The following is a 191947-nucleotide window of genomic DNA, read 5'->3' on the forward strand; positions in this document are numbered from 1 at the left end:
GGTCGTCCCGCAGCCATATCGCGTAGGACGAGCCGGTGGACGTCGCCGTGGCGAAGGTGCGCAGCCGGTCGTCGGCGCCCGGGTAGCCCGGGCTCTCGGCACCCAGCGGATGCGGCCGGAAGCCCTCGGCGGGCACCACCCCCGAGGCCGCCAGATACTCGGTGAGCCGATCCAACTCGGCGATCCGTTCAGCCATGCCCCGCACCCTAACCGCGGGGTCTGACAACGCCGGCCGGCCCGCCCCTCAGCCGAGGAGAGGCGGGCCGGCCGGCGCGCGTCACGTCACGTCACCAGGCGAACGCCTCCGGCGAGGCGCCCGGGCCGGGGAAGATCCGGTCCAGCTCGGCCAGCAGCTCCGCGTCCAGCTCCAACTCCACCGCGCGCAGCGCCGAGTCCAGCTGCTCCCGGGTGCGCGGGCCCACGATCGGCCCGGTCACGCCCGGCCGGGTCAGCAGCCAGGCCAGCGCCGCGTCGCCCGGCTCGACGCCGTGCTTGGCCAGCAGGTCCTCGTACGCCTGCACCTGCGCCCTGGACTCCGGGTTGGCCAGCACCTCGGCCGCCCGGCCGCCGGCGCTCCGGCCGCCGCCGCCCTCCCGCTCCTTGCGGATGGCGCCGCCCAACAGGCCGCCGTGCAACGGCGACCACGGGATCACGCCGAGCCCGTACCCCTCGGCGGCCGGGATGACCTCCATCTCGGCACGCCGCTCGGCCAGGTTGTACAGACACTGCTCACTCACCAGGCCCAGCGAGTTCCGCCGGGCGGCGGCCTCGTTGGCGCGGGCGATGTGCCAGCCGGCGAAGTTCGACGAGCCGGCGTACAGGATCTTGCCCTGCTGCACCAGTACGTCGATGGCCTGCCAGATCTCCTCCCACGGGGTGTCCCGGTCCACGTGGTGGAACTGGTACAGATCGATGTGGTCGGTCTGGAGCCGCTTCAGGCTGGCGTCCACGGCCCGTCGGATGTTCACGGCCGACAGCTTGTCGTGGTTCGGCCACACGTCGGGGGTGTCACCCCCCATGTGCCCGTAGACCTTGGTGGCCAGCACGACCTTGTCGCGCCGGTCCCCGCCCTTGGCGAACCAGTTGCCGATGATCTCCTCGGTACGGCCCTTGTTCTCGCCCCAGCCGTACACGTTGGCCGTGTCGAAGAAGTTGAGACCGGCGTCCAGCGCGGCGTCCATGATCCCGTGACTGTCGGCCTCGTCGGTCACCGGACCGAAGTTCATCGTGCCCAGCACGAGTCGGCTGACCTTGAGTCCCGTGCGTCCCAGCTGCGTGTACCTCATGGTCGGCAAGCAAACGCCCTGGAGTGGGCTCAAGGCAAGCGTCAGTTGGGGGCTCGTGTCGCCCGGACACGCCAAAGCCGGTCACCACGGACGTGGTGACCGGCCCCAGAGCGCATAGGAAGGTTCCGTTGGCAGCCGAACCGCTGGTTGCTTCCGTGAAGCGGCGGGTTACTTCTTCAGCTTGGTGGCCGAGAAGCCACCGGCGGCGATGGCCGCCAGGGCGCCGAGCAGCACCATGAAGAGGCCGATGCCGGGGGAGAGGTCCATCTCGGGGATGAGCATTTCGAGCATCTCTCGTGAGGCTCCCTCGTCCTCACCTGCGGCGTACATGATCCGCTCCAGATCGGCGAAGTTGAGGATGCCGATGATCAGGATGATCAGCCCGGGGGCCGCGGCGGCCGCGGAGAGCACGACCTTCTTGGTGACCATACCGGCGCCGAAGAGAGCGGCGACCGCGAGGCCCAGCAGCAGCGTCCAGAGGCCGTCACCTACGGTGCCGGCCTCGCTGCCGCTTGTCCCCTCGATCTCGCCCGAGACCCACGCGAGCATCGAGCCCAGCGCGGCCAGCGCGCCGCCGACGATGCCGGCGATGTGGATCTGCTGGGGAAGCGCGGAGACCGCGGGGGTCCCGCCGGGGGGCGGGGTGTAGGGGCCCGGCTGCTGCGGGGGCTGGCCGTAGGGGCCAGGCTGCTGCTGCGGGGGCTGCTGGCCGTAGGGGCCGGGCTGCTGTCCCTGCGGCGGCGGGGTGTAGGGGCCCGGCTGCTGCGGCGGCTGCTGACCGTACGGGCCCGGCTGCTGTTGTCCGTATCCACTCATGCCGGGAGACGCTAGGAACTGGGATATCCCTACGCAACTCGATTGACCGATAGGTGGTTTATGTGGCTTTTATCTTCGCGTAGTTGTATCGCATTCCCCGAGAGACGTCCCCATCCGGAACGAAGTCTCCACTTCGTCCGCAATGCGCCACCGTACTGGTTCGACGGACGATCGACGGAGATCGTTCCCGGAAATGGCGCACTCATGCCCCGCGAGTCTCCATACTCCCAGAGGGAGTTGGCCGGTCCGACACCCGAACCGGCCTTGTCCGTCAGCCCTTTCGCAGCTGGGTGACCGCCAGGATGCCGCCGACCACGATGGCCAGCGCACCCAGCAGCACCACGAAGACGCCGATCGTCGCGGAGAACTCGAAGGACGAGGCGACCTGGTTCCACTGCGCGTCGGTGAGGGACATCTCCTCCTCCAGGCGGGCGCGCGCCAGCCGGTCCGGGTTGGCGATGTTGAGCGCCGCTATGCCGGCGGCGATCAGCCCGGGCACCACGCCGACCGCGTTCAGCACCGGCTTCCTGGCGAACCTGGCGGCCAGGAAGAGGGCCACCGCGACCAGGCCGAGGATCAGTGTCCACAGGCCGTCGCCCGAGGTACCCCTGACGCCGTCCGCGTCGCCCGCCATCAACGAGTGGCCCTCGACCCGGGTCCAGGCCAGCAGTGAGCCCACGGTGGCGAGCGCGCCACCGACGATCCCCAGGATGTGGATTTGCTGAGGGAAAGCCGCCGGGGGCGGCGTGGGGGCGGGGTAAGGCGCTGGTATCGGCGGTCCGTATGCGTTCATGGGGCCTGACCGTAAAGGTACACCCGTTGCGACGGCAACTTGCCGGCCGGTGGCCGGATTCGGGCCGTGGGGCCGGCTGGGCGCGGGGTCGCCACGGGATGGCACTCTTGAGCCATGCCCTCCTGGATCACGCGCGTCCTCGTCCGCTCCTCCTCGGTGGTCGCGCTGGTGGGGGCGGCCGTGCTGGCGGGTGTCGGGCCGGCCGTGGCGGCCGACGAGGCCCCGGCCCCCGAGGAGTTCACCCTCCTCGACGAGCGGTTGACGGAGTCCAGCGGCCTGGCGGCCAGCACCCGCCACCCGGACGTCTACTGGACCCACAACGACAGCGACGACGCCGCGCGGATCTACGCCGTGGACGGCACCACGGGGGAGACGGTGGCGACGGTCGACCTGGCCGGCGTCACGGCCCGGGACATCGAGGCGATCTCGCTCGGCCCGGACGGGAACCTCTATGTCGGCGACATCGGCGACAACTTCGACGGCGGCTGGTCGGAGGTGTGGATCTACCGGATAGCGGAGCCGGCCGAGCTGACGGACCAGTCCGTCACGCCCACCACGTTCACCGTCCAGTACGCCGACGGCCCGCGCAACGCCGAGGCGTTGATGGTGCACCCGGAGACCGGCCGGGTTTATATCGCCAGTAAGAAGGGCGACGAGTCGGGTGCGCTCTACGCCGGGCCGGAGGCGTTGTCAGAGGCGGGGGTTAATGTCTTCGAACCGGTCGCGGACGTCCCACTGGAGGTGACGGACGGGGCGTTCTCGCCGGACGGCAGTCGGCTGCTGTTGCGCGGCTACTTCGCGGCGCGGATGTACGCCTGGGGTGCGGACGGGCTGCCGGAGCGGCTGGAGAGCCGGGTGCGGGTGCCGATCCAACGGCAGGGTGAGTCGGTCACCTTCGCGGTCGGCGGGCGGTACGTGATGTTCGGCTCCGAGGGTGCCGGCAGTGAGGTCACGCCGGTCGAGCTGTCGGGAGAGCTGCTGCCGGCGGACGTGGCGGCCGCGGACGAGGAGCGGGCAGCGCGCGAGGGCGGGTCGTCGGACGGCGGCTCGGGCGAGGCCGGGGCGGACGACGGGTCCGACGGCGGGCTCAGTTCGAACGCGGTCCTGGTGCTGCTGGTGGTCGGCGCGGTCGCGCTGTTGGCCTCCCGCCGGCTGCCCGGCGGGGGCGGCAAGGGCTGACCGACCGGCCCGGGGCGGGCCGGCCCCGGCGGCGCGGCGCCGCGCGCGGTCACCGGCCCCCTGCGGTCACCGGCCCTGGCGGGCCCGGGCGGCCAGGCCGCAGAGCGCGCCCCAGCCGGCGCTCACCACCAGGATCGGCGCCAGGCTGAGCGGCTGCTCCAGCGGCGCCTGCCAGTCGCCGGTGGCCAGCGAGTGGACCGCGCCGACCAGGATGACGCTGAGCCCGTGGCCGAGGCCCGTGACGGTCAGCGTGGTCATCGGGTCGGGCTCCGGCCGGCGGTTGGTCAGCAGCACCCAGACCACCGAGACCGCCCCGATCAGCAGCCAGGGGGTGAGCGGCCGGCCGAGCACGTCGCCCAGCCCGGCGACGGAGGCGAGCGGGCGGGCCAGGGCGAGCAGGACCAGCAGGACCACCAACGGCCAGTTGAGCGTGCGGAGTCGGCGTGCGAAGGGGGGACGAGAGGAAGTCACCGGAGCAGCCTGCCGGCTGGGCGCCGGCCGGGGCGTCGTCCCGGGGCGGACAGTTGGCCTACCCCGCTGGTTGGCCCCGACGGCGCCGCGTACCCCAGGAGTTGCGCCCCGACCCTGATCCCACCCGCGCCCGACCCCGACCCTGATCCCGGGCCCCTGGTCCGCCGGACCTCGGGCCGCCGGCCCCCGCCCTCGGCGCCCGAAGTCCGCCCTCGCCCTCGGCGCCCGCCCTCGACTCCCGACGCCCAGCCCCCGGCGCGCCGCGCCCGGCCCCGGGCCGCCGGGCCGGGTCAGGTCAGGCACTCCCCGTCCGGCTCGGCGGCCGGCGGCGGCTGCCAGCGCCCCTCCCGGCGGGCCGCCTGCCGTGCGGTGATGAACGCCTCCATCCCGTCGAGCACCCGGGCCAGCCCGAAGTCCGTGATCTCGTCCGGCGTCGCCGAGAAGACGTCCTCGTCCAGGCGCATCACGTGCGGGAAGTCGTCCTGCGTGAAGATCTTCTCGATGGACGGGCCCTGCAGCTCCCAGAACTCCTCGTCGGAGAGCCCGGACTCCTCGGCCGCCTGGCGCAGCAGCACGTAGTGCCGGGCGATGCCGGTGACGTAGGAGTCCAGCGCGACGATCATCGAGACCTTCTCCCGGCCGGTCAGGTCGAGGCCGTCCAGCACGGACAGCGAGTGGTCGAAGTCGAGCAGCGCCTTGGGGCCGAGCAGCGTCCTGGCCAGGTTGAGCTGGAGCAGCCAGGGGTGGTCCTGGAGGCGCTGGTAGGTGGCCCGGCCGACGCGCTCCAGGCGGGTGCGCCAGTCCTGGTCGGCCTCCCCGGGGACCGGCTCGGGCGGCGCCGCGACCTGGTCGATCATCAGGTGCAGCAGCTCGGTCTTGCCCGGCACGTAGCGGTACAGCGACATGGTGCCGACGCCCAGCTCGGCGGCGACCTTGCGCATGGAGAGGGCCTCCACCCCCTCCCGGTCGGCGAGCGCCACCGCGGCGGTGACGATGCCCTCCAGCGAGAGCCCCGGCTTCGGTCCCCTGGTGCGCGGACCGCGCCCCCGCCACAACAGCTCCAGGCTGCGGACGATGGCGGCGCGGGTCTGCTCACTCTCCGAGGTCATCACCGCATCCTAGAGCCGTCCACCCGAAAACCCGTAGCCAAACCGAGTACGCCGTACGCTACATTGGGTACAGCGTACCCAGTCGTGGTGCGTCCACGGGCGTCGGTGACGCCCGGGCGAGGGACAGGAGGGGACGGGGCATGGGATCATCCGAGTACTCGGTCGTGGCCGAGGGGCTGCGCAAGCGCTACGGGGACAAGGTCGCGCTGGACGGCCTCGACCTGGCCGTCCGGCGGGGCACCGTGCTGGGCCTGCTGGGGCCCAACGGCGCCGGCAAGACCACCTCGGTGCGCATCCTGTCCACGCTGCTGCGCGCGGACGGCGGCCGGGCCGAGGTCGCCGGGATCGACGTGCGGGCCGAGCCCGCCCGGGTCCGGCGCCGGATCGGGCTCACCGGGCAGAGCGCCGCCGTGGACGAGATCCTCAGCGCCCGGCAGAACCTGCGGATGTTCGGCCGGCTCTACCACCTGGACCGGGCCACCGCCTGGCGGCGGGCCGAGCAGCTGCTCGACCAGTTCAGCCTGGCCGAGGCCGCCGACAAGCAGGTCAAGAGCTTCAGCGGCGGCATGCGGCGGCGGCTCGACCTGGCCGCCAGCATGATCCTGGCGCCCCAGGTGCTCTTCCTGGACGAGCCGACCACCGGGCTCGACCCGCGCGGCCGCAGCGAGGTCTGGGACGCCGTCAGGTCGCTGGCCGCCGGCGGCACCACGGTCCTGCTGACCACCCACTACCTGGACGAGGCCGACAAGCTCTCGGACCGGATCGCGGTGGTCGACAAGGGCCGCAACATCACCGAGGACACCCCGGCCGGCCTCAAGCGGGCGCTCGGCGGCGACCGCCTCGAAGTCGTCGTCTCCGACCCGGCCGAGCTGCCGCAGGCGGTGAAGACCATGTCCCGGGTGACCAAGGGCGTGGGCCCGGAGCAGGACGAGGCGGCGCTGCGGGTGCACACCCCGGTCGCCGACGGGGTGGCCGCGTTGACGACGGTCGCCAGGGAGCTCCAGGAGCGCGGCATCACGGTGCTGGACATCGGCCTGCGCCGACCCACCCTGGACGAGGTCTTCCTGCGCCTCACCGGGGACGACCCCGAGGAAGCCGCCGCCAGCGGCGGGACCGACGAGGCCGCCGCCGGGCGGAGTACGGAGCGGATCGCGTGACCACCCTGTCCAAGGACGCCGCGGCGTCCCCCGAGCCCCCGATCGCGCTGGACGACGAGCAGGCGGACCGGCCGGTCTACTGGGCGGTCGTCGACTGCCTGACCGTGGTCCGCCGGGAGCTGACCCACATCGTCAAGCAACCCTCGATGATCGCCTGGCAGTTGGGCTTCCCGGTCGTCTCGGTGCTGCTCTTCGTCTATGTCTTCGGCAGCGCCATGGACGTCGGCGAGGGCGCCGACTACAAGTCCTTCGCGATGCCCGGGCTGTTCGCGATGACCATGGCCTTCGGCTTCATGAACACCGCGATGGCGGTGGTGATAGAGAAGGAGCGCGGCATCACCGACCGGTTCCGGTCGATGCCGATGGCGCCGTCCGCCGTGGTCACCGGGCGCGGCGTCTCCGACGTCCTCCAGGCCTCCCTGGACCTGGTGGTGATGGCGGTGATCGCGCTGGTCATCGGCTGGCGCTCCAACGGCGGGCTGATGGCGACACTGAGCGCGTTCGGGCTGCTGTTGCTGCTGCGCTTCGCGCTGATCTGGATCGGCGTCTTCCTCGGCCTGGTCACCCCCAACCAGGAGGTGGCGGGGAACCTCTTCGCGGTGGCCTTCCCGTTCGGGATGATCTCCAGCGTCTTCACCCCGCCGTCGATGATGCCGGACTGGCTCGGCACCATCGCCATGTGGAACCCGGTCTCCTCCACCGCCAACGCCATCCGCGACCTGTTCGGCAACCCGCTGCCCACCGGGGACAGCTGGATCGAGCAGAACGCGATGCTGATGGCCGTCGTCTGGCCGCTGCTGATCACCGCCGTCTTCGTCCCCCTCGCCGTCCGCCGCTACCAGGCGCTGGGCCGCTAGGCTGGTCATGGGGAAGGGCCGGTACGGCGAAGGGCCCCGGTCGGGCGTCCGGGGGGACGACCGACCGGGGCCCTCGCACGAGGTGTCGCCGGTCAGAGGCGCTCGACCACGTGGTCCACGCAGCGGGTCAGGGCCTCGACGTCGTCCGGCGTGACCGCCGGGTACATCGCGACCCGCAGCTGGTTGCGGCCCAGCTTGCGGTAGGGCTCGGTGTCCACCACGCCGTTGGCCCGGAGCACCGCGGCGAGCCTGGCGGCGTCCACGCTCTCGGCGAAGTCGATGGTGCCGACCACCTGGGAACGGGCCTCCGGGTCGGTGACGAACGGGGAGGCGAACTCGGCCTTCTCCGCCCAGGAGTAGAGCCGGTTCGAGGAGTCGGCGGTGCGGCCGACCGCCCAGTCCAGGCCGCCCTGGCCGTTGATCCACTCCAGCTGGTCGGCCAGCAGGAAGAGGGTCGCCACCGCCGGGGTGTTGTAGGTCTGGTCCTTGCGGGAGTTGTCGATCGCGGTGGGCAGCGAGAGGAACTCCGGGATGTGCCGGCCGGAGGCCGCGATCCGGGACACCCGCTCGATCGCGGCCGGCGAGAAGACCGCGATCCACAGGCCGCCGTCGGCCGCGAAGGACTTCTGCGGCGCGAAGTAGTAGACGTCGGTCTCGGCGATGTCCACCGGCAGCCCGCCGGCGCCCGAGGTGGCGTCCACCAGCACCAGCGCGCCCTCGTCCGCGCCGGCCACCCGGCGGACCGGGGCGGCGACGCCGGTCGAGGTCTCGTTCTGGGTGAGGGCGTAGGCGTCCACGCCGCGCTGGGCGCGGGGCAGCGCGTAGCCGCCGGGCTCCGTGCTGATCACGGTGGGCTCGTCCAGCCAGGGCGCCAGCTTGGCGGCCTTGGCGAACTTGGCGGAGAACTCGCCGAACGACACGTGCTGCGACTTGGCCTCGATCAGCCCGTGGGTGGCGATGTCCCAGAAGGCGGTGGAGCCGCCGTTGCCCAGCACCACCTCGTACCCGTCGGGCAGGGAGAACAGCGCGGACACCCCCTCGCGCACCCGGCGCACCAGGGACTTCACCGGCGCCTGGCGGTGGGAGGTGCCGAGCAGGGAGTCACCGGTCGCCGCGAGGGCGGTCAGCGCCTCGACGCGCACCTTGGAGGGGCCCGACCCGAACCGGCCGTCGGCGGGCTTGATCTCAGCGGGAATCTCGATTTCGGCCACGAGCCGGAGCGTAGTCCCTTCCCGGCCCCCTCGGCACCTCGTCCGGGGGGTGAGACACGCCGCTCCGGCCCGTGGACCGGGCGTCAGGCGGGCTCGCCGTGCAGCCAGACGGGCAGCTCGTAGAGGTCGTTCTGGGTGACGTTGGGCCGGCGGCGCAGCTCCTCGTCCGGCACGGCCAGCGCCAGGTCGGGGAAGCGTTCGAAGAGCCGGGGCAGCGCGACGGCGGCCTCCAGCCGGGAGAGCGGCGCGCCCGGGCAGACGTGTGGGCCGTGCCCGAACGAGATGTGCCGGATCGGCGTCGGCCGGGTGATGTCGAACCGCTCGGCGGTCGGCCCGTGTTGCGCGTCGTCCCAGCCGATGGCGACGTAGGAGGTGATCAGGCCCTCGCCCTTGGGGATGACCGTGTCGCCGACCTCGATGTCCTCGGTGGCGAAGCGGATCAGCACGTGGGAGGTCGGCGGGGAGTAGCGGAGGGTCTCCTCGATGACATGTTCCCAGGGCACCTCGCCGGAGAGGACCAGGTCCTTCTGGTCCGGGTGGGTCAGCAGCCCGCGCACCGCGTTGTCCAGCAGCGCGATGGTGGTCTCGTGGCCGGCGGCGATGATCAGCTGGAGGGTGTTGGTGATCTCGTCGTCGGTCAGCCGGCTGCCGCCGTCGTCGGCGAGGATCAGCGCGCTGGTAAGATCATCCCCGGGTTGGGCGCGCTTCTCCGCCACGGTCGCGGCGAAGAGGGCGTTCAGCTCCGACAACATCACCGGCACCCGGGCCGGCGGGGTCTGCGTGTTGAAGAACTCGTCGAACAGATCCCGCAGTCGGGGCTGCGCGGACGGGTCGATGCCCATCAGTTCGCAGACCACGGCCATCGGCAACGGGTAGGCGAAGAGCGCCTTGAGATCGACCGGCGCGTCGGTCGGCCGCTCGGCGAGATCCGCCAGCAGCCGTTCGGTTATTCGCTCCACGCCGGGCCGCAGCAGCTGGACCCGGCGAGGGCTGAGGGCCTGGGCGACCTTGGCCCGCAGGCGCCGGTGTTCGGCGCCGTCCACGGTGAGCATCGAGCGGGGCGGAGCGGCCAGCCCGATCAGCGGCCACTCCTGGGATATCTCGCCACGCTGCCAGGCCCCCCAGGCGGCCACGTCCTTGACCAGCCTGGGGTCGTTCAACAGCCGGCGCGCCTCCTCCTGCCGGGTGACGGCCAACACCGGGACCCCGCCCGGGAGTTCCACCCGGGCTATCGGCCCGGCCGCCAACAGCGCCCGGCCCTCCCCCGCCAGGTCGCGCACCAGTGGGTCGAGCACGATGGTGTCGCTGCTCGGTGCGTCGCCGCTGTGGTGGACGGGACAACTCATCTCTGGCCTCCAAGTGCCGGGGTCGGCGTAAAGCGCACCGGCAACGTCGTCATGCCGCGCAGCCAGGGCGAGGGCCGCCGGTTGAGCGCTGCCGGGGATACGGACAGGTCCATGTCGGGAAGCCGGTCGAGGATCACCTCGATGCCGGTCCTCGCGATGACTTCCGCAATCTCCACCGCGGGAAACGGGCAGCGGTGATCTCCGTGGCTGAATGAGAAGAACGCGCTGTTTCCACCCGTCAGCCCGCTGCCGGTGACACCGCCCCCGCCGGCCGCCTGGTGGACCCGCACCTGCGGGTCGTCGTTGGCGCCCTGGAAGCCGAGCAGCATCATGTCGCCGGCCCTGATGTGCCGCTCGCCCAGCTTGGTGTCCCTGGTGGCCCACCGGCCGGCGATGATCTGGCTCGGGGTGTCCTCCCAGAGCACCTCGTTCATCGCCTCGGCGACGCTGTGCCGGCCGCCGAAGAAGGAGGCGGCGAACCGGTCGTCGGTGAGCATCAGGCGGATGGTGTTGCCGATCCAGTCGGCGGTGGTCTGGTGGCCGGAGGCCACGATCACCATCATGTCCTGGACCAGCTCCTCGTCGGAGAAGCCGCGGTTGCCCTCCAGCATCCGGGTGGCCACGTCCGCGCCCGGCTGGGTGCGCCGCAGCGAGATCAGCCGGCGCATCGAACCGAGCAGGTGCTGCTGGCCGGCGATGGCGCGCTCGCCACCGTCGATCATGTCGTGCATCGCCTGGCTGAGGCCCTGGCTCTCCTCCTCGCGGAAGCCCAGCAGGGTGGCCAGCACCAGGATCGGCAGCGACTTGGCGAAGTCCTCGATCAGCTCCGCCTCGCCCTGCCCGCAGATCCGGTCCACCAGCTGGTCGGCGCGGGACTCCACGACGGCCCGCAGCCCGATCTGGTCGACCGCCTCCAGCGCCTCGTTGGTCACCGCCACCCGCCGGGTGTGCGCCTCGCCCACCGTGTACAGGATCGACGGCTGCCGGCGGCCGATCATCGGCCCCAGCGGCCAGTCGGCCGGGATCTTCGGCCACTGGCTCCACAGCTCCGAGTCCCGGCTGAACAGCTCCGAGTCGCTGAGCAGTTGGTGCAGCTCGCGGTAGCCGATGACCAGCCAGGCCGGGACGTCGCCCGGCAGCGCGACCGGCACCACCGGGCCGTGCTGCTGCCGCATCTCCCGGTACAGCCGGTGCGGGTCGGTGTGGAACCGCTCGCCGCTGAGCGGCACGGCGTCCGGGGCCAGCCCGGGGATGTCGGCGGACGGGGTCGGGGCGGGGGTGGTCACTGGGCGTTCTCCCGGGCGGTGGACAGGGTGTAGAGGTGCTCGACGAGCGTGATCAGCACGTTCTTGCTCGACGGGCGGGAGCGGGCGTCGCAGTCGATCAGCGGGACGTCCTCGGACAGGTCGAGCGCCTCGCGCACCTGCTCGGCGCTGTGCGGCTGCCCGCCGAAGTCGTTGCGCGCGACGATGAACGGGGTGCCGTGGTGTTCCAGCCGGTCGATGGCGTACCAGGAGTCGGCCAGCCGGCGGGTGTCCACCAGGACCACGGCGCCCAGGGTGCCGGCGAACAGCCGGTCCCACAGGAACCAGAAGCGCTCCTGCCCGGGCGCGCCGAAGAGGTAGAGCACGGTGCGCTGGTCCAGGGCTATCCGGCCGAAGTCGAAGGCGACCGTGGTGGACGTCTTGCCCTCGATCGCCGAGATGTCGTCCACCTGCTCGCCGGCCCTGGTCATCACCTCCTCGGTGTTCAGCGGACGGATGTCGCTCACCGAGCGCACCATGGTGGTCTTGCCCACGCCGAAGCCGCCGACGACCACGATCTTCAGACCGTTGTCGGCCGACCGGTCGAGTGGAGTGCGGCTGCCAGCGCGGTCAGAGGTTGCGGAGTCCAACGAGCACCTGCTCAAGGAGATTCGAGTGGGGAAGGTGGGTGGCCGAGCTGGCCGTCTTGGGATGGCGTGCGGTGATCAGGCCCGAGTCGAGCAGGTCGCTCAGCAGGATGCGGACCACGGTGATGGGCAGCCGCAGCTCGGCGGCGACCTCCACCACGGCCGTCGGGTACTGGCACATCTTCAGGATCCTGGTGTGCTCCGACTGCATCCCCGAGGTGGGCTCCGACTCGCTGACCACCAGGGTGACCAGGTCGAAGGCGTCGGATGACGCCCGACTGCGGCCCCTGGTCACGATGTAGAGGCGGTCGGGCTCCTCGTCCCGGCCGGGGCGGCTCACGCGGCACCCCCTCCGTCGCCCGGCTCCCGGGGCGCGGCGCTGAGGTACTCCCCGAGCTGCTCGACCAGTTCGTTCATGTTGTGGCCGATGATGCCGACGTCGGCCTGCTGGTCGGCGACGATGGCCAGGTGGGCGCCGTCGCCGGCCTCCACGATGAACAGTATTCCGCCGTAGAACTCGGTCATCGACTGCCGCACCCCGCCGCTGCCGTCGCCGAACTCGATGGAGGCGCCGTGCGACAGGCTCTGGATGCCGGCGGCGATCGCGGCCAGCTGGTCGGCCTGGTCCTCGGACAGCTCGGGGGTGCGACAGAGCTTGAGCCCGTCGCGGGAGAGCACCAGGGCGTGCCTGGCCCCCGGCGTCCGGTCCAGCAGACGCTCCAGCAGCCAGTTCAGCCGTTCGTCCGCCGTTCCAGAGGGTGCGAGGTGGTGCCGGGCCCCGGCGGATGATGTGGTCATGGGGTGTGTTCCTCCGGGTGGGACGTCACTTGGGGGGAGGGGGTGGACTGGGGGTCTTCGGCGGCTCGGTTCCGCCCCTGGAGCGCCTGCCGGAAGGCGCCGAACCGGGCGGCGGACTCGGCCGGCGAATGGGCGGTGCGCGGCGCGGCCGCGCGCTCCCGGCGGGCGCGCTCCTGCCGGTCGGCGTTGGCCAGGGTGCGGCCACGGCGCCGCTTGGGCAGCCCGCTCTCGCCGAACTGCGGCAGCTCGTCGGTGGTGGAGGCGGCGGCCGGGGCGTGCTCCTCGGTGGCTCGGGGGCGGTCGTCGGCGACCGGGGCGGGCGGCTCGACCGGCGCGGCCGGGGCCGGCACGGGGGCCGGCGCGGGCGTGCGCACGGGCGCCGCGGTGGGGGCGGGGGCCGGTGCGACGGCGGTCGGCGTGGGCTCGTTGGCGCGCGGCCGGGTGATCAGCTCCTGCGGGATCATCAGCAGCACGCCGGTGCCGCCCCGGGCGGACGGCCGGAACGAGACCTTCAGCCCGTGCTTCCTGGCCAGGGCGCCGACCACGGCCAGGCCGAGCCGGGTGCCGGAGAGCGCGCTGAGGTCCAACTTGTCGGCGGAGACCGTCCGTTCGGCGCGGCGCAGCGCCACGTCGCTCATCACCAGGCCGCTGTCCTCGACGGTGATCAGCAGGCCGGCCTGCACCTCCTCGACGTAGACGTGCACCTCGGAGGTGGGCGGCGAGAAGTTGGCCGCGTTGTCCAGGATCTCGGCCAGCGCGTGCATCACCCCCTCGGCGGCGTGCCCGGCGACGGCCGCGTTCACCGTGGAGTGTGAACGCACCCGCTGGTAGCCGCCGATCCGGCCCATGGCGCCGCGGATGATGCTCTCCATCACGATCGGCTTCGACCAACGCCGACCGGAACGGGCGCCGGTGAGCACCGCGATGCTGTCCGCGAGGCGGCCGGCCTGGGCGGTGCGGTGGTCCAGCAGCAGCAGGTCGCCGAGCACCTCCTCGTCGCCGTGCCGGTGCTCCATCTCGCGCAGCTCGGCCAGCATGCTGAGGGCCAGGGCCTGCATCCGGCCGGCGGCGCCGGCGCAGGCGGCGAGCGAGGCGGCCTTGCTGCTCTCGGCCCGGCCGATCTCGTCGGCCAGCGTGCGCAGGGCGCGCGCCTCGACCTCGTCGGCCGGCGCGGCCGCGGCCAGCGCGGTGGCCGCGCCGGAGCCGTCGCGCAGCCGGGCGACCAGCTCCGGCACCGCGACGTCGGCGAACCGTTCGGACCGCTGGCGCTGCTCGGCCAACCGCTCGGTCAGCAGCCGGGATCTGGCGTGCCCGTGCACCGCCCAGGGCACGGCGACGCAGAGCGCCACCGCGCCGAGGCCGGCGCCCCAGGCGAGGGGGGTGCGGACCGAATCGGGAGCGAGGTAGACCGAGAGCGTCCAGGTCACTCCGGTCACCACCAGCGTGATCAACAGGGCGAGCAGCGTCTGACGCTTCGCCGAACGCTGCGGCCTCCGGCGCTCCGGCCGGGTGTGCGCTGTCATGGAACGTGGACCTCGGGGGGGACGTCAGGGGGGCGGAAATTCGCCAACACTATATGGGGAGTTGGCGACTGACATAACGTCACTCAGCGGTGAATCGAAAGTGCCTTCTGTGTGTTCACCCACCCGTCGCGTGAGGAAATGGGTGCAGGGTGGGAGGTATGGAACGGTCGAGTCGAACAGGGCGTGAAGTGGCGAGCGGTGGCGCGGAGCGGGCGGTGGCGGAGCTGGCCGCCGCGCTCGCCTCCCGGGTGCGGGGGGAGGTGGAGTTCGGTCCGGCGAGCCGGGCGTTGGCCACCATGGACGCCTCCAACTACCGTCGGGTACCGCTGGGGGTGGTGGCGCCCAGGGACGCCGAGGACGTGGCGGCCGCGCTGGCGGTCTGCCGGGAGCGCGGCGTGCCGGTGGTGGCCCGCGGCGGCGGCACCAGCATCGCCGGGCAGGCCACCGGGCTGGGCGTGGTGCTGGACTTCACCCGCCACCTGAACCGGGTGCGGTCGATCGACCCGGACGCCAGGACGGCGGTGGTGGAGCCGGGGGTGGTCTGCGACGCGCTGCGGGCGGCCGCCGCCCCGCACGGGCTGACCTTCGGGCCCGACCCGTCGACGCACAGCCGCTGCACCCTGGGCGGGATGATCGGCAACAACTCCTGCGGCTCCCACTCGGTGGCCTGGGGCACCACGGCCGACAACGTGCGCGAGCTGACGGTGCTCAGCTACCGGGGCGAGCCGGCGGTGCTCGGCCGCGGCGGGGCCGGGGTGCCGGACCGGCTGCGGGCGGCGGTGACCGACCTGGTCGCCGACGAACTGGCGGCGCTGCGCACCGGGTTCCCCGAGCTGCCGCGGCGGATCTCCGGCTACGCGCTGGACGAGCTGCTGCCCGAGCGCGGCCGGGACTGGGCGCGCGCCTTCACCGGCTCGGAGGGCACCCTGGGGGTGCTCACCGAGGCGAAGGTCGCGCTGGTCGAGCCGCCGGCCGCGCGCGCCCTGGCGGTGCTCGGCTACCCGCACGAGAGCGCCGCGGCCGAGGCGGCGGCCGGGCTGCTGGCGCACGGGCCGCTCACCGTGGAGGGGATGGCCGCCGACCTGGTGGGCGGGGCCGCCGCCCGGGCGCTGCCGCCCGGCGGGGCCTGGCTGTTCGTGGAGGTCGGCGGCGCCGGGCCGGCGGCGGCGCGGGCCGCGGCGGACGCGCTGTGCCGGGCCGCGGCCGGCGACATCACGGGGTCGACGGTGCTGACCGACCCGGCGGCGCAGCGCGCCCTGTGGCGGATCAGGGAGGACGCGTCGGGCACCGCGACCCGGCTGCCGGACGGCGGTGAGGCGTGGCCGGGTTGGGAGGACTGCGCGGTGCCGCCGGCCCGACTCGGCGCCTACCTGCGGGAGTTCCGCGGCCTGCTGCGGGACCACGGGCTGCGCGGGCTGCCCTACGGGCACTTCGGGGACGGCTGCATCCACGTCCGGATCGACTTCGACCTGCTGACTCCCCAGGGGGTGGCGCGGTTCCGCGAGTTCAGCGTGGAGCTGGCCGACCTGGTGGTGGCGCACGGCGGTTCGCTCTCCGGGGAGCACGGGGACGGGCTGGCCCGCTCCGAGCTGCTGCCCCGGATGTACGGGGAGCGTCTGGTCGGGGTCTTCGACCGGTTCAAGTCGCTGTGGGACCCGGACCGCGGCCTCAACCCCGGGGTGCTGGCCCGCCCGGCGCGGCTCGACGCGGACCTGCGGTTCCTCGGGATGCCCACCGCGCCGCCGGTGGCGTTCGCCTACCCGGGCGACGGTGGGGACTTCTCGGCGGCCGTGCGGCGCTGCGTCGGGGTCGCCAAGTGCCGGGAGAGCGGGCCGAGTTCGGGGGCCGGCGTGATGTGCCCCTCGTTCCGGGCCACGGGCCGGGAGGAGCACTCGACGCGGGGCAGGGCCAGGCTGCTGCACGAGATGCTGCTGGGCGAGGTGGTGACCGACGGCTGGCGTTCGACCGAGGTGCGGGACGCGCTGGACCTCTGCCTGTCCTGCAAGGGCTGCCGCAGCGACTGCCCGGTGGGCGTCGACATGGCCACCTACAAGGCGGAGTTCCTGCACCAGCACTACCGGGGGCGGCCGCGGCCGGCCGGCCACTACGCGATGGGGCGGCTGCCGACCTGGCTGCGGCTGGTGGCTGCGCTGCGGCTGGCCGGACCGGCCAACCTGGCCGCCCGGCTGGGGCCGTTGGCCGCGGTGGCGAAGCGGCTGGGCGGGATCGCCCCGGAGCGGGGCATCCCGCCGTTGGCCGCCGAGCCGTTCACCCGCTGGTGGGCGCGGCAGCGCCGGTCGGCCGGCGGCGCGGTGCTGCTCTTTCCGGACAGCTTCACCAACTACCTGTCGCCCGAGGCGGGTCGGGCGGCGGTGCGGGTGCTGGACGACGCGGGGCTCGGCGTCACGGTGCCGGACGGCGCGGTGTGCTGCGGGCTGACCGAGATCTCCACCGGGCAGCTGGACCGGGCGCGGGCCACCGGGCGCCGCACCCTGGACCGGCTGGCCGGGGTGCTGGCCGACGGCCGGCCGGTGACGGTGCTGGAGCCGCCGTGTGCCGCCGCGCTCCGCACCGACCTGCCCGAGCTGCTGCCCGACGACCCGCGCGCCGCCCAACTCGCCACCCAGGTACGGACCTTCGCCGAGACGCTGGCGGAGTACGCGCCGCACTGGCGGCCGCCGATGATCGACCGGCCGGTGGCCGGGCAGACGCACTGCCACCAGCACGCGGTGCTGGGCGAGGCGCCCGACGTCGCGCTGCGGGCCGCCGCCGGCCTCACCGGGCCGCTCTCCGGCGGCTGTTGCGGCCTGGCGGGGAACTTCGGCTTCGAGCGGGGCCACTACGAGGTCTCGGTGGCCTGCGCCGAGGACCAGCTGCTGCCGGCGGTGCGCCAGGCGCCGCCGGACGCCGTGCTGTTGGCGGACGGCTACTCCTGCCGGCTCCAGCTCGACCAGCTGGCCGGCCGCCGGGCCAGGCACCTGGCCGAGGTGCTGGCCGAGGCGCTGGACGGCGCCGCCGACGGGCCGCCCGCCGGCTGACCGGGCGGGCCGGGGGCGCGCGTTGACCGGGGGCGGTGGCCGGCCGGCCACCGCCCCCGGCCGCGTTCCGCGAGCAACTCGGCGGCGGGGCCGCCTTGTTCAGCTAGCTGAACAGCGCCTCCCTGTTTGGCCTGCGCACACCCTTGACTGCCCCATAGGGCACTTCTACAGTTGCCGCGTCTGTTCACCAGAATGGCCCATATTCAAATATGTGAATGGTCGCCTATGCGCATACGCGAGATCAAGCTGACCCCCGTCGCCTTCCGCGACCCGCCCCTGCTGAACGCCAGCGGTGTCCACGAGCCCTGGGCGCTGCGCACCGTCGTCGAGGTGCTCACCGACGAGGGCCTCACCGGCCTGGGTGAGACCTACGGGGACCGTTCCCACCTGGAGCGCCTGCGGACCGCCGCGCCCGCGCTGGTCGGGCTCGACGTGCACGCCCACCACGCCCAGTACGCCCGCGTCGCCGGGGCCGTCGGCACCGACGTCTTCGTCGACCAGCACGGGCTGACCGGCGCCGGCAGCAACCAGAAGACCGTGGACGCGGTCTTCTCCCCGTTCGAGGTCGCCTGCCTGGACATCCGCGGCAAGGCCGCCGGGCTGCGGGTCGCCGACCTGCTCGGCGGGCCGGTCCGGGACGCCGTGCCGTACAGCGCCTACCTCTTCTACAAGTGGGCCGGCCACCCGGACGCCGAGGAGGACCGGTTCGGCGCCGCCCTCGACCCGGAGGGGATCGTCGCCCAGGCCCGACTGCTGGTCGGCGAGTACGGGTTCGGCTCGATCAAGCTCAAGGGCGGGGTGCTGCCGCCGGACCAGGAGATCGCCGCGGTGCACGCGCTGCGCGACGCCTTCCCCGACCTGCCGCTGCGGATCGACCCCAACGCCGCCTGGACGCCGGACACCTCGATCCGGGTCGGCCGGGAGCTGGCCGGCGTGCTGGAGTACCTGGAGGACCCCACCCCGGAGATCGACGGGATGGCCCGGGTCGCGCCCGAGGTCCCGATGAAACTGGCCACCAACATGTGCGTGGTCACCCACGAGCACCTGCCGCCCGCCATCGCCAAAGGCGCCGTCGGGGTGCTGCTCACCGACCACCACTACTGGGGCGGGCTGCTGCGCTCCACCCAGGTCGCCGCGCTTTGCGCCACCTTCGGCCTGGAGCTGTCCATGCACTCCAACACCCACCTGGGCATCAGCCTGGCCGCCATGACCCAACTGGCCGCCGCCGTGCCCAACCTCACCCACGCCTGCGACACCCACACCCCGTGGCAGCAGGGGCAGGACGTGGTGGTGCCCGGCGCGCTGCGCTTCGTGGACGGCGCCGTGCCACTGCCCGCGGCGCCTGGCCTCGGCGTCGAACTCGACCGCGCGGCGCTGGCCGAGCTGCACGAGAACTACCTGCGCTGCGGCATCGAACGCCGGGACGACACCGCCTACATGCGGCGCACCGACCCGGCGTTCCAGCCCAAGCGCGCCTACTGGTGAGCCGGGCCGACCGACCCACGCGCCACCCGCCCGTACCGCCCCCGTTCCCCATCCCCTCCTCCTAGGAGCCGCGATGTCCGCACTCGACTGGATCGTGGTCGCCGGCTACTTCCTGGTGATAGTCGCCATCGGCTGGTGGTCCAAGAAACGCGTCCACGACGTGGCCGACTTCTTCACCGCCCGCGGCCGAATACCGTGGTGGCTCTCCGGCATCTCGCACCACATGTCGGGTTACAGCGCGGTGATGTTCGTCGCCTTCGCCGCCGTCGCCTACAACGACGGGATCACCGTCTACTTCTGGTGGCCGCTGACCATCGGCCTCGGCGTGGGCGTCGGCGCCTTCCTCTTCGCCGCCCGCTGGAACCGGCTGCGCGCCAAGCACGACGTCAAGTCGCCGCTGGAGTACCTGGCCCGCCGCTACAACCTGCCCACCCAGCAGGTCCTCGCCTACAGCGGCGCGGCCCTCAAGGTGGTCGACATCGCCGCCAAGTGGGTCGCGATCTCCGTGCTGTTGAAGGGCTTCGCCGACATCCCGCTGGAAGTCGGCATCATCTTCACCGGCGTCGCCACCATGGCCTACATGACGGTCGGCGGCCTGTGGGCCGACGTCCTCACGGACATGGGGCAGTTCGTCATCCAGGCGGTCGCCGGCTTCGCGATGCTCTTCGCGGTGATGGCCAAGCTCGGCGCGGACTTCCCGTTCACCATGTGGGGCGACCTGCCGGACGGCCACGGCGACCCGATCAGCGGCTCCGTCACCACCTGGCTGGTGATCGCGTTCCTCTTCGTGAAGACCTTCGAGTACAACGGCGGCATGTGGAACCTGGCGCAGCGCTACATGGCCGCGCCGTCCGGCTCCGCCGCCAAGCGGTCCGCGCTGCTCTCCAGCATCCTGTGGCTGGTCTGGCCGCTGATCCTGTTCCTGCCGATGGTCGCGGCCCCGCTGATCGTGCCCGGGCTCACCGCCGGCGAGGAGTCCTATGTGGCGCTCTCCAAGGAGCTGTTGCCCGCCGGCCTGATCGGGCTGATGCTGGCCGGCTTCTTCTCCCACACGATGGCGATGGTGGCCTCCGACTCCAACGTGATCACCGCCGTCATCACCCGGGACATCGCGCCGGTGCTGGCGCCGAAGGTCCGCCGGCTCGGCGAGGCGGCCCAGCTGCTCTTCGCCCGGATCACCACGGTGCTCTTCGTCAGCCTCAGCATGCTGATCGCGATCACCACAAGGGGTGAGGGCTTCGTCCTGGACACGGTGGTGCAACTGGTCGCCGCCACCATGGGGCCGATCTCCATCCCGCTGATGCTGGGCCTGCTGCCCTGGTTCCGCCGGATCGGCCCCACCGCGGCGATCACCTCCTGGGCCGGCGGGCTCGCCGTCTGGTACGTCGTCCGCTACCAGATCGACGGCTCGACGGAGGCGGCGATCGTCGGGCTGCCGCTGCTCACCTCGCTCGTGCTCTACCTGGGCATCGGCCTGCTCAAGCCCGAACCCACGGCGGAGCGCGACGCGTTGGTGCTGTCCCTCAACACCGACCCGGACGAGGACGACGACACCGGCCGGGCCCCGCGGGAACGCGGCGAGGTGCCGACCGGCTGACCCGGCCGCGCCGGGGCGGGCGGCCCCCGCCCCGGCGCGTGCCCGCTACGCCGGGCCGGGCGTGACGGTGCCGCTGGCCACCAGCACCGTGTGGCCGCCGACCGAGACCTCGGCCAGCCGGCCGGCCCGCCAGCTGGCCGCCGCCTCGATCAAACTCGGCCGCCCCATGGCCACCCCCTGCGCCACGGTGAGCCGCACCTCGCCGTCGGCCGTGGCCGGCGCCCGCCCCTCCCGGGCGACCAGGCCGGCCACCAGGCCGGCGGCGGCCGACCCCGTCGCCGGGTCCTCCGGCACCCCCATCGACGGCACGAAACAGCGCGCGTGCACCCGGCCGCCGTCCGCCAACTCCCCGGCGAACACGTGCAGATCCTCGGCCCAGCCGCCGGCGATCGAGGCCGCCCAGGCCGCCTGGTCCAGCGCCGCCAGGTCCACCGCCGCCGCGTCGGCCAGCCGCGCGTAGCAGAACCGCAGGCCCACCCCGCCGTACCAGCAGTCCAGCACCGCCGCCGGGTCCAGCGACAGCGCCGCGGCCACCGCCGCCCGGGACGGCGGCTCGGCGGCCGTCAGGTACGGCGAGGTCAGGGTCAGCCGGGCGTGCGAGCCAGTCACCTCGACCGCGACCACCCCCACCCCCTCCTCGAAGAGCACCTGTCCGCCGGTCGCCGCCGGGTCGAGCAGCCCCTGCCCGACCAGCACCGCCGCCGCGCCGACCGTCGGATGCCCGGCGAACGGCAGTTCCCCGGTGGGGGTGAAGATGCGTAGTCTGGCGCTGTGTCCCGGGTCCTTGGGCGGTACCGCGAAGACCGTCTCCGAGAAGTTGAACTCGCGTGCCAGCGACTGGAGCTGACGGTCAGACAGGCCAGCGGCGTCCGGCAGGACCGCCAGTTGGTTGCCGCCGAACGGCTGCTCGGTGAAGACGTCGGCGATCAGGAAGGCACGGGCTTCGGGGAGGGCGTTCATGCCCCCACCCTAGGAGCCCGGAGAAACACCGCCGGGCGGCGATGAGTTCGCCGCCCGCGCCCGGTCCTCCCTGACAACACCACCGCACGATCCGCCCGGCCCGGCGCCCCGGCGCCGAGCCACCGAGCGGCGACGCCCCGACCCGGACACGACCGCGCGAACCAACCACAGCCAACCGAACGAGGGAGCAGTTCGATGCAGTACATGGTGCAGATCGCCAGCAAGGCCTCCACCTGGGAAGCCGACATGGCGGGCTACAGCGAGGCGGACACCGAGGCGCTCTTCGCCTTCATGGCCGAGCTGAACGAGGAGCTGCAGCGGAACGGCGAGCTGGTGGACGCGCGCGGTCTCGGCGGCCCCGGCGCCGCCACCACGGTCCAGGCCACCGACGGCGGCGAGCCGCGGGTCAGCGAGGGGCTGGACGCCGGGCGGGAGGAGATCCTCGCCGGGTACTGGGTGATCGAGGTGTCGAGCCACGAGCGGGCCGTGGAGATCGCCCACCGCCTCTCCACCTGTCCCGGCGTCGGCGGCAAGCCGAGCAACGAGCCGGTCGAGCTGCACGCCCTCCCGGTCGAGCCGGCCTGACCCACCAGGGCCCGGGGGCCGACCAGCCCCCGGGCCGTTTCCGGTCTCTGACTCGTTCCGTATCCGGCCATCCGGTGCCCGGTGCGAGGCCGGGCCGATCCGCCCGCGGGCGGTCCGGCCGGCGGGCCGGCCCGCTCAGCCCGCACCGGGCCGGCCGGCCCGGTGCGGCCCGCTCAGCCGGGGGAGCCCGGGTGGCCGGGGTAGTCCGGCAGCCCGGCCGCCGGGCGGGCCGGCGGGCCGACATAGCGCGCCGAGGGGCGCACCAGCCGGCCCGTGCGCTTCTGCTCCAGGATGTGCGCCGACCAGCCGGCGGTCCTGGCACAGGTGAACATCGCGGTGAACATCGAGGCCGGCACCTCGGCGAAGTCCAGCACGATCGCCGCCCAGAACTCCACGTTGGTGGCCAGCACCCGATCCGGCCGGCGGTCCGCCAGCTCGGCCAGCGCCGCCCGCTCCAGCGCCTCGGCCACCTCGAACCGTGGCGCGCCCAACTCCCGCGCGGTGCGCCGCAGCACCCGCGCCCGCGGGTCCTCCGCCCGGTAGACCCGGTGCCCGAAGCCCATCAGCCGCTCGCCGGCGTCCAGCTTCCGCCGCACGTAGCCGGCCGCGTCCCCAGTCCGCTCGATCTCCTCGATCATGCCGAGCACCCGCGACGGCGCGCCGCCGTGCAGTGGCCCCGACATGGCGCCCACCGCGCCGGAGAGCGCCGCCGCCACGTCGGCACCGGTCGAGGCGATGACCCGGGCGGTGAACGTCGACGAGTTCATACCGTGCTCGGCCGCCGACGTCCAGTACGCGTCCAGCGCCGCCACATGGCGCGGGTCCGGCTCGCCCCGCCAGCGCCGCAGGAAGCGCTCGGTGATCGTCGCCGCCCGGTCGATCTCCCGCTGCGGCACCATCGGCAGCCCGGGGCCGCGGGCCGACTGGGCCACGAAGCTCAGCGCCATCACCGCGGCCCTGGCCAGGTCGTCCCTGGCCTGCTCGGCGTCGATGTCCAGCAGTGGGCGCAGCCCCCAGACCGGCGCCAGCAGCGCCAGCGCCGACTGCACGTCCACCCGCACGTCGCCCGAGTGCACCGGGATCGGGAACGGCTCGGCCGGCGGCAGCCCCGGCTCGAAGGAGCCGTCCACCAGCAGCCCCCAGACCTGCCCGAACGGGACGTGGCCCACCAGCTGCTCGATGTCCACGCCCCGGTAGCGCAGCGCGCCACCGTCCCGGTCCGGCTCGGCGATCTCGGTCTCGAACGCGACGACCCCTTCGAGGCCCGGTACGAAGTCGGCGGTCATCTGCGGCTCCTCGGCATCCGGGGGTGGTCTTCCTGGCGGCCACCTTAACCAGGCGTGTCGGGCCGGCACGGGGTCGGCGAACGAATTCCCGGCGCGCCCGCCACTGTCAGTCCCATGTTGCAAGATATGGGCCGTGTCCCACGCCGAGAACGCCGACCGATCCCGCCGGCCCCAGGTCCCCGGCGCGCCCGCCGCGCCCCCGCCGCCGCCCCAGCCGGCCCGGCCCCCCGGGGCCGGGGCGGGCGCCGACCTGGGGGCGATGCGGGTCACGTACCGCGACGCCGGGCTGAGTGAGGCGGCGGTCGCCGCCGAGCCGCTCGCCCAGTTCCGGCGCTGGTTCGACGAGGCGGCGGCCGGCGGGCTCGCCGAGCCGAACGCCATGGTGCTGGCCACGGCCGACGCCGCCGGCCGCCCCAGCCAGCGCACGGTCCTGCTGAAGAGCCTCGACGAGCGCGGCTTCGTCTTCTTCAGCAACTACGCCTCCCGCAAGGGCCGGGAGATCGAGGTCAACCCGCAGGTCTCGCTGCTCTTCCCGTGGCATCCGATCGGCCGCCAGGTGATCGTGTCCGGCCGGGTGCGCCGCACCGGCCGGGACGAGACGGCGGCCTACTTCCGCACCCGCCCGCACGGCTCGCAGCTGGGCGCCTGGGCCAGCGAGCAGTCGGCGCCGGTCGCCTCGCGGGAGGCGCTGGACGGGATGTACGCGGAGCTGGCGGCGCGCTACCCGGAGGAGGAGGACGTGCCGGCCCCGCCGAACTGGGGCGGGTACCGCGTCGCCCCGGAGGCGGTGGAGTTCTGGCAGGGCCGGAGCAACCGGCTGCACGACCGGCTGGCCTACGTCCGGGCGGAGGACGGCGGCTGGTCGGTGCGGCGGCTCTCCCCCTGAACGGCCCGCGGCCCGCGCGCCGGCGGCCCGGGGGTGGGCGCCGGCGCGCGGGCCGGGCTGGCCGGCGCGGGCCCGAGGCCCTGCGCGCGGGCACAGAAAAACGATCCGCGAGCCTTTGGTCCCCGAGGCCACGAGGGCCTCGGGGAGCCGGCCGGACTTACCGGCGGCTCGCGGATCGGGTGACTGCTTGGGATTGGCCGGCGGCGCCGGCTTCGCCACGTGTCGTGTGAACCAGCGACCTAGGCCGCAGTCACCTCACGCGTCCGGTTGTCATACATCTGCCGAACCACCTCCCTTCTCGTGTGCCTCAGACGGTAGGCGAACCCGGCGCCCGCTGCCAAGGGAATTAAGTCCCGACCCGGCCCCGCCCCCGCCGGCCGCGCGGTCGGCCGGCGCCCGGTGCGGCAACGAGATTCGTTGAAACCCTATGTGACGGACGTCACCGTGGAGTTGAATGGATCGGCGCACGCGACCGGTGCCCACTCTCCTGTGCTGGGGGTAAGACAGGTGACCACACATTTCGAGGCAGCTCACTCCAAGGCGGTCCCATCCGGAACGACCCACGACGACCAGGGCGAGGACGCCGACCATTCCGCCACCACCGGGCGGCCGGACGCCTCGGGGGAGAGCGCGTCCGCCCGCCAGGTCTCCGACCAGCGGCTGCTCTCCGCCCTGCTGGGCGGCATGGAGGCGGCCCTGTTCGCGCTCGACGGCAGTGGCCGGATCACCCACTGGAACCAGCGGGCGACGGCGCTGCTGGGCTGGACCGCCGGGCAGGCCGTCGGCCGGCCGGGGCTCGGCGGCTGGCTGGTCCGCGAGGCGGACGCGGCCGAGGTGACCGCCCGGCTGCTGGCCGTGCTGCGGGACGCGCCCGCCGCGGCCGGCGGCCCCGCCCGGCGGGTCAGCGAGATCCCGCTGCTGCGCGCGGACGGCAGCCGGGTGCTGATGCGCGCCACCGTCACGGCGGTGCGCGACCGGGAGGGCCGGCCGGTCGGCGCCTACTGCGCCTTCGGCGAGGCGCTCGCCCAGCTCGACCTGGAACGCCACCTCGCGCTCAGCGACGCGCTGCTGGCCGAGGCCCCGTTCGGGGTGCTGCTGGTCGACGCCGACCTGCGCACCGTCGCCGCCAACGGCCAGGCGGCTGACGCCCTCTCGGTGGCCAGCCTCGACCTGCTGGGGGAGCCGCTGGCGGAGTTCTTCGTCGCCGGCCTGGACGAGCTGGAGAGCGCCCTGGAGCACACGCTGGCCGGCCAGCCGCCGCAGGAGATGGTGGAGCTGTGGCTGACCAGGGGCGACGACGGGTTCCCCGAGCCGGCCCCGTTCGACACCCGGCCCGTCGAGCCGCGCCGCTGCCTGCGCAGCGGCTTCCTCCGGCTGGGGTCCCCGGTGGTCGGCGACCCGGCCCCGCTCGGGGTGGCCTGGGTCTTCCAGGACATCACGCACGCCAAGCGCGCCGGGCAGGACGCCGCCCGTCAGCGGTTCCGGGACAGCCAGCTCAGCCGCGCCTCCCGGGCGGCGGCCGACTGCGCCGACCCGCTGGACGCGGCGCTGCTGCACCTGCACTACGCGCTGCCCGGGTTCGCCGAGCACGTGCTGCTGGACGTCACCGCCGAGGCCGGCGGCCTGGTCCGGCTCGCGGAGAGTCCCGGTGGGCTGCTCGCCCCCGCGGTGGCCAGCGGCGTCGCCGTCCGCTACCGGGCGGGCCACCCGGCGCTCCAGGCGGTCGACTGCGGGGTCCCGGTCCGGGCCACCGGCGGCGTCGCCCGGTCCGCCTGGGCCAGGGACCACCGTTGGCCGATCGCCGCCGAGCACGCGCTCTGCGTCCCGGTGCGCAGCCGCGGCCGGGCGCTGGGGGCGCTGACCTTCCTGCGTGGCGGCGGCCGGCGGGCCTTCGACCGGCTGGACGCCGGCTACGGCGAGGAGGTGGCGCTGCGGGTCGGCGCGGTCCTCGACCTGGCCCGGTTGCTGGCCGGGCGCTGACCGCCGGTCGTGGGCCGGGTTCTCGCCCGGACATCGCCCGGACATCGACCCGACACTCCCCACCCACCGCCGCGCCGGCCGGGTAGGTCAGGCGTAGGGCTCGCCGAGCGGGGAGCAGGGAGGGGCGCGCTATGGAGGCGCTGGTAGTGGTGGTGGTCGTGCTGGCCCTGGTGGGGTTGGTCAGCAGTGCTGGTGGCGGTGGCGCCCGGGACGGGCGGGCCCGTTGGGAGCGGCGGATCGACAACAGGTCCCGGCGCCACCTGGACAGGCGCCAACGGCGACAGAACGAGCGGATCCTCCGGGAGATCCGCCGCAACCGCTCGTACGGCGGTCGCGGCGGCGCGGGCGGCGACGGGGGCGGCGGTGGCGGGTGCGGAGGTGACGGCGGCGACTGAGTCGCCCGCCCCGTCGCCGCCTGCCCGGCCAGGGCCGGCCGAGGCTCAGCGCCGCCAGAGGATCTGCTCGCTGTGCTCCCGGTAGACCCGCTCGTTCCAGGCGCCCCCGCCGTCCACGTTGGCCGAGCGCAGCAGCGGCGGCTCGATGCCGCGCTCGGCCAGCCGGCCGGCCGCCTCGGCGAAGACCGCCTGGAGCAGCGCGCAGGTGACCACCGTGGAGGCGGGCGCGAACGGTGCCCCGATGCCGTCGCGGGTCAGGGTGGCGTCGCCGATCGGGATGGCGCTGTCCAGCACGACGTCGCAGTGGTCCTTGAGGAAGGTGCCCGACGGGTGCCGGGACGCGGTGCCGGTGGCGTACCCGACGGAGGTGACGCCGAGCACCGTCAGCCCGCGTTCCCGCGCGTGCTGGGCCAGCTCGATGGGCAGCGTGTTCCGGCCGGAGAGCGAGATCACGATGAGCAGGTCGCCGGGGGCGGCCGGGCTGCTGTCCAGGGTGGCCGGGGCCAGCCCGCTGACCCGCTCCAGCGCGCTGCCCAGGGTGGCGGGGGAGACGTCGACCCCGACGGTGCCGGGGATGGCCAGCAGGTTGACCAGCGCCATACCGCCTGCCCGGTAGACTAGATCCTGGGCGGGCAACGCGGAGTGCCCGGCGCCGCTGGCGAACACCTTGCCGCCGTTGCTCACCGTGTCGGCGATCAGTGTGGCGGCCTCGGTGATGTGCCCCGCCTCCTGGTCTCTGACCTGGCGCAGCAGCTCGATCGCGGCATCGAAGAACTGGTGGGCGAGGGTTTCTTCGCGCATCTGCGGGCGTCCCTTGCTGCTGGCCGGTGGCGGGGATCGGGGTCTTCAGGGCACACCGTAATGGTCCAGACCAGTTCGGTGTCAATATGCGCGCGCCCGGTTACCCGCGACGGGGTCCGTTGTCAGCGCAGTGCGTCAGAATTGCCATAGGGCCACCGCACGAGAGATCGAGGGGCACTTCATGTCCGGACTGATCGACACCACCGAGATGTACCTCCGCACCATCCTGGAGCTGGAGGAGGAGGGGGTGGTCCCGATGCGTGCCCGCATCGCCGAGCGGCTTGAGCAGAGCGGGCCCACGGTGAGCCAGACGGTGGCCAGGATGGAGCGGGACGGCCTGCTCACCGTCGCCGGCGACCGGCATCTGGAGCTGACCACGGAGGGCCGCCGGCTGGCCGAGCGGGTGATGCGCAAGCACCGCCTCGCCGAGTGCCTGCTGGTCGACGTGATCGGCCTGGAGTGGGAGCAGGTGCACGCCGAGGCGTGCCGCTGGGAACACGTGATGAGCGACGCCGTGGAGCGCCGCGTGCTGGAGCTGTTGAACCACCCGACGGAGTCCCCCTACGGCAACCCGATCCCGGGCCTGGAGGAGTTGGGGCAGCCGGGCGCCGTCGACCCGTTCCTCGCCGAGGGCGTGGTCGCGCTCTCCGAGCTGGACGTCGACGGCGGCAAGACCGTGATCGTCCGGCGGATCGGCGAGCCGGTGCAGACGGACGCCCAGGTCATGCACACGCTGCGGCGGGCCGGCGTGCAGCCGGGCGCCTCGGTGAGTGTGACGGCGGCCGGGGCCGGCGCGGTCCAGGTGGGCAGCGGCGGCGAGTCGGCCGAGCTGGACCAGCAGGTGGCGATGCACGTCTTCGTCGCCAAGGCCTGATCGGCGGCGGCGCGCGGCGGGTCACCAGCGGCGGCCCGGGCCGGCGGCACGGAGACGTGGCGGCCGGCCCGGGCCGCCGCTGTGCTGTGCCGGTGCGGTCCAGGTGGTGGACGGGCCGGGACGGCCTCCGTCAACTCCGGTGACGCGTTCCCTCGATGGGGTGAAGTGGGGGCCGCGAACCCCGCTGTTCGAATATGTGTTCGGTATTCTGGGGTGCGACGGTGTGGCTGGGTCGAGGAAGGGAGGGCCGGTCCGATGGGGCGCGTGATCGAGGTGGCCGGCTATGGCGAACTGCCGCTGGTGGCCAGGGAGTTCGGGCGGGGCTCGGCCAGCCGTCCGGGGGCCCTGCTGCTGCACGGGCTGATGGGGCATGGGGAGCACTGGGCGGAGACGGGGCGCTGGCTGGCGCCCCGCTTCCGGACGGTCGCGCTGGACCAGCGGGGGCACGGCCGCAGCGGGAAGCCGCCGGCCGGCCCGTTCGATCCGGCCGCCTTCGCCGCGGACGCCGAGGCCGTGGTCGAACGGCTCGGGCTGGGCCCGGTGTTGCTCGTCGGGCACGGCCTGGGGGCGCTCACCGCCTGGCGGTTGGCGGCCCGGCGGCCGGATCTGGTGCGGGCGCTGGTGATCTGCGAGATGCGCGCCTCCGCGATCGGCGCCGAGGCGCAGCGCCGCTGGCGGCGCTGGCTCGGCTCCTGGCCGCTGCCGTTCGCCTCGATCGACGAGGTGCGCGCCTGGTTCGGCGAGCACGACCCGACGCTGCGCCGGCCCGATCCGGCGCGGGGCCGGTTCTTCGCCGAGGTGATGGCCCGGCGGGCCGGCGGCTGGCGGCCGGTCTTCAGTCGGGAGCAGATCCTGGCGGTCCGGGAGGGCTTCGCCTTCGACGCGCACTGGGAGGAGTTGGCCGAGGTCTCGTGCCCGACGCTGGTGGTGCGCGGGGTGGACGGCGAGTTGGGGCGCGCGGAGGCGCAGGAGATGGTCCGGGTGCTGCCCAGGGGGAGTTACGCGGACATCCCGGGAGCCGGGCATTTGCCGCATATGGAGCGGGCGACCGCATGGCGGGCGACTCTCCGGCATTTCGTCGAGGGCGCGTTGATACCGTGAGCCGTGGTACCACCAGCTTGGTGCCTCTAGACCACTCAGAACACATCTCTCCTCGGGGGCACGATGAGTCTCATAACCCGCCGCACCCGCGTGGCCACCGCCGCCGTGGCCGCGGCCGCCATGGTCGCGCTGGCCGGCTGTTCCAGCGATGACAGCAACAACGACGACAACGCCTCGACGGAGACCGAGTCCCAGGACAAGGGCACCGACGAGGAGGAGCCCGCGGAGGAGACCGACGGCGGCGACGCCTTCGCCGGCGCCTCCGCGGACGACATCGCGGACCAGGCCTTCGACGCCCTGATGGGCGCGGACGCGCTGCGTATGGTGGGCGACATCGACCAGGCCGGCGAGCAGATGGGGATCGACCTCCACCTCAGCCGCGACGGTGACTGCGCCGGGTCCATCTCGATGAGCTCGCAGGGTTCCTTCGAGATCATCAAGCTGGGCAACGAGGCGTGGCTGCGCCCCGACACCACCTTCTGGTCCACCGCCGCCGGCGTGACCGACCAGTCGATCCTGAGCCAGCTCGACGGCTTCTTCCTCTACGGCCCGGCCGACGAGCCCCCGATGAACTCCTCGGCGGAGTCCTGCAACCTGGAGTCCTTCCTCTCCCAGATGGGCACCGGCGGCAACGCGGTCGGCCTGACCATGGGCGAGGCCACCGAGATCGACGGCACCCCGGCGGTCACCCTGCACGAGGGCGACGAGGCCACCATCGTGGTCGCCACCGAGGGCGACCCGTTCCCGCTGCGCATCGAGAACAACGACCCGGCCACCGGTGCCGGCACCATCGACTTCAGCTCGTTCAACGAGCCGGTCCCGGCCGAGCAGCCGGCGGCGACCGAGGTCATCACCATCGAGGACCTCCAGTCCGGCGCGTTCCTCGGCTGATCGCGGGGGCGGGCCGGCGGCCCGCCCCCGAGCGGCCCGCCTCGCACCCCGGGGCGTCGGGCTCGTTCGACACATACGACGGGCGCCAGCGTGATCCGCTGGCGCCCGTCGCCGTTTCCGCGCCCCCGCCGGGCCGCCCCGGCCGGGTTCAGCCCTTGCTCACCGCGGCCAGGATCTCCGGCAGCCGGTTCGCCACCCGCCGGGCGGCCACCCAGAGCCCCGCCCAGCACAGGGCGAAGCCCCAGACCACGCCCACCGGCACCAGCAGCCAGCCCGACGAGCCGTCCCGCAGCGCGAACGCCAGCAGCAGCACCGGCAGCGTGAGCACCCCGCCGACCAGCATCCCGGCCAGGATGCCGCCCCAGGCGAGCCCGCTCTGCCCCGGCGCGACGTTCTTCATCGCGCCCTCCTGCGGGATGGAGTACGGGAACCAGGCGGTGGCCAGCGCGCCGGCCGCCATCAGCGAGCCGAACAGCGCCGCGCACACCCCGAGTCCGGTCGGCAGCGCCGCCCAGTCGTCGAAGAGCGCCGCCGTGCCCACCACCACGACCAGCAACAGCGGCGTGCCCAGCAGGCAGATCACCAGGGTCCTGGCCCGCAGCTCGACGAAGGCGTCCCTGGGCGAGCTGATGGTCTGCGTCACCAGCCAGAAGCCGCTGTAGTCGCCGCCGAACTGGTTGTACATCAGCAGCCCCAGCAGGCCGGCCGCCCAACAGGACAGGTAGACGCTGCCCTCGCCCTGCACCCCGAAGATCACCGGCAGCAGCAGGCCCATGCCCAGCGAGGTGGCCCAGGACATCTTCGCCTTGGGGTCCCGCCAGGCGTAGCGCAGCACCCGCAGCATCACCGTGCCGGTGCGGCCGGTCGGCAGCCAGCCGGCCAGCCCCCGCTCCCGCCCGGCGCGCACGCCACCGGCCTCGCCGGGCGGCTGCAACGTGGACTGGTCAGGCGTGGTCAGCAGGGCCGTCAACACCCGCTGCCACCAGGCGAGGAGCAGTAGCCAGCCGGCGGCCGTACCGGCGAGCGCCAGCACCGCCAGCCCGATCGAGCCCTCGTCGGCCAGCCCCACCGCCTGGACCGCGGTGCCCGGCGGGAACCAGCGCAGCACGTCCGCCATCGTGCCCACCGGGGCCAGGCTGCCGTCCTCGTCGGCCAGTTGGCTCAGCCCCAGGTTCAGCCCCTGGAGGCCGAAGGCCACCACGAGACCGCTCAGCACCGCCAGGTCGCGCCCCCGGCGGCTGGTCAGCAGCCGGGCGTTGGCGGTGGCCACGGCGCGGCTGAGGGTGACGCAGAAGAGCAGTGTCAGCGGCACGGCCAGCACGGCGACCAGCGCGGCGGCCGTGCCGTTCACCGCCACCACCGCCGCGCCCACCAGCAACAGCAGGGTGAACAGCGGGCCGCCGCCGACCAGTCCGCTGGCCAGCTGGGCGACCAGCAGCGGGCGGGGCCGCAGCGGCAGCATCGCCAGCCGGCCCGGGTCCAGCGTCTCGTCCACGCCGATGAACAGCGGCAGGAACAGCCAGCCCACCGCGATCATCACGGTCAGCACCACACCGGCGTCCGGGCCGTAGGCGCTCTGCCGCAGCGCCACCATGGCCAGCAGGCCCAGGGCGCCGACCAGCACCGCGAGCACCAGCGAGCCGACGAAGGCGGCGGACTTCCCGGAGGACTGCCGCATGCCGTTGCGCAGCAGCGACAGCTTCAGCCGGACGAAGACCCCGGTGATGCTGCCGGCGCCCAGGGCGGGCGCGCTCACCGGGCGCCCCCCAGCCAGTCCAGCTGGGTGCCCTCCGGGTTGCCCTGGACTCCCACCAGGTCGAGGAAGGCGTGGTGCAGCGACTCGGCGTCGCCGCGGACCTCCGCGGTCGGTCCGTGCGCCCGGATCCGGCCGCCGGCCAGCACGGCCACCCAGTCGCAGAGCGACTCCACCAGCTCCATCACGTGGCTGGAGAAGACGACGGTGGCGCCCGACTGGGTGTAGCGCTCCAGCACCCCCCTGATGACCTGCGCGGACACCGGGTCGACGCCCTCGAACGGCTCGTCGAGGAAGAGCACCTCGGGGTTGTGGAGCAGGGCGGCGGCCAGCCCGATCTTCTTCCGCATCCCCGTCGAGTAGTCCACCACCAGCTTGTGCTGGGACCCGGACAGGTCGAGCACGTCCAGGAGCTGGTCGGTGCGGCGGGTCAGCTCCGCCGGGTCGAGGCCGCGCATCCGGCCCAGGTAGGTGAGGAGTTCGTGGCCGGAGAGCCGCTCGAAGAGGCGCAGTCCCTCGGGCAGCACCCCGATCCGGGACTTGATGTCCACCGGGTCCCGCCAGACGTCCCGGCCGACCACCTCTACCTGGCCGGCGTCGGGCCGGAGCAGGCCGGTGATCATCGACAGGGTGGTGGTCTTGCCGGCCCCGTTGGGGCCGACCAGGCCCACGAAGTGGCCGGCCGGCAGGTCGAGGTCGATGCCCGAGACCGCCGACTGCTCGCCGAAGCTCTTCCACAGTCCGCGCACCCGGACCGCGGGCGGGCGGTCCCCCTCGGGGGCGGCGGGCGCCGGGGACGGGACGGATGGCTGAGAAGCGGTCCCGACTCTCCCTGGTGTGGGCGGTATGTCCTTTTCCCCGTTATCGGTCATGCGGCACACCATATAAACACCCCCGCCCCGGCTGGTCCCGCCGCCCGGCGTCCGCCCGTTGCGCGGCGGGCGACAGGGGCGCCCGGGGGCGCCCGGCGGGTGTGTGCGTGGCGTCAGACCGGCGCGCAGGGCCGGTTGAGGGAGTGCGCGCATGGGCGGCGCGCCCTGGTGCGTCGGCCGCCGCGCGCCCCCGCGCTCCCGGCGCGCCGCCCCCCGCCGCGCAACGGGCGGCGGGCCGCCCTCCGTTGATCCCCCCAGGTGGCACCGGCCGGCCCGGGATCGGCCCGCCGCCCCGGGCGTGGCGCGTCCCGCCGCGCGCCCCCGCCGTCGCCCGGCCGGACGCCGCCCGTGCGCCGGGTCCCACGGCCGGGGCGCATGGGTGCATCGACCGGGGCATACGGGATGGAGCCGACATCGACCGGGCATGGTTCTGCCCGGGATCGACCCGCGAGCCGATCGGCCAAGGGAGTCAAGGATGTCCGCCAGACCACTGATCGCCCGACAGCCCAACGAGCGACTGCTCGCGCTGATCCGCGAGGCCAACTGCTCCAACGCCGGGTTGGCCCGTCGGGTCAACATGTGCGCCGCCGAGCGCTCCCTGGACTTCCGCTACGACAAGACCTCGGTGGCCCGCTGGATACGCGGCCAGCAGCCGCGTGGCCGGGCGCCCGAGCTGATCGCCGAGGCGCTCGGCCGCAAGCTGGGCCGCCCGGTCACCGTGGACGAGATCGGGATGGGCACCACCCGGCAGCTCACCTCGTCCGTCGGGCTGCACTTCGCCGCCGGCCTCCCCGAGTCCCTGGAGCAGGCCGCCGAGCTGTGGCGCTCCGACGTGCAGCGGACCGAGGGGGAGCGCGGCACCCACCCGTACGCGCCGGGCGGGGCGCAGGTGGCGCCGGCGGCGCTGGTCGAGCCCAGCCGGGACTGGCTGATCACCCCGCCCGACCCCGAGGTCGCCAGGACCGGCGGCCCCCGGGTGGGCGAGGCCGACGTGGCGGCGCTGACCGACACCACCGCCGCGCTGGTCGACCTCGACCGCCGCTGGGGCTCGGGCCAGGTGCGGCCGCTGGTGGTGCACTACCTCAACGGCGTGGTGGCCGGGCTGCTGGCCGGCTCCTACCGGGAGGCCACCGGCCGCCAGCTCTTCGCCGCCGCCGCCCGACTGACCGAGCTGGCCGGCTACATGGCGGTGGACAGCGGGCTGCCCGGGCTCGCCCAGCGCTACTACATCCAGGCCCTGCGGCTGGCCCAGGCGTCCGGCGACCGGGGCTTCGGCGGCTATGTGCTGGCGGCGGGAATGAGCCATCTGGCCGCCGAGTTGGGCAACCCGCGCGAGGTGATCCAGCTGGCCAGGGCGGCGCAGGAGGGCACCAGGGGGCAGGTGCCGGCGCGTGCCGGGGCGCTGTTCCTCGCCGCGGAGGCGCGCGGCCACGCCCAGCTGGGCGACCGGGAGAGCTGCCGCCGGGCCGCCGCCGAGGCGCTGGCCGCGCAGGAACGTGCCGGCGCGGCCGGCGGTGACGCCGACGAGCCGGTGTGGGTCCGGCACTTCGACACCGCCTACCTCGCGGACGAGCTGGCGCACTGCCACCGTGACCTGGGCCAGGGCCGGGCCGCGCAGCGGCGGGCCGCCGAGGCGGTGGCCGGGCACCCGGCCAAGCGCGCGCGGCGGCGCGCGATCGGCATGCTGATCATGGCCACCGGCCACCTTCAGGAGGGTGATCTCGAACACGCCTGCCACACCGCGGGCGAGGCCGGTGAGCTGCTCTCCGGGCTCCGCTCGGGCCGTGGCGCCGAGTACTTCGCGGACTTCAGGGGGCGATTGGAACCGCACCGCGACCACCGTCTGGTCCGGGAGTTCGACAGCCGTTGGGCGTTGGCGCCGACTCCGGTCTGATCGCTCGGACTTGACGACCGCCGGGTGGCACAGCAGTCTGCGGTGAGCCGGTACCGTGGCCCGGCGAGACGGCCTAGGTGCGTGCAGCGAACGAGGAGCCCCCCGGTGACGAGCCACAACGGACGGGATGACGAGCCGCGCGAGGGTGTGGTGCTTCCGGCGGGAACCGGCCCGGTGCCCGGCGAGCCGCGCCCCGACGTGACCCCGGCCCCGCCGCCGCCCGGCCAGCCGTGGAGCCAGCACTGGGGGCCGGGGCAGACGACGCCCGGCGGGCCCGGGCAGCCGCCGCCCACCCAGGTGGTGCCGCAGGTGCCGCCGGCGCCCCCCGGGGCGCCGCCGGCCCCGCCGGCCCAGCCGCCGGGGTGGCCCCCGGCCGGGCCCGACCAGCACGCGATGCCGACCCAGGTGACGCCCGTGGTCTCCGCCGGCCCGCCGGCGCCGCCCGCCGGCGGCCAGGGGCGGCCGCCGGCGACCGAGACCACCACGCAGCTCCGCGCGGTCGGCCCGGGCGGGCGCGGTGCGCCCGGCGCGCCGGCCGGCCCGCGCCCGCTGCCCGGCCAGGAGCCGCGGCACGCCCAGCCGAGCCAACCGGCCCAGCCAGCCCAGCCGGCGCTCCCGGAGGGCCGGCAGCGGCCGGCGCTGCCGGGCCCGCCGGGCCAGGGCGCCCAGCCGACGCCGCCCGGCGGCGCCGCCGACGAGGGTGCCACCGAGCTGATCCCGCTGGTCACCGACCGGTTCCCGGCGCAGGACGCGGCGACCGAGCTGCTCCGGGCCGTCCCGGCGGCCGGCGCCCCCGACGAGGGCGCCACCGAGCTGATCCCGCCGGTGACCGACGGGCCGCCCGGCGAGGCGGCCACCCAGCTGCTGCCGCCGGTGCCGCCGGCCGGCCCCAACCCCGACGAGACGACCAGGCTGCGGGCCGTGCCGCCGCGGCAGCCGGGCCGGCACCGGTCGGCCGCGCCGACCCCGCCGGCCGCCGGCGGCGCGGCCGGTGGCCCGGACGCCACCCAGGCGCTGCCCCGGCTGGACGGCGGCGGGGGGCCGGCCCAGGCCGGCGGCCCCGGCGGCCCCGACGTGTCGTTCAACCAGCTCTTCCGCTCCGCCGCCGACCGGGAGCCGGCGCGGCAGCCCGGCCCGTCCGCCGGCTGGCAGGGCGGCGGCCCCGGCGGTGGTGGCGGCGGCTGGCAGGACGGGCCAGGGCCGGAGCGAAGAAGGAGCCCGGCGCTGCTGGTCGGCGCGGTGATCGCCGGCTGCGCCGTGCTCGGCCTGCTGGCCGGCTACCTGCTGAGCGGCGACGGCGGCGGTTCGTCCGACGACCCGGTCCAGCCGGAGGCGCAGGGCGAGGAGACCGGGGGCGCGGGCGAGAGCGACGGCGCGGCCGGGGAGCCGGAGCAGGAGCCGGACGCCGGCGAGGACCCGGAGGCCGCGGCCAGGGCGCAGGCGGAGGCGCTGTCCACGCTGCTCGCCGACAGCAACGACAGCCGGGACGCGGTGATCAGGTCGGTCGGCAACATCCGGGAGTGCGAGCAGCTGGACCAGGCCGCCATCGACCTGCGGGCCGCGGCCGACCAGCGCACCGGCCTGGTGGACCGGCTCAACGAGCTGACCCTGGACCAGCTGCCCGACAGCGACCAGCTGATCCAGGCGCTGACCGAGGCGTGGCAGGCGTCGGCCGAGGCCGACGACCACTACGCGGCCTGGGCCGACGAGGCCCGCGGCAACCGGGGCGAGGTCTGCCGCGGTGGTCAGGCCCAGCACACCGGGAGCGCGAACGCGGGCGACGCCGCCAGCGGACGCGCGACCGCGGCCAAGGAGCGGGCCGCCGAGCTGTGGAACCCGCTGGCCGGCCGCTTCGGCCTCCCGGAGAGGGCCGCCACCCAGCTGTGAACGACGAACCCGTAGCATCGGTCGGCGTGCAAGGTACGGATAGGTCTTCCCGTCGGCCGGGCGGTTCCACCACCATGGCGGGTATGCCGCTCAACGACATGCCATGGTGGCGCTGGCGGGCCAACGTCCGCTCGGCGCTGCACATGCTCTCCGATCCCGTCTTCCACCAGAACTGCTGGCTCGCCGGGGTGCCCGGCTACGGCGACGTGACCGACGCGGTCTACCGGCTGGTCGAGGACACCTGGCTGGACAACTGGTCGGCCGAGAAGTACGTCGGCGCGGTCTTCCGGGACAGCGAGGAGGCGGTGCTGGTGGACGCCGCGGTGCTGCGGGTGCTGCGGATCATGCACCAGGTCGGGGCGGACGCCCCGGTCGCCGACTACCTGGGCCACCCGGCGTGGCCGGAGGCGGTGCAGGCGGCCCGCGCGGCGCACGTGCGGCTGGCCGGCGCCGACGGGGAGGACCCGGACGTGCCGCCACGCACCCTGGACGAGTTGACCGACGCCGCCCGCATCGTCTGACGGCGCCGGTCGGCGTGTGCCAGGCTTGTCCACCATGACCACCACTTCTCCCGACCGGGACCCGGCACGGGGCGACGCCGGCGGGCGCCAGCAGTTCGTGCTGACCCTGTCCTGCCCGGACAAGCCGGGGATCGTCCACGCGGTGTCCAGCTACCTCTTCATGACCGGCTGCAACATCGAGGACAGCCAGCAGTTCGGCGACCGCGACACCGGGCTGTTCTTCATGCGGGTGCACTTCTCCGGTCAGGCGCCGGTGACCCTGGAGAAGCTGCGGGCCAGTTTCACCGCCGTGGGCGACACCTTCCAGATGGACTGGCGGCTGCACCGCGCGGACGAGAAGACGCGGGTGCTGCTGATGGTCAGCAAGTTCGGCCACTGCCTGAACGACCTGCTGTTCCGCACCCGGATCGGCGCGCTGCCGATCGAGATCGCCGGGGTGGTCTCCAACCACCCGACCTTCGCCGAGCTGGTCGGCTCCTACGGGGTGCCGTTCCACCACATCCCGGTCACCGCGGACGGCAAGGCGGAGGCCGAGGCGGCGCTGCTGGACATCGTGGACCGGGAGCGGGTCGAGCTGGTCGTGCTCGCCCGCTACATGCAGGTGATCTCGGACGACCTGTGCAAGCGGCTGGCCGGCCAGCTGATCAACATCCACCACTCCTTCCTGCCGAGCTTCAAGGGCGCGAAGCCGTACCACCAGGCGCACGCCAGGGGCGTGAAGCTGATCGGTGCCACCGCGCACTACGTGACGGCCGAGCTGGACGAGGGCCCGATCATCGAGCAGGAGGTGGAGCGGGTCGGCCACGAGCTGACCCCGAGCCAGCTGGTCGCGGTCGGCCGGGACGTCGAGTGCCGGGCGCTGGCCCGCGCGGTGCAGTGGCACAGCGAGCACCGGGTGCTGCTCAACGGCCACCGCACCGTGGTCTTCGACTAGCGGGCGTCCGAGGCCGGGCGCCCGCCCCCGTGGGGGCGCCCGGCGGCCGGTCAGCCCTCCGGCATCGCCGACGAGTGGTGGTTGACGATCCGCCACGCGTCGGAGTGCCGGTCCCGCTCGTAGACGAAGGTGTAGCGGGCGGCCACCTCGGAGACCTCGCCGGTCTCCGGGTCGGTCAGGGTGAAGGTGTAGGCGCCGGAGTCGACGGCCGCGTCCCGGCCCAGCAGTTCGACGTAGGACGCGTCGATCTCCCCGACCGGCCGCTGCCGCAGGAAGTGCTCGAAGTAGTCGACGATGCCCGCTCGGTCGGAGCGTATGACGTTCGAGAGGGTGGGCTCCAGGACGGCGTCGGGGGCGTACAGGTCGGCGACGGTCTCCGGGTCACCGGTGGCGAGGGCGGCGTTCCAGTCGTCGAAGAGGTCCCTGATCTCCGCCTCCCCGGTCCGGTGGGACGCGGCGGCGGCCGGTGCCTCGGCCCCGCTGGCGGGGCCGCCGGAGGCCGCACCGGTCAGCAACGTGCCGGCGGCGATCACGGTGAGGGCGAGATAGGCCTTGTGGGCGCGCAGATCGATCTTCATGCGACCACTTTTGCTCGTGTCCGGTCAAGAACGGTGCAAGCCCGCGGCAACGGACGGCAAAGGCCAACCCGACGCCCGCGCCGACGAGTTGACCGTGCGTCGGTCGTCAGTCGTCGGTCGTGAGCCGCCAGTGGTCAGCCGCCCGTGCTCAGCCGTCGGCCGGTCATGGCCCGGCGGTCAGAGTCGGGAGAGCGCGGCGGCCGCGGCGAGTACGTCGTGGATGATCGCCGGGTCGCCCTCGGTGCCCGAGGCGGCCTCATCGGGCGCGATCCGGCCCGCGGCCAGCTGGCAGAAGACCACGTCGTCCAGCGCGACATGGGCCACCGCGGCCCGCGCCGCGGTCCGGCTGACGCCGGCCACCGGCGAGTCCAGCGGGATGAACCAGTCCCCGCCGCCGGCGCCCTCCACCTCCAGGTGCAGGGTGCGGCCCGGCGAGCCGGCGGTGGTCAGCCGGGGGCTGGACCGGGCCAGGCCGGCTCTTCGCCGGCCGGCGATGCTGCCCGGCAGCCGCCGCGCCGCCAGGTCGACCAGCAGTCGCAGATGGGGCCGCAACGGCGGGTCGTACGGATACTCCACCGCCTCCGCGATGTCCCCGGCGTGCACCCAGCAGGCGAACGCCCGGTCCAGGTACAGGTCGGAGAGCGAGAGGGCGTCCCCGACCGCGGGCAGCCCGCTCGGCTCGTGCCCGGAGCCGGCCACCCGGCGCTCGCCCATCCGGCCGCCGGTCCGGGCGGCGGCCCAGACCAGCGCCCTGGTCTGCGCGCGCCACGGCTCCCAGCCGGCCCTCGGATCGGCCGGCGGCGACCCGGCGTCCCGCGCCCACACGGCGTGGGCGCGGACCACCGGATCGTCCGCGTCGGCCAGCCCCGGCAGCTCGGCCAGCGGGTCGGGCAGGCCCATGGTCCGCGCCAACAGGCCGTCCGAGGCCAGCAGATGGGCCAGCACGCCGGGCACCGTGGTGGGGTGTTCCCGCTCGGTCTCCTCGTCGTACCAGCGCAGCCGCACCTCGGTGCGCCACTCCTCGTCGGCCATGTCGTGCAGCAGTGCGTCCAGCCGCGCCGCCTCCGCGTCCAGCGGCGCGGCCCAGGACGGCACCGGCAGCCGGGCCGGCCGCCTGGCCAGACAGCCGTCGAGCACCTCGGCCCGCAGCTCCGGGTCCAGGTCCAGGCTGCGCCGCGGCTCCAGCAGCATCGCCGCGTCCCGCAGCCGGAGCGCCTCGGCGGCGCAGCCGGCGCACGCGTCCAGGTGCTCCTCGACCAGCCGCGCCTCGCCGGTCGAGCAGGCGGCCAGCGCCCAGGCGCCGAGCAGCGCCGTCACCCGCTGGTGCGCGTCCGGCCCACCGGGCTGGCCGGACTCCCGGGAACCGTCCCCCACCTGGGCCTCCCCCCGACGCGGTACCGGCACCCGGGCCGCGTCCGCCAGATCGCACGCGCGGTCCCGCCCGCCCTCCCCTGGACCACCGGCCGAGGCCGGGCCCGCCGCGTCGGACGCGCCGGCGCGGCCCGGGCCTGGTCCGCCGGGGCGCGGGGTGTTCACCGGGACCCCAGCTCCCTGGGCGGCGCCGGCCGCCCGCCGGTCGGGTCCGCGCTCTCGGCGCCGTACTGGGCGGCCGACGAGAGCAGCTGGAGGCCGAGCCGCAGCCGGCGCCTGGCCTCGTCCTCGTTGATGCCGAGCCGCTCGGCCATCTGCCGGTAGTCCTGCCGCTGGAAGCGGGTCAGCTCCAGCGCCTCCCGCAGCGGCGCCGGCATCGCCGTCACGATGTAGTCCGCCCGGGCCGCGGTGGCCGCCGCGGCCACCTGCTCGCGCACCGCGGGGCCGGCGGCCCGCTCCCGGAGCCTGGCCACCGCCAGCTGGTGCGCCTGCCCGGCGATCCAGGCCCGCATCGTGCCCTGCCGGGGGTCGAACCGCTCCGGGGACTCCCAGATGGCGCCGAACACCTCGCGGGTGACCGCGCCGGTGGCGGCCTCGTCGTCCAGCACCCGCTGGGCGATGCCGTAGGCGAGGGAGGCGAACCGGTCGTACAGCTCGGCCAGTGCCGCGGCCTCCCCGCGCCGCAGCCGCTCCCGCATGTTCCGGTCCCAGTGTCGCGGCGTCTCGTGCGCCATCCGACCCCCATTCCCGTCCGCCCGCCGACAACCTCCGGCTGCTCGGTCACGTCAAATGTAGTGTGCGGTGCGCTTCCGGCGCGCCCCCACGCGTTGACCTTGGTACCCGTTGATCGGAGAGTCCAACGAATCCGCCGTGGGTGTCCGGCGTACGGTGGCCGGATGACGGGTGCGAGTCCACCCGGAGCCGGATTGTGACGCGTGCCGATCGGGAAAGTGGGCAGGTCGCGTAGAAGGAGATGGAATGCGGGGCGGTCGGCGATCAGGGAAGGACGCGGGATGACGGCGCTCAGGGTGCTGGCGGAGCAGCGGGGCGACTGGACCGTGCTGCGGGTCGTCGGCGAGCTGGACCTGGCGACCTCGCCGTCGGTGCGCCAGCGGGTGCACGACGCCGTGGCCGACGGGCGCCGGCGACTGGTGCTCGACCTCTCCGAGGTGCTGTTCTGCGACTCCAGCGGGGTGGGCGTGTTGGTCGGCGCGCGCCGCCTGATGCGCTCGTGCGCCGGCGAGTTGCGGCTGATCCTGCCGGCCAGGGGCGCGGAGGACGGCTCGCACGTGAACCGCGTGCTGGCCGCGTTGGGCGTGCGCCGGCTCTTCGACTGCCACCCCGACCTGGCGTCCGCCGTCGGCGGGACGGGCGCGCAGCTCTCCGCCTGACGCCCCGCCGGCCGGTCGGCCACTCCGAACTCACGCCTGTGAGCCTTGCCTTACTCCTGTTCGAGCGAACGTTTCACGTCTCGCACAACGGCCGGCTCGCTTACTCCTTTGCGCCGGATTATTCCGGAAGCGCTTGTTGTCCGACTCGCCCGTCAATCATGCTGTCCTGAGCTGGGGTTGTGCCTCGGTGTGAGGCGTTTTGTCCGGCGGTTCGGATGGTGTGAACGGTGCAGGAGCTGGAAAGACAGCTGGAGGTGGCCCCCGAGCCCGCGGAGGTGGCCCGGGCCCGCAGGTGGATGCGGGCGCAGGTGGGGCAGGGCCTGCCCTGCCCGGCCTGCCCCGACGCGGCGCCGGGCGACACCCTGGTGCTGCTGGTCTCCGAGTTGGTGACGAACGCCGTCGTGCACACCGGCCGCCCGGCGGTGTTGCGGGTGGCCGTGCGGCCCCCCGAGCCGGCGCGGGCCGAGCGCGGCTGCGCCGGGCGGCCGGTGCGGCTGGAGGTGGTGGACGGCAGCGGCCTGGCTCCGCTGCCCCGGCAGGCGGGGCGCTGCGACACGGACGGCCGGGGGCTTGAGTTGGTCGAGGTGCTGGCCGACCGGTGGGGCTGGCAGCCGGAGGGCGAGGGCAAGCGCGTCTGGTGCGAGGTGGACTGTTCCCCCCCAGGTCAGCCGCCGGACGCGGTACCCGCGGCGAACCGCAGGATTCCGGCCAGCTATTGACGTCGCGTATTGGCTCGATGACTCTGTGAAGGGTTCCCGTCCAACCGTGGAGGCCGGTTCGGACGGGACGGGGTGGTGCGTTGCGAGGGGACGTCGAGGCCGGCCGCTGGCGGCCGGTGCCCTCGGCGAGTGCGGATCACCCGGCGGGCCCCCTCCTCGTCGCCGGGGAGGGGACGCCCGGCTCGGCCGCCCGAAAGCGGCGGCGCCGTGCGGAGGTTGACGCCCGGCTCGGCCACTCGGAAACGCCGGCCTGGCGCGGCCCGCGGTCCCGGCGGGCTCCGGACTCCGCCGGGCGCGGCTGATCGCCCACGAGCACCCGCCGGCCGGCGTTCAGCGGCGGGCCGACCTGGCGCGGTCGGTGAGGTGGTGGGCGATGGCGGCGGCGATCCTCGGCGCCTCCCGGCCGAGTTCCCGCAACGCGCCGCTGATCGGGTTGGCGTAGCCGGTGAAGTGCAGCCCTGGCGCGGCCGGATGGGTCTCCCGGCCGTGCACCAGCGGCCGGCCGGTGCCGTCCAGCAGCCCCAGGTGCCCGACCAGCGGCTCCAGGCCGCGCCGGTAGCCGGTGGCGGCGATCACCACGTCCGGGGCCAGCTCGGAGTCGTCCGTCAGGCGCACCAGCGGCCCGTCGAAGGCGGCGACCGCGGCCACCGGCCGGACCCGGCCGCGTTTGACCGCCCGCACCAGGCCCCGGTCGAGCACCGGGATGGCGCCCTGCCGCACCCGGGTGTAGAGGCCGGCCTCGGGGCGCGGCAGCCCGTGCGCCGACAGGTCGGGCAGCAGCCGGGCCACCGGCCGTGCGGCCCGGTCCACCAGGCCGACCGGCAGCCGCCGGCAGAGGATCGCGCTGGCCTGCGACGGCCAGCCGAGGGTGGCGCGGCGCAGGATGTGCGGCGGGGTGCGGACCGAGAGCCAGACCTGCTCGGCGCCGGACTCGGCCAGTTCGGCGGCGATCTCGGCGCCGGTGTTGCCGGCGCCCACCACCAGCACCTTCCGGTCGCGGTAGGGCGTGGGCTCGCGGTAGCCGCGGGCGTGCAGCAGCTCGCCGGTGAAGTCGGCCGAGCCGGGCCAGTCCGGCATCCGGGGCGTGTGGTTGTAGCCGGTGGCCACCACCACGGCGGAGGCGCGCAGCTGGCGGCCGCCGGACGCGGCGAGTGTCCAGCCGCCCTCGTCCGCGGCGCGTTCGATCCGGAACACCTCGACGCCGGCGGCCAGATCAAGCCGATGATGCCGGGCGTACCCCTCCAGGTAGCTGACGAAGTCGGCCCTGGCCACCCAGCGGCCGGCCGACCTGGGTATCGGCAGCCCCGGCAGCCCGGACCAGCGGCGGGTGGTGTGCAGCCGCAGCCGTTCGTAGTGGCCGCGCCAACTGGCGCCCACGTCGGGAGACTTCTCCACCACCACGGCGCGCACGCCGCGTTGGGCGAGGGCGGCCGCGGTGGCGAGCCCTCCGGGGCCGGCCCCGATCACGTGTACGGGGGTATGGCGTCCGGGTGCGCGGGCGGGTTCGGCATGGGCAGGAGCATACGCAGCCGGCCCGTCGCCCAGCAGGGGGCTGGTGCGGCCGGCCGCCCGCCGGTGCGACGCGCCGGCGCGTGACCGGCGGTTCGGGACGCGCCGTCCCGGAGACAGGGGCCGGGCGGCGCCGCCCGTTCCCCTACTTCGCCGGCTTGCGGCCGGTGACGCCCAGGTGCACCAACAGGGAGAGCGCCGGCTTCAGTTCGGACTGCTTGGCGCCCAACGCCTGGAGGCTCTTGGGCTGTGCGGAGACGGCCGCCAGCATGGTCACCAGCGAACCGGCCAACGCGGCCGGGGCGGCCGGCGGGGTGGCCCGGCCGCGCCCCAGCTGGGACTCGATGGACTCGGTCAACGGCTTGACCACGGCGCCCTGCACCCGGGTTCTGATCCGGACGAATCGCCGGTCGCCCTCGGCGGCGGCGAGGTCGATGACCCGGAGAATAGCGTCGTGTTTGCGCCAGAAGGCGAGCAGGCCGTCAACGAGCTTGTCGGCGGTCTCCTTGCCCGCCCTGCCGGTCCAGGAGCGGCCGGCCACCAACTCCGAGAGGGCGGCGCTGTCCCGGACCGTGCCCTCCGCGATCTCCAGCACGGCGGCTTCGACATCTGGGAAGTACTGGTAGAAAGTGGCCGGTGAAGTGCCCGCTTTGCGTGCTACGTCGATCACCTTGACGTCTCGGTAGGGGGAGCTGCCGAGCATTTTCGCGAGGCAGTCGAGGAGCTTCTGCCGCGTCGCCTGACCGCGACGGCCAGCTACCCGGCCGTCCACGGTCGTTACCTTTCCTGTCATGCCAGTCAGCTTATCGACGCGCGATCTCGGCGCGATTTGATCGCATCCGAATGGGGAATGGGGCCGTTGGTTGGGGACGATGCAGTGGGGCGAACGCGGAAATCCGGGACATACCAGCAGATCCATGCCCCGCGTTCGGCTCTGTCAGTGCCGGGGGGAAGAATCGTCTCGGAAGCCCGCCCCTGCCCGGTGGCAATGAGATGCTGCGATGGGGGCGGGACACGCAAGCGCCCAGACGGGGAGGTGGCAAGCACATGGTGGGGCAGCTGACGCAGCACGATCCCCGGCGGATCGGGCCGTTCGAGGTGCTCGGACGGCTGGGCGCCGGCGGTATGGGTCTGGTCTACCTGGCCCGCTCGGCTTCCGGCCGGCGGGTGGCGATCAAGACCGTGCGCAGCGAGCTCGCCGAGGACCAGCTGTTCAGGGTGCGGTTCACCAGGGAGGTGGAGGCCGCCCGCGCGGTGAGCGGCTTCTACACGGCGGCCGTGGTGGACGCCGACCCGCGGGCGGCCGTGCCCTGGCTGGCCACCGCCTACGTGCCCGCGCCCTCCCTGGAGGAGATCGTCACCGAGTGCGGGCCGCTGCCGGCCCAGGCGGTGCGCTGGCTGGCCGCCGGCATCGCCGAGGCGCTCCAGTCGATCCACGGCGCCGGCCTGGTCCACCGCGATCTCAAGCCCTCCAACGTGCTGGTCGTCGAGGACGGCCCCCGGGTGATCGACTTCGGCATCGCGTCCGGCGTCTCCAACACCCGGCTCACCATGACCAACGTCGCGGTCGGCACGCCGGCGTACATGTCGCCCGAGCAGGCCAAGGACTCCCGCAGCGTCAACGGCGCCAGCGACGTCTTCTCGCTCGCCTCCACCCTGGTCTTCGCCGCCACCGGCCACCCGCCCTACCACGGCGGCAACCCGGTGGAGACGGTCTTCATGCTGCTGCGGGACCGGCCCGACCTGGCCGGACTCCCGGACGAGCTACGCCCGTTGATCGAGTCGCTGATGGAGCACAAGCCGGAGGACCGCCCGTCCCCGGCCGATCTCCAGGCGCAGCTCGCCCCCTACCTCTTCGCCGCCGGCGACGACGGCGGCTCCGCGTCCGCCTGGCTGCCGCCCGGCGCGGTCGCCATGATCGAGGCCCGCCGGGGCCGGCTCAACAGCGGCCCCAGCACCCCGAGGCCGCCCTGGACGGGCGGCCAGGAGCCGCCCGCCGCCCCGCCGCCGCCCTCCCAGGCCAGGCCGCCGTCGTCCGCCGCGCCGCACTCCTACGCGCCGCCGATGCCGTCCATGCCGCCGCCCCCGCCGCCGAGCACGCCCCCGCCGCCCACCCCGGACGGCCCGCCGACCGGCCCGCCCGTCCGGCAGCGCCCGCTGGCGCAGCCGCCGCCCCGGGCCGAGCAGCAGCAGGCGCCGCCCCCCGAGTGGGGCCGGCCGCCCACGGCGCACCAGCAGGCGGCGGTGCCCAGCCCGAACACGGCGCACCCCGGCCAGATGCACCAGCCGGGTGCCACGGCCGACCACCAGGTCGCCCGGGAGGCCGCCGCCGGGGCCGCCCCGCGCTGGCGCCCCTGGCGGTTCCGGATGAGCAACGACCTGTGGGGCTCGCCCACGGTCTTCGGGGACGCGCTCTACGTCACCTCGCTCGAGGTGCACGCGCTGGACGTGGCCAGCGGCCGCCGCCGGTTCAGGACCCGGGAGGTCGCCTGGTCGATGGCGGTCAGCGGCGGTCTGGTGCTCGCCTCGGACGGCCCCACCCTGTACGCCCTGGACGCCGCCGACGGCTCGGACCGCTGGCGGGTCACCACGGACGGCTGGATCTACGGGCTGCGCGCCGAGCGCGGCACGGTGCTCACCGCCTCCAGGGGCGGCCTGGTCACCGCCTGGGAGGCGGGCAGCGGCGAGCAGCTGTGGGAGCTGACCGGCGCGCAGAGCGACTTCGAGACGCAGGACGCGGTGCCGGTGCTGCGGGACGGCGTGGTCTACGCCTGGGGCGAGGGCCAGCTCTACGCCCTCCAGGCCCGCTCCGGCGCCGAGCTGTGGCGTTACCCGGTCGGGGACACCTCGGTCACCGGCGGGGTGCCCGTCCGGGTCACCCCGGCCGACGACGGCACGGTCTACGTCTGTGCCGGCTCCCGGGTGCTCGCGCTGGACGCCGCCTCCGGCGGGGAGCGCTGGCGGTTCGACGCGCCGGCCGCGATCCTCTGCCCGCCGACGTACCAGCCGGCCGGCGGCCGGGACGCCGGCATCTACTTCACCGACTACCTGGGCACGGTCTACGCCCTGGAGCTGGCCACCGGCGACGACCGCTGGCGGATCGCCACGGAGGCCCGCCAGTCCACGGAGCCGGTGCTGGTCTCGGACGGCATGGTCCACCTGGGCAGCGGCACCGCGATGTACACGCTGGACGCGGTCAGTGGCACCCCGCGCTGGCGGTTCGCCGCCGGCGAGGCGATCGTCGGCTCGCCCGTGGTGCGGGACGGCCGGCTGCACTTCGGCTCCGAGGACCACTGCCTCTACACGCTGGACGCGGTCAGCGGCCGGCTCAGCTGGAAGCTGGAGACCGGCGGCGCCATCACGGGCACCCCGGCCGCCGCCGACGGCATGGTCTTCGCCTGCAGCAAGGACCACTGCGTCTACGCGCTGGACGCGGCCCGCGGCACCCGCCAGTCCTGACCGGCCGCCGCGCGCGACGCACCGCCGTCCCCCTGGCGGGGGCGGCGGTGGCGCGCGTTCCGGTCAGCTGAGGGCTCGGCTAGGCGACGTCGCGCCGGCCGTGCTCCTCGTGCTCACCGTGTGCCGCGTGTTCCTCGTGGCGCTTGCGCCACGGGCCCTGCCGCACCTCGCCGCCCCGGTGTTCGTGCTCATCGTGGCGATGCCCACGCATGCCGCGCTCGGCGAGATGTCGGCCGGCCATCGTGGAGGCCGCGTACAGCATCAGCAGCCCGGAGCCGAGGCCTGCCAGCGCCGCCCACTTCATGCCGCCGGCGCCCACGGTCAGACTGTCGGCGACGTTGTACTGGCGCACCATCCACAGGATGGTGAAGCCGAGGATCGCCGCCCCGGACAGCGCGGTCAGCAGTCGCGACCGCAGCAGGATGCCGGCCACGGCGAGCGCCGCCGCCACCAGCATCGGAAGGAAGAGACCCGCGAACAGGGCCGCGTTCCCTCCCGTGACGCCCGCCCCGTTGAAGAGATCCCACCATCGGTAGTAGCGGCCGTCGCGTCCTCCGTACCAGTTGAAGAACACGCTGCCGATACCAACGATCGCGGCTATCAGAGCGAGGACCGCTCCGAGAGTGTTACGCACCATGACGAGCCTCCCTAGGCACGACTGTCTGATCTGGCTCGTACTTCGACGCTACGTCCAGCCGTCCCGGCCCGCACCCCGAACGGACGCACCCCGGATGCGGGCACTAACCTCACCGGCCATGAGCCCCGTCGCGCGTCCGCTGCCCCTGCTCACCGCCGTCGTCGCCCTGGTCACCCTGGAACTGCTGCGGCTGGGGGGCACCGTGCTGGGCGGGGCCGGCACCCTCGCGGTGGCCGCCGTGCCCGCGTTGGCCTGCCTGGCCGGGCCGTTGACCTGGTGGCTCGGCTCCCGGCAGGGCCTGACGGTGGCGGTCGGTGTGCTGGCCGGGGCCCGGCTGCTGGTGCAGTTCCCGGTGGGCCGCTCGGCGCCGCTGGTCGGCTTCGCGCTGGCGGTGGCGGTGCTCGCGCTGGTGCTGGTGGTGCGCCGCGACATGGGCGACACGGCGGCCGGCCCCGGCCGCGCCGCCCGGGCCATCGCCCTGGCGGTCGCCGCCGACCTGGCGCTGCGCCTCCCGCTCGACCTGCTGGACCTGATCTGGCGGGGCGGCGTGCTGGGCTGGCTGCTGGTGCTGGCGCTGGTCGCGCTGCTCGGCCGGCTGGCCACGGCGGCCCAGGCGGAACGACTGGCCCGGCCCGCCGGCGGCGCCCAACTGGCTGTGCTGGGCCCGGTCTTCGCCCTCTACACGATGGTGTTCGCCACCCCCGGCGCGGTCGCGGCCGCCGGCGACCTGCCGCTGACCGTCGCCGGGCTCTGGCTGGCGGCCGGCGCGGTCGCCGGGCTGGCGCTGCTCTCGCTGCCCGAGCCGGCCCGGCTGGCCGGCCTGACCCGCTGGGCGCTGCCGGGCGCGCTGCCGCTGGCCACCGTGCTGACCGCGCTGGGGCCGGCGCCGCTGGTGGCGCCCGCCGCGCTGCTCGGCCTGGCGGTGCTGCCCACGGTGCTGCGCCGGGCGCTGGCGGTGCCGATGGGCTTCGGCCACGGCCCGCAGTTCGACCTGGCGCTGGCCGGGCTCGGCACCGGCCTGGGCTGTGTGCTGCTCGCGCTGGCCCACGAGCACCGGGTGCTGCCCTGGCTGGCCGCGCTGCTGCTGGCGCTCGCGCTGGCCGGGCCGGCGGCCTGGGCCGCCACCCCGCCGCCGCTGGCCCGCGCCTTCACCCCGGTGGTGGTGGCGGTGCTGCTGCTGGCCTGGCCGCCGCTGGCCGGCGCGCTGCGCGCCGGGCCCGAACCGCTGCCCACGGACACCGCCGGCGGCATGTACCGGCTGCTGACCTGGAACGTCCACTCGGCCGTCAACCAGAACGGGCAGCTCGCACCGGACGCGCTACACGCGGTGATCCGGGACTCCGGCGCCCAGGTGGTGGTCCTCCAGGAGGTGCCGCGCGGTCAGCCGCTCGCCGGCGGCCTCGACCTGGTGACCTTCCTGGAGCGGCGGCTGGACGTGACCGCGGTGTGGGCGCCGGCCGCCGACGACAGGTTCGGCAACCTGATCCTCACCAGCCTCCCGGTGGTCGCCGCCGAGACCGGCGAACTGCCGCGCGCCGGCGGCGACATGGACCGCTCCTACGCGGCGGTCACGGTCCGCCTCACGGACGGGGAGACCGCCCGGATCGTCGGCACCCATCTGCACGGCGGGGCGGCGCCCGGGCCCCGGCTGGCCCAGCTCGAACCCGTGCTGGAGCAGGTCGTCGGTGACCCGACGGCGGTGCTGGCCGGCGACCTCAACGCCCGCCCCGACACGGCGGAGATCGAGACCATCCGGGCCACCGGGCTGCACAGCGCCCAGGACGAGGCCGGCGACCCGGGCCTGGACACCGCGGTGGCGCCGCCGCGCCGGGTGGACTGGATCTTCGGGGCGCCCGAGGTGGCGTTCGGCGACTTCGAGCTGATCGACACCAACGCCTCTGACCACCTGCCGCTGGCGGTCACCGTCTTCCTGGAGTGACCCCCGCGGGGCCGGCGGCGCGTGCCGCCCGGCTCGCGCCGGCGGGCGCGCCGGGGCTCGCCCGGGCCGGAACTGCCGGCCGGCGGGGCGGCCGGCCGAGCCCGGGGCGCGCGGCGCGCACGCCACGCGCCCACCGCCGGCCGGGCCGCGCCGGCCGGCGGCCCGGCCCGCCACGGGTTCAGCACCGCCGGCACCGGGCCCGCCGTCGTGCCGGTCAGGCCCCCGGCGGCTCGGCGTCGGCCGGCGGAAGCACCGCGTAGTGGAGATGGACCACCCCGCTGCCGAACCGGTGCTGGTCGAGCAGCCGCAGGCGCAACCCCGGCTGGCGGGGGAAGGCGGGCAGCCCGCCACCGACGGTGACCGGGTTGAGGAAGAGGTGGCACTCGTCCACCAGCCCGGCGGCCAGCGCCGGGGCGGCCAGGGTCGGCCCGGAGACCGAGAGGTCCGCCGTGGCCTCGGCCTTCAACTTCCGCACCGCGGCCGGGTCGAACTCCCGCTCAAGCCGGGTGCGGGCGGTGTGCACGGCCGGCAGGGTGCGGGAGTAGACGATCTTGTCGGCGGCGAGCCAGATCCGGGCGAACTCCTGGTTCGCCGGGGAGAGCCCGGGCTCGTCGGCCGCCGTCTCCCAGTACGTGGACTCGCCGTACATCCGGCGCCCCAACAGGTAGGTGCCGACCGGCCGTTCCACCGTGTTGACGAAGGCGAGCACCTCCTCGTCCGGGGCGCTCCAGCCGTAGGCGCCCTGCGGGTCGGTCAGGTAGCCGTCCAGGGAGGTGATGGCCGAGTAGACGAGCTTTCCTGGCATGCGGCGAGGTCCTTCCTACTGGTGGCCCGAGCCGGGGTCGGCTCGGGCCACCAGCACACCACGGCCCACTGACAGTCGCCGGGCGCCGCTGTCCGCCCGCGGCTACTTGGGGTTGGCACCGCCCGTGTCCAGCATGGCCAGCACCGGGTCCTGCGGGCTGGACGCGCCGGCGAAGGCCAGGACCAGGCGGTCCCCGATCCGGGCGCTCAGCACCTCGGGACCGGTGTTCTCCAGGAGGGCGCGCTGGTTCTCGTCAAGGGTGTTCCGGTGGCTCGGGGCGGCGGTCTCGTTCTCGGTGTACACGGTGGCCGGCAACTGCCCGCCGTCGGCGAGGATCTCCACCTCCGTCTCGGTGCCGCCCAGCAGCCGCACCCGCTCGGCGCCCGAGCGGAACACCCGCCACAGCTCGGTCCCGTCGGTGAGGTTCACCGCGACGACCCCGTCGCTGGTGGGGCCGGCCTCCGCGCCCGCCGGGGCCTGCGGCAGGTACAGGGTGTCGCCACGCAGCAGCACGCTGGTGGGCGGCGACACGGTGGCGAAGTCCTCGTTCACCCGGCGCTCGGCGAACGGCCCGACGGTGACCGGGAGCAGCGCGCCGGTGTCGGCGGACAGCGTGTGCAGCACCGCCTCGCCCGTCAGCGGCTGGCAGCCGATCACCAGGTGGTCGCCGTTGGTGGTGAGCAGCGCGCTGGTCGGGACGTCCGTCGAGTGCACGCAGCCGGCCAGCTCGGCCACCCGCTCGGGTGCGCCGGACTCGCCCTCCAGGGACAGCAGTTGGGGAACGTCGCCGCCGTCGCAGGCACCGACCGCGTAGACCCGGTCCCGCATCGCGAGCGCCTCGCCGACCAGCGCGCAGCCGTCGGCCTCCGGCGCTCCGTCGTACGCGGTGCGCCACCGGGGTTCGCCGGTGGCCAGGTCGGCGACCAGCAGGTCGGTGGGGCCGAAGTCGATGTCCTGGCCGGGGTCCCCCTCGCCGTAGGGGGCGGTGACGAAGCCGTCGCCGATGGACAGCGCCTGCCCGTTGAGCGGGGTCGGCGCGCCGGTCATGCCCTCGTCGCGCAGCGGGGTCGGCTCCGCCCAGCGGGCCTCGCCGGTGGCCAGGTCGATGGTCTGGAGCCGGTCGCACCGCTCCATGGTGCCCGCCGTGCCCCGGGCGCTCTCGTAGATCACCGCGCCGACGCCGTCCGAGGTGCCGGGGGCCATGGTGCAGAGCCGGCCGTCCTCCGGGGTCCGCCAGGTCCACAGGCGTTCGCCGGTCGCCGGGTCCACGGCGGTCAGGCCGCCGTGCGAGGTGCCGACGACCACGCTGGACTCGGTGGACCACAGGCCGACGAAGTCGCCGAAGTCGTCGTCGGTGTCCACCACGTCGGCGACGGTCAGGCCCCAGTCGAAGCCGAACCTGCCGGCGGCGGCCGTGTCACCGTCGCTGCCCGGCGCCCGCTGTTCCCCCTCCCCGGCCTGGTCGCCGGGGGCCGCGGTGGTCGAGGAGTCGTCCGTGTCGCGCAGGAGCAGGACGAGGGTGGCGACGAGTGCCAGGCTGAGCACGCCGGCCAGGCCGGCGAACCAGGTCCGCCGGGTCGGCCGCCGGCCGCCCGACCCGGCCGGTGGGGTCGGCGGGGTAGGCGGGGGCGGGGGAGTGGCCGGCGGCGCGGACACGGTGGGCAGCTTGGGCCCGGCCGGTGCGCCGGCCGGCGGCGGCGTGGCGGGCGCCGCGGCCGGTGGTGGCGGCGGGGTGGTGGGTGCCGCGGCCGGTGGCGGCGTTGCGGGCTGGGTCGGCGGGTGTGCGGCGACCCCGGCCGCCGGCTCCAGGCGCGCCAACAGGGCGGCCGCGGTGGGCCGTTCGGCGGGCTCCTTGGCCAGGCAGTCGGCGATCAGCGCCCGCAGCCCTGGGTCCTGGACGGCCGACAGGTCCGGCGTCTCCCGCACGATCCGCTGGTAGGCGGCGGCCCGTTCGAAGGCACTCATCCGGCCCCGGCCCGCGTCGAAGCCGAAGGGCGTCCGGCCGGTCGCCGCGAAGTGCAGCACCGCGCCCAGGGCGTACAGGTCGGCGGCCGGCCCCGCCGGCTCGCCGAGCACCGACTCCGGGCAGAGGTAGTCCGGGTCGCCCAGCGCCGCCTCGTCCGGGGCGCCGCCGGGCCCGCCCGGGTGCCGCGCGTGGGCGGTGCCGACCTCGGTCAGCCGGGGGCCGTCCGGCGTCAGCAGCACGTTCGACGGCCGTAGCGCGCCGTGCGGCACGCCGGCCGCGTGCGCCGAGGCCAGCGCGGCGGCCAGCCCGGCCGCCGCCCGCCAGCCGGCCTCCGGCGTCAACGGGCCCCGCTGGCCCACGAATCGCGCCAGGGAGTGGGCGTCGTGGAAGGCGCTGGCCAGCCACGGCGCCGGCCCGTCGAGGTCCGCGTCGTGGACGGGGACGACGAGCGGCCCCTCGATGTTCCCCGCGGCGCTCAGCGCGGCCCGCAGCCGGTCGACCAAGGCCGGGTCGGCGGCGAACCGGCTGGCTATCGCCCGGACCGCGACCGGCCGGGCGTCCGGCCCCTGCCCCAGATAGAGCTGGCCCAGACCGCCCCCCGTGCCGAGTCGGCCCAACAACCGGTAGGGGCCGATCCGTTCCGGGTCATCGGCGGCGAGGGGGCCCGCCTCCGCCCGTTCCGTCAACGCCATGTGCCCAGCCTCCGTCCACCCCGTCTCCCGGCCGGATCGGGGACCCCGATCCTGGGGAACCAGAGCGAACGGTTCGCGAACTTCTCTCCTCAGCGGTGTAACAGCCGCCGCCCGGAAGCCGTCAACTCGGCGACCAGCCGGGCGGGTTCACCGGCTGGTGGGCCGGCAGGTCAGCGGCTGGCGGCCGCGCCGCGACCGCCGCGGATCGCGCGGATCGACGCCTGGTTCAGCCGCCGCGCCGCGGTGAACAGGACGAACGGCGTCGACAGCGCGGCGCCGGCCAGGCCGGCCGCCACCGCGGCGTAGAGCGCCACATAGGCGGGGGACGCCCCGTCCAGGAACCGGTCCTCGTGCAGCCCCTCGTCCAGGCCGAGGAACCAGGCGAAGCACACCGCGACCGTGCCGGCCCAGGTCAGCCAGAACGCGGCGGTCAACCCGACCCAGACCCGCACGGTCGGCTCCGGGTAGCCGGCCAGCCGGGCCCGGGCGAACGACAGGATCAGCAGCGCCGCCCCCAGCACCCACGGCCAGACGAGGAACCAGTCGGTGCGCAGGGCCCACGCGGAGAGCCCGCCGAAGGCGATGTCGTCCGGGTTCTCCGGGTAGCGGTCGACGAGTTCGCGCATGGTGGGCGCCATGAACGTTAGCGGCAGCATCGGCACCAGGCCCCACAGGCTGAGCGCCAGCCGGCCGAGCCCCCGGTCACTCACCCAGGGAGCCAACGCCCCGACCGGGGCACGGCGGTTGGCCGGCTTCGCCCGCCGCTCGCGCGCCGCCCGGCGGCGCCAGCGCACCCAGGCCCGCCAGAGGACGAGCAGGGTGGCGGGGCGGTCCGCGGCCGGTCCGCCGGCCGCCGGCTGCACCTGGGTCGGGGGGTGCGGCGGCATCGGCGGGGCGACCACGGTGGGCGCCTCGGACGACGCGGCGGCGCCGTCCCCGTCCGCCGCCCCGGGCTCCGGGGGCTGTTCCGGGAGGCTCAGCAGGTGCTCGGCGCGGCGGGCGATCTCGGCGCTGACCCGCCCTGGCAGCCAGTCCCGCCCCGCCGTGTCGTGCTCGGCGGCGAACGCCCGCAGCCGCTCCAACGACCAGCGCTGGCCCGGCTGTTTGGCCAGGCAGCCGCGGGCCACGGTGGTCAGCGCCGGGGACAGCCCGGCCAGGTCGGGCTCCTCGTGCACCACCCGGTAGAGCAGCTCGGGCGCCTGGCCGGTGCCGAACGGCGGGCGCCCGGTCGCCGCGTGCACCAGCAGCGCGCCGAGCGAGAACACGTCGGCCGCCGACGTCACCGGCTTGCCCATGGCCTGCTCGGGACCCATGTAGCCGGCGGAGCCGACGGCGAGCCCGGTGCCGGTCTGGCCGGTCTCGTCGATGGCCCGGGCGATGCCGAAGTCGATCAGCAGCGGCCCGGCCTGGGAGAGCAGCACGTTGGTCGGCTTCAGGTCCCGGTGCACCACCTGGTGCCCGTGCACCTCGGCCAGCGCCCCGGCCAGGCCGACCAGCAGCCGCCACACCGTCTCCTCGGGCAGCGCGCCCCGTTCCGCCAACACCTCGCCCAGGGTGGGGCTCGGCACGTAGGCCGAGGCCAGCCACGGGCTCGCCGCCTCGGCGTCGGCCGCCACCACCCGGACCGTGCCGGGCCCGGTGACCAGCCAGGAGGCGCGGATCTCCCGGGCGAAGCGGTCCCGGAACCCGGGGGCGGCCACCAGCCAGGGGTGGATGCGCTTCAGCGCCACGTACCGGCCGGTGGCCGACCGCCCCAGATAGACCTGGCCCATGCCGCCCGCGCCCAGCCGGCCCACCAGCCGGTAGCCCCCGACCTCGCGTGGGTCGTCCGCGGCCAACGGCTCCATCACCCGTACTCCCCCCGTCCTCGTGACGCCGAGCGAACCCCGGGCCACCGGAAGCCACGATCATGGCGCCGCCCCCGCCCGGGGGCAAGCGGCCGCCCACCGCTCACCCGGCCCCGGCCGGGATTCGCCCGGCCCTGGCCCGGCGGCGGCCCTAACGGGGGGCGTCGACGGCGGTGCGGCGGGCCAGAACGGTCTGGTCGGTGCGGGTGACCAGCTCGCCGGTCTCCGGGTGGCGCTGCTCGCGCGGATGCCGTTCGGCGCGCAGCACCCGCCACTCGTCGGGCGCCAGCTCCAGGGCGGCGACGGTCTCCTCGGGGGTGGGGAAGGACAGGCCGGCGGCGAGTTCCCGCTGCCACGGGGGCATCCCGCCGTGGGCCTCGATCAGCAGCGTGCCACCGGGGGCGACGGCGGCCGCCGCGGCGCGCAGCACCCGCGGGCTGAGCGTGCCGTCCCTGAAGTGCAGGAACTGGGCGGTGACCAGGTCGTAGGCGCCGGTCGGGAAGGTCTCCGCCAGGTCGTGGCGCTGCCAGTCGATCCGGTCGGCGACGCCGGCCTCCGCCGCGTGCCCGGCGGCCCGTTCCAGGGCCACCGCCGAGACGTCGACGGCGGTGACCCGCCAGCCGAGGCGGGCCAGGTGGATGGCGTCGCCGCCCTCGCCGCAGCCCAGGTCGAGTGCGGCGCCGGGGGTGAGTTCGGCGGTCTCGCGGGCCAGCACCGTGTTGGGCTGGCCGCTCCACAGGTGTCGGACGCCGGCGTACCGGTCGTCCCAGTAGCGGGTGTCGGGGATCTCCTCGGCGTCCGGCCGGGGTTCCTGGTGCTGGTGCTGGTGCATGGCGGCTCCTGGACGGTGCGGTGCGGTGCGGTGCGGGTGGGGTGGGGGCGCGGGTCAGGCGGCGGGGGCGGCGGCCAGGGCGGCGGCCGTCTCTTCCTCGACCAGGTCCATGTTGATCATGGCGCCGGCCCTGACCCCGGCCGCCGCGGCGGCGACGACCTGGTCGGCGACGCTGGCCGCGTTGCCGGCGACCCAGACGCCCGGCACCTCGGTGCTGCGGCCGGTCGGGTCGGTGGCGAGCTGGCTGCCCATGACCTCGTCCTCCCAGCGCACCTCGGTGGCGGTCAGGCCCAGCCCGGCCAGCGCCTCGATCCGGGCCGTGGCGCGGGACGCGACCACCACGGCCCGGCAGTCGACGGTTCGGCCGTCGGCCAGCGCCAGCCCGTCGAGGGTGCCGGCCGGGTCGGTGGTGACGCCGGCGACCGGTCCTGCGACGACGGTGACGCCCCGGGCGGCCAGCTTGCGCCGGTCCTCCGCGGTGAGGTCGGGGCCGGCGTGCGTGACCAGGGTCAGGTCCGCGGTCCACTGACGCCACAGCAACGCCTGGTGGACGGCGAGCCGGCCGGTGCCGAGGATGGCGACGGGCTGGTCACGGACCTCCCAGCCGTGGCAGTAGGGGCAGTGCAGCACGGTGCTGCCCCAGTGCGCGGCGAGCCCCGGCACCGCGGGCAGCTCGTCGACCAGGCCGGTGGCGACCAGCAGCCGGCGGGCGCTGACGGCCCGGCCGTCGGCCAGCGTCAGCCGGAACCCGGCGGCCGGGCCGGCGGCGTCGGCCGCCGCCGGGTCGGGCTCGGCGGCGACCACCGCGGTGTCGCGGATCTCGGCGCCGTAGCGCAGCACCTCGGCCCGGCCGGCGGCCAGGATCTCCTGCGGCGGGACGCCGTCCCTGGTCAGGTAGTTGTGGGCGTGGGCGGCCGGGGCGTTGCGCGGCTGCCCGGCGTCGAGCACCAGGACCGAGCGGCGGGCCCTGGCCAGCGCCAGGGCGCCGCTCAGCCCGGCGGGGCCGCCGCCGATCACGGCCACGTCGTACCGGTCGGTCGGTCCGTGCGGGGCTGAGCGCCCCGGTGCCTGTTGGGTCATCTCGCTGTCTCCTTCACGGGAGGTACGGGAGGTACGGGAGGTACGGGAGGTACGGGAAGTACGGGAAAGGGGGGAACCGGGGAGAACGGGCGGAGGGAACGGGTGGCGGCGGGGCCCGGCGGTCCCACCACGGCCGACGATGCGGCATCGCGCGGCCGATCGGCAAAGCTTCTTGCCGAGCTGGCAAAAGCTGGCGGAGGCGGGCCATGATGGGGACATGAGTGAACGCGAGCGGAGTACCGGCCCGGCGGCCGGCGGCGGGCCCGAGCCGCGCGATCCGGCGGCCGAGCTGTCCCGGGTGCTCACCGGCGTCGGCCCCCGGCTGCGCGCGCTGCGGCAGGAGCGGGACGTGACGCTGGCCACCCTGAGCGAGCAGACCGGGATCTCGGTGAGCACCCTCTCCCGGCTGGAGTCCGGCCAGCGCCGCCCGACGCTGGAGCTGCTGCTGCCGTTGGCCCGCGCCTACCGGGTGCAGCTGGACGAGCTGGTGGACGCGCCCACCACCGGGGACCCGCGGGTCCACCCGCGCCCCTTCGTCCGGCACGGCCAGACCTTCGTGCCGCTCACCCGCTACCTGGGCGGCCTGCACGCCTACAAGCAGATCCTGCCGCCGGGCTTCGGCTGCGGCCCCGAGGGGCGGCGGCCCGAGCTGCGCACCCACGAGGGCTTCGACTGGTTCTACGTGCTCGCCGGCCGGGTGGAACTCGTGCTGGGCGAGCGGGTGTTGTCGCTGCGGGCGGGGGAGGCCGCGGAGTTCGACACCCGGGTGCCGCACGCGTTCAGCAACCCGGGGCCCCAACCGGCGGAGATACTCAGCATCTTCGGCAACCAGGGCGAGCGCATCCACGTCCGGGCCAAGGCGACCGAGCGGGACGAACGCGACTGACGGGCGTCAACCGCCGGCTCACCGAGGGCACTCGGAGGGCGGGACTCGGGGGCGGCCGGGGCGGCCGTGGGCCGGGCATCGGCCGCCAGCCCTCACTGGCGGCCGATGCGATGGTGTTCCTCGCGGTTCCCGTCCGGACGGCGCCCCCTCCGCGCCGCCCGGACCATCCGCTCGGAATACCTGTCCGGCGACTCCCCCGTCGTCGCCGCACAGGCCCACCGGGGAGGCCCGGCCGCGCACCCCTGTGCGGCCGGACTCGATGAGCATGTCAGGCTGCAATAAACAGGCGATAAACGCCTGCGGGCGACTCCCGTTGATGGGAGTCGCCCGCGACGCTCACGGCGTCCGGCCGGTGGCGCGCCGGAGTTAACGGACGGCGGAGAGGGTGCCGCCCCCCGGGTAGCTGCTGCTGTGGTGGTCCGCCTGGGCGGCGCCCGCGCCGGCCCCCACCAGTGCGGTGGCCAGCGCCAGTCCGATGGCGAACTTCCTGATGCGGGTCATGCCGGACTCCTCACTGAGAACGCGAACTGCGCGTCCTCCGCCTGTGGTTGCGAAGACTTTCCCGTGACGCGGTGGTGCGAGGTGCTGCGGAATCGCCGAACGCGAGAAGGCCGGCCCCCGGGACACCGGGGGCCGGCCTCTCGTACCTCCATTGTGGGCTCAGGAGGCGAAGCGGTCCACAGGGGCCACCGCCGGCTTGCCCTTGGGCTCGCCGGAGGCGTGGTGGTCGCCCTGGGTCTCGACTCCGGCCTCGGCCTCGGCCTTGACCTCGTCCCGCTCGGGGACGTGGCCGGGGACCTTCGGCTCGCTGGAGGCGTGGTGGTCGCCGAGTGGCTTCACCGTGCCGTCGATGGGTTCGCTGGAGGCGTGGTGGTCGCCGAGTGGCTTCACCGTGCCGTCGATGGGTTCGCTGGAGGCGTGGTGGTCGCCGAGTGGCCTCACCGTGCCGTCGATGGGTTCGCTGGAGGCGTGGTGGTCGCCGAGTGGCTTCACCGTGCCGTCGACCGGCTCGCTGGAGGCGTGGTGGTCACCCAGCGGCTTGACGGTCTGCTCGTCCGTCTCCGTCTTCGTCGTGGTGTCGGTCATGGTCAGCTCCTTGACGAAAAGACTGGCGGCGGCGACAAGGCGAGCCGGCAACCCCCGTTGCCCAGGTCGATCGCAGCTGCGAATCGCCCGCCCCCCGTGATCAGTGTTGGTGCGCCTGAGCCTGGCACGCAAACGTAAATGACCGATAAACGCGCTACCGGGTTCGTTCTGTGGATCGGGCTCGCGGCTCTAGACGCTTGTCGGAGTGAGAAGGTTCCGCGCCAGCTTCGTCTCCGGCGCGCCCACCCGCTCCAGAATCGCCAGCGCGTCCAGCCAACAGGCCCGCGCCCGGTCCGTCTGCCGCAGCTCGTCCAGCGCCTGGCCCAGCACCAACAGGATGGTGCCACGCCGCCACTCGCCGCCGATGCCGCCCAGCGCAAGGGCCTGCTCCGCGTGCCGGGCGGCCTCCGCCGGCCGGCCGGCGGAGAGGTGGACCTCCGCGATCCGGAAGTGCGTCACGCCCTCCCAGAGCCGCTGCCGGCTGTCGTGGAAGACGGCCAGCGCCTCGTCGAACTCCGCCATCGCCGCCTCGTGCCGCCGCGCCTTGGTGAGCGCGATGCCCAGCGTGTAACGGGCGTTGGCCAGCCGCAACGGCTGCCGGGCGCCGCTGCGGTAGGTGTCCACGCACCGGCCGGCCAGCTCGATCGCGCTGTCCACCCGCCCCGTTTCCAGGTGCACCCGGGCCAGGTTGCACAGCGCGCTCGCCTCGCCCGGCACGTTCCCGTCCGCGCGGAAGTGCTCGACGGCTCGGTTGAGGTAGCTCTCCGCGGCCTCCAGGTCCCCCCGGTAGATCCCGATGATGGCCCGGTCGTTGAGCGCGGTGGAGACCGCGTACGGGTCGCCGGCCGCCGTGCCGAGCAGCAGCGCCTGCTGGCTCTCGGCGTCCGCCTCGTCGAAGTGCCCGTCCACCGAGTGGCCGTGGGCCAGCAGGGCGTGCAGCCGTCCCTGCGCCAGGTCGTCGTCGGCCTCCCTGGCCGCCGTCAGCATCCGGCGCACCACCTGATCGAACTGGTGGGAGAACGCGCCGGACTCCGCCAGGTCCTGGGCGGTGAGCAGGGTGTCCACGGCCCGCCGCAGGCTGCCCGGGTCGTCCTGCTGCCGGACGCAGGCCAGCAGGGACTCCGCCTCGCTGAAGAACCAGTCGACCGCGGAGTCCAGGTCGGGGAACGTCAGCCCCGGGTGCTCGGTCCGCGCGAGGTGGTCGACCAGCCGGTCGCCGGGACGCTCCAGCGCGTAGACCCGGGCGCAGCTGGCCAGGAAGTAGTCCAACAGCCGGGAGAGCGCGGCCGCGCGCTCCGTCGGCGGCTGCTCGTCCCGCTCGGCGCAGGCCCGGGCGAAGAGCCGCACCAGGTCGTGGAAGCGGTACCGGCCGGGCGCCGCGGACTCCAGCAGCGAGGTGTCCACCAGGGACTCCAGCAGCTCCTCGGTGGTCTCCTGGTCCCGGTCCAGCAGTGCGGCGGCGGCGGTCAGCGAGATGTCCGGGCCCTCGGTCAGCCCCAACAGCCGGAAGGCCCTGGCCTGTTCGGCCTCCAACTGGCCGTACCCCAGCTCGAAGGTGGCCTTGACCGCCTGGTCGCCGACCTTCAGCTCGTCCAGCCGGCGGCGCTCGTCGCTGAGCTTCCTGGCCAGCGTGGAGACCGTCCAGGTGCGGCGGGCCGCCAGCCGGGCGGCGGCGATCCGGATGGCCAGCGGCAGGAAGCCGCAGGCCCCGACCACGGCCATGGCCGCCTGCCGTTCGCTGTTGACCCGCTCCTCGCCGACGATCCGGGTGAAGAGGGTCAACGCCTCGGCGGGGCTCATCACGTCCAGGTCGACCAGGTAGGCGCCGGCCAGGTCCACCATCCGCAGCCGGCTGGTGATCAGACTGGCGCAGCCCGGCGTGCCGGGCAGCAGGTCGCGTACCTGGGCGGCGTCCCTGGCGTTGTCCAGCAGCGTCAGCACCCGGCGGCCGGCCAGCAACGAGCGGTAGAGGGCGGCCCGTTCGTCCAACCCGTCCGGCACCCGGTCGTCCGGTATGCCCAGCGCGCGCAGGAACGCGGCCAGCACGGCGGCCGGGTCGGCCGGCGTCGCGCCGGCGCCCTGGAGGTCCACGTACAGCTGGCCGTCCGGGAAGTGGTCCCGCGCGGCGTGCGCCACCTGCACGGCCAGTGTCGTCTTGCCGACGCCGCCGATGCCGGCGACCGCCGAGACCGCCATCACCTGGCCGCCGGCGGTGGCCAGTTGGTCGCTCAGCTCGGTGACGAACCCGGCCCGGCCGGTGAAGTCCGGCACGGCAGCCGGCAGTTGCGCCGGCCGCACGCTGGGCTTGGCGGGCGAGTCCGGGGTGTTGGGCAGGGTGAGCGTGCTGTCCGCCCTGAGGATGCGCTGCTGCATCTCCGCCAGCTCGGCGCACGGCTCGACGCCCAGCTCGTCGGTCAACAACCGGCGCGCGTCGGCGTAGACGGCCAGCGCCTCGGCCTGCCGGCCGCTGCGGTAGAGCGCCAGCATCAGCAGCTCCCGCAGCCGCTCCCGCAGCGGGTGCGCGGCGCTCAGCGCGGTCAACTCGGCCACCGAGTCGGCGTGCAGCCCGGCCTGGAGGCCGATGTCGAGCCGCTGTTCGCGCAGGCCGAGCAGCTGTTCGGCGAGCCGGTTGCGCTGCATCTCGGCCTCCGGGCCGGGCAGGCCGGCCAGCGCCTCGCCGTCCCACAGCTCGACCGCGGCGCCGTACAGCTCGTAGGCCTGGGTCAACTCGCCCGCGCCCACGGCCTTCTCGGCGGCGGCGACCAGCCGCGACACCTCGTCCAGGTCCAGCGCGTCCGGCGGGCCGAGCCGCAGCGCGTAGCCGCCGGACTGGCTGACCAGCACCGAGGCGCGGGGCCCGAAGGCCTTGCGCAGCCGGGAGACGTAGGTGCGCAGCGCGGCGACGGCCTGCTGGGGCGGCTCGTCCCACAGCACGTCCACCAGCTCGGACATCGAGGCGGCCCGGCCGCGGCGCAGCAACAGGGCGGCGAGCAGGGCGCGTTGCTGGGGTGATCCGTCGGGTAGCCGGCGATCGCCGTGCCACGCGCGCACCGGCCCCAGCACCGCGAAACGCAAGGCGGGCGGGTGCCCTCCCGTGGTCCCCTCACCAACGGCCATGGTGTCCTCTGCTCTTCTCAACCTCTGTACGTGTATACGGGGCGAACGTTGGAGTCTATCCGCCAGAACGGAGCCCCTGGAAGACCGGGTTGGCCATCGCAGTGTGGCACGGAGTGGCCCGTCCCGGGAGACGGTGCCCCGCGCAGGCGCCACTCCAGGCCACGCCGTACCGCGTCCGGCGGCACCCGGTGGCGCCCTCTTATCCTCGGAGACATGACGAGAAGCGCGGACGTTCCCACGGCCAACGCGATGCGCCGGGCCCTGCGCCGGGCCAGGGACGGGGTGGCCCTGGACGTGGCGGAGGCCGCCGTCCTGCTCCAGGCGCGGGGCGCTGACCTGGACCGCCTGACGGAGGCCGCCGGCCGGGTGCGGGACGCCGGGCTGGCGGCGGCCGGCCGACCGGGGGTGATCACCTACTCGAAGAAGGTGTTCATCCCGCTCACCCGACTCTGTCGGGACCGCTGCCACTACTGCACGTTCGTGACCGTTCCGGGCAAGTTGCGGCGCGCCGGGCACGGCATGTTCCTTTCGCCTGACGAGGTGCTCGACATCGCCAGGCGGGGCGCCGCCCTCGGCTGCAAGGAGGCGCTGTTCACCCTCGGCGACCGGCCGGAGGACCGCTGGCCGGAGGCCGCCGAGTGGCTGGCCGCCGCCGGCTACGACGACACCCTCTCCTACCTGCGGGCGATGTCCGTCCGGGTGTTGGAGGAGACCGGCCTGCTGCCGCACCTCAACCCCGGGGTGCTGGACTGGACGGCGTTCCAGCGGCTGAAGCCGGTCGCCCCCTCGATGGGGATGATGCTGGAGACCACGGCGACCCGGCTGTGGTCCGAGCCCGGCGGCCCGCACCACGGCTCGCCCGACAAGGAGCCGGCCGTCCGGCTGCGCGCCCTGGAGGACGCCGGCCGCTCCAGCGTCCCGTTCACCAGCGGCCTGCTGCTGGGCATCGGCGAGGACTTCACCGAGCGCGCCGAGTCGCTGTTCGCGCTGCGCCGGGTCGCCCGCACCTACCGCGGGCTCCAGGAGGTCATCCTGCAGAACTTCCGCGCCAAGCCGGACACCGCGATGCGCGCCATGCCGGACACCGAACTCGCCGAGCTGGCCGCCACGGTGGCCGTGGCCCGGCTGCTGCTCGGCCCCGACGCCCGACTCCAAGCGCCGCCCAACCTGGTGGACGAGGAGTACGCGCTGCTGATCCGCGCCGGCATCGACGACTGGGGCGGCGTCTCCCCGCTCACCCCGGACCACGTCAACCCGGAGCGCCCCTGGCCGGCCATCGACGAGCTGGCCGCCCGCACCCGGGCCGCCGGCTTCGAGCTGCGCGAACGCCTCACCATCTACCCGGAGTTCATCAAGCGCGGCGAGCCCTGGCTGGACCCGCGGCTGCTGCCGCACGTCCGCGCGCTGGCCGACCAGGAGACCGGCCTGGCCAACGAGGACGCGCTGCCGGTCGGGCTGCCCTGGCAGGAGCCGGACGAGCCGCTGACCGCCACCGGCCGCACCGAGCTGCACCGCACCATCGACACCGAGGGCCGCACCGGCGACCGGCGGGCCGACTTCGAGGAGGTCTACGGCGACTGGTCGGAGCTGCGCGCGCTGGCCGAGCCCGGCCTCACCCCGGACGTCCGCCCGGCGCCCCGGCTGGACGGCGAGGCGCGGGCGGCGCTCGCGGTCGCCGCCGACGACCCGACCCGGCTCACCGACGAGCAGGCGCTCACCCTGCTGCACGCCGACGGGCCGGCCCTGGACGCGCTGGCCGACGTCGCCGACCAGCTGCGCCGCCAGGTGGTCGGCGAGGACGTCACCTACGTGGTGACCCGCAACATCAACTTCACCAACGTCTGCTACACCGGCTGCCGGTTCTGCGCCTTCGCCCAGCGCCGGACCGACGCGGACGCCTACACCCTCTCCCTGGAGCAGGTCGCCGACCGGGCCGAACAGGCCTGGGAGGTGGGCGCGGTGGAGATCTGCATGCAGGGCGGCATCCACCCGGACCTGCCGGGCACCGCCTACTTCGACCTGGTGCGCGCGGTCCGCGAGCGGGTGCCGGGGATGCACATCCACGCCTTCTCCCCGATGGAGGTGGTCAACGGCGCCACCCGCACCGGGATGTCGATCCGGGACTGGCTGACCACCGCCCGCGACGCGGGCCTCGACACCATCCCCGGCACCGCTGCGGAGATCCTCGACGACGAGGTGCGCTGGGTGCTCACCAAGGGCAAGCTGCCCACCGAGACCTGGATCGAGGTGGTGACCACGGCGCACGAGCTGGGCCTGCGCTCCTCCTCCACCATGATGTACGGCCATGTCGACCAGCCCCGGCACTGGTTGGGGCACCTGCGGACGCTGGCCGGCATCCAGCGGCGGAACGCGGAGCGGGGCGTCGCCGGCTTCACCGAGTTCGTGACGCTGCCCTTCGTGCACACCAACGCCCCGGTCTATCTCGCCGGAATCGCCCGCCCGGGGCCCACCGCGCGCGACAATCGTGCCGTGACAGCGATGGCGCGACTGCTGCTCCACCCGTACATCACCAACATCCAGACGAGCTGGGTGAAGCTGGGCACGGAGGGCGCGGCGGCGATGCTGCGCTCCGGTGCCAACGACCTTGGGGGCACGTTGATGGAGGAGACGATCTCCCGGATGGCCGGCTCGGCCTACGGGTCGCACCGCTCGGTCGCCGAGCTGACCGAGATCGCCGAGCTGGCCGGCCGCCCGGCCCGGCCGCGCACCACCACCTACGGCGCGGTGCCGGCCGAGCGGGTCGCGGCGGCGGAGGCGGCCGACGGCCGACTGCCCCGGCTGTTGCCGCTGGTCGGGGGCGCCGAGTGAACCCGCCGGGGGCCGGCGCCCTGTGGGGGCGGGCGGACCAGCAGGACTTCCGCAGCCGGGTGCGCGGCTGCCTGTTGGGCGGGGCGATAGGCGACGCGCTGGGCGCCGGGGTGGAGTTCGACTCGCTGGCGGCGATACGCGAGGCGCACGGGCCGGACGGGGTCACCGACTACGTCCCCGCCTACGGCCGCCGTGGCGCCATCACCGACGACACCCAGATGACGTTGTTCACCGTGGACGGCCTGATCCGGGCCCATGTCCGCCGGGACACCGGCGCCTGGCACCCGCCCACCGACGTGCACGCCGCGCACCGCCGCTGGTACCGCACCCAGCGCGAGTGGGGGCCGGACGAACGCCGGCCGGGCGACGGCTGGTTGGCGCGCGAGGAGTGGCTCTACGCGCAGCGGGCCCCGGGCAACGCCTGCCTGAGCGGCCTGGGCGACGACCGGATGGGCACCGTCGAACAGCCGAAGAACCCGGACTCCAAGGGCTGCGGCACGGTGATGCGCTCCGCGCCGTTCGGGCTGCTGGTCGGCTGGGAGCCGCAGCTGGTCTTCCAACTCGGCGTCGAGTGCGCGGCGCAGAGCCACGGCCACCCGACCGGGATGCTGGCGGCCGGCGCCTTCGCCGCCATCGTGCACGCCCTGGTCCGGGGCGACGACCTGGACACGGCGGTGCAGAAGACGCTGGCCCAGCTGGCCACCAGGCCCGGGCACGAGGAGACCACCGAGGCGCTGAAGCAGGCGCTGGGCGCGGTGCGGCAGGGGCTGCCGACGCCGGAGCGGGTGGCCGCGCTGGGCGAGGGCTGGACGGCGGAGGAGGCGCTGGCCATCGGGGTCTACTGCGCGCTGGTCGCCCAGGACATCCGGCACGGCCTGCTGCTCGCCGTCAACCACGGGGGCGACTCCGACTCCACGGGCTCGATCTGCGGCAACCTGCTGGGCGCGCTGCACGGCGAGACGGCGTTGCCGCCGGCCTGGGTGGCCGAGTTGGAGGGCCGGACCACCATCCTGGAGCTGGCGGACGACTTCGCGATGGAGATGACCCAGGGCGCGGCGCTGCACGGCCCGGGCGATTCGGCCCGGATCTGGCTGGAACGTTACCCCCGGGGGTGACGGCCGCGGGGGGCGGGCGGGGCCGCGCTCGGCGCGGTCCCGCATGGTTCTGATCGGTTTTGCGCGCTCGTTGTCGCTTCTGGGTGGTTCTCTTGACCGCGGTGGGCGGCTGGTTCATCGTGCAGAGGGCATCCGTCCGACCGAAGGTGGCAGCGCGTGACCGACGAGCAGGATCTGGCGACCGACGAGCGCGGTGCCGCGACCGGGGCGTGGGACCTCGCGGGCGGGGCGCCGGACTTCACCCGCTCCCCGTACACCGGCTGGACCAGGGCGCACTGGCTGGCCGCCGCCGACCGGCTGCTGGCCGCCGTCCGCCCGCACGCCGCGCCAGGGCACGCCCTGATCCAGCTGCCCGGCCCGGCCAGCGGCTCCGGCCGGCACAGCGACGGCCTGGAGGGCTACGCCCGCACCTTCCTGCTCGCCGCCTTCAGGACCGGCGGCGCCAACCTCGAAGACCCGTGCGCCCCCGAGCTGTTGGCGCCCTACGCCGAGGGCCTGGCCACCGGCACCGACCCCGGCCACCCGCACGCCTGGCCCCGGCCGGCCGACCTGCCGCAGGCCAGGGTCGAGGCCGCCTCCGTCGCCCTCGGCCTGCACGAGACCCGCCCGCTGCTCTGGGACCGGCTGCCCGCCGAGGTCCAGGAGCGCACCGTCGCCTGGCTCTCCGAACTCGCCGGCGTCTGGGTGCCGCACAACAACTGGCTCTGGTTCCGGGCCACGGTCGCCGCCTTCCTCCGCTCGGTCGGCGCCCCCTTCCAGGCCGACGACATCGCCCGGGCCGTCGAGGCCACCGAGGACTGGTACGCCGGCGCCGGCTGGTACACGGACGGCGCCTACCAGCGCGGCCAGTTCCGCAACTTCGACTACTACAACGCCTGGGCGATGCACCTCTACCCGCTCTGGTACACCAGGATCGCCGGCCGGGACGCCGAGCCCGGGCTCGCCGACCGCTACCGGGCCCGGCTGCGGACCTTCGTCGCCGACGCCGAGCACCTGGTCGCCGCCGACGGCGGGCCGCTCTTCCAGGGCCGCTCCCTCACCTACCGGTTCGCCGCCGCCGCGCCGTTCTGGGCCGGCGCGCTCTTCGACGCGACCCCGCTGCCGCCCGGCCGCACCCGCCGCATCGCCTCCGGGATGCTCCGGCACTTCCTGGACCGCGGCGCCGCCGCCGAGGACGGGCTGCTCTCCCTCGGCTGGCACCACCGCTTCGAGCCCATGCGGCAGCGCTACTCGGGGCCCGCCTCCCCGTACTGGGCCAGCAAGGGCATGGCGGGCCTGCTGCTGCCCGCCGACCACCCGGTGTGGACCGCCACCGAGGAGCGACTGGCCGTGGAGCGCGGCGACTTCGTCCGGCCGCTGCCCGGCCCCGGCTGGCTGGCCGCCGGCACCGCGGCCGACGGCGTGGTCCGGATCGCCAACCACGGCACCGACCACACCCCGCCCGACCTGCCGGGCCGCGACGACCCGCACTACGCCCGGGTCGCCTACAGCACGCACGCCGGCCCGGAGCTGGGCGAGGCCCGGCCGCCGGCCGCCGACCGGGAGGGCCACCAGCGGGACGGCGACGCCCGGCTCGGCGCGCCGGTGGACAACCAGGTCACGCTGCTCGCCCCCGACGGCACCCCCGGCCACCGCAGCCCGCTGCGACGCCTCGCGCTCACCGCAGACTTCGCCGCCTCCCGGCACCGGCCACACTGGCCGGCCGACGGTTCGGACGAGCGCGCCGACTGGCCGGCGGGCCCGTGGGTCACCACGGTGAGCACGCTGCGCGGCCCGTGGGAGGTGCGGTTCGCCCGGGTCGGCCAACCCCAGGGCGACGCGCGGGTGTTGGTCGGCGGCCACGCGCTGGCCGCGGCCCGGCCGCCGGTCGTCGGGGAGACGCCGGGCGTCGCGTCGGCCCGCCGGGCGGACGGGCTGACCAGCGCCGTGCTGCCGCTCTTCCCGGCCGAGGCGGAGCTGACCGTGCACCGTGCGACGGGCGGCAACGCCTTCGGGCCGCACAGCGCCACCCCCGCCTACCGGGCGGGCGGCCCGCTGCACGTGGTCGCCGTCTTCCTCGGCCACACCGGGCCGGCCGCCGGCCTGCCGCCGGCCCCGACCGTCAGCTTCCCGGACGCCGGCCCGGACGCCGGCCCGGACTCCGCCGGTTGGGCGACCGCCGTGGTGCGGTGGCCGGACGGGACGGAAACCAGCGTGCCGCTCGGCGAGTGAGCTGACAGACTCGGCCGCATGGCCCAGACCGACCCCGACACGACGGGCGAGACGCCGCTCACCGGCGGCAACGTGAGCGGCGGCGTGGTCCGGATCGGCGACACCGTGCGCCGCCCGGCCGGCCCCTGGACCCCGGCCGTGCACGCCCTGCTGCACCACCTGCACGCGGTCGGGTTCACCGGCGCGCCCCGCCCGTTGGGCATCGACGCCCAGGGGCGCGAGGTGCTCACCTTCGCGCCGGGCAGCACCGCCTGGCCCGACCGGTTCGGGCTCCTCGACCCGACCGGCCGGCTGGCCAGGGTCGGCCGGCTGATCCGCGAACTACACGACGCGGCGGCCGAGTTCACCCCACCGCCCGATGCCGCCTGGCGCCGGCTGATCCCGCCGGACGGCACCGAGCAGATCGTCCACCACGACCTGGCCCCCTGGAACCTGGTGCTGCCGGCCGACGCCGAACTGGACGTCGGCGACTGGCAGTTCATCGACTGGGACGGCGCCGGCCCCGGCACCCGGCTGGGCGACCTGGCCTACGCCGCCCACGGCTTCCTCCCGCTCTCCGCCAACCCGGCCTTCCGGCGCACCGACCGGGACGCCGCCGACCGGCTCCGCGTGCTGGCCGACGCCTACGGCCTGGACGAGACCCAACGCCGGGCCTGGGTCCCGCTGTTGACCGCCCGCACGCTGGCCATGCACGACTTCCTGCGGGACCAGACGGCCGCCGGCGTCGAGCCCTGGACCACCCTCTGGCGGGAGGGCCACGGCACGGTCTGGCGGCAGGACGCCGAGTACGTCGAAGCCCGCGCCGCCCACTGGCGGGCCGCGCTGCTTGACTGAGCCCGGCCCGGCGGGGCGCGACTGAGCCCGGCCCGGCGGCCACCGGCGCGCCGCCGGGGCAGCCGGTGGCCGGGCCGGCTCAGGCCAGCGCGGCCCGGAAGCGGTCGCCCAACTCCGCCAACCGGTGCGGCGGCTCGTTGGCGAAGACCAGCCGCAGATAGCGCTCGCCGCTGGGCCCCCAACCGGTCATCGGGGTCGCCGCCACCTTGCCCCTGGTCAGCAGCCGCTCCGACAAGTCCCCCGGGTCCAGGCCCAGTTGCCGGGCGTCCAGCAGCAACGACCAGCCGCCGCCCGGCCGCACCAGCGGATAGCCGGCCAGCTCGGCCAGCACGGTCTCCGCCCGCAGCCGCCACTGGGCCGTCACCACCGCCAGGTCCTCGTCCGCGCCCGGCGCGGTCAACGCCTCCGCCACCGCGCGTTCCGCCAGCCCCACCGGGGAGACCACGTTGCTCAGACCCACCAGCCGGATGTCGGCCAGGATCTCGGCGGGCCCCACCACCCAGCCCACCCGCCAGCCGATCATCCGCAGCTCCTTGGACGCCGACCCCACCGTGATGGTGCGCGGCGCCAACCCGTCGTGCGCGGCCGGGTGGTGTGGCGGCCGGTCGTCGAAGCGGATTCGCTCCATGGCCGCGTCGTAGACGAGCCAGGCGTCGTGCCGGTGGCAGGGCTCGGCCAGCGCCGCCCAGTGCCGCTCGTCCAACAGCAGCCCGCTCGGCATCGCCGGGCTCATCAGCAGCACCGCCGCCGTGCGCGGCCCGACCGCGGCGGCCAGCTCCGCCGGGTCCAGCCACCAGCCGTCAGCCGTCGGTCGGCAGGCCACGAAGCGCGGCACCCCGCCGGCCAGCCGGACCCGGTTGACCAGCCCGGCGTAGATCGGGTCGGGCAGCACCACCTCGTCGCCCGGCTCGACCGTGGCGAGCAGCGTGTTGAACACCCCGTTCAGCCCGCCGGCCACGGTGACGCACTCCGTCTCCGGGTCGTAGCCCCGCCCGGCGAGCCGGCCCACGTGCCAACTCGCGGCCCGGCGCAGCTGGACGCTGCCCTGGAACGGCAGGTAGCTGTTGGCGGCGTCCAGATCCACGGCCTGGTGGGTGGCGACCAGCGCGGCGTGCGGCGGGCGCAGGTCGGTGTCCAGGTTCTCCATCCGCAACAGGTCGGGATCGGCCAGCGCGTCGGCGCGGTCGCCGAGCACGTCCACCCCGATCCCCGGTATGTCCCGCAGTCTGCTGACGGTCATCAACGGCCCCTTCCAACCCTGGTGTTGGCCCACCCATGAGATCACCTGACCGACCGCGCCGCACCAGGGCCACCGCTGTTCGACCGATGCTGTCGACAACGACCACTCAGGCACGTGGAATTGACGGTCACTCGGGAGACGGAGACCGGCGGGCGGTGGGGCCGCTGGTACGGGAGGGAAACGCGGGGCATCCTGGGAGCGGCGAACAGCCTGACGTCGAGGGGGAGTGACGGTGCACGAGGGGGCGGGCCTGCGGGTCCCGGTCGGGCGGGACGCGCACCGCTGGGTGACCAGGGCGCGCTGCCGCCGGGTGCTGCTGGTGGTGCACAACGTCACCTCCGCCACCCGGCTGCTCGACGTGCTGCCGCTGATGGCCGACGATCTGCGGGTCCAGATGCTGGCGACCTGCACCGGCTCCTCGCCGTTCCTGGCCGGCATGCCGGAGCTGCTCTCCTCGCTCGGGCTGCCCGTGCTGCCCTGGGAACAGGCCAAGGCCACCCCCGTGGACCTGGCCATCTCCGCCAGCTACGGCGGCCAACTCGGCCTGATCCAGGGCGACCTGGCGGTCCTCTCGCACGGCGTGGGCTACAACAAGCGGCTCGCCACCCCGGAGTCTGCCGCGGGCGGCGGGGGCGGACGTTCCGACGGCGGCGCGCGCCCTGGCGGCGACGCGCGTTCCGACGGCGGCGCGCGTTCCGACGGCGACGCGCGTTCCGACGGCGACGCGCGTTCCGACGGCGACGCGCCCCTTGGCGGCGACGCGCGCCCGAACCGTGGTGCCCCGGTCTTCGGGCTCTCCCCGGACTGGCTGCTGCACCAGGGACGGCCGCTGGCCACCGCCACCGTGCTCTCCCACCCGGAACAGATGGACCGGCTGCGCGCCGCCTGCCCGGAGGCGGCGCCGACCGCCGTGCTGGCCGGCGACCCCTGCTGGGACCGCATCCTGGCGGCCCGCCCCTACCGGGCCCGCTTCCGGCGGGCCCTCGGGGTGGCGCCCGGGCAGCGGCTCGTCGTGCTCAGCTCCACCTGGTCCCCGCGGTCCCTCTTCGGCGACGCCGACGAGGACCACGACGAGCTGCTGCCCTGGCTGCTGCGCCGGCTGGTCGGCGAGCTGCCGGCCGACGAGTACCGGGCGGCCGCCGTCCTGCACCCCAACATCTGGTACGGACACGGCCCCGGCCAGCTCCGCGCCTGGCTGGACCGGGCCCGCCGGGCCGGTCTCACCCTGATCGACCCGCTGGAGGGCTGGCGGCAGGCGCTGATCGCCGCCGACTGCGTGGTCGGCGACCACAGCAGCGTGACCAGCTACGCCGCGGCCGCCGGCACCCCCGTGCTGCTCGGCACCTTCCCCGAGGGCGACCTCGACCCGAAGTCCCCGGTCGCCGCCCTCGGCCGGTCCGGGCCGCGGCTCCGCCCGACCGGCAGCCTGCGGGCCCAACTCGACCGGGTGGTCGAGCGGCACCGGCCCGAGCGCTACCGCGCCCTCGCCGACCACATCTCCTCCACCCCAGGCCAGGCGGCGCCGCTGCTGCGCGCCCTCTTCTACCGGCTGATCGGGCTGCCCGAGCCGAGCGACCGACCGGCCCGGCTGGACCCGCTGCCGACGCCCGCCTTCGAACCGGCCGAACGGACCGCGCCCGTCCGGGCGTTCACCCGGCTGGTCAGCGAGTCGCCGACGGAGGTGGCGGTCACCCGCTACCCGGACCAGGACACCGAGCCGGCGGCCGAGCCGACCGCCGACGGGGCGCACACGGTGGTGCACGAGGACACCCAGGACCCGAGCCGGCTGTCGGTGGCCGACATCATCCTGCGCTACGCGGCGGCCGACGACCCCCGGTACGGGCCCCCGGCCACCTGGACCGCCGAGACGCTGGCCCGGCACCGCTACTGCGCCCTGGCGGTCTACGTCAGCGGCCCGGACCGCTGCACGGTGCGGACCAGGAGCGGCGAACTGCTGCAACTCGCCGCGGTGCCCGACGGGGACGGCCGCGCCGACCTCTGCGACCCGGCGGCCTACGCGTCCGCGCTGCACGCCTGGCTGGACGCGGCCCCCCGGCGGACCGGCCCACCCAGCACTCTCCTCGTCACCACGGGCAGCACCCAGCACCGCGTCACCGTCACCCGCCTCCCCCAACCCGCCTGACATCCATAAGAGCATCCCGCCTGACCCGCCGGAGGGCTTGGGCGGACGGCTGCCGCGCCCCGGCGGCGGGCCCCGGGCCCCGTCCGGGCCCGCGGGAGCAACGGGCCGTTCCCCGGCACCGGATGCCCTCGGACCCGCGGCCGCGACGGCAGACCAGGCCGCCCCACGGCCGCCCGCCGGCTCGCCGGCCGCGCCGCGAGTGGCTGTCGCCGTCGGGCCGGAGCCGTGCCGCCGCCCCGCGCCCGGGGGAACGGCGGGGCCCGCCGTCCCCGCCTGGCCGCGCGGCGCCGCGGCCGTACTCCCACCGCACGCCGTCCGCCGGCCGGGCCGCCGCGCCGCGAGCGGCTCCCCGTCGTGGGTGGCGTGCGACCGGCCGGCCCGGCGTCAGTCGTGCGGCCGGGTGGGCAGTTGGGCGAGCCGGGCCTGAACCCGGGCCGCCGCCCGCTCGTCGTCGGCCGCGCGGTAGAGCTCCGCCGCGGCCACCAGGTCGGCCCGCTCCGCCGCCGGCTCGCCGGCGGCCCTGGCGACCCCGGCCCGCAGCTCCAGGGCGTCCGCCTGCTGCACCCCGGCGCCGGCCGCGGCCATGGCCGACACGGCCCGGTCCAGGCAGAGCCGGGCGTCCGGCAGTTGGCCGGCGGCCAGGTGGGTCTCACCCAGACTCATGTACACCCGGGCCACGTTGTAGCCGTCGTCGAGCCGACGCAACGCGACCAGCGCCGCGTTCAGCTGGTCGACCACCTCGGCGTGCGGGCGCACCGGCCGCAGCGCGCGCCCCAGGTGGTGGTCGAGCAGGGCCAGCGCGCGCGGCACGTCCCCGTGGCCGACCTCACCGGGGGAGATCGCCGCCACCAGCTCACGCGCCGCGACAAAGCGGTCGGCGGCCTCCTGCCACCGCCACTGGCTCAGCCGCAGCAGGCCCAGCATCTCCAACGCGGTGGCCTGGCCCCGCCGGTGGCCGGCCCGCCGGTCGGCCAGCTCGGCGTCGGCCAGCGCCACCTCCGCCTCCAGCGCCTGGCCCAACCGAAGGTGCGCGAAGGCCAGTTGCACCAGCATCCGGCCCTCGGCCATCGGGTCGCCCAGGTCCGCCGCGTGCCGCACGGCCGCCTCGACGGCCCTGCGGTGGGTGGCCACCATCCGCTCGTAGTAGCCGAGCCGCAGGTGGAGCGGCCAGCTGGCCTCGGCCAACTGCCAGACCAGGTCGTCGAGACCGAGCTGTTCGGCGGCGTCCACCGCGGCCCAGAGCGTCTCCCGCTCGGTGTCCAGCTCGGCGAGCGCCGTCGCGGCGTCCGCCCCAGGACCCTCCCCGCCGCCGCCCGCGGGCCGGCCGTCGGCCGGCCCGGCCGGCGGCCGGTTGATCACCTGGCCCAGCCACCAGCGGTCGGGCAGCACCCGCCGGGCCCGGTCGGTCGCGAAGCCGAGCACCCACAGCACCGCGCGGCGCACCGCGGCGGCTCGCTCCCTGGCGGACTCCGCCCGCTCGGCCTGCTCGACGGCGAACTGCCGCACCAGGTCGTGGAAGCGGTAGCGCTCCGGGCCGAACTCCTCCAGCAGATGCACCGCGGCCAGCTCCTCCAGCGCGGCGCGTGCCTCGGGCACCGGCAGGTCGGCCGCCCTGGCGGCCAGCGGCGGCGTCAGCGCCGGCCACGGCCAGAGCGCCGCCCGGCGCATCAACCGGGCCGCCGGCGCGGAGAGTTCGCGGTAGCTCAGCTCGGTGCTCTTCCACACCGGATCGGCCTCGCCCTGGCTGGCCATCGGGCCCTCCCGCTCCTTGTCGCCGTCACCGTCACCGTCGCCGTCCGAGCTCAGCCCGCTCGCCCGCCGCCCCGCCTCCTCGTCGAACCGTCGCTCCAGCGCCGCCCAGCTGAGGTGCTCCCGCTCCCGCAGCAGCGAGCCGGTGGCGCAGAGCGCCAGCGGCATCCCGCCGCAGTGTGCCGCCACGCCGTGGGCGCTCGCCTCGTCGGCTGCCGCCCGGCCGGAGACCCGGGTGAGCAACAGCCGGGCGTCGGCCGGCTCCAACGGGCCGAGCTGGATGATCTCGGCGCCCGGGTCGACGGCCAGGGCGCCCAGCCGGTACCGGCTGGTGACCAGCACCAACGCCTCGGGACCGGCCGGCAGCAGCGGCAGCACCTGCTGGGCCGAGTGCGCGTCGTCCAGCAGCACCAGCAGCCGCAGTCCGGCGACCAGGTCGCGGAAGCGCCCGGCCAGCGCGTCCAGATCGCCGCGCGGCTGCTCGGCCGGCGCCAGGGCGCTCAGGAACCGGGCGAGCACCTCGGCCGGCGGGGTCGCGGTGGCCGCTGAGGCCCCGCCCAGCCGGGCGTACAGCTGGCCGTCGGGGAACAGGTGCGCCAACTGGTGTGCGCAGTGCAGCCCGGTGGCGCTCTTGCCGACTCCGCCGGGACCCACCAGCGCCGCCACGGTGGGCGCGCCGCCGGGAGCGTCGGGCGCCGTGTCCAGCAGGCCGCGCAGCCGGGTCAGGACGCGCTCCCGGTCGGTGAAGTGCCGGGTGCCGGCGGGCAGCATCCGGGGCACGGCCAGCGCCGGCCGCCGGGCGGCCACCCTGGCCTCCTCGATCAGCGCGGCCAACTCGCGGGTGACCTCGGCGGAACCGCCGGCCAGCCGGTGCAGCTCGGCGGCGAGCCGCCGCCGCTCCTCGGTGGTGGTCGGCAACGTCGGCGGCGGCCCGTCCTCGTCCGCTCTGGCCCGTCCGGCCAGGGCCCACAGCCGCTCGACCGCGCGCCGACCGGCCTCACTGGCGGCGCCGCTGATCGTGCCCGAGGTCACCGTCTCCACCATCGCGATGACGGAACCGATCGTGAACGGGTCCATGGCCCACCCCCAACTCGCCGCTGTCGGCATGGTATCGGCAGCCTCTGACGGAGTGGGCGCGACGCGGGCCGGGAACGTGAGGGAACGTCACGGATGGTCACCGTCCGCAGGACGGTTGTCGGTGGCAGGCGTTACGATGGGCGCCAGTTGGTCACGCTCGGTGATGTTCGGGGTGGGGTGCGGATGCCCGCCGCCCGGCGCGTCGGGGGCGGGCGGGAGCGGACGCGGGTGGGGATGCCCGCCGGTCCGGGGGAGAAGGGGAGGTGCCGGATGGGTCAGTCGCCCTCGACGGTCGTGCAGTTGGCGCTGCTGGCGCTGGCCGTGCTGCCGGGCGCGGTGTACCAGTTCCTGCGGGAGCGCTTCCGCGGGCCGGTGCCGGGCGAGCGGGAGTTGGGCGAGCGGGTGCTGCGCGCGCTGGTCGCGTCCATCCTGCTGGACGCGGTGTACGCGCTGTTGGCCGGCCCGGCCCTGCTCCGGCTGCTGCGCGGGGCGGACGGCCGGGGCTGGGACGGCGTGCTGGAGCGGCCCAGGATGGCGGGGCTGTGGGCGCTGGTGCTGCTGATAGCCGTGCCGGCGCTGGCCGCCGGCCTGGTCTCCTGGCGGGAGCGCCGTCGTTGGGCCGCCCGCTTCCAGGGCACGCCCACCGCCTGGGACCACATGTTCCGGGCCCGGGGCTCCTGTTTCGTGCGCATCCGGCTCAAGGACGGTCGCTGGGTGGGCGGTTGGTACGGCGGGCGCTCCTACGCCTCTTCCTATCCGCACCCGCCGGAGATCTTCCTGGAGTCGGCCTGGCGGATGCGCGCGGACGGTGGCTTCGAGCGGCGCGTCGCGCACACCGCGGGCCTGCGGGTGCTGGGGGAGGACATGGACGTGCTGGAGTTCCTCTCCCCGCCGCCGCCCGCTGCCGCCGCCCCGGCGCCGCCGCCCGCTGCCGCCGCCCCGGCGCCGCCGCCCGCTCCCGGGGAACCGGCCCTCCCCGGGCCGGCGTCACCCACACCGGCGCCGCCCGTCGCCCCCTGAGCGGCGGCGCGCCGAGCCGGCGCGAGCCCCGAGCGGGCCCGAGCGGCACGAGAACGGTCGAGTGACCGCGCTGACCGCCCGGTCCCGGGCGCGGCCGGCCGTACCGCACACCGGCGAGCGACACGATCGAGAGGAGAGCCCATGGCGGCAGGACAGGTTCCGGACGAGGAGGGACTGACGCCCCGGGAGTTGGCCTCGCTGGTGGACCCGGCCGAGGTGCGGGGGTACACCCCCTACGACCGGGTGCCGGAGCCGACGGAGGCGCCCGACGACCCGGCCAGCCCCTCGCCGGTCCCGGTCACCGACGCCGGCGCGGGACGGTCCGACCCGTCCGACGGCTGACCCGGTGCGGCGGGCCGGTCAGTCCGCGACAAGGTCGGCGGGCAGCAACTGCTCGGTGAGCAGCCGCCGTACCCGCGCCGCGCGCCGGTCCCCCGCCAGCCACGTGTCCAACAGCCGCCAACCGTGGAAGTAGCCCAACACGTAGAACGCCATCCCGGTGGACCCGATCGAGGACAGCGCCAACCGGGCCTCGTCGTCGCTGAGCAGCGCCCACCGGGTCAGGTAGGCGATCAGCTCGGGCTCCGGTCGCCCCTCGGCGGCCAGCAGCGCGGCGTTCCCCCAGGCGCCGAAGAAGACGTTGCGCGCCCGGTGGATGGCCGCGAAGTCGCTGCCGTCGCCGGCGATCCCGGCCGGGCGCAACACGTGGTCGGTGAGCCAGCGTTGCGCCTCGTCCCCGGGGAAGACCAGTTCCTCGGCGTGCAGCCCCAGCCCCTCGCTGAGCACGAAGGACGGTCCCGGCATGAAGCGCACCCAGTGGTCCAACCGCTGCCGCCCGTGCAGCAGTTCCCGCTCCTTCAGGACGGACTCGGCGATGTGTCCCGGGTGCCCCTCGTGCGCGACCACGTAGCAGAGGTCCGCCAGTTGGAAGGGCAGGTCAGCGTTGACGTAGAGGGCCGAGTCCACGCCGCCGGCGTGGTGGCCGGCGGCCCGGTAGCCGACCCCGGAGACCAGCTCCACCGACACCCGCTCGTCCGCCGGCAGGTCCACCAGCGCGCCGGTCCGCCGCCTGGTCTCGGCGATGGCCGACGACAGCAGCTCGGCCCGCCGGCCGGTCTGGTCCGCCGGCAACAGGTGGGCGGCGTCCCAGGCCCGGAGCCGCTCGCCGAGCGAGCCGCGGCCGGCCGGCAGCGCGGTCGCCAACCGGTCATGTTGTTCGGCGAAAAGCTCCTCGGGCAGCCAGTCGACGGTCACCCCCAGACAGGTGCTGGCGTATTCGGGCAGCGGCGGTCGCGCGCCGGCCAGCCAGTCGGCCGCCGCCCGGAGCGCCGTCAGCTGGGCCCGCAGATAGCGCCGGCGCGCCGGGTCCGGCCACGGAACGCTCTCCACCAGGGCGTCCGCGTCGGCCACCAACCGTCCGGCCGGCGGCGGCTCCTCCGCGGCCACCCGCGCCGACCAGGCGGCCGGCCCCCGGTAGATCAACACCGTGCCGCCGTCGGCGGTGAGCCGCCGGTCGATCCGCAACGCCAACAGCGCGTAGTCCCGCACCCACTCCCGCTCCGCCTCGCCCGGCAACCGGGCCCACAGCCCGATCGCCGGGTCGCTCCGTGTGCCGTCGTCTCCGGTCCTCGACCGGTCCACCGTGCCAGCCATCGCCAGCCTCCCCTTCCGTTCGTCGCCGTCAGCCCGGCTCCGGGCCCCGCGTCCCCGCGTCACGGCCGCCCCTGGCGGTCGGCCCCGCGCACCCGCGGCCCCGCGCCCCCATCACCCCGCGCCCGGGGCGGCCGACGGGGCGGGCCCGTCCGGTGCGGACGAAGCTAGCCGTACGGTGGTTCGTACGGTGTACGAAAGGAGTGCCGCGCATGTCCCACCCCCGGCAGCCCGCCATCTGGTTCTCCGACGAGCCACCGCCCAAGCCCCGCCTCTCCCGCGAGCGGATCGTCGCCGCCGCCGTCGAACTGCTGGACGCCGAGGGTGTGTCGGGTTTCTCGATGCGCCGACTGGCCGGCCGGGTGGAGGCCGGCGTGATGTCGCTCTACGCCCATGTGAGCAGCCGGGAACACGTGTTGGACCTCGCCTACGACCAGGTGGTCGCCGAGCTGCCGGTCCCCGCCCCACCCACCGCCGAACGTGACCCGGCCGCCCGCAGCCCGGCCGCCGAACGGGCCCCGGACGCCCCGGGCCAGGCGGTCCGCGCCCCAGCCGCCGGGGTGCCAGGCGGGCGGAGTCCGGACTCCCCACCCGGGGCGGCCGGTTGGCGGGCGACGCTCACCCGACAGCTCACCGCCAGCCGCCAGCTGATGCGGCGCCACCCCTGGGCCGCCGCGCTCGCCGCCACCCGCCCCCTGCTCGGCCCCAACTCCCTCGCCAGGTCCGAGGAGTTCTACGCCCAACTGGCCAGGGCCGGGCTCCGTGGCCCGGCCTTGCTGGCCGCCGTCGGCGCCCTGACCTCCTACACCCAGGGCTTCGTCGCCAACGAGAACATCTGGCGCGACCTGATCCACGACCCGGCGGACGAGACGGAGTTGCGCCGGCGGGCCGCCGCGTTCGTGGCCAGCCGGGCCGACAGCCACCCGGCCCTCGCCGAGCACGCACAGCTGGACGTCGACGACTTCGACGCCCAGTACGCCCTGGGGCTGGAGATCATCCTCGACGGCGTCGAGGCCCAGGCCGCCGCTCGGCGCGGGCAGCGCGCCCCCTCCCCGGCACCGGCCCCCGCCCTGCCCTACGATGCGCCGACGAGCGGCGATAGCGTGCCGACCATGCCGAACGATCCCGCCCAGCCCACCACCCCGATACCGCCCGTCACCCCAGGGGCCAGCGCCGCCGCGCGCGGACTCCTCGACCTGCTGTACCGCGTCTCCGGCGAGACGACCCTCTCCGGCCAGCACAACCAGCCGATCCACGGCTCCGCCTGGACCGAGCGGATCACCGCCATCACCGACCGGGTGCCGGCCGTCTGGGGCCAGGAGATCGGCTTCTCCGCCCCCGGCACCCTGGACGGCGTCGACCGCCGCGCGGCCAACGTCGAGGAGGCCGTCGCCTGGCACCGGCGCGGCGCCGTCATCACCTACACCTGGCACGCGGTCTGTCCCGCCGACGACGAACCGGTGGAGTTCCAGGGCGGCATCATCCGGGACTTCCCGCCGACCGAGTTCGACTCGGTACTCGCACCCGGCTCCCCGCTGCACACCCGCTGGTGCGCCCAGGTGGACGCCGCCGCGGCCGTGCTGCGTCAGCTCGACGAGGCCGACGTGCCGGTCCTGTGGCGGCCGTACCACGAGATGAACGGCCCCTGGTTCTGGTGGGGCGCCCAGCCAGAGCGGCTGGTCGCGCTCTGGCGGCAGCTCTTCGACCGACTGGTCAACCACCACGAACTGCGCAACCTGGTCTGGGTCTGGAGCCCCAACGCCGCCTACGACAGCGCCACCCCGTTCGCCCCCTACTACCCGGGCCACGACGTGGTGGACGTGCTGGCGATGGACACCTACGGCGGCCACTACGAGCCCGAGCACCACGCCAGGCTGCGGGAGCTGGCCGACGGCCGGCCGCTGGGCCTCGGCGAGATCGGCGACCTGCCACCGGCCGAGGTGCTGACCGAGCAGCCCGACTGGACCTGGTTCATGGCCTGGCCCGACGTGGTCACCGACCGCAACTCGGACGAGGTCATCCGGGCGTTCTTCCAGCACCCCAGGATCAGCAACCTGCCCGATGTCGCCGCCTGGCGCGTCGACTGACACCTCCGCCTGGCGCGTCGACCGACGCGTCCCGTGGGCCCCGCCCGCCGGGGCCCACGCTGGCGTTGACGCCGACGTCAGGGGCTACCGTCGGAGACGTACCGGCTCGCACGGCCCACCCGGGCCGCGCTCGGCACGGAAGGGAGCCCCATGCGGATCGGTGAACTGGCGGCGCTGGCCGGCACCAGCCCCCGCGCGCTGCGCCACTACGAGTCGCTTGGGCTGCTCACCGCCCGGCGCGACCACCGCGGCTACCGCACCTACGACGAGGCGGACCTGCGGCTGCTGCGGCAGATCCGCACCCTGCAGGACTTCGGCTTCGGCCTGGAGGAGACCCGCCCCTTCGTCGAGTGCCTGCGCGCCGGCAACCCCAGCGGCGACGTCTGTCCCGCCTCGCTCGCCACCTACCGCGCCAAGCTCGCCGAACTGGACGCGGTCATCGGCGAGTTGAGCGCGGTCCGGGAGACGGTTCGGCGCCGACTCGGCCAGGCGGAGGCGGCGGTCGCCACCGAGCCAGGCTGTGCCTTCTCACCGCCCGCCGCCCGGGCCGGGCCGGCTGAGCCGCGCCGCGGCTGACGGCCGCCCCCACCCACCCGCGACCCGACACCGAGGGAGCTTCGCCATGCCCGAAACCACCACCGCCACCGCCTGCACCGCCACCACCAGCACCGCCCCCGCCCCGGCCGCCTCGCCCGTGGACGGCGCCGTCACCGAGGTCACGGACGCCACCTTCGCCACCGAGGTGCTCGCCGCCCCGCTGCCGGTGCTGGTGAAGTTCACCGCCGACTGGTGCCCGCCCTGCCGGATGATGACCCCGGTGCTCGCCGAGCTGGCCGCCGAACGCGCCGGCCGGCTGCGGATCGTCACCCTGGACATCGACCACAACCCGCGGACCACCGTCGGCTACGGGGTGCTCTCCGCGCCCACCCTGATGCTCTTCCGAGACGGCCAGCCGATCCGAGCCGTGGTCGGCGCCCGGCCCAAGGCCCGCCTCGCCGCGGAGTTGGACGCGGCGCTCTGACCGTCCCCGGCCGACACCGGGCCGGGGCCGCGCGCACCGCGTAGCGTTCTGCCCATGACCGAACTCACCGGCGCCCTGGTCGCCCTCCGCCCCACCACCCGGGAGGACATCCCCGAGCTGGCCGCCATCAGGTCCACCCCCGAGGTGCGGGCCTGGTGGCGCGGCGGGGACGACCTCGCCGCCGAGATCGCCGCCGACCTCGACGACCCGGCCCTGCACTCGTTCACCGTCCGGCACCAGGGGCTGACGGTCGGCCTGGCCCAGTGGTACGCCGAGGACGAACCCGACTACCGGCACGCCGGCATGGACCTCTTCCTCGCCCCCACCGCACACGGCCGCGGCCTGGGCACCGACACCGTCGCCACCCTGGCCCGCCACCTCGTCGACGACCACGGCCACCACCGCCTGGTCATCGACCCCGCCGCCGCCAACACCGCCGCGATCCGCTGCTACACCAAGGTCGGCTTCCGCCCGGTGGGCATCATGCGCGACTACGAACGCGGCGCCGACGGCACCTGGCACGACAGCCTGCTGATGGACCTCCTCGCCACCGAACTGCGCCGCTAGGACCCCGGGTACCGCCGGCGCCGGCGACATCCTGGGCGTCTCCCGGGCATCGGCTGGTATTCCCCGCCCGAGTCAACTCCCCGCTGCCACAATCGGACCGGGGGCCATGGGAACTGGCGAGCGAGCGGACAGCTGGGGGAAGCGGCATGGTGCGGCGCGGAACGGAGCTCGGCGGCCGGTACCACCTGGTCGCGCGGATCGGCGGCGGCGCGATGGGCGAGGTCTGGCGCGCCGACGACAACGTCCTCGGTCGGCACGTCGCGGTGAAGGTGCTGCGCCCCAAGCTCCTCGACGACCCCACCTTCGTCGCCCGGTTCCGCCGCGAGGCCCGGGTCCTGGCCACCCTCAACCACCCCAACATCGTGCAGGTCCACGACTACGGCGAGAACCAGCCGGCGGACGACGACGCCGAGGCCAGCGTCGCCTACATCGTCATGGAGCTGGTCGAGGGCCAGCCGCTGGAGCGACTCGCCACCGAGGGCGCGCGGATGGCGCCCGCCCGTGCCCTGGGGATCGCCGCCGAGGCCCTCGACGGGCTGCACGCCGCGCACCAACAGGACATCGTGCACCGGGACATCAAGCCCTCGAACCTGATGCTGTCCACCGAGGACCGGGTGAAGGTGACCGACTTCGGCATCGCCCGCGCGGTGGCCGGGGCCAAGCTCACCGACTCGCGCACGGTGCTGGGCACGGCGCTCTACATGGCGCCGGAACAGGCCGAGGGGAAGGGCGCCGTGCCGGCCTCCGACCTCTACTCGATCGGCGTCATCTGCTACCAACTGCTCACCGGCGGGCTGCCGTTCACCGGCGACTCGGCGGTGGAGATCCTGCTCAAGCACATCAGGCGACCGGTGCCCGCGCTGCCGGACGACCTGCCGGAGCCGGTGCGCGCCTTCGTGCTGCGGGCGTTGGCCAAGGAGCCGGACCAGCGGCACGCCAGCGCGGCGGCGATGGCCGCGGCCGCCCGCCGGGCAGCCACGGGCGAGCCGGCCGACGACCCGCCGCCCGCGGTGGTCATCGCCGGCCCGGACGCGTCCGAGGCCGCCACCGAGGTCGCCCAGACCGCCGATCCCGGCGACGCCGAAGCCCCCGCCGCGCCCGTCGCCGAGCCCGCCGCCGTCGAGCCCGGGACCGAGCCGCCGGGCCAGGACAAGCAGGACGAGGGGGCGGAGGAGAAGGCGAAGGACGAGGGGAAGCGGCGGCGCCGCGTCCCGCTCGTCGTCGCCATGCCGATGGTCGTCGTGGTGGGCGTCGGCTCCACCCTGTTCGCCGAGCGCCTGCCCTGGAACCCGGGCGGTGGCGGAGCCCCCGAGTCGGCCCCCTCGCTGCCCGTCCCGCGGGACGGCGAGACACCCGAGGACGAGCCCACCGACCCGGCCGAGGAGGAGCCCACCGCCGACGAGGACCCGGAGGACACCGAGGAGGACGAGTCGGCCACCGACCGGGGCACCGACGACGAGGAGACCGGCGACGACCCCCAGGAGAACGCCGACGTCGCCGGCGGCGGGGTGGCCAACCCGGGCGGCGGCACCAACTCCGGTGGCGACACGGGCGGTTCCGACGGCTCCTCGGGCGGCTCGTCCGGAGACTCGTCCGGTGGTTCGTCCTCCTCCGGCGGCACCCCGGCCGACCCGCCGGACGAACCGGACGAGCCGGACGACCCACCCGCCAACCCGGGCGGCCCACCCCGGGGCTGCGGTGGCGACAACTGGGGCCACCTCACCAGCGTCGGCGACGGCCTGCGCGTCGGCCTGGTCTCCGACCAACCCACCGACAACACCGCGGTGATCATGGGCGGCCACACGGCACTCGGCTGGGTCCGCTCCGACGCCTTCGGCAACGACCTCAGCCCCTGCAACGAGGACCACCCGATCCTCACCACGAGCTTCACCAACCCGGACCACCTGGTGATCCGCGGCAACCTCAGCGGATTCTGGCAACTACAGAGCGCCGGCTCCGGAGCCCACTACGTCCGCGACATCACCGGCCGCTGCCTCACCAACAACGGCGCCGGCGAACAACTCATCATGGACACCTGCATTAGCAACAACCGCTACCAACAATGGCACCTCCCGGGCTGACCAGCCCCGCCCACTGCATCGAACCGGCCTACCGTCCGCCGCTCGCGCGGCGCTGTTCGACGATGATGCGCAGCTCCTCAGGGGTCGACCACGGCGTCTTTCGGTGAATCACGCGGTGGCAGTTCGCGCATATAAGCGCGAGGTCCTGGAGCCTCGTCCGACGCTCGCCAGCCACGTGCAGAGGCACGACGTGGTGGCACTCTATGTAGCCGGCTCCGCGCTCCCCATACACCTCCTCAAAGTCGAACCCGCAGGCCTCACAGCACAACTGGCCGCCCGCCGCTCGTACCGAGTCGATCTTGCGTTGGCGAAGCTTGGGGTTCCGCTCCCGGACTCGATGCTGACGCAGGAGCAAGCGCCCTTCGGGCGCGCTGTAGTCGTCAAGCTCTTCGTCATCGGCGACAGGCAGCGCCTGGAGTGAACCTGACGAGAGGCCCTGCCGGATGAGATCCGCTGCCTGGGTCATCTCAGCTGGCCGGGCAAGGAACTCATGCAGCACCGCAACATCCAGCGCGCCGCCGTTCGTTGGCTTACCGGTGTACTCCGGATGCCGCGTGGCGATGTCGAAGGTCTTGCGAGCCACTCCATTGGCATTCCGGAACTTGTCGTTGCGACTCGCTTCCGCATGGATGGGGAGCAGCTGAAGGAGTGCCGAGAGGTCGCCAACCCGAGGATCGTGTGCTTCCAGTCCGCGCCAGCCGTTGGACATCACCAACTGGCAGGCCAGGATGATTTCATCGCGCGCCCACGCCGGATTCTTGACGACCTTGACCTTGAAGCCGGCCCCGATGAGCTGGCTGGCCGCGTGATCCCGGGCCTTCGCGTACTCATGGGGCGACAGGGCCGCGCCCGGGTCTGCACTCCACTGATGAGCGGCTCCAGCGATCGCAGCAGAGTCGTACTCGCGCCTTTCGTGTATCAGCACATGCGACTTTGCCAGGTCGTAGCCGTACTTTGCGTGGAAGGCTTCCCGGCCCAACTCGTCGTGCTCGTGCAGGGCCTTGAGCACCGCGTCCCGTGTGATGTCACCGATTGGCATGCCGGAAAGGTACAAGCTGCCACTGACAATCGAGTCGAGGGAACACGGGCCCACATGGTCGCGCTCGTCAGCCCCGCCCACTGCGTCAGGGCCAGACGTTGGCCCGGGCGCGGAACTCCTCGGGGGCGGTCTCCACGGGCAGCACGCACATCAGGTGGCCGCCCGGGGCGCGGAGCACCTGGCACTCCTGCCACCGCGACACCCGCTCCGCGCCGAGCGCGAGCAGCCGGGCGGTCTCCGCCTCGACGTCGTCGGTCTCGATGTCGAGGTGGATGCGTGGCGCGTCGTCGACCGCCTGTACGGCGGTGACCAGCCCGGGGAGCGCCCGGTGCAGCGTGGTGTACTGCGGCGCCGCCGGGTACGGCTCGGCGGTGGCCCCGAGCGCCGCCGCCCAGAACGCGGCGGCCCCCGCCGCCTCCGCCTCGGGAACGTCGATGATCACGGCATAGGTCCGGCTTCGGTGCATACCTCATCCCTTCCACCCGGCGCCCGGCCGCACCCACCTACCCTGGACATGGACGGCCACCGGCGTCGGCCTCAGGAGTCGGGCACCGGCTCGATGACATCGGCCCATCCGCGCTCGCCCCAAGGGCTCCCCACGACGCCGAGCCGCGCCGCGACGAAGTCGCCCAGGGACCGGACGTCCACGGTGCCGAGGTCGTCCCCGGGCCACCACACCGACTCGCACTCGACGCAGAGCAGGAACCCCACCCCGTCGGACCTGAAGCGGTAGGCCCGCGGCCACTCCTGCCAGCAGCACGGGCAGCAGGAGGAATCGGACACCCGCCGCACTCTACCGGCCACCGTCCACCCACCACTGCCCGCGGCAACGCCGAAGCCCCCGCCGACGTGACGTCGGCGGGGGCTTCCGCTGTCCGTTCTACCTGGTCTAGTGAACGGCCCTTGTCGCTGTGGACCTGAGGGGATTTGAACCCCTGACCCCCTCGTTGCGAACGAGATGCGCTACCAGGCTGCGCTACAGGCCCCTGTGGACACCAGGACTCTAGCACTCCGAGGGGGGTGGGCCGAAATCCGCACGGGCTCCCCAGGGGAACGGGACTACTCGCCCGCGGCTCGGCGGTGGTCGTCGTCGGCGTACTGGTCGAAGAGCGGGGTGCGCTGCGGCCCGGGGGGCTCGGCCCGGGGGGCCGGTGGTGCCTGGGGGGCGCTGGCGGTGGTGGAGCGGGCCGCGCTCCAGGTGTCGGGGGCGTCCAGGTCCACGCCCCGGGAGGTGCGCGGCGCGACCGGCGCCTTCACGTAGGTGGGGAGGGGGACCGGCGCCGGGTCCCAGCTCCTGGCGGCGTCCTCGGGGACGGGGCTCTGGTGGCGCTGCTGGTCGTCGACCCACTCCGCGTGGTCGGTCTGCTCGACGATCGCCCGGGCCGGCTTCTCCGGCACCGCCGCCGCGTTCGCCTGGGTGCGTTCGCGGAGCCGGCGGGCGGCCTCCTCGGCGCGACGGCGGTCCACCGCCACCGCCCAGCGGCGCCGTTCCTGCTTGCGCAGGTGGACCATGTACGCGACGAGCAGCAGGCCGGGGATCGCCGGCAGCCACAGGTAACCGGTGCTGGTGGAGACGGCGAAGATGCCGGAGAAGGTGAAGGCCAGGAAGAGCACCATGGTGGTGCGCCGCCGGCGCGCGAGGACTCTCGCGCGCTGCGGGGTGGGCGGCTGCGTCCCGGCGGCCGAGGCGGCCCCCTGGGCGGCGCCGGACGGTGCGCCGCCCGCGGCCGGGGTGGGCTGGGAGGCGGCGGCCGGCCGCGCCGTGGTGACGGGCTCGGCGAAGGCCCGGAGGTCGACGGACCCGTCCGGGGTGGCGGGCTCGTCGGGGTCACCCGGGCCGTGCTCCGCTGTGTCCCCCTGCTCGGCCGGTGCCGGCGCGCGCTTACCGCGCGTCAGCAGCCGGATGGCGGTGCTGAAGCGTTCCGTCGGACGCGAGTCGTTCAACTCGTCCTGCCGGCGGAGCCACATCGGCACGAGGTACGCGGCCCAGGCCCCGACGATCATTGCGAAGATGAGGCCACTGCTGCTCACGGTCACACCGTAGAGGGGTTGGCGGGGGTCCATCTGCCAAATTGGGCGGTGTGTCGCACGATCAGGCGGTCATCCGAGAGCTTTCGTCGGATTGTTATGAAGTCGTCCACGCGTTCGGCTATCCGCGTGGCCTTTTTCACTCCGAAATTCGAACACGTTTCTTATTTGTGTGATGAGTCTTCCGGCGACCCGGACGAACCGGACGAACCCGCGGTGTCCGGGGCCTCCGTGGCCGCCGAGGCGTCCGCCGGGCCCGGGGTCGCCGTGCCGGCGCCGGTCTGGCGCAGCCGGCGGGACAGCAGCCCCTGGGGCACGTCCTCCGCGCTCAGCGCGAAGATGAGATGGTCCCGCCAGGCGCCGTCGATATGCAGATAGCGGGGCCGCACGCCTTCTTCACGAAATCCGAGCTTCTCCACCACGCGCCGGCTCGGGCCGTTCTCCGGACGAATGCAGATCTCGATCCGGTGCAGCCCCAGCACGAAGAAGCAGTGGTCGACGGCGAGCGCCACCGCCGTCGGCATCACGCCCCGCCCCGCGACCGACCGGTCGACCCAGTAGCCGATGTGCGCGGCGCACATCGAGCCCCAGGTGATCCCCGCCACCGTGAGCTGCCCGGCGAGCCGTCCCTGGTAGGTCACCACGAACGGCAACATCCGCCCCGCCTGCGCCTCGCCGCGCAGATGACGCACCATCTGCCGGAAGGTCGGCCGCCGCGGCGCCAGGTGTCCGTGGGGCGGGGGCGGAATCGTCGCCTCCCAGGGGCGCAACCACTCGCGGTTGCGCTGGTTGACCTCCCGCCAGGCACGGTGGTCACGCTGCCTGATGGGTCGCAGACCGACCTCGCCGGCCACCAACTCGACGCTCCAGTGGGCGTTCACGACGGGTGGTCGCCGCCCCGTAGCTGGTCAACCGCGTGTCTCAGCAGCGGCGCGAGCACGGCCAGCCCGTCCCGCACGCCGCCGGTCGAGCCCGGCAGGTTGACGATCAGGGTGCGCCCGGCGACCCCGGCCAGCCCACGGGAGAGCACGGCCGTCGGCACCTTCTCCCGGCCGGCGGCCCGGATCGCCTCGGTGATGCCCGGCACCTCGTAGTCGAGCAGCCGGCGGGTCATCTCCGGGGTGGCGTCGGTCGGCGAGATCCCGGTGCCACCGGTGGTCAGCACCACGTCGTACCCCTCGGCCAGCGCGGCGCGCAGCGTCTCGGCCACCGGCTCCCCGTCCGGCACCACCACCGGCCCCTCGACCGTGAACCCGCACTCGGTCAACCCGGCCACCAGCAGCGGCCCGCCGGTGTCCGGGTAGACGCCGGCGGCGGCCCGGTTGGAGGCGGTGACGGCCAGCGCCCGGTACGGCTCGCTCACCGCTCCCGGCTCCAGTCCCCGGACGCGCCCCCGGTCTTCGCCTCGACCCGGACATCGGTGATGACCGCGGCCTTGTCCACCGCCTTCACCATGTCGACCAGGGTGAGCGCGGCCACCGAGACCGCGGTGAGCGCCTCCATCTCGACGCCGGTGCGGTCCGTGGTGCGCACCTCGGCGGCGATCTCCACCGCGTCGTCCGCGACCCGCAGGTCGACGGTGACGCCAGAGACCGCCAGCGGGTGGCAGAGCGGGATCAGCTCGGGGGTGCGCTTGGCGCCCATGATGCCGGCGATCCTGGCGGTCGCCAGGGCGTCGCCCTTGGGCATCCCGGCGCCCCGCAGCAACGTGACGACCTCGGGGGTCACCAGCACGCGGCCGGTGGCCCGCGCGGTGCGGGTGGTCGTGGCCTTCTGGGTCACGTCGACCATCCGAGCCGCCCCCGAGTCGTCGAGGTGGCTGAGACGTGGGCTGTTCATGACCGATTACGGTACTCCTCCGTCACCCCAGCAGCACCACCGCGAACTCCCCGCCGGGGGACGCCTCGGTGACGGCCTCCGGGATCTCGATCAGCGCGTCGGCCCGGGCCAGGGCGGCCACCAGGTGCGAGTCGGCGGCGCCCACCGGCCGCACCGTGCCGAGCGCGGCGCCGTCGGCCGGCGGCGTGTACCGCCCCCGCAGGAACTGCCGGCGCCCCTCGGGGGAGCGCAGCGGCGCGTCGCCGACCAGCCGGGCGACGGTCCGCGGCCGGTGCAGCTCGGTGGCCGGACGGCCGGCCAGCGCCCGCAGCGCGGGCCGCACGAACAGCTCGAACGACACATAGGCGGAGACCGGGTTCCCCGGGAGCGCGAAGAGCGGGGCGCGGGCCCGGCCGAGCAGCCCGAAGCCCTGCGGCTTGCCCGGCTGCATGGCCAGCCGGCGGAACGCGACCGAGCCCACCTCCGGGTCCAGGTCCGTCAACGCGGCCTTGACCACGTCGTAGGCGCCGACGCTCACGCCGCCGCTGGTCACCACCAGGTCGGCGCCGGCCAGCTGGTCCTCAAGGGTGGCGCGCAGGGTGCCCGGATCGTCGGCCACGGCGGCGACCCGGTGGGCGACCGCCCCCGCCTGGCGGGCGGCGGCGGCCAGCAGGAAGCCGTTCGAGTCATGGATCTGGCCGGGGCCCAACGGGACGCCGGGCGCCACCAGTTCGCTGCCGGTGGAGAGCACGGCGACGCGCGGCCGCGGGCGCACCGGCACCGTGGCCCGGCCGAGGGCGGCCAGCAGGCCGAGCTGGGGCGGGCCCAGCACGGCGCCGGCGGTGAGCGCGACCGCGCCCAGCGCGGCGTCGCTGCCCCGGGCGCGCACGAACTGGCCGGGCGCCGCCGGCCGGTGCACCCGGACCTCGGGCCCGGCCGGCCCGGTCATGTCGACCGCCGGGCCGCCGCCCGCGCCGCCGTCCGTCCACTCCACGGGCACCACGGCCTCGGCGCCCGGCGGCAGCGGCGCGCCGGTCATGACGCGCGCCGCCGTGCCGGGCCGGACGGTCGGCAGGCTGCCGCTGCCGGCCGCCACGTCGCCGAGCACGGTGAGCACGGCCGGGTAGGCGGCCGAGGCGCCGTGCACGTCGGCCGCCCGCACCGCGTAGCCGTCCATGGAACTGTTGTCGAACGGGGGCAGCGCGCCGGGCACGGTGACGTCCTCGGTGAGCACGCAGCCCTGGGCGTCCAGCAGCGGCAGCTCGATGGGCTCCAGCGGGCGCACGACGGCGAGCACGTCGGCCAGGTGCGCGTCGACGGACCACAGGCCGTCGGGGCCGGGCCCGTTCGGCGGGCTTGGCTCAGTCAAGGTGCGGCAACTCCTCGGTCACGTAGGACCGCAGCCAGGACCGGAACTCCGGGCCGAGGTCCGGGCGTTCACAGGCCAGCCGGACGATGGAGCGCAGGTAGTCGGCGCGGTCCCCGGTGTCGTAGCGGCGCCCCTTGAAGGCCACGCCGTGCACCGGGCCGCCCAGGCTCGGGTCGGCGGCCATGGCCTGGAGCGCGTCGGTGATCTGGATCTCGCCGCCGCGGCCGGGGGCGGTCTCGGCCAGCACCCGGAAGACCACCGGGTCCAGGACGTAGCGCCCGATCACCGCGTAGGAGCTGGGGGCGTCGGCCGCGGCGGGCTTCTCCACCAGGCCGGTGACCCGCAGCACGCCGTCCGCGGTCGGCCGCACGGCGGCGCAGCCGTAGAGGTGGATCTGCTCGGGGGCGACCTCCATCAGCGCGATCACGCTGCCGCCGTGCCGCTCGCGGACCGCGATCATCTCGGTCAGCAGGGGGTCGCGCGGGTCAATCAGGTCGTCGCCGAGGAGGACGGCGAACGGCTGGTCACCGACGTGCGGTTCGGCGCAGAGCACGGCGTGGCCGAGGCCCTTGGGGTCGCCCTGCCGGACGTAGTGCATGGTGGCCAGGGCGGTGGACTGCTGGACCCGGGAGAGCCGCTCGTGGTCGCCCTTGCGGCGGAGCGCGTCCTCCAGCTCGTAGTTGCGGTCGAAATGGTCTTCCAACGGTCGTTTGTTACGACCGGTGACCATCAGGACGTCGGTCAGGCCGGCCGCGGTCGCCTCCTCGACCACGTACTGAATCGCCGGCTGGTCGACCACCGGCAGCATTTCCTTCGGGGTGGCCTTGGTCGCGGGCAGAAACCGAGTGCCGAGACCAGCGGCGGGAATGACAGCCTTACTGATCCGAGGGCGCGCTGAGGTCATGCCGGTCACTTTATCCACCTGGCCTGGGAGTTCCCGACACCTATGCCTGAGGCGTCGTGTTGTGAACGGATTTGGCTCGCGGGTTGCCTGCTGGTTACGTGCGGGTTATTGAATGGTGTGACGGAAGGGGTAGTTGTGAATCGAAAGCTTCGATGTGGTGAACGGGCGGCACCGGGCGCGGGCTGCCCCCGGCCGGCGGCGACCGACGCGGCGACGCCGGCGACCTGGGTGGCGACGGGGGCGGCCGGATGGTGCTGACGGAGCCGGCCCGAAGGAAGCGCGAGCTGCGCCGCGACCTGCTCGCGGTCCGGGCCGCGCTGGCCGCCGACGAGGTCGCGCAGGCCGCCGAGACGCTCGCCGAACGGGCCCTGGAACTCCCGGAGCTGGCCGCGGCCGGCACCGTCGCGGCCTATGTCTCGGTGGGGCGTGAACCGGGCACCGGGCCGCTGTTGCGCACGCTGCGCGAGCGGGGCGTGCGGGTGCTGCTGCCGGTGCTGTTGGCCGACAACGACCTGGACTGGGCGGAGTTCGACGGCCACGGCCGGCTGGTCGAGTCCGAACACGCCGGCCGCGTCCGGCTGCTGGAGCCGGCCGGCCGCCGGCTCGGCCGGTCCGCCGTGACCTGGGCGGACACCGTGCTGCTCCCGGGCCTCGCGGTGGACGGGGCCGGGCTGCGGATGGGGCGCGGCGGCGGCTCCTACGACCGCGCGCTGGCCCGGGTCGCCGAGTCGGCGGCCGCCCCGGCGCTGGTGGCCCTGGTCTACGGCCACGAGGTGGTCGAGCGGCTGCCCAGCGAGCCGCACGACCGGCCGGTGCACGCCGCGCTCACCCCGGAGGGCGTGCACCGGTTCGGCCGGTGACCGGGCGGCACACGCCCGATCACCGGCCGAAGGTCTGGCCCGAGGCCTCGCTCAGCCCTCGTCCCCGCCGCCGGCCGGCGTCAGGTTGAGGGTGTTGGCCGACCGTTCGCTGACCGCCTCCTGGCTGCTGGGCCAGGGCAGGTACTCGCCCCTGGCCCAGAGCTCGGTCTGGTCGGTGTAGTTGGCGTGGTAGGCGTGGCCGGACGCGCCGGTGAGGTTGACCCAGAGCGACTCGTCGAAGTTGTCCAGGCTGACGATCATCCGCATCGAGGGCACCCACGTCACGTCGTACCCGCCGGCCGCGTTCCAGCCGGTGGCGTCCACCGCGTCCGCGCCACCCGAGAGGTTCCACGGGCCGCGGTTGAGCAGCCACTGGACGGGCCCGGGGCCCTCGGTGCCGAGGGTCTGGTTGGTGAGCATCAGCTGGTGCAGGCGGCCCCAGCTCCAGGTGTCGATGTCCTTGCCCAGCTCGGCGGTCAGCTCCCAACGGGCGTCCCGCATGGCCCGGGCCAGCAGCTCGTCGCGGCCCTCGGCGCCGGCCGCCTGGGGGATGGCCGGCGTGCTCCACCACTCGCTGTCCGGGTCCTCCAGCAGGTTGCGCACCACCTCGAACCAGCGGTCGCCGCCGTCCGGCTGCGCCGTCTCCGGGCTGCGCTCGCCGCACTCCTCGACCAGCCGCTCGCCGCCGTCGATGTCCTCCATCGGCTCGGACTCGTCGGCCGGGGAGACCCACAGGCACTGGTCCTCGACGCGCAGCTCCTTGGGCAGCTTGTTGCCGAAGGCCAGCTGCAGCAGGTTGCGCCAGACCGCGTTGTAGTAGGCGGCGCCGGGGGAGTCCGAGTCCTGGCTGAAGTCCCAGCCCTCCAGCAGCTCCTGGGCCTCCCGGACGTAGGGGTCGGGGACGTCGATGTCGAGCAGGTACGGCACGAGGATCTCGGCCATCTCGTTGTGGTTGTCCAGCTGGATGTCCTGCATGTCCCCCATCGAGATCTTGCCGCCGTCCTCGATGGTGGTCTGGATCAGGTCCTCGATCCGCTGGCTCCTGGTGCCGTAACTCCAGTCCTCGGTCAGGTGGTACGGGTAGTCGTCCGGCCCGATCACCGACTGGTTGGCGGTGACGATGTAGCCGCGCTCGGGGTTGAACTCGTAGGGCAGCTCCTCCTGCGGGATGGTGTCGATCCAGTCGTAGGAGGAGTCCCAGCCGGGCGACGGGTAGCGGCCGTCGCCGGCGCCGCGGATCGGGATCTGGCCGGGGGCCTGGTAGCCGATGTTGCCCTCGACGTCGGCGTAGATCAGGTTCTGCGAGGGCACGGCGAAGTCCTGGGCGGCGGCGCGGAACTCGTCCCAGTTGCTCGCCGCGTTCAGCCCGAAGACGGCGTCCATGGTGTTGGACGGTTCGAGCGCCGTCCAGTTGAGCGAGACCGCGTAGCCGGTGCCCCGGTCGGGCGCCCCCGCGTCCACCGGCGCGCTGCCGCCGACGGCCTCCAACTCCTCGTGCCGGTCGGAGACGATGGGGCCGTTGACGGTGGAACGAACGGTGATCTCCCGAGTTTCCCCGCCGGCCACCCGAATTTCCTCGGTCCGCGTGTCGTAAGGAATCTGCTCACCGTCGCGCAGGAAATTACCGTTGTCGAGCTTTTCCAGTCGGAGATCGGACACGTCGGCGCCCAGGTTGGTCAGCCCCCAGGCGATGTCCTGGTTGTGGCCGATGATCACCCCCGGCATGCCGGAGAAGGTGAAGCCGGAGACGTCGAACGGGCACTCCTCGCTCACCTCGGAACAGTGCAGCCCCATCTGGTACCAGACACCGGGCAGCGAGGGCGCCAGGTGCGGGTCGTTGGCCAGCAGCGGCATCCCGGTCGTGGTGTAGTCGCCGTGCACCACCCAGGAGTTGGAGCCGATGCCGGCGCCGTTGGTGCCCAGCAGCGCCGGGATCTCGTCCAGGGTGTCGGAGAGCGAGCCCAGCTGGGTGGTGAAGCCGTCCGCCGCCTGGTCAACGCCGGCGGGCGGGGCGCCGGTGCCGTCCCCCAGGCCGTCGCCGGTGCCCGTGCCGTCCCCCAGCCCGTCTCCGGTGCCGGTGCCGTCTCCCAGCCCGTCTCCGGTGCCCGTGCCGTCCCCCAGACCGTCGTCGGCGGGATCGATGTCCGCGCCGTTCTCGGTCACGATCGGGCGGTTCCGGTCATAGGGGTAGTCCGGGTAAAGCTCTTCGATCTCTTCTGGAGTGAACCGCTCGGTCAGGAAAGCCCGATCGATCTCGTCCTCCATGTTGCCGCGCAGGTCCCAGGCCATCGCCTTGAGCCAGGCCACCGAGTCCACCGGCTCCCAGGCGTCGGGCTGATAGTCGCTGACGAAGTCCAGCGCGGCGTACTCGACCGAGATCTCCTCGCCACTGTGCTCGTCCAGATAGGCGTTCACGCCGTCCGCGTAGGCGACCAGGTACTCCTTGGTCTCCTCCGAGAGTTCGTTGTCGTACTCCTCCTGCGCGATCCGGTGCCAGCCGAGCGTCCGGAGAAAGGCATCGGTCTCGACCTGGCTCTCACCGAACATTTCCGAAAGCCGGCCAGCGGTCATATGGCGCCGCACGTCCATTTCCCAGAACCGGTCCTGGGCGTGCACGTACCCCTGGGCACGGAACAGGTCCTCGGCGGTCTCACCGTAGAGCTGCGGGATGCCGTTGGCGTCCCGCTCCACCGCCACGGGGGCGGTCAGCCCGTCGATCGCGAGCTCTCCCGATACCTGGGGGTAGGAGGCGCGTACGGTGGAGACGCTCCAGTAGGCGCCGTAGCCGACACCGGCCACGAGCAGCACGACGAGCGCGATCACGATCAGACGACCGCGTCGCCTTGGCTTCTTGGCGGGCATCTCTGTCCTTCACAGGGCAGCTGAGCGGGTGGAAGCAACCATAGACATACGGCCACTGGGGTGAGCCTACGGGGAGCGTGACGGGCGGGTCACAGGCGACTGCGGTGGACTTCCGACCCCGGAATGTTGCACGATGGGGCGTCGTTAGCACTCCACAGTGCAGAGTGCCAGGAGGAAGACGTGCCGACCTATCAGTACCAGTGCACCGCGTGCGACGAGGGCCTCGAGGTGGTCCAGAAGTTCACCGACGACGCGCTGACCGAGTGCCCCAGCTGCCAGGGGCGGCTGAAGAAGGTCTACTCGGCGGTGGGCATCGTCTTCAAGGGCTCTGGCTTCTACCGCAATGACAGCCGCAACGCCTCGTCGAGCAGCAGTGCCGCCAGCGGTGGCAAGAGCGCGGGGAAGCCCGGCTCCGCCGGCTCGTCCGACGCCTCCTCGTCGAGCGACTTGGGTTCGTCCGGCTCCGCTGGCTCGTCGGGCTCGTCCGGCTCCGGTGGCTCCGGCTCCTCGACGCCGGCGGCCTCCTCGGGCGGCGCCGGCCTCACCAGCCCGTCCGGGAAGAGCGCGGGTAAGGCGGCCTCCGCCGCATGAGTCCGGCCGCGGTCGGCGCGGAGCACCGCGCCGAGATCGGCGTGATCGGTGGCTCCGGCTTCTACTCGTTCCTCGACGATGTGGTCGAGGTCACCGTCGAGACCCCGTACGGCGCGCCGAGCGACTCGCTCTTCCTCGGCGAGGTCGCCGGGCGACGGGTCGCCTTCCTGCCCCGGCACGGCCGTGGGCACGAGCTGCCGCCCGCCCGGATCAACTACCGGGCCAACCTCTGGGCGCTGCGCTCGGTGGGGGTCAGGCAGGTGCTCGGCCCGTGCGCGGTCGGCGGGCTGCGCCCCGAGTACGGCCCCGGCACCCTGCTGGTGCCCGACCAGCTGGTCGACCGCACCAGGAGCCGGATCGGCACCTTCTACGACGGCGAGACCCGGCCGGACGGGCAACGCTCCCGGGTGGTGCACGTCTCGCTGGCCGACCCGTACTGCCCGGCCGGCCGCCGGGTGGCGATCGACGCCGCGCGCGGCCGGGACTGGGACGCCGTCGACGGCGGCACCATGTGCGTCATCGAGGGGCCCCGTTTCTCCACCCGCGCCGAGTCCCGCTGGCACGCGGCGCTCGGCTGGTCGGTGGTCGGCATGACCGGACACCCCGAGGCCGCCCTCGCTCGCGAGCTGGAGCTCTGCTACACCTCGCTGGCGCTGGTCACCGACCTGGACGCGGGGGCCGAGGCCGGCGAGGGGGTCTCGCACGCCGAGGTGCTTGAGGTGTTCGGGCGCAACGTCGGCCGGCTGCGGGACGTGCTCTTCGACGTGGTGGGCGGGCTGCCGGAACGGCGCGACTGCCCCTGCGGCACGGCCCTCGACGGTCAGGATCCGGGGATCAGTCTGCCGTAGGCGAGGGGGTGTGGGGGGCGCCGGTGGTGCTGTCGCCCTCCTTCACCCGACGTCCGCCGCGCTGACGCCCGGTCCGCCTACGCGCGCCTGCCTGCGCGCCTGGTCTCCTCCACGCGTGGGGCGCTTCACGCGTGGGGCGTTTCACGCGTGGGGCGCTTGACGCGTGCCGCGGTATGTCCGCGCTGCTTCCCACGCCCGCCACGTGTGCGTCGGCGCTGTTTCTCACGGCGGCTTTTTTGTGCGCGTCGGCGCCGTTTCCGGCGCCGGCTCCGCGTCTCACGTCCCGTTGTTTCCACGCCGGCTTCAGTTGCTGGTGGCGCTGTCTTGATGTCCGTCGGGGTCCGCCTCGTCGCACGGGCTGTTCGCCCAACCGCCTTGCCGGTGACGGCCGTTCGGCGGTCGGGTCGGTGCGCGGGAGGCGGGTGACGCCACCCCGGCGGCCGCCCTGGTGTCCCTCGTTCGGGTGATCGGGTTTTCCACAGGCCCGGGGTTGTCCACAGGGCTCAGCGCGGTTCGCGTGGGGCGGGCAGGGTGGCGCCATGAGCCACTTCACATCCTCGGAAACACCTCGGATCTCCCCGGCCGGGCGGTCGCTCCGGCGGGCCGGCCGGCCCGCCGCGCCTGGCCGCTCGGCGGCCCGCGCGCCGGCGGCGCCCGGCCCTCGTGGGCCGGCGGGCGCGGCGGGTGGCGGGCCGCTGGGGGTGCCGTCCTTCGCGCCGATCCGGCCGCGTGCCGGCCGCCGGTCGCGCTGGCGGCCCGGGCGCCGGGGGCGGCTGCTGGCCGGCGCCGCTGCGGTGGGCGTCGCGGCCCTGTCGCTGCTCTGGGCGCCTGGCGCCGAGCCCCCCGAGCCCGAGGCGGAAGCCCTGGTCAGCGATGGCGCGGGCGGTGGCGCCTCGGCGCCGGACGGCACGGCCGGGCCGCCGGCTGAGGCGGCCGAGGAGCGGACGGTCGCGCTGCCGCTGCGCATCGCCGACCCGGCGTCGGTCCGGCTCCTGGAGCCGGGAGACCGGGTCGATGTCTACGCCGCGGGGGCGGTCGGCGAGCCGGCCCCCTCGGGCGCTGGAGCGGCGCGGCTGGTGGCCAGTGGGGTGCGGGTGGCCGAGGTGCCGGAGCCGGGACGTGCGGCGGGTTCCGCCGGTGGGGTCGAGGGGCTCGGTGGGCAGCTGGTGGTCTCCGTCGACGCCGCGACGGCGGCCGAGCTGACGGGCGCGGCGGCGGGTTTCCGGCTGGCGGTGGCCCGGTGGTGAGGGTTGTGTTCCGCCGGATTCTGGATTGGACAGCCTCCCGGTGCCTGGGGCACGGTGGCCGGCACGATTCGAGGAGACCGCACGGGCCGCTCAACGCACGACGGCCGCGCGGTGCGGGAGAGAGGCACGACGGTGAACCAGGAAGAACGGACCGGCAGTCGAGTGCTGACGGGGGCGCGGAATGTGCTGGATGGCTTCCGCGGCTTCCTGATGCGGGGGAACGTGGTGGAGCTGGCGGTCGCCGTCGTCATCGGCGCCGCGTTCACCAACATCGTGAACGCGGTGGTCGACGGGGTCATCAGCCCGCTCGTCGGCGCCTTCGGCACCCAGAACCTGGACGCCTACCAGCTCTGCCTGCGTGGGGCCTGCGCCCAGGGCGACGGCGTCACGATCAGCTGGGGTGCGGTGCTCAGCGCCTCGCTGACCTTCCTGATCACCGCCGCGGTGGTCTACTTCCTGATGATCCTGCCCATGACCCGCTATCTGGAGCGGCGCAAGGCGAAGGAGCCGGCGGAGGCGGCGGCTCTGACGGATGTGGAGCTGCTGGCGCAGATCCGCGACGAGTTGGTCGCCCTGCGGGCGGCGAGCACGGGCTCGCCGGGCCTGGTCGCGGCCCAGCGGTCGGCGCCGGGCGAGGGCGGCGGCCCTGCCCCGGCGGGTTCCGGGGACGGCTCGGACTTGGCCGACGAGGAGTAGCCCTCCGGCCCTCCCCACGCCGCGCGGCCCCTGCCCCGAGACCTCTGGTGGCGGGGGCTTCCCGCGGGCGGTGGAGCGGCTCAGATGTGGTGCGGGGGGCGCTCGTCGAGCAGCCGCACCAGATTTCCCTCGGTGGCGTCCTCCGCCGGGCTGTCGCCCCAGCCGCGGTCGCTGTCGTCCCCGGAGCGGCCGGACAGCGGGTCGTCGAAGACGAGCCGGTCGACGGCCCGGCCGGGTTCCGGACGGTGCTGGTCGGTCATGTGGCCAGGATAAGGCCGTGGTGGCGAGGATCCGGGCCCCAGCTCCTCGTGCCACCAGCGGTCACGGCCCGGGTGCCAGGGCACGGGGCGGGCCAGCTGGCGGACGACCAGGACGGTCCGGACCGCGGGGCAGGCGGTGAGGGTGCGGTCCATGGCCGCTTTGGTGGGGTGCACCTGCCCGTCGGCCTCGCAGGAGTCGGCGCAGATCACCACCCGGGCCCCGCTGTCGTTGAGGCGGGTGCGGACGAAGTCCCGTTGGTCGTCGATCGGCAGCGTGAGTCGCTGGGCGCCGACCGTCAGACAGGCGAGCGTGATCACCACCGACTCCAGACACATGGGCAGTTGCACGGCGACCGGATCCCGGGCCGTCACCCCGAGGCGGCGCAGCGCGGCGCTGGCCTGGTCGGCCAGGCGCAGCAGTTGGATGTTGGTGAGAACGTCCGCCGGTCCGAACCAGCGTCCGTTGCCCTGTTGGTCTCCGGACATGGGACCAGCCTGGCCGCTGGCGGTAGACATTCGATAAATGTCCCATCGACGCCTCCCTGCGCGCGGCGAGGCTCTCCGCCGTGGCGAAGCGCCGGCCGCCGCGCTGGCCGACGCTGGGTGACGAAGGCGGACCGAGCGTGCGGGGCGAGGGCGGATGGCCTGGCGGCTCCGAAGCGTCGGCGCGCGTTCGGAGCCACCGGCTCTTCCACGGTGCCGCTCGCCGCGCCGGATCGGCAACCGGAGCCGGGACACGGCCGGGCCCCCACGGCCGGTGGGCCGTGGGGGCCGCGCATCCGGGGGCGTCGGGGTCCGGTGACGGGGCCGGCCCCCGAGCCGGAGGTGGCGCTGGCGTCAGTGCGCCAGCACCGGGATCGGCGCTTCCGCCTCCCCGTCGGCGGAGGCGCCCGGGCTGACGCTCCTTCCGGCGTTGATCAGCACGAAGGCGAGCAGCGCGCCCAGGGCCACGATGCCGAAGCCCCACCAGATCGCGGTGCTGTAGCCGTGCACCTCGGACTCCATGGCGAGCCGCAGCTGGGCGGCCTCGTCCGAGGCGCCGCCGATCCGGGAGGCGAGGTAGCTGCTGCTGGCGCTGGCCGCGATGGTGTTCAGCAGCGCGGTGCCGATGGCGCCACCGATCTGCTGCGCGGTGTTCACCATGGCCGAGGCCACCCCGGCGTCGGTGGCGCGGACCCCGGAGGTCGCCAGGCTCATCCCGGCCATGAAGGAGGTGCCCATGCCGAGCCCCAGCAGCACCTGGGCCGGCAGGATCACCGTCGCGTAGGAGGAGTCGATCTCCAGCTGGGTCAGCCAGAGCATGCCCAGCGCGGCGACCAGCAGGCCCGGGCCCATCAGGAACCTGGGCGGCACCTTCGAGGTCAGCCGGGGGGCGATCTGGGTGGAGCCGATCACCATGCCGAACACCATCGGCAGGAAGGCGAGGCCGGTCTCCACCGGGGTGTAGCCCCTGATCACCTGGAGGTACAGCGTCAGGAACAGGAAGAGGCCGAACATCGCGATCACCGAGAACGCGAAGGCCAGATACGTGCCGCCCCGGTTGCGGTCGGTGACCACACGGAGCGGGAGCAGCGGAGAGGAGACCCGCGACTCGACTATCACGAAGGCGACCAGCAGCACGGCGGAGGCCACGAAGCTCGCGACGGTCCACGTCTCGGTCCAGTCCTCGTGCTCGGCGCGGCTGAAGCCGTAGACGAGCGCGACCAGGCCGAGCGTGGCCAGGAGCACGCCGGGGACGTCCAGCGTGGAGCGGTTCCTGGCCTCCGCGGGCTCGCGGATCACCAGGACCGCGCCGATGACGGCGACCACGGCGAAGGGCACGTTCACGTAGAACGTCCAGCGCCAGTCCAGGTACTCGGTGAGGACGCCACCGAGCAGCAGGCCGACGGCGGCGCCGGCGCCGGCGATCGCGCCGAAGACGCCGAACGCCTTGGCCCGTTCCTTGGCGTCGGTGAACATCACGGTCAGCAGCGACAGGGCGGCCGGGGCCAGCAGGGCGCCGAAGACGCCCTGGAGCGCCCGCGCGCCGAACATCATCAGCTCGTTCTGGGCCGCGCCGCCGAGGGCGGAGGCCAGCGCGAAGCCGATCAGGCCCAGCACGAAGGTGCGCTGCCGTCCCCAGAGGTCGGAGATCCGGCCGCCGAAGAGCAGCAGACCGCCGAAGGCCAGGGCGTAGGCGGTGATCACCCACTGGCGGTTGCCCGCCGAGATGCCCAGGTCCTCCTGGGCGGTGGGCAGGGCGATGTTCACGATCGTGCCGTCGAGCACGACCATCAACTGGGCCAGGGCGATGAAGAAGAGGGCTTGCCAGCGCCTCGGGTCGGCGCCGGTCGGCGTCTCCCGCACGGTGGCGTTCACGGATGACATGGGTGGGTTACCTCATAGCGAAGAGGGCGAAGCCGGAGGGACGGTGGGCGAACGCGGGATCGACTGGCGAGCCCGCGGCGTACTGCCCGGTGCCGTGGACGTCCGGTAGGAGAGACTTGGCGGTGCCGCCGAACTCAGCGCTGAGTGCGGGTCACCAGGGGTGGATCAGCGGGGCTCTTCCTTGAGATCCGCCAAGTGCGTTTTGGAGCCGGGCAGTTGGCTGCGCGGCGGGGTGCGGAGACCGTCCAGGAAGATCTGCAGGTGGCGGCGGGCCAGCACGGTGTCGTCGCCGCAGGTGGTGCCAGGGACGGAGGTGGTGAGTCGGCTGACGGCGACCAGCAGGTCGCCGGTGCCGACGTCCGGGCGGAGCTGTCCGGAGGCGTGGGCTCGCCCGAGCAGCTCCTCGGTGACCGCAAGCGCCCGGTCCCGGCTGGCGAGCAGCGCGGGATCGGCGTGGTCGATGCCGAAGCCGAGCAGTCGGCAGAGGCCCCCGACGCGTTCCTCGGCCGAGTCGAGAACGAGCCGGCTCAGCGCCTCGAACGGATCATGCTCGGCCTCCAGAGCCTGTTGGGCCCGCTCCGTGATCCGGTCGTTGACGTGGATCAGCACCTGGAGCAGCAGCGACCGCCGGTTGGGGAAGTGCCGGTAGAGAGTGGCATTCCCGACCCCGGCCCGTCGAGCGATTTCGTCCAGTGCGACCTCGGGCCCGTACTCGACGATCGCCTCCCGGGCCGCGAGGACGATGCGCTGCCGGTTGCGCGCCGCGTCGGCGCGCAACGGCGGGCACATGGCGCCCTTGACGGTGGTGGTCTCCACGAGGCTCCTCCAGCACGCGGCACCGGATGGTGCGGCTTTCAACAAACCGGGGAGACAATCCCCGGTTGCCCGGACGGAGATCTCAACGGAGAGGGAGTCCCCGGTTATTTCGGGTGGGGAGAGTGATCGCGGTCACATCGTTCGGTGGGATGGCGGCGCGGGGATGATCAGCGGCGAGTCCGTGGGCCGACGCCGGCCTGCCCCGCTGCGCCAACCGGGCCCGAGGAGTCGGCCGGGGCTGGCCCGGTACGCTGACCGCGCCGGTCTGATCGCCCCCTGAGCCGCCGGCCACTCGTCTGAGCGTTGCCGCCCGGAAGCCGTGAGGAGGCCGCCATGCCCCCGTGGCCCGTCGCGGCCCCCGGCCGTCCCGAGAGCACGGCCCGGGCCCGCAGGCGCGCCGCGCTGACGCTTCTGCTGCTGGCCGTGGTCTGCCTGCTGCTTGGGCCGCCGGCCGCCGCCGGCACATCCCCGGCCGGCGCGCTCGCGGTGGCGAACGCCGTCGACCGCGCCGAGGACACCCGGGACACCGCCCGGCCCGACGCGATCAAGCCGCCCCGCCCCCAGTCGGCGACCGTCGCCGACCCGCACGCCCAGCCGCTCGTCACGGCCGCCTCCGCGGCGCTGCCGGCGGAGTTCCTGGCGGCCGCGGAGCCCCGGCGGGCCGCGCCCGCCGTCGCCCACCCCCCGTACAGCGCGCCGCTCACCGGCCGCGCCCCGCCCGCAGGCGCCTGACCCCGACCCCTGTCCACACGCGGCGTCCGCCAGCGTGCGCCGCGGCATGCCTGCTGGAGCCCTCCTTGACCCGTGCCACCCGGGTGCGCTGCGCCCTCTCACTGACCGTGCTCGTCCTGTCCGCCTGTGTCGCCCTTCTCGTCCCCCCGCGTCTCGGTCTCGACCTGCGCGGCGGCACCCAGATCGTCCTGCGGACGCAGGACACCGACACCGTCGAGGCGGACGCGGCGGCCACCGACCGAACCCTCGCGGTACTCCGCCACCGCGTCGACGCGCTCGGCGTGACCGAACCCACCCTCACCCGGTCCGGCGAGAACCGGATCATCGTCGAACTGCCCGGCGTGCGGGACCCGGAGGAGGCCCGTGACGTGCTGGGCCGCACCGCCCAGATCACCTTCCACCCCGTCCTGGGCACGGCCGAGGCTTCGGAGGGGACTTCGGAGGGGACGCAGCGAGACCAGGCCGGGGCGGGGGAGCTGGTGCTCCCCGATGAGAGTGGCCAGCCCCTGCGACTCGGTCCGGCGGAGTCGACCGGCGCCGACGTGGCCGGCGCCGAGGCCCGGCTGGACACCCGACAGGGCCTGGGCTGGTCCGTCACCGTCGACTTCACCGGCGCCGGCGAGGCGGCCTGGGGCGACCTGACCGGCCGGGCCGCCTGCGCCGCCCCCGGCGACCCGGCCCGCCGGGTGGCGATCGTGCTGGACGACGAGGTGATCTCCGCCCCCCAGATGGACCCCTCCGTGTCCTGCGGCGTCGGAATCACCGGCGGCAGCACCCAGATCACCGGCGAGTTCACCGCCGCCGACGCCCGCGAACTGGAGCTGCTGATCAGCGGCGGCGCCCTGCCCGTGCCGGTGGAGCCCCTCGAACACCGCACGATCGGCCCGACCCTGGGTGCCCAGGCCATCGACGCCAGCGCCCGGGCCGCACTGATCGGCGCCGCACTCACCGCCGTGTTCATCGTCGTGGTGTACCGGCTGCTCGGTGTGCTCGCGACCCTCGCCCTGGCCTGCTACGCCCTGATCTCCTACGCGGCGCTGGTGGCCCTGGGCGCCACCCTGACCCTGCCCGGCCTCGCCGGGTTCGCGCTGGCCATCGGCATGGCGGTGGACGCCAACGTGCTGGTCTTCGAACGCGCCCGCGAGGAGTACGCCGCCCGGCACCGGACCACCGTGAGGGCCGCCCTGGCCACCGGCTTCCGCAGGGCCCTCGGCGCCATCGCCGACACCAACATCACCACGCTGATCGCCGCCGCCCTGCTGTTCTTCCTCGCCTCGGGGCCGGTGCGCGGCTTCGGCGTGACGCTGGGGCTGGGGGTGCTCGCCTCCATGTTCAGCGCCCTGGTCATCACCCGGACCCTCGTCGGCCTCACCATCGACCGCCGGGGCTCCCGGCTGCGGCCCGGCCGGTCCGGCGTCGCCACCCGCGGCCGGGTCCGCTCCTGGCTGGACCGCCGCGAACCACGGCTGATGCGGCACCGCCGCTGGTGGCTGCTGCTCTCCGGGGTGGCCGTGGTGCTGGCCGCCGTCGGCATCGGCGTCCGGGGGCTGGACCTGGGCGTCGAGTTCACCGGCGGGCGGATGATCGAGTACACCACGGAGCGGCCGGTCGACGCCGAGGAGGCCAGGGCGGCGCTGGACGGGGCGGGGCTGCCCCGGGCGGTCGTGCACGCCAGCGCGGACGGCGATCTCACGGTGCGCACCGGCCAGCTGTCCGACGCGGAGGCGGCCGGGGTCGGCGAGGTCGTCAGTGACCTGGGCGGCGAGACGGAGATCGTCCGGGACGAGATGGTCGGCCCCAGCCTGGGCGAGGAGATCCGCACCGCCGCGCTGGTCGCCCTCGGGGTGGCCCTGACGGCGCAACTCGGCTACCTGGCCGTGCGGTTCCGCTGGACCTACGCCACCGCCGCCGTCCTCACCCTGGCCCAGGACGCCCTTCTCCTCGTCGGTGCCTTCGCCTGGTTGGGCCGCCCGATCGACGGGATCTTCCTGGCCGCCCTGCTCACCGTCATCGGCTACTCGGTCAACGACTCGGTCGTCGTCTTCGACCGGCTGCGCGAGCTGCGGGCGTCCGGCCGGGGCGGGTCGTTCGCCGCGCACGCGAACGCCGCCGTCCTGCAGACCATCCCGCGCACGGTCAACACCGGGATGGGCGCGCTCTTCATCCTGACGGCGCTGGCCCTGCTGGGCGGCGGGTCGCTCACCGACTTCGCCCTCGCGCTGCTCATCGGCATCCTGGTCGGGACGGCCTCCACGGTCTTCACCGCGACCCCGCTGGCCGTCGCGCTCGACGCGGCCGCCGAGGCCCGGACCGCCCGGACCGCCCGGCCGAGCCGGTCGGCCGCCGCGGGCCGGCGGGCCGGCGGACGCCGTTCACGCGACGGCTGACGAGCGGCCGGCCGTGGCCCGGGGCGGGGCTCTCCGTCGGCGGGAGGGCACGATCCCGGGCCACCGGAGCGGCGGGAACGGGCGGCTTGGGCATCGCGGCCCCGGCCGCGTCGGCCGGTGGCCCGTCCGGCGCGGCGGCCACCGACGCCGGCGCGTTCGCCAGCCACCCGGCTGCGGGCCCGGCGCCACGGCCGGGCCGTCGGGCCGGTGGTCTGCTCAGGCCGCCGCGTCGAAGCCGGAGTCGTTCGCCATCCGCTTCAGCTCCAGCAGCGCGCGCTTCTCGATCTGCCGGATGCGCTCCCGGGTGAGGCCGTGCTGCTTGCCCACCTCCGTGAGGGTGCGCTCGCGGCCGTCCTCGATGCCGTAGCGGGCCTTGATGATGGCGGCGGTGCGCTGGTCGAGCCGGCCGATCAGGTCCTCAAGACCCTCACGCCGCATCATCACCAGCACCGACTGCTCGGGCGAGGCCGCCGAAGTGTCCTCCAGCAGATCGCCGAACTGGGTCTCGCCCTCGTCGTCCACCGACATGTTCAGACTGACCGGGTCGCGCGCCCAGTCCAGCACGTCCTGCACCCGCTCCGGCGTCGAGCCCAGCTCGCCGGCCACCTCGGCCGGCTCCGGCTCACGGCCGTGCTCCCGGTTGAACTCGCGCTGCACCCGACGGATGCGGCCCAGCTCCTCCACCAGGTGCACGGGCAGCCGGATGGTGCGCGACTGGTCCGCGATGGACCGGGTGATCGCCTGCCTGATCCACCAGGTGGCGTAGGTCGAGAACTTGAAGCCCTTGGTGTAGTCGAACTTCTCCACCGCCCTGACCAGGCCGGCGTTGCCCTCCTGGATCAGGTCGAGCAGGGGCAGCCCGGCGCGTGGATAGCGCCGCGCGACGGCCACCACCAGCCGCAGGTTGGATCGGATGAAGCTGTCCTTGGCGCGCTCACCCTCGGAGACCAGCGCCTCCAGCTCCGCCCGGGAGGCGGAGGCCGAGGCGGCTCCCCCGACGGGCTCCTCCAGCCCGTCGAGCAGGCGGCGGGCGTACAGCCCCGCCTCGATGGCGAGCGACAGCTCTACTTCCTTGGCCGCGTCGAGCAGCGGGGTGCGAGCTATCTCGTCGAGATACATACCGACCAGATCGCGCTCCGTGGCATCGCTGCTCGCGCTGGACCGGACACTGCCCGCCGCGACACTGTCATGGGTGTCCTGACGCCGGGCGACGGCACGGGTTGCCATACGTGCTCCCTTGCGATTGCTCAAGAGTGATCGAGGTGATCACACGAGGTCCTCCTCGGACCGGACCGGGATGCCCCCTTGCCTCCCAGGCCCGTAACGATCTAACGACGGGAATCCGGACAGAATTCCCAAGCAGCGCATCTTTTTCTCGGCGATGGAGTACCCTGCCCGGCCACACCCAGCTACCGCGCCGGCATACCACCGCGGTGCGAGTCACCCCCTCCCCACTCTGAAGACGAACGGAACCGGGTGATAGTTGCGTCAGTCGCGTTCGGGTACCCACGGCCCCCGGCGACATGCGCCACGGCGCCGACCGTGGGACACCCGTTCCCCCACCCCGCCCGGCCGGCCCGCCTCACCCGTTCGGACGCCCGACCGCCGGGTGACGTCCCCGGCGTCGCTGGGTAGGTTGCGAACCGGCCTTCACCTCCGCCCGGAGGCGGCGGCCGGCGGGCCGCCGAGCCCGTCGCCGCGGGGGTGGCACGACACATGGGGTGGGGATGGACGGCTACGACGACGGCCCGGCGCGGGCCCGCCGCCGACGACGGGGCGGCCCGACGACCCCGCCCTGGGTGCGGGCCTGGGTCGCCCGGCGCCGCAACACCGAACTGCTCCTGGTGCTCTTCGCGACCGCGATCGTCACCGCCGGGCACGCCGTCGTCGGGCTGACCCTCTACGGCCGGCTGCCGACCGGGCTACCCGCGCACGCCCTCGGCCTGGGCACGCTGGCGGTGGCCGCGCACCTGGTGGTGCGCGGCTTCGCCCGGCACGCCGACCCCCTGATCCTGCCCATCACGGTGCTGCTCACCGGCCTCGGCCTGGTGCTGGTCGACCGGCTGGACCAGGCCTACGCCGCGCACTTCCCCGCCACCGACGGCCAGTCCCTGCCGGTCGCCCCCGACCAGGTCAGGTGGACGGTGATCGGGGTGCTGCTGCTGATCGCCACGCTGCTGGTGCTCCGCCACCACCGCATCCTCCAGCGCTACACCTACCTCGGCATGGCCGTCGCGATGCTGCTGCTGATGGCCCCGGCGTTCTTCGGCGAGGACATCTACGGCGCCAAGCGGTGGATCGTGGTCGGCTCGCTCTCCGTGCAGCCGGGCGAGTTCGTCAAGGTCATGATCGTGGTCTTCTTCGCCAGCTACCTGATGGCCAACCGGGACGCGCTGGCCCTGGTGGGCCGCCGGGTGCTGGGGGTGGCGCTGCCCCGCGGGCGGAACGTCGGCCCCATCCTGCTGGTCTGGGCGGTCAGCCTGGTGGTGCTCTTCTACGAGCGGGACCTGGGCACCTCGTTGATCTTCTTCGGGGTCTTCGTCGCGATGCTCTACATAGCCACCGGCCGGATCGGCTGGCTGGTCTTCGGCGCGCTGCTGGCCGTGCTGGGCACGGTGACCGTGGCCGCCACCCAGGAGCACGTCCAGGGGCGGGTGCGGGCCTGGCTGGACCCGATGGCCGCGTTCCTGCCACCGGACCAGCAGCCGCCGGGGATGGTCTCCGACCAGGCGGCCCAGGCCCTGTTCAGCTTCGGCGCCGGGGAACTCACCGGCACCGGGCTCGGGCAGGGCCACTCCTATCTGGTGCGCTTCGCCGGCCGCAGCGACTTCATCCTGACCACGGTCGGCGAGGAGCTGGGGCTGCTCGGCGTCACCCTGGTGCTCCTGCTCTACGCCCTGCTGGTGGAGCGCGGGATCCGGGCCGGGCTGACCACGCCCGACCCGTTCGGGAAGCTGCTGGCCGCCGGGCTCTCCACGGTGCTCGCGCTCCAGGTCTTCGTGATCGTGGGCGGCGTCACCGGGCTGATCCCGCTCACCGGCAAGGCGCTGCCGTTCCTCGCCCAGGGCGGCTCGTCCACGGTGGCGAACTGGCTGCTGGTCGCGCTGCTGATCCGGGTGAGCGACCGGGCCGGCCGGGCGATGACGGAGCCGGCCGGGAACGCGACGATCATCACCCAGGCGGTCGCCGACGGACCGTCGCCGCGCGGCCACCGCCAGGACCGGCCCGACCCGCTCTGAGCCGCCGCCCGGCGGCCCCGGCGCCCGCCCGGCGGCCCCGCTGCCGGCGTGCCAAGGCCGGCCGGAATGGGCAGGAATCCACGATGAACCTTCTCGACGACGCCAGGGCGATGCACGACGAACTCGTGCGGCTCCGCCGGCGGTTGCACACCGTTCCCGAGGTCGGCCTGCACCTCCCGAGGACCCAGGAGGCGGTGCTCGGCGCCCTGGCCGGGCTGCCCATCGACATCACCACCGGCAGCGGCCTGACCTCGGTCGTCGGGGTGCTGCGCGGCGCCCGGCCGGGGCCGACCGTGCTGCTGCGCGGCGACATGGACGCGCTGCCGGTCGCCGAACGCACCGGGTTGCCGTTCGCCGCGGCCGCCGACCGGATGCACGCCTGCGGCCACGACCTGCACACCGCCATGCTGGCCGGCGCCGCCCAGCTGCTGGCCGCCCACCGGGACCGGCTGGCCGGCGACGTCCTGCTGATGTTCCAACCGGGCGAGGAGGGCTACGACGGCGCCGGCCACATGCTGACCGAGGGCGTGCTGGACGCCACGGGCCAGCGCCCGGTCGCCGCCTACGCCCTCCACGTCCTCTCCCACACCTGGCGGGCCGGCGTCTTCACCGCCAGGGGCGGCCCGGCGATGGCCGCCTCCAGCGTGCTCGACGTCACCGTGCGGGGTGCCGGGGGGCACGGATCGACGCCGTTCCTCGCCAAGGACCCGATCCCGGCGGCCTGCGAGATGGTCACCGCGCTCCAGACCTGGGTGAGTCGTTCCTTCGACGTCTTCGACCCGGTGGTGCTGACGGTCGGCAGCTTCCACAGCGGCACCGCGGCCAACATCATCCCGGACGACGCGCGCTTCGCCGCGACGGTGCGGAGCTTCTCCCGCGAGGCCAGGGCCCGGTTGCGGGAGGGCCTGGTGGCGGTCTGCGAGGGGGTGGCCGCCGCGCACGGACTGACGGTGGACGCGAAGTTCACCGAGACGTACCCGGTCACGGTCAACGACGTGGCCGAGGCCGGCTTCGCCGCCGACACCGTGCGTGAGGCGTTCGGCGAGGAGTGGTTCGCGCCCATGGAGAACCCGCTGACCGGGGCGGAGGACTTCTCCCGGGTCATCGAGGAGGTGCCCGGCGCGATGATCTTCCTGGGCGCCACTCCCGAGGGCCTCGCCCCGGAGACCGCGCCCACCAACCACTCGCCGCTGGCCGCGTTCGACGAGTCGGTGCTCGCCAGGGGCGCGGCGCTCTACGCGGAGCTGGCCGTGCGCCGACTGGCCGTATAGCGCCCGGCGGGTCCTTCCCGGCCGTCCTACCGTGATTCCACTGGACCCGACAAAAGGGTGCGGATCGGAGCAAGGAGGGCGGCCGGGATGGCCTCGGAAGCGGCTCAGCCCGCGCGTGCGCCGGCGCGCGACGACCTCCACCCGCCCGCCGACCACCCCCGGGCCGGCCAGGACGGCCAGGACGACTGGGACGGCCGGGGTGGCTGGGACGGCCGACCGCGTCCGCTGAGCGAGCACGCGGCCATCGAGCACATCGCCAGCGGCTGCCTCATCCCCGGCCGACCGGTCCGCACCGGCGTCGAACTGGAGTGGCTGGTCCGCCGGCCCGACGACCCGGGCGCCGCGGTGCCGGCGGCCGCCGGCTGGGCCGCGCTGGCCGGCCTGCGCGCCGCCGAACGGCTGCCCGGTGGCGGCCGGCTGACCCAGGAACCCGGCGGCCAGGTCGAGATCAGCAGCGCCCCCGCCACATCCCTGGCCGGCTGTGTCGCCGCCACCAGGGCCGATCTGGACCGCGTCCGCGCCGCGCTGGCCGACGCCGGCCTGGCGGCCGTCGGCCTCGGCCTCGACCCGTACCGGGCCACACCGCCGCTGCTGGACCACCCCCGCTACCGGGCGATGGACCACTACCTGCAACGGCAGGGGCCGGTCGGCCGGCTGGTGATGCGCGGCACCGCCGCCGTGCAGATCAGCCTCGACGCCGGCGACGAGACGGCCGGCCCCGGGGGCTTCCGTGCCCGCTGGGCGCTGGCCCACCGGCTCGGCCCGGTGCTCACCGCCGCCTTCGCCAACTCACCGCTCTGGCTGGGCCGGCCCACCGGCTGGCGCTCCACCCGACAGGCCCTGTGGGCCAGGGTCGACCCCGGCCGCACCCGGCCGCCGTCCCCCGAGGAGGCGGACCGGGCCGATCCCCGCGCGCTCTGGGCCCGCTATGCCCTGGACGCCTCGCTGATCTGCCTGCGGCGGACCGCCCCCGCCGCCTGGACCGTGCCGCCGAACCGTTCCTTCCGCTCCTGGTTGCGCGGTCCCACCGTCGCCCCCCACGCCCCGGGAATCGCCGATCTCGACTACCACCTGAGCACCCTCTTCCCGCCCGTCCGCCCCCGCGGCTGGCTGGAGTTGCGGATGATCGACGCCCAGCCGGGCGACGGCTGGGTGGTGCCGCTGGCGGTCGCCGCCGCCCTGTTGGACGACCCGCGGGCAGCCCAGGCGGCCTGGCGGGCCACCGAGCCGTTGACCGGCGGCCGCGAGCTGCCCGCCCTGCGCCGCTGGCTGGGCGCGGCCCGGCACGGCCCGGCCGACCCGGTGCTCGGCCCGGTCGTCCTGGACTGTTTCGCGATCGCCGAGGCGGCGCTGGCCCGGCTCCCGGACGCCGGTGAACTGCGGGCAGCCGTCGCCGAGTTCACCGACCGGTATCCGGCGCGCCGGCGCTGCCCGGCGGACGACCAGCTGGACGCCCTGCACGCACCCGCCGCACGCCCCACGCGTGCGCCGCGCGCCTCCGCGCCCCAGGCCCACGACCACCGGCGCGCCCGGCGCACGACGCACCACCCCGACCCTGCCACCGCGCCCGACCCTGCCACCGCGCCCGACTCGCCCACCGCACCCGCGTCCCCCGACCCGCGGGGGCGAAGGGCCCGCCCCGGCCGGCCCGCCGCCCAGGAGACACCCGAATGACCGAGACCCCCGTCGCACCCAACGCCACCCCGGCCGCAGCCACCACTCCCGCGTCCACCGCCGAAGCCGCCTCAACTTCCGCAGCCACCCCCGCCGTCGCGGCCGCCGGTCCGCCGATCGCCCGGGAGTCGCTGGCCGCCGCCCTGGCCACCGCCCGGCTCCGCACCCAGGCCCTCACCGACTGCCTGCCGGCGAGCGAACTCACCGCGCAGCACTCCCCGTTGATGTCCCCCCTCGTCTGGGACCTGGCGCACGTCGCCAACCAGGAGGAGATCTGGCTGCTCCGGCACGCCGGCGCACGCCCGCCGCTCCGCCCCGACCTCGACTCCTCCTACGACGCCTTCCGCCACCCGCGTGCCGAGCGTGCCGCGCTGCCGCTGCTCTCGCCCGCCGAGGCCCGCGACTACGCAGCCGAGGTCCGGGCGCTGGCCCTGGATGTGCTCGCCGAGGCCCCCGCCGCGCGGGCGTTCCTCTTCGCGATGATCGCCCAGCACGAGCAGCAGCACGCCGAGACCATGCTGGCCACCCACCAACTGCGGCGCGGCCGCCCCGCCCTGCACGCCCCGGCGCCGCCCCGACCGCCGGGCCCGCCGGCGCCGCCGGCACTGCCGGCCGAGGTGCTGGTCCCCGGCGGGCCGTTCACCATGGGCGTCGATCCGGCCGACGACCCCTGGGCGCTGGACAACGAACGCCCCGCCCACCAGGTCGACATCCCCGCGTTCTGGCTGGACACCACCCCGGTCAGCAACGCCGCCTACCAGGAGTTCATCGCCGCGGGCGGGTACCACGAGCCGCGCTGGTGGCACCCCGACGGCTGGTCGCACCGCCGGCAGGCCCGCCTCACCGCGCCCGCCTACTGGTACCGCGATGTCGACGGCCGCTGGCTGCGGCACCGCTTCGGCCGCGTCGAACCCGTCCCGCCCGACGAGCCGGTGCTCCACGTCAGCTGGTACGAGGCGGACGCCTACGCCCGCTGGGCCGGCCGGCGGCTGCCCACCGAGGCCGAGTGGGAGAAGGCCGCCCGGCACGACCCGGCCACCGGGCGCGCTCGGCGCCACCCGTGGGGCGACCAGCCGGCCACGCCCCGCCACGCCAACCTCGGCCAGCGCCACCTGCGGCCCGCCCCCGTCGGCGGCTACCCGGACGGCGCCGCGCCCTGCGGGGCCCGGCAACTCCTGGGCGACGTCTGGGAGTGGACGGCCAGCGAGTTCACCGGCTACCCCGGGTTCGCCGCCCACCCCTACCGCGAGTACAGCGAGGTGTTCCTGGACGCCGGCTACCGGGTGCTGCGCGGCGGCTCGTTCGGCACCGACCCGGTCGCCTGCCGGGGCACCTTCCGGAACTGGGACCTGCCGGTCCGCCGGCAGATCTTCGCCGGCTTCCGCACCTGCCGGGACGCCGACCCGGCGACGGGCGTCCGCTGATGTGCCGCCACCTCGCCTATCTGGGCCCCGCCAGGCCCCTCGCCGAGCTGCTCACCACCCCGCCACACAGCCTCTACGAACAGTCCTGGGCCCCCCGGCACCAGGTGGGCGGCACGATCAACGCCGACGGTTTCGGCATCGGCTGGTACCCGCCGGGCGACGACGCCGGGCCGGTCCGCTACCGGCGGTCGGTCCCGATCTGGGCCGACCCCAACCTGCCCGGCCTGACCGGCCTGCTGCACAGCGGCGCGGTGCTGGCCGCTGTCCGCTGCGCCACCCCCGGCACCAGCCACGACGAGGCCGCCAGTGCCCCCTTCGCGCTGGGGCGTTGGCTGTTCAGCCTGAACGGGCGGATCGACCGTTGGGAACACCTGCCGGCCGACCTGGACGAACCGCTCACCCCGGCCGAACTCCTCGGCCTGGCGGCGCGCAGCGACTCCGCCCTGGTCTGGCTGCTGCTGGCCCGCCGGCTGGTGGCCGGCGAGCCGGCGGGTGTCGCGGTCGCCGACGTGGTCTGCCGCGTCCTCGCCGTCCGCCCGTCCGCCCGCCTCAACCTGCTGCTCAGCGACGGGCGGACCGTCACCGCCACCCGGCACGGCGACAGCCTCTGGTACCGCGCCGTCGACGGGCAGTTGACCGTCGCCTCGGAACCGGTCCCGGACCAGCCGGGCTGGCACGAGGTCCCCGACCACGCCCTGGTCCGGGCCAGCCGCACCGCCGCGGCCGTCACCGACCTGCCCCCGGTGCCGGACCGGGCCACCGCCCCCGCCTCCACCGCGAGAGGAACGCCATGACCACCAGCCTGACCGTGCGCGACACCCTGCCCGACGACCACTTCGCCCGGCAGCTGCACGAGGACGTCCGAACCGGCCTGACCGCCGACCCCAAGACCCTGCCGCCCAAGTGGTTCTACGACGCGCGGGGCAGCGAGTTGTTCACCCGGATCACCCGGCTCCCCGAGTACTACCCGACCCGCGCCGAGCGACAGATCCTGCGCGCCCACGCCCCGGACATAGCCGCCCAGACCAGGGCCCGCACCCTGGTCGAACTGGGCTCGGGCTCCTCCGAGAAGACCCGGACCCTGCTGGACGCGCTGATCGCCGGCGGCACGCTGCGGCACTACGCGCCGGTGGACGTCTCCCGGGCGGCGGTCACCGACGCGGCCGAGTCCCTGATGGCCGACTACCCGAGCCTCGAAGTGACCGCCACAGTCGCCGACTTCGACACCGAGCTGCCCTTCCCCGACGCGCCGGGGCCCCGTCTGGTCGCCTTCCTCGGCTCCACCATCGGCAACTTCGACCCGGCCCAGCGGACCGCCTTCCTCGGCCGGCTCGCCGCCGCCCTCACCCCGGCCGACGCGGTGCTGATCGGCGCTGACCTGGTCAAGTCGCCCGCCACCCTGGTCCGCGCCTACGACGACGCCCAGGGAGTGACCGCCGAGTTCAACAAGAACCTGCTGCGGGTCCTCAACCGGGAGCTGGGCGCCGACTTCGACCCGGGCGCGTTCGACCACCAGGCCGTGTGGAACGAGAGCGCCGAACGCGTCGAGATGTACCTCAGGGCACGGTACGGGCACACCATCACGCTGCCGGCACTGGACCTCAAGGTGACCTTCGCGCTGGGTGAGACGCTGCGCACCGAGCTGTCCACCAAGTTCCGCCGCCCCCGCCTGGGCACCGAGCTGAGCCGCTCGGGCCTCAACCCGACCCACTGGTGGACCGACCCGCAGAACCGCTTCACCCTCGTCCTCGCCCGCCCCACGGAACCGAGTGCCCGGCCGAAGCGGCTAGACTGACGGGGCATGTCCCCGCCTCCGTAGCTCAGGGGATAGAGCACCGCTCTCCTAAAGCGGGTGTCGCAGGTTCGAATCCTGCCGGGGGCACCTGATGCGAACGCCCCGTGGCCGGTTCCGGCCCGGGTCGTTCGGTCGTTCGGTCAGGCCGGGAGCCAGCCGGGCCACGCGGGTGGGACATTGCTCGCCGGGCAGCGGCCGGAGTCGCCAGGGTAGCCGGCCAACGTGCCCTGGGTCGCGAAGAACCACCAGGCCAGGCCGAAGGTCACGGCCAGCACCAGCAGCGCCGGCAGGGCGCGGCGGAGTGCCGGCGGCGCCGGCCGGGCCAGGCGTCGGCCGATGGCCAACGCCGCCGGCCCGGCGAGCGCGCCGACGCCGACGGCCAGCGGGAGCAGCAGGTTGAGGGTGAGGCGGCCGCCGGCGTCGTAGCCCGCGTCGCAGTAGGCGCGGGCCCAGACGGTCAACGCCCAGGCCGCGCCGCCGACGGCGGCTCCGAACAGCGTGGCGGCCGCCCAGGGGAGACCGGACGCGTCGGATCTTGGCTTGGCTGGGTGCACGACAGGACACCACGGCAAACGACTCCCGTACGGTTCCGAAACGGACCGGTCGAATCTGGGCGACGGTGCCGGCAGGACCACGTCGGGCTCCGCGTCCGGCGGGCCGTCGTCACCGAACCGCATCGGGTGGCCGCGTGGGTCAGGTGAGGCTTGGTGCGTCGCAACCTGGCGGAACCTGTGTGGAATCAGGGCCTCGCGCCGCCGAAGCTGTGCGGATTCGTGCGGACATGGTCACTGTCAGTGGCGCGCGCTAGGGTCGGCGCGACGCGGTGATCCAGCGTGCGGCGGAGGGCGACTCCGGTGCGGTGGGCGCCGCGTGGGCGCGGACAGTCGGGCGCCTCGGGGGACCGGACGACGGGGGAGTGGGGATGATGGCCGATCGGGCGCGGCGGGTCACGCCGGCGGAGTTCGTGACGGACAACAGGGCGCGGCTGGTCACCGGTTGGTCGGCGCTGGCGGTCGGGGCGGTGGCGCTCGCCGTCGGGCTGCCGGTGCTGCTCCAGCAGGGTGAGCAGCGCCGCGCGGGGTTCGGGCCCACGCTGCTGCCCGGGCTGCTGCTGGGGCTCGGCCTGGCGGGGCTGCTGTTGGGCGGGGTCCGGCTCTGGCAGGCCCTCAGTCGGCACGGCGAGTCCTTCGCGCTGCGCGAGGACGGCCTGGTCCACCGGGTCGGCGGCGCGAGCCGGCGGGTGCCCTGGGCGGACATCCGCCTGGTGCGCGAGGCCCGGGGGCGCGGCCCGAAGTGGCTCGGCTACGGCACCCATCTGCGGGTCCGCACCGGTTCGGGGGCCGACCTGCTGGTCACCGGTTACACGGCGGACGCCCGGCGGTTGGCCGAGGCGATAGCCGCCGGTGTCCGCGGCGCCGGGGCGGGCGAGGTGACGACGGTCCGCGCCTGGTGGTGGCCGGTCGGTTCAGCGTCGCTGCTGGCCGGCGTGGTGCTCTCGGCCGCCCTGTGGGGGCACGCACAGCGGGTGCCGGAGCCGGGCTTCGACGTGGCGTCCCCGCGCGCCTGCGCGTACTTCTCCGCGCGGGAGCTGACCTCCCTCCGGCTCGACGAGGGCGTTCGGCTGTCCGACCCGATCGACGAACGCATCGTCAACGCCTGCCAGTTCGCCACCCAGATCGTCTCCTCCAGCGGCGGCGCCTACGCCGAGCTGGTCGTGGTGCACGTCTGGTCGGAGCCGGCCGTCGAGCTGGCCGAGGAGTGGGGCTTCACGGCCCGGCCGGACGGCGCGGAGGGGTACGAGCTGCAGCGGGTCGGCAGCGCTCGGGTCGAGTCCTGCTCGGTGCTCTACGACATATCGGATACGGCCTCGGTCTCGGTGCGTACGATGCTCGGCGGCGGCGGGTCGGGAGGTTGCGCGGAGCTTCTGCCGGAGGCCGTCCCCGAGTTGCTGGAGAAGCTGCCCTGACGCCGCACCAGGGGGGCGCGCCGCGCCGCGCCCTCACGCGTACCGGCCGCTCGCCCCGTGGGCTCTTGCAAGAACTTGCGGTGCGGTCGCCCCACCCCCTCCGAAGTGGGCTTGAGCAGCGCGCCTTGTGCGAACTGTTTACAGCGCCGAAGTGGGCTCATACGATGCCGCAAGTTTCTGCACAGTCTTGCAGGAACGGCCGCTGGCGCGTGTGGCCTTCCGAAGCAGTCGAAGGAGCCGTAGTGCGCAGGACACCCCCACACCCCACCCCGCCCCGGACGACGTCGCGGCGGGCCGTCTTGCTCGGCCTGCCCGTCGCCGGGCTGGTCGCCGCCCTGCTGCCCGGTACCGGGCAGGCAGCCCCGGGCGAGCCGCAGCCGCTGCCCGCCGAGCGGACGGCCGAGGTCGCGCCGGCCGCCGCCGGGCACGACGTGATCGCCAACCTCTGGTCGTGGAACTGGACTTCGGTCGCCGGTGAGTGCACAGACGTGCTCGGCCCGGCCGGCTACGCGGCCGTCTGGGTCGCGCCGCCGCACGAGTCGCTGGCCGAGCCCAGCGGCGCCTGGTGGGACCTCTACCAGCCCTTCAGCTACCAGCTGAGCGGTCGCCTCGGTTCGGAGAGCGACTTCGCGGCGATGGCCCAGGCCTGCAACGACGCCGGCGTCCGGGTGTACACGGACGCGGTGATCAACCACACGGCCGCGATCGGCGGCACCGGTTACGCCGGCACCCAGATCAGCGACAAGTACCAGCCGCCGATGTACGAGCGCGCCGACTACAACGTCGACATCTGCGACCGGGAGATCAGCAACTACGACGACAAGTGGGAGGTGCAGAACTGCGAGCTGCTCGGCCTGCCCGACCTGAGCACGGACGACCCGGAGGTCCGGGCCGAGATCGTCGGCTACCTCAACGCCCAGATCGCTGTGGGCGTCTCCGGTTTCCGGGTGGACGCGGCCAAGCACATGCCGGCCGCCGACCTGGAGGCGATCGTCGGCGCCCTGGACAGCACGGTCGACGGGTCGGCGCCGTTCGTCTTCCACGAGGTGTTCCCCGGCTCCACGCCCCAGCCCGACGAGTACTTCGGCAGCGGCCGGGTGCTGGACTTCGCGGTCGGTGACCAGCTGAAGGGCGCCTTCCAGAGCGACATCTCCCAGCTGACCGGGTTCGGCTCCGGGCTGCTGCCGGCGGGTGACTCGGTCGCCTTCGTGACCAACCACGACACCGAGCGGGATGGCCGGCACCTCACCTACCGGGACGGCGACACCGCCGTGCTGGCCAACGTCTTCCAGCTCGCCTGGTCCGAGGCGCCGCCCACGGTCTACTCCGGCTTCGAGTACGCGGGTCGGGACGACTCCCCGCCGGCCGGCGAGGGCGGCTTCGTCACGGACACCGACTGCGACAACGGCTGGTACTGCCTGAACCGCGATCCCCGGATCACCGGCATGGTCGGCTGGCGGAACGCGGTGGCCGGCGACGGCCAGGTCGGCGAGATCCAGTCGCCGCAGAGCAACGTCATCGGCTTCGACCGGGGCAACGGGTTCGTCGCCATCAACAACGCCGACCAGGCGGCGACCGTCCAGTTCGTCACCCAGCTGCCCGACGGCAGCTATGACGACGTGCTCGGCGGCGGCGGTCAGGCCACCGTCTCCGGCGGCCAGCTGACGGTGGAGCTGCCCGCGAAGTCGGCCGTAGCGGTGCAGACCGGCTGAGCCTCCGCGCGCTCCCTCCACGAGCGGTGGCCCCGGTCCGACCCGCACGGGTCGAGACCGGGGCCACCGCCTCGGCTCAGCGCTTGACGGCCATGCCGCCGATCATCAACAGCCCGCTGTGGTCCAGCGGTTCGACGACCGGCTCGTCCGGCCGCCACAGCGGTAGCGGGACGAGCCCGGGCTCGAGCAGTTCCATGCCGTCGAAGAAGCCGGCGATCGTCTCCTGGCTGCGCAACTGCCCCCGCCCCAGCGACTGGATCAGCACGTCGTTGAGCTCCCGCGCCTGCGGGAAGGAGTTGCAGAAGTGGGTGACGAAGAGGTGGCTGCCCGGCACCAGTCGGGCCTTGTACCGCTCGACCAGGCCGGCCGGGTCCTCCTCGTCCAGCAGGTGGTGGAGCACCGCGACCATCAGCAGCCCGATCGGCCGGGAGAAGTCCAGGAAGCCGTCCACCTCGGGGCTGTTGAGGATCTCGTCGACGTCCAGGATGTTGGCGGTCAGCACCCGGGTGCGGTTGTTCTTGGCGAGGAGCGCCCGACCGTGGGTGAGCACGATCGGATCATTGTCGACATAGACCACTCGGGCGTCGGGGATGATCGCCTGGGCCACCTGGTGCGTGTTCTGAGCGCTGGGCAACCCGGAGCCGAGGTCGAGGAACTGGTCGATGCCCTGCTCCGCGAGGTAGCGGACGCCCCGGATGAGCAGGTCGCGGTTGACCCGCGCGCTGTCGACCCCGGCCGCGGAGACCCGCCGCCCCTCCTCGATCACCCGGCGGTCCACCTCGTAGTGGTCCTTGCCGCCGATCGCCGCGTCGTAGACCCGCGCGATGCTCGGCTTGGTGGTGTCGACCTCGGGGGGCTCCTGGCCGGGCCGGGGAACGGCCCAGCTCCAGTCGGTGGACGAGGCGCCGGCCTCGGCCCCGCCGACCGCGGAACCGTCGTTGCTCTGTTCCGTCATCGTGGCCCGCCCATTCCCCGGAATCGATTAAGCGTTCTGGGCAGAGTCTCTCATGGCCCGGTTCCGGATAGTTCGGCCGACCCGTCGGCCCGGCCGCCGGGCGGTTCCCCAAAGGTGCCGCCGGGCAGGGCAGTTGGCGGACCGGGCGAGCCCGCTGGCCAAGCCTCTCGGGCCGCACCGGTCAGGCGTGGCCGGGCCGGGAGGCCGAGTGGGCCGTCTGCCGCAGGGTCCGTCCGGTGCGCGTGGAACGGGCACGGACCGGGTCCGGGGTGCCGCGCCCGTCCGCGTGGCGGTCGTTCCGCTTCACCAGCAGCCAGGCACGCCTCCGGAACCGGGTCAGGGCATAGCCGCCGTGCAGCTTCCGCCCGTCCAGCCGGAACGTGAGGTGCCCGTGCGCCAGCGCCTCGGTGACCGACCCGTCCCGCTCCGGCCGCCAGGCGCCCTCGTCCCAGATGATCACCGTGCCGGCGCCGTACTCGCCCGGTGCGATGACGCCCTCGAAGTCGCGGTACGCCAACGGGTGGTCCTCGGTGGGCACGGCGAGCCGTTTGTCCCGCGGATCGGTGGACGGCCCCCTGGGCACGGCCCAGGACTTCAGCACCCCGTCCGCCTCCAGCCGGAAATCGAAATGCAGGGAGCTGGCGTCGTGAATCTGCACCACGAACCGGGGCGCGGAATCCGGCGGACTCCCGGTGCCACCCGGCTCGGCCGTTCGGGAGAAATCCCGGCGACGGCGGTACTCGGCGAGCGACTCGTCACCCGCGTTTCGCCGGGTGCCGGAGCGCCCGTGCGCGGGCCGGCGCCCGGCGGATTTCGCTGGGTGCGAGTCGTTCACCTTTCCATGCTGCCAGAGTCGGGCGGTACGCGCATTTCGTGGGCCGTTCGGGAATTCCGCGGGTAAACACGAAGTCGCCCGAGATGCCGTTCCGGTGCGCCTTGGTAGCGTCGATGATGCCCGCCGTCGCGCGGTGCCCGACATCGGCTCCGAAGGGTTTCCGTCATGAGCTCCAGAATTCGCAAGGCCGTCATTCCGGCAGCCGGCCTCGGCACCCGGCTGCTGCCGCTGACCCGCGCCTTGCCCAAGGAGATGCTGCCGATCGGCGACAAGCCGGTGATCGAGCACACGGTAAGGGAGTTGGTCGCCTCGGACATCGAGGAGATCATCATCGTGACCAGCGGCAGCAAGGACCTGATCCAGGAACATTTCCGGCCGAATCCGGGCCTGGTGGCCCAGCTGCGTGAGGCCGGAAAACACGAACTCGCGGAGAGCGTGCGCGAGGTCTCGGAACTCGCGCACATCACCTACATGTATCAGAACGGCCCCTACGGCAACGGCACTCCGGTGCTGAACGCCTACCGCATGCTGGGGGACGAGCCGATCCTGGTGCTGTGGCCTGACGACGTGTTCGTCTCCGAGGTGCCGCGGGCGCAGCAGCTGATGGCCGCCTACGCGACCACCGACGCCCCGGTGCTGGCCCTGATGCCGATGGACCCGGCGGAGTCGAGCCGCTACGGCGTGCCCATTGTCAAGGAGGACCTCGGCAACGGCTGCCTGGCCATCGGCGGCCTGGTCGAGAAGCCGGAGCCGCGCAACGCGCCCTCGCCGTTCGCGGCCATCGGCGGCTATGTGGTGACCCCCGGCGTGATCGCCGAGCTGGAGGAACAGACCCGCCGCTGGTACGACCGGCCGGACGGCGAGATCTACCTCACCGACGCGTTCAACGCGCACGCCGCGGAGCACCAGGTCTACGGCCAGGTCATCGACGGGACCTGGTACGACACCGGCACCCCCGAGGCGTACCTCAAGGCCCAGTTCGCCGCGGCCCTGGCCGACCCCACCTACGGCCCGTCGCTCTGCCAGCTCGCCGACGACCTGCGGGCGGCGGCGGCCGAGAAGGTCGGCCCGGACGGCCGGCCGGAGGCCATCACGACCTTCCCCGGCTGGGCCGGCCGCTGGTCCGCCTGACCAACCGCCCCGCCCCGTCCCGCCTCACCGCGCCCGGCGGGGCGGGGCGAGCGCCGGGTGTGGGGGAACGCCGCACGGCGGTTGTCAGTCGGCCGCTCCTCCGGCCGCTGCTTCGGTGCCCGCTTGCGCCGGGCCAGGCCGGTAGGAGAGGTCCTTCGCGGTCAGCCGCTCGGGGCGCAGCCGCAGCCAGACGCTGCCGCTGCTGCTCGGATCCGAGTACAGGTAGCGGGTGAAGCGGGCGTCCCACCGGGCCTCGTCGGGGCCCAGGTAGCGACTCAGTTTCCGTCGCCCGCGCGGGATGTCGAACGGCAGCAGCTCGGCGCTGCCCCGGGCGATCACCTGGCGCACCAGCCCGGTGGACAGGTCGCAGGCATCGACGACCAGCGCCACCGCGGGGTCGGCGGTGACCTGCCGGGGCAGCCGGGACCAGGGGCCGGTGAGGGTCCAGAACGCGCCGTCCTCCCAGAGGTACCAGACGGGTCGGACAGTGGGCCCGGCGGTGGCGATCCGCGCGGTCAACGGCTGCGCCAGGAACGCGTCCAGTGGGAAGGGGCTGGCCCAGGTGCTGGTCCCGGTGGGCTGGGTGCTGGGTGCGGTTGGCTCGGGGGCGGCGTCGGCGGCCCGCCCGGCCGGATCCGTGGTGTGAGGCATGGCGTCAGCCTCCCGGAACACCCGGGCGGGGCACATCGGGCGGTTGACCTAGGTCGTGCGGTGAGGGCGGTGAGGGCAGTGGGGGAGGTGGGTGGCGGCCGCGCCCAGGCCGGTGTCCGGGAGCAGCACCGGTCCCGGCGTCGGCGGGGGCCAGGTCGGGCACGGCGCTCGGGCACGGAGCGTGACGGGGATTGTCAGTGGCTCGTGGTTGGCTACGGAGTGTCAATCGGTGGTCTACTGAGGGGAGTCGGTGATGGGGGGATGGTGGCGTGGACCGCGGCGCCTGGCGTGCGGCTGGGCCCGGGCCTGCCGGCGGTGGCTGTGGCGGTGGCCCGGGCGCGCCGGTTCAGGGGGTGGGGCGGGCCCCGGCGGCCCGCTGTCGGAAGACATGGCGGTAGGTGGCGGGGGAGACGGTGGTGACACGCCGGAAGTGATGCCGCAGGTTGGCCGCGGTGCCGAGGCCCGCCCGCCGCGCCACGGTCTCCACCGGCTCGTCCGTGGACTCCAGCAACTCCTGCGCCAGCCGCACCCGTTCCTGGGTGAGCCAGCGCAGCGGGGTCACCCCCAGCGCGTCCCGGAAGCGCCGCGCGAAGGTCCGTTCGCTCAGCCCCGCGACCCGGGCCAGCCCGGGGACGGTCAAGGGCTGGTCGAGCCGCTCCCTGGCCCAGTCGAGCACCGGCGCGAGGCCGCCCCCGCCCCGGGTGACCGGCCGGGCCGGCAGCCTGGCGAACTGGCTCTGGCCGCCCTCCCGGTGCGGCGGGACGACCATCCGCCGGGCGACCTCGTTGGCGACGGCGCTGCCCAGGTCGCGGCGGACGAGATGCAGACAGAGATCGATCACCGAGCCGGTGCCGGCCGAGGTGAGGATCTCCCCGGTGTCGATGTAGAGCGGCTCGGGGTCGAAGTCGACCGCCGGGTAGCGGTGGGCGAAGTCGGCGGCGTTCATCCAGTGGGTGGTGGCCCGACGCCCGTCCAGCAGGCCGGCCTCGGCCAGCACGTAGGCCCCGGCGCACAGGGAGACCACCCGCCGCCCCCTCCGGTGCGCCTCACGAACGGCGTCCACCAGCGCGCCCGGCGGCGCCAGTTGGCGGGACCGGGCGCAGGCGGCCACCAGGACCGTGTCCGCCTCCGGCAGCGCCTCGACGCCGTGCGGAGTGGGCACGGTCAGGCCGCTCGCGGTGCGCAGCTCGCCCGGCTCTCCGGCGCAGAGCCGCAGCTCGTACCAGGGGTCCGCGAGGTCGCTCCGGTCGAGCCCGAACACCTCGCACGGGACGGCCAGTTCGAAGTCCGGCGTGCGGTCGGTGACGGCCAGCGCCACCACATGGCGGCGCCCGGCGGAGGGCGCGGCGGGGTCGGCCCGCGGGGCGGTCTCGGGAGGCGCTGTGGTGCCGGTGGGCGAGGCGGTCATGGCAGGAATTTAGCGCTGATCGCCGTTTCTGCCACTGGTCGGGGACGCGGCCGCCGCCAAGGCTTGGGCCATGACCGGAGATCCGAGCGAGACCACGGCCCCTGGCGGTCGGTTGGGCGTCTTCCAGGGCATGGCCCTCTGCGTGGGCGCCGTCCTGGGCACGGGGGTGATCGCGCTGCCCGCCCTGGCCGCGGAGGCCGCGGGGCCCGCCTCCTTGCTGGCCTGGCTGGCGTTGGTACTGCTCTCCGCGCCGCTGGCCGGTGCCTTCGCGGCGCTCGGCGCCCGCTACCCGGACGGCGGCGGCGTCTCGACCTACGCCAGGCTGGCCTTCGGCGAGCGGGCGGCGGCCGTCGTCGGCTGGTGCTTCTTCCTCGCCGTCCCGCCCGGGGCCACGGCCGCCGCGCTGTTCTTCGGCGACTACGTCGCGGCCGCCTGGGCGGGCGCGGGTGGGTACGCGGCCTGGGCCGCCCTCGCCCTGATGGTGCTGGCGATCGCGGCCAACGTGGTAGGGCTGCGGCTCACCGGGCGGCTGCAGCTGGTGCTCGCCGTGCTGCTCGCTGTGCTGGTGCTCGCCTCGGTGCTGCTCTCACTGCCCGACGTCCGCTGGGCGAACCTGCACCCCTTCGCGCCGCACGGCTGGTCCGCGATCGGCTCGGCCGCCACCCTGTTGGTGTGGAGCTTCGCCGGCTGGGAGGCGATCTCGCAGCTTGCCGGCGAGTTCCGGCGCCCGGCCCGGGATCTGCCGCGGGCGACGGCCGGCGCGGTGCTGGTGGTCGGCCTGCTCTATCTCTCGGTGGCCTTCGCGGTGGTGGCGGTGCTCGGCGCCGGCGCGGCCGACTCGGCCGCGCCGCTGGGGGAGTTGCTGGCGCGAGGGCTCGGTGGCCCGGCTCAGCCGCTGGCCGCGTTCGCCGCCCTGTTGCTGACCTTCGGGGTGCTCAACACCTATCTGGCCAGTGCCGCCCAGCTCGGCGCGGCGTTGGCCAGGGACGGGGCGTTGCCGGCCGGGCTGAGCCGGGGCGGTGGCGCCGGGCAGGTGCCGCGCCGCAGCCTCGCCGTGCTGGCCGGCTTGGCGCTGCTCTCCCTGGCGGTGGCGCTGGGCGTCGGGTTCGGGCCCAGGCCACTGGTGCTGCTGACCACCGGGATGTTCGTGACGGTGTACGCGGTGGGGGTGGCCGCCGCCCTGCGGCTGTTGCCCAGGGGCGGCGCCGGGTGGTGGGCGGCGCTGGTCTCGTTGGTGGCGGTGCTGGCGCTGCTGTCGCTGACCGGGCGCTATCTGCTCTGGCCGCTGGCGGTGGCGGCGGCCGCGCTCGGCTACCTGCGGTGGGCCGGCCGGAGGCGCGGGCGGCGGTCGGTGCCGGTGGCCGGAGCCGTGGCGTGCGGGGGGCGCTCGGCGGGCGGGCGCGCCCCCGGCACCGATCGCGAGCTGGCCTGAACACCACCTCACCACCGGCCAGTTGCCCGCGCCGCGATACCTTTCCGGTGACGGGGAAGGATCTTCGGGGGCGACGGCTGGGAGGCGTGGGGTATGGCACGGCGAGCTTGGGTGACGACGTTGGTGGCGCTGGCCCTGGCTCCGCTGGCCCTGACGGCCGGCTGCGGCGCGGAGGACGAGGCCGAGCCGCGGAACGACGCGGAGGCTCCCCCGTCCGAGGCCCCCTTGGAGCTGCCCGGGCTGCCGGACGCCGCCTCCGCCCGGGAGCAGTTGGCCGCGCTCACCGAGGCGGAGCCGGAGTCCATGGACGGGTACTCCCGCGACCACTTCCCCCACTGGAAGTCCGAGGACGGCTGCACCGTCCGGCAGCAGGTACTGCAGAGGGACGGCGAGGACGTCCAGGTCGGGGACGACTGCCAGCCCTCGTCGGGCACCTGGCTCAGCCTCTACGACAACGTGACGGTCACCGAGGCCGGCGATGTGGACATCGACCACATGGTGCCCCTGGCCAACGCCTGGCGCTCGGGTGCCAACGAGTGGACCGACGACGAACGGGAGGTGTTCGCCAACGATCTCATCCGCCCCCAGCTGCTGGCGGTCACCGCCAGGAGCAACCGGGAGAAGGGCGACCAGGGTCCGGACACCTGGGTTCCCGAGGCCAGTGAGTTCCACTGCGTCTACGGACGGGCCTGGACGGAGGTCAAGCACCACTACGACCTCACCGTCACCGCCGCGGAGCGGGAGACGCTGACGGAGCTGCTCGACACCTGCGCGTGACGCCAGCCCGTCTGACCGGTCCCGGTCCCGCCGGCGAGGGCGGCAGCACCGGGGTGGCTGGCGTGGTCGGCGTTGTCCTCGTGGTCGGCGCGGTCGCTGTGGTCGGCGCGGGCCAAGATCGTCCTACGTGACCAGGGCGGACGTTTGTTACGGTGCCTCGGCCCGGGCGCTGTCCGGGCATGTTCCCCGGGCACAGAAAGTGGGAGTCCCGTGCTCACCGTGACAAGCGTCAACGTCAACGGCCTCCGGGCGGCGGCCAAGAAGGGGTACCTGGAGTGGCTGGCCGGCTGCGCCGCGGACGTGGTCTGCCTCCAGGAGGTCAGGGCTGAGGAGGCCCAGCTGACCGAGGAGGTGCGCCGCCCGGCCGGCTGGCACGCCTACTACGCGCCGGCCGCCGCCAAGGGGCGCGCCGGGGTCGCGGTGCTGACCCGGCGGGAGCCGGACGCGGTGCGGGTGGGCTTCGGCGCCGAGGAGTTCGCGGACTCCGGCCGCTACCTGGCCGTCGACCTGCCGGGGATCACGGTGGCCAGCCTCTACCTCCCCTCGGGTGAGGTGGACACCCCGCGCCAGGACGAGAAGGAGCGCTTCATGGCGGCCTTCCTGCCGCACCTCGTGGAGCTGCGCGCCACCGCCGTCGCCGGCGGGCGCGAGGCCCTGGTCTGCGGCGACTGGAACATCGCTCACCAGGAGGCCGACCTGAAGAACTGGCGCGCCAACCGCCGCAACTCGGGCTTCCTGCCCGAGGAACGTGCCTGGCTCTCCCGGGTGCTGGGCGAGGAGGGCGGCTACACCGACGTGGTCCGCGCGCTGTATCCGGACCAGGACGGCCCCTACAGCTGGTGGTCCTACCGGGGCCGGGCCTTCGACAACGACACCGGCTGGCGGATCGACTACCAGATGGCCACCCCGGGGCTGGCGGAGCGGTGTCTGAAGGCCGAGATCGAGCGGGCGGCGACGCACGCGGAGCGCTGGAGCGACCACGCCCCCGTGACGGCGGTCTATGACCGCTGAGCCGGGATGTCCCCGTCCCGTGTGAGGCGGGGCGGGGACGGCCACCGCGGGGTGGCGGCGGCGGTGACGGAGTGCGGCGGTAGGGCGAGCCGGGCCCGTGGTGGTGCCCTCCCTGGAAGGGGGTAAGGAGGCCGACCGGGCGGGCGTCCCTGGTGGTGCCGGCGAGCCCCGGGGGTGGGCTCGAATCCGGGCGACGGGTCAGCCGCTCTGCCCCAGCCCCTTCATCCTGCGGTCGAGATCCGACAGCCGGTTGACCTCCTCCAGACGCTCGCTCAGCGACGGCCGAGCGTCCTGGACTTCCGTGGCGGGGGCCGACTCCTGCGGTCCCGCCGCCGGTTCGACGCTACTGCTGCTCATTGGGGCTCCTGAGGGTGGGAGTTGAGCGAGGAGAGAAATCTCCTTGTACGACCACCATCCAAGCAGCCGGGAGCCGGATGCAATTGCGTCTCACACTTTCAACACAGTGGCATATGTCAGGCGGAGATACCCGGGGCCCTCCTACGGGTGCGCGGGACTCGCCCGGGGGTTCGGCTGGTTTCCCAGGTGAGCGGCCGGGGATGGATAGCTGCGGAGTCCGGGAGCGGCCCGGCGCCAGGAGACGGGGCGACATGGAGCACGCCGGCTGGGAGCACACCCTGGGGGCGCGCGTTCGCGAGCACCCCACGGACAACGCGCGCCGGCGCACCGCCGTGGTCTGGTCGCTGCTGGTCGGAGTGGTCGGAGTCGCCGCCGGCGTGCCCATTCTGCTGGCCACCTTCGACCACGACGACAGCACTACCGGATCGAACGTGCTGCCCGGGTCCGTGTTGGGCATCGGCCTGGTCGGGCTCGGTTTCGGGGTGGCCCGGCTGGTCGACCTCCTGCGTGGCGAGGGCGAGGTCTTCGTCAGGTACCAGGGCGGCCTCGTCCACCGGCGGGCCGGTCAGGAGCGGGTGATCCGCTGGGCGGACGTCGCTTCGGTACGGCAGCGGAAGACCCGGGCGCCTTTGGCATATGCCATGGGTAATGACATTGATCTTCGGGTGCGGCTGCGCGACGGCGGCCGACTGCGCATCACCGGCTACACCCAGGACGCCGCGGAGCTGGCCCGGCCGCTGCTCCAGGCCGCTCCGCCCGCCCCGGGCCGGGAGAACTAGCCGCCTCACGGCCCGGAGCGGCGACCGCGGCGGTCGCCCGACTCAGTCCGCGGACAGCTGGGGCAGCTCGTACGCGTCCGCGATCAGCTCGTAGCTGCGCACCCTGGCCTCGATGCTGTGGGCGTTGGCCGTGAGCATCAACTCCTGCGCGCCGGTGCGCTCGGCCAGCTCGTCGAGTCCCTTGCTGACCTGCTCCGGCGTGCCGTAGACGATGTTGCCCAGCCACTCGTCGACGAACTCCCGCTCCATCGGCGTGAACGGGTAGGCGGCGGCCTCCTCGGCCGTCGGCACCAGCCCCGGCCGGCCGGTGCGGAGCCGGATCATGGACAGCGCCCCGGTGAGGATCTGCGCCTGCGCCGCCGCGGCGTCCTCGGCGGCCAGCGCGGAGACCCCGATCAGCGCGTACGGCTCGTCCAGCACCGCCGAGGGGCGGAACGCCGACCGGTAGAGGTCGAGCGCCGGGAGGGTGTTGGCCGCCGAGAAGTGGTGCGCGAAGGCGAACGGCAGCCCCAGCTGGCCGGCCAGCCGGGCGCTGAACCCGGACGAGCCCAGCAGCCACACCGGCGGGCGGGCCGGTGACTGCACCCCGCCGGCGGCGCTCGCCTGCACCGGCCCCGGCACCGCGTGCACCCGACCGTACGGGTGGCCGTCGGGGTAGTCGTCGTCCAGGAAGCGGATCAACTCCGAAAGCTGGCTGGGGAACTCGTCGGGGCCGTCCTCGCGCCCCCGGCGCAGCGCGGCGGCGGTGGCGCCGTCGCTGCCCGGCGCACGCCCCAGCCCCAGGTCGATCCGCCCCGGGGCCAGCGCCTCCAGGGTGCCGAACTGCTCGGCGATCACCAGCGGCGGGTGGTTGGGCAGCATCACGCCGCCGGAGCCCAGCCGGATCCGCTCGGTGTGCGCGGTCAGCCGCGCCAGGATGACCGCCGGCGAGGAGCTGGCCACGCCCGGCATCGAGTGGTGCTCGGCGACCCAGAACCGGTGGAAGCCCCGCCGTTCGGCGAGGCGGGCCAGCCGGGTGGTGGCCTCCAGGGCCTCCCGCGCCGTGTGGCCCGCGCCCACGGTGGCCAGATCGAGCACGGAGAGCGGCACGGGCGCGCGGCCCCGGCGCACTCCCCGAATCTCGTCGCGCCCGCCGCGTGCCCTGCTCTCGGCGCCCTCGGTCACCCTGCTCGCCTCCCAGATCGACTGTCCGTGGTCGGGAGCCCGCGGGCTCCCGAAAGGCGGCAACCCGGCCGGGCGGCCGTTCATTCCAGGACGGGTCGGGCGATCGTGCCCGGGCGGCCCCCGGCGGCCGTGGGCGTGCCGGGCCGTCCCGGGCGGCAGCCGGGGCGGGAGTGGCGGGGGCGGGGCGGCTCAGGGCAGGTAACGCTCGATGGCGGCCGGGCCCTCCTCGGCCAGCAGTACTCTGGCCTCCTCGATCAGCTCGGGTGTGGGTTCCCGCCCGCTGAGTCGCACCAGGTCCTCCGGATCGATCGGTCCCTCGGCCCCGGTGTGCAGCAGCCGGTCCGGTGTCGGGAGCTCCGTGTGGCGCTGCTCGCCCGATTCGGGTGGTTCGTCTGGCGTGGGTGGTTCAGGTGACTGGGGCATGGCACCTCCCTGTTTGTCAGGGTAGGGGCAGCCCCGGTGCCTCGCCATCGCACCCACGGCGCGCGGCCGAGGGCGGACGCCCCGGAACGCCCCCGCGATTCCGGGACGCCCGCCAGCCTGGTGGGTGCGCCCAACCCAACCCGACCCGACCGGGCCGGGGCGTCGCCCGTGCCCCGCGCCGCCGGGCCTTCGCGCACCCCTGTCCCCGGGGTCGGGGTCGGGGGACGCCGGGGTTGATCAGTCCGGCCGGCTCTGGGACGGCCGCACGGTGTCCAGGAAGGTGGACCAGGACCCCGTGGGGAAGCCCAGGCGCGGCCCGGCGGGAGCCTTCGAGTCGCGCACCGCCAGCCGGTCCTGGGCGGGGAGGCGCACCTCCACACAGGCGCCCTGGCCGGCCGAGTGCGAGGAACGGGTCCAGACTCGCGTCTTGCCGTGCTCAATTGCCATGCCAACTCCGGGTCTTGACGTCTCAACAGGGAACGCCGCGACCGTACTGTCCGACCGGGGTGACCTCGGCCCCGTTTCATCAGGGTGAGTGATTAATTCCCAACTTCCCTTAAAGAGTTGCTAGTTGGGGTGTAAAGTCAGGCGGTTTCGATGGCCTGCCCGGCGGTGGTGGCCGGCGGCCCGGCGTCCGTCAGTCGGTCGGCTGTCGGTCGAACTCCTCGATGAGTTGGCGCACGAAGAGCCGGGTCTGGTCCGGGCTGTACGCCTGGGCCCGCAGGTGCTCGTACATGATGCTGTAGTGCTGCACGTCGTGCGGCTTCTCCAGGTACAGGTCGTTGGTGCCGCCCTCCAGGTAGATGACCGTGGTGTCGGCCGCCTCGGAGAACTCCATGATCGTGTACTGCCCGTTCACGCCGGGGTGCGCGCCGGCGGAGAACGGCATCACCTGGAGCGTGACATGCGGCAGCTGGGAACACTCCTCCAGGTGCCGGAGCTGCTCCGCCATGGTCGCCGCGCCGCCGATCGCCCGCCGCAGGGCCGACTCGTCCACCACCGCCCACAGCCGGAGCGGGGTGCGGTCCTCCCAGATCCGCTGCTGGCGGCGCAGCCGCACCTGCACCCGGCTGGCCACCTCCTCCTGGCTGACCTCCGGCAGCGCTCCCGATATCACGGCGGCGGCGTACGCCGGCGTCTGCAACAGGCCTGGCATCACCTGGGGTTCGTACACCCGCAGCGAGGAGGCCTCGGCCTCCAGCCCGATGTAGACGCTGTAGCTCGGTGACAACTCGGCGAACGCGTGCCACCAACCCTGCTGGCGGGACTCCTTCGCCATCTGCATCAGCGACTCGACCAGCTTGGCGTCCTCGACCTCGTAGACCCCGCAGAGGTCGCGCACGTCCCGTGGGCTGATGCTGCGGCGGCCGTTCTCCAGCCGGCTGATCTTGGACTGGGACACCAACAGCCGGTCAGCGACCTCCTCGGCGGTCATCTGCCGGTCCTCGCGGAGTCTGCGCAGCTCCTGCCCTAACCGGCGTCTCCGAACAGTCGGATTGACGTTCCCCGACACGCGTGCCCCTCCGTCGATGCCCGGGCGACCACGGTGATCGCCGCTGCCTTGCAGCCTGCCACCCGGCCCGGTACGTCCGCTGGCGTTTCGCGACAGATTCGCGACAGAGGGTGCGCGGTCACGAGCGCGGGGTGTGGTGTCGAGCGGCGAACCGCCCGTCACCACACCCCGCGCCCGCTATGCGGCTCCCGGTGAGGTCACTGTGAAAGCGCTAGTGCGACAGCGAAGGGCGTACCGCGGCTCGGGTCACTCCTCTCCGCCTGCCCTGGTCGGAAACCGGCTGAGACTGCCCGACCACGCTCATCGCCGCGCCCGCCGGCGCGCGCCCTGGGGGGCGTGCGCCGGCGCTCTGGGGCTGTGAGCGCCGTGCGGCGGCGGCCTGTCCCGCCACCCCGTTCTGCACGTCCATGACAGCGTGAGCGACGAGCCCACCCATCGGATCGTGCCGGATCAGATCCCGGAGCCTGGAGCGTGACGACCGCCCCTCGTTCCCGGGATACAGGTGCTTGCCGAGGCCGACCGAGTGCGCCAGCGCCGCGAGGGCGGCGGTCCTGGCGTCCGGGGGCGTCCCGGTGCGGATCGCGGTGTCCAGCCGAGCCCGGATCTGCCTGCTGACCGCCGTATCCGTCGCCTGATACCGGGTCGTCGGCAGCACTCCGCACATCTGGTTCTCCACCGCGTGCACCATGCCGCAGCGTTCCAGATGTGAGAGATAGGTCTGGCGGAGCCCGAGTCTGGGCCCGCCGATCCAGTGGACCGCACGCACCGGAGAGCCGCGTCTGCGCAGCAACTCCAGCGCGGAGTCCAGGGTCGGATCTCCGGTCGGCCGCGGCAGCACCACGGCTATTCGGTCCCCATCAGGGGCTATCCGGCCTGCCAGGGCCAGCTCGACGAGCTGCGCTCCGGCCAGGCCGAGGTCGAGCGACTGCGGCTGCGCCGTGGTACCCGTGGTCGGGTCCAAAGCGAGAAGCAGTAGCTCCTCTGGAATGGTCCTACGACTCCTGCCCATCCATGCCTCCCCGCGTGGATGAAAGACAGGGTGACGCCTCTCACATTGTTCTGTCGAGAGTGCGTGGTCGCTTTGGTGTGGAACCCGTAGATATGTCGTTAACGTCCTGGAGGGTAGGCGGCGCGAAGGAGTCGACGCGGGCATGGCGTACCGAGGTGCACAGGACCCGGCAAACTGGTAGGGACCAGCAGCCGGTTCATTCAAGGGTCGTTGCGAGGAGGCATGGGTGTCGGGCGAGTCCCCGGACAGGTCGGATCGGGAGCGGGAGCAAGAGTCATCGGAGAAGACGTCTGAGAACCCCGGAAGGGTTCCACAGGACGCGAAGGTTCCCGGGGACGACAGGGGAGAGGCCGCCGCCGAGGCGGCCCAGGACGACGCCCAGGGGGGCGGCGGGGGTTCGGAGGAGAGCGCGGAGAACAGGCCCGAGCGGGACGGCGGGAGCGGGCGCGGTGCCGCGGACGCCACGGGCGGCGAGAACGGTGCGGCCGGTGCGCGCCCGGACGGGAGCGCCGAGCCGGCCGCGGGGAGCCGAGGGATAGCGGAGCGGGCCGCGTCGCGGTCGGACGACGGGGGAGAGGCCGACGACGAGGCCGAGGACGAGCCGGCGACCGACGAGGCCACCACGATGTTGCGGCTGCCCGCCTCCGACGAGGCGGCGGGGGACCGGCTGACCACGGAGCTGCGGGTGCCGGCGCCCGACACGGACAAGATCGCGGCCGAGGACGCGGACGAGGACGAGGACGAGGACCCGGGCGTGCGGGCGGCGGCGGAGCCCGCGGGGACCGGAGCGGGCCGCGCTTCCGACGCCGCGGCGGACAGCGCGGCGGACGACGAGGCCGGCGAGGGGGACGACGCGGACGCGGACGAGGCCGCGGACGCGGGCGGTAAGGCCGGGGACGGTGACGCCGACGCGACGGCGATGTTGCGGCTGCCCGCCTCCGACGCGGCGGTGGGAGACCGGCTGACCACGGAGCTGCGGGTGCCGGCTGACGCCGGTGACCGGGGCACGACCGTGCTGCGCCTGCCCGCGGACGAGGACTCGGCTGAGAGGCCGGCTGAGAAGCCGGACGAGGAGCCGGCGGGGAAGGAGAACGCGGCCGGGGACGGTGACGCCGACGCGACGGCGATGCTGCCGCTGCCCGCGGACTCCGACTCCGAGGCGGACTCCGAGGCGGACTCCGACGACGAGGGGAGTGGCGACCGGACGCCCGCCACCACGGCGGTGTTGCCGGTGCCCGGCGACGACTCCTCGCTCGGGGAGACCGTGCCCAGGGGCCCGGTCGACCCGAGGAAGCCGGTCGACGAGAACGCCGCGAAGGGCACCGCGGCGGAGGACGACGAAGGCGACGACGGGGGCGAGCCGGCGCCGGAACCGGGCGCGTCGGCCTCCGGCAGTGCCAAGCCGGCCGTTCCCGAACCCACCGGAGCCGACGCCGAACCGGCCAAACCCGCAACGGAACCGGCCAAACCCACGACCAAGCCGGCTGCTTCGGACACCGTGCCCGACGAGCCGGCGGCGGCGCCGGAGGCCGCCCCGGCGAAGCCGGACCAGCCGCCGCTGGCCAAGCCGGCGGCGGGCGCGGACCGCCCGGCGCCGCCCAGGCCAGCCGAAGCCCCCGCGCCCGCGGCGGAACCGGCGCCGGCCGAGCCCGCCGCCGGCCCGGCCGTGCCGCCGATGCCGGAGCAGGCGCCGCCGCCGGCGGACGCCGACCGCGATCCGCTGGAGCTGCTCGCGGCGCTCACCAACAAGCCCGCGCCGCCGCCCACTCCCATGCGCACGCTGGTGCGCCGGGTGAAGATCTGGACACCGCTGGCTGTCCTGGTGATGATCATCTTCGTGGTCGCGCAGTCGCTGCGGCCGCTGCCCGAGCCGAGTCTTGAGCTGACCGCGTCCGAGACCTTCACCTTCGACGGTGAGTTGGGCGAGGTGCCGTGGCCGGCGCAGGGGCAGGCGCAGCTGAACGTGGCGGGGCTCGGTTCGTTCGGTTCCTCGGGTGAGCAGGAGCCGGTGCCGATCGCCTCGGTGGCCAAGGTGATGACGGCCTACGTGGTCCTCCGTGACCACCCGATGGAGCCCGGGACCGACGGCGCCATGATCCCGGTGGACCAACAGGCCGAGGAAGACGCCGGGTTGAGCGCGGACAACGAGTCCACCGTCGAGGTGGAGGCGGGCACCGAGCTGACCCAGCGGGAGGCGATCGAGGCGATCATGATCGCCTCGGCCAACAACGTGGCCAGGCTGCTGGCCCGTTGGGACGCGGGCTCGGAGGAGGCCTTCGTCGAGAAGATGAACGAGGCCGCCGCCGAGCTGGGCATGGCGGACACCGTGTACACCGACCCGAGCGGGCTGCGGCCGGAGACGGTGAGCACGGCCGCCGACCAGGTGAGGCTGGCCGAGGCGGTCATGCGGGACCCGTTCTTCCGCGAGGTGGTCCGGATGCCGAACTACGAGGACAGCAACGGTCGGACGCACTACAACTGGAATCATCTGGTGCCGATGAACGGCGTCGTCGGGATCAAGACCGGCACCACCACGGCCGCCGGCGGGAACCTGATGTTCGCGGCCGAGCAGGAGGTCGGCGGCACCCCCCGGCTGATCGTGGGCGCGGTGCTGGCCCAGCCGCCGCACCCGTCGGACAACTCGATCCTGACCGGCGCGCTGTCCGCCGGTGACGCGTTGATGCGCTTCGCGCAGGCCGAGTTGGTCAGCGAGCCGCTGCTGCCGGCCGGTGAGGTGGTCGGCGAGGTGGACGACGGGCTGGGCGGCGGCGTGCCGTTGGTGATCACCGAGGACCTGCCGGCGGTCGGCTGGCCGGGCCTTGAGGTGCGGCTTGAGCTGCACGAGCGGGCGGACGGCGTGCCGGGGTCCGGGGCGGCCGGCACGGAGGTGGGCACCCTGGCGGTCGGTGAGGGGGACGAACGGGTAGAGGTGCCGGTCGCGTTGGCCGAGGACCTCAGCGAGCCCGGCTTCGGCGCGCGGTTGACCAGGATCAGCTGATTCGAGGGGCGCCGGCCCCGAACGCCGGTCGCCCTTGCGCGCGTTCATGTTCGGTCAAGGCGGTTTCCGCGCCGGTCCTGTCGGTTCAGGGCCGGCGCGGAGCCGTTTCGGGAATGATCGGCACCGACTGCGTGTCCGGTTCTCGGCCATTCGAATGCCGCCTGGGACCGGACGGGATCGGAGGGGGACGGAGCGGAGCGGGCGGGGATCGGCCCGGCGCGGGCGCGCCGCCGGCGGGCCGCACCGGCGCCCCCCGGAGCAAGGCGCGCCCCGCCGGTGCCGGCCCGCTCCGACTCGCCGTTGTGCGTGGTGAGTTGGGCGCCCCCCGGCGTGCGCGGGGCCGGCCGCGCGGGGCTGCCGGGCCGGCGTGCCGCACGCTACAGTCGGAGCCCGCGTCGGGTGTGGGGAAGCGTGTGGAGCCTGTGAGGGGGCGCCGGTGGAATGTCCTTCGTGTGGCTCGGATGAGGGTCGCCGACTCAACAACGGCAACTGGGTGTGCGAAGACTGTGGCTCGGTCACCGCAGGATGAGGCCGCGTGGCGGGACCTGGACCCGGCCACGCGGGAGAGACTGGACTTCCTGGACCCGGAGGACTTCACCGTGGGGCCGACCGCCGAGGGTGCCGCCCAGTGGGAACGGTTCACAGCCATCCTCGACAAGGCGGAGAACTACCGCCCGCCCCACTGAGACGGCCCCGAACCGCCTGTGTGCCGTAACGCCCGAGTGCCGTAACGCCTGAGCGCCGGAGCGTGTGAGCGCCGCAGCGCCTGGGCGCCGCAGCGCCTGGGCGCGCGGCGCGCCACCGCGCCCGAACCCGCCCGAACCCGCCCGAACCCGCCGCCGTCCCGTCCTGCCCGCCCGTTCGGCTGGACGAACGAGGGCCGGTGGACCGTCCGCTGGGCGGACCCGCCCTGGCGGTTCGGCCACGCCTCGAACAGAATGTCCTTTCTGCCGATCATCATCGCGTATCGGCGGACGCCTAGGCGGTCCGTCGCCGGGACGCCCCTCGACGTCGCGTGGTCCGGGTTCGACGCGGAGCCCGGGCGCGCCCCAGAAAGGAACCCCCCGAGCATGCCCCACACCTCAGGGGCCACCTCCGGAACCTCGCCCGGAATGGCCTACGTGGAGATCGGCGTCAGCGACGCCGAACGTTCCCTCGACTTCTACCGGGGGGTGCTCGGCCTGCGCCCGGTCGACGCGGCCCCCGAACCGCCCGCCGCCGACACGCACTGGCTCTCCGCCGGCGCCGCCCTGGTGAAGCTGGTGGTCAGGGCGGACGAGCCGGCCGCCGGCGGCCCGCTGGGCGGCTGGCTCGGGGACGATCTCCAGCGCGGCCTGCGGCACTTCGGGCTGAAGGTCGGCGACGTGCACCGGCAGGCCGAGCGGCTGCGCTCGGCCGGTGTTCGCTTCACCCTGGAGCCGGTGGCCGCCGTCGGCGACGTCAACCTGGCCTTCTTCACCGACCCGGACGGGACGCTCCTGGAGATCATCGACGGCCATCTGACCTACCACGAGGTGGCCACCCCGGAGTTGGCCGCCCGGGAGCGGCGGTCCGCCGAGGCCCGGCCGGCGACGGCCGGCCCGGCCTTCGACCATGTGGCGATCACCGCGGCCGAGTTGGACACGACGTTGGCCTACTACCGTGACCAGTTGGGCTACCCGGTGATCGGGCGGCTGGTCCATGACCAGGATCCGAGGGGTTTCGTGATCGACTACCTCCAGGCGGGCGACGCGGTGTTGGAGGTGTTCTCCTTCACGGAGGCCACCCGGCCGGCGCCCGACCCGGCGCTGGACCGGCGTGGCCTGCGGGCCCTCGGCCTGGCCGCCGAGACCGGCCGTGACATCGACCCGGACGGGGTCCCGCTGCGTCAGGTGGCGGTCCGATGAGCGCCCCGGGGGACGTGTTCCCGCTGCGTCAGCTGGGCCGTACCAGCCTGCGGGTGCCGGAGATCTGCTTCGGCGGCAGCGGGTTGGCGAGCATGCCCGAGGTGTTCGGCTACGACGTGCCCGAGGAGCGGGCGGTGGCCACGGTGCGCGCCGTACTGGCCGGCCCGGTCGGTTTCCTGGACACCTCGGCCGGCTACGGGGACGGCCGCAGCGAGCGGATCATCGGCACCGCGCTGGCCGAGGTGGGCGGGCCGCCGCCGGGGTTCGTGCTGGCCACCAAGGTCGACCCGGACCCGGCGACCGGCGACTTCTCCGGTGCCGCGGTGCGCCGTTCACTGGAGAGCAGCCTGACGCGGCTCGGCGTCGACCGGGTGCCGCTGCTGTACCTGCACGACCCGGAGCGCATCTCCTTCGAGCAGGGGATGGCGTCCGACGGGCCGGTCGCGGAGCTGCTCCGCATCCAGGAGGAGGGCCTGGCCCGGCACATCGGGGTGGCCGGCGGGCCGGTCGACCTGCTGCGGCGCTACCTCGGCACCGGCGCGTTCGAGGTGGTGCTCACCCACAATCGCTGGACGCTGCTGGACCGTTCGGCCGAGCGGCTGATCGACGCGGCGTGGGCCGCCGGGGTCGCGGTGGTCAACGCGGCGCCGTTCGGTGGCGGGCTGCTGGCCAGGGGGCCGGGGCGGCAGGACCGGTACGCGTACTCCGTGGCCGACCGTGCCGTGCTGGACCGGGCGCGGGAGATCGCGGAGCTGTGCGCCGCGCACGAGGTGCCGCTGCCGGCCGCCGCCATCCAGTTCTCCACCCGTGACCCGAGGATCGCCGCCACCGTGATCGGCGTCACCCGCCCCGAGCGGGTGGCCGAGACCCTGGAGCTGAGCCGCTGGCCCATACCGGAGGAACTGTGGCCCACGCTCCACCAGTTGGCGGCCCCCGCCGACCACTGGCAAAACTGAACGAACTAGAACGACCAGGAACAGTCATCTCATGACCTCTGCCAAGCAGTCCGCCACCGCCCCCCGGGACCTCTCCCAGGTGCGCTTCCCCGAGGGCTTCGTCTGGGGCTCCGCGACCGCCAGCTACCAGGTGGAGGGGGCCGCGCACGAAGGCGGGCGCGGACCGTCCATCTGGGACACGTTCTCCCACACCCCGGGCCGGACCGTCGGCGGCGACACCGGCGACGTCGCCGACGACCACTACCACCGGTACCCCGAGGACATCTCGCTGATGGCCGACCTCGGGATCTCGCACTACCGCTTCTCCCTCGCCTGGCCCCGCATCCAGCCCGAGGGACGCGGCCAGCTCAACACCGAGGGCGTCGACTTCTACAGCCGGCTGGTCGACGGGCTGCTGGAGCGCGGCATCCAGCCCTGGGTCACCCTCTACCACTGGGACCTGCCGCAGCCGCTGGAGGACGCGGGCGGCTGGCCGGCCCGGGACACCGCCGAGCGCTTCGCCGAGTACGCGGTGGCGATCCACGAGCGGCTCGGCGACCGGATCAAGGACTGGACCACCCTCAACGAGCCCTGGTGCTCGGCGTTCCTCGGCTACGCCAACGGCCACCACGCGCCCGGCCGCACCGAGGGGCCGGCCGCCGTGCGGGCCGCCCACCACCTGCTGCTGGGGCACGGTCTCGCGGTCCGCGCGCTCCGGGAGCGGGGCGCGGAGCAGCTGGGGCTGACCGTCAACCTCTACCCGGTGGACTCGGTCACCGACAGCGACGCCGACCGGGACGCGGCCCGCCGCATCGACGGGCTGATGAACCGGATCTTCCTGGACCCGGTGCTGCGCGGTTCCTACCCGGAGGACGTGGTCGCCGACCTCGCCCCGGTGCTGGACTTCGGCCATGTCCGGGACGGCGACCTGGCGGTCGTCAACACCCCGCTGGACTTCCTCGGCGTCAACTACTACACCCGGCACGTGGTGCGCGCCGGCACCGCCAGCGGCGCCCCCTCCACCTGGGTGGGCTCCGAGGACGTGGAGTTCGTCAAGCGCGGGCTGCCGGTGACGGCGATGGGCTGGGAGATCGACCCGGACGGGCTCTACGAGACGCTCACCCGGGTGTGGCGGGAGTACGACGCGCCGCCGCTGTACGTCACGGAGAACGGCGCGGCCTTCGACGACGTGGTGGACGCGGACGGCCGGGTGCGGGACGAGGGGCGCCGCGCCTACCTGGAGGGCCACTTCGCCGCCGCCCACCGCGCCCTCAGCGAGGGGGTCGACCTGCGCGGCTACTTCGTGTGGAGCCTGCTGGACAACTTCGAGTGGGCCTACGGCTACAGCAAGCGGTTCGGCCTGGTGCACGTGGACTACGAGACCCAGGTCAGGACCCTGAAGGACTCCGGCCGCTGGTACGCGGAGATCACCCGCGCCAACGGGCTCTGACCGGACGGCGCCGCCGCCCCGCCGCCCGGGCCCCCGGCCCCGGCGGCGCGGGCCGGCGCCGGGGCCCTCAGCGCAGCCCGATCAGGCCCGCCTCGGTGGGCCGGAAGCCCAACGAGGCGTCGTAGAAGGCGCCGAGGCCGGGCTCGTAGTCGACGTGCAGCCACGCGCAGCCGGCGGCCCTGGCGCCCGCCACCGCGTGCCGCACCAGCTCCCGGCCGACGCCACGGCCGCGCTCCGCCCGCGCCACCACCGTGTCCAGCAGGAACGCGTGGCCGGCGCCGTCCCAGGCGACGTTGACCAGCCCGACCAGCGGGCCCGACGGGCGCCTGGCACAGACCCAGCCGAGGCTGTGCCGGTTGAACCGGCCCCACCAGTCACGCTGGGCCTCGACGGCGTGGCCGAAGCCCTCCGCGTGCAGTTCCTCGGCCTCCGCGTTGTGAAACCGGCCACGCCACTGGTAGCTGGGCGGACCGCTCGACGCGGCGGGCGACGGGATGTCCTTGGCTGGGGGCATGGCCGGATCGTAGGCAACCGAAACCGCACTGTCGTGCCATTTCGTACGATGACCAGCATGGAGTTGGTCGTGACCCGTTTTGATCATCCCGATGCCCGAAAGCTCAATGACGCGGTGCAGGCGGAGTACGCGGAGCGCTACGGGGACGTCGGCGATGTGACCCCGCTGGCGCCGGCGATGTTCGACCCGCCGCGTGGCCTCTACCTGCTGGTCTACGACCCGCTGGGGCGCCCCGTCGGCACCGGCGGCTGGCGCGGCCGGGACACCGGCGACGCCGAGGGCTACCGCGACGGGGACGCCGAGATCAAGCGCATGTACGTGGTCGCCGAGGCCAGGGGGCTCGGCCTGGCCCGCCGGGTGCTGGCCAGGCTGGAGGACGACGCCCGGCGGGCCGGCCGGCTCCGGATGGTGCTGGAGACCGGCACCGAACAGCCGGAGGCGATGAACCTCTACGCCAGCAGCGGCTACCGGATGCTGCCCCGTGAGGAGCACTTCGGCGTCTACCGTGACTCCCCGAAGAGCCGCTGCTTCAGCAAGTCGCTGCTGCCGGACGCCTGACCCGCCCGTCGGCTCAGCCGGCTGGCGCCGGCGCGGCCGCCGGCACCGCGGCGCCCGCCGGCCGGGCCGCCGACGCCGCGCCGGCCCGCCGCCCGCCCACCAGCACGGCGGCCGCCCCCAGGGCCAGCCAGCCGAACAGCACCAGCAGCGGGAAGCCGGCGGCGTGCCCGTCGAAGAAGGCGACCGAGCGGAGCAGGCTGGCGCCCGCCCCGGCCGGCAGCAGCTGACCCAGGTCGCCCACCGGCACCGGTAGCAGCTCGGGCGCCGAGGCCGCGCCCGACCAGGGGTTGCCCAACAGCATCAGCAGCAGCGCGCCCACCCCGATGCCGGCCCGGCCGAGCAGCGCGGCCAGCCCGGCGACGGTCGCCCCACCGGCCGCCACCAGCAGCCCGAGCACGCCCGCCACCTGCCACCAGTCGCCGGCCAGCGCGCCCAGCCAGTCGCGGGCGATCAGGGTGGCCACGCTCCCGGCCAGCACCGCCGCGCCGAGCAGCGCGGCCAGGGCCCGCCCGCCGCGCAGTCCGCTCACGGTGAGCAGCGCCCCGGTGGCGATCCCGGCCATCACCAGCGGCAACAGGCTGGCGCCGAACGCGGCTCCGCGCGGGTCGCCCGCCGGCGCCGGCACCACGTCGGTGACGGTCACCTGGACCCCGTCGGGGGCCTGCGCCTGGGCCGCGCCCACCAGCAGCTGGGACACGGCGGCGCCGCCCGCCGAGGCGGTCAGCACCTCGGGCTGGCCGGTGTCGGTCAGCACGAAGGCGCCGTAGACCTCGCGCTCCTCGATCGCCCGCCGGGCGGCGGCCTCGTCCTGGTACTCCCGCACCTCGAAGGCGTCACCCTGGCCGGCCAGCCGCTCGCCGGCCAGGGCGGTGGCCTCCGCCGACGAGCCGACCAGCCCCACCGGTAGCTGGTGCGGCTCGCTGCGGGCGCTGGGCCAGGCGAAGGCCCACAGCACGAAGCCGATCAGCAGGGGGACACCGATGATCACGAGGAGCAGGGGCCGGGCGCCGGACGGGCCGTCCGGCCGGGGGGTGGGGGAGAGCCGCGCTGGTGTGCTCACACCGAGCCTCCGTAAAGAGAATGATTGTTCGTTCTTTTCCGTAACGGTGCGCACGGCTCGGCGCGGTTGTCAAGAAGGAACGTTCGTTTTAGGCTGGGTCGCCATGGCGCGCGTATCCCAGGAACACCTCGCGGCCCGTCGGCGGCAGATCCTCGACGGGGCGGCGCGCTGTTTCGCGCGCGACGGCTTCCACGGCACCTCGATGCAGGACGTGCTGCGGGAGACCGGCCTCTCGGCGGGCGCGGTCTACCGGTACTTCCCCAGCAAGGACGCGATCATCGCGGCGCTGGCCGGCGATGTGCTGGCCACCGTGCGGGAGTGCTTCCGGCGCTCCGCCGAGTCCGACGACCCGCCACCGCCCGACGCGTTGCTGGCCGAGGCGCTGGGCCGGGTCGCGAAGCGGCTGGTGGTGCCGGCGCCGATGCTGCTCCAGGTCTGGTCCGAGACGCTGCGCAACCCGGAGCTGCGCGTCACCTTCCAGGAGAACTTCGCCGCCCTGCTCGGCCTCTGGTCCCGGATCGTGGCCACCTACCAGCGGCAGGGCCGGATGCGCCCGGACGTGGCGCCGGAGGCGGTCGCGCGGGCGCTGGCCGCCAGCGCGCAGGGCTTCCTGCTGCAGCGCGCGCTCTTCGGCCCGGTGGACGAGGCGGTGCTGGGCGAGGGGCTGCGCGGGTTGATGTCCATGACCGGCCCGGCCGACGCGGGGTCCTCGCCCCCTCGGGGCGCGCCCGCCGCCGGAACCCCGGAGCGCCCGTAGCCGCTCGCCCGGATCGGCCCGGGCCCGCCGGGTCGGCCGCGGTCCGGTCGTCAGGCCGGCGGGGGCGGTGGGGGGTCGAGTTCGGCGCGCAGGCGGCGGTCGAGGGCCAGCGAGACCTCCGCGTAGACCGCCTTCTTGGCCAGCGGGCGGAGCCGCTCCAGGGCCTCGGTGAGCCGCGCGATGTCCGTCTCGGAGGCGGGCGCGCCGCGCTCCGCGCGGCCCTCGCCCAGCACCTCGGGCAGCACTTGGCGGCGCAGCACCTCGGTGAAGACCTCGGCCAGCGCGTCGGCGTGCGCGCGCAGCTCGCGCCCCGCCGCCAGCAGGATGGCCAGCGGGATGCCCTCCCTGACCAGCGCCGAGGACGCCTCCAACAGGTCGCGGCTGACGTGCACGACGGCCTCGCCGTCCGGGCGCAGGTAGCCGATCTCCATCGCCAGGGCGACGTTCTCCGGGTCCGTCTCGCCGGCGTAGTGGTCTGCCAACTCGCGGGCGCTCAGCCGGACCTGCTCCTCCTCGGCCCAGGGCTGCGGCTCGTGCACGCCCAACAGCCGGGCGGTGCCGGAGTCCCGGCCGGAGGCGAGTGCGGTGAGGATCTCGGCGATGCCGCCCAGGGTGTGGCCGCGGGCCAGCAACGCGGCGATGGTGCGCAGCCGTTCCAGGTGCTGTTCGTTGAACCAGGCCACCCGGCCGGCGCGACGCGGCGGCGGGAGCAGTCGGCGCTCGCGGTAGAAGCGGAGCGTACGGGGGGTGATGCCGGCCGCCTGGGCCAACTCCTCGGCCCGGTACTCCCGGGTGTCCGGGCCCGGGGCGGTCCCCGCCGGCTGTTCCCCGGGCTCTCGCTGCCCCCGCGCTGCCCTCGTCGCCTCCACGGCAGGCAGTTTAGGCAGTGCGCACCCCCTACCGGCCGGTACGGTTCTGCTCTACCCTCCGATCGTGCCAGCGATTACTGGCACCTTTGGCTGCGGAGGACGGAGGCTCACGGATGGAGTCGGTGCGCGTCGCGGTGATCGGGTCCGGGTTCGGCGGGTTGGGTGCGGCGGTGCGGCTGCGGCAGGCGGGTGTCACCGACTTCGTGGTGCTGGAGAGAGCCGACGCGGTCGGCGGCACCTGGCGGGACAACACCTACCCGGGCTGCGCCTGCGACGTCCCCTCCCACCTCTACTCCTTCTCCTTCGCCCCCAACCCCCGCTGGCCCCGCAGCTTCTCCGGGCAGGCCGACATCCGCGCCTACCTGGAGCAGGTCGCCGACCGCTTCGCGCTCCGCCCGCACCTGCGGCTCAACAGCGAGGTCACCAGCGCCCGTTGGGACAACGACGAGCTGTGCTGGTGGATCGAGACCAACGCCGGCGGCTACCGGGCCGAGGTGCTGGTCTCGGCGACCGGCCCGCTCTCCGACCCCAGCCTCCCGGACCTGCCGGGACTCGACTCGTTCCCGGGCCGGGTCTTCCACTCGGCTCGCTGGGACCACGACTACCAGCTGCGCGGCAAACGCGTCGCCGTGGTGGGCACCGGCGCCTCCGCGATCCAGTTCGTGCCGGCGATCGAGCGCCAGGTCAACGAGCTGACCGTCTTCCAGCGCACCCCACCCTGGCTGCTGCCCCGGCTGGACCGCAGAACCAGCGCGGCCGAGCGCTGGCTGCACGAACGGCTGCCGGTCACCGGCCAGCTGCGCCGGCAACTGCTCTGGGGGATCAGGGAGTTGCAGGTCGACGCGTTCGCCAGGCACCCGGCCAGGATGCGGCTGGTCGAGCAGCTGGCCAGGCTCCACCTGCGGCGCTCGGTGCCCGACGCGGCGCTCCGCCGCCGGCTCACCCCGGACTACCGGATCGGCTGCAAGCGCATCCTGCTCTCCAACGACTGGTACCCCGCGCTGACCAAGCCGCACGTCCGACTGATCGACGCCGGCCTCAGCGAGGTGCGCGGCGACACCCTGATCGCCGGCGACGGCCGCCGGGTCGTCGCCGACGCGCTGGTCCTCGGTACCGGCTTCCAGGTGCGGGACCTGCCGATCGCCCACCGGATCAAGGGCGTCCACGGCGCCACCCTCGCCGAGGAGTGGCGCGCCGGGATGGCCGGGCTGCGCGGCACCACGGCCGCCGGCTTCCCCAACTTCCTCACCGTGATCGGCCCCAACACCGGCCTCGGCAACAGCTCGATGATCCTCATGATCGAGGCCCAACTCACCTACCTGACCGACTACCTGGCCCGGCTGGACGACCTGGCCCGGGACCGGCGGGGCCGCGCCGCGCTGGTCCCGCGGCGGGCCGCGGTCAGCGACTGGAACGACCGCCTGCAACGCCGCCTCGCCCGCTCGGTGTGGAACACCGGCGGCTGCGACAGCTGGTACCTGGACGCGGCCGGCCGCAACACCACCGTCTGGCCCGGCACCACCGGGGAGTTCCGCCGGGTCACCCAGAACGTCGAACTCGCCGAATACGAGGTGCTGCGCCATGGCTGACCCCGTCCGACGGCCGACCGTCACCTCCACCGGGGGCGCGCGGCCACACACCGAGATCCACGGCCCGGCCGACGGGCCCACCGTGCTGCTGGTACACGGCTGGACCTGCAACCGCACCTTCTGGTATCCCGTGCTGCGCCAACTCGTCGCCAGCGGCCACCGGGTCGTCGTCTATGACCAGCGCGGCCACGGCAACTCGCCCGCCACGCCCGGCAGCTGCTCGGTCGAGGCGCTCGCCGACGACCTGTGCGCCGTCCTCGCCGCCACCCTGGCGGACGACCAACGGGCCGTGCTCTGCGGCCACTCGATGGGCGCCATGACCGTGGTGGCCGCCGCGGAGCGCCCCGAGCTGCGCGAGCGGGCCGCGGCGGCGCTGCTGTGCAGCACCGGCACCGACCGGCTCGCCGGCGAGTCAACCGTGCTGCCCGGCCGTCCCGGCCGCTGGCGCACCCGCGGTCACCGGGCCTTCCTGCGCACCCGGCTGCCCTACGGCCCACCCACCCCGCTCTCCCGCCGGATCATCCACCACATCACGCTCGGACCCGCCGCCACCCCCGGCCAGCGGGAGGCCGTCGCCCGGATGGTGCTCGCCTGCCCCCGGCGGCCCCGCGCCGAGTGGGGCGCGGTGCTCGCCGGCCTCGACGTGGCCGAGCTGGTGCCGCTGCTCGACCTGCCGGTCGCCGTGCTCCAGGGCACCGCCGACCGGCTCACCCCGGCCGTGCACGCGCACCGGATCCACGGCCGGCTCAGCCGACCGGCCGGCCTCACCGAACTGCCCGGCATCGGCCACATGACCCCGATCGAGGCCACCGCGGCCGTGGCCGAGACGCTCACCAAGCTGACGAGGGAGCACCTGTGAACGCCTTCGGCCGCGGCCCCCGCTCGGTCGCCGGGCAGGTGGTGGTCGTCACCGGCGCGGCCCGCGGGATCGGCGCCGAACTGGCCGACCTGCTCGCCGGCCGCGGCGCCCGGCTCGCCCTGGTCGGCCTGGAACCGGCCGAACTCGCCCGGGTGGCGGGCGCGTTGCCGGGCGAGGCGGCGCACTGGACGGCCGACGTCACCGACCAGGCGACGATGCGCCGGGTCGCCGGCGAGATCGTCGACCACTTCGGTCGGGTGGACGTGGTGGTCGCCAACGCCGGGGTGGCGACCGGCGGCCCGTTCGCCACCAGCGACGACGCGGTCTGGCGCCGGGTCATCGAGGTCAACCTCGTCGGCTCGGCCGTCACCTGCCGCGCCTTCCTGCCCGCGCTGCGCGCGAGCGCCGGCTACTACCTCCAGATCGCCTCGTTCGCGGCCATCACCCCGGCCCCGCTGATGAGCGCCTACTGTGCCTCGAAGTCCGGCGTCGAGGCGTTCGCGCACAGCGTGCGCGCCGAGGTCGCCCAGGACGGCGTCCGGGTCGGCGTCGGCTACCTCAGCTGGACCGACACCGACATGGTGCGCGGCGCCGACGAGGACGCGCAGCTGCGCCGGATGCGCCGCGGCCTGCCGTGGCCGGCCAACCGCACCTACCCGCTGGCGCCCGCCGTCGCCCGGCTGGCCAGCGGCATCGAGCGCCGCGCCACCCACGTCTACGCCCAGCGCTGGCTGCGCGGCACGATGCCGCTGCGCGGCGCGTTGCCCGCGGTGGTCGGCGGCCGGCTCGCCCAGCGGCGGCTGCGCGCGCTGGGCCCGGCCGGCGGCCACCGGGGCCTGGTCGGCCCCGGCGGCCGGGCGGCGAGCTGACGCCCGGCACGCCCCTGGGGCCGGCCGCGCGGCCGGCCCCAGGGGCACCCCTCGGCGGCCTACCGGCCGCCGGGGTCAGTGATCCTGGCCGCGCTGCTTGGCGCGGTCCGCCGCCTTCTGGGCGGCATCCTTGCCCTTCTCCATCGCACCGCCCCCTTCCTTCTTCTCGTTCTGGCGGTCCTTGGACTCGTCCTTGTTCCCCATCGCGTCCTTGGCGCGCTCCTGGAACTCGTGCGCCTTGTCCTTGAACTGGTCCGAGATGCCCATGTGCTGCCACTCCTCGGTATGGAAGACGGATTGGCACGTATCAGGAGCGAACGGGTGAAACCGTCGCCCTCCTCCAGCGTCACACGGGCCCGTCGTCCTCGCACGCCCGCGGCGGGGCCGCCGTCCGCGGCGGCAACGGCGGGCGGCGCCGGTCCGGAATCCGCCGGTAGCCGGGCGGCCGGGCCGCCGGATGGCGTTCCAGCAGGTCGAGCGCCACCCGCACCGCCGTGTCCAGCACCACCGAGCGGCCCTCGGCCCAGTCGAGCGGGGTGCGCAGCGCCTCGATGTCCGGCGCCACCCCGTGGTTCTCCACGTCCCAGCCGTAGGCGTCGAACCAGGCGGCGTTCATCGGCACCGTGATCTCCGTGCCGTCGCCCAGCCGGTGCTCGCCGGTGATCCCGACCACGCCGCCCCACGTCCTGGAACCGACCACCGGGCCGATCCCCAACAGCCGGAACGCCGCCGTGATCATGTCCCCGTCCGAGGCGGTGGCCTCGTCCGCCACCGCCACCACCGGGCCACGCGGCGCGTTCGAGGTGTAGGAGACCGGCTGGGCGTTCCGCGTCAGGTCCCAGCCCAGGATGGTCCGGCTCAGCTTCTCCACCACCAGCTCGCTGATGTGCCCGCCCGCGTTGCCCCGGACGTCCACGATCAGCGCCTCCCGGTCGAACTCCCGGCGCAGGTCCCGGTTGAACTGCGCCCAGCCCGAGCCGCCCATGTCCGGGATGTGCACATAGCCGCAACGGCCGTCGCTCAACTCCCGCACCAGCTCCCGGCGGCGGGCCACCCAGTCCTGGTACCGCAGCTGCCGGTCGTCGATCAGCGGCACCACCGCCACCCGCCGCTGCCGACCCGACTCGTCCGCGAAGGTCAGCTCCACGCTGGTGCCGCCCGTCCCGGCCAGCAGCGGCCAGGGACCGAACGCCGGATCCACCGGCCGCCCCCCGACATGGGTGAGCACGGCGCCCTCCCGCACCCCCGTGCCGGCCAGCGGCGAACGCGCCCGGGAGTCCGAGGAGTCACCCGGCAGCACCCGGGACAGCCGCCACCCGGAACCGTCCTGCGCCCGGCAGAAGTCCGCGCCCAACAGCCCGTGCGGCCGCTGGTACTGCCACGGACCCTCATTGAACCTGCCGGCACTGACATAGGCGTGCGAGGTGCCCAGCTCGCCGACCGTCTCGGTCAGCAGATCGGCGAACTCCTCCGGGCTGGCCACCCGTTCCACCAGCGGCCGGTACTGGTCGAGCACCGCCGGCCAGTCGATCCCGCACATCCCCGGGTCCCAGAAGTAGTCCCTGACCAGCCGCCCCGCCTCGTCGAACGACTGCCGCCACTCGGCCGCCGGGTCCGCCACATGAACGATTCGCCGCAGGTCGATCCGGACCGCGGCGTCACCGTCCGTGGCGTCCGTCGCCGACACCACCGACAGCTCCTGGTCCTCGCTGACCACCAGCCGGCTGCCGTCCCCGCTGGGCGCGAACCAGTCGACACCGTCGGCCAGTTCGGTCCGCTTCGCCTTGGCCAGGTCGAAGTGCTCCAACGTCGGCTTGCCCGAGGTGTTGTCCGGGTTGAGGAAGGTCTCCCCGAGCGCCCCCGAGATCGGCCACCGCAGCCACACCAGCCCGCCGCCGCTCACCGGGTACAGCGAGGAGTACTTGGACGCCGCCACCGGGAACGGCGTCACCCGGCTCCCCAGCCCCTCCGCCTCCACGGTCACCCGGCCCTCGGCCCCCGAGTCCGCGCCCTCCCCGCCACCACCCGCCTCGTCCGGATCTAGCCCACCGGCCGCCGGCCGGCCCTCCGGCGTGATCGCGAACGGCGACCTGGTCGCGGACGACAACGGCACCAGATACGGCCGGCACCCCAACGGGAACGACAGCCCGCCGGTGTGCACGTCGTACACCGGGTCGAAGCCGCGCCAGGAGAGAAAGGCGAGGAACCGCCCGTCCGAGGTGAAGACCGGCTCCTCGTCCTCGAACCTGCCGTCGGTGACCTCCAGCACGGTCGGCGCGTCCGCCTCGCCCAGCTCGGCGATCCTGATCTGGCTCAACGACCGGCCGATGCCGGGGTGGGCCCAGGCCAGCCACCGCGAGTCGGGCGAGAACGCGAGGTCCCGCACCGGGCCGTTCACCGAACGGGCCACCTCGGTGACCCGCGGCAGCAGGGTCTCCTCGGCCGCGTCGGCCGGGTCCTCGGCGTCCCCGGCTTCGCCGGGGGCGGTCGACTCCAGCCCTTCGTGGTCCGACTCCGGCCCTTCGTGGTCCGGCGCGGGCCCGGTGGCCGGCGGGTCGCCGTCCCCGGCGGCCACGGCCGCCGCCTTGGCGGCGGCGGCCTCGTCCCGCCGCACCTCCGCGTGTACCCGCCCCCCTCCGGCCTGACCGGCCGCCGGCTGTCCGGCGTCGGCGGGCGATGCGGCCGCGTCAGCGGTTGCTGCTCCGGCCTCGCCGGCCTCGTCGGCCTTGGGCGCGCCAGCCGCGCCGCTGTCGGGCTCCCGGGTCTCGCTGGCGGGCGGCTGTCCGGCCGCACCGACCGTGCCGGGGGCTGACTGTCCGGCTACGTCGGCCTCGGCTTCGTCGGGCGATGTGGTCGCGCCCTCCGTGGCGGCAGCCGCACCGGCGGCCTCGCCGGCCGTGCCGGCGTCCGGGCCCGCGGCCTCGCCGGCTCCCGGGCTGCCGCCGGGACCGGCCGCGTCGCTCGTCTCCGGGCCAGCCGCCGGCTCTCCGGCTTCGGCGCCGCCCGCTTCCGTCGCCTCTACTCCCGGCTCGTTCTCTCCCGGTTCCTCCGGGAGGCGGACCAGGAGGAGGCGGCCGTCGTGGGTGGCCAGGGCGAGGGCCGTGCCGTCGGGGGCGGCGAGCATCTCGCGGACCCGGCCCAGCGGGCCGGTGGCGAGCCGCAGCGGCTCGCGGCCGCCACTCACCCTGGGCAGGTGCACGATCTCCAGGGTGTCCTCGCCGGCCGCGTCCGTGACGTAGGCGATCCGGCCGGAGTCGCCGAGCATCTCGGGCAGCCGGACCCGCACTCCGGGCGCCTCCGACAGGGCGCGGGCCGGGCCGTCCCGGTGGGTCAGCCAGTACAGGCCGCCGCGGACGCAGACCGCGCTGGCCCGCCCGGTGGTGTCGACGGTGAGGGCGTCCACGTTCGCCGCGGTCTGCACCTGGTAGGGGCGGCGCCCGGTGCGGGGGCCGCCGAGTCGCACCGGGAGGCGGCGGGGCACCGTGCCGGGGCCCAGGTCGTCGAGCAACCACAGCTCGCCGGCGCACTGGTAGACCACCCGCTGGCCGTCGGTGGCGGCGTTCCTGGCGTAGAACGCGTCGTGGTCGGTGTGCCGCCAGAGCTGGCTGCCGTCGGGGCGGCAGCTGTAGAGGTTGCCCACCCCCTCGTGGTCGGAGAGGAACGCGATCCGGTCGCCGACGAACATCGGGCTGTTCAGTTGCCCGCCAAGATCGGCCAGCAGTCGTTCGCCGTGCAGCCAGAGCCGGCCCGTGCCACCGCCTCGGTACCGCTTCCAGTCGGCCGGGTCGTGGGAGGCGGAGCCGGTCAGCAGCAGGGTGCGGCGGTCGGCGCCCCGGCCGCGCACCGCGATGTCGGAGACCGGGCCCCAGGGCAGCTGGTCGCCGGGGCCACCGGCCGGCGGCACGGCGTAGGCGCGGGCGAAGTGCGAGAAGGGCTGCTGGTGGGAGCCGACGGCCAGGATCCTGCTCGTCCCGTCCGCTTCCGGCGGCGTCCACCCGCGCACCCTGGTGTCGTAGGAGGCCCAGTGGGTCAGCTGCCGGACCGGGCCGCCGTCCACCGGGGCGAGGTGGATCTCGGGGTCCAGGGTGCGCCAGCTGGTGAAGGCGATGCGCTGTCCGTCCGGCGAGAACCTGGGGGGACCCAGCCGGGTACGATCGACAGTGAGTCGCCAGGCCCGGCCCTTCGCCGTGTGGCCTGGCCCTGCGGCGGGCAACGGTGCCAGCCACAGATCGTCTTCGGCGACAAAGCACAACAGGTCACCGTGGAGATGCGGAAATCTCAGATACCCGTCAGGCAGTGGAGCGGTGTGCTCCGGCCGCGGGTTCGGCGGTGCGTCAGATGAGTTCGATTCGTCGCTCACGCTTCCATGCTTCGCGTCACGGAAAGCAGCGGCAAGTCACAAAGCGACACGAAAAGTGATTCGCATCACAAGCCTGTCGGTCGGCTCATCTCCAAGGGGCCGTGTCGCGTCTCGTGACATGAGCTGACTCATCTGCTATTCGACCCACGACACCCGGACAGGAGAACCTGCCCCGTGGCTACGTTCTTGTACAAACTCGGCCGCCTGAGTTTCAGGCGACGCTGGTGGGTGGCGCTGCTGTGGCTGGCGCTGCTCGTTGGCATCACCGGGGCCGCTGCCACCGCGGGCGCGGCCCCCGAGGACGACTTCGCCCTGCCAGGCACGGAGGCCCAGGAGGCCTTCGACGTCATGGAGCGCGAGTTCCCCCAGGCGAACGCGGAGAACCTGGAATCCCAGGTCGTCGTCCAGGCGCCCGGCGAGGAGAGCCTGGAAGACCCGGCGTACCGGGCGGCCATCGACGAGATGGTGGCCGACCTGTCGCAGGGTGACCTGGTCGCCTCCGTCGTCGACCCGTTCGAGGGTGGTGCCGTCAACGAGAGCGGCAACACCGGCTACCTGACCGTCTCCTACGACGCCACCTGGGGCGACATCACGCCCGAGATGCGCGAGCAGCTGACGGACGCGATGGAGGTCGGGCGCGACGCCGGGCTGACCGTCGAGGCCAACGGCGAGGTCGCCATGGGCGAGATGGAGATGGCCGGTGGCGAGATCATCGGCATCGTCGTCGCCGCGATAGTCCTGGTCATCACCTTCGGCTCGCTGGTCGCCGCCGGCCTGCCGCTGCTGACCGCGCTGGTCGGCGTGGGTGTCGCCATGATGGGCATCGCGGCGCTGAGCAGCACGCTCGGCCTCTCCGAGACCACCGGCATCCTGGCCATGATGATCGGCCTGGCGGTCGGCATCGACTACGCGCTCTTCATCGCCTCCCGGTACCGCGCCGAGCTGGTCGAGGGGCACGACCGCGAGGAGGCGGCCGGGCGCGCCGTGGGCACCGCCGGTTCCGCCGTGGTCTTCGCCGGTCTGACGGTGATCATCGCGCTGGGCGGTCTGGCCGTGGTCAACGTCCCGGTGCTCACCAAGATGGGCTTCGCCGCCGCGGCGGCCGTCGCCGTCGCCGTCATCCTGGCCCTGACCCTGGTGCCGGCCGCGCTGGGCATCGTCGGCAAGCGGATCTTCGGCCGCAAGCTGCGCGCGCAGAACCCGGAGACCGGTGTCCCGACGTCGCTCAACAAGCCGGGCAAGGACAACGGCGGCACCCGCTGGGCGCGCGCCGTGCTGCGCCGCCCCGCCCTGGTGCTGGCCGCCTCGGTGGTCGGTCTCGGGGTGCTGGCGCTGCCGGTGGCGAGCATGGAGCAGGGCCTGCCGGACAACGGCACCCAGCCCGAGGACTCCACGCTGCGCAAGTCCTACGACATGCTGAGCGAGGGCTTCGGTCCGGGCTTCAACGGCCCGCTGATGATGGTGATCGACGCCACCGGCAGCGGCGGCAACGCCGAGCAGGTGGCCGAGCAGGTCGCCGAGCGCCTCAACGGCATGGAGGAGGTGCTCGCCACCGCGCCGCCGAACCTCAACCCCGAGGGCACGGTCGCCACGGTCCTGGCGTTCCCGACCACCGGTCCCTCCGACCACGACACCACCGTCCTGGTCGAGCACCTGCGGGACGACGTGGCGCCGCAGCTGGAGGCGGACAGCGGGGCCAACGTGCTGGTCTCCGGCACCACGGCGGCCAACATCGACTTCTCCAAGGTCATGTCGGACGCGCTGGTGCCCTACCTGATCCTGGTGGTCGGCCTGGCGTTCGTCCTGCTGGTGCTGGTCTTCCGGTCCCTCGTGGTGCCGCTGAAGGCGGCCCTCGGCTTCCTGCTCTCCGTGCTCGCCGCGCTGGGCGCCGTGGTCGCGGTCTTCCAGTGGGGCTGGGCGGCCGACCTGATCGGCGTCGAGGAGACCGGGCCGATCATGAGCATGATGCCGATCTTCATGGTCGGCGTGATCTTCGGTCTCGCGATGGACTACGAGGTCTTCCTCGTGACCCGGATGCGGGAGGCCTATGTGCACGGCGAGGACGCGCGGCAGTCCGTGATCACCGGCTTCAACCTGAACGCCCGGGTGGTCACCGCCGCGGCGGCCATCATGATCAGCGTCTTCGCCGGCTTCGCCGTGACGGGTGGCGAGGCGATGATCAAGATGATGGGCTTCGGCCTGGCCGCGGCCGTGTTGCTGGACGCCTTCGTGGTCCGGATGACGATCGTGCCGGCGCTGCTCGGCCTGATCGGGGACCGCGCCTGGTGGCTGCCGAAGTGGCTGGACCGCATCCTGCCCAACGTGGACGTGGAGGGTGAGTCGCTGGAGCGCTACCTGGAGTCCAGTGGCAAGGGCCGGCAGAGCCTCAGCAAGGAGCGGGAGCCCGCAGGGGTCAGCTGATCGGAGCGGCCGGGACGGCCGCTCCGAGCCCGGCTCACGAGCCGCGGCCGGGTGTCGCACGGGGCCCGGCGTGGGGAGATGGTTCCCCACGCCGGGCCCCGTGGTCGTGCCCGCCCGCCGCCCGCCCCGCTGATGCGCCGCCGGCCGTCGCCCGTCGCCCGTCGCCCGTCGCCCGCCGGCCGTCGGCGGGCCGGCGCGGATGGCTGGATCCGCCGGGGATCCTTTGCCGGCGGGGCGCGGTCCACTAGGATGCGACGCCTTGCCCCGAAGTGGCCATATCGACAAATCGGGAGACGGCGGTGCGACCGAACCCAACCCCAGGACGAGGTCCGTTCGCGGTGCTGGCCACGCTCGGGCTGGCGGCGCTCCCACTCGCCCTGCTGACCGCGCCCGGCGCGGTGGCCCAGCCCGGCCCGGCGGACTGCGTCCCCGAGGTGGCCGCGGACACCCCGGAGGGCGCCGAGCGGCTGCTGTCCGTGCTCCACGAGGCCAGGACCGAGGGGCGGGACGCCGCCGAGACCGACCGGCGGCTGGCCGCGGCCGGCTGCCTGACCCGGGTCGGCGGGCCGGCGCCGGACACCGCCCTGCCGCCGGCCGCGGGCCTGGCGCTCGCGCCACCCCAGGTCTACGCCATCGGTGAGGTCGCCGGCCGGGACCGCTGGGTCGCCTTCACCGAGTGGCGCTGGAACGAGATCCCCGCCCACCCGATGACCGGCAACCAGGCCGTGGCCACCTGGTTCGACACCAAGGTCAGCCCCGTGCTCCAGGTCGTCCACCACGCCGGCGCCACCGACGCCTTCCCCAACACCAGCCGGGAGGACGCCGCCGACGTGAACGGGCACGGCGTCGGCTTCCTCATCCGTCCGGAGCGGAACGCCACCGACACCAACATCGCCACCGGCAGCCTGGCCCTGGTCTTCGAGGCCGGCACCACCACCTGCACCGATCTCACCGCGCACAGCGCCTTCGCGCACACCTGGGGCAACACCGGCATCAACGACCTGACCGTGGGCCCCGGCGGCGTCAGCTACGACTGGACCGACCAGATCGACCGCGCCCTGAACGTCAGCGGCCCGACCACCGTCGCCGGCGTCTGCCCCTGATCCGGCGCATCGCCTCCCTGGACACCCGGGTGGGCAGCAGCGGCACCCCCAGCTGGGCGCAGACCTCCCGGGCCAGCCCGGGATGGGCGCTGCCGCTGAAGACCGCTATCTCTCGCATGACTTCCTCCCCGTTCACGCCCCGGGACGCGGAGCCCAGCGTACGGGCGGCCACTGACAACGGCGGCCCCGGACCACGAGCGGCCCCGGACCACGGCCGGCTCAGGGCGCGGCGCGCAGCACGTCGGCCACCACCGGGCCGGCGAACCGGCCGCCGTGGCCGGAGTCCGGCACCACGGCCGCCACCGCCAGGTCGCCGCGGTACCCGGTGAACCAGGCGTTCGGCTTCTCCTGCCCGTCCACCTCGGCCGAGCCCGTCTTGGCGCCGATGTCACCGGAGAGCCCGGCCATCGCCTCGGCCGCGGTGCCGGCCGTCGCCGTCCGGTTCATCAGCGACCGCAACTGGTCGGCCCCCGGCAGCCCGCCGTCCGTCGTCGCCAGCTGCCGCCCGTCGAAGTCGGCCGGCACCAGGTACGGCTGGCGGAACCCGCCGTTCTGCACGGTGGCCGAGACGGACGCCATGGTCAGCGGGTTCATCCGGACCGCGCCCTGCCCGATCAGCTGGGCCGCCATCTGCGCCTGCGCCTCCACCGGAATCCGGCCGTCCATCGAGGTGGCCCCGATCTGCCACTCCAGGCCCAGGCCGAAGAAGTCCCGGGCGTGCGCGCCCAGTTCGTCGTCGGCCAGCTCGGGCGCCTGGCTGATGAAGGCGGTGTTGCAGGAGGCGGCGAAGCTGTCGGCGAAGGTGCCGTTCTCGATCTCGAACTCGTCGAGGTTCTGGAACTCCCAGCCGCCGTGCTCGAAGTACTGCGGGCACGGGTGCGGCCCGGACGGATCGGCCAGCCCGCGCTCCAGCAGCAGCGAGGCCGTCACGATCTTGAACGTGGAGCCGGGCGCGTAGCTGCCCTCCAGGGCTATGTCGGTGCCGTCCGGCTCGGCGTTGGCCACCGCCTGGATCGCGCCGGTGCTCGGCTGGATCGCCACCACCGCGCCCTGCCCGGTGTCGGCGACCGCCTCGTCGGCGGCCCGCTGCAACTCCGGGACCAGGGTGGTCGGCACCTGCCCCGGCACCGGGTCGGACAGTTCGAGCAGCGTCTCCACCGGCTCGCCCTCGGCGTCCTGGATCACCACCGCGCCGCCCGGGTCACCGCCGGACGCCTCCAGGTGCCGCTCCCGCAGCTGATCCAGCAGCGGCGCGAGCCCGGGGAACTCCTCCTCGGTCAACACCGAACCGTCGGCCGCCAGCACCTCGATCGGCGGCAGCTCGGGACGCGCGTCCACCGCCAGGGTCTGCCCGTCGGCCAGCCGCGGATGCAGCACCGTGGGCGCCCAGTCGACCACGACCGCGCCACTGTCCGCGTCCCGGACCACGGCCAACTCGCTGGCGTAGGCCAGCTCGACCGGCTGCTCCTCGCCGTAGCCGACCTGGGCGGCGACCTCGAACGGCACCTCGGCGCCGTCCGCCGCGCCGGCCCGCAGGGTCAACCCGGCGACCGCCTCGTTCTCGGTCAGGGGGGCCAACGCCGCCCGCGCCGCCTCGGGATCGTCGGTCAGCTCGGCGGCCGCCTCGGTGTCACCGGCGGCCCAGGCGTCCAGGAACGCGCCGGAGGCCGTGCTGACCTCCTCGGCGCTGGGCGGCCCGTCCGGCGCCTCGTCCGGCGACTCCTCGCCCGCCTCGGTGACCTGGTCGGAACCGCCGTCCCCGTCACCGCTGTTGATCAGCCCGTAGGTGCCGAAGCCGACCAGCGCCGCCACCGCGACACTGACCCCGCCGATCGCCGCGAGCCGCTGTTTCTGGTCCATTCCGCACTGCCCCCCTCGCACGCCCCGCGCGCTAGGTAAACGCCGACACACCGTGCCACCAGCGCGGATTCGGCCGCGCCAGCCCGCTCCCCGCAGCCTACCGGCTACCCGCGGTGAGGCTGACCCCGGTGGCCCCTCACACCCGGCGGCTATGCCAGGCCGTGTCCTGCCCGTGTCCGTCCCGCCACCCCAGGACCGGGCCGACGCCCCGCTATATCCAGGTCGGCAACCACATCCGGGCCCGCCAGCCGTCGCGGGAGATCTCCTCGCCGGTGTAGATCGGGTAGAAGTAGATGGAATACCCGAGTTGGGGTGCTCTGTGGCGCTGACCTGCGCGAACGGGGGCAGGTGGGGGCCCGGTGTGGGCCGTGGGCCGTCTGGGGGCCGTGGGGGCGTTCTGGAGGCGGGCTTGCTCGGCTTGGATCACGGGTTGCGCGCCGGATAAGGTGCCTGACAGTGCATCAGGCTGGGGTCAGCGTGAACCGGGGCCCTGGACGTCCGGGCCCCGCGTCGGGTGGAGCCCCCGAACTCCCTGGGAGTTCAGATGATGCACAGGTGGCGGCGGTTGTGGTGGGCGTTGCGGGAGAGGACGCGTCGGCGCCGGCCCGAGCTGACTCGGGCGGCGTACTGGGCGTTCCTGATCCTGCTGGCGATCATGCGTAGCCGCTGCTGAAAGTGGGGCCGCACCCTCTCATAGCCGTTGAGAGGGTGCGGCCCCTTGCACGTCGGGCCGTGGTAGCCACGACGCGTGCCTTGCAGCTCCGTCGCAGGCGCCGTGTCCGGTCGGAATCTGCTTGCAGCCTGGTGTGATCTTCCCGAGGTCGTGTACGGCGACCATGCAGCTCTGTACGGTGTACGTACACCTTGGCACAAGCCAAATGTGTACACAAACGTTGACGGTTATGGCGTGCCGAACGCGCGGTTGACCGCGTTTCGCGTCCGGCCCTCACTGCTCGGCATCAGGTGTGTGTACACCCTCAATGTGAACCCGGGGTCCCGGTGCCCGAGATACTGACTCAGCGCCCGGATGTTCTCGCCGCCGTCCAGCAGAACGGACGCGTAGAAGTGCCTGAGCGCGTGCATACCGTGTTCGCGCGCCGCCGGATACCTCTGCCCCTTCTCCGGCGTCCCGATGAGTCCGGCGGCAGCCAGAGCCGGCTTCCACTTGTGGTCGTCGAAGTGGCTCACGCGCAGGAAGTCGCCCGTGGCCCCGGTGAAGATGAGCTTCTTGGTGACCGGGGCACCGTCGACGGAGCCCCACGGGAGGGTGACGGCCATGGGGGGAAACCGCCGCATGTGCTCACGTAGCGCGTCGGCCACCACTTCGGGCAGGGGCACGTCCCGGATCTTCCCGCGCTTCGGGAGGGCGAAGACGAACTTCCCGCGCACCCGTTTGAGCTGCTGTCGCACGGCGAGCCAGCCGCCCTCGAAGTCGAGGTTGTCCAGGGGCAACCCGAAGATCTCACCCTGTCGAAGTCCGCAGCCGGCGCCGACGTCCACCGTGGTCCGCAGATGCTCGGGCAGGCCCCGCCGCACGGCTCGCACCTGGTCCACAGTCCAGGGCCGCACCTGCTTCGGATCGGGCGCCGGCGCCTTCACTGAGCGGGCGTGGCAGGGGTTCTTGGGTAGCAACGCGTCGTCCACCGCCGCGTTGAACAACGAGGAGACCGACCCATAGATGATCAGCCGGTGCGATGCCGAGGGGACGGCGGTTGTCAACTGCCGGAGCCACGTGCGGATGTGCCCCGGCTGGAACGATCCCATCGGGCGCGTGCCGATGTACGGGTAGGCGTGCAACCGCAACCGCCGCTCGCTGGCCGCCCGACTGTTCTCCTCGGTCGTCAGCGTCCCGAGGTACTTCTCCGCGTACTGCTGGAACGTGATGCGGCTGGCCTTGGGGTCGATGTACTGGCCGGCCGCCATGTCGGCGGCGGTCCGGATGAGCCACTGCTCAGCGGCGCGCTTCTGTCGGTCGGGGAAGCTCTTGGACTTCTCGGTGCCGTCGGGGCCGATGTAGCGGGCGCGGTAGCGGAGTCCGGTGCCGTGGCGGTCGGTCTTGACGCGCTTGGTGGTGCCGTCGGGTTGCTTCTCGTCCTTGAACCAGCGGTCCTGGATGTGGCCGGGCATGGGTGTGGCGTCTCCTTGGCGTGGGTGGGTGGTGATGCGTGCCGGGGGGAGCTGCCTGGCTGGTGTCTCGGGACAGGCGGGACACCCCCTGTCCTGGGGTGTCCCGGCTGTTTGTGCTGGCCACGGGGGGTGTCGGGACAGCGGGACAGCCGGGACACCTCTTGCGTGGGTGGGACAGCCGGGACAGGGGGTGTCCTGGGGTGTCTACCTGTTTTGGCTGGTCAGGCGGGGTGCCGGGACAGTGGGACAGCCGGGACAGTTCTGGGAGTGGGGCTCGGTGACCGGTTGTGGGTCGGATTGCTCGGTGAGCCACTGGTGGACGTCGGCGGGGTGGTAGCGCAGGTGCTTGCCGATGCGCACGGCGCGGGGGCCGGTGTGGGTCTTGCGCCAGCGGTAGACCGTCTGGACGCTGGGCAGTTGCAGCAGGCGCACCAGGTCCTCGGGCGTGAGGTACTGCGCCGGCAAGGCGGTGGCCGTGGGCGTGTTCACGCCGCCTCCCGGACGCACTCTTGAGTGTTCACGGCGACCGGGGTGGTGTTCATGGTTGTTCTGGGGGCGCGCCAGGCGTCGGGGATGGTGGTGTAGCGGGGGGTGGTGGGCGGGAGGTACTTGGGGGCGTAGCTGATGGGGTAGCGGGTCCGCTCCTCGGGCGTCAGGTCGGTGGGGTTGCCGCCGGCCGCGATGTGGAGGAGGAGCCAGGCCAGCGGCCAGGGGAGGATGTCTGCCTTGGCCTGGTTGCAGGTGAAGCAGGCCAGTACGAGGTTGGCGAGCTGGCTGCTGGGCCACAGGGAGTGGGGGATGTAGTGGTCGAGGGTGGCGCCGGTCATTTTGGGGTCGGGAAAGGGGGTGTGGCAGTAGAAGCAGCGGGCGCCGTCGCGCCAGGCGATGTTGAGGCGGTGGCGTCGGGCGACGTCACTGGAGACTCGGCTCATCTGCGGGTCACCACCCTTCCCGGATCATGCGTTCGGGCATCAGGGCCTCAGGTGCGGTGGCGCCGAGGGTCAGTGGCCCGTTCTCGGGGCGGACGATCAGGGGCAGGCGCCAACGGGCGCTGTCGGCGCCGATGGTGAAGCAGCGGGCCCGCCGATCCGTCTGGGGCATCAACTGCCGGTAGAGCCACGTCGAATCGCCCGATCCACCCGCCGACCCCTGCCCTGATCCGGAACCCGATCCAAGGCCCGATCCGGCCGCCGGTCCGCTCTCGCTGGAATCGGCCGATCCGGGACCCGATCCGTCGAACCAGGGATCGGGGGCGAACTCGTCGGCGAAGGCGCGACCCAACCCGATCAGGAGTCGGGTGGGAAGGGTGTGGGCGGTGCGGGCGACGGTGGCCGCGCCGAGGATCGGTGCGGGCATGGTGGTGCCGGTGGTGGTGGCGCGTCGGGTGGGTTCGGCACCGGCCAGGTAGAGACAGGCGGCGACTTCCCCGGCCGTCATGGGGCGGGCGACCGCGCGGTGGTACCAGAAGGCCAGACACAGCCGATAGGCCGCCTGCCAACAGACTGCCACCTCGGGGAACTCCTCGACATCCAGGCCCATGAACCCCTCGGTGGCCTGGGCCAGTTCGCCCGGGTTGACCCGACCGTAGGTGTCGGCAAGCGCCGCCAGGAGAATGGCAAGCCGCGGCTGATACAGCTCCTCAACGCCGGCTTCGAAGAGGACGGCGGCCACCTGGCGGCCGGTCAACTCCCCACCCGGCACCGGCACGGTCGGCAAGGCCGCACTGGAGGCGACACGGGGACGCAGGACCGGGGCGGGGGCGGGGTGCCCGCCGCGCACGGCGGCGAGCAACCCGACGTTCAACTTCGGCGCGTTCACTGGGCCATCTCCAGAACCCGGGCGCGCTTGGGCGCGGCGGTGGCGAAGACGTGCTCCATGCCCGTGAGGTAGACCCCGACCAGCGTCGAAGCCCCGTCCAGGCGGCGCAGGTGCATCACCGGGGACGACAAGCGCGTGCACCCGTCCACCGGGGGCATGACCAACGCCGTCTCGTCGGCCCTGATCACCTCGTTCGTCAACCCGTCGTGCCCACACAGCCGTACCCCCCGCACCTGATGCAGCGGCGCGAGGGACTCCTCGGCCAGCGCGGCGCGGGCGGCGGCTACAGGCGAGCTGGCCGCGTCCGGCTCCGGCAACGCGATCCGCACTCGAACGCCGACCTGAGCGCGCTTGGTGACCAGCTCCACCAAGTCGGGAACGACCTCAAGGAGGGACAGGCCACAGGAGACAGCGATGTCCAACAGGTTGTCGGCCGACGCGATCAGGTCACCCCACAACCCTGCCGGCACCGCCCCGTGGTTGGGGTAGAGCGCCAGCACCTCGTCGCAGTTCCCGGTCGTCTGCCTGTAGTTCCGATCGGGCCACAGGTACTCCCGATCCGCACCCAGCGCGCGGGCGGCGGCATGGGTGTGACGCGGGTACGGCGTGGTCCCCCGGGACACCCACCGTTCCACCGTCTTGGCGTCCACACCGATCCGCTCGCCCAGATCGGCGTACGACATGTCAGCGGCCACCAGGGCCGTTCGCAACCGCTCATTCCCGCGCCGGGTCACAGGACTTCCCCCAGCTCGCTCGCCGGGATGCCCTGAGCGCTCAGGTAGTCCCGGAACGCGGTGCAGGTGACCCGGAGGGTTCCCCGGCCGGTTCCCACGCGGTAGGCCGGGAGCCGGCCACTCTGGATCTCGCGGTACACGGTCGAGACGTCCAAGCCGAGCACGTTCGCAATTTCCTTGACCCGGAGCGCCTTACGTACGGGCTTCCCCGCCCCACCGTCGGGGGTACGCTCGAACTGCATCAGAGACTCCCAAATCTCGTTGGATGCCAGGACCTCGGCGGGCGCAGTGCTGCAACACTGCGGGGCCCGCCGGGGTCCTTTTGCGCTGCCGGCTAGCAGCGATGCTGCGACTGTACTCGCAGATTTTCTGCGACTCAAGCGGAAGTTGCATATTTAGAATCTGTGCGACTGTGAGAGACTGTTGATGTCACTACGAGGAAGGTTGTGATCATGGGATTCGGCCTGGTCGTGCGATTCACAGCGCATGATGCGGAGGCTGCGGCGGCGTTCGACGCGCTGGCGGCCGAAACTCTGCCTGGCATCCAGGAGGAACCGGGGACGCTCATCTACATCAGTCACGAGGTGCCGGACGAGCCGGCGGTCCGTGTCTTCTATGAGCTGTACGTGGATCGCGAAGCGTTCGAGGAGCACGAGGCGCAGCCGCACGTCCGGCGGTTCCTCGCGGAGCGAGAGCAATATCTGGCGACCGTCGAGGTCACGTTCCTGCACGGCAGGACGGGGAAGGGCCTGCCTCAGGCCGGAAGGGAGACTGGGTGACAGCCGAGGAACGCCGCGCTTTCGGCGCGCGGGTAGCCAAGTTCCGCAGGGGGCGAGGCATGGCTCAGACGGATCTGGCGAGAGAGATCGGCCGAACTGCGAGTTGGGTCTCGCAGGTTGAGCGCGGTGTGCAACCCGTCGTCCGCTTGGACGTGCTCCAGTTGCTGGCTGAGGGCCTTGGAGTATCCGTCCAGCTGCTGCAACCGGATGCTCCTCTTCAGCAGGAGGAGGCGGTGGACCAGGCATCGGAGTCCAACGACTTGGACGCTGCGCGTCTACTGATCTCTGGACATCCTGCGCTTGGGGCTCTTCTCGGGGGGCACATTGGGCGCGCGCCCAAGGTGGCGGAGCTGACCCACGCGGTGGACGAGGTCTGGGCTCTGACTCACGCCTCACGCTTCGCAGAGTTGAGCGCCAGCTTGGAAGGGGTGCTAGGGGACCTGGAGGTGGCTGCGCGCACCACGAAGGGCTCTGATCAGAGGGCCGTTCAGAAACTCCTCAGTCAGACCTATCAGGCCCTCTCGGCGGCCTTTGTACGTCAGGACGAAGCTGACGCGGCCTGGGTGGCGGCGGACCGCGCCGTTCGGGCCGCTGAGATGTCTGGGGAGCCTTTGGCTGTGGGGGCCGGCATCTTCCGGTTGGCTCAGGCCTTCGTCCGGCTCAAGCGATACGACCAGGCAGAGCACGCAGCGGCTACCGCGGTGAGCGCCCTGGAGTCTCACACGGCCGGAGAGGCCGTGCCGGAAGCTCTCTCCGTGCTCGGCGCTCTTCACCTTGCGCTCGCATTGGTGTGCGCCCGAGCTGGGCGGCGCGTGGATGCACGGGCCCACCTCGATCGAGCGCGGGCCGTGGCCCAACGTCTCGGGGAGGACCGCAACGACTTCAACTTGGAGTTCGGGCCGACCAACGTCGAGGTCCAGGCTGTCTCGACGGCAGTCGAACTCGGTGACGCGGGTGAGGCGATCGACCTAGGACGTAGTGTCGACACCGCCCACCTATCCACGGAGCGCCGCTCCAGGCTCCTGATGGATCTGGGACGGGCCTACACCCAGCGACGCCAGATCGGTGAAGCCTTGGACTGTCTGCTCAAGGCCGAAGAGCTAGCGCCGGAAACCGTGAGGAGCCATGTTGCGGCCCGCGCCAGCATCCGCGAACTGGTCCTCATCGCCGGCCGCACGGCGCCGGCCGAGCTTCTCTCATTGGCGGAGAGAGCGGACGCTACCGCCTAACCATTCATGCCGAGACGCCCATCACTCACTGTGATGGGCGTCTCTTGCTGTCTAGTCCAGAATGAAGGGTCCTCTGGTACCCCTTCTCGCTTTGGAGAGCTTGTTGACCACTGTGTCGGCTAGACGTTAGGCCCCTGGTCGTGATCCAAGTCGGCTAACTAGAGAGCCTGCTAGACCTAGCGGGGTGGGTGCTAGGTCTAGCAGGGTCGCTACTCCGGCGATCAGATACGGAGAGTTACGGCGGCTCCTGCGTGCCAGAGGGCTGGAACATCGGGGGCGTCGGGGTTGTCTCGGCTGTCACGGTGTTTCGTCTGACCGGCCAAACAGGTAGGACGCCTCAGGACACCCTGTCCCGTGTAGCCCTCCCGTGCAGGAACTGTCCCGGCTGTCCCGCTGTCCTGGCGCGCCCGTGACCAGTACAAACAGTGGAGATGCCCCGGGACACCCCTGTCTCGGCTGTCTCGGCGCCACGCAGGGAAGCCCCTAATGTTTCAGCGGTCTTCCCTCTTCTTCGGTCCCCGTAAACAGGGGGCATTCTGCCGGGAGCCCGGGCCGTCCCTGGGCCGTGAAACGACGACCAGGAGCGGCCACCAACGACCACCAACGACGAGAGCCAGCAGGGGCAGCGACCCGCGTTTCCCCTGCTATATCCAGGTCGGCAGCCACATCCGGGCCCGCCAGCCGTCGCGGGAGATCTCCTCGCCGGTGTAGATCGGGTAGAAGTAGATGAAGTTCCAGATGATCAGCAGGACCAGCACACCCACCGTCACGATGCCGATCACCCGGCGGCGTTCCGCGCTGCCCGGCGGGCCCAGCAGGGCGCCGACCAGCAGGGCGACGGCCAGGCAGAGGAACGGTGTCAGTACCACCGCGTAGAAGTAGAAGATGGTGCGTTCCTGGTAGAGCAGCCAGGGCAGGTAGCCGGCCGCCACCGCGCAGAGCAGCGCGCCGGCCCGCCAGTCGCGGCGGAAGGCCCAGCGCCAGAGGGCGTAGACCAGCGCCAGGCAGGCGGTCCACCAGAGCAACGGGGTGCCGAGGGCCAGCACTTCCCGGACGCAGCCGCTGGCGTATCCGCAGGTCGGCGAGTTCGGGTCGGTCGCCGACTGGAGCTGGCCCGGGTCCGTGGAGACGTAGTAGTAGGTGACCGGCCGGGCCGCGACCAGCCAGCCGAACGGGTTGGACTCGTAGGGGTGGCTGGAGGTCAGCGCGACATGGAAGTCGTAGACCTCGAAGGTGTAGTGCCACAGGCTGCGCAGCGGCCCCGGCACCCAGGAGAACGAGCTGTCGGCGCCGGCCTCCCGGTGCCAGTTCCGGTAGTAGCCGCCGGAGGTGGCGAACCAGCCGATCCAGGAGGCCAGGTAGACGATGAGGGCCACCGGCACCAGCGAGGAGAACGCGGGGAGCGCGTCCCGGCGCAGCATCGTGCGGTACGGCGCGCGGGAGCCGGCCGAGCGCCGGGCGCCGGCGTCCCAGAGCACGGCCAACACCCCGAAGGCGGCCAGCACGTAGAGCCCGTTCCACTTGGTGGCGCAGGCCAGGCCCAGGCAGACGCCGGCCGCCAGCCGCCACGGGCGCGGTCCCAGGCCCAGCCGTTCGGCGACCGCGTGGTCGGAGCGCAGCAGCCCGTCCGGCCCGGTGGGCAGCGCGGCGGCCAGCCGGGCGCGGGCCGCGTCCCGGTCGATCAGCAGGCAGCCGAAGGCCGCCAACAGCCAGAACATCAGCACCAGGTCGAGCAGCGCGGTGCGGCTCATCACGAAGTGCAGGCCGTCCACCGCCAGCAGCAGCCCGGCGAGGCAGCCCAGCGCGGTGGAGCGGAACAGGCGCCGCCCGATCCGGCAGACCAGCAGCACGGAGAGGGTGCCGAGCAGCGCCACCATGAAGCGCCAGCCGAAGGGCGTCAGCCCGAAGCCCCACTCGCCGAGGGCGATGACCCACTTGCCGGCGGGCGGGTGCACCACGTAGGAGGCGGTGTCGCCCAACGGGATGGTGCCGTCGATGATCTGCTCGTTGGCCTTCTCCGGCCAGTCGGTCTCGTAGCCGTGCTGGAGCAGCGACCAGGCGTCCTTGGCGTAGTACGTCTCGTCGAATATGACGGCGTTCGGGGAGCCCAGGTTGACGAACCGCAGCACCCCGGCGAGCAGCGCGACCAGCAGCGGACCGCCCCAGGCGGTCGCCCGCGCCAGCCGGTTGGCGGCGGCGGGCGAGAAGCCGAGGTACCGCCACAGCCAGCTGCCCGGCTCGGGGAACCCGGGCACCAGCCGTTCCCGCAGGTCGCCCGAGCCGGGGGGCGTGTATCCGAAGCGGCGCAGTCGTGCCGGCCAGCCCTCGGGCTGCGGCGGGTCGTCCGGCGGCACGTCGGTCACGGTCTGGCTGCTCATCACGGGCCATCTTGGCATCCGGTGGCCGGACGCCCGGGGTGGATGGGCGAGGATGGGGTCCGTGACGCGGACGGCTGAGGGCATCCTGGTGCTGGCTGGCACCCCCATCGGCGAGGCGGCGGACGCCTCGCCCCGACTGGCGGCGGAGCTGGCCGGCGCCGATGTGGTGGCGGCGGAGGACACCCGTCGGCTGCGCCGGCTCGCGACCGCGCTCGACGTGACGGTCGCCGGCCGGATCGTCTCCTACCACGAGTTCAACGAGGCGGCCAGGACCCCGGAGTTGACCGACGAGCTGGTCGCCGGGGCCCGGGTGCTGCTGGTCACCGACGCGGGCATGCCGGCGGTCTCCGACCCCGGCTACCGGCTGGTGGTCGCCGCGGTGGCGCGCGGGGTCCGGGTGACGGCGGTGCCGGGGCCGTCCGCGGTGCTGACCGCGCTGGCGGTCTCCGGGCTGCCGGTGGACCGGTTCTGTTTCGAGGGCTTCCCGCCCCGCAAGCCGGGGGAGCGCGCGGCGCGGCTGCGGGAGCTGGCCGACGAGCGGCGCACGCTGGTCTTCTTCGAGTCGCCGCGCCGGCTCGCCGTCACGCTGGCGGCGATGGCCGAGGCGTTCGGCGCGGGGCGGTCGGCCGCGGTCTGCCGGGAGTTGACCAAGACCTACGAGGAGGTGCGGCGCGGCTCGTTGGACGAGCTGGCGCGCTGGGCGGAGCCGGGGGTGAAGGGCGAGATCACCGTGGTGGTGGCCGGCGCCGATCCGGCGGACCGGCCGCCGGCCGAGCCGGCCGAGCTGGTCGCCCTGGTGGCGGCCAGGGAGGCGGCCGGGCAGCGCCGCAAGGAAGCGATCGCCGAGGTCGCCAAGGAGGCCGGGGTGCCCAAGCGCACGGTCTTCGACGCGGTGGTGGCGGCCAAGCCCCGGAGTTAGGCTATTCGGGACAGAACGGACTCGAACGGGCCTGTCTGGGGCTGTTCGGGCCTGGACGAATCTCGAACGGGTCTGGGCGGAGCTGAACGGACCGGAACGGATCCGGACGTTGCGGGTCGGGAGCGTGGGACGCCGCCACGGGCGCCCCGGCCGGCCCCGGCCCGCGCCCCACCGGGCGCCGAGGGGGCTGCCATGGCTGCCAGTGACCACGCCAACACCCACGAGTCCTACGCCTTCGCCTGCCTGCGCTGCGGCTTCGGCTGGGAGCAGGAGTTCGAGATCGAGCACCGGTCCGGGCCGGACGGCCAGCCGGTGGCCCGCTATCTGGTCGACGGGCGCCAGGTGCCGTCCCCACTCACCCAGCCGAGCTGCCCGAACTGTGGGGGCCACCGGGTGCGGGTGCTGCCGGCCGGCGCGGTGACCCGGGCGCGCCGCGCCCGGGGCGGCGAGGACCCTCTCCCGGGCTGACCGGCCGCCCTGCCGCCACGGTCGCACCGCGCTCTGCGGCCGGCCCGGCGGCCAATCGGGGCCGCGCCGGTCCTCCCACCCGCCGTACCCGGGCCCGCCGGGGTCCGGGTGTCCGCCGGGTTCCGCTCCGCCACCGGCCCCCGCCGACCGACCGACCGGTCCGGTGGCCGTCACCGCAAGTCCCGCCCGCCGCCCCCACACGCCCGCACCCACCCACCGGCCCCGGCCTGCCGCAGCCCGCGGCCAGCGGGCGGCGGGCCGCGGGCCGTCGTCGGAGGGGTTCCGGCCGGCGCCGTAGGATCGGGCCATGCCCAAGTCCGCCAAGGCCAAGGCGCAGGAGCAGGTGCCCCCACCGCTCCCCGAGCCGCTGGCCGTGCCCGTCGCCGACTCCCACACCCACCTCGACATGCAGGAGGGCACGGTCGAGGACGCGCTGGCCAAGGCCGCCGCCGTCGGGGTGCCCCGGGTGGTGCAGATCGGCTGCGACGTGGCCCGCGCCCACTGGGCGGTCAAGGTCGCCGCCGAGCACCCCGAGGCGGTCTGGGCCGCCGTCGCGCTGCACCCCAACGAGGCGCCCCGGATCGAGCGCGAGGAGGGCCCGGCGGCGTTGGACGCCGCGCTGGCCGAGATCGCCGCGCTGGCCGCCCGGCCGGAGGTCAGGGCGATCGGCGAGACCGGCCTCGACTACTTCCGCACCGGGCAGGACGGGAAGGCGGCCCAGGAACGCTCGTTCCGCCGCCACCTGGCACTGGCCAAGGAGCTGGACAAAGCGCTGGTGATCCACGACCGGGACGCGCACGCCGACGTGCTGCGCATCCTGAAGGAGGACGGCGCCCCCCGGCGCACCGTCTTCCACTGCTACTCGGGCGACGCCGAGATGGCCCGGGTGTGCGCCGCCGAGGGCTACTTCATGTCGTTCGCCGGGAACGTCACCTTCGCCAGCGCGCAGCCGCTGCGGGACGCCCTCGCGGCGGCGCCGCCCGAGCTGCTGCTGGTGGAGACGGACGCCCCGTTCCTCACCCCGGCGCCGTTCCGCGGCCGGCCGAACGCGCCGTACCTGATCCCGGTCACGCTGCGCGCGATGGCCGGGGTGAAGGGCCTGACCGAGGCCGAGCTGGCCGGCCACGTGGCCGCCAACACCGAGCGGGTCTTCGGATGAGCCACGAGCGGGCGGGCGGACCGTCGGTGAGCGACGAACAGGGGAGCGGGCGGCCGGTGGGCGACGAGCGGAAGGCCGGCACGCCGGCGGCCGGGCGGCCGGGCGGCGGCGAGCCGGCGGCGCTGCTCGGGCCGGCCGAGGTGCGCGAGCTGGCCAGCGCGCTGGGCGTGCGCCCCAGCAAGCAGCGTGGCCAGAACTTCGTGATCGACGCCAACACGGTGCGCCGGATCGTGCGGGCCGCCGAGGTCGGCGCCGGGGACACCGTGCTGGAGGTCGGCCCGGGGCTGGGCTCGTTGACGCTCGCCCTGCTGTCCACGGTGGACCGGGTGGTCGCCGTGGAGATCGACGACACGCTGGCGGCCGCGCTGCCGGCCACCATCGAGGCCCGGCTGCCGGCGCGGGCCGACCGGTTCGCGCTGCTGCACGCCGACGCGCTCACCGTCGAGTCGCTGCCGGGACCGCCGCCGGACGCGCTGGTCGCCAACCTGCCGTACAACGTGGCCGTCCCGGTGCTGCTGCACCTGCTGGCGACCTTCCCCAGCCTGGCCCGTGGGCTGGTGATGGTGCAGTCCGAGGTCGCCGACCGGCTGGTCGCGCCGCCCGGTTCGAAGGTGTACGGGGTGCCCTCGGTGAAGACCGCCTGGTACGCCGAGGCCCGGCGGGCCGGGGCGATCGGCCGGACCGTCTTCTGGCCGGCCCCCCGGGTGGACTCGGGGCTGGTGGCACTGACCCGGCGTGAGCCGCCGGCCACCACGGCCAGCCGGACCGAGGTCTTCGCCGTGATCGACGCCGCTTTCGCCCAGCGGCGCAAGACGCTGCGGGCCGCGCTGGCCGGCTGGGCCGGCTCGCCGGCCGCCGCCGAGGCGGCCTGCCGGGCGGCCGGCGTCCCGCCCACCGCCCGGGGCGAGTCGCTGACCGTGGCGGACTACGCCCGGCTCGCCGAGCGGCGCCCGACCGCCGCCTGACGCCCGACCACCGATCCGAGGACCCGCCTCATGCCCGCGCCATCCGTCTCCGTCCGCGTGCCAGCCAAGGTCAACGTCCAACTGGCCGTGGGGCCGTCCCGACCGGACGGCTTCCACGATTTGGCCAACGTGTTCCTCGCCGTGTCCCTGTACGACCTGGTGACCGCGACCGAGGCCGCGGGGCTGTCGGTCGGCGTCGAGGGCCCGGGCAGCGAGCAGGTGCCGACGGACGACCGCAATCTCGCGGTGCGCGCCGCCCGGCTGCTGGCCGAGCACCACGGCCGGCCGGCCGACGTGCGGCTCGACATCGTCAAGGACATCCCGGTGGCGGGCGGGATGGCGGGCGGCAGCGCGGACGCCGCCGGCGCGCTGCTGGCCTGCGACACGCTCTGGGGCACCGCCACCCCCCGCGAGGAACTCCTGGCGATCTGCGCCGAGTTGGGGTCCGACGTGCCGTTCAGCCTGGTGGGCGGCGCGGCGCTGGGGCGGGGCCGGGGCGAGCGGCTGACGGAGCTGCCGGTGGGCGGGGAGTTCCACTGGGTCTTCGCGCTGGCCGACGGCGGGCTGTCCACCCCGGCGGTCTACCGCGAGTGCGACCGGCTGCGCGGGGCGGCCCCGGTGGCCGCCCCCGAGCCGGACCCGGCGCTGCTGGGCGCGCTGGCGGCGGGGGACGCCGCCGCGCTCGCGCCGACGCTCGCCAACGACCTCCAGCCGGCCGCGCTGTCGCTGCGCCCGGCGCTGGCCGAGACGCTGGCCGCCGGCGCGGCGGCCGGGGCGCTCGCCGGGCTGGTCTCCGGCTCCGGGCCGAGCTGCGCCTTCCTGGTCGACAGCGCGCCGGCGGCGGCGGCGCTGGTCGCCGCGCTGGCCGGGTCCGGGCACTGCCGCGCGGCCCGTGCGACCACCGGGCCCGCGGCGGGTGCGACTACCATCGACTCCCATGCCTGAACCGTCCAGGGCCGCCAGGTCGGCGCCGTCCAGTTCACCGTCCCGCAGTGCCAGGAACCTGGTCAACGTCGAGTCCGTCAGCAAGGTCTACGGGACCCGCGCGCTGCTCGACGGCGTCTCCCTCGGGGTCAACGAGGGGGACCGGATCGGGGTGGTCGGCCGCAACGGCGACGGCAAGACCACGCTGATCCGGATGCTGGCCCGGCTGGAGCCGCCGGACGACGGGCGGGTCACGCACGCGGGCGACCTGCGGCTCGGCCTCCTCACCCAGCACGACTCGCTGGACCCGGCGGCCACCATCCGGCAGGAGGTGGTCGGCGAGCTGGCCGACCACCAGTGGGCCGGCGACGCCCGGGTGCGCGACGTGCTGACCGGCCTCTTCGGCGGGCTCGACCTGCCGGGCTTCCCGCAGGGCCTGGACACGGTGATCGGGCCGCTCTCCGGTGGCGAGCGGCGCCGGGTGGCGCTGGCCCGGCTGCTCATCGCCGAGCAGGACTTGATCGTGCTGGACGAGCCGACCAACCACCTCGACGTGGAGGGCATCTCCTGGCTGGCCGCCCATCTGGCGGCCCGGCGTTCGGCGCTGGTGGTCGTCACCCACGACCGGTGGTTCCTCGACCAGGTCTGCACCCGGATGTGGGACGTGCAGCGCGGCACGGTCTACGGCTACGAGGGCGGCTACAGCGACTACGTCTTCGCCCGCGCCGAGCGGGAGCGGATCGCGGCCAGCGAGGAGTCCAGGCGGCAGAACCTGGTCCGCAAGGAGCTGGCCTGGCTGCGGCGCGGGGCGCCGGCCAGGACCAGCAAGCCCAGGTTCCGGATCGAGGCGGCCAACGAGCTGATCGCCGACGTGCCGCCGCCGCGGGACAGCGCGGAGCTGATGGGCTTCGCCAGCGCCCGGCTGGGCAGGACGGTCTTCGACCTGGAGGACGTGACGGTCCGGGTGGGGGCCGAGGGGGACGGTGGACGCACCCTGCTGGACCGGCTCACCTGGCAGTTGGGGCCGGGGGACCGGATCGGCCTGGTCGGCGTCAACGGCGCCGGCAAGACCTCGCTGCTGCGCGCGCTGGCCGAGACCGCCAGGGGCCAGGACTCCCCGCTGTTGACCGCGGGCCGGGTCACCGTGGGCAAGACGGTGCGGCTGGCCTACCTCTCCCAGGAGGTCGCCGAACTCGACCCGACATGGCGGGTGTTGCAGGCGGTGGAGAGCGTCCGTTCCCGGGTGGACCTGGGCAAGGGGCGGGAGATGACGGCCTCCCAGCTCTGCGAGCGCTTCGGCTTCGGCAAGGAGCGGCAGTGGACGCCGGTGGGGGACATCTCCGGCGGCGAGCGCCGCCGGCTCCAGCTGCTGCGGTTGCTGATGGACGAGCCCAACGTCCTCTTCCTGGACGAGCCGACCAACGACCTGGACATCGAGACGCTGACCCAGCTGGAGGACCTGCTGGACGGCTGGCCCGGCACGCTCGTGGTGATCAGCCACGACCGCTTCTTCCTGGAGCGCACCACGGACCGGGTGTGGGCGCTGCTCGGCGACCGCACGCTGCGGATGCTGCCGCGCGGCATCGACGAGTACCTCGAACGCCGGGCGCGGCAGCGGGAGTCCGCCGCCGAGGCGGCCAGGCCGGCGGCGCCGGCGGCGCAGCCGAGCAAGCCGGCCCAGCTCTCCCGCGCCGCGCAGAAGGAGATCCAGCGGATCGAGCGTCAACTGGACAAGCTGGCCCAGCGGGAGACCACCCTGCACGCTCAGCTGGCCGAGCACGCCACGGACTTCTCCCGGGTGGCCGAGCTGGACGGCCAGCTCAGGGAGCTTGCCCAGGAGCGGGACCAGCTGGAAACCCGTTGGCTGGAACTGGCCGAGGACGCCTGAGAGAGTTCGTTTCCTTTCTGCCCGGACTGTTCCGAGATAGCCCCTGGCGCGTTCTCGGACACCTTTTGATTGCGGGCCGGTCACGGCTGTCCTGGAACCGCAACCACTCTCGGCGCTGTCGGAGTCCGGTGATAGAAAGAGGAACCGTGTACGCGTCCGTGCTCATCACGGTCCTTCGCCTACAAGTCGGGCATCGCGCCCGAAGGCTCTCGTGACTGTCCGGCCCAGGGGGAACGATGTCTCAGCCGCCACCGAACCAGCCGCCCGGCTCGCCGGGTGAGCAGCCCGAGCAGCCGTCGGCCGCGCCCGGTGGCGGCTTCGGTCCGCCGCCGGCTCCCGGCACCCCGCCCATCGCGCCGCCGTTGCCGCCGCAGGGCCAGCCCGGCCAGCCGGGCTACGGCTACCCGCAGCCGCCGGCGGCCCCGGCCGGCGGGTACGGCTTCCCGCAGCCGCCCGGCGGTCCGCCGCCGGGCGCGCCCGCCGGTGGGTACGGCTTCCCCCAGTCGGCGCCGACCCTGGGCGGCGCCAGCAGCCAGCAGCCCACGCTGGGCGGCGGGTTCAGCGCGCCCACGCCGCCGGGCCCGTACGGCCCGGGTGCCACGCCGACGGCCGGCGGCCAGAGCCAGTTCGGCGCGCCCGGTCCCTACGGCCCGCCCGGTGGCGGCACGTACGGCGGCGCCGTGCCCCCGCCGCCGGCCGGCTCGGGCGGCCAGCGCCGGCCGCCGGTCTGGGCGCTGATCAGCCTGGTGGTGATCCTGCTGGCCGCCGGCGGCGGCGCCTACTGGTTCTTCACCGGCGACGAGAAGACCACCGAGGCGCAGAACCGCGAGGCGGACGCGGGGGAGGCCGACGGCGAGGGCGGCGACTCGGGCGGCGAGGCCGGGGAGGAGGGCGGCACGCTGCCGGCCCAGGCCATCGAGGCCGGCCTGGCCTGGGAGGTGCCCAAGCTGGAGGTGGGGGCCGACGAGATCCTGACCCGCTCCAAGGGCGCCTGGTTCGTGGAGGACGCCGTGGTCCGGGTCCTGGGGAACCAGCTGATCTCCTACGACCTGGCCACCGGCCGGGAGAACTGGACGCTGCCGTTCGAGCTGTCCGGCGGCGACTGCAACGCCTCGCCCAACGTCGACGACAACCGGATCGCCATCCTCCAGGGCCGGGACTGCGAGGTGGTCTCCGTGGTGGACATCGCCGCCGGCGAGGAGCTCACCAGCATCCCGCTGAACAACTCGATCACCCCGGACCAGTACGACTTCCCGGCGATCCTCGGCGACACGGTCGCGGTCAGCTGGGGCATCGGCGGCGGCGGTTACCAGATCTCCACCGGCGAGCAGGTCTGGGTCTCCTCGACCGAGACGCAGAACTGCGCCGAGAACGCCTACATGGTGGTGGAGGACCAGTTCATCTCCCTGATGGAGTGCGGCTGGCTCGGTGAGGAGGGCGGCAGCGTCCGGGCCACCGACGAGGCGGGCAACCCGCTCTGGGAGTTCGCCTACACCGAGTTCGACGGCCAGCCGATGGAGGTCCGTTCGGTCCTCTCCGTCGAGCCGCTGACCCTGGTGATCTCGGTGGGCGAGAGCTTCTCCGACAACACCGAGCAGATCGTGGTGGTCAACGAGGACCGCACCGAGATCGAGCACGTCCTGGAGTACGACACCAGCCGTCATCTCGCGCCCTGCGAGTTGAACGTGCTCTCCTCCTGCTCGCTGGGCGTGGTGCACGACGACTACCTCTACCTCGCCACCAACGAGTCCCTCGGGGACAACGCGCTGGTCGCGTTCAACCTCACCACCGGCCAGGCCGAGTACGAGGCGGACGCGATCAACGGCGGCGCGATCCGGCCGTTCGCCGTGCAGGACGGCAAGATCCTCGCCTACCAGCCCGCCGACTACGAGCTGGAGGGCATGGTGGTCGCCCTCGACCCGGCGACGGAGGAGCTGACGGCGGTGATGGCGCTGGACCGGGCCGCGCGGCAGAAGGAGTACGCGATGATGGGCAGCGGCATGTTCGCGCACGACAACCTCCCGATGTGGCACGAGAACACGCTGGTCCTGGTGGACCGGGTGTCCTACGAGGAGGAGGACGCGATTCCCTCGGTGCTCGCCTACCGGTGAGCGGGGGCTGAGGCGTCCGATGCGGGCCGGGCCGGCCGGCCCGGCCCGGCCCCGGGTGGTCGGGACGGTCTCCGAGGGGGAGGCGAGGATGACGCTCAGGGTTGTGGTCGTCGATGACCGTCGGCTGGTCGCCGAGGCGTTGGCCTCCGCGCTGCGGGTGCGCGGCCACCGGGTGCTGGGCGCCGGCGCCCCGTCGGCCCGGGCCGCCGAGCTGGTCCGGGGCAAGCAGCCCGAGGTCTGCCTGTTCGGTTGTGGTGCCCCCGAGGCCCCCGGCGCGCTGGCGCCGGTGGCCCGCGTGCTGGACGAGGCGCCGCGGTGCGCGGTGGTGGTGCTCGGCCCGGTGCCCAGGCCGCGCGGGGTGGCCGCGGCCTTCGCGGCCGGCGCCCGGGGCTACGTCCGGCACGACGAGCGGATCGAGGGGGTGGAGCGCGCCCTCGCCCGGGCCAGGGCCGGCGAGGTGGCGGTCGCGCCCCAGCTGCTGCGGGACGCCTTCGCCGAGCTGTTGAACCCGGGGGACGCGGCGCACGCGGAGGGCGCCCGGCTCGCCGGGCTGCTGACCGACCGGGAGGCGGCCGTGCTGGTCCGGATCGTGGAGGGCGAGGACACCCGCCGGATAGCCGCCGGCCTCGGGGTCGCCCCCAGCACCGCCCGCACCCATGTGCAGCGGCTCCTCACCAAGCTGGGCACCGCCTCCCGGCTGGAGGCCGCCGCGCTCGCCGTCCGCACCGGGCTGCTGGAGCACCTGCCGGCCCGCGCCGGCTGAGCCGGTTCCCCCCGGGCCGGGATCCGGGACCGACACCACATTGACGCGACCCTGTCTCCCGCTGCATTCTTGTGTTTGATTCTGTTGGAGAGTGTGCTGGACTGCGTGGGATGGCGAGGCGAAACCGGATGCTGCGATGGACCGGAGCGAACTCCGGGGCGAAGAAGACACCGACCCTCCTGGCCGACGGTCGTGAGCTGATCTACTACGACGCCACCGGCGACACCGACCGCTCTGCGGCCGACCGCCGGCCGCTGCCCGAGACCACCTCCCGTTCGGAGGTGCGCTACAACGCGCTGCTCGGCGAGCACGTCGGCTACGCCGCGCACCGCCAGTCCCGCACCTACCACCCGCCGGCCGACCAGTGCCCGCTCTGCCCCACCACCGGGGACCGGCTGAGCGAGATACCGGCCGACTCCTACCAGGTGGCGGTCTTCGAGAACCGTTTCCCCTCCTTCGGCGGCGACCAGGGCCGTTGCGAGGTGGTCTGCTTCACCTCCGACCACGGCGCCTCGTTCGCCGACCTGAGCGAGGAGCAGGCAGGCCTGGTGCTCAGCGCCTGGACCGACCGGACCGACGAGCTGTCCCGGCACCCGGGCGTGCGCCAGGTCTACGTCTTCGAGAACCGGGGCGCCGAGATCGGCGTCACGCTGGCCCACCCGCACGGTCAGATCTACGGCTACCCCTACGTCACCCCGTTCACCGAGCGGATGCTGACCGCCGTGGCCGACCACCGGGAGCGCACCGGGGAGAACCTCTTCGACGAGCTGGTGGCCGCCGAGCGCGCCGACGGCAGCCGGGTGGTGCTGGAGACCGAGCACTGGCTGGCCTTCGTGCCACGGGCCGCCCGCTGGCCCTACGAGGTGCACCTCTACCCGGCCCGCCGGGTGCCCGACCTGCGCTCCCTCAACGAGGCCGAGCGCGCCGAGTTCCCCCGGGTCTACCTGGAGCTGCTGCGCCGCTTCGACCGGCTCTTCGGCCCCGGGGCCGGCCCGACCCCGTACATCTCCGGCTGGCACCAGGCCCCGTTCGACGCGGCCGACCGGTCGGAGTTCGCGCTCCACCTGGAGTTGTTCACCATCCGGCGAAGCGCGGACAAGTTGAAGTTCCTGGCCGGCTCGGAGTCCGGCATGGGGGCCTTTGTCAGTGACGTTCTGCCGGAGGCGGCTGCCGACCGGCTGCGAGAGGTGGCGAGCGAGTGAGGTATCTGGTCACGGGCGGAGCCGGCTATGTCGGCGGCGTGGTCGCCGCCCATCTGCTGGCGGCCGGCCACCGGGTGACGGTGCTGGACGACCTGTCCACCGGCTTCCGCGCCGGCGTGCCGGCCGGCGCCGAGTTCGTCGAGGGCCGGGTGCAGGACGTCGGCGACTGGCTGGACGGCTCCTTCGACGGCGTGCTCCACTTCGCGGCCTGCTCGCAGGTCGGCGAGTCCGTGGTGGACCCGGAGAAGTACTGGCGCAACAACGTCGGCGGCACCATCGAGCTGCTGACCGCGATGCGCGCCGCCGGGGTGCGCACCCTGGTCTTCTCCTCCACCGCCGCCGTCTACGGCGAGCCCACCAGCACGCCCATCACCGAGGACGCGGCCACCGCGCCCACCAACCCGTACGGCGCCAGCAAGCTGGCCGTGGACCAGATGCTGACCGGTGAGTGCGCCGCGCACGGCCTGGCCGCCGTCTCGCTGCGCTACTTCAACGTGGCCGGCGCGCACGGCGAGCAGGGCGAGCGGCACGACCCGGAGAGCCACCTCATCCCGATCGTGCTCCAGGTCGCGCAGGGCCGCCGGGCGTCGATCTCCGTGTACGGCACGGACTACCCGACCGCCGACGGCACCTGCGTCCGCGACTACATCCACGTGGACGACTTGGCCGAGGCGCACCTGCTGGCCCTGACCGCGGCCACTCCGGGCGAGCACCTGGTGTGCAACCTCGGCAACGGCAACGGCTTCTCGGTGCGCGAGGTGATCGAGACCGCCCGCGAGGTCACCGGCCACCCGATCCCGGAGACCCCGGCCGAGCGCCGGGCCGGCGACCCGGCCGTGCTGGTCGCCTCGGCCGAGCGGGCCAGGGAACGCCTCGGCTGGCGCCCCAGCCGCGCCGACCTGGCCGGAATCATCGCGGACGCCTGGGCGTTCGCCCAGCGAGCGGACCGGGCGGAGACCACCCCCGGCGGTACCGAGGGAGAGGAGACGGCCCCGTGAACGGTCACCAGCAGGTGTTCGGGGTCGCCCCGGACGGCGCCTGGAGCGCCCCCGGCCGGGTCAACCTGATCGGCGAGCACACCGACTACAACGAGGGCTTCGTGCTCCCGCTGGCGCTGCCGCACTCGGCCGTCGCCACGGTCACCAGGCGCGCCGACCGGGTGCTGCGGCTGCGCTCCCGGGACGTGGGCGACGCGATCGTGGAGCTGAGCCTGGACCGGCTGGTGCCCGGCGAGGTCAGGGGCTGGGCCGGCTACCCGGCCGGCGTCGCCTGGGCGCTGGAGCGGGCCGGCCACCGGCTCGCCGGCGCCGACATCCACTTCGCCTCCGACGTGCCGACCGGCGCCGGCCTCTCCTCGTCGGCCGCGCTGGAGGTGGTCACCGCGCTGGCGCTCAGCGAGCTGAACGGGCTCGGGCTGACCGAGGCGGAGCTGGCCCGGATCGGGCAGCTCGCGGAGAACGACTTCGTCGGCATGCCCTGCGGCATCCTGGACCAGATGGCCTCGGCCTCCTGTGTGGACGGCCATGTGCTGCACCTGGACACCCGGGACCTCAGCGGCCGGCAGGTGCCGTTCGACATGGCGGCCGAGGGCCTGCGGCTGCTGGTCGTGGACACCCGGGTCAAGCACGCGCACGCGGACGGCGGCTACGGCCGGCGGCGCGCCGAGTGCGAGGCGGGCGCGGCCGCGCTGGGCGTGCCGTTCCTGCGGGACGTGCCGTTCGAGAAGCTGGACGCCGAGCTGGCCCGGATCGACGACGAGGTGGTCCGCCGCCGAGTGCGGCACGTGGTCACCGAGGACCGCCGGGTGGCGCGGGTGGTCGGGCTGCTGGACGCCGGCCGGCCGCGGGAGATCGGCCCGCTGCTGACCGAGGGCCACCTCTCGCTCCGGGACGACTTCGAGGTCTCCTGCCCGGAGCTCGACCTGGCGGTCGACACGGCCAACGCGGCCGGCGCGCTCGGCTCCCGGATGACCGGCGGCGGCTTCGGCGGCTCGGCGATCGCCCTGGTGCCGGAGGAGTCGGTGCCGGCCGTGCGGGACGCGGTGCTGGCGGCGTTCGCCGGCGCCGGCCTGGCGGCGCCCCGGATCTTCGAGGCGGTCCCCTCGGCGGGGGCCCGCCGGCTGGCGGTGTGACCGTAGCGATATCGACGGTTCGGCGAAACCCCTTCCACCGGGGGAAGGCCGCCGTAGGCTGAGTACAGCACCGGTGGGGGCCGGTGCTGATCAGGGGGCGAGACGGTGGGCGCGGCGCCCGGTTCCACGGTGCCTCCGGCGGCGGCCGGGGTCACCGCGACGGACGTGGTGCCGTGCCCGCCGAGCCGCCCCTTCGTCGCGACCCCAAGGGGTTTTCGGTGGACCGAATTCGGGTGCTGGTGGTGGACGAGCACCGGATCTTCGCGGAGTCGCTGGCGACCGCCCTGACGGCGGAGGCGGACGTGGAGGCGGTGGCGCTCGGCAGCGTGCCCGCCGCCCGGCAGCTGCTCGACCGGGTGCGGGAGGGCCGACACCCGCCCTACGACGTGCTGTTGCTCGACGCGGAGCTGGCCGGCGCGGTGGCCGCGGCCGAGGAGCGCGGGCCGCTGCTCGGCTGGGTGAGCGACACTTTCCCCGCCCTTCGTACTGTCATGCTCGCGGCATCTGACGACCCGGCCGGCGCGGCCCGGGCGCTGGCCGCCGACGCCCGCGGCTGGGTGGCCAAGGACAGCTCGCTGGCTCGGCTGCTCCAGGTCATCAGGGGCGTGCTGCGCGGGGAGACCCACCTGCCGCCCGCGCTGCTCACCGAGGTGCTCAGGGAGCTCCAGTCCGACCGCCGGCACCGGGGCGAGCGCGAGCGGCTGGTGACCGCCCTGACCGCCCGCGAGCTGGAGGTGCTGCGCTGCATGCTGGCCGGCCTCGGGCGCAAGGCGGTGGCCGAACGGCTCTACCTCTCGCCGCACACCGTCCGCACCCACATGCAGAACGTCCTGGGCAAGCTGGGCGTGCACTCCACCCTGGCTGCCGTCGCCCTGGCCCGCCGGGCCGGCATCCCGCCGGCCGACTGACCCGGCGGACCGCCTTGGCGGACCGCGCCGGGCGGCGGATGCTCCTATGGATGTCAGAGGTTGTCGAACGGCGCCGTGAGGGAGCGCAGCAGGCGCGCCAGCGCGTGCCGCTGCTCGACGGTGAGGTCGGCCAGGATGGCCCGCTCCTGGTCCAGCAGCGCGGCCAGCGCGCTGTCCGCCTTGTCCCGCCCCACGGCGGTCAGCCGGACCAGCACGCCGCGTCGGTCGGACGGGTCGGGCAGCCGCTCCACCAGGCCCTTCTTGGCCAGCCTGTCGATGCGGTTGGTCATGGTGCCCGAGGTGACCAGGGTCTGGGTCAACAGCTGTCCCGGGGAGAGCTGGTACGGGTCCCCGGCCCGGCGCAGGGCGGTGAGGACGTCGAACTCCCACGGCTCCAGCTGGTGTTCGGCGAACGCCTGGCGCCTGGCCCGGTCCAGGTGGCGGGCCAGCCGGCTCACCCGGCTGAGCACCTCGAGGGGCTCCACGTCGAGATCGGGGCGCTCCCGCCGCCAGGCGGCGACCAACCGGTCTACCTCGTCCTCCATGGGGCCACCTCCATGGGGTCAGTCTAGTTTGTTGTTTCGACATGAAGTCTCACGCTGTCGAGTTTCACGGCATCGAGCTTCCTAGCGTGAAGTTTCTTGACATCGAGATATTTCCCCGGCCAGGATCGTGCCATGAGCCAGACCAGCAGCCCCCCGCCCGAGCCCACCGCCAGCCCGCAGCCCCGCTGGGACCCGGCGCAGTACCAGCGGCACTCCCGGGCCCGCTCCCGCGCCCTGACCGAACTCGTCGCCCGCGTACCGGCGTTGCCCGCCGCGCCGCGGATCGCCGACCTGGGCTGCGGCCCCGGGGCGCCCAGCACGCTGCTCTTCGAGCGCTGGCCGGACGCCCGGGTCACCGGCTACGACAACTCCCCGGAGATGCTGGCCGAGGCGCGCCGGGTCACCGCCCCGGCGGGCGGCACCCTCGACTTCGTCGAGGCCGACCTCGCCGGCTGGCACCCCGGCCAGCCGCCGGATCTGATCGTCGCCAACGCGGCCCTCCAGTGGGTGCCCGAGCACTGGCGGCTGCTGCCCGGCTGGATCGACGCGCTCGCCCCCGGCGGGGTCATCGCCTTCCAGGTGCCGGGGAACTTCGCGGCGCCCAGCCACCGGCTGATGCGCGAGATCGCCGACCGGCCGCGCTGGCGCGCCCGGCTCGCCGGGGTGCTGCGCGCCACCGACCCGGTGCTGACCCCGGCCGGCTACCTGGCGGAGCTGGCCCCGCACTGCGCGGCCGTCGACGTCTGGGAGACCACCTACCTGCACCGGCTGACCGGCGAGGACCCGGTGCTGGACTGGGTGCGCGGCACCGGCCTGCGGCCGGTCCTCACCGCGCTGGCCGACGAGCCCGCCGAGCTGGCGGCCTTCCTCGCCGACTACCGGGCGGCGCTGCGGGTCGCCTACCCGGCGGGCGAGCACGGCACCGTCTTCCCGTTCCGCCGGATCTTCGCCGTCGGCACCCGGGCCCGCTGACCGCCGCCGCGCCGGCGGGGACGCGCTCCGAGGCGCGTCGCCCGGCGCCGCGTGGGGCGGGGGCGGGAGCCCGGGCGCACGCCCCCCGAAGTGCTCCGACAAGCCCCCAATGGGCCTCAGATTGCGCGATTCGGGTGAACGGCGGCAACTGAATCCATCGAGCGGCGTTGTTCAGGGCGCTCCGGAAACAGGGCATCCCAGAACTCGGAAGGACAAGCTAGTGATCAAGAAGTCGCTTGCCACGGTCGCCGTCGCGGCCTCCGCCGTGGGCATGGCCGGCATCGCCGCCACCCCCGCCATGGCCGCGGACGAGTCCGAGCTGACCACGGTCAACGGCAACGGCGCCTCGGACCGGATCGGCAACACCACCACCGGTGGTTACATGAGCCCGAACATGTCCCTGGTCAACGGCTCGCTGAACAACCTCTGCCTGCCGATCGCGGACATCCAGAAGGTGAACGCGGGCTCCCTGATCGGCCTGATCCCGATCACCGTTCAGGACCTGCTCACCAGCAACAACCAGCAGACCTGTGTGGAGAACTCCAGCCAGGTCGACGGCGACGACCCGCTGTCGCACGTGCTGTCGCACATCCCGGTGCTGTCGCAGAACGGCGTCGGCAACTGAGGCAGCGCCGCTCCTCGCGGCACTGGCCGGCCAGCCGGCCGGCCGACGCCGCACCCCCCAAGGCCCCCCGACCACGCCAGTCTCTTCCGGTCGGGGGGCCGAGGCCCGCCCCGGGCGCTCAGACCCGGCGGCGGCCGACCAGCTTCGGGTTGTGCTCCAACCCCTGGAGACCGTGCCAGGCCAGGTTGACCAGGTGCGCCGCCACCTCGGCCTTCTTCGGCTTGCGGACGTTCAGCCACCACTGCCCGGTCAGTGCCACCATCCCCACCAGGGCCTGCGCGTACATCGGTGCCAGCTTGGCGTCGAAGCCCCGGCTCTTGAACTCCAGCCCGAGGATGTCCTCGACCTGGGTGGCGATGTCCCCGATCAGCGAGGCGAAGGTGCCCGTGGTCTGCGCCACCGGCGAGTCCCGCACCAGGATGTGGAAGCCGTCCGTGTACTGCTCGATGTAGTCGAGCAGCGCGAACGCCGCCTGCTCCAGCAACTCCCTCGGGTGTCCCGCGGTCAGCGCCCCGGTGACCATGGACAGCAGCCGGCTCATCTCCCGGTCCACGACGACCGCGTAGAGCCCCTCCTTGCCCCCGAAGTGCTCGTAGACCACCGGCTTGGAGACCCCCGCCTTGGCGGCGATCTCCTCCACCGACGTGCCTTCGAAGCCGCGCTCGGCGAAGAGCGTGCGACCGATGTCCAGCAACTGCTCCCGGCGTTCGGTCCCGGTCATCCGTCTACGGGCTCGTCGGGTGGCACGAGCCGGCCGATTCTTGCCGTTGCCGCTGCTGTTGTCGTCTTCGGTCGCCACGCCCCCATCATGCCGTCTTGACGGTGTCCTCCGCCCGGCGGTCGGAAGGCCGGCCGCCGGCGCCGCCCCCGGTCCTGCGGCGGGCCGCCAGCCGCTCCGGCCTGGGCCACCGCACGTCGTGCACCCAACCGGCCTTCTCCAGCCAGCGGATCAGCCGGGCGCTGGAGTCCAGCTGCCAGCGGTCCACGCCGTGCCGGGCGCAGGTCGGATCGGCGTGGTGCAGGTTGTGCCAGGACTCGCCGCAGGAGAGCACCGCCAGCCACCAGACGTTCCCCGAGCGGTCCCGGGAGCGGAACGGGCGCCTGCCGGTGGCGTGGCAGATCGAGTTGATCGACCAGGTCACGTGGTGCAGCAGTGCCACCCGGACCAGGGAGCCCCAGAAGAACGCGGTCAGCGCGCCCTGCCAGGACCAGGTGACCAGGCCGCCGACCAGCGGCGGGGTGGCCAGCGAGACCGTGGTCCACAGCACGAACTGCCGGGAGATCCGGCGCAGACCCGGGTCGTCGACCAGGTCGGGCGCGTACTGCCGGGCCGGGGTCTGCTCGGTGTCGAACAGCCACCCGAGGTGCGCCCACCACAGGCCCTTCAGCAGCGCCGGCACCGAGTCGCCGTAGCGCCACGGGGAGTGCGGGTCACCCTCGGCGTCCGAGTGCCGGTGGTGCCTGCGGTGGTCGGCGACCCAGCGCACCAGCGGGCCCTCGACGGCCATCGAGCCGGCGATGGCCAGCGCGATCCGCACCGGCCGCTTCGCCTTGAACGCGCCGTGCGTGAAGTGCCGGTGGAACCCGACGGTGATGCCGTGGCAGCCGATGAAGTAGAAGGCGACCATCAGGCCCAGGTCGAGCCAGCTCACCCCCCAGCCCCAGGCCAGGGGGACGGCGGCGAGCAGTGCCAGGAAGGGCACCACGATGAAGAGCAGCAGCGCGAACTGCTCCACGCCCCCGCGCTGTTCGCCGCCGAGGGTGGCGGACGGCGGCTCGGGCGCGGGGGTGGACGGCGCGGGGCGGACGGGTTCGGTCACCGCGGCCGGCGTGGGCCGCGCGAGGTCGGGGGAGGTGGTCATGAGCGGCTACCTAGAGAGGGGAGTGGGGGGTTCGCAGGCGCGGCGGAGGGGCCGGCGCGTGTCCCGTGGGGGAAACCGCGTCGCGCAACCTACGGAGCCGTAACCTACGCCTACGTAACTATCGCAGTTCATCCGGTGCCACAAGCGTCGTGCTGGGGAAGTCGCCAAGAGGTGAAGGAGCCGCGGGGAGGGCTCACTACCATGGGATGGTCGGACAGCGCGGTCCGCTATGTGCCCTAGACCTGCCAGACCAGTCAGCTGCGAGGAGCCGCATCCGTGAGCAGTCCCGACAGCCCGAGCCGCCGGTCCCCGTCCGAGACCGCCGGCCACACCGAGATCCCGGACGCCAAGGGCGCGCCGGAGAGCAGTAGCGCGCTGCGCGCCGACATCCGCCGACTGGGCGACCTGTTGGGCGAGACGCTGGTGCGGCAGGACAGCCCCGACCTGCTCGAACTGGTCGAGCGCGTCCGGGCGCTGACCAGGAGCGACGGGGAGGCCGCCGCCGAGTTGCTGGCCTCGACCGACCTGGCGACGGCGGCCAAGCTGGTGCGCGCCTTCTCCATCTACTTCCACCTGGCCAACGTCACCGAGCAGGTGCACCGGGGGCGCGAGTTGCGGGAGCGGCGGGCCGCCGAGGGCGGCGTGCTCACCCGCACCGCCGACATGCTCAAGGACGCCGATCCGGACCACCTGCGGGCCACCGTGGCCGCGCTCGGGGTGCGCCCGGTCTTCACCGCGCACCCGACGGAGGCCGCCCGGCGTTCGGTGCTGACCAAGCTGCGCAAGATCGCCGAGCTGCTGGACCGGCACGAGGCGGAGGACGGCGGCGACCGGCGCCGCACCGACCTGCGGCTGGCCGAGAGCATCGACCTGATCTGGCAGACCGACGAGCTGCGGGTCACTCGCCCGGAGCCCACCGACGAGGCCAGGAACGCCGTCTACTACCTGGACGAGCTGCACGCCGGCGCGGTCGGCGACGTGCTGGAGGACCTGTCCGCCGAGCTGGACCGGGCGGGCGTCGAACTGCCCACCGAGGCACGCCCGTTGACCTTCGGCACCTGGATCGGCGGGGACCGGGACGGCAACCCGAACGTCACCCCCTCGGTCACCTGGGACGTGCTGCTGCTCCAGCACGAGCACGGCATCGAGAGCGCCCTCGGGCACATCGACGAGCTGCGCAGCGCGCTCTCCAACTCGATCCGCAACTCCGGCGCCAGCGAGGAGCTGCTGGCCTCGCTCCGCCGGGACCTGGAGCTGCTGCCCGAGATCACCCCGCGCTACAAGCGGCTCAACGCCGAGGAGCCGTACCGGCTGAAGGTCACCTGCATCCGGCAGAAGCTGCTCAACACCCGCGCCCGGCTGGCCGCCGACGCCCCGCACACCCCGGGCCGCGACTACCTGGGCACCGAGGGGCTGCTCACCGACCTGGCCCTGGTGCGGGACTCGCTCCGGGCGCACCGTGGTGAGCTGATCGCCGGCGGCCGGGTGGAGCGGCTGATGCGCACCATCGCCGCGTTCGGCCTCCAGCTGGCCACCATGGACGTCCGCGAGCACGCCGACGCGCACCACTACGCGCTCGGCCAGCTCTTCGACCGGCTGGGCGAGGAGTCCTGGCGGTACGCGGACATGCCGCGCGAGTACCGGGCCAAGCTGCTGGCCAGGGAGCTGCGTTCGCGCCGCCCGCTGGCCCCGACCCCGGCGCCGCTGGACGCCGCCGGCGCCAAGACGCTGGGCGTCTTCGCGACGGTGCGCCGGGCGCTGGACACCTTCGGGCCCGAGGTGATCGAGTCGTACATCATCTCCATGTGCCAGGGCGCGGACGACGTGTTCGCCGCCGCCGTGCTGGCCCGGGAGGCCGGGCTGATCGACCTGCACGCCGGCTGGGCCAGGATCGGCATCGTCCCGCTGCTGGAGACGACGGACGAGCTGCGGATCGCGGACGAGCTGCTGGACGCGATGCTGGCCGACCCCTCCTACCGGCGGCTGGTCTCGCTGCGGGACGACGTCCAGGAGGTCATGCTCGGCTACAGCGACTCCTCGAAGTTCGGCGGCATCACCACCTCGCAGTGGGAGATCCACCGCGCCCAGCGCCGGCTGCGCGACGTGGCGCACCGGCACGGCGTGCGGCTGCGGCTCTTCCACGGCCGGGGCGGCACGGTCGGCCGGGGCGGCGGGCCGACCCACGACGCGATCCTGGCGCAGCCCTGGGGCACGCTGGAGGGCGAGATCAAGGTCACCGAGCAGGGCGAGGTGATCTCGGACAAGTACCTGGTGCCGGCGCTCGCCCGGGAGAACCTGGAGCTGACGGTCTCCGCCACCCTCCAGGCGTCCGCGCTGCACACCGCGCCCCGGCAGTCCAGCCAGGCGCTGGCCCGGTGGGACGCGGCGATGGACACCGTCTCGGAGGCCGCGCACGCCGTCTACCGCGACCTGGTGGAGGACCCGGACCTGCCGGCGTACTTCTTCGCCGCCACCCCGGTCGACCAGCTGGCCGAGCTGCACCTGGGCTCGCGTCCCTCCCGGCGGCCGGACACCGGTGCGGGGCTGGACGGGCTGCGGGCCATCCCGTGGGTCTTCGGCTGGACGCAGTCCCGGCAGATCGTGCCCGGCTGGTTCGGCGTCGGCTCGGGTCTGAGGGCGGCCCGCGAGGCCGGCCTGGAGGAGGTGCTGACGGAGGCCTTCGAGCACTGGCACTTCTTCCGCAACTTCCTCTCCAACGTCGAGATGACGCTGGCCAAGACGGACCTGCGGATCGCCAGGCACTACGTGGACACCCTGGTGCCGGACGAGCTGCGGCACGTCTTCGACACCATCACCGCCGAGCACGAGCGGACCGTCGCCGAGGTGCTGCGGGTCACGGGGGAGGGTGAGCTGCTGGACGCCAACCCGGCGCTCCAGCGGACGCTGCGGATCAGGGACGCCTACCTGGACCCGATCTCCTACCTCCAGGTGACCCTGCTGGACCGGCAGCGCGCGGCGGCCAAGCGCGGCGAGGAGCCGGACCAACTGCTCTCCCGCGCCCTGCTGCTGACGGTGAACGGCGTGGCCGCGGGGCTGCGCAACACCGGCTGAGCCCGGGCCGTTCCCGGGGTTCCCGCCGGCCGGCGGGGCCCCGGGGGCGCCGGTCAGATCCAGAGCAGGAAGGTCACCAGCAGGTGGGCCAGCGCCAGGCCGGCCATGATCCAGGCGACGCGGTAGCGGCGCAGCCCGCCGGCCACGACCACGGCGCCGAGCAGCAGGGCGCCGGAGAACGGCGCCACCGCGTAGAGCGCGCCGGCGGTGTCGGAGCGGACCACCTCGGTGCCGTCGGGCAGGCGGACGGCGTCGAAGGTGTCGTCCGCGCCGCGGGCCAGCCGCTGCTCCAGCACCACCGTCTCGCCCGGAGGCGTGAACACCCCGGTGCAGCCGTCCCGTTCGCAGCGCAGCAGGGTGACGGAGCCCTGCTCGGCGCCGGAGCCGATCAGATGGCGCACGGTGTCCCAGGAGGCCCAGGCGCCGCCGGCGAGCAGGGCAGCCGTGAGCAGTGCGGCGAGGGCGATGCGCCCCAGCAGCAGCGCCCCGAAGGCGCTCTCACCGGCACGGCGGGCGGCACCGCGGCGGGTGGTCCGGGTCGCTGACATGGCGCAGATCCTTGGCCAAAGCAGCGCGTTCGGTCAAGTCCCGGCGGTCGGCGGGGCCGACGGGTCAGCCGTTGTACTGGCTCTGCGCGCGCTCCAACCCCTCGGTGACCAGCGCCGCGGCCGCGTCGGCCGCGCGGTCCACGTGGTAGTCGAGGTCCTTCCGCTCCACGGCGCTGAAGTCCCGCAGCACGAAGGCCGCGACCTCCATCCGGCCGGGCGGCCGGCCGACCCCGAAGCGGACCCGGAAGTAGTCCTTGCCCAGCGTCGAGGTGATCGACTTCAGCCCGTTGTGGCCGTTGTCACCGCCGCCGCGCTTCAGCCGCAGCACGCCGTAGCCGATGTCCAGCTCGTCGTGGACCACCACCAGCCGGTCCGGCGGCACCCGGTAGAACGAGCAGAGCGCGCCGACCGGGCCACCGGAGACGTTCATGAACGACATGGGCTTGGCCAGCACCACCCGGGGGCCGCCGCCGCCGGGCGGGCCGAGGCGGCCCTCCAGCACCATGGCCCGGGAGGCGCGGTGCGACCGGAAGCCGCCGCCCAGCCGCTCGGCCAGCAGGTCGGCGACCATGAAGCCGACGTTGTGCCGGTTGGCGGCGTAGCTCGGTCCTGGGTTGCCCAGGCCGACGATCAGCCAGGGCCCGTCGGGTGTCGTCGCTGGGGCGGCGTCGTTCATCAGTCCTCACGTCCTTCCGCCGTCGGGCGGGCCCGGGTGGGCCCGCCCTCGACCGGGGTCGCCGGGGTCAGCTGGCGGCCGCTTCGCCGGCGGGCTCGGCCGCCGGCTCCTCGCCCTGCGGCTGGAGCACCTGGACGACGACCTCGTCGGGGTCGACGGCCAGCGTGGTGCCGGCCGGCAGCCGGACGTCCTTGGCCAGCACCGCGTCGCCGATGGACAGGCCGGCGACGGAGACGGTGACCGACTCCGGGATGTTGGTGGCCTCGGCGGCCACCGGCAGGCTGTTGAGCACGTGCTCCAGCAGGCCGCCGCCCGGGGCCAGCTCGCCCTCGGTCACCACGGGGACATCGACGCTGACCTGCTCGCCGCGCTTGACCACCAGCAGGTCGATGTGGACCAGGAAGCCCCGGATCGCCTCGCGCTGGACGGCCTTGGGGATCACCAGCTCCTCGCGACCCTCGATGTCCAGGTTGATCAGGACGTTGGAGGTCTTGAGCGCCATCATCAGCTCGTGGCCGGGCAGCGTCACGTGCACCGGCTCACCGCCGTGCCCGTAGACGACCGCGGGGACCCGGCCCTCGCGACGGATCCGGCGGGCCGCGCCCTTGCCGAATTCGGACCGGGCCTCGGTCTTGAGCTTCACGTCTGCCATGGCTGCACTCCTCGTGTGGGGGCCGGAAACATCAGTCGGTCACCCGGCCCAGGGCGGGCCTGCACGAAGAGCGCGTCGATAACGGATAAGCCCCTGGGGCCTCCCTCGCCGAGCAACGGGGACGATTTTACCCCGCCGCCCGCACCGGTCCCGCCGCGGTCCCGTCCCCGGCCCCGCACCGGCCCGTGGCACGCCACCGGCCCGGCACCTCGGGGGTGCCGGGCCGGACGGGGCGCGGTCGGTCAGGCGTCGCCCTCGAAGAGGCTGGTGACCGAGCCGTCCTCGAAGACCTCGCGGACCGCCCTGGCGATGGTCGGGGCCATCGAGAGCACGGTGATCTTGTCCAGCGCCACCTCGCTCGGGGTGGGCAGCGAGTTGGTGAAGATGAACTCGCTCACCCGGGAGTTCTTCAGCCGGTCGGCGGCCGGACCGGAGAGCACGCCGTGGGTGGCGGCCACGATCACGTCCGACGCGCCGTTGGCGAAGAGGGCGTCCGCCGCGGCGCAGATGGTGCCACCGGTGTCGATCATGTCGTCGACCAGCACACAGACCCGCTCCCGCACGTCGCCGACGACCTCGTGGACGGTGACCTGGTTGGCCACGTCCGGGTCCCGGCGCTTGTGCACGATGGCCAGCGGCGCGCCCAGCCGGTCGGCCCAGCGGTCCGCGACCCGGACCCGGCCGGCGTCGGGGGAGACCACCGTGAGCTTCTCCCGGTCCACCCGGCCGCCGATGTAGTTGGTCAGCACCGGCAGCGCGAAGAGGTGGTCGACCGGGCCGTCGAAATACCCCTGGACCTGGTCGGCGTGCAGGTCCATGGCGATGATCCGGTGCGCGCCCGCGGTGCTCAGCAGGTCCGCCATCAGCCGGGCCGAGATGGGCTCCCGCCCGCGGTGCTTCTTGTCCTGCCGGGCATAACCGTAGAACGGAATGATCACCGAGATACTCCGCGCCGAGGCCCGCTTCAGCGCGTCGATCATGATCAACTGCTCCATGATCCATTTATTGATCGGCGCCGTGTGACTCTGCATCAGAAAACAGTCGGCACCCCGCACCGACTCCTGGAAACGTACATAGATCTCGCCGTTGGCAAAGTCCTGAGCCTTGGTCGGGACCAGTCCCACGCCCAATTCGGCGGCGACCTCCTTCGCCAGCTCTGGGTGGGCGCGGCCGGAGAAGAGCATCAGTTTCTTCTCACCGGTCGTCTTGATCCCGGTCACGTTAAGTCTCCTTGGCATGCGAGGACGGCGCTCGTTCACCCCAAAGGGGCCCTCCTACGGTACGCCGTCGAGGGCCCCTCGCGAACCCGTCAGTCCTGATCGTGATCGGGCTCCGCCGCAGCTAGAGCAGCCTGGGCGGCGCGGTCGGCGGCCGATCCAGGGCGCTTGCGGGCCACCCAGTCGGGCACGTTCCGCTGCTTGCCACGGGCTACCCCGAGTGATCCCGGCGGAACGTCCACGGTGATCACCGAGCCGGCCGCCGTGTAAGTCCCGTCTCCCACCGTGACCGGTGCCACAAAGGTATTGTCCGCCCCCGTTCGACAGTGCGAACCGATCGTGGTGCGGTGCTTTGCCTCACCGTCGTAGTTCACCACCACGCTGGACGCGCCAATGTTGGTGTGCTCGCCGATGGTGGCGTCGCCCACATAGGACAGATGCGGCACCTTCGTCCCGGTACCGAGGGTGGAGTTCTTCACCTCGACAAAGCCGCCGATCTTGGTGTCCGTGCCCAGCAGCGTCCCCGGCCGGAGATAGGCGTAAGGGCCGACGTTGGCGCCCGCGCCGATCACCGCGGTGTCCGCCACCGTGTGCACCACCGAGGCGCCCTCGCCCACCGTGCAGTCCCGCAGCCGGGTGCCCGGGCCCACCTCGGCGTCGGCCGCCACGTGGGTCGCGCCCAGCAGCTGGCAGCCGGGCTGGACCACCGAGTCCGGCTCGAAGGTGACCGTGGCGTCCACCCAGGTGCTCGCCGGGTCCACCACCGTCACGCCGGACAGCATCGCGGCCTCCAGCAGGCGGTCGTTGAGCAGCCGCCTGGCGTGCGCCAGCTGCACCCGGTTGTTGATGCCGACCAGCTCCCTGGGGTCGGCGGCCAGCTCGGCGCCCACCCGGTGGCCGGCCGCGCGCAGGATGCGCAGCACGTCGGGGAGGTACTCCTCACCCTGGCTGTTGTCCGTGCCGACCTTGTCCAACGCCTCCACCAGCAGCTCGCCGTCGAAGGCGAAGACCCCGGAGCTGACCTCGCGGATCGCCAGCGCGGCCGGCGAGGCGTCCTTGTGCTCCACGATCTCCGTCACCGAGCCGTCCGGCTCCCGCACCACCCGGCCGTAGCCGGTGGCGTCCGGCAGCTCCATGGTCAGCACCGTCACGGCGTTCTTCTCCGACGCGTGCCGCTCGGCCAGCGCGCGCAGCGTGGCGGCGGTCTGCAGCGGGGTGTCGCCGCAGGTCACCAGCACGGTGCCGACGGGCGTCCCGCCGTCCTCGGCGGCCAGCGCGGCCAGCGCGGTGCGCACCGCGTGTGCCGTGCCGCGCTGCTCGGTCTGCACCGCGGTGCGCACCCCGGTGTCCAGCTCGGCCAGGTGCGCGACCACCCGCTCCCGGCCGTGCCCGACCACCACCACCAGCCGCTCGGGCGCCAGCTCCCCGGCGGCCAGCACCACGTGGCCCACCATGGAGCGGCCACACAGCTCGTGCAGGACCTTGGGCGTCGCCGACTTCATGCGGGTCCCCTCACCCGCTGCGAGAACGATGATGGCTGCCGGACGGTTGGGGCTCACGGGAATCGCGTCCTTCGGTCGGTGTGGTCGGTGCCACCTGCCTCCACCCGGGCACGCCAGGGCGGGGACCAGGGAACTCCGCGTAACGGGGAATGGTCCGCAGGATACCCACGCGCCCCGCCGGCCCCGCCGTGTCAGCCCCGGTCAGCCGTGCTCGCGCTCCTCGGCGGCGGACTCCGCCGGCCCGGCGGCCCGCTGCTCCGGCGGCTGCCCGGCCGCCCCGGGGGCCTCCCGCGCGGCCCCGGCCGCCGGCTGGCCCGGGGTCCGCCCGGTCAACGCGGCCAGCGTGGTCCGCAGATGCGCCAGATAGGCGCGCACCTGCTCGGCCCGCTCGGCCTGCGCCCTGGCCAGCCGCTCCGCGTCCTGCTCGATCCGGCGCTGCCGCTTCGCCGCGTCCGCCAGCAGCTCGGCCCGCCGGGCCTCCGCCGCCTCGTTGCGGGCCCGCGCCGCCGCCTCCGCGTCCGCCAGCTCCCGGCGCGCCCGCTCCCAGGCGGCGTCGGCCCGCTCCGTCAGCTCCCGCACCCGCGCGGCCACCGCGGCCTCCCGCGCCGCCTGCCGCTCCTCGGCCAGCCGACCGCTGGCCCGCTGCCTGGTCCGCTGCTCGGCGACCAGCGCCTCCGCGTGCCTGACCACGTCGGCCAGCGTCGCCTCGGCCTGGCCGCGCAGCCGCGCGGCCCGTTGCCGCTCCTGCTCCAGCCGCGCCTCGGCGGCCTCGGCGATCTCCGCCAGCCGGCGCTCGGCGGCCAGCTCGGCGGCCACCCGCACCCGCGCGGCCTCGTTGGCCGCGCGCTCCCGGAGCGCCGCGCCGTGCTCGGCGGCCGACCGCAGCAGCACCTCGGCGTCCGCCTCGGCCAGCTCCCGGACGCCGGCCGCCTCGGCCTCGACCTCGGCCAACAGCAGCTCGGCCCGCTCGCCCAGCACGGCGAAGTCGGGGGCCGGCAGCGCCGCCGCCTCCGCCCGCAGCCGGGCGGCCCGCGCGGCCAGCTCCTCGGCGTACCGGCCCAACTCGGCCAGCCGGCGCAGCGCCTGCTCGCGTTCCCGGCCCAGCTCGGCCAGGACGTGGTCCACCTGCCGCGGCGCGTACCCCCGACCACGGACCGTGCGGAAAGCCGTCATAGCCAGATGATCCCCCAAACCCGGGGACGCCATCCGGAACCCGGGAGACGGGCTCGTGGCGCCGGCGCGTCCCGGGGGCGACACGCGCCGGCGCACACCACCGTTGAGCGGGGTGGCTACAGCAGGCCGTCCCACATCTGTTCGAGGAGCACGGACCACCAGCTCTCCGGGTCGGCGACCGTCATCGGGTCCAGCGAGGCCAGCTGCGCCTGGAAGTCACTGGTCCACCGGCCGGCCTGCTCCGAGGTGAGCCCGTAGCGCAGCCGCCACATCCGCCCCAGCAGCGCCATGGACCGGGCGAACTGCGGCAGCGAGGCGTTCACGAACTGCGGCGGCACCGGCTGCCCGCCGGGGCCGGCCTCCAGCGGCACCGCCACGATGTGCGCCGTGCCGTACTGCACGCAGAGCTGGCGCCCGAAGTCGCTGCCCACCACGAGGTACGAGCCGGCGTCGGCGGCCGGCTGCACGCCGCGCTCCATCGCCACCTCGGCCAGCGTCGGCACCGGCATCCCCGGCTGCGCCCTGGCCCAGAAGAACGGCGCGATCTCGGCCGGCAGACCGCTCCAGCTGAGGGTGCTGGCCACGATCTCCGGCACCCCCTGCCGGGAGGCGAACTGCGGCTCGTAGCGGAAGACCAGCTGCGGCCCGAACGCCTCGGCCAGCTCCTGGCCGATCACGTCCAGCCCGACCGCCGGCGCCGGCTGCTGCTGCGGCAGCGGCGCCCGTACCGGGGCGGTCCGCTGCGGGCCGTCGGCGAACTTCTTCAACTCGTCCTGGTGCTCCACCAGATGACGCACCCCGGCCTGCCGGGAGGCGAAGTCGGTGCCGTAGGGCGCGGTGTGCGTGATCCGCACCTGCGGCCAGGTCTCCCGGATCATCCGGGCGCAATAGCCGCCGGGCAGCTCACAGGACTGCAGCTCGGTGTGCAGCTCGATCACCTGCTGGGCCGGCACCTGCATGGCGAGCAGCTCGTGCAGGATCTGCCACTCGGGATGTGGCATGCCGGGCGCGGAGCGGCGGATCAGCTGCTGCTCCGAGCCGTCCGGCGCGCGGTAGCGGAGCACGGCCATGTAGCCGGAGCCGACCGCGGGCACCGGCTCCTGCGGGTAGCCGTAGGAGGCGGGTGGCGGGGTGCCAACGGGCGCGCCGGGCTGGCCGCCGGGCGCCGGCGCGTGCGGCGCGCCGGGGGGCGCGCCCAGCGGGCCGCCGGGCGCCCCCGGCGGAGGCCCGGGCGGGGCCGCGGCGCCGGGGGGCGGGGGCGGGCCCTGCGGGGCGCCGGGGGGTGGCGGGGTGCCCACGCCGGGGGGCGGGGGCGTGCCCGGGCCGCGCAGCGAGGCGACCACGTCCGGGTCGACCATCTGGGGCGGCACATAGGCGACTTCGCCGCCCGCGGTCGCCGAGACGGCCGGCTTGGGCGAGCCCGGCGCGCCGGGGGGCGGGGGCGGGC

At 74.2% G+C, this 191947-nt stretch carries 166 protein-coding genes, 2 tRNA genes and 1 pseudogene (1 of these 169 running past the window's edge); 84 read left to right on the top strand and 85 right to left on the bottom strand.

Annotated features, from left to right (window positions below):
• The 4 genes from RM844_RS18000 to RM844_RS18015 all read right to left on the bottom strand — a co-directional run.
• On the bottom strand, window positions 1-196 hold the start of the coding sequence (locus RM844_RS18000; protein ID WP_311668270.1) for a hypothetical protein. Its footprint begins 344 nt before the window's first position; the window shows 196 of its 540 coding nt (coding positions 1-196); it begins with the start codon at window positions 194-196; the stop codon falls past the left edge of the window.
• 91 nt (window positions 197-287) lie between these two features.
• Window positions 288-1286: an aldo/keto reductase gene (locus RM844_RS18005; RefSeq protein ID WP_311668271.1), complete on the bottom strand. Its 999-nt coding sequence runs from the start codon at window positions 1284-1286 to the stop codon at window positions 288-290.
• Window positions 1287-1454: 168 nt separating this feature from the next.
• Complete coding sequence (locus RM844_RS18010) at window positions 1455-2102, bottom strand: hypothetical protein (RefSeq protein WP_311668272.1); 648 nt, start codon at window positions 2100-2102, stop codon at window positions 1455-1457.
• 271 nt (window positions 2103-2373) lie between these two features.
• A complete protein-coding gene (locus RM844_RS18015) occupies window positions 2374-2781 on the bottom strand; it encodes a hypothetical protein (protein WP_311668273.1) in 408 nt (135 codons plus the stop codon).
• Window positions 2782-3009: 228 nt separating this feature from the next.
• Between RM844_RS18015 and RM844_RS18020 the strand changes: the two genes are divergently transcribed.
• Window positions 3010-4074, top strand: coding sequence for an SdiA-regulated/phytase-like domain-containing protein (locus tag RM844_RS18020; RefSeq protein ID WP_311668274.1), 1065 nt, complete (start codon window positions 3010-3012; stop codon window positions 4072-4074).
• A 66-nt stretch (window positions 4075-4140) separates the two neighbouring features.
• Here RM844_RS18020 and RM844_RS18025 read toward each other — a convergent pair whose 3' ends face one another.
• The gene (locus tag RM844_RS18025; RefSeq protein ID WP_311668275.1) at window positions 4141-4545 is read right to left on the bottom strand and encodes a hypothetical protein; all 405 of its coding nucleotides are present in this window, start codon (window positions 4543-4545) and stop codon (window positions 4141-4143) included.
• Between the two features lie 290 nt (window positions 4546-4835).
• Window positions 4836-5654 (bottom strand): TetR/AcrR family transcriptional regulator, encoded by an 819-nt coding sequence (locus tag RM844_RS18030; RefSeq protein WP_311668276.1) that lies wholly within the window; start codon window positions 5652-5654, stop codon window positions 4836-4838.
• Between the two features lie 140 nt (window positions 5655-5794).
• Here RM844_RS18030 and RM844_RS18035 point away from each other — a divergent pair, with 140 nt between their 5' ends.
• Entirely contained in the window at window positions 5795-6811 is a 1017-nt protein-coding gene (locus RM844_RS18035) for an ATP-binding cassette domain-containing protein (protein ID WP_311668277.1), read from the top strand.
• A gap of 41 nt (window positions 6812-6852) precedes the next feature.
• Window positions 6853-7668 (top strand): ABC transporter permease, encoded by an 816-nt coding sequence (locus RM844_RS18040; protein WP_311668431.1) that lies wholly within the window; start codon window positions 6853-6855, stop codon window positions 7666-7668.
• 92 nt (window positions 7669-7760) lie between these two features.
• Here the strand turns inward: RM844_RS18040 and serC are convergent, their stop codons facing one another.
• From serC to RM844_RS18075, 7 genes are all read right to left on the bottom strand, one after another.
• Window positions 7761-8879: a phosphoserine transaminase gene (gene serC, locus RM844_RS18045; RefSeq protein ID WP_311668278.1), complete on the bottom strand. Its 1119-nt coding sequence runs from the start codon at window positions 8877-8879 to the stop codon at window positions 7761-7763.
• Between the two features lie 83 nt (window positions 8880-8962).
• Window positions 8963-10225: a cytochrome P450 family protein gene (locus RM844_RS18050; RefSeq protein ID WP_311668279.1), complete on the bottom strand. Its 1263-nt coding sequence runs from the start codon at window positions 10223-10225 to the stop codon at window positions 8963-8965.
• Entirely contained in the window at window positions 10222-11511 is a 1290-nt protein-coding gene (locus tag RM844_RS18055; protein ID WP_394814538.1) for a cytochrome P450, read from the bottom strand. Before RM844_RS18055 ends, RM844_RS18050 begins: the two co-directional genes overlap by 4 nt.
• Window positions 11508-12119 carry a GTP-binding protein gene (locus RM844_RS18060; RefSeq protein ID WP_311668280.1) on the bottom strand — a complete coding sequence of 204 codons (612 nt, stop codon included), beginning with the start codon at window positions 12117-12119 and terminating at the stop codon, window positions 11508-11510. Before RM844_RS18060 ends, RM844_RS18055 begins: the two co-directional genes overlap by 4 nt.
• The gene (locus RM844_RS18065; RefSeq protein ID WP_311668281.1) at window positions 12100-12456 is read right to left on the bottom strand and encodes a DUF742 domain-containing protein; all 357 of its coding nucleotides are present in this window, start codon (window positions 12454-12456) and stop codon (window positions 12100-12102) included. Before RM844_RS18065 ends, RM844_RS18060 begins: the two co-directional genes overlap by 20 nt.
• Complete coding sequence (locus RM844_RS18070) at window positions 12453-12914, bottom strand: roadblock/LC7 domain-containing protein (RefSeq protein WP_311668282.1); 462 nt, start codon at window positions 12912-12914, stop codon at window positions 12453-12455. The genes RM844_RS18065 and RM844_RS18070 overlap by 4 nt, the downstream gene beginning before the upstream one ends.
• The gene (locus RM844_RS18075) at window positions 12911-14437 is read right to left on the bottom strand and encodes a sensor histidine kinase (protein ID WP_311668283.1); all 1527 of its coding nucleotides are present in this window, start codon (window positions 14435-14437) and stop codon (window positions 12911-12913) included. Before RM844_RS18075 ends, RM844_RS18070 begins: the two co-directional genes overlap by 4 nt.
• A 158-nt stretch (window positions 14438-14595) precedes the next feature.
• Between RM844_RS18075 and RM844_RS18080 the strand changes: the two genes are divergently transcribed.
• The 3 genes from RM844_RS18080 (at window position 14596) to RM844_RS18090 (ending at window position 20557) form a co-directional block, all read left to right on the top strand.
• The gene (locus tag RM844_RS18080; protein ID WP_394814539.1) at window positions 14596-17475 is read left to right on the top strand and encodes an FAD-binding and (Fe-S)-binding domain-containing protein; all 2880 of its coding nucleotides are present in this window, start codon (window positions 14596-14598) and stop codon (window positions 17473-17475) included.
• Between the two features lie 225 nt (window positions 17476-17700).
• Window positions 17701-18960, top strand: a complete 1260-nt coding sequence (locus tag RM844_RS18085) for a glucarate dehydratase family protein (protein WP_311668284.1) — start codon at window positions 17701-17703, stop codon at window positions 18958-18960.
• Window positions 18961-19033: 73 nt separating this feature from the next.
• Window positions 19034-20557, top strand: a complete 1524-nt coding sequence (locus RM844_RS18090; protein WP_311668285.1) for a sodium:solute symporter family protein — start codon at window positions 19034-19036, stop codon at window positions 20555-20557.
• 45 nt (window positions 20558-20602) lie between these two features.
• On the opposite strand, the gene RM844_RS18095 is transcribed toward RM844_RS18090, so the two are convergent.
• Complete coding sequence (locus RM844_RS18095) at window positions 20603-21517, bottom strand: PhzF family phenazine biosynthesis protein (protein WP_311668286.1); 915 nt, start codon at window positions 21515-21517, stop codon at window positions 20603-20605.
• 195 nt (window positions 21518-21712) lie between these two features.
• On the opposite strand from RM844_RS18095, the gene RM844_RS18100 reads away from it, so the two are divergent.
• A complete protein-coding gene (locus RM844_RS18100) occupies window positions 21713-22102 on the top strand; it encodes a YciI family protein (protein WP_311668287.1) in 390 nt (129 codons plus the stop codon).
• 173 nt (window positions 22103-22275) lie between these two features.
• On the opposite strand, the gene RM844_RS18105 is transcribed toward RM844_RS18100, so the two are convergent.
• Complete coding sequence (locus RM844_RS18105; RefSeq protein WP_311668288.1) at window positions 22276-23388, bottom strand: citrate synthase 2; 1113 nt, start codon at window positions 23386-23388, stop codon at window positions 22276-22278.
• Window positions 23389-23647: 259 nt separating this feature from the next.
• On the opposite strand from RM844_RS18105, the gene pdxH reads away from it, so the two are divergent.
• The 3 genes from pdxH to RM844_RS18120 all read left to right on the top strand — a co-directional run bounded on the left by pdxH (window position 23648) and on the right by RM844_RS18120 (window position 26649).
• Window positions 23648-24274, top strand: a complete 627-nt coding sequence (pdxH, locus tag RM844_RS18110) for a pyridoxamine 5'-phosphate oxidase (protein WP_311668434.1) — start codon at window positions 23648-23650, stop codon at window positions 24272-24274.
• A 507-nt stretch (window positions 24275-24781) separates the two neighbouring features.
• Window positions 24782-26254, top strand: coding sequence for a PAS domain-containing protein (locus tag RM844_RS18115; protein WP_311668289.1), 1473 nt, complete (start codon window positions 24782-24784; stop codon window positions 26252-26254).
• 131 nt (window positions 26255-26385) lie between these two features.
• A complete protein-coding gene (locus RM844_RS18120) occupies window positions 26386-26649 on the top strand; it encodes a hypothetical protein (protein WP_311668290.1) in 264 nt (87 codons plus the stop codon).
• 45 nt (window positions 26650-26694) lie between these two features.
• Here RM844_RS18120 and RM844_RS18125 read toward each other — a convergent pair whose 3' ends face one another.
• Entirely contained in the window at window positions 26695-27450 is a 756-nt protein-coding gene (locus RM844_RS18125) for an SIS domain-containing protein (RefSeq protein WP_311668291.1), read from the bottom strand.
• Window positions 27451-27631: 181 nt separating this feature from the next.
• Between RM844_RS18125 and RM844_RS18130 the strand changes: the two genes are divergently transcribed.
• The 3 genes from RM844_RS18130 to RM844_RS18140 all read left to right on the top strand — a co-directional run bounded on the left by RM844_RS18130 (window position 27632) and on the right by RM844_RS18140 (window position 30316).
• On the top strand, window positions 27632-28324 hold the full coding sequence (locus tag RM844_RS18130) for a metal-dependent transcriptional regulator (RefSeq protein WP_311668292.1): 693 nt from the start codon (window positions 27632-27634) through the stop codon (window positions 28322-28324).
• Between the two features lie 255 nt (window positions 28325-28579).
• Window positions 28580-29425 (top strand): alpha/beta fold hydrolase, encoded by an 846-nt coding sequence (locus RM844_RS18135; protein ID WP_311668293.1) that lies wholly within the window; start codon window positions 28580-28582, stop codon window positions 29423-29425.
• 63 nt (window positions 29426-29488) lie between these two features.
• Window positions 29489-30316 (top strand): hypothetical protein, encoded by an 828-nt coding sequence (locus tag RM844_RS18140; RefSeq protein ID WP_311668294.1) that lies wholly within the window; start codon window positions 29489-29491, stop codon window positions 30314-30316.
• A 148-nt stretch (window positions 30317-30464) separates the two neighbouring features.
• Here RM844_RS18140 and RM844_RS18145 read toward each other — a convergent pair whose 3' ends face one another.
• A complete protein-coding gene (locus tag RM844_RS18145; protein ID WP_311668295.1) occupies window positions 30465-32072 on the bottom strand; it encodes a transporter in 1608 nt (535 codons plus the stop codon).
• Window positions 32069-32941, bottom strand: a complete 873-nt coding sequence (locus tag RM844_RS18150; RefSeq protein WP_394814540.1) for an ABC transporter ATP-binding protein — start codon at window positions 32939-32941, stop codon at window positions 32069-32071. Before RM844_RS18150 ends, RM844_RS18145 begins: the two co-directional genes overlap by 4 nt.
• A 475-nt stretch (window positions 32942-33416) precedes the next feature.
• Between RM844_RS18150 and RM844_RS18155 the strand changes: the two genes are divergently transcribed.
• From RM844_RS18155 to purU, 4 genes are all read left to right on the top strand, one after another.
• Complete coding sequence (locus RM844_RS18155; protein WP_311668297.1) at window positions 33417-34835, top strand: transcriptional regulator; 1419 nt, start codon at window positions 33417-33419, stop codon at window positions 34833-34835.
• 105 nt (window positions 34836-34940) lie between these two features.
• The gene (locus tag RM844_RS18160; RefSeq protein WP_311668298.1) at window positions 34941-36722 is read left to right on the top strand and encodes a hypothetical protein; all 1782 of its coding nucleotides are present in this window, start codon (window positions 34941-34943) and stop codon (window positions 36720-36722) included.
• A 74-nt stretch (window positions 36723-36796) separates the two neighbouring features.
• The gene (locus RM844_RS18165; RefSeq protein ID WP_311668299.1) at window positions 36797-37243 is read left to right on the top strand and encodes an SCO4402 family protein; all 447 of its coding nucleotides are present in this window, start codon (window positions 36797-36799) and stop codon (window positions 37241-37243) included.
• A gap of 34 nt (window positions 37244-37277) precedes the next feature.
• On the top strand, window positions 37278-38177 hold the full coding sequence (gene purU / locus RM844_RS18170) for a formyltetrahydrofolate deformylase (RefSeq protein WP_311668300.1): 900 nt from the start codon (window positions 37278-37280) through the stop codon (window positions 38175-38177).
• A 50-nt stretch (window positions 38178-38227) separates the two neighbouring features.
• Here the strand turns inward: purU and RM844_RS18175 are convergent, their stop codons facing one another.
• The 3 genes from RM844_RS18175 to RM844_RS18185 form a co-directional block, all read right to left on the bottom strand.
• Window positions 38228-38755 carry an SgcJ/EcaC family oxidoreductase gene (locus tag RM844_RS18175; RefSeq protein ID WP_311668301.1) on the bottom strand — a complete coding sequence of 176 codons (528 nt, stop codon included), beginning with the start codon at window positions 38753-38755 and terminating at the stop codon, window positions 38228-38230.
• 177 nt (window positions 38756-38932) lie between these two features.
• Window positions 38933-40129: a zf-HC2 domain-containing protein gene (locus tag RM844_RS18180; RefSeq protein WP_311668302.1), complete on the bottom strand. Its 1197-nt coding sequence runs from the start codon at window positions 40127-40129 to the stop codon at window positions 38933-38935.
• A gap of 158 nt (window positions 40130-40287) precedes the next feature.
• Window positions 40288-40860 carry a sigma factor gene (locus RM844_RS18185; RefSeq protein WP_311668303.1) on the bottom strand — a complete coding sequence of 191 codons (573 nt, stop codon included), beginning with the start codon at window positions 40858-40860 and terminating at the stop codon, window positions 40288-40290.
• Between the two features lie 279 nt (window positions 40861-41139).
• Between RM844_RS18185 and RM844_RS18190 the strand changes: the two genes are divergently transcribed.
• Window positions 41140-41517 (top strand): STAS domain-containing protein, encoded by a 378-nt coding sequence (locus RM844_RS18190; RefSeq protein WP_311668304.1) that lies wholly within the window; start codon window positions 41140-41142, stop codon window positions 41515-41517.
• 227 nt (window positions 41518-41744) lie between these two features.
• On the top strand, window positions 41745-42236 hold the full coding sequence (locus tag RM844_RS18195; protein WP_311668305.1) for an ATP-binding protein: 492 nt from the start codon (window positions 41745-41747) through the stop codon (window positions 42234-42236).
• Window positions 42237-42566: 330 nt separating this feature from the next.
• On the opposite strand, the gene RM844_RS18200 is transcribed toward RM844_RS18195, so the two are convergent.
• Both RM844_RS18200 and RM844_RS18205 read right to left on the bottom strand, forming a co-directional pair.
• On the bottom strand, window positions 42567-43781 hold the full coding sequence (locus tag RM844_RS18200) for a flavin-containing monooxygenase (RefSeq protein ID WP_394814545.1): 1215 nt from the start codon (window positions 43779-43781) through the stop codon (window positions 42567-42569).
• Between the two features lie 109 nt (window positions 43782-43890).
• Entirely contained in the window at window positions 43891-44538 is a 648-nt protein-coding gene (locus RM844_RS18205; RefSeq protein ID WP_311668307.1) for a TetR family transcriptional regulator, read from the bottom strand.
• Between the two features lie 254 nt (window positions 44539-44792).
• On the opposite strand from RM844_RS18205, the gene RM844_RS18210 reads away from it, so the two are divergent.
• Window positions 44793-47204, top strand: a complete 2412-nt coding sequence (locus RM844_RS18210) for a serine/threonine-protein kinase (RefSeq protein WP_311668308.1) — start codon at window positions 44793-44795, stop codon at window positions 47202-47204.
• 79 nt (window positions 47205-47283) lie between these two features.
• Here the strand turns inward: RM844_RS18210 and RM844_RS18215 are convergent, their stop codons facing one another.
• The gene (locus tag RM844_RS18215; protein WP_311668309.1) at window positions 47284-47841 is read right to left on the bottom strand and encodes a hypothetical protein; all 558 of its coding nucleotides are present in this window, start codon (window positions 47839-47841) and stop codon (window positions 47284-47286) included.
• 118 nt (window positions 47842-47959) lie between these two features.
• Here RM844_RS18215 and RM844_RS18220 point away from each other — a divergent pair, with 118 nt between their 5' ends.
• Window positions 47960-49780, top strand: a complete 1821-nt coding sequence (locus tag RM844_RS18220) for an endonuclease/exonuclease/phosphatase family protein (protein ID WP_311668310.1) — start codon at window positions 47960-47962, stop codon at window positions 49778-49780.
• A 214-nt stretch (window positions 49781-49994) separates the two neighbouring features.
• On the opposite strand, the gene RM844_RS18225 is transcribed toward RM844_RS18220, so the two are convergent.
• The 5 genes from RM844_RS18225 to RM844_RS18245 all read right to left on the bottom strand — a co-directional run bounded on the left by RM844_RS18225 (window position 49995) and on the right by RM844_RS18245 (window position 57002).
• Window positions 49995-50585: a dihydrofolate reductase family protein gene (locus RM844_RS18225; protein ID WP_311668311.1), complete on the bottom strand. Its 591-nt coding sequence runs from the start codon at window positions 50583-50585 to the stop codon at window positions 49995-49997.
• Between the two features lie 102 nt (window positions 50586-50687).
• Window positions 50688-53243 (bottom strand): protein kinase domain-containing protein, encoded by a 2556-nt coding sequence (locus RM844_RS18230; protein ID WP_311668312.1) that lies wholly within the window; start codon window positions 53241-53243, stop codon window positions 50688-50690.
• A 170-nt stretch (window positions 53244-53413) separates the two neighbouring features.
• The gene (locus tag RM844_RS18235; protein ID WP_311668435.1) at window positions 53414-55090 is read right to left on the bottom strand and encodes a serine/threonine-protein kinase; all 1677 of its coding nucleotides are present in this window, start codon (window positions 55088-55090) and stop codon (window positions 53414-53416) included.
• 151 nt (window positions 55091-55241) lie between these two features.
• Window positions 55242-55922, bottom strand: coding sequence for an SAM-dependent methyltransferase (locus RM844_RS18240; protein WP_311668313.1), 681 nt, complete (start codon window positions 55920-55922; stop codon window positions 55242-55244).
• Between the two features lie 54 nt (window positions 55923-55976).
• Window positions 55977-57002, bottom strand: coding sequence for an NAD(P)/FAD-dependent oxidoreductase (locus RM844_RS18245; protein ID WP_311668314.1), 1026 nt, complete (start codon window positions 57000-57002; stop codon window positions 55977-55979).
• Window positions 57003-57219: 217 nt separating this feature from the next.
• On the opposite strand from RM844_RS18245, the gene RM844_RS18250 reads away from it, so the two are divergent.
• Complete coding sequence (locus RM844_RS18250; RefSeq protein ID WP_311668315.1) at window positions 57220-57888, top strand: helix-turn-helix domain-containing protein; 669 nt, start codon at window positions 57220-57222, stop codon at window positions 57886-57888.
• A 366-nt stretch (window positions 57889-58254) separates the two neighbouring features.
• Here the strand turns inward: RM844_RS18250 and RM844_RS18255 are convergent, their stop codons facing one another.
• From RM844_RS18255 to RM844_RS18265, 3 genes are all read right to left on the bottom strand, one after another.
• Window positions 58255-58389, bottom strand: a complete 135-nt coding sequence (locus RM844_RS18255) for a hypothetical protein (RefSeq protein WP_311668316.1) — start codon at window positions 58387-58389, stop codon at window positions 58255-58257.
• Between the two features lie 159 nt (window positions 58390-58548).
• The gene (locus RM844_RS18260) at window positions 58549-58974 is read right to left on the bottom strand and encodes a hypothetical protein (protein WP_311668317.1); all 426 of its coding nucleotides are present in this window, start codon (window positions 58972-58974) and stop codon (window positions 58549-58551) included.
• 189 nt (window positions 58975-59163) lie between these two features.
• A complete protein-coding gene (locus RM844_RS18265) occupies window positions 59164-62091 on the bottom strand; it encodes an AfsR/SARP family transcriptional regulator (RefSeq protein WP_311668318.1) in 2928 nt (975 codons plus the stop codon).
• A gap of 213 nt (window positions 62092-62304) precedes the next feature.
• Here RM844_RS18265 and RM844_RS18270 point away from each other — a divergent pair, with 213 nt between their 5' ends.
• The 4 genes from RM844_RS18270 (at window position 62305) to RM844_RS18285 (ending at window position 69080) form a co-directional block, all read left to right on the top strand.
• Window positions 62305-64920, top strand: coding sequence for a bifunctional FO biosynthesis protein CofGH (locus tag RM844_RS18270; protein ID WP_311668319.1), 2616 nt, complete (start codon window positions 62305-62307; stop codon window positions 64918-64920).
• The gene (locus RM844_RS18275) at window positions 64917-66035 is read left to right on the top strand and encodes an ADP-ribosylglycohydrolase family protein (protein ID WP_311668320.1); all 1119 of its coding nucleotides are present in this window, start codon (window positions 64917-64919) and stop codon (window positions 66033-66035) included. The genes RM844_RS18270 and RM844_RS18275 overlap by 4 nt, the downstream gene beginning before the upstream one ends.
• A gap of 156 nt (window positions 66036-66191) precedes the next feature.
• Window positions 66192-68246, top strand: coding sequence for a DUF2264 domain-containing protein (locus tag RM844_RS18280; protein ID WP_311668321.1), 2055 nt, complete (start codon window positions 66192-66194; stop codon window positions 68244-68246).
• A gap of 18 nt (window positions 68247-68264) precedes the next feature.
• Window positions 68265-69080 (top strand): aminoglycoside phosphotransferase family protein, encoded by an 816-nt coding sequence (locus RM844_RS18285; RefSeq protein ID WP_311668322.1) that lies wholly within the window; start codon window positions 68265-68267, stop codon window positions 69078-69080.
• 79 nt (window positions 69081-69159) lie between these two features.
• On the opposite strand, the gene RM844_RS18290 is transcribed toward RM844_RS18285, so the two are convergent.
• Entirely contained in the window at window positions 69160-70320 is a 1161-nt protein-coding gene (locus RM844_RS18290; protein WP_311668323.1) for a pyridoxal phosphate-dependent aminotransferase, read from the bottom strand.
• Window positions 70321-70552: 232 nt separating this feature from the next.
• Between RM844_RS18290 and RM844_RS18295 the strand changes: the two genes are divergently transcribed.
• Window positions 70553-72463 carry a hypothetical protein gene (locus RM844_RS18295; RefSeq protein ID WP_311668324.1) on the top strand — a complete coding sequence of 637 codons (1911 nt, stop codon included), beginning with the start codon at window positions 70553-70555 and terminating at the stop codon, window positions 72461-72463.
• Window positions 72464-72847: 384 nt separating this feature from the next.
• Here RM844_RS18295 and RM844_RS18300 read toward each other — a convergent pair whose 3' ends face one another.
• The gene (locus tag RM844_RS18300) at window positions 72848-75289 is read right to left on the bottom strand and encodes an NB-ARC domain-containing protein (protein WP_311668325.1); all 2442 of its coding nucleotides are present in this window, start codon (window positions 75287-75289) and stop codon (window positions 72848-72850) included.
• Window positions 75290-75559: 270 nt separating this feature from the next.
• Here RM844_RS18300 and RM844_RS18305 point away from each other — a divergent pair, with 270 nt between their 5' ends.
• Window positions 75560-76309, top strand: a complete 750-nt coding sequence (locus RM844_RS18305; RefSeq protein WP_311668326.1) for a DUF6338 family protein — start codon at window positions 75560-75562, stop codon at window positions 76307-76309.
• Window positions 76310-76450: 141 nt separating this feature from the next.
• On the top strand, window positions 76451-76651 hold the full coding sequence (locus RM844_RS18310) for a hypothetical protein (RefSeq protein WP_311668327.1): 201 nt from the start codon (window positions 76451-76453) through the stop codon (window positions 76649-76651).
• 18 nt (window positions 76652-76669) lie between these two features.
• Here RM844_RS18310 and RM844_RS18315 read toward each other — a convergent pair whose 3' ends face one another.
• Window positions 76670-77962, bottom strand: coding sequence for a hypothetical protein (locus tag RM844_RS18315; RefSeq protein WP_311668328.1), 1293 nt, complete (start codon window positions 77960-77962; stop codon window positions 76670-76672).
• Between the two features lie 209 nt (window positions 77963-78171).
• Here RM844_RS18315 and RM844_RS18320 point away from each other — a divergent pair, with 209 nt between their 5' ends.
• The 5 genes from RM844_RS18320 (at window position 78172) to RM844_RS18340 (ending at window position 83715) form a co-directional block, all read left to right on the top strand.
• Window positions 78172-80046, top strand: coding sequence for a glycosyl hydrolase (locus RM844_RS18320; RefSeq protein ID WP_311668329.1), 1875 nt, complete (start codon window positions 78172-78174; stop codon window positions 80044-80046).
• 150 nt (window positions 80047-80196) lie between these two features.
• Window positions 80197-80622, top strand: a complete 426-nt coding sequence (locus RM844_RS18325) for a MerR family transcriptional regulator (protein ID WP_311668330.1) — start codon at window positions 80197-80199, stop codon at window positions 80620-80622.
• Window positions 80623-80668: 46 nt separating this feature from the next.
• Entirely contained in the window at window positions 80669-81067 is a 399-nt protein-coding gene (locus RM844_RS18330) for a thioredoxin family protein (protein WP_311668331.1), read from the top strand.
• A 54-nt stretch (window positions 81068-81121) separates the two neighbouring features.
• Entirely contained in the window at window positions 81122-81634 is a 513-nt protein-coding gene (locus tag RM844_RS18335; protein ID WP_311668332.1) for a GNAT family N-acetyltransferase, read from the top strand.
• A gap of 146 nt (window positions 81635-81780) precedes the next feature.
• Window positions 81781-83715 carry a protein kinase domain-containing protein gene (locus RM844_RS18340; RefSeq protein WP_311668333.1) on the top strand — a complete coding sequence of 645 codons (1935 nt, stop codon included), beginning with the start codon at window positions 81781-81783 and terminating at the stop codon, window positions 83713-83715.
• A gap of 28 nt (window positions 83716-83743) precedes the next feature.
• Here the strand turns inward: RM844_RS18340 and RM844_RS18345 are convergent, their stop codons facing one another.
• From RM844_RS18345 to galU, 10 genes are all read right to left on the bottom strand, one after another.
• Window positions 83744-84754, bottom strand: coding sequence for an HNH endonuclease (locus RM844_RS18345; RefSeq protein WP_311668334.1), 1011 nt, complete (start codon window positions 84752-84754; stop codon window positions 83744-83746).
• An 85-nt stretch (window positions 84755-84839) separates the two neighbouring features.
• Window positions 84840-85220, bottom strand: a complete 381-nt coding sequence (locus RM844_RS18350) for a VOC family protein (protein ID WP_311668335.1) — start codon at window positions 85218-85220, stop codon at window positions 84840-84842.
• 71 nt (window positions 85221-85291) lie between these two features.
• Window positions 85292-85537 carry a hypothetical protein gene (locus RM844_RS18355; protein WP_311668336.1) on the bottom strand — a complete coding sequence of 82 codons (246 nt, stop codon included), beginning with the start codon at window positions 85535-85537 and terminating at the stop codon, window positions 85292-85294.
• A gap of 129 nt (window positions 85538-85666) precedes the next feature.
• A tRNA-Ala gene (locus RM844_RS18360) sits at window positions 85667-85740 on the bottom strand.
• A gap of 73 nt (window positions 85741-85813) precedes the next feature.
• Window positions 85814-86785 carry a divisome protein SepX/GlpR gene (gene sepX / locus RM844_RS18365; RefSeq protein ID WP_394814541.1) on the bottom strand — a complete coding sequence of 324 codons (972 nt, stop codon included), beginning with the start codon at window positions 86783-86785 and terminating at the stop codon, window positions 85814-85816.
• 161 nt (window positions 86786-86946) lie between these two features.
• Window positions 86947-87663, bottom strand: a complete 717-nt coding sequence (locus RM844_RS18370; protein WP_311668338.1) for a GNAT family N-acetyltransferase — start codon at window positions 87661-87663, stop codon at window positions 86947-86949.
• A complete protein-coding gene (locus tag RM844_RS18375) occupies window positions 87660-88145 on the bottom strand; it encodes a MogA/MoaB family molybdenum cofactor biosynthesis protein (protein ID WP_311668339.1) in 486 nt (161 codons plus the stop codon). The genes RM844_RS18370 and RM844_RS18375 overlap by 4 nt, the downstream gene beginning before the upstream one ends.
• Window positions 88142-88621 (bottom strand): cyclic pyranopterin monophosphate synthase MoaC, encoded by a 480-nt coding sequence (moaC, locus tag RM844_RS18380; RefSeq protein WP_311668340.1) that lies wholly within the window; start codon window positions 88619-88621, stop codon window positions 88142-88144. The genes RM844_RS18375 and moaC overlap by 4 nt, the downstream gene beginning before the upstream one ends.
• Window positions 88622-88643: 22 nt before the next feature.
• Entirely contained in the window at window positions 88644-89969 is a 1326-nt protein-coding gene (glp, locus tag RM844_RS18385; protein WP_311668341.1) for a molybdotransferase-like divisome protein Glp, read from the bottom strand.
• Window positions 89962-90873, bottom strand: a complete 912-nt coding sequence (gene galU / locus RM844_RS18390) for a UTP--glucose-1-phosphate uridylyltransferase GalU (RefSeq protein WP_311668342.1) — start codon at window positions 90871-90873, stop codon at window positions 89962-89964. Before galU ends, glp begins: the two co-directional genes overlap by 8 nt.
• Before the next feature lie 248 nt (window positions 90874-91121).
• Here galU and RM844_RS18395 point away from each other — a divergent pair, with 248 nt between their 5' ends.
• Window positions 91122-91733, top strand: coding sequence for a 5-formyltetrahydrofolate cyclo-ligase (locus tag RM844_RS18395; RefSeq protein ID WP_311668343.1), 612 nt, complete (start codon window positions 91122-91124; stop codon window positions 91731-91733).
• Between the two features lie 51 nt (window positions 91734-91784).
• Here RM844_RS18395 and RM844_RS18400 read toward each other — a convergent pair whose 3' ends face one another.
• On the bottom strand, window positions 91785-94595 hold the full coding sequence (locus RM844_RS18400; protein WP_311668344.1) for a penicillin acylase family protein: 2811 nt from the start codon (window positions 94593-94595) through the stop codon (window positions 91785-91787).
• A gap of 180 nt (window positions 94596-94775) precedes the next feature.
• On the opposite strand from RM844_RS18400, the gene RM844_RS18405 reads away from it, so the two are divergent.
• The 4 genes from RM844_RS18405 (at window position 94776) to mscL (ending at window position 97977) form a co-directional block, all read left to right on the top strand.
• Complete coding sequence (locus tag RM844_RS18405) at window positions 94776-95186, top strand: FmdB family zinc ribbon protein (protein WP_311668345.1); 411 nt, start codon at window positions 94776-94778, stop codon at window positions 95184-95186.
• A complete protein-coding gene (locus RM844_RS18410; protein WP_311668346.1) occupies window positions 95183-96034 on the top strand; it encodes an S-methyl-5'-thioadenosine phosphorylase in 852 nt (283 codons plus the stop codon). The genes RM844_RS18405 and RM844_RS18410 overlap by 4 nt, the downstream gene beginning before the upstream one ends.
• A gap of 539 nt (window positions 96035-96573) precedes the next feature.
• Window positions 96574-97281: a hypothetical protein gene (locus RM844_RS18415; RefSeq protein WP_311668347.1), complete on the top strand. Its 708-nt coding sequence runs from the start codon at window positions 96574-96576 to the stop codon at window positions 97279-97281.
• A gap of 132 nt (window positions 97282-97413) precedes the next feature.
• Entirely contained in the window at window positions 97414-97977 is a 564-nt protein-coding gene (mscL, locus tag RM844_RS18420) for a large conductance mechanosensitive channel protein MscL (protein WP_311668348.1), read from the top strand.
• An 80-nt stretch (window positions 97978-98057) separates the two neighbouring features.
• Here the strand turns inward: mscL and RM844_RS18425 are convergent, their stop codons facing one another.
• The 3 genes from RM844_RS18425 to RM844_RS18435 form a co-directional block, all read right to left on the bottom strand.
• On the bottom strand, window positions 98058-98723 hold the full coding sequence (locus RM844_RS18425; RefSeq protein ID WP_311668349.1) for an AMP-binding protein: 666 nt from the start codon (window positions 98721-98723) through the stop codon (window positions 98058-98060).
• Window positions 98724-99074: 351 nt separating this feature from the next.
• Window positions 99075-100604: an MFS transporter gene (locus tag RM844_RS18430; RefSeq protein ID WP_311668350.1), complete on the bottom strand. Its 1530-nt coding sequence runs from the start codon at window positions 100602-100604 to the stop codon at window positions 99075-99077.
• Between the two features lie 165 nt (window positions 100605-100769).
• The gene (locus tag RM844_RS18435; protein ID WP_311668351.1) at window positions 100770-101420 is read right to left on the bottom strand and encodes a TetR/AcrR family transcriptional regulator; all 651 of its coding nucleotides are present in this window, start codon (window positions 101418-101420) and stop codon (window positions 100770-100772) included.
• Between the two features lie 333 nt (window positions 101421-101753).
• On the opposite strand from RM844_RS18435, the gene RM844_RS18440 reads away from it, so the two are divergent.
• On the top strand, window positions 101754-102152 hold the full coding sequence (locus RM844_RS18440; protein ID WP_311668352.1) for a hypothetical protein: 399 nt from the start codon (window positions 101754-101756) through the stop codon (window positions 102150-102152).
• A 65-nt stretch (window positions 102153-102217) separates the two neighbouring features.
• Window positions 102218-104539 (top strand): protein translocase subunit SecD, encoded by a 2322-nt coding sequence (gene secD / locus RM844_RS18445; protein ID WP_311668353.1) that lies wholly within the window; start codon window positions 102218-102220, stop codon window positions 104537-104539.
• Between the two features lie 216 nt (window positions 104540-104755).
• Here the strand turns inward: secD and RM844_RS18450 are convergent, their stop codons facing one another.
• Complete coding sequence (locus RM844_RS18450; protein WP_311668354.1) at window positions 104756-105766, bottom strand: sigma-70 family RNA polymerase sigma factor; 1011 nt, start codon at window positions 105764-105766, stop codon at window positions 104756-104758.
• A 500-nt stretch (window positions 105767-106266) separates the two neighbouring features.
• On the opposite strand from RM844_RS18450, the gene RM844_RS18455 reads away from it, so the two are divergent.
• The 7 genes from RM844_RS18455 (at window position 106267) to RM844_RS18485 (ending at window position 114029) form a co-directional block, all read left to right on the top strand.
• Window positions 106267-107778 (top strand): FtsW/RodA/SpoVE family cell cycle protein, encoded by a 1512-nt coding sequence (locus RM844_RS18455; RefSeq protein WP_311668355.1) that lies wholly within the window; start codon window positions 106267-106269, stop codon window positions 107776-107778.
• An 83-nt stretch (window positions 107779-107861) separates the two neighbouring features.
• Window positions 107862-109049, top strand: coding sequence for a M20 metallopeptidase family protein (locus tag RM844_RS18460; protein WP_311668356.1), 1188 nt, complete (start codon window positions 107862-107864; stop codon window positions 109047-109049).
• 87 nt (window positions 109050-109136) lie between these two features.
• The gene (gene egtA / locus RM844_RS18465; protein ID WP_311668357.1) at window positions 109137-110723 is read left to right on the top strand and encodes an ergothioneine biosynthesis glutamate--cysteine ligase EgtA; all 1587 of its coding nucleotides are present in this window, start codon (window positions 109137-109139) and stop codon (window positions 110721-110723) included.
• Window positions 110720-112147, top strand: a complete 1428-nt coding sequence (egtB, locus tag RM844_RS18470) for an ergothioneine biosynthesis protein EgtB (RefSeq protein ID WP_311668358.1) — start codon at window positions 110720-110722, stop codon at window positions 112145-112147. Before egtA ends, egtB begins: the two co-directional genes overlap by 4 nt.
• Window positions 112147-112941 (top strand): ergothioneine biosynthesis protein EgtC, encoded by a 795-nt coding sequence (egtC, locus tag RM844_RS18475; protein ID WP_311668359.1) that lies wholly within the window; start codon window positions 112147-112149, stop codon window positions 112939-112941. The genes egtB and egtC overlap by 1 nt, the downstream gene beginning before the upstream one ends.
• A complete protein-coding gene (gene egtD / locus RM844_RS18480; protein ID WP_311668360.1) occupies window positions 112938-113942 on the top strand; it encodes an L-histidine N(alpha)-methyltransferase in 1005 nt (334 codons plus the stop codon). Before egtC ends, egtD begins: the two co-directional genes overlap by 4 nt.
• Before the next feature lie 14 nt (window positions 113943-113956).
• Window positions 113957-114029, top strand: a tRNA-Arg gene (locus tag RM844_RS18485).
• Window positions 114030-114082: 53 nt separating this feature from the next.
• Here the strand turns inward: RM844_RS18485 and RM844_RS18490 are convergent.
• A complete protein-coding gene (locus RM844_RS18490; protein WP_311668361.1) occupies window positions 114083-114496 on the bottom strand; it encodes a hypothetical protein in 414 nt (137 codons plus the stop codon).
• Between the two features lie 368 nt (window positions 114497-114864).
• Here RM844_RS18490 and RM844_RS18495 point away from each other — a divergent pair, with 368 nt between their 5' ends.
• Complete coding sequence (locus RM844_RS18495; RefSeq protein WP_311668362.1) at window positions 114865-115908, top strand: hypothetical protein; 1044 nt, start codon at window positions 114865-114867, stop codon at window positions 115906-115908.
• A gap of 242 nt (window positions 115909-116150) precedes the next feature.
• Complete coding sequence (locus tag RM844_RS18500) at window positions 116151-117620, top strand: alpha-amylase (RefSeq protein ID WP_311668363.1); 1470 nt, start codon at window positions 116151-116153, stop codon at window positions 117618-117620.
• Window positions 117621-117696: 76 nt separating this feature from the next.
• On the opposite strand, the gene RM844_RS18505 is transcribed toward RM844_RS18500, so the two are convergent.
• Together RM844_RS18505 and RM844_RS18510 are read right to left on the bottom strand one after the other, a co-directional pair.
• Window positions 117697-118575 (bottom strand): SAM-dependent methyltransferase, encoded by an 879-nt coding sequence (locus tag RM844_RS18505; protein ID WP_311668364.1) that lies wholly within the window; start codon window positions 118573-118575, stop codon window positions 117697-117699.
• A 181-nt stretch (window positions 118576-118756) separates the two neighbouring features.
• On the bottom strand, window positions 118757-119410 hold the full coding sequence (locus RM844_RS18510; protein WP_394814542.1) for a DNA polymerase ligase N-terminal domain-containing protein: 654 nt from the start codon (window positions 119408-119410) through the stop codon (window positions 118757-118759).
• Between the two features lie 165 nt (window positions 119411-119575).
• On the opposite strand from RM844_RS18510, the gene RM844_RS18515 reads away from it, so the two are divergent.
• Window positions 119576-120541: a UTP--glucose-1-phosphate uridylyltransferase gene (locus RM844_RS18515; protein WP_311668365.1), complete on the top strand. Its 966-nt coding sequence runs from the start codon at window positions 119576-119578 to the stop codon at window positions 120539-120541.
• Window positions 120542-120625: 84 nt separating this feature from the next.
• Here RM844_RS18515 and RM844_RS18520 read toward each other — a convergent pair whose 3' ends face one another.
• Window positions 120626-121192, bottom strand: coding sequence for a pyridoxamine 5'-phosphate oxidase family protein (locus tag RM844_RS18520; protein ID WP_449657328.1), 567 nt, complete (start codon window positions 121190-121192; stop codon window positions 120626-120628).
• Window positions 121193-121538: 346 nt separating this feature from the next.
• Window positions 121539-122600, bottom strand: coding sequence for a GlxA family transcriptional regulator (locus RM844_RS18525; protein ID WP_311668366.1), 1062 nt, complete (start codon window positions 122598-122600; stop codon window positions 121539-121541).
• A gap of 70 nt (window positions 122601-122670) precedes the next feature.
• Between RM844_RS18525 and RM844_RS18530 the strand changes: the two genes are divergently transcribed.
• From RM844_RS18530 to RM844_RS18540, 3 genes are all read left to right on the top strand, one after another.
• Entirely contained in the window at window positions 122671-124032 is a 1362-nt protein-coding gene (locus RM844_RS18530; RefSeq protein WP_311668367.1) for an APC family permease, read from the top strand.
• 93 nt (window positions 124033-124125) lie between these two features.
• On the top strand, window positions 124126-124809 hold the full coding sequence (locus RM844_RS18535) for an HNH endonuclease family protein (protein ID WP_311668368.1): 684 nt from the start codon (window positions 124126-124128) through the stop codon (window positions 124807-124809).
• 210 nt (window positions 124810-125019) lie between these two features.
• Window positions 125020-125820: an exodeoxyribonuclease III gene (locus RM844_RS18540; RefSeq protein WP_311668369.1), complete on the top strand. Its 801-nt coding sequence runs from the start codon at window positions 125020-125022 to the stop codon at window positions 125818-125820.
• Window positions 125821-126018: 198 nt separating this feature from the next.
• Here RM844_RS18540 and RM844_RS18545 read toward each other — a convergent pair whose 3' ends face one another.
• The gene (locus RM844_RS18545; protein ID WP_311668370.1) at window positions 126019-126177 is read right to left on the bottom strand and encodes a hypothetical protein; all 159 of its coding nucleotides are present in this window, start codon (window positions 126175-126177) and stop codon (window positions 126019-126021) included.
• A 200-nt stretch (window positions 126178-126377) separates the two neighbouring features.
• Between RM844_RS18545 and RM844_RS18550 the strand changes: the two genes are divergently transcribed.
• The gene (locus RM844_RS18550) at window positions 126378-126956 is read left to right on the top strand and encodes a hypothetical protein (protein WP_311668371.1); all 579 of its coding nucleotides are present in this window, start codon (window positions 126378-126380) and stop codon (window positions 126954-126956) included.
• A 42-nt stretch (window positions 126957-126998) separates the two neighbouring features.
• On the opposite strand, the gene RM844_RS18555 is transcribed toward RM844_RS18550, so the two are convergent.
• The 5 genes from RM844_RS18555 to RM844_RS18575 form a co-directional block, all read right to left on the bottom strand.
• Window positions 126999-128120 carry an LLM class flavin-dependent oxidoreductase gene (locus RM844_RS18555; RefSeq protein WP_311668372.1) on the bottom strand — a complete coding sequence of 374 codons (1122 nt, stop codon included), beginning with the start codon at window positions 128118-128120 and terminating at the stop codon, window positions 126999-127001.
• Window positions 128121-128309: 189 nt separating this feature from the next.
• Window positions 128310-128543, bottom strand: coding sequence for a hypothetical protein (locus tag RM844_RS18560; protein WP_311668373.1), 234 nt, complete (start codon window positions 128541-128543; stop codon window positions 128310-128312).
• A 237-nt stretch (window positions 128544-128780) separates the two neighbouring features.
• Complete coding sequence (locus RM844_RS18565; protein ID WP_311668374.1) at window positions 128781-128990, bottom strand: DUF397 domain-containing protein; 210 nt, start codon at window positions 128988-128990, stop codon at window positions 128781-128783.
• 190 nt (window positions 128991-129180) lie between these two features.
• Window positions 129181-130056 carry a helix-turn-helix domain-containing protein gene (locus RM844_RS18570; RefSeq protein ID WP_311668375.1) on the bottom strand — a complete coding sequence of 292 codons (876 nt, stop codon included), beginning with the start codon at window positions 130054-130056 and terminating at the stop codon, window positions 129181-129183.
• A 211-nt stretch (window positions 130057-130267) separates the two neighbouring features.
• Window positions 130268-131065 (bottom strand): GOLPH3/VPS74 family protein, encoded by a 798-nt coding sequence (locus tag RM844_RS18575; RefSeq protein WP_311668376.1) that lies wholly within the window; start codon window positions 131063-131065, stop codon window positions 130268-130270.
• A gap of 226 nt (window positions 131066-131291) precedes the next feature.
• Between RM844_RS18575 and RM844_RS18580 the strand changes: the two genes are divergently transcribed.
• The 5 genes from RM844_RS18580 to RM844_RS18600 all read left to right on the top strand — a co-directional run bounded on the left by RM844_RS18580 (window position 131292) and on the right by RM844_RS18600 (window position 138334).
• On the top strand, window positions 131292-134063 hold the full coding sequence (locus RM844_RS18580) for a D-alanyl-D-alanine carboxypeptidase (protein ID WP_311668377.1): 2772 nt from the start codon (window positions 131292-131294) through the stop codon (window positions 134061-134063).
• Window positions 134064-134569: 506 nt separating this feature from the next.
• On the top strand, window positions 134570-134749 hold the full coding sequence (locus tag RM844_RS18585) for a hypothetical protein (RefSeq protein ID WP_311668378.1): 180 nt from the start codon (window positions 134570-134572) through the stop codon (window positions 134747-134749).
• A 384-nt stretch (window positions 134750-135133) separates the two neighbouring features.
• The gene (locus tag RM844_RS18590) at window positions 135134-135949 is read left to right on the top strand and encodes a VOC family protein (protein WP_311668379.1); all 816 of its coding nucleotides are present in this window, start codon (window positions 135134-135136) and stop codon (window positions 135947-135949) included.
• Entirely contained in the window at window positions 135946-136905 is a 960-nt protein-coding gene (locus tag RM844_RS18595) for an aldo/keto reductase (protein ID WP_311668380.1), read from the top strand. Before RM844_RS18590 ends, RM844_RS18595 begins: the two co-directional genes overlap by 4 nt.
• A gap of 31 nt (window positions 136906-136936) precedes the next feature.
• The gene (locus RM844_RS18600; protein ID WP_311668381.1) at window positions 136937-138334 is read left to right on the top strand and encodes a GH1 family beta-glucosidase; all 1398 of its coding nucleotides are present in this window, start codon (window positions 136937-136939) and stop codon (window positions 138332-138334) included.
• Between the two features lie 67 nt (window positions 138335-138401).
• Here RM844_RS18600 and RM844_RS18605 read toward each other — a convergent pair whose 3' ends face one another.
• Window positions 138402-138848, bottom strand: a complete 447-nt coding sequence (locus tag RM844_RS18605; RefSeq protein WP_311668382.1) for a GNAT family N-acetyltransferase — start codon at window positions 138846-138848, stop codon at window positions 138402-138404.
• 57 nt (window positions 138849-138905) lie between these two features.
• On the opposite strand from RM844_RS18605, the gene RM844_RS18610 reads away from it, so the two are divergent.
• A complete protein-coding gene (locus tag RM844_RS18610) occupies window positions 138906-139406 on the top strand; it encodes a GNAT family N-acetyltransferase (protein WP_311668383.1) in 501 nt (166 codons plus the stop codon).
• A 13-nt stretch (window positions 139407-139419) separates the two neighbouring features.
• Here RM844_RS18610 and RM844_RS18615 read toward each other — a convergent pair whose 3' ends face one another.
• A complete protein-coding gene (locus tag RM844_RS18615; RefSeq protein ID WP_311668384.1) occupies window positions 139420-140466 on the bottom strand; it encodes an ABC transporter permease in 1047 nt (348 codons plus the stop codon).
• Between the two features lie 103 nt (window positions 140467-140569).
• Between RM844_RS18615 and RM844_RS18620 the strand changes: the two genes are divergently transcribed.
• Window positions 140570-141223 (top strand): TetR/AcrR family transcriptional regulator, encoded by a 654-nt coding sequence (locus RM844_RS18620; RefSeq protein ID WP_311668385.1) that lies wholly within the window; start codon window positions 140570-140572, stop codon window positions 141221-141223.
• Between the two features lie 50 nt (window positions 141224-141273).
• On the opposite strand, the gene RM844_RS18625 is transcribed toward RM844_RS18620, so the two are convergent.
• Window positions 141274-142092 carry a MerR family transcriptional regulator gene (locus RM844_RS18625; RefSeq protein WP_311668386.1) on the bottom strand — a complete coding sequence of 273 codons (819 nt, stop codon included), beginning with the start codon at window positions 142090-142092 and terminating at the stop codon, window positions 141274-141276.
• Between the two features lie 113 nt (window positions 142093-142205).
• Between RM844_RS18625 and RM844_RS18630 the strand changes: the two genes are divergently transcribed.
• The 3 genes from RM844_RS18630 to RM844_RS18640 are packed head-to-tail and all read left to right on the top strand — an operon-like array spanning window position 142206 to window position 145409.
• Complete coding sequence (locus RM844_RS18630) at window positions 142206-143681, top strand: flavin-containing monooxygenase (protein ID WP_311668387.1); 1476 nt, start codon at window positions 142206-142208, stop codon at window positions 143679-143681.
• Window positions 143674-144540 (top strand): alpha/beta fold hydrolase, encoded by an 867-nt coding sequence (locus RM844_RS18635; RefSeq protein WP_311668388.1) that lies wholly within the window; start codon window positions 143674-143676, stop codon window positions 144538-144540. The genes RM844_RS18630 and RM844_RS18635 overlap by 8 nt, the downstream gene beginning before the upstream one ends.
• Window positions 144537-145409, top strand: coding sequence for an SDR family oxidoreductase (locus RM844_RS18640; protein ID WP_311668389.1), 873 nt, complete (start codon window positions 144537-144539; stop codon window positions 145407-145409). The genes RM844_RS18635 and RM844_RS18640 overlap by 4 nt, the downstream gene beginning before the upstream one ends.
• Before the next feature lie 75 nt (window positions 145410-145484).
• Here the strand turns inward: RM844_RS18640 and RM844_RS18645 are convergent, their stop codons facing one another.
• On the bottom strand, window positions 145485-145676 hold the full coding sequence (locus tag RM844_RS18645; RefSeq protein WP_311668390.1) for a hypothetical protein: 192 nt from the start codon (window positions 145674-145676) through the stop codon (window positions 145485-145487).
• Window positions 145677-145755: 79 nt separating this feature from the next.
• Entirely contained in the window at window positions 145756-149661 is a 3906-nt protein-coding gene (locus RM844_RS18650) for a S41 family peptidase (protein WP_311668391.1), read from the bottom strand.
• Between the two features lie 282 nt (window positions 149662-149943).
• Between RM844_RS18650 and RM844_RS18655 the strand changes: the two genes are divergently transcribed.
• Window positions 149944-152190 (top strand): MMPL family transporter, encoded by a 2247-nt coding sequence (locus tag RM844_RS18655; RefSeq protein ID WP_311668392.1) that lies wholly within the window; start codon window positions 149944-149946, stop codon window positions 152188-152190.
• Window positions 152191-152489: 299 nt separating this feature from the next.
• Window positions 152490-153293, top strand: a complete 804-nt coding sequence (locus RM844_RS18660) for a hypothetical protein (protein WP_311668393.1) — start codon at window positions 152490-152492, stop codon at window positions 153291-153293.
• 10 nt (window positions 153294-153303) lie between these two features.
• Here the strand turns inward: RM844_RS18660 and RM844_RS18665 are convergent.
• The 8 genes and pseudogenes from RM844_RS18665 to RM844_RS18700 all read right to left on the bottom strand — a co-directional run.
• Window positions 153304-153411, bottom strand: a pseudogene (locus tag RM844_RS18665) (ribose-phosphate pyrophosphokinase); the annotation flags it as partial.
• Window positions 153412-153512: 101 nt separating this feature from the next.
• Window positions 153513-155153 (bottom strand): penicillin-binding transpeptidase domain-containing protein, encoded by a 1641-nt coding sequence (locus tag RM844_RS18670; RefSeq protein ID WP_311668394.1) that lies wholly within the window; start codon window positions 155151-155153, stop codon window positions 153513-153515.
• Between the two features lie 900 nt (window positions 155154-156053).
• Window positions 156054-157280 (bottom strand): tyrosine-type recombinase/integrase, encoded by a 1227-nt coding sequence (locus RM844_RS18675; protein ID WP_311668395.1) that lies wholly within the window; start codon window positions 157278-157280, stop codon window positions 156054-156056.
• Window positions 157281-157484: 204 nt separating this feature from the next.
• Window positions 157485-157769: a helix-turn-helix domain-containing protein gene (locus RM844_RS18680; RefSeq protein WP_311668396.1), complete on the bottom strand. Its 285-nt coding sequence runs from the start codon at window positions 157767-157769 to the stop codon at window positions 157485-157487.
• Complete coding sequence (locus tag RM844_RS18685) at window positions 157766-158212, bottom strand: HNH endonuclease (protein WP_311668397.1); 447 nt, start codon at window positions 158210-158212, stop codon at window positions 157766-157768. Before RM844_RS18685 ends, RM844_RS18680 begins: the two co-directional genes overlap by 4 nt.
• A 7-nt stretch (window positions 158213-158219) precedes the next feature.
• Entirely contained in the window at window positions 158220-159098 is an 879-nt protein-coding gene (locus RM844_RS18690; protein WP_311668398.1) for a hypothetical protein, read from the bottom strand.
• A complete protein-coding gene (locus RM844_RS18695) occupies window positions 159095-159781 on the bottom strand; it encodes a helix-turn-helix domain-containing protein (RefSeq protein ID WP_311668399.1) in 687 nt (228 codons plus the stop codon). The genes RM844_RS18690 and RM844_RS18695 overlap by 4 nt, the downstream gene beginning before the upstream one ends.
• Before the next feature lie 47 nt (window positions 159782-159828).
• A complete protein-coding gene (locus RM844_RS18700; protein ID WP_311668400.1) occupies window positions 159829-160074 on the bottom strand; it encodes a helix-turn-helix domain-containing protein in 246 nt (81 codons plus the stop codon).
• Window positions 160075-160284: 210 nt separating this feature from the next.
• Between RM844_RS18700 and RM844_RS18705 the strand changes: the two genes are divergently transcribed.
• Both RM844_RS18705 and RM844_RS18710 read left to right on the top strand, forming a co-directional pair.
• Window positions 160285-160611: a putative quinol monooxygenase gene (locus tag RM844_RS18705; RefSeq protein WP_311668401.1), complete on the top strand. Its 327-nt coding sequence runs from the start codon at window positions 160285-160287 to the stop codon at window positions 160609-160611.
• Window positions 160608-161840 carry a helix-turn-helix domain-containing protein gene (locus RM844_RS18710; RefSeq protein WP_311668402.1) on the top strand — a complete coding sequence of 411 codons (1233 nt, stop codon included), beginning with the start codon at window positions 160608-160610 and terminating at the stop codon, window positions 161838-161840. Before RM844_RS18705 ends, RM844_RS18710 begins: the two co-directional genes overlap by 4 nt.
• A 644-nt stretch (window positions 161841-162484) precedes the next feature.
• Here RM844_RS18710 and RM844_RS18715 read toward each other — a convergent pair.
• Window positions 162485-164218: a dolichyl-phosphate-mannose--protein mannosyltransferase gene (locus RM844_RS18715; RefSeq protein ID WP_311668403.1), complete on the bottom strand. Its 1734-nt coding sequence runs from the start codon at window positions 164216-164218 to the stop codon at window positions 162485-162487.
• Between the two features lie 61 nt (window positions 164219-164279).
• Here RM844_RS18715 and rsmI point away from each other — a divergent pair, with 61 nt between their 5' ends.
• From rsmI to RM844_RS18775, 12 genes are all read left to right on the top strand, one after another.
• A complete protein-coding gene (rsmI, locus tag RM844_RS18720) occupies window positions 164280-165137 on the top strand; it encodes a 16S rRNA (cytidine(1402)-2'-O)-methyltransferase (RefSeq protein ID WP_311668404.1) in 858 nt (285 codons plus the stop codon).
• 192 nt (window positions 165138-165329) lie between these two features.
• A complete protein-coding gene (locus RM844_RS18725) occupies window positions 165330-165605 on the top strand; it encodes a hypothetical protein (RefSeq protein WP_311668405.1) in 276 nt (91 codons plus the stop codon).
• Between the two features lie 307 nt (window positions 165606-165912).
• A complete protein-coding gene (locus RM844_RS18730; RefSeq protein WP_311668406.1) occupies window positions 165913-166764 on the top strand; it encodes a TatD family hydrolase in 852 nt (283 codons plus the stop codon).
• A gap of 122 nt (window positions 166765-166886) precedes the next feature.
• On the top strand, window positions 166887-167729 hold the full coding sequence (rsmA, locus tag RM844_RS18735; protein ID WP_311668437.1) for a 16S rRNA (adenine(1518)-N(6)/adenine(1519)-N(6))-dimethyltransferase RsmA: 843 nt from the start codon (window positions 166887-166889) through the stop codon (window positions 167727-167729).
• 30 nt (window positions 167730-167759) lie between these two features.
• Complete coding sequence (locus RM844_RS18740) at window positions 167760-168674, top strand: 4-(cytidine 5'-diphospho)-2-C-methyl-D-erythritol kinase (RefSeq protein ID WP_311668407.1); 915 nt, start codon at window positions 167760-167762, stop codon at window positions 168672-168674.
• The gene (locus tag RM844_RS18745) at window positions 168667-170541 is read left to right on the top strand and encodes an ABC-F family ATP-binding cassette domain-containing protein (RefSeq protein WP_311668408.1); all 1875 of its coding nucleotides are present in this window, start codon (window positions 168667-168669) and stop codon (window positions 170539-170541) included. Before RM844_RS18740 ends, RM844_RS18745 begins: the two co-directional genes overlap by 8 nt.
• A gap of 236 nt (window positions 170542-170777) precedes the next feature.
• Window positions 170778-172652, top strand: a complete 1875-nt coding sequence (locus tag RM844_RS18750) for an outer membrane protein assembly factor BamB family protein (RefSeq protein ID WP_311668409.1) — start codon at window positions 170778-170780, stop codon at window positions 172650-172652.
• A gap of 88 nt (window positions 172653-172740) precedes the next feature.
• Window positions 172741-173415 carry a helix-turn-helix transcriptional regulator gene (locus tag RM844_RS18755; protein WP_311668410.1) on the top strand — a complete coding sequence of 225 codons (675 nt, stop codon included), beginning with the start codon at window positions 172741-172743 and terminating at the stop codon, window positions 173413-173415.
• A gap of 128 nt (window positions 173416-173543) precedes the next feature.
• Entirely contained in the window at window positions 173544-174617 is a 1074-nt protein-coding gene (gene galT / locus RM844_RS18760) for a galactose-1-phosphate uridylyltransferase (protein ID WP_311668411.1), read from the top strand.
• Window positions 174614-175615, top strand: a complete 1002-nt coding sequence (gene galE / locus RM844_RS18765) for a UDP-glucose 4-epimerase GalE (RefSeq protein ID WP_311668412.1) — start codon at window positions 174614-174616, stop codon at window positions 175613-175615. Before galT ends, galE begins: the two co-directional genes overlap by 4 nt.
• Window positions 175612-176748, top strand: coding sequence for a galactokinase (gene galK, locus RM844_RS18770; protein ID WP_311668413.1), 1137 nt, complete (start codon window positions 175612-175614; stop codon window positions 176746-176748). The genes galE and galK overlap by 4 nt, the downstream gene beginning before the upstream one ends.
• Before the next feature lie 218 nt (window positions 176749-176966).
• Window positions 176967-177656, top strand: a complete 690-nt coding sequence (locus tag RM844_RS18775) for a response regulator transcription factor (RefSeq protein WP_311668414.1) — start codon at window positions 176967-176969, stop codon at window positions 177654-177656.
• A 53-nt stretch (window positions 177657-177709) separates the two neighbouring features.
• Here RM844_RS18775 and RM844_RS18780 read toward each other — a convergent pair whose 3' ends face one another.
• Window positions 177710-178201 carry a MarR family winged helix-turn-helix transcriptional regulator gene (locus RM844_RS18780; RefSeq protein ID WP_311668415.1) on the bottom strand — a complete coding sequence of 164 codons (492 nt, stop codon included), beginning with the start codon at window positions 178199-178201 and terminating at the stop codon, window positions 177710-177712.
• A 132-nt stretch (window positions 178202-178333) separates the two neighbouring features.
• Between RM844_RS18780 and RM844_RS18785 the strand changes: the two genes are divergently transcribed.
• Window positions 178334-179173, top strand: coding sequence for a trans-aconitate 2-methyltransferase (locus tag RM844_RS18785; RefSeq protein ID WP_311668416.1), 840 nt, complete (start codon window positions 178334-178336; stop codon window positions 179171-179173).
• Window positions 179174-179393: 220 nt separating this feature from the next.
• Entirely contained in the window at window positions 179394-179798 is a 405-nt protein-coding gene (locus tag RM844_RS18790) for a rodlin (RefSeq protein ID WP_311668417.1), read from the top strand.
• A gap of 118 nt (window positions 179799-179916) precedes the next feature.
• Here the strand turns inward: RM844_RS18790 and RM844_RS18795 are convergent, their stop codons facing one another.
• Both RM844_RS18795 and RM844_RS18800 read right to left on the bottom strand, forming a co-directional pair.
• Window positions 179917-180597, bottom strand: a complete 681-nt coding sequence (locus tag RM844_RS18795) for a TetR/AcrR family transcriptional regulator (protein ID WP_311668418.1) — start codon at window positions 180595-180597, stop codon at window positions 179917-179919.
• Window positions 180598-180604: 7 nt separating this feature from the next.
• Window positions 180605-181660, bottom strand: a complete 1056-nt coding sequence (locus RM844_RS18800; protein ID WP_311668419.1) for an acyl-CoA desaturase — start codon at window positions 181658-181660, stop codon at window positions 180605-180607.
• Between the two features lie 276 nt (window positions 181661-181936).
• On the opposite strand from RM844_RS18800, the gene ppc reads away from it, so the two are divergent.
• Window positions 181937-184732 carry a phosphoenolpyruvate carboxylase gene (gene ppc / locus RM844_RS18805; RefSeq protein WP_394814543.1) on the top strand — a complete coding sequence of 932 codons (2796 nt, stop codon included), beginning with the start codon at window positions 181937-181939 and terminating at the stop codon, window positions 184730-184732.
• A gap of 53 nt (window positions 184733-184785) precedes the next feature.
• Here ppc and RM844_RS18810 read toward each other — a convergent pair whose 3' ends face one another.
• The 7 genes from RM844_RS18810 to RM844_RS18840 all read right to left on the bottom strand — a co-directional run.
• Window positions 184786-185280 carry a hypothetical protein gene (locus tag RM844_RS18810; protein WP_311668420.1) on the bottom strand — a complete coding sequence of 165 codons (495 nt, stop codon included), beginning with the start codon at window positions 185278-185280 and terminating at the stop codon, window positions 184786-184788.
• A 64-nt stretch (window positions 185281-185344) separates the two neighbouring features.
• Window positions 185345-185956 carry an aminoacyl-tRNA hydrolase gene (gene pth, locus RM844_RS18815; protein WP_311668421.1) on the bottom strand — a complete coding sequence of 204 codons (612 nt, stop codon included), beginning with the start codon at window positions 185954-185956 and terminating at the stop codon, window positions 185345-185347.
• Between the two features lie 67 nt (window positions 185957-186023).
• Window positions 186024-186608: a 50S ribosomal protein L25/general stress protein Ctc gene (locus RM844_RS18820; protein ID WP_311668422.1), complete on the bottom strand. Its 585-nt coding sequence runs from the start codon at window positions 186606-186608 to the stop codon at window positions 186024-186026.
• Between the two features lie 242 nt (window positions 186609-186850).
• The gene (locus RM844_RS18825; RefSeq protein WP_311668423.1) at window positions 186851-187828 is read right to left on the bottom strand and encodes a ribose-phosphate diphosphokinase; all 978 of its coding nucleotides are present in this window, start codon (window positions 187826-187828) and stop codon (window positions 186851-186853) included.
• A gap of 89 nt (window positions 187829-187917) precedes the next feature.
• A complete protein-coding gene (glmU, locus tag RM844_RS18830) occupies window positions 187918-189384 on the bottom strand; it encodes a bifunctional UDP-N-acetylglucosamine diphosphorylase/glucosamine-1-phosphate N-acetyltransferase GlmU (protein WP_311668424.1) in 1467 nt (488 codons plus the stop codon).
• Window positions 189385-189528: 144 nt separating this feature from the next.
• On the bottom strand, window positions 189529-190500 hold the full coding sequence (locus tag RM844_RS18835) for a cellulose-binding protein (RefSeq protein WP_311668425.1): 972 nt from the start codon (window positions 190498-190500) through the stop codon (window positions 189529-189531).
• Between the two features lie 116 nt (window positions 190501-190616).
• Window positions 190617-191947 (bottom strand): SUKH-4 family immunity protein (locus tag RM844_RS18840; RefSeq protein WP_311668426.1); only part of this gene is annotated, 1331 nt, incomplete at its 5' end.

Source organism: Streptomyces chisholmiae (genome assembly GCF_031845445.1).
GTDB lineage: Bacteria > Actinomycetota > Actinomycetes > Streptomycetales > Streptomycetaceae > Streptomyces > Streptomyces chisholmiae.

Coding starts and splice junctions, on each gene's coding strand:
- RM844_RS18005 (WP_311668271.1), bottom strand. CDS start 1,286: ATGAGGTACACGCAGCTGGGACGCACGGGACTCAAGGTCAGCCGACTC.
- RM844_RS18010 (WP_311668272.1), bottom strand. CDS start 2,102: ATGAGTGGATACGGACAACAGCAGCCGGGCCCGTACGGTCAGCAGCCG.
- RM844_RS18020 (WP_311668274.1), top strand. CDS start 3,010: ATGCCCTCCTGGATCACGCGCGTCCTCGTCCGCTCCTCCTCGGTGGTC.
- RM844_RS18030 (WP_311668276.1), bottom strand. CDS start 5,654: ATGACCTCGGAGAGTGAGCAGACCCGCGCCGCCATCGTCCGCAGCCTG.
- RM844_RS18035 (WP_311668277.1), top strand. CDS start 5,795: ATGGGATCATCCGAGTACTCGGTCGTGGCCGAGGGGCTGCGCAAGCGC.
- RM844_RS18050 (WP_311668279.1), bottom strand. CDS start 10,225: ATGAGTTGTCCCGTCCACCACAGCGGCGACGCACCGAGCAGCGACACC.
- RM844_RS18070 (WP_311668282.1), bottom strand. CDS start 12,914: ATGACCACATCATCCGCCGGGGCCCGGCACCACCTCGCACCCTCTGGA.
- RM844_RS18075 (WP_311668283.1), bottom strand. CDS start 14,437: ATGACAGCGCACACCCGGCCGGAGCGCCGGAGGCCGCAGCGTTCGGCG.
- RM844_RS18080 (WP_394814539.1), top strand. CDS start 14,596: ATGGAACGGTCGAGTCGAACAGGGCGTGAAGTGGCGAGCGGTGGCGCG.
- RM844_RS18085 (WP_311668284.1), top strand. CDS start 17,701: ATGCGCATACGCGAGATCAAGCTGACCCCCGTCGCCTTCCGCGACCCG.
- RM844_RS18090 (WP_311668285.1), top strand. CDS start 19,034: ATGTCCGCACTCGACTGGATCGTGGTCGCCGGCTACTTCCTGGTGATA.
- RM844_RS18095 (WP_311668286.1), bottom strand. CDS start 21,517: ATGAACGCCCTCCCCGAAGCCCGTGCCTTCCTGATCGCCGACGTCTTC.
- RM844_RS18100 (WP_311668287.1), top strand. CDS start 21,713: ATGCAGTACATGGTGCAGATCGCCAGCAAGGCCTCCACCTGGGAAGCC.
- RM844_RS18105 (WP_311668288.1), bottom strand. CDS start 23,388: ATGACCGCCGACTTCGTACCGGGCCTCGAAGGGGTCGTCGCGTTCGAG.
- pdxH (WP_311668434.1), top strand. CDS start 23,648: ATGCGGGTCACGTACCGCGACGCCGGGCTGAGTGAGGCGGCGGTCGCC.
- RM844_RS18120 (WP_311668290.1), top strand. CDS start 26,386: ATGGAGGCGCTGGTAGTGGTGGTGGTCGTGCTGGCCCTGGTGGGGTTG.
- RM844_RS18125 (WP_311668291.1), bottom strand. CDS start 27,450: ATGCGCGAAGAAACCCTCGCCCACCAGTTCTTCGATGCCGCGATCGAG.
- RM844_RS18130 (WP_311668292.1), top strand. CDS start 27,632: ATGTCCGGACTGATCGACACCACCGAGATGTACCTCCGCACCATCCTG.
- RM844_RS18135 (WP_311668293.1), top strand. CDS start 28,580: ATGGGGCGCGTGATCGAGGTGGCCGGCTATGGCGAACTGCCGCTGGTG.
- RM844_RS18140 (WP_311668294.1), top strand. CDS start 29,489: ATGAGTCTCATAACCCGCCGCACCCGCGTGGCCACCGCCGCCGTGGCC.
- RM844_RS18150 (WP_394814540.1), bottom strand. CDS start 32,941: ATGACCGATAACGGGGAAAAGGACATACCGCCCACACCAGGGAGAGTC.
- RM844_RS18155 (WP_311668297.1), top strand. CDS start 33,417: ATGTCCGCCAGACCACTGATCGCCCGACAGCCCAACGAGCGACTGCTC.
- RM844_RS18165 (WP_311668299.1), top strand. CDS start 36,797: ATGGCGGGTATGCCGCTCAACGACATGCCATGGTGGCGCTGGCGGGCC.
- purU (WP_311668300.1), top strand. CDS start 37,278: ATGACCACCACTTCTCCCGACCGGGACCCGGCACGGGGCGACGCCGGC.
- RM844_RS18175 (WP_311668301.1), bottom strand. CDS start 38,755: ATGAAGATCGATCTGCGCGCCCACAAGGCCTATCTCGCCCTCACCGTG.
- RM844_RS18185 (WP_311668303.1), bottom strand. CDS start 40,860: ATGGCGCACGAGACGCCGCGACACTGGGACCGGAACATGCGGGAGCGG.
- RM844_RS18190 (WP_311668304.1), top strand. CDS start 41,140: ATGACGGCGCTCAGGGTGCTGGCGGAGCAGCGGGGCGACTGGACCGTG.
- RM844_RS18205 (WP_311668307.1), bottom strand. CDS start 44,538: ATGACAGGAAAGGTAACGACCGTGGACGGCCGGGTAGCTGGCCGTCGC.
- RM844_RS18210 (WP_311668308.1), top strand. CDS start 44,793: ATGGTGGGGCAGCTGACGCAGCACGATCCCCGGCGGATCGGGCCGTTC.
- RM844_RS18215 (WP_311668309.1), bottom strand. CDS start 47,841: ATGGTGCGTAACACTCTCGGAGCGGTCCTCGCTCTGATAGCCGCGATC.
- RM844_RS18220 (WP_311668310.1), top strand. CDS start 47,960: ATGAGCCCCGTCGCGCGTCCGCTGCCCCTGCTCACCGCCGTCGTCGCC.
- RM844_RS18225 (WP_311668311.1), bottom strand. CDS start 50,585: ATGCCAGGAAAGCTCGTCTACTCGGCCATCACCTCCCTGGACGGCTAC.
- RM844_RS18230 (WP_311668312.1), bottom strand. CDS start 53,243: ATGGCGTTGACGGAACGGGCGGAGGCGGGCCCCCTCGCCGCCGATGAC.
- RM844_RS18235 (WP_311668435.1), bottom strand. CDS start 55,090: ATGGAGCCGTTGGCCGCGGACGACCCACGCGAGGTCGGGGGCTACCGG.
- RM844_RS18240 (WP_311668313.1), bottom strand. CDS start 55,922: ATGCACCAGCACCAGCACCAGGAACCCCGGCCGGACGCCGAGGAGATC.
- RM844_RS18245 (WP_311668314.1), bottom strand. CDS start 57,002: ATGACCCAACAGGCACCGGGGCGCTCAGCCCCGCACGGACCGACCGAC.
- RM844_RS18250 (WP_311668315.1), top strand. CDS start 57,220: ATGAGTGAACGCGAGCGGAGTACCGGCCCGGCGGCCGGCGGCGGGCCC.
- RM844_RS18255 (WP_311668316.1), bottom strand. CDS start 58,389: ATGACCCGCATCAGGAAGTTCGCCATCGGACTGGCGCTGGCCACCGCA.
- RM844_RS18260 (WP_311668317.1), bottom strand. CDS start 58,974: ATGACCGACACCACGACGAAGACGGAGACGGACGAGCAGACCGTCAAG.
- RM844_RS18265 (WP_311668318.1), bottom strand. CDS start 62,091: ATGGCCGTTGGTGAGGGGACCACGGGAGGGCACCCGCCCGCCTTGCGT.
- RM844_RS18270 (WP_311668319.1), top strand. CDS start 62,305: ATGACGAGAAGCGCGGACGTTCCCACGGCCAACGCGATGCGCCGGGCC.
- RM844_RS18285 (WP_311668322.1), top strand. CDS start 68,265: ATGGCCCAGACCGACCCCGACACGACGGGCGAGACGCCGCTCACCGGC.
- RM844_RS18290 (WP_311668323.1), bottom strand. CDS start 70,320: ATGACCGTCAGCAGACTGCGGGACATACCGGGGATCGGGGTGGACGTG.
- RM844_RS18300 (WP_311668325.1), bottom strand. CDS start 75,289: ATGGACCCGTTCACGATCGGTTCCGTCATCGCGATGGTGGAGACGGTG.
- RM844_RS18305 (WP_311668326.1), top strand. CDS start 75,560: ATGGGTCAGTCGCCCTCGACGGTCGTGCAGTTGGCGCTGCTGGCGCTG.
- RM844_RS18310 (WP_311668327.1), top strand. CDS start 76,451: ATGGCGGCAGGACAGGTTCCGGACGAGGAGGGACTGACGCCCCGGGAG.
- RM844_RS18315 (WP_311668328.1), bottom strand. CDS start 77,962: ATGGCTGGCACGGTGGACCGGTCGAGGACCGGAGACGACGGCACACGG.
- RM844_RS18320 (WP_311668329.1), top strand. CDS start 78,172: ATGTCCCACCCCCGGCAGCCCGCCATCTGGTTCTCCGACGAGCCACCG.
- RM844_RS18325 (WP_311668330.1), top strand. CDS start 80,197: ATGCGGATCGGTGAACTGGCGGCGCTGGCCGGCACCAGCCCCCGCGCG.
- RM844_RS18330 (WP_311668331.1), top strand. CDS start 80,669: ATGCCCGAAACCACCACCGCCACCGCCTGCACCGCCACCACCAGCACC.
- RM844_RS18335 (WP_311668332.1), top strand. CDS start 81,122: ATGACCGAACTCACCGGCGCCCTGGTCGCCCTCCGCCCCACCACCCGG.
- RM844_RS18340 (WP_311668333.1), top strand. CDS start 81,781: ATGGTGCGGCGCGGAACGGAGCTCGGCGGCCGGTACCACCTGGTCGCG.
- RM844_RS18345 (WP_311668334.1), bottom strand. CDS start 84,754: ATGCCAATCGGTGACATCACACGGGACGCGGTGCTCAAGGCCCTGCAC.
- RM844_RS18350 (WP_311668335.1), bottom strand. CDS start 85,220: ATGCACCGAAGCCGGACCTATGCCGTGATCATCGACGTTCCCGAGGCG.
- moaC (WP_311668340.1), bottom strand. CDS start 88,621: ATGAACAGCCCACGTCTCAGCCACCTCGACGACTCGGGGGCGGCTCGG.
- galU (WP_311668342.1), bottom strand. CDS start 90,873: ATGACCTCAGCGCGCCCTCGGATCAGTAAGGCTGTCATTCCCGCCGCT.
- RM844_RS18395 (WP_311668343.1), top strand. CDS start 91,122: ATGGTGCTGACGGAGCCGGCCCGAAGGAAGCGCGAGCTGCGCCGCGAC.
- RM844_RS18400 (WP_311668344.1), bottom strand. CDS start 94,595: ATGCCCGCCAAGAAGCCAAGGCGACGCGGTCGTCTGATCGTGATCGCG.
- RM844_RS18410 (WP_311668346.1), top strand. CDS start 95,183: ATGAGTCCGGCCGCGGTCGGCGCGGAGCACCGCGCCGAGATCGGCGTG.
- RM844_RS18415 (WP_311668347.1), top strand. CDS start 96,574: ATGAGCCACTTCACATCCTCGGAAACACCTCGGATCTCCCCGGCCGGG.
- RM844_RS18425 (WP_311668349.1), bottom strand. CDS start 98,723: ATGTCCGGAGACCAACAGGGCAACGGACGCTGGTTCGGACCGGCGGAC.
- RM844_RS18430 (WP_311668350.1), bottom strand. CDS start 100,604: ATGTCATCCGTGAACGCCACCGTGCGGGAGACGCCGACCGGCGCCGAC.
- RM844_RS18440 (WP_311668352.1), top strand. CDS start 101,754: ATGCCCCCGTGGCCCGTCGCGGCCCCCGGCCGTCCCGAGAGCACGGCC.
- RM844_RS18450 (WP_311668354.1), bottom strand. CDS start 105,766: ATGGCAACCCGTGCCGTCGCCCGGCGTCAGGACACCCATGACAGTGTC.
- RM844_RS18455 (WP_311668355.1), top strand. CDS start 106,267: ATGGACGGCTACGACGACGGCCCGGCGCGGGCCCGCCGCCGACGACGG.
- RM844_RS18460 (WP_311668356.1), top strand. CDS start 107,862: ATGAACCTTCTCGACGACGCCAGGGCGATGCACGACGAACTCGTGCGG.
- egtA (WP_311668357.1), top strand. CDS start 109,137: ATGGCCTCGGAAGCGGCTCAGCCCGCGCGTGCGCCGGCGCGCGACGAC.
- egtB (WP_311668358.1), top strand. CDS start 110,720: ATGACCGAGACCCCCGTCGCACCCAACGCCACCCCGGCCGCAGCCACC.
- egtC (WP_311668359.1), top strand. CDS start 112,147: ATGTGCCGCCACCTCGCCTATCTGGGCCCCGCCAGGCCCCTCGCCGAG.
- egtD (WP_311668360.1), top strand. CDS start 112,938: ATGACCACCAGCCTGACCGTGCGCGACACCCTGCCCGACGACCACTTC.
- RM844_RS18495 (WP_311668362.1), top strand. CDS start 114,865: ATGATGGCCGATCGGGCGCGGCGGGTCACGCCGGCGGAGTTCGTGACG.
- RM844_RS18505 (WP_311668364.1), bottom strand. CDS start 118,575: ATGACGGAACAGAGCAACGACGGTTCCGCGGTCGGCGGGGCCGAGGCC.
- RM844_RS18515 (WP_311668365.1), top strand. CDS start 119,576: ATGAGCTCCAGAATTCGCAAGGCCGTCATTCCGGCAGCCGGCCTCGGC.
- RM844_RS18520 (WP_449657328.1), bottom strand. CDS start 121,192: ATGCCTCACACCACGGATCCGGCCGGGCGGGCCGCCGACGCCGCCCCC.
- RM844_RS18525 (WP_311668366.1), bottom strand. CDS start 122,600: ATGACCGCCTCGCCCACCGGCACCACAGCGCCTCCCGAGACCGCCCCG.
- RM844_RS18530 (WP_311668367.1), top strand. CDS start 122,671: ATGACCGGAGATCCGAGCGAGACCACGGCCCCTGGCGGTCGGTTGGGC.
- RM844_RS18535 (WP_311668368.1), top strand. CDS start 124,126: ATGGCACGGCGAGCTTGGGTGACGACGTTGGTGGCGCTGGCCCTGGCT.
- RM844_RS18545 (WP_311668370.1), bottom strand. CDS start 126,177: ATGAGCAGCAGTAGCGTCGAACCGGCGGCGGGACCGCAGGAGTCGGCC.
- RM844_RS18550 (WP_311668371.1), top strand. CDS start 126,378: ATGGATAGCTGCGGAGTCCGGGAGCGGCCCGGCGCCAGGAGACGGGGC.
- RM844_RS18560 (WP_311668373.1), bottom strand. CDS start 128,543: ATGCCCCAGTCACCTGAACCACCCACGCCAGACGAACCACCCGAATCG.
- RM844_RS18565 (WP_311668374.1), bottom strand. CDS start 128,990: ATGGCAATTGAGCACGGCAAGACGCGAGTCTGGACCCGTTCCTCGCAC.
- RM844_RS18575 (WP_311668376.1), bottom strand. CDS start 131,065: ATGGGCAGGAGTCGTAGGACCATTCCAGAGGAGCTACTGCTTCTCGCT.
- RM844_RS18590 (WP_311668379.1), top strand. CDS start 135,134: ATGCCCCACACCTCAGGGGCCACCTCCGGAACCTCGCCCGGAATGGCC.
- RM844_RS18595 (WP_311668380.1), top strand. CDS start 135,946: ATGAGCGCCCCGGGGGACGTGTTCCCGCTGCGTCAGCTGGGCCGTACC.
- RM844_RS18600 (WP_311668381.1), top strand. CDS start 136,937: ATGACCTCTGCCAAGCAGTCCGCCACCGCCCCCCGGGACCTCTCCCAG.
- RM844_RS18605 (WP_311668382.1), bottom strand. CDS start 138,848: ATGCCCCCAGCCAAGGACATCCCGTCGCCCGCCGCGTCGAGCGGTCCG.
- RM844_RS18610 (WP_311668383.1), top strand. CDS start 138,906: ATGGAGTTGGTCGTGACCCGTTTTGATCATCCCGATGCCCGAAAGCTC.
- RM844_RS18620 (WP_311668385.1), top strand. CDS start 140,570: ATGGCGCGCGTATCCCAGGAACACCTCGCGGCCCGTCGGCGGCAGATC.
- RM844_RS18630 (WP_311668387.1), top strand. CDS start 142,206: ATGGAGTCGGTGCGCGTCGCGGTGATCGGGTCCGGGTTCGGCGGGTTG.
- RM844_RS18635 (WP_311668388.1), top strand. CDS start 143,674: ATGGCTGACCCCGTCCGACGGCCGACCGTCACCTCCACCGGGGGCGCG.
- RM844_RS18645 (WP_311668390.1), bottom strand. CDS start 145,676: ATGGGCATCTCGGACCAGTTCAAGGACAAGGCGCACGAGTTCCAGGAG.
- RM844_RS18670 (WP_311668394.1), bottom strand. CDS start 155,153: ATGGACCAGAAACAGCGGCTCGCGGCGATCGGCGGGGTCAGTGTCGCG.
- RM844_RS18675 (WP_311668395.1), bottom strand. CDS start 157,280: ATGCCCGGCCACATCCAGGACCGCTGGTTCAAGGACGAGAAGCAACCC.
- RM844_RS18685 (WP_311668397.1), bottom strand. CDS start 158,212: ATGAGCCGAGTCTCCAGTGACGTCGCCCGACGCCACCGCCTCAACATC.
- RM844_RS18695 (WP_311668399.1), bottom strand. CDS start 159,781: ATGTCGTACGCCGATCTGGGCGAGCGGATCGGTGTGGACGCCAAGACG.
- RM844_RS18700 (WP_311668400.1), bottom strand. CDS start 160,074: ATGCAGTTCGAGCGTACCCCCGACGGTGGGGCGGGGAAGCCCGTACGT.
- RM844_RS18705 (WP_311668401.1), top strand. CDS start 160,285: ATGGGATTCGGCCTGGTCGTGCGATTCACAGCGCATGATGCGGAGGCT.
- RM844_RS18715 (WP_311668403.1), bottom strand. CDS start 164,218: ATGAGCAGCCAGACCGTGACCGACGTGCCGCCGGACGACCCGCCGCAG.
- RM844_RS18725 (WP_311668405.1), top strand. CDS start 165,330: ATGGCTGCCAGTGACCACGCCAACACCCACGAGTCCTACGCCTTCGCC.
- RM844_RS18730 (WP_311668406.1), top strand. CDS start 165,913: ATGCCCAAGTCCGCCAAGGCCAAGGCGCAGGAGCAGGTGCCCCCACCG.
- RM844_RS18740 (WP_311668407.1), top strand. CDS start 167,760: ATGCCCGCGCCATCCGTCTCCGTCCGCGTGCCAGCCAAGGTCAACGTC.
- RM844_RS18745 (WP_311668408.1), top strand. CDS start 168,667: ATGCCTGAACCGTCCAGGGCCGCCAGGTCGGCGCCGTCCAGTTCACCG.
- RM844_RS18750 (WP_311668409.1), top strand. CDS start 170,778: ATGTCTCAGCCGCCACCGAACCAGCCGCCCGGCTCGCCGGGTGAGCAG.
- RM844_RS18755 (WP_311668410.1), top strand. CDS start 172,741: ATGACGCTCAGGGTTGTGGTCGTCGATGACCGTCGGCTGGTCGCCGAG.
- galT (WP_311668411.1), top strand. CDS start 173,544: ATGCTGCGATGGACCGGAGCGAACTCCGGGGCGAAGAAGACACCGACC.
- RM844_RS18780 (WP_311668415.1), bottom strand. CDS start 178,201: ATGGAGGACGAGGTAGACCGGTTGGTCGCCGCCTGGCGGCGGGAGCGC.
- RM844_RS18785 (WP_311668416.1), top strand. CDS start 178,334: ATGAGCCAGACCAGCAGCCCCCCGCCCGAGCCCACCGCCAGCCCGCAG.
- RM844_RS18800 (WP_311668419.1), bottom strand. CDS start 181,660: ATGACCACCTCCCCCGACCTCGCGCGGCCCACGCCGGCCGCGGTGACC.
- RM844_RS18810 (WP_311668420.1), bottom strand. CDS start 185,280: ATGTCAGCGACCCGGACCACCCGCCGCGGTGCCGCCCGCCGTGCCGGT.
- pth (WP_311668421.1), bottom strand. CDS start 185,956: ATGAACGACGCCGCCCCAGCGACGACACCCGACGGGCCCTGGCTGATC.
- RM844_RS18820 (WP_311668422.1), bottom strand. CDS start 186,608: ATGGCAGACGTGAAGCTCAAGACCGAGGCCCGGTCCGAATTCGGCAAG.
- RM844_RS18835 (WP_311668425.1), bottom strand. CDS start 190,500: ATGACGGCTTTCCGCACGGTCCGTGGTCGGGGGTACGCGCCGCGGCAG.